This is a genomic window from Neptuniibacter marinus, assembly GCF_965223595.1.
Lineage (GTDB): Bacteria > Pseudomonadota > Gammaproteobacteria > Pseudomonadales > Balneatricaceae > Neptuniibacter > Neptuniibacter marinus.
Map to the genome: position 1 here is coordinate 1,038,088 of NZ_OZ245004.1, position 230,686 is coordinate 1,268,773.

At 42.8% G+C, this 230,686-nt stretch carries 205 protein-coding genes, 1 tRNA gene and 1 pseudogene; 107 read left to right on the forward strand and 100 right to left on the reverse strand.

Translation table 11 applies throughout. The features are described from left to right. Window positions 1-159 precede the first annotated feature (159 nt). The 11 genes from cysD to nth all read left to right on the forward strand — a co-directional run bounded on the left by cysD (window position 160) and on the right by nth (window position 12,363). Window positions 160-1,077 carry a sulfate adenylyltransferase subunit CysD gene (gene cysD, locus ACOQOE_RS04785; RefSeq protein ID WP_067862276.1) on the forward strand — a complete coding sequence of 306 codons (918 nt, stop codon included), beginning with the start codon at window positions 160-162 and terminating at the stop codon, window positions 1,075-1,077. A 126-nt stretch (window positions 1,078-1,203) separates the two neighbouring features. Continuing rightward, window positions 1,204-2,901, forward strand: a complete 1,698-nt coding sequence (gene cysN, locus ACOQOE_RS04790; protein ID WP_420555016.1) for a sulfate adenylyltransferase subunit CysN — start codon at window positions 1,204-1,206, stop codon at window positions 2,899-2,901. 181 nt (window positions 2,902-3,082) lie between these two features. Next, window positions 3,083-3,664 (forward strand): electron transport complex subunit RsxA, encoded by a 582-nt coding sequence (rsxA, locus tag ACOQOE_RS04795; protein ID WP_067862272.1) that lies wholly within the window; start codon window positions 3,083-3,085, stop codon window positions 3,662-3,664. Window positions 3,665-3,674: 10 nt separating this feature from the next. Then, the gene (gene rsxB, locus ACOQOE_RS04800) at window positions 3,675-4,274 is read left to right on the forward strand and encodes an electron transport complex subunit RsxB (protein WP_067862270.1); all 600 of its coding nucleotides are present in this window, start codon (window positions 3,675-3,677) and stop codon (window positions 4,272-4,274) included. Then, complete coding sequence (rsxC, locus tag ACOQOE_RS04805) at window positions 4,271-7,213, forward strand: electron transport complex subunit RsxC (protein WP_420555017.1); 2,943 nt, start codon at window positions 4,271-4,273, stop codon at window positions 7,211-7,213. Before rsxB ends, rsxC begins: the two co-directional genes overlap by 4 nt. 14 nt (window positions 7,214-7,227) lie before the next feature. Next, entirely contained in the window at window positions 7,228-8,289 is a 1,062-nt protein-coding gene (gene rsxD / locus ACOQOE_RS04810; RefSeq protein WP_067862265.1) for an electron transport complex subunit RsxD, read from the forward strand. Further along, window positions 8,289-8,936, forward strand: a complete 648-nt coding sequence (gene rsxG / locus ACOQOE_RS04815) for an electron transport complex subunit RsxG (protein WP_420555018.1) — start codon at window positions 8,289-8,291, stop codon at window positions 8,934-8,936. Before rsxD ends, rsxG begins: the two co-directional genes overlap by 1 nt. After that, window positions 8,936-9,637 (forward strand): electron transport complex subunit E, encoded by a 702-nt coding sequence (locus tag ACOQOE_RS04820; RefSeq protein ID WP_420555019.1) that lies wholly within the window; start codon window positions 8,936-8,938, stop codon window positions 9,635-9,637. The genes rsxG and ACOQOE_RS04820 overlap by 1 nt, the downstream gene beginning before the upstream one ends. Window positions 9,638-9,761: 124 nt before the next feature. After that, window positions 9,762-10,742, forward strand: a complete 981-nt coding sequence (locus ACOQOE_RS04825; protein WP_420555020.1) for a response regulator — start codon at window positions 9,762-9,764, stop codon at window positions 10,740-10,742. Then, window positions 10,739-11,701, forward strand: a complete 963-nt coding sequence (locus ACOQOE_RS04830) for a diguanylate cyclase (RefSeq protein ID WP_420555021.1) — start codon at window positions 10,739-10,741, stop codon at window positions 11,699-11,701. Before ACOQOE_RS04825 ends, ACOQOE_RS04830 begins: the two co-directional genes overlap by 4 nt. A 26-nt stretch (window positions 11,702-11,727) precedes the next feature. Continuing rightward, a complete protein-coding gene (nth, locus tag ACOQOE_RS04835) occupies window positions 11,728-12,363 on the forward strand; it encodes an endonuclease III (protein ID WP_420555022.1) in 636 nt (211 codons plus the stop codon). A 416-nt stretch (window positions 12,364-12,779) separates the two neighbouring features. Here the strand turns inward: nth and ACOQOE_RS04840 are convergent, their stop codons facing one another. After that, window positions 12,780-13,166: a VOC family protein gene (locus tag ACOQOE_RS04840; protein WP_420555023.1), complete on the reverse strand. Its 387-nt coding sequence runs from the start codon at window positions 13,164-13,166 to the stop codon at window positions 12,780-12,782. Between the two features lie 40 nt (window positions 13,167-13,206). Between ACOQOE_RS04840 and ACOQOE_RS04845 the strand changes: the two genes are divergently transcribed. Beyond that, a complete protein-coding gene (locus ACOQOE_RS04845) occupies window positions 13,207-13,473 on the forward strand; it encodes a GIY-YIG nuclease family protein (RefSeq protein ID WP_420555024.1) in 267 nt (88 codons plus the stop codon). A 99-nt stretch (window positions 13,474-13,572) separates the two neighbouring features. On the opposite strand, the gene ccoG is transcribed toward ACOQOE_RS04845, so the two are convergent. Further along, window positions 13,573-14,979, reverse strand: a complete 1,407-nt coding sequence (ccoG, locus tag ACOQOE_RS04850) for a cytochrome c oxidase accessory protein CcoG (RefSeq protein WP_420555025.1) — start codon at window positions 14,977-14,979, stop codon at window positions 13,573-13,575. Between the two features lie 107 nt (window positions 14,980-15,086). Between ccoG and ACOQOE_RS04855 the strand changes: the two genes are divergently transcribed. The 6 genes from ACOQOE_RS04855 (at window position 15,087) to ACOQOE_RS04880 (ending at window position 20,869) form a co-directional block, all read left to right on the forward strand. Then, complete coding sequence (locus ACOQOE_RS04855) at window positions 15,087-16,532, forward strand: PLP-dependent aminotransferase family protein (RefSeq protein ID WP_420555026.1); 1,446 nt, start codon at window positions 15,087-15,089, stop codon at window positions 16,530-16,532. Between the two features lie 143 nt (window positions 16,533-16,675). Beyond that, complete coding sequence (locus tag ACOQOE_RS04860; RefSeq protein ID WP_420555027.1) at window positions 16,676-17,293, forward strand: ZrgA family zinc uptake protein; 618 nt, start codon at window positions 16,676-16,678, stop codon at window positions 17,291-17,293. 27 nt (window positions 17,294-17,320) lie between these two features. Continuing rightward, window positions 17,321-18,025: an ABC transporter ATP-binding protein gene (locus ACOQOE_RS04865; RefSeq protein WP_420555028.1), complete on the forward strand. Its 705-nt coding sequence runs from the start codon at window positions 17,321-17,323 to the stop codon at window positions 18,023-18,025. Further along, complete coding sequence (locus ACOQOE_RS04870) at window positions 18,022-19,281, forward strand: ABC transporter permease (RefSeq protein ID WP_420555029.1); 1,260 nt, start codon at window positions 18,022-18,024, stop codon at window positions 19,279-19,281. The genes ACOQOE_RS04865 and ACOQOE_RS04870 overlap by 4 nt, the downstream gene beginning before the upstream one ends. A gap of 13 nt (window positions 19,282-19,294) precedes the next feature. Then, complete coding sequence (locus ACOQOE_RS04875; protein ID WP_420555030.1) at window positions 19,295-19,828, forward strand: DUF3299 domain-containing protein; 534 nt, start codon at window positions 19,295-19,297, stop codon at window positions 19,826-19,828. Window positions 19,829-19,930: 102 nt separating this feature from the next. Next, complete coding sequence (locus ACOQOE_RS04880; RefSeq protein ID WP_420555031.1) at window positions 19,931-20,869, forward strand: nucleoside recognition domain-containing protein; 939 nt, start codon at window positions 19,931-19,933, stop codon at window positions 20,867-20,869. On the opposite strand, the gene ACOQOE_RS04885 is transcribed toward ACOQOE_RS04880, so the two are convergent. Together ACOQOE_RS04885 and purT are read right to left on the reverse strand one after the other, a co-directional pair. Beyond that, window positions 20,866-21,066, reverse strand: coding sequence for a transcriptional regulator (locus ACOQOE_RS04885; RefSeq protein ID WP_067862236.1), 201 nt, complete (start codon window positions 21,064-21,066; stop codon window positions 20,866-20,868). The genes ACOQOE_RS04880 and ACOQOE_RS04885 overlap by 4 nt on opposite strands. A gap of 114 nt (window positions 21,067-21,180) precedes the next feature. Next, window positions 21,181-22,362: a formate-dependent phosphoribosylglycinamide formyltransferase gene (gene purT / locus ACOQOE_RS04890; protein WP_420555032.1), complete on the reverse strand. Its 1,182-nt coding sequence runs from the start codon at window positions 22,360-22,362 to the stop codon at window positions 21,181-21,183. Between the two features lie 610 nt (window positions 22,363-22,972). On the opposite strand from purT, the gene ACOQOE_RS04895 reads away from it, so the two are divergent. Beyond that, complete coding sequence (locus ACOQOE_RS04895; protein ID WP_420555033.1) at window positions 22,973-23,377, forward strand: phnA protein; 405 nt, start codon at window positions 22,973-22,975, stop codon at window positions 23,375-23,377. A 9-nt stretch (window positions 23,378-23,386) separates the two neighbouring features. On the opposite strand, the gene ACOQOE_RS04900 is transcribed toward ACOQOE_RS04895, so the two are convergent. The 3 genes from ACOQOE_RS04900 to ACOQOE_RS04910 form a co-directional block, all read right to left on the reverse strand. Continuing rightward, a complete protein-coding gene (locus tag ACOQOE_RS04900; RefSeq protein WP_420555034.1) occupies window positions 23,387-24,400 on the reverse strand; it encodes an asparaginase domain-containing protein in 1,014 nt (337 codons plus the stop codon). A gap of 77 nt (window positions 24,401-24,477) precedes the next feature. Beyond that, complete coding sequence (locus ACOQOE_RS04905; RefSeq protein ID WP_420555035.1) at window positions 24,478-26,928, reverse strand: EAL domain-containing protein; 2,451 nt, start codon at window positions 26,926-26,928, stop codon at window positions 24,478-24,480. Window positions 26,929-26,941: 13 nt separating this feature from the next. Next, window positions 26,942-28,501, reverse strand: coding sequence for a FecR domain-containing protein (locus tag ACOQOE_RS04910; RefSeq protein WP_420555036.1), 1,560 nt, complete (start codon window positions 28,499-28,501; stop codon window positions 26,942-26,944). Between the two features lie 374 nt (window positions 28,502-28,875). Here ACOQOE_RS04910 and ACOQOE_RS04915 point away from each other — a divergent pair, with 374 nt between their 5' ends. The 6 genes from ACOQOE_RS04915 to ACOQOE_RS04940 all read left to right on the forward strand — a co-directional run bounded on the left by ACOQOE_RS04915 (window position 28,876) and on the right by ACOQOE_RS04940 (window position 38,863). Next, the gene (locus ACOQOE_RS04915) at window positions 28,876-29,709 is read left to right on the forward strand and encodes a hypothetical protein (protein WP_420555037.1); all 834 of its coding nucleotides are present in this window, start codon (window positions 28,876-28,878) and stop codon (window positions 29,707-29,709) included. Between the two features lie 224 nt (window positions 29,710-29,933). Continuing rightward, on the forward strand, window positions 29,934-32,372 hold the full coding sequence (locus tag ACOQOE_RS04920) for a putative bifunctional diguanylate cyclase/phosphodiesterase (protein WP_420555038.1): 2,439 nt from the start codon (window positions 29,934-29,936) through the stop codon (window positions 32,370-32,372). An 84-nt stretch (window positions 32,373-32,456) separates the two neighbouring features. Then, window positions 32,457-32,888: a hypothetical protein gene (locus tag ACOQOE_RS04925; protein WP_067862220.1), complete on the forward strand. Its 432-nt coding sequence runs from the start codon at window positions 32,457-32,459 to the stop codon at window positions 32,886-32,888. A 70-nt stretch (window positions 32,889-32,958) separates the two neighbouring features. Then, window positions 32,959-34,266 carry a TolC family protein gene (locus ACOQOE_RS04930; RefSeq protein ID WP_420555039.1) on the forward strand — a complete coding sequence of 436 codons (1,308 nt, stop codon included), beginning with the start codon at window positions 32,959-32,961 and terminating at the stop codon, window positions 34,264-34,266. Continuing rightward, window positions 34,266-35,753 (forward strand): efflux RND transporter periplasmic adaptor subunit, encoded by a 1,488-nt coding sequence (locus ACOQOE_RS04935; protein WP_420555040.1) that lies wholly within the window; start codon window positions 34,266-34,268, stop codon window positions 35,751-35,753. The genes ACOQOE_RS04930 and ACOQOE_RS04935 overlap by 1 nt, the downstream gene beginning before the upstream one ends. Next, a complete protein-coding gene (locus ACOQOE_RS04940) occupies window positions 35,750-38,863 on the forward strand; it encodes an efflux RND transporter permease subunit (protein ID WP_420555041.1) in 3,114 nt (1,037 codons plus the stop codon). The genes ACOQOE_RS04935 and ACOQOE_RS04940 overlap by 4 nt, the downstream gene beginning before the upstream one ends. A 130-nt stretch (window positions 38,864-38,993) precedes the next feature. Here ACOQOE_RS04940 and ACOQOE_RS04945 read toward each other — a convergent pair whose 3' ends face one another. Then, window positions 38,994-39,890 (reverse strand): LysR family transcriptional regulator, encoded by an 897-nt coding sequence (locus ACOQOE_RS04945; protein ID WP_420555042.1) that lies wholly within the window; start codon window positions 39,888-39,890, stop codon window positions 38,994-38,996. Window positions 39,891-40,051: 161 nt separating this feature from the next. On the opposite strand from ACOQOE_RS04945, the gene ACOQOE_RS04950 reads away from it, so the two are divergent. From ACOQOE_RS04950 to ACOQOE_RS04960, 3 genes are read left to right on the forward strand one after another with little or no spacing between them, the layout of a single operon-like run. Then, on the forward strand, window positions 40,052-40,648 hold the full coding sequence (locus ACOQOE_RS04950) for an FMN-dependent NADH-azoreductase (RefSeq protein ID WP_420555043.1): 597 nt from the start codon (window positions 40,052-40,054) through the stop codon (window positions 40,646-40,648). Window positions 40,649-40,674: 26 nt separating this feature from the next. Beyond that, on the forward strand, window positions 40,675-41,637 hold the full coding sequence (locus tag ACOQOE_RS04955) for a glutathione S-transferase family protein (protein ID WP_420555044.1): 963 nt from the start codon (window positions 40,675-40,677) through the stop codon (window positions 41,635-41,637). Beyond that, the gene (locus ACOQOE_RS04960) at window positions 41,634-42,506 is read left to right on the forward strand and encodes a pirin family protein (protein WP_420555045.1); all 873 of its coding nucleotides are present in this window, start codon (window positions 41,634-41,636) and stop codon (window positions 42,504-42,506) included. Before ACOQOE_RS04955 ends, ACOQOE_RS04960 begins: the two co-directional genes overlap by 4 nt. Here the strand turns inward: ACOQOE_RS04960 and ACOQOE_RS04965 are convergent. The 3 genes from ACOQOE_RS04965 to ACOQOE_RS04975 are packed head-to-tail and all read right to left on the reverse strand — an operon-like array spanning window position 42,448 to window position 44,657. Further along, window positions 42,448-43,224 (reverse strand): glycerophosphoryl diester phosphodiesterase, encoded by a 777-nt coding sequence (locus tag ACOQOE_RS04965; protein WP_420555046.1) that lies wholly within the window; start codon window positions 43,222-43,224, stop codon window positions 42,448-42,450. The genes ACOQOE_RS04960 and ACOQOE_RS04965 overlap by 59 nt on opposite strands. After that, window positions 43,221-43,838 (reverse strand): glutathione binding-like protein, encoded by a 618-nt coding sequence (locus ACOQOE_RS04970; RefSeq protein ID WP_420555047.1) that lies wholly within the window; start codon window positions 43,836-43,838, stop codon window positions 43,221-43,223. The genes ACOQOE_RS04965 and ACOQOE_RS04970 overlap by 4 nt, the downstream gene beginning before the upstream one ends. A 9-nt stretch (window positions 43,839-43,847) precedes the next feature. Next, the gene (locus ACOQOE_RS04975; protein ID WP_420555048.1) at window positions 43,848-44,657 is read right to left on the reverse strand and encodes a hypothetical protein; all 810 of its coding nucleotides are present in this window, start codon (window positions 44,655-44,657) and stop codon (window positions 43,848-43,850) included. Window positions 44,658-44,878: 221 nt separating this feature from the next. Between ACOQOE_RS04975 and ACOQOE_RS04980 the strand changes: the two genes are divergently transcribed. Then, window positions 44,879-45,637, forward strand: coding sequence for an EAL domain-containing protein (locus ACOQOE_RS04980; RefSeq protein WP_420555049.1), 759 nt, complete (start codon window positions 44,879-44,881; stop codon window positions 45,635-45,637). A 96-nt stretch (window positions 45,638-45,733) separates the two neighbouring features. Next, window positions 45,734-46,339 (forward strand): DUF924 family protein, encoded by a 606-nt coding sequence (locus ACOQOE_RS04985; protein ID WP_420555050.1) that lies wholly within the window; start codon window positions 45,734-45,736, stop codon window positions 46,337-46,339. Window positions 46,340-46,348: 9 nt separating this feature from the next. Here ACOQOE_RS04985 and ACOQOE_RS04990 read toward each other — a convergent pair whose 3' ends face one another. After that, on the reverse strand, window positions 46,349-47,221 hold the full coding sequence (locus ACOQOE_RS04990) for a DUF72 domain-containing protein (RefSeq protein ID WP_420555051.1): 873 nt from the start codon (window positions 47,219-47,221) through the stop codon (window positions 46,349-46,351). 107 nt (window positions 47,222-47,328) lie between these two features. Between ACOQOE_RS04990 and ACOQOE_RS04995 the strand changes: the two genes are divergently transcribed. The 4 genes from ACOQOE_RS04995 (at window position 47,329) to ACOQOE_RS05010 (ending at window position 49,442) form a co-directional block, all read left to right on the forward strand. Next, window positions 47,329-48,111 (forward strand): motility protein A, encoded by a 783-nt coding sequence (locus tag ACOQOE_RS04995; RefSeq protein WP_067862197.1) that lies wholly within the window; start codon window positions 47,329-47,331, stop codon window positions 48,109-48,111. A gap of 13 nt (window positions 48,112-48,124) precedes the next feature. Then, window positions 48,125-48,907, forward strand: a complete 783-nt coding sequence (locus ACOQOE_RS05000) for an OmpA/MotB family protein (protein WP_067862195.1) — start codon at window positions 48,125-48,127, stop codon at window positions 48,905-48,907. Beyond that, a complete protein-coding gene (locus ACOQOE_RS05005) occupies window positions 48,904-49,290 on the forward strand; it encodes a PilZ domain-containing protein (RefSeq protein WP_067862193.1) in 387 nt (128 codons plus the stop codon). The genes ACOQOE_RS05000 and ACOQOE_RS05005 overlap by 4 nt, the downstream gene beginning before the upstream one ends. Window positions 49,291-49,365: 75 nt before the next feature. Then, window positions 49,366-49,442: transfer RNA gene (locus ACOQOE_RS05010), tRNA-Met, on the forward strand. A 127-nt stretch (window positions 49,443-49,569) separates the two neighbouring features. Here ACOQOE_RS05010 and ACOQOE_RS05015 read toward each other — a convergent pair. The 8 genes from ACOQOE_RS05015 to ACOQOE_RS05050 all read right to left on the reverse strand — a co-directional run bounded on the left by ACOQOE_RS05015 (window position 49,570) and on the right by ACOQOE_RS05050 (window position 56,304). Further along, entirely contained in the window at window positions 49,570-51,240 is a 1,671-nt protein-coding gene (locus tag ACOQOE_RS05015; protein WP_420555052.1) for a recombinase family protein, read from the reverse strand. A 4-nt stretch (window positions 51,241-51,244) separates the two neighbouring features. Further along, complete coding sequence (locus tag ACOQOE_RS05020; protein WP_420555053.1) at window positions 51,245-51,454, reverse strand: hypothetical protein; 210 nt, start codon at window positions 51,452-51,454, stop codon at window positions 51,245-51,247. Between the two features lie 294 nt (window positions 51,455-51,748). Beyond that, a complete protein-coding gene (locus ACOQOE_RS05025; protein ID WP_420555054.1) occupies window positions 51,749-52,159 on the reverse strand; it encodes a hypothetical protein in 411 nt (136 codons plus the stop codon). A gap of 4 nt (window positions 52,160-52,163) precedes the next feature. Beyond that, the gene (locus ACOQOE_RS05030; RefSeq protein WP_420555055.1) at window positions 52,164-53,786 is read right to left on the reverse strand and encodes a type IV secretory system conjugative DNA transfer family protein; all 1,623 of its coding nucleotides are present in this window, start codon (window positions 53,784-53,786) and stop codon (window positions 52,164-52,166) included. Next, the gene (locus tag ACOQOE_RS05035) at window positions 53,773-54,822 is read right to left on the reverse strand and encodes a VWA domain-containing protein (RefSeq protein ID WP_420555056.1); all 1,050 of its coding nucleotides are present in this window, start codon (window positions 54,820-54,822) and stop codon (window positions 53,773-53,775) included. Before ACOQOE_RS05035 ends, ACOQOE_RS05030 begins: the two co-directional genes overlap by 14 nt. 14 nt (window positions 54,823-54,836) lie before the next feature. Beyond that, complete coding sequence (locus ACOQOE_RS05040) at window positions 54,837-55,517, reverse strand: hypothetical protein (RefSeq protein WP_420555057.1); 681 nt, start codon at window positions 55,515-55,517, stop codon at window positions 54,837-54,839. A 2-nt stretch (window positions 55,518-55,519) separates the two neighbouring features. Beyond that, window positions 55,520-56,113 (reverse strand): hypothetical protein, encoded by a 594-nt coding sequence (locus ACOQOE_RS05045; protein ID WP_420555058.1) that lies wholly within the window; start codon window positions 56,111-56,113, stop codon window positions 55,520-55,522. After that, window positions 56,113-56,304: a hypothetical protein gene (locus ACOQOE_RS05050; protein ID WP_420555059.1), complete on the reverse strand. Its 192-nt coding sequence runs from the start codon at window positions 56,302-56,304 to the stop codon at window positions 56,113-56,115. The genes ACOQOE_RS05045 and ACOQOE_RS05050 overlap by 1 nt, the downstream gene beginning before the upstream one ends. 227 nt (window positions 56,305-56,531) lie before the next feature. Between ACOQOE_RS05050 and tnpA the strand changes: the two genes are divergently transcribed. After that, window positions 56,532-57,548 (forward strand): IS66 family insertion sequence element accessory protein TnpA, encoded by a 1,017-nt coding sequence (tnpA, locus tag ACOQOE_RS05055; RefSeq protein WP_420555060.1) that lies wholly within the window; start codon window positions 56,532-56,534, stop codon window positions 57,546-57,548. Between the two features lie 19 nt (window positions 57,549-57,567). Here tnpA and ACOQOE_RS05060 read toward each other — a convergent pair whose 3' ends face one another. The 8 genes from ACOQOE_RS05060 to ACOQOE_RS05095 all read right to left on the reverse strand — a co-directional run bounded on the left by ACOQOE_RS05060 (window position 57,568) and on the right by ACOQOE_RS05095 (window position 65,357). Next, complete coding sequence (locus ACOQOE_RS05060; RefSeq protein WP_420555061.1) at window positions 57,568-58,005, reverse strand: hypothetical protein; 438 nt, start codon at window positions 58,003-58,005, stop codon at window positions 57,568-57,570. A gap of 13 nt (window positions 58,006-58,018) precedes the next feature. Then, complete coding sequence (locus ACOQOE_RS05065; RefSeq protein ID WP_420555062.1) at window positions 58,019-58,810, reverse strand: hypothetical protein; 792 nt, start codon at window positions 58,808-58,810, stop codon at window positions 58,019-58,021. A gap of 280 nt (window positions 58,811-59,090) precedes the next feature. Beyond that, on the reverse strand, window positions 59,091-60,377 hold the full coding sequence (locus tag ACOQOE_RS05070; protein WP_420555063.1) for a DUF6538 domain-containing protein: 1,287 nt from the start codon (window positions 60,375-60,377) through the stop codon (window positions 59,091-59,093). Between the two features lie 272 nt (window positions 60,378-60,649). Next, the gene (locus ACOQOE_RS05075; protein WP_420555064.1) at window positions 60,650-60,853 is read right to left on the reverse strand and encodes a hypothetical protein; all 204 of its coding nucleotides are present in this window, start codon (window positions 60,851-60,853) and stop codon (window positions 60,650-60,652) included. Next, window positions 60,846-61,130, reverse strand: a complete 285-nt coding sequence (locus ACOQOE_RS05080) for a helix-turn-helix transcriptional regulator (RefSeq protein WP_344799454.1) — start codon at window positions 61,128-61,130, stop codon at window positions 60,846-60,848. The genes ACOQOE_RS05075 and ACOQOE_RS05080 overlap by 8 nt, the downstream gene beginning before the upstream one ends. A gap of 166 nt (window positions 61,131-61,296) precedes the next feature. Then, window positions 61,297-62,574, reverse strand: coding sequence for a type II toxin-antitoxin system HipA family toxin (locus ACOQOE_RS05085; RefSeq protein WP_420555065.1), 1,278 nt, complete (start codon window positions 62,572-62,574; stop codon window positions 61,297-61,299). Continuing rightward, window positions 62,571-62,906, reverse strand: a complete 336-nt coding sequence (locus ACOQOE_RS05090) for a helix-turn-helix domain-containing protein (protein WP_420555066.1) — start codon at window positions 62,904-62,906, stop codon at window positions 62,571-62,573. The genes ACOQOE_RS05085 and ACOQOE_RS05090 overlap by 4 nt, the downstream gene beginning before the upstream one ends. Before the next feature lie 1,014 nt (window positions 62,907-63,920). Beyond that, window positions 63,921-65,357: a TM0106 family RecB-like putative nuclease gene (locus tag ACOQOE_RS05095; protein WP_420555067.1), complete on the reverse strand. Its 1,437-nt coding sequence runs from the start codon at window positions 65,355-65,357 to the stop codon at window positions 63,921-63,923. A 129-nt stretch (window positions 65,358-65,486) separates the two neighbouring features. Between ACOQOE_RS05095 and mads1 the strand changes: the two genes are divergently transcribed. The 6 genes from mads1 to ACOQOE_RS05125 are packed head-to-tail and all read left to right on the forward strand — an operon-like array spanning window position 65,487 to window position 76,406. Beyond that, the gene (gene mads1 / locus ACOQOE_RS05100) at window positions 65,487-65,666 is read left to right on the forward strand and encodes a methylation-associated defense system helix-turn-helix domain-containing protein MAD1 (protein WP_420555068.1); all 180 of its coding nucleotides are present in this window, start codon (window positions 65,487-65,489) and stop codon (window positions 65,664-65,666) included. 20 nt (window positions 65,667-65,686) lie between these two features. Further along, window positions 65,687-68,734, forward strand: coding sequence for a BPTD_3080 family restriction endonuclease (locus ACOQOE_RS05105; protein ID WP_420555069.1), 3,048 nt, complete (start codon window positions 65,687-65,689; stop codon window positions 68,732-68,734). Window position 68,735: 1 nt separating this feature from the next. Further along, window positions 68,736-71,543 (forward strand): site-specific DNA-methyltransferase, encoded by a 2,808-nt coding sequence (locus tag ACOQOE_RS05110; protein ID WP_420555070.1) that lies wholly within the window; start codon window positions 68,736-68,738, stop codon window positions 71,541-71,543. Window positions 71,544-71,556: 13 nt separating this feature from the next. Next, a complete protein-coding gene (locus tag ACOQOE_RS05115; RefSeq protein ID WP_420555071.1) occupies window positions 71,557-73,629 on the forward strand; it encodes a 3'-5' exonuclease in 2,073 nt (690 codons plus the stop codon). 29 nt (window positions 73,630-73,658) lie between these two features. Next, complete coding sequence (locus ACOQOE_RS05120; protein WP_420555072.1) at window positions 73,659-74,669, forward strand: SIR2 family protein; 1,011 nt, start codon at window positions 73,659-73,661, stop codon at window positions 74,667-74,669. Between the two features lie 9 nt (window positions 74,670-74,678). After that, on the forward strand, window positions 74,679-76,406 hold the full coding sequence (locus tag ACOQOE_RS05125; RefSeq protein ID WP_420555073.1) for an ATP-binding protein: 1,728 nt from the start codon (window positions 74,679-74,681) through the stop codon (window positions 76,404-76,406). Window positions 76,407-76,418: 12 nt separating this feature from the next. Here the strand turns inward: ACOQOE_RS05125 and ACOQOE_RS05130 are convergent, their stop codons facing one another. Next, complete coding sequence (locus ACOQOE_RS05130; RefSeq protein ID WP_420555074.1) at window positions 76,419-76,598, reverse strand: hypothetical protein; 180 nt, start codon at window positions 76,596-76,598, stop codon at window positions 76,419-76,421. A gap of 543 nt (window positions 76,599-77,141) precedes the next feature. On the opposite strand from ACOQOE_RS05130, the gene ACOQOE_RS05135 reads away from it, so the two are divergent. Continuing rightward, window positions 77,142-77,654: an antirestriction protein ArdA gene (locus tag ACOQOE_RS05135; RefSeq protein ID WP_420555075.1), complete on the forward strand. Its 513-nt coding sequence runs from the start codon at window positions 77,142-77,144 to the stop codon at window positions 77,652-77,654. Between the two features lie 34 nt (window positions 77,655-77,688). Further along, window positions 77,689-78,030, forward strand: a complete 342-nt coding sequence (locus tag ACOQOE_RS05140; protein WP_420555076.1) for a hypothetical protein — start codon at window positions 77,689-77,691, stop codon at window positions 78,028-78,030. Between the two features lie 80 nt (window positions 78,031-78,110). Here ACOQOE_RS05140 and ACOQOE_RS05145 read toward each other — a convergent pair whose 3' ends face one another. From ACOQOE_RS05145 to mobC, 3 genes are read right to left on the reverse strand one after another with little or no spacing between them, the layout of a single operon-like run. Continuing rightward, window positions 78,111-78,437: a hypothetical protein gene (locus ACOQOE_RS05145; RefSeq protein WP_420555077.1), complete on the reverse strand. Its 327-nt coding sequence runs from the start codon at window positions 78,435-78,437 to the stop codon at window positions 78,111-78,113. A 13-nt stretch (window positions 78,438-78,450) separates the two neighbouring features. Further along, window positions 78,451-79,788 carry a relaxase/mobilization nuclease domain-containing protein gene (locus ACOQOE_RS05150; RefSeq protein WP_420555078.1) on the reverse strand — a complete coding sequence of 446 codons (1,338 nt, stop codon included), beginning with the start codon at window positions 79,786-79,788 and terminating at the stop codon, window positions 78,451-78,453. Further along, window positions 79,772-80,200, reverse strand: a complete 429-nt coding sequence (mobC, locus tag ACOQOE_RS05155) for a plasmid mobilization relaxosome protein MobC (protein ID WP_420555079.1) — start codon at window positions 80,198-80,200, stop codon at window positions 79,772-79,774. Before mobC ends, ACOQOE_RS05150 begins: the two co-directional genes overlap by 17 nt. Before the next feature lie 774 nt (window positions 80,201-80,974). Between mobC and dctP the strand changes: the two genes are divergently transcribed. The 12 genes from dctP (at window position 80,975) to rlmB (ending at window position 96,079) form a co-directional block, all read left to right on the forward strand. Next, complete coding sequence (dctP, locus tag ACOQOE_RS05160) at window positions 80,975-82,027, forward strand: TRAP transporter substrate-binding protein DctP (protein ID WP_067862191.1); 1,053 nt, start codon at window positions 80,975-80,977, stop codon at window positions 82,025-82,027. A 3-nt stretch (window positions 82,028-82,030) separates the two neighbouring features. Then, a complete protein-coding gene (locus ACOQOE_RS05165; protein WP_420555080.1) occupies window positions 82,031-84,292 on the forward strand; it encodes a putative bifunctional diguanylate cyclase/phosphodiesterase in 2,262 nt (753 codons plus the stop codon). A 203-nt stretch (window positions 84,293-84,495) separates the two neighbouring features. After that, window positions 84,496-85,710, forward strand: coding sequence for an alpha/beta fold hydrolase (locus tag ACOQOE_RS05170; protein ID WP_420555081.1), 1,215 nt, complete (start codon window positions 84,496-84,498; stop codon window positions 85,708-85,710). 148 nt (window positions 85,711-85,858) lie between these two features. Further along, on the forward strand, window positions 85,859-86,752 hold the full coding sequence (gene cysM / locus ACOQOE_RS05175; RefSeq protein WP_067862185.1) for a cysteine synthase CysM: 894 nt from the start codon (window positions 85,859-85,861) through the stop codon (window positions 86,750-86,752). Between the two features lie 267 nt (window positions 86,753-87,019). After that, window positions 87,020-89,284, forward strand: a complete 2,265-nt coding sequence (relA, locus tag ACOQOE_RS05180; protein ID WP_420555082.1) for a GTP diphosphokinase — start codon at window positions 87,020-87,022, stop codon at window positions 89,282-89,284. Window positions 89,285-89,320: 36 nt separating this feature from the next. Continuing rightward, entirely contained in the window at window positions 89,321-89,443 is a 123-nt protein-coding gene (locus ACOQOE_RS05185; RefSeq protein WP_420555083.1) for a hypothetical protein, read from the forward strand. Between the two features lie 24 nt (window positions 89,444-89,467). Next, window positions 89,468-90,142: a nucleoside triphosphate pyrophosphohydrolase gene (gene mazG / locus ACOQOE_RS05190; protein WP_420555461.1), complete on the forward strand. Its 675-nt coding sequence runs from the start codon at window positions 89,468-89,470 to the stop codon at window positions 90,140-90,142. A 3-nt stretch (window positions 90,143-90,145) separates the two neighbouring features. Next, window positions 90,146-90,529 (forward strand): hypothetical protein, encoded by a 384-nt coding sequence (locus ACOQOE_RS05195; protein ID WP_420555084.1) that lies wholly within the window; start codon window positions 90,146-90,148, stop codon window positions 90,527-90,529. Between the two features lie 141 nt (window positions 90,530-90,670). After that, the gene (gene ppc, locus ACOQOE_RS05200) at window positions 90,671-93,280 is read left to right on the forward strand and encodes a phosphoenolpyruvate carboxylase (protein ID WP_420555085.1); all 2,610 of its coding nucleotides are present in this window, start codon (window positions 90,671-90,673) and stop codon (window positions 93,278-93,280) included. 252 nt (window positions 93,281-93,532) lie between these two features. Then, window positions 93,533-94,192 carry an adenylate kinase gene (gene adk / locus ACOQOE_RS05205; protein ID WP_067862175.1) on the forward strand — a complete coding sequence of 220 codons (660 nt, stop codon included), beginning with the start codon at window positions 93,533-93,535 and terminating at the stop codon, window positions 94,190-94,192. A 133-nt stretch (window positions 94,193-94,325) separates the two neighbouring features. After that, entirely contained in the window at window positions 94,326-95,336 is a 1,011-nt protein-coding gene (gene hemH, locus ACOQOE_RS05210) for a ferrochelatase (protein WP_420555086.1), read from the forward strand. Between the two features lie 2 nt (window positions 95,337-95,338). Then, the gene (gene rlmB, locus ACOQOE_RS05215; protein ID WP_420555087.1) at window positions 95,339-96,079 is read left to right on the forward strand and encodes a 23S rRNA (guanosine(2251)-2'-O)-methyltransferase RlmB; all 741 of its coding nucleotides are present in this window, start codon (window positions 95,339-95,341) and stop codon (window positions 96,077-96,079) included. A gap of 125 nt (window positions 96,080-96,204) precedes the next feature. On the opposite strand, the gene ACOQOE_RS05220 is transcribed toward rlmB, so the two are convergent. From ACOQOE_RS05220 to ACOQOE_RS05235, 4 genes are all read right to left on the reverse strand, one after another. Further along, window positions 96,205-96,921, reverse strand: a complete 717-nt coding sequence (locus tag ACOQOE_RS05220) for a hypothetical protein (protein ID WP_420555088.1) — start codon at window positions 96,919-96,921, stop codon at window positions 96,205-96,207. Between the two features lie 119 nt (window positions 96,922-97,040). Further along, complete coding sequence (locus ACOQOE_RS05225; protein ID WP_420555089.1) at window positions 97,041-97,910, reverse strand: HD domain-containing protein; 870 nt, start codon at window positions 97,908-97,910, stop codon at window positions 97,041-97,043. Between the two features lie 44 nt (window positions 97,911-97,954). Beyond that, a complete protein-coding gene (locus tag ACOQOE_RS05230) occupies window positions 97,955-98,962 on the reverse strand; it encodes a hypothetical protein (protein ID WP_420555090.1) in 1,008 nt (335 codons plus the stop codon). A 512-nt stretch (window positions 98,963-99,474) separates the two neighbouring features. Continuing rightward, on the reverse strand, window positions 99,475-100,137 hold the full coding sequence (locus tag ACOQOE_RS05235; protein ID WP_420555091.1) for an FMN-dependent NADH-azoreductase: 663 nt from the start codon (window positions 100,135-100,137) through the stop codon (window positions 99,475-99,477). A gap of 138 nt (window positions 100,138-100,275) precedes the next feature. On the opposite strand from ACOQOE_RS05235, the gene ACOQOE_RS05240 reads away from it, so the two are divergent. The 7 genes from ACOQOE_RS05240 to ACOQOE_RS05270 all read left to right on the forward strand — a co-directional run bounded on the left by ACOQOE_RS05240 (window position 100,276) and on the right by ACOQOE_RS05270 (window position 108,543). Then, window positions 100,276-101,124 (forward strand): LysR family transcriptional regulator, encoded by an 849-nt coding sequence (locus ACOQOE_RS05240; RefSeq protein ID WP_067862161.1) that lies wholly within the window; start codon window positions 100,276-100,278, stop codon window positions 101,122-101,124. Window positions 101,125-101,323: 199 nt separating this feature from the next. Then, window positions 101,324-101,860, forward strand: a complete 537-nt coding sequence (locus ACOQOE_RS05245; protein WP_420555092.1) for a hypothetical protein — start codon at window positions 101,324-101,326, stop codon at window positions 101,858-101,860. Between the two features lie 236 nt (window positions 101,861-102,096). Further along, a complete protein-coding gene (blaOXA, locus tag ACOQOE_RS05250) occupies window positions 102,097-102,888 on the forward strand; it encodes a class D beta-lactamase (RefSeq protein WP_075107877.1) in 792 nt (263 codons plus the stop codon). A gap of 191 nt (window positions 102,889-103,079) precedes the next feature. Further along, window positions 103,080-103,472 (forward strand): VOC family protein, encoded by a 393-nt coding sequence (locus ACOQOE_RS05255; RefSeq protein WP_067862443.1) that lies wholly within the window; start codon window positions 103,080-103,082, stop codon window positions 103,470-103,472. Between the two features lie 569 nt (window positions 103,473-104,041). Further along, a complete protein-coding gene (locus ACOQOE_RS05260; protein WP_420555093.1) occupies window positions 104,042-105,331 on the forward strand; it encodes a hypothetical protein in 1,290 nt (429 codons plus the stop codon). A gap of 106 nt (window positions 105,332-105,437) precedes the next feature. Then, window positions 105,438-106,499, forward strand: coding sequence for an ankyrin repeat domain-containing protein (locus ACOQOE_RS05265; RefSeq protein ID WP_420555094.1), 1,062 nt, complete (start codon window positions 105,438-105,440; stop codon window positions 106,497-106,499). A gap of 811 nt (window positions 106,500-107,310) precedes the next feature. Beyond that, window positions 107,311-108,543 (forward strand): DEAD/DEAH box helicase, encoded by a 1,233-nt coding sequence (locus ACOQOE_RS05270; RefSeq protein WP_420555095.1) that lies wholly within the window; start codon window positions 107,311-107,313, stop codon window positions 108,541-108,543. A gap of 90 nt (window positions 108,544-108,633) precedes the next feature. Here the strand turns inward: ACOQOE_RS05270 and ACOQOE_RS05275 are convergent, their stop codons facing one another. Next, window positions 108,634-109,812, reverse strand: a complete 1,179-nt coding sequence (locus ACOQOE_RS05275) for an acetate/propionate family kinase (protein WP_420555096.1) — start codon at window positions 109,810-109,812, stop codon at window positions 108,634-108,636. Between the two features lie 2 nt (window positions 109,813-109,814). Then, window positions 109,815-110,750, reverse strand: coding sequence for a bifunctional enoyl-CoA hydratase/phosphate acetyltransferase (locus tag ACOQOE_RS05280; protein WP_420555097.1), 936 nt, complete (start codon window positions 110,748-110,750; stop codon window positions 109,815-109,817). 506 nt (window positions 110,751-111,256) lie between these two features. Between ACOQOE_RS05280 and ACOQOE_RS05285 the strand changes: the two genes are divergently transcribed. After that, complete coding sequence (locus tag ACOQOE_RS05285) at window positions 111,257-112,291, forward strand: DUF2333 family protein (RefSeq protein WP_420555098.1); 1,035 nt, start codon at window positions 111,257-111,259, stop codon at window positions 112,289-112,291. A 105-nt stretch (window positions 112,292-112,396) separates the two neighbouring features. Continuing rightward, a complete protein-coding gene (locus ACOQOE_RS05290) occupies window positions 112,397-112,837 on the forward strand; it encodes a PilZ domain-containing protein (RefSeq protein ID WP_420555099.1) in 441 nt (146 codons plus the stop codon). A gap of 86 nt (window positions 112,838-112,923) precedes the next feature. On the opposite strand, the gene ACOQOE_RS05295 is transcribed toward ACOQOE_RS05290, so the two are convergent. After that, window positions 112,924-114,828 carry an AAA family ATPase gene (locus tag ACOQOE_RS05295; protein ID WP_420555100.1) on the reverse strand — a complete coding sequence of 635 codons (1,905 nt, stop codon included), beginning with the start codon at window positions 114,826-114,828 and terminating at the stop codon, window positions 112,924-112,926. 109 nt (window positions 114,829-114,937) lie between these two features. Then, complete coding sequence (locus ACOQOE_RS05300) at window positions 114,938-115,309, reverse strand: histidine triad nucleotide-binding protein (protein ID WP_067862141.1); 372 nt, start codon at window positions 115,307-115,309, stop codon at window positions 114,938-114,940. Between the two features lie 369 nt (window positions 115,310-115,678). Between ACOQOE_RS05300 and ACOQOE_RS05305 the strand changes: the two genes are divergently transcribed. After that, window positions 115,679-116,893, forward strand: a complete 1,215-nt coding sequence (locus tag ACOQOE_RS05305) for a L,D-transpeptidase family protein (RefSeq protein WP_067862139.1) — start codon at window positions 115,679-115,681, stop codon at window positions 116,891-116,893. 31 nt (window positions 116,894-116,924) lie between these two features. Beyond that, entirely contained in the window at window positions 116,925-118,337 is a 1,413-nt protein-coding gene (locus ACOQOE_RS05310; RefSeq protein WP_420555101.1) for a L,D-transpeptidase Cds6 family protein, read from the forward strand. A gap of 64 nt (window positions 118,338-118,401) precedes the next feature. On the opposite strand, the gene ACOQOE_RS05315 is transcribed toward ACOQOE_RS05310, so the two are convergent. Next, window positions 118,402-119,922, reverse strand: a complete 1,521-nt coding sequence (locus ACOQOE_RS05315) for a tetratricopeptide repeat protein (protein ID WP_420555102.1) — start codon at window positions 119,920-119,922, stop codon at window positions 118,402-118,404. Between the two features lie 248 nt (window positions 119,923-120,170). Here ACOQOE_RS05315 and ACOQOE_RS05320 point away from each other — a divergent pair, with 248 nt between their 5' ends. Together ACOQOE_RS05320 and ACOQOE_RS05325 are read left to right on the forward strand one after the other, a co-directional pair. Further along, the gene (locus ACOQOE_RS05320; protein WP_420555103.1) at window positions 120,171-121,820 is read left to right on the forward strand and encodes a FecR domain-containing protein; all 1,650 of its coding nucleotides are present in this window, start codon (window positions 120,171-120,173) and stop codon (window positions 121,818-121,820) included. After that, a complete protein-coding gene (locus ACOQOE_RS05325) occupies window positions 121,772-122,953 on the forward strand; it encodes a CHASE2 domain-containing protein (RefSeq protein WP_420555104.1) in 1,182 nt (393 codons plus the stop codon). Before ACOQOE_RS05320 ends, ACOQOE_RS05325 begins: the two co-directional genes overlap by 49 nt. A 29-nt stretch (window positions 122,954-122,982) precedes the next feature. Here the strand turns inward: ACOQOE_RS05325 and purD are convergent, their stop codons facing one another. The 9 genes from purD to aroQ all read right to left on the reverse strand — a co-directional run bounded on the left by purD (window position 122,983) and on the right by aroQ (window position 131,725). Beyond that, window positions 122,983-124,269, reverse strand: a complete 1,287-nt coding sequence (gene purD, locus ACOQOE_RS05330) for a phosphoribosylamine--glycine ligase (protein WP_067862129.1) — start codon at window positions 124,267-124,269, stop codon at window positions 122,983-122,985. Between the two features lie 127 nt (window positions 124,270-124,396). Further along, complete coding sequence (purH, locus tag ACOQOE_RS05335; RefSeq protein ID WP_067862127.1) at window positions 124,397-125,977, reverse strand: bifunctional phosphoribosylaminoimidazolecarboxamide formyltransferase/IMP cyclohydrolase; 1,581 nt, start codon at window positions 125,975-125,977, stop codon at window positions 124,397-124,399. 34 nt (window positions 125,978-126,011) lie between these two features. Beyond that, entirely contained in the window at window positions 126,012-126,296 is a 285-nt protein-coding gene (gene fis / locus ACOQOE_RS05340) for a DNA-binding transcriptional regulator Fis (protein ID WP_067862124.1), read from the reverse strand. Between the two features lie 20 nt (window positions 126,297-126,316). Beyond that, on the reverse strand, window positions 126,317-127,303 hold the full coding sequence (gene dusB, locus ACOQOE_RS05345) for a tRNA dihydrouridine synthase DusB (protein ID WP_067862121.1): 987 nt from the start codon (window positions 127,301-127,303) through the stop codon (window positions 126,317-126,319). A gap of 151 nt (window positions 127,304-127,454) precedes the next feature. Further along, window positions 127,455-128,381 (reverse strand): DUF3426 domain-containing protein, encoded by a 927-nt coding sequence (locus ACOQOE_RS05350; RefSeq protein WP_420555105.1) that lies wholly within the window; start codon window positions 128,379-128,381, stop codon window positions 127,455-127,457. A gap of 12 nt (window positions 128,382-128,393) precedes the next feature. Continuing rightward, complete coding sequence (gene prmA / locus ACOQOE_RS05355; RefSeq protein WP_067862118.1) at window positions 128,394-129,290, reverse strand: 50S ribosomal protein L11 methyltransferase; 897 nt, start codon at window positions 129,288-129,290, stop codon at window positions 128,394-128,396. A gap of 130 nt (window positions 129,291-129,420) precedes the next feature. After that, the gene (gene accC / locus ACOQOE_RS05360; RefSeq protein ID WP_067862116.1) at window positions 129,421-130,761 is read right to left on the reverse strand and encodes an acetyl-CoA carboxylase biotin carboxylase subunit; all 1,341 of its coding nucleotides are present in this window, start codon (window positions 130,759-130,761) and stop codon (window positions 129,421-129,423) included. A 31-nt stretch (window positions 130,762-130,792) separates the two neighbouring features. Further along, on the reverse strand, window positions 130,793-131,248 hold the full coding sequence (accB, locus tag ACOQOE_RS05365; protein WP_420555106.1) for an acetyl-CoA carboxylase biotin carboxyl carrier protein: 456 nt from the start codon (window positions 131,246-131,248) through the stop codon (window positions 130,793-130,795). 39 nt (window positions 131,249-131,287) lie between these two features. Beyond that, window positions 131,288-131,725 carry a type II 3-dehydroquinate dehydratase gene (gene aroQ, locus ACOQOE_RS05370; RefSeq protein WP_067862112.1) on the reverse strand — a complete coding sequence of 146 codons (438 nt, stop codon included), beginning with the start codon at window positions 131,723-131,725 and terminating at the stop codon, window positions 131,288-131,290. A gap of 317 nt (window positions 131,726-132,042) precedes the next feature. Between aroQ and ACOQOE_RS05375 the strand changes: the two genes are divergently transcribed. Beyond that, window positions 132,043-132,813, forward strand: a complete 771-nt coding sequence (locus ACOQOE_RS05375) for a ParA family protein (protein WP_420555462.1) — start codon at window positions 132,043-132,045, stop codon at window positions 132,811-132,813. Between the two features lie 337 nt (window positions 132,814-133,150). Here ACOQOE_RS05375 and ACOQOE_RS05380 read toward each other — a convergent pair whose 3' ends face one another. From ACOQOE_RS05380 to ACOQOE_RS05390, 3 genes are all read right to left on the reverse strand, one after another. Further along, window positions 133,151-133,606: a hypothetical protein gene (locus ACOQOE_RS05380; protein ID WP_156473634.1), complete on the reverse strand. Its 456-nt coding sequence runs from the start codon at window positions 133,604-133,606 to the stop codon at window positions 133,151-133,153. Window positions 133,607-133,816: 210 nt separating this feature from the next. Beyond that, window positions 133,817-134,350 (reverse strand): inorganic diphosphatase, encoded by a 534-nt coding sequence (ppa, locus tag ACOQOE_RS05385; protein ID WP_303416421.1) that lies wholly within the window; start codon window positions 134,348-134,350, stop codon window positions 133,817-133,819. A gap of 102 nt (window positions 134,351-134,452) precedes the next feature. Further along, complete coding sequence (locus ACOQOE_RS05390; RefSeq protein WP_420555107.1) at window positions 134,453-135,454, reverse strand: class 1 fructose-bisphosphatase; 1,002 nt, start codon at window positions 135,452-135,454, stop codon at window positions 134,453-134,455. A gap of 224 nt (window positions 135,455-135,678) precedes the next feature. On the opposite strand from ACOQOE_RS05390, the gene mpl reads away from it, so the two are divergent. The 5 genes from mpl (at window position 135,679) to ACOQOE_RS05415 (ending at window position 140,142) form a co-directional block, all read left to right on the forward strand. After that, a complete protein-coding gene (gene mpl / locus ACOQOE_RS05395; RefSeq protein ID WP_420555108.1) occupies window positions 135,679-137,052 on the forward strand; it encodes a UDP-N-acetylmuramate:L-alanyl-gamma-D-glutamyl-meso-diaminopimelate ligase in 1,374 nt (457 codons plus the stop codon). 5 nt (window positions 137,053-137,057) lie between these two features. Continuing rightward, on the forward strand, window positions 137,058-137,699 hold the full coding sequence (locus tag ACOQOE_RS05400) for a flavin prenyltransferase UbiX (RefSeq protein WP_067862105.1): 642 nt from the start codon (window positions 137,058-137,060) through the stop codon (window positions 137,697-137,699). Between the two features lie 112 nt (window positions 137,700-137,811). Continuing rightward, complete coding sequence (gene tsaB / locus ACOQOE_RS05405; RefSeq protein WP_067862103.1) at window positions 137,812-138,495, forward strand: tRNA (adenosine(37)-N6)-threonylcarbamoyltransferase complex dimerization subunit type 1 TsaB; 684 nt, start codon at window positions 137,812-137,814, stop codon at window positions 138,493-138,495. Then, window positions 138,496-139,299 (forward strand): undecaprenyl-diphosphate phosphatase, encoded by an 804-nt coding sequence (locus ACOQOE_RS05410; RefSeq protein ID WP_067862101.1) that lies wholly within the window; start codon window positions 138,496-138,498, stop codon window positions 139,297-139,299. It abuts the gene before it with no gap. A gap of 27 nt (window positions 139,300-139,326) precedes the next feature. Beyond that, entirely contained in the window at window positions 139,327-140,142 is an 816-nt protein-coding gene (locus ACOQOE_RS05415) for a class I SAM-dependent methyltransferase (protein ID WP_067862099.1), read from the forward strand. Between the two features lie 38 nt (window positions 140,143-140,180). Here ACOQOE_RS05415 and plsB read toward each other — a convergent pair whose 3' ends face one another. Together plsB and ACOQOE_RS05425 are read right to left on the reverse strand one after the other, a co-directional pair. Continuing rightward, window positions 140,181-142,505 carry a glycerol-3-phosphate 1-O-acyltransferase PlsB gene (gene plsB, locus ACOQOE_RS05420; protein WP_420555109.1) on the reverse strand — a complete coding sequence of 775 codons (2,325 nt, stop codon included), beginning with the start codon at window positions 142,503-142,505 and terminating at the stop codon, window positions 140,181-140,183. A gap of 11 nt (window positions 142,506-142,516) precedes the next feature. Beyond that, window positions 142,517-142,729 (reverse strand): SlyX family protein, encoded by a 213-nt coding sequence (locus ACOQOE_RS05425; protein ID WP_067862095.1) that lies wholly within the window; start codon window positions 142,727-142,729, stop codon window positions 142,517-142,519. A 248-nt stretch (window positions 142,730-142,977) separates the two neighbouring features. Between ACOQOE_RS05425 and ACOQOE_RS05430 the strand changes: the two genes are divergently transcribed. After that, window positions 142,978-143,424 carry a cold-shock protein gene (locus ACOQOE_RS05430; protein ID WP_067862093.1) on the forward strand — a complete coding sequence of 149 codons (447 nt, stop codon included), beginning with the start codon at window positions 142,978-142,980 and terminating at the stop codon, window positions 143,422-143,424. A gap of 74 nt (window positions 143,425-143,498) precedes the next feature. Here ACOQOE_RS05430 and ACOQOE_RS05435 read toward each other — a convergent pair whose 3' ends face one another. Beyond that, a complete protein-coding gene (locus ACOQOE_RS05435; RefSeq protein WP_420555110.1) occupies window positions 143,499-144,152 on the reverse strand; it encodes a DsbA family protein in 654 nt (217 codons plus the stop codon). Window positions 144,153-144,324: 172 nt separating this feature from the next. On the opposite strand from ACOQOE_RS05435, the gene ACOQOE_RS05440 reads away from it, so the two are divergent. The 3 genes from ACOQOE_RS05440 to ACOQOE_RS05450 all read left to right on the forward strand — a co-directional run bounded on the left by ACOQOE_RS05440 (window position 144,325) and on the right by ACOQOE_RS05450 (window position 147,272). After that, window positions 144,325-144,528, forward strand: coding sequence for a 2-hydroxymuconate tautomerase family protein (locus tag ACOQOE_RS05440; protein ID WP_067862089.1), 204 nt, complete (start codon window positions 144,325-144,327; stop codon window positions 144,526-144,528). Window positions 144,529-144,685: 157 nt separating this feature from the next. After that, on the forward strand, window positions 144,686-145,279 hold the full coding sequence (locus ACOQOE_RS05445) for a LemA family protein (protein ID WP_067862086.1): 594 nt from the start codon (window positions 144,686-144,688) through the stop codon (window positions 145,277-145,279). A gap of 55 nt (window positions 145,280-145,334) precedes the next feature. Then, entirely contained in the window at window positions 145,335-147,272 is a 1,938-nt protein-coding gene (locus ACOQOE_RS05450) for a M48 family metallopeptidase (RefSeq protein ID WP_420555111.1), read from the forward strand. Here ACOQOE_RS05450 and folX read toward each other — a convergent pair. Genes folX through ACOQOE_RS05465 form a run of 3 tightly spaced genes read right to left on the reverse strand, consistent with a single transcriptional unit; the run spans window position 147,269 to window position 149,183 of the window. After that, window positions 147,269-147,631: a dihydroneopterin triphosphate 2'-epimerase gene (gene folX, locus ACOQOE_RS05455; protein WP_067862082.1), complete on the reverse strand. Its 363-nt coding sequence runs from the start codon at window positions 147,629-147,631 to the stop codon at window positions 147,269-147,271. The genes ACOQOE_RS05450 and folX overlap by 4 nt on opposite strands. 53 nt (window positions 147,632-147,684) lie before the next feature. Then, on the reverse strand, window positions 147,685-148,647 hold the full coding sequence (locus ACOQOE_RS05460) for a sensor histidine kinase (RefSeq protein ID WP_420555112.1): 963 nt from the start codon (window positions 148,645-148,647) through the stop codon (window positions 147,685-147,687). Then, window positions 148,647-149,183, reverse strand: a complete 537-nt coding sequence (locus tag ACOQOE_RS05465) for a heme NO-binding domain-containing protein (RefSeq protein WP_067862078.1) — start codon at window positions 149,181-149,183, stop codon at window positions 148,647-148,649. The genes ACOQOE_RS05460 and ACOQOE_RS05465 overlap by 1 nt, the downstream gene beginning before the upstream one ends. A 316-nt stretch (window positions 149,184-149,499) precedes the next feature. Here ACOQOE_RS05465 and ACOQOE_RS05470 point away from each other — a divergent pair, with 316 nt between their 5' ends. The 6 genes and pseudogenes from ACOQOE_RS05470 to ACOQOE_RS05495 all read left to right on the forward strand — a co-directional run bounded on the left by ACOQOE_RS05470 (window position 149,500) and on the right by ACOQOE_RS05495 (window position 156,138). After that, window positions 149,500-150,447 carry a response regulator gene (locus ACOQOE_RS05470; protein ID WP_420555113.1) on the forward strand — a complete coding sequence of 316 codons (948 nt, stop codon included), beginning with the start codon at window positions 149,500-149,502 and terminating at the stop codon, window positions 150,445-150,447. After that, window positions 150,441-151,223: pseudogene (locus tag ACOQOE_RS05475) on the forward strand (putative bifunctional diguanylate cyclase/phosphodiesterase). Before ACOQOE_RS05470 ends, ACOQOE_RS05475 begins: the two are co-directional and overlap by 7 nt. A 23-nt stretch (window positions 151,224-151,246) precedes the next feature. After that, window positions 151,247-152,365, forward strand: a complete 1,119-nt coding sequence (locus ACOQOE_RS05480) for an HDOD domain-containing protein (RefSeq protein WP_420555114.1) — start codon at window positions 151,247-151,249, stop codon at window positions 152,363-152,365. Beyond that, entirely contained in the window at window positions 152,362-153,177 is an 816-nt protein-coding gene (locus ACOQOE_RS05485; protein WP_067862072.1) for a phosphate/phosphite/phosphonate ABC transporter substrate-binding protein, read from the forward strand. The genes ACOQOE_RS05480 and ACOQOE_RS05485 overlap by 4 nt, the downstream gene beginning before the upstream one ends. 26 nt (window positions 153,178-153,203) lie before the next feature. Beyond that, window positions 153,204-154,835: an ATP-binding protein gene (locus ACOQOE_RS05490; RefSeq protein WP_420555115.1), complete on the forward strand. Its 1,632-nt coding sequence runs from the start codon at window positions 153,204-153,206 to the stop codon at window positions 154,833-154,835. Window positions 154,836-154,860: 25 nt separating this feature from the next. Then, window positions 154,861-156,138 carry an HD domain-containing phosphohydrolase gene (locus ACOQOE_RS05495; protein ID WP_420555116.1) on the forward strand — a complete coding sequence of 426 codons (1,278 nt, stop codon included), beginning with the start codon at window positions 154,861-154,863 and terminating at the stop codon, window positions 156,136-156,138. A gap of 73 nt (window positions 156,139-156,211) precedes the next feature. Here ACOQOE_RS05495 and ACOQOE_RS05500 read toward each other — a convergent pair whose 3' ends face one another. Continuing rightward, window positions 156,212-156,694, reverse strand: a complete 483-nt coding sequence (locus ACOQOE_RS05500; RefSeq protein ID WP_067862066.1) for an Lrp/AsnC family transcriptional regulator — start codon at window positions 156,692-156,694, stop codon at window positions 156,212-156,214. Window positions 156,695-157,083: 389 nt separating this feature from the next. Here ACOQOE_RS05500 and leuA point away from each other — a divergent pair, with 389 nt between their 5' ends. The 4 genes from leuA (at window position 157,084) to ACOQOE_RS05520 (ending at window position 160,140) form a co-directional block, all read left to right on the forward strand. After that, window positions 157,084-158,763, forward strand: a complete 1,680-nt coding sequence (gene leuA / locus ACOQOE_RS05505) for a 2-isopropylmalate synthase (protein WP_420555117.1) — start codon at window positions 157,084-157,086, stop codon at window positions 158,761-158,763. 243 nt (window positions 158,764-159,006) lie between these two features. Further along, a complete protein-coding gene (locus ACOQOE_RS05510) occupies window positions 159,007-159,276 on the forward strand; it encodes a DUF1778 domain-containing protein (protein ID WP_067983211.1) in 270 nt (89 codons plus the stop codon). Continuing rightward, window positions 159,273-159,809: a GNAT family N-acetyltransferase gene (locus tag ACOQOE_RS05515; RefSeq protein ID WP_339890534.1), complete on the forward strand. Its 537-nt coding sequence runs from the start codon at window positions 159,273-159,275 to the stop codon at window positions 159,807-159,809. The genes ACOQOE_RS05510 and ACOQOE_RS05515 overlap by 4 nt, the downstream gene beginning before the upstream one ends. 34 nt (window positions 159,810-159,843) lie before the next feature. Then, window positions 159,844-160,140, forward strand: coding sequence for a hypothetical protein (locus ACOQOE_RS05520; protein ID WP_067862060.1), 297 nt, complete (start codon window positions 159,844-159,846; stop codon window positions 160,138-160,140). Window positions 160,141-160,206: 66 nt separating this feature from the next. Here ACOQOE_RS05520 and ACOQOE_RS05525 read toward each other — a convergent pair whose 3' ends face one another. From ACOQOE_RS05525 to ACOQOE_RS05535, 3 genes are all read right to left on the reverse strand, one after another. Then, a complete protein-coding gene (locus ACOQOE_RS05525) occupies window positions 160,207-161,316 on the reverse strand; it encodes a sterol desaturase family protein (RefSeq protein WP_339890538.1) in 1,110 nt (369 codons plus the stop codon). 154 nt (window positions 161,317-161,470) lie between these two features. Beyond that, window positions 161,471-162,664: an acetylornithine transaminase gene (locus ACOQOE_RS05530; protein ID WP_339890539.1), complete on the reverse strand. Its 1,194-nt coding sequence runs from the start codon at window positions 162,662-162,664 to the stop codon at window positions 161,471-161,473. 323 nt (window positions 162,665-162,987) lie between these two features. Beyond that, window positions 162,988-163,476 (reverse strand): NYN domain-containing protein, encoded by a 489-nt coding sequence (locus ACOQOE_RS05535; protein WP_067862053.1) that lies wholly within the window; start codon window positions 163,474-163,476, stop codon window positions 162,988-162,990. Between the two features lie 152 nt (window positions 163,477-163,628). Between ACOQOE_RS05535 and ACOQOE_RS05540 the strand changes: the two genes are divergently transcribed. The 3 genes from ACOQOE_RS05540 to ACOQOE_RS05550 are packed head-to-tail and all read left to right on the forward strand — an operon-like array spanning window position 163,629 to window position 167,988. After that, window positions 163,629-165,074 carry a diguanylate cyclase domain-containing protein gene (locus ACOQOE_RS05540; protein ID WP_420555118.1) on the forward strand — a complete coding sequence of 482 codons (1,446 nt, stop codon included), beginning with the start codon at window positions 163,629-163,631 and terminating at the stop codon, window positions 165,072-165,074. Between the two features lie 41 nt (window positions 165,075-165,115). Further along, window positions 165,116-167,317: a tRNA(Met) cytidine acetyltransferase TmcA gene (locus ACOQOE_RS05545; RefSeq protein ID WP_420555119.1), complete on the forward strand. Its 2,202-nt coding sequence runs from the start codon at window positions 165,116-165,118 to the stop codon at window positions 167,315-167,317. Window positions 167,318-167,352: 35 nt separating this feature from the next. Further along, window positions 167,353-167,988: a LysE family translocator gene (locus tag ACOQOE_RS05550; RefSeq protein ID WP_420555120.1), complete on the forward strand. Its 636-nt coding sequence runs from the start codon at window positions 167,353-167,355 to the stop codon at window positions 167,986-167,988. A 12-nt stretch (window positions 167,989-168,000) separates the two neighbouring features. Here the strand turns inward: ACOQOE_RS05550 and ACOQOE_RS05555 are convergent, their stop codons facing one another. The 4 genes from ACOQOE_RS05555 to ACOQOE_RS05570 form a co-directional block, all read right to left on the reverse strand. Further along, window positions 168,001-168,507, reverse strand: coding sequence for a retropepsin-like aspartic protease family protein (locus ACOQOE_RS05555; RefSeq protein WP_420555121.1), 507 nt, complete (start codon window positions 168,505-168,507; stop codon window positions 168,001-168,003). 31 nt (window positions 168,508-168,538) lie between these two features. Then, window positions 168,539-169,105 carry an elongation factor P-like protein YeiP gene (yeiP, locus tag ACOQOE_RS05560; RefSeq protein WP_420555122.1) on the reverse strand — a complete coding sequence of 189 codons (567 nt, stop codon included), beginning with the start codon at window positions 169,103-169,105 and terminating at the stop codon, window positions 168,539-168,541. A 137-nt stretch (window positions 169,106-169,242) separates the two neighbouring features. Next, window positions 169,243-169,989, reverse strand: a complete 747-nt coding sequence (locus ACOQOE_RS05565; protein ID WP_067862043.1) for a hypothetical protein — start codon at window positions 169,987-169,989, stop codon at window positions 169,243-169,245. Further along, window positions 169,986-171,143 (reverse strand): methyl-accepting chemotaxis protein, encoded by a 1,158-nt coding sequence (locus tag ACOQOE_RS05570; protein ID WP_420555123.1) that lies wholly within the window; start codon window positions 171,141-171,143, stop codon window positions 169,986-169,988. Before ACOQOE_RS05570 ends, ACOQOE_RS05565 begins: the two co-directional genes overlap by 4 nt. Window positions 171,144-171,484: 341 nt before the next feature. On the opposite strand from ACOQOE_RS05570, the gene ACOQOE_RS05575 reads away from it, so the two are divergent. Both ACOQOE_RS05575 and ACOQOE_RS05580 read left to right on the forward strand, forming a co-directional pair. After that, window positions 171,485-171,934, forward strand: coding sequence for a YaiI/YqxD family protein (locus ACOQOE_RS05575; protein ID WP_067862039.1), 450 nt, complete (start codon window positions 171,485-171,487; stop codon window positions 171,932-171,934). A gap of 112 nt (window positions 171,935-172,046) precedes the next feature. After that, the gene (locus ACOQOE_RS05580) at window positions 172,047-172,445 is read left to right on the forward strand and encodes a phasin family protein (protein ID WP_067862037.1); all 399 of its coding nucleotides are present in this window, start codon (window positions 172,047-172,049) and stop codon (window positions 172,443-172,445) included. 52 nt (window positions 172,446-172,497) lie between these two features. Here ACOQOE_RS05580 and ACOQOE_RS05585 read toward each other — a convergent pair whose 3' ends face one another. Together ACOQOE_RS05585 and ACOQOE_RS05590 are read right to left on the reverse strand one after the other, a co-directional pair. Next, on the reverse strand, window positions 172,498-174,396 hold the full coding sequence (locus tag ACOQOE_RS05585; RefSeq protein ID WP_067862035.1) for a hybrid-cluster NAD(P)-dependent oxidoreductase: 1,899 nt from the start codon (window positions 174,394-174,396) through the stop codon (window positions 172,498-172,500). A gap of 11 nt (window positions 174,397-174,407) precedes the next feature. Continuing rightward, window positions 174,408-174,656, reverse strand: a complete 249-nt coding sequence (locus ACOQOE_RS05590) for a Rho-binding antiterminator (protein WP_067862033.1) — start codon at window positions 174,654-174,656, stop codon at window positions 174,408-174,410. Between the two features lie 95 nt (window positions 174,657-174,751). Between ACOQOE_RS05590 and ACOQOE_RS05595 the strand changes: the two genes are divergently transcribed. From ACOQOE_RS05595 to ACOQOE_RS05605, 3 genes are all read left to right on the forward strand, one after another. Continuing rightward, entirely contained in the window at window positions 174,752-174,991 is a 240-nt protein-coding gene (locus tag ACOQOE_RS05595; RefSeq protein WP_075107875.1) for a DUF3820 family protein, read from the forward strand. A gap of 133 nt (window positions 174,992-175,124) precedes the next feature. Further along, window positions 175,125-175,601, forward strand: coding sequence for a Cys-tRNA(Pro) deacylase (gene ybaK / locus ACOQOE_RS05600; RefSeq protein ID WP_067862031.1), 477 nt, complete (start codon window positions 175,125-175,127; stop codon window positions 175,599-175,601). A 192-nt stretch (window positions 175,602-175,793) separates the two neighbouring features. Beyond that, window positions 175,794-176,195, forward strand: a complete 402-nt coding sequence (locus ACOQOE_RS05605) for a hypothetical protein (protein ID WP_420555124.1) — start codon at window positions 175,794-175,796, stop codon at window positions 176,193-176,195. A 64-nt stretch (window positions 176,196-176,259) separates the two neighbouring features. Here the strand turns inward: ACOQOE_RS05605 and ACOQOE_RS05610 are convergent, their stop codons facing one another. Beyond that, on the reverse strand, window positions 176,260-177,315 hold the full coding sequence (locus ACOQOE_RS05610) for a DUF3549 family protein (RefSeq protein ID WP_067862027.1): 1,056 nt from the start codon (window positions 177,313-177,315) through the stop codon (window positions 176,260-176,262). Between the two features lie 89 nt (window positions 177,316-177,404). Continuing rightward, a complete protein-coding gene (locus ACOQOE_RS05615) occupies window positions 177,405-178,001 on the reverse strand; it encodes a diguanylate cyclase domain-containing protein (RefSeq protein WP_420555125.1) in 597 nt (198 codons plus the stop codon). A gap of 112 nt (window positions 178,002-178,113) precedes the next feature. On the opposite strand from ACOQOE_RS05615, the gene ACOQOE_RS05620 reads away from it, so the two are divergent. Further along, a complete protein-coding gene (locus tag ACOQOE_RS05620) occupies window positions 178,114-179,154 on the forward strand; it encodes an IS481 family transposase (RefSeq protein ID WP_420553798.1) in 1,041 nt (346 codons plus the stop codon). A gap of 33 nt (window positions 179,155-179,187) precedes the next feature. On the opposite strand, the gene ACOQOE_RS05625 is transcribed toward ACOQOE_RS05620, so the two are convergent. After that, window positions 179,188-179,796, reverse strand: coding sequence for a hypothetical protein (locus tag ACOQOE_RS05625; protein ID WP_420555126.1), 609 nt, complete (start codon window positions 179,794-179,796; stop codon window positions 179,188-179,190). 365 nt (window positions 179,797-180,161) lie between these two features. Between ACOQOE_RS05625 and ACOQOE_RS05630 the strand changes: the two genes are divergently transcribed. Then, window positions 180,162-181,010 carry a bifunctional helix-turn-helix domain-containing protein/methylated-DNA--[protein]-cysteine S-methyltransferase gene (locus ACOQOE_RS05630; protein ID WP_067862024.1) on the forward strand — a complete coding sequence of 283 codons (849 nt, stop codon included), beginning with the start codon at window positions 180,162-180,164 and terminating at the stop codon, window positions 181,008-181,010. A gap of 303 nt (window positions 181,011-181,313) precedes the next feature. On the opposite strand, the gene ACOQOE_RS05635 is transcribed toward ACOQOE_RS05630, so the two are convergent. From ACOQOE_RS05635 to gcvA, 6 genes are all read right to left on the reverse strand, one after another. Beyond that, window positions 181,314-184,460 (reverse strand): efflux RND transporter permease subunit, encoded by a 3,147-nt coding sequence (locus ACOQOE_RS05635; RefSeq protein ID WP_420555127.1) that lies wholly within the window; start codon window positions 184,458-184,460, stop codon window positions 181,314-181,316. Between the two features lie 3 nt (window positions 184,461-184,463). Next, window positions 184,464-185,540, reverse strand: a complete 1,077-nt coding sequence (locus ACOQOE_RS05640) for an efflux RND transporter periplasmic adaptor subunit (RefSeq protein WP_420555128.1) — start codon at window positions 185,538-185,540, stop codon at window positions 184,464-184,466. 151 nt (window positions 185,541-185,691) lie between these two features. After that, window positions 185,692-186,987 carry a TolC family outer membrane protein gene (locus tag ACOQOE_RS05645; protein WP_067862018.1) on the reverse strand — a complete coding sequence of 432 codons (1,296 nt, stop codon included), beginning with the start codon at window positions 186,985-186,987 and terminating at the stop codon, window positions 185,692-185,694. 13 nt (window positions 186,988-187,000) lie between these two features. Next, entirely contained in the window at window positions 187,001-190,003 is a 3,003-nt protein-coding gene (locus ACOQOE_RS05650; RefSeq protein ID WP_420555129.1) for an efflux RND transporter permease subunit, read from the reverse strand. Window positions 190,004-190,057: 54 nt separating this feature from the next. Then, complete coding sequence (locus ACOQOE_RS05655; protein WP_420555130.1) at window positions 190,058-191,116, reverse strand: efflux RND transporter periplasmic adaptor subunit; 1,059 nt, start codon at window positions 191,114-191,116, stop codon at window positions 190,058-190,060. A 163-nt stretch (window positions 191,117-191,279) separates the two neighbouring features. Beyond that, entirely contained in the window at window positions 191,280-192,188 is a 909-nt protein-coding gene (gene gcvA / locus ACOQOE_RS05660) for a transcriptional regulator GcvA (RefSeq protein WP_420555463.1), read from the reverse strand. Window positions 192,189-192,412: 224 nt separating this feature from the next. On the opposite strand from gcvA, the gene ACOQOE_RS05665 reads away from it, so the two are divergent. Next, window positions 192,413-192,607, forward strand: coding sequence for a hypothetical protein (locus tag ACOQOE_RS05665; protein ID WP_420555131.1), 195 nt, complete (start codon window positions 192,413-192,415; stop codon window positions 192,605-192,607). A 62-nt stretch (window positions 192,608-192,669) separates the two neighbouring features. Here the strand turns inward: ACOQOE_RS05665 and ACOQOE_RS05670 are convergent, their stop codons facing one another. The 4 genes from ACOQOE_RS05670 to ACOQOE_RS05685 form a co-directional block, all read right to left on the reverse strand. Next, window positions 192,670-194,661 (reverse strand): methyl-accepting chemotaxis protein, encoded by a 1,992-nt coding sequence (locus tag ACOQOE_RS05670; RefSeq protein ID WP_420555132.1) that lies wholly within the window; start codon window positions 194,659-194,661, stop codon window positions 192,670-192,672. 153 nt (window positions 194,662-194,814) lie between these two features. Continuing rightward, on the reverse strand, window positions 194,815-195,270 hold the full coding sequence (locus tag ACOQOE_RS05675; RefSeq protein ID WP_420555133.1) for a DUF4442 domain-containing protein: 456 nt from the start codon (window positions 195,268-195,270) through the stop codon (window positions 194,815-194,817). 181 nt (window positions 195,271-195,451) lie between these two features. Beyond that, entirely contained in the window at window positions 195,452-195,958 is a 507-nt protein-coding gene (locus tag ACOQOE_RS05680; RefSeq protein WP_067862003.1) for a disulfide bond formation protein B, read from the reverse strand. 108 nt (window positions 195,959-196,066) lie between these two features. After that, window positions 196,067-197,254: a pyridoxal phosphate-dependent aminotransferase gene (locus ACOQOE_RS05685; protein ID WP_067861999.1), complete on the reverse strand. Its 1,188-nt coding sequence runs from the start codon at window positions 197,252-197,254 to the stop codon at window positions 196,067-196,069. A 316-nt stretch (window positions 197,255-197,570) separates the two neighbouring features. Between ACOQOE_RS05685 and uvrB the strand changes: the two genes are divergently transcribed. From uvrB to ACOQOE_RS05715, 6 genes are all read left to right on the forward strand, one after another. Beyond that, the gene (gene uvrB / locus ACOQOE_RS05690) at window positions 197,571-199,592 is read left to right on the forward strand and encodes an excinuclease ABC subunit UvrB (RefSeq protein WP_067861997.1); all 2,022 of its coding nucleotides are present in this window, start codon (window positions 197,571-197,573) and stop codon (window positions 199,590-199,592) included. Between the two features lie 42 nt (window positions 199,593-199,634). Beyond that, window positions 199,635-200,378: a FecR family protein gene (locus ACOQOE_RS05695; RefSeq protein ID WP_067861994.1), complete on the forward strand. Its 744-nt coding sequence runs from the start codon at window positions 199,635-199,637 to the stop codon at window positions 200,376-200,378. Between the two features lie 112 nt (window positions 200,379-200,490). Then, window positions 200,491-201,348: a tetratricopeptide repeat protein gene (locus tag ACOQOE_RS05700; RefSeq protein WP_420555134.1), complete on the forward strand. Its 858-nt coding sequence runs from the start codon at window positions 200,491-200,493 to the stop codon at window positions 201,346-201,348. Window positions 201,349-201,386: 38 nt separating this feature from the next. Beyond that, entirely contained in the window at window positions 201,387-202,418 is a 1,032-nt protein-coding gene (locus ACOQOE_RS05705; RefSeq protein ID WP_420555135.1) for an IS110 family transposase, read from the forward strand. A 297-nt stretch (window positions 202,419-202,715) separates the two neighbouring features. After that, a complete protein-coding gene (locus tag ACOQOE_RS05710) occupies window positions 202,716-203,195 on the forward strand; it encodes a hypothetical protein (protein ID WP_420555136.1) in 480 nt (159 codons plus the stop codon). Window positions 203,196-203,205: 10 nt separating this feature from the next. Further along, window positions 203,206-204,759 (forward strand): FecR family protein, encoded by a 1,554-nt coding sequence (locus ACOQOE_RS05715; protein WP_420555137.1) that lies wholly within the window; start codon window positions 203,206-203,208, stop codon window positions 204,757-204,759. 14 nt (window positions 204,760-204,773) lie between these two features. On the opposite strand, the gene ACOQOE_RS05720 is transcribed toward ACOQOE_RS05715, so the two are convergent. Next, window positions 204,774-205,541, reverse strand: a complete 768-nt coding sequence (locus ACOQOE_RS05720) for an MBL fold metallo-hydrolase (protein ID WP_420555138.1) — start codon at window positions 205,539-205,541, stop codon at window positions 204,774-204,776. A gap of 457 nt (window positions 205,542-205,998) precedes the next feature. Here ACOQOE_RS05720 and ACOQOE_RS05725 point away from each other — a divergent pair, with 457 nt between their 5' ends. Beyond that, window positions 205,999-208,194, forward strand: coding sequence for a CHASE2 domain-containing protein (locus ACOQOE_RS05725; protein ID WP_420555139.1), 2,196 nt, complete (start codon window positions 205,999-206,001; stop codon window positions 208,192-208,194). A gap of 2 nt (window positions 208,195-208,196) precedes the next feature. On the opposite strand, the gene ACOQOE_RS05730 is transcribed toward ACOQOE_RS05725, so the two are convergent. The 13 genes from ACOQOE_RS05730 to ACOQOE_RS05790 form a co-directional block, all read right to left on the reverse strand. Beyond that, entirely contained in the window at window positions 208,197-209,789 is a 1,593-nt protein-coding gene (locus tag ACOQOE_RS05730) for a GAF and HD-GYP domain-containing protein (RefSeq protein WP_420555140.1), read from the reverse strand. 497 nt (window positions 209,790-210,286) lie between these two features. Beyond that, entirely contained in the window at window positions 210,287-211,675 is a 1,389-nt protein-coding gene (locus ACOQOE_RS05735) for an ATP-binding protein (protein WP_420555141.1), read from the reverse strand. Further along, the gene (locus ACOQOE_RS05740; RefSeq protein ID WP_067861975.1) at window positions 211,672-212,337 is read right to left on the reverse strand and encodes a response regulator; all 666 of its coding nucleotides are present in this window, start codon (window positions 212,335-212,337) and stop codon (window positions 211,672-211,674) included. The genes ACOQOE_RS05735 and ACOQOE_RS05740 overlap by 4 nt, the downstream gene beginning before the upstream one ends. Window positions 212,338-212,359: 22 nt before the next feature. Continuing rightward, complete coding sequence (locus ACOQOE_RS05745; RefSeq protein WP_420555142.1) at window positions 212,360-212,983, reverse strand: tetratricopeptide repeat protein; 624 nt, start codon at window positions 212,981-212,983, stop codon at window positions 212,360-212,362. 12 nt (window positions 212,984-212,995) lie between these two features. After that, complete coding sequence (locus tag ACOQOE_RS05750) at window positions 212,996-213,781, reverse strand: SDR family oxidoreductase (protein ID WP_420555143.1); 786 nt, start codon at window positions 213,779-213,781, stop codon at window positions 212,996-212,998. Then, window positions 213,778-214,431, reverse strand: a complete 654-nt coding sequence (locus ACOQOE_RS05755) for a TenA family transcriptional regulator (RefSeq protein ID WP_067861965.1) — start codon at window positions 214,429-214,431, stop codon at window positions 213,778-213,780. Before ACOQOE_RS05755 ends, ACOQOE_RS05750 begins: the two co-directional genes overlap by 4 nt. A gap of 16 nt (window positions 214,432-214,447) precedes the next feature. Then, window positions 214,448-215,938, reverse strand: a complete 1,491-nt coding sequence (locus tag ACOQOE_RS05760) for an AMP-binding protein (protein WP_420555144.1) — start codon at window positions 215,936-215,938, stop codon at window positions 214,448-214,450. Then, entirely contained in the window at window positions 215,935-216,642 is a 708-nt protein-coding gene (locus tag ACOQOE_RS05765) for a thermostable hemolysin (protein ID WP_067861959.1), read from the reverse strand. Before ACOQOE_RS05765 ends, ACOQOE_RS05760 begins: the two co-directional genes overlap by 4 nt. 152 nt (window positions 216,643-216,794) lie before the next feature. Beyond that, window positions 216,795-218,018 carry a sensor histidine kinase gene (locus ACOQOE_RS05770; RefSeq protein WP_303416481.1) on the reverse strand — a complete coding sequence of 408 codons (1,224 nt, stop codon included), beginning with the start codon at window positions 218,016-218,018 and terminating at the stop codon, window positions 216,795-216,797. Further along, window positions 218,015-218,701, reverse strand: a complete 687-nt coding sequence (locus tag ACOQOE_RS05775; protein ID WP_420555145.1) for a response regulator transcription factor — start codon at window positions 218,699-218,701, stop codon at window positions 218,015-218,017. The genes ACOQOE_RS05770 and ACOQOE_RS05775 overlap by 4 nt, the downstream gene beginning before the upstream one ends. Before the next feature lie 13 nt (window positions 218,702-218,714). Beyond that, window positions 218,715-219,440: a phosphatase PAP2 family protein gene (locus ACOQOE_RS05780; protein WP_420555146.1), complete on the reverse strand. Its 726-nt coding sequence runs from the start codon at window positions 219,438-219,440 to the stop codon at window positions 218,715-218,717. Continuing rightward, a complete protein-coding gene (locus tag ACOQOE_RS05785; protein ID WP_303416484.1) occupies window positions 219,440-221,110 on the reverse strand; it encodes a phosphoethanolamine transferase in 1,671 nt (556 codons plus the stop codon). Before ACOQOE_RS05785 ends, ACOQOE_RS05780 begins: the two co-directional genes overlap by 1 nt. A 710-nt stretch (window positions 221,111-221,820) precedes the next feature. Beyond that, window positions 221,821-222,789 carry a transposase gene (locus ACOQOE_RS05790; protein ID WP_420555147.1) on the reverse strand — a complete coding sequence of 323 codons (969 nt, stop codon included), beginning with the start codon at window positions 222,787-222,789 and terminating at the stop codon, window positions 221,821-221,823. A gap of 300 nt (window positions 222,790-223,089) precedes the next feature. Here ACOQOE_RS05790 and ACOQOE_RS05795 point away from each other — a divergent pair, with 300 nt between their 5' ends. Further along, complete coding sequence (locus tag ACOQOE_RS05795) at window positions 223,090-223,299, forward strand: hypothetical protein (protein WP_420555148.1); 210 nt, start codon at window positions 223,090-223,092, stop codon at window positions 223,297-223,299. 608 nt (window positions 223,300-223,907) lie between these two features. On the opposite strand, the gene ACOQOE_RS05800 is transcribed toward ACOQOE_RS05795, so the two are convergent. The 4 genes from ACOQOE_RS05800 to ACOQOE_RS05815 all read right to left on the reverse strand — a co-directional run bounded on the left by ACOQOE_RS05800 (window position 223,908) and on the right by ACOQOE_RS05815 (window position 230,307). Then, complete coding sequence (locus tag ACOQOE_RS05800) at window positions 223,908-227,207, reverse strand: FG-GAP-like repeat-containing protein (protein ID WP_420555149.1); 3,300 nt, start codon at window positions 227,205-227,207, stop codon at window positions 223,908-223,910. Between the two features lie 37 nt (window positions 227,208-227,244). Then, window positions 227,245-227,700 (reverse strand): hypothetical protein, encoded by a 456-nt coding sequence (locus tag ACOQOE_RS05805; protein ID WP_067861952.1) that lies wholly within the window; start codon window positions 227,698-227,700, stop codon window positions 227,245-227,247. A 66-nt stretch (window positions 227,701-227,766) separates the two neighbouring features. Beyond that, window positions 227,767-228,435, reverse strand: a complete 669-nt coding sequence (locus tag ACOQOE_RS05810; protein ID WP_067861949.1) for a ubiquinol-cytochrome c reductase iron-sulfur subunit — start codon at window positions 228,433-228,435, stop codon at window positions 227,767-227,769. Between the two features lie 93 nt (window positions 228,436-228,528). Then, on the reverse strand, window positions 228,529-230,307 hold the full coding sequence (locus tag ACOQOE_RS05815; protein WP_420555150.1) for a PQQ-dependent dehydrogenase, methanol/ethanol family: 1,779 nt from the start codon (window positions 230,305-230,307) through the stop codon (window positions 228,529-228,531). Between the last annotated feature and the right edge of the window lie 379 nt (window positions 230,308-230,686).

The following is a 230,686-nucleotide window of genomic DNA, read 5'->3' on the forward strand; positions in this document are numbered from 1 at the left end:
TGGTTAGTGTATTTTATATTCTTTTTGGTTATTAAAATGTAATTATATATTCTTTTGTGTTTTATGTGGGGAGCTGCCATAATGCGCCGCAACATTGGATAGCTGTACCTGTGCATTCAGGTTCTAGCCCATACCGTTTAATAGAAAGAGTATTTACTGATGAGTGCCTTACCTGAACATCGCTTAACGCACCTGAAACAATTGGAAGCTGAGAGCATCCATATCATCCGTGAAGTAGCCGCAGAATTCGATAACCCAGTCATGCTTTATTCGGTTGGTAAGGATTCTGCTGTGATGCTGCATTTGGCGCGTAAAGCGTTTGCGCCAGGTAAACCTCCTTTTCCGCTTATGCATGTGGATACCACATGGAAATTCAGAGAGATGATTGAGTTTCGCGACAAAATGGCTGCGGAAGCGGGTATGGATTTGATTGTTCATATCAACCAGGAAGGGGTTGATATGGGTATTAATCCATTTGTACATGGCTCTTCTAAACACACTGATATCATGAAGACTCAAGGCCTTAAGCAGGCTTTAGATAAGTATAAATTTGATGCTGCTTTTGGTGGTGCCCGTCGTGACGAAGAAAAGTCGAGAGCGAAAGAACGTGTATTCTCCTTTCGTGACCAAAACCACCGTTGGGACCCTAAAGTTCAGCGTCCAGAACTTTGGAATGTATTTAATACCCGTGTTGATAAAGGTGAAAGTATTCGCGTATTCCCTCTGTCGAACTGGACTGAACTAGATATTTGGCAGTACATCTATTTAGAAGATATCTCGATTGTTCCTCTTTATTACTCAGCAAAACGTCCTGTTGTTGAACGTGATGGCATGATGATTATGGTGGATGATGATCGCTTACCTTTAAAAGAGGGAGAGGTACCAGAGATGAAGAGCGTGCGTTTCCGTACATTGGGTTGTTACCCTCTAACCGGTGCCGTGGAATCAGAAGCTGTCACTTTGCCTGATATTATTCAAGAGATGCTACTAACGACTACCTCTGAGCGCCAAGGTCGTGCAATTGATCACGATAGTTCAGGTTCGATGGAGAAGAAAAAGATGGAAGGCTACTTCTAGGCTTTATCTTGATAACTTTGTGACGACTGGCGCTGTGTGTTTTTACCCGCGCTAGGGTGTTAATACTGAAATGATTATTTAGGCGTTATGTCTGTATAGGCATAGGGCTTCTCCGAGGAGAAAAAAATGAGTTACCACAGTGATCTGATTGCCACTGATATTCAAGAGTATCTGCATCAGCATGAAAATAAAGAACTGCTACGCTTTTTGACCTGCGGTAGTGTAGATGACGGTAAATCTACATTGATTGGACGTTTGCTGCATGATTCAAAAATGATCTACGAAGATCAACTTGCAGCGATCCAAAAAGATAATGAGCGAGTGGGTAATGCAGGTGAAGAGTTGGATTTAGCGCTCTTGGTTGATGGCCTTCAAGCGGAGCGTGAGCAAGGGATCACTATTGATGTAGCTTATCGTTATTTTTCTACCTCAAAACGTAAATTTATCATAGCGGATACACCGGGGCATGAGCAGTATACTCGTAATATGGCAACCGGTGCCTCTACTTGTGATCTGGCGATTATTTTGATTGACGCTCGTTACGGTGTGCAAGTCCAGACAAGACGTCATAGTTTTATTGTTTCTTTGTTAGGGCTTAAACATACCATTGTTGCTATCAACAAAATGGATCTAGTGGATTACAGCGAAGAGCGCTTTGAAGAGATTAAAGCCGAATATTTGGCATTTTCCGAGCAGCTTGATCTACCAGATATTCAATTTGTGCCAATTTCTGCACTTAAAGGTGATAACGTTGTGACTGCATCAGAGCCAATGAGTTGGTTTGATGGCAATCCTCTAATGGAAACCTTAGAGAATGTTGAGATTGCAAACGATAAAAACTTCGATGAACTTCGTTTCCCTGTACAGTTTGTCAACCGCCCTAACTTAGATTTTCGTGGTTATTGTGGTACGTTGACCTCTGGTATAGTGCGTCCAGGGGATGAAGTGACCGTTTTACCATCAGGTAAATCGAGCAAAGTGAAGTCGATTGTTACCTTTGAAGGTGAAATTGAAGAAGCTTTCCCGCCAATGGCAGTAACACTGACATTGGAAGATGAAATTGATATATCACGTGGTGATATATTAGTTCATGCCGACGCAGTGCCAGGAAGTACCAATCGGTTTGATGCCATGGTTGTTTGGATGTCTGAAGAGGCGATGCAAGCAGGCCGTCAATATGAAGTTAAATTGAATACAACCCGTGTTGCGGGTGGTATTAGCAATGTTCATAACCGCATTGATGTTAATACGTTGGAAGAAAGTACTGTTAGTACCCTTGAGTTAAATGAAATTGGTCGGTGTGAAATTACGCTTGAGCGTCCAGTAGTTGCCGATGATTATCGCTCTCATCACGGCACCGGATCATTTATTATTGTTGATCGTTTAACCAATGCAACGGTTGCTGCGGGAATGATCATTAATGATGGTTCGCAGCAAGTGATAGATCTAGACAGTAACCTTGTTAGTGAGTCAAAAGTATCAGCTGCTGACCGCGTGATTCGTTTAGGCCAGCAGGCGGCTACTATTACTGTATCTGGTGGTACTGACGAACAGCGTCAAACGATACTATTTAGTTTGGAAGCGGTATTGTTTGAGCAAGGACGTGCTGTTGTTGCCTTTAATCAAGCTCAATTATCGAGCTTGAATGGTAATCTATCGGCATTAGATGGGTTATTAAATAAAGCAGGTTTGATTTCAATACTTGAAACTGATGCAAGCCTAGAGGGGGCACTTAACCTTCAATTAGATCAGTTAGCGGGTGATACAGCATCTACTCAGTTGGAAGCCGCGATAGAGAAACTGAAGCAGCAAACATTGATCTAAATAGTGCATAAAGGGAGGTCATTTGACCTCCTGTTCTTTGCGCTCAGTCAGGATTGCCCTATACCTAAACTTTATCAGAAGCGGTAAACTTTAGAGTATTCTGGTTTTATTTTAAGTGGTCGCTTTCGAGCGTGAGCTTTCGATCGCATTTCGTAAATGCTATTTAGTTAGTTATAGGTTTATGACAGATTATCTTCTGGTTGTTATCAGCACGGTACTGGTGAATAACTTCGTACTGGTTCAGTTTTTAGGGCTGTGTCCTTTTATGGGGGTTTCTAATAAGTTGGAGACTGCTATGGGCATGTCTCTGGCAACGACCTTCGTACTGACGCTGTCATCGGTATGTAGCTATTTGGCATTCACTTATTTGCTCCAGCCCTTAGACTTAGCGTTTCTGCAAACAATTACTTTTATTTTAGTGATAGCGGTTGTTGTGCAGTTCACTGAGATGGTTGTGCGTAAAACGAGCCCCTTACTCTATAAAGTATTGGGAATCTTTCTACCATTGATCACGACTAACTGTGCCGTTTTGGGGGTCGCTTTACTGAATATCAAGAAAGTGAATGGCTTTATTGATTCCATTGTTTATGGCTTTGGAGCAGCGGTTGGTTTTTCTTTAGCATTAATCCTATTTTCAGCGATGCGTGAACGTATCGCTGTAGCTGATGTGCCAGCACCCTTCCAAGGTGCTGCTATTGGTATGGTGACCGCGGGTCTAATGTCTTTAGCCTTTATGGGCTTCACTGGTCTGGTTCAGATTTAGGGAGCACATAATGGATTACATCTTAATTGCCGTTCTTGCTCTGTTGGGGCTGGCTTTAGCTTTCGGATTATTGCTTGGTTTTGCTTCGGTGCGTTTTCGTGTTGAAGGGAATCCTATTGTCGATCAAATTGATTCAATCCTGCCGCAGACGCAATGCGGCCAGTGCGGTTATCCAGGCTGCCGACCTTACGCAGAGGCAATTGCTAACGGAGATGCTATCAATAAATGTCCTCCCGGAGGGCAAAGTACAGTGGAAGCGCTGGCAGATCTACTTGATGTCGAAGCGATTCCTCTTGATGGTGGTGTCGAAGAAGAACCGATCAAAACGGTTGCTTATATTCGTGAAGATGAATGTATAGGTTGTACTAAGTGTATTCAGGCCTGCCCAGTAGACGCTATTTTAGGTGCGGCAAAACAGATGCATACCGTGATTGTCTCGGAATGTACGGGGTGTGATCTCTGTGTTGAGCCTTGTCCGGTAGATTGTATAGATATGTTGCCAGTTGAAACGACTCTGAATACTTGGAAGTGGGATATGCCTAAGCCGGGTGTGCAGCTTATTGTAACCGACCTTCGTGGCGAAGTAGCAGAAGAGGGGGCGGTTCAATGAGCACTCAGTTCTCTTTTCATGGTGGTGTGCACCCGCCTGAAAATAAGCAGCGTAGCACAGGCTTGGCAATTCAAACTGCGCCAATCCCTGCTGAACTTGTTGTTCCACTGTCACAGCATATAGGTGCGCCATCTGAAGTTGTTGTTGCTGTCGGTGATCCTGTTCTAAAAGGGCAAGTGATTGCTGAAGCGGTCGGGCGTATCAGTGTTAATGTCCATGCGCCAAGTTCAGGTAAGGTTATCGCCATTGAAAAGCGGTCTGTTCCGCATATTTCAGGAATGCAGGCTCCCTGTATTGTGATTGAAGCGGATGGGAAAGATCAGTGGTGCGATCACCAGGGTTTAGATGATTATACGGCTATATCTAAGCAGGCGCTGATTGACTTTATTCGGCATCATGGCATAAGCGGTATGGGCGGTGCAGGCTTTCCGACTGATGTGAAACTGCATCTGGGTGATGATCATATTGTTAATACACTTGTGCTTAATGCCATGGAGTGTGAACCTTATATCACCGCTGATGATATGTTGCTGCGAGAGCATGCCGACAATGTAATTAAAGGTATTGAGATTATTGCTCATCTTCTAAACCCTCATCATGTGATGATTGGTATTGAAGATAATAAACCTCAAGCTATTCGCGCATTAGAGTTAGCGGCTAAAAATACCTCTTTGAATCTGGATATTATAGTTGTTCCTACTATCTATCCATCAGGTGGTGAAAAACAACTGATTAAACTGCTGACGGGTATTGAAGTACCTAGTGGCCGCATTCCTGCTGATGTAGGTATTGTTTGTCAAAATGTTGGTACTGCAGCAGCGATCTATGAAGCGGTATATGAAGGTATGCCGTTGATCTCTCGTATTGTGACGCTAACAGGAGAAGCCTTAGCCCATCCACACAATATGAGAGCGTTAATTGGCACGCCTTTAAAAACACTGCTTGACGCTGCAGGCGTGAATGAGCAAGCGCTGTATCGGATGGTTATTGGTGGGCCAATGATGGGGTTCACTGTAGATGATCAGTCTATACCCATGATTAAAACAACTAACTGTATTATCGCTGCCACTTATGCTGAGATGCCGCCAGCACCGCCAGCTAACCCATGTATCCGATGTGGTATGTGCGAACAGGTTTGCCCCGCTGAGTTATTGCCGCAGCAGCTCTATTGGTTTGCTAAAGGGAAAGAGTTTGAAAAAGCGAAGCATCACAATCTGTTTGATTGTATTGAATGCGGTGCTTGCTCTTATGTTTGCCCCAGTAATCTACCTTTGGTGCAATATTATCGTTTTGCAAAAGCAGAGATTCGTGAAGAGGAGTCTGAGCAGCGGAAAGCGGATCATGCAAGACAGCGCTTTGAGGCAAGGCAAGCCCGTCTAGAGCAAGAGAAGATAGAAAAAGAACTGCGCAGAAAACAGCGAGCAGAAGATGCGGCTAAAGCCCAAGCAGTGAAAAAAGATAAAGCTGAGCTGCATTCAGAATCTGAACAGGCGGTTTCAGCCGAGCCTGACCTTAAAACATTAAAAACGGCTGCAGCTGTTTCTCGAACTAAATTGAAGAAAGCGCAAAAAGCTTTACAAAATGCCGAAGAAAAAGGGCTTGAAGGTCAAGATAAGCTCAAAGTTACAGTGACTGAGCTAGAAGCAAAAGCGCAAGCCGCTCAAGAAGCTTATGATCAAGCGTTGAATGCCCCAGCCGTTTCAGAACCAGTAGTAGATATTAAACAGCTTAAGACCAATGCAGCGGTCGCACGGACAAAGTTAAAGCAAGCGGAAAAAGCGCTCGCGAAAGCTGAGGAAAGTGGTGAAGGTGATTTAGCTGATCTTAAAGCTAAACTAGTCGAGCAGAAAGCTAAAACTGAAACGGCTCAAGCGGCTTATGATGCAGCTGAATCAGGTGGTCAGTCGCCGGCTCAGGACAGTGCTAAACTCGATGAGCTTAAAGCTGAAATGGAAGCCGCATTAGGTAAAGTTGAAAAAGCACGTAAAGCTCTTGATGTTGCCATTGCTGGAAGTAGCCCCGCTGTTGAAAAAATGAAGTTAGGTGTCGAAAAACTTCAGTCTAAATATGAAGCTTGTAAAGCGGAGTATGAGAAAGAGACGTCTCAAAATAGCTCAGTTACCATCAAGCCACTTTCTGCAGAACAGATTGCAGCGTTGAAAGTTGATGCAGAGGCATTACAGGCCAAAGTAGCTAAAGCTCAAACAGCCTTAGATCAAGCAATAGCATCTTCTAGTCCAGCGGCAGACAAAATGAAAGCTGGAGTTGAAAAACTACAAGCTAAGTATGAAGAAGCTCAAGCCTGTTATGAACAAGCTCTAGCTCCTTCTATTGGGAGTAATACTTCCCAGTTAGACGAGCTGAAGACAGAGATGGAAACACTGTCAACTAAAGTTGAGAAGGCTAAAAGTGCATTAGTTAATGCACAAACGTCAAATAGTCCTGCAGCAGAAAAAATGCAGGCAGGTGTTGAAAAACTTCAGTCAAAGTTAGATGAGTTGACACAGGCGTTTGTTCAGGCTGGTGGTGTACCTGCAGAGCCTGAACCTATTGACCCTAAAGCGTTAAAACAGCAAGTCTCTATTATGAGAACTAAGCTGAAGAAAGCACAAGCTGCTTTAGATGAAGCGGAAGATGATAATCAGTCTGAACTTAAAGCTGAAGTAGAGCGTCTTACTCTTGCGCATGAAGAGGCGAAAGTTAAGTTGGATGAATATGAGAAGATCCAGCTCGATAAAGCCGCGGCAGAAGGGGTTGATCTCAAACAGTTGAAAGTCGATGCCGCTATGGCGCGAGCAGCGGTGACTAAAGCTGAAAGAGCAGCAGAGAAGGCGCGAGAAGAACAAACGGATGATCTGACAGATATAGAGCAGCAGTTAATCGTTGCACAACAGAAATCTGAACAATTGAACCAGACACTAAGTCGTTTTACTGATTGAGGAAGATTTAACCAATGGCGCTGATACGTACCAGCTCACCTCATCTTCATAAAGCTGTTAACGCTACAGATGTGATGCGTTTAGTTGTGCTTGCTACTTTGCCAGGCTTGGCCGCAATGACCTTCTTTTTTGGCTGGGGTACCTTAATTAACGTCATTTGGGCTTGTTTGTTAGCGGTCGTATTTGAAGCTATTGTGGTTAAAATGCGTAAGCGGCCATTGGGTTTCTATCTTAAAGATTACAGTGCTGTAGTCACTGCCTTATTGCTAGGACTTGCTTTGCCGCCTTTCCTACCGTGGTGGGTGACGATGGTCGGGGTGTTTGTTGCTATTGTGATTGCTAAGCATTTGTATGGTGGGTTAGGGCAAAACCCTTTTAACCCAGCTATGGTTGCTTATGCGCTATTACTTATTTCCTTTCCTGTCTCTATGACAAGCTGGACTATGCCATTTTTGATGGTTGAGGATGGTCAAAGTTGGCATGTGATGGGGTTTGTTGACACGTTTAAACTTATCTTCTCAGGTATTGAACCCGCCATGATCGATAGTTATTCAGGCGCAACGCCTTTGGATGCTATGCGTCATCGAGGTGGACAAACTACAGAAGAGGTATGGGCGAATGCGCCTGTGTTAGCGCAAGGTATGGGCGCTTGGCATGCGGTTAGTGCGGCTTACTTTATGGGTGGGATATTTCTGATATATCGTAAAGTATTAACGATTCATACGCCTTTAGCTATTCTTGCGACCTTAGGGCTTATAGCGGCAGTATTTTATGCTATCGACCCCTATCAATTCGCTGATCCATTTTTCCATCTTACCGCAGGCGCAACAATGCTGGGGGCTTTCTTTATTGCCACGGATCCTGTGACATCCGCTACAAGTAACAAAGGTAAGGTTGTCTATGGTATAGGCATAGGTCTTTTGATTTTTGTTATTCGTGATTGGGGAGGCTATCCGGATGCAGTTGCCTTTGCCGTATTGTTGATGAACCTTTCAGCGCCATTTATTGATCAATATACACAGCCTCGTTCTTATGGGCATGCAAAAGCTAAACGCGGCATGAAAGGAGGTGCCTAATGCAGATGTTAAGTGCTCTCCGTACTAGCACTATCGCGATTAGTTTATTCGCTGTCGTTTGTGCTGCTGTTATAGCAACGACACAAGTAACAACCGTTGACCTTATTGCTCAAAATGAGAGAGAGCAGAAGGCGAAAGCACTATATGAGATTGTGCCTCGCTCATCTATAGATAATGATTTACTTGAAGATACGGTTGAAATAGTCTCGCCTACTTTGCAGGGCCATTCAGCCCCTGTAACTGTTTATCGAGCGCGTAAAAATGGTGTCGTTACCTCGGTTATTTTACCTTTAGTTGCCCCTGATGGTTATAGTGGAATCATTACGTTGATCGCAGGCATTAATGCAGATGGCTCTGTGGCGGGAGTTCGTGTATTAACCCATAAAGAAACACCCGGATTGGGTGATAAAGTTGATACTAAAAAATCTGATTGGGTATATAGTTTTAACGGATTTTCTAAACAAGGCAGCGATGATGTGCGTTGGGCCGTTAAGAAAGATGGTGGCGAGTTTGATCAGTTTACGGGGGCAACGATCACACCGAGAGCAATTGTTGGTGCGGTATCGCGCGCACTTGATTACTTTGCTGAACACCGCACAGAGTTATTAGATCTAACTGAAGACAAAACTACAGAGGTCGCTCGCTAATGACTACGGATTATAGAAAAATCACGCATGATGGATTATGGGGTAATAACCCTGCACTGGTTCAGTTACTTGGTCTATGTCCGCTTTTAGCTGTAACCGGCTCTGTTGTTAATGCTATAGGTCTAGGTGTAGCAAGTACCTTGGTTCTGATGGGATCTAACCTGACGGTTTCTGCTTTCCGTAAATTTGTCCCGGATTCTGTTCGCTTACCTATTTTTGTGATGATAATTGCTTCGTTTGTAACGGCGATAGAATTGCTAATGAAAGCTTTTACTTATGAACTCTATCTTATCTTAGGGATTTTTATTCCCTTGATAGTGACTAACTGCGCAATCATGGGGCGTGCGGATGCTTTTGCTTGTAAAAATCCAGTCAAAGCATCACTGCTTGATGGTTTAATGATGGGGTTGGGATTTACCGCGGTATTAGTTTTACTCGGTGCAATGAGGGAAGCATTAGGCTTAGGAATGATTTTTAGTGACATGCATCTTCTTTTTGGCCCTTTAGCTGAAAATTGGAAAATAATTTTAGTTGAAGACTATCCTGGTTTTCTTTTTGCTATTTTACCGCCCGGTGCTTTTGTTGGTATGGGGCTGATTATAGCGCTAAAAAATATTATTGATGCACGTATACAAGCACGTAAAGCTGAATTGGAAACCGGTTCAAGCCCACGCCGTGAGCGAGTGCGCGTGACTGGGTAATAAGTTATCTATGTTGTGCTTATTGAGCGCTTAGTAATTATACGTAGAGTTAATTGTGTTCTTTTAGTCAATCCTTTAGGCTTACTTACTAAAGCTTTTTTTAAAGTTGTATCTAAGGTGTAATGTGAGCGAGCCTGTTCCGGTTGTAATTTGTGATGATTCAAGCTTAGCACGTAAGCAAATGGCTTCTGTCCTGAGTCGGTGGAATGTTGAGGTGACTTTTGCTGAACATGGTTTGGCTGGGCTGGAAGCCGTTCGGGCAGGGAAAGGCGATATTCTATTTCTTGATTTAACTATGCCGATTATGGATGGTTATCAGGTTTTAGAGCGCATTCGTAAAGATGACTTACCTACCATAGTTATCGTTATTTCTGGCGATGTTCAATCGGAAGCCCGAGATCGTGTGCTTGCATTAGGTGCTCTTGAATTCATCAGTAAACCAACAACCCCAGATAAGATTGCTGACGTTTTAAAGCGTTTTGGGCTTCTGGCTGAGTTAGAGCAGACGGCAGAGGCCTCCTCTGAAGAGCCGTCTGAGATCGGACTACCTGAATATTATAAAGAGATCGCCAATATAGCGATGGGGCAAGCCGGAGAGATGCTTGCTAGGCTACTGAATACATTCGTCCATCTTCCAATTCCCGTTGTAACTATGGTTGACCCGCAAAACCTACAGAATAGGCTCATCTCTGCTCAAGATAATGAGTATGAGCTGATTAGCCAAGGCTTTATCGGTGGCGGAGTTGCAGGAGAGGCGTTTTTATTAATTGAAAAAAGTAATTTTGATAAAGTCGCTACACTTATGGATCTCCATGATTCAGGGGCGTTCCGGACGTCTGAGCTTCTTATGTCATTATCAAATGCCTTGATCGGTGCTTTCCTAACCAGTTTTGCAAAACAGCTCGATATTGAATTTAGTAAAGCAACTCCTTATATCCTACGTGATTTTCTTGGGTTCGATGAACAAGCAGAGAATTGGGATGAAAGCTTGATGATCACAATCGATTATCAGATGGATGAGCACGACACTCGGTGTGAGCTTATGTTAGTGTTTACACAGGACTCACTCGTTAAACTACGAACTATAGCGAGTTACTTCTCATGAATGGGAACGCCTTAAATGAGATTAATGATCTGCACTGGACTTTAGGTTTAATCCAGAATTTGGAGGTAGGTTTAGTTGTTATTGATCGTCACGCCTGCATTAAATTGTGGAATGGCTTTATGGCAAATCATTCAGGTATCCCCGCTCAAAATGTTGTGGGTGAAAACCTTTTCAAAAAATTTCCAGAACTTCCAGAGAATTGGTTAAATCAGAAACTCGAGTCAGTTTTTTTGTTAAGAAACCCCGCTTATATTTCGTGGGAGCAGCGTCCTTATCTTTTTCATTTTAAGAATAACCGCCCTATTACAGGTTATTCTAAATTTATGTATCAAAATATCACCTTAATTCCGCTAACCTCTCCAACGGGAGATGTTGATCATATAGGTATTTTGATCTATGACGTCACAGATACCGCAACAGGGCAAATTGCATTAGAAGACGCTAACAAAAAGCTTAAAAAATTGAGTCGAGAAGACCGTTTGACGGGTTTGTATAACCGTGGGTACTGGGAAGAGTGTTTAAACCAAGAGTATGCGCGTTATAGTCGAACAGAATCGGTTAGCTCACTTGTTATGTTTGATATTGATCACTTTAAGAAGGTGAATGATACCTATGGTCATCAGGCGGGTGATGAGGTTATTCGCGTAATATCTCAGGCCTTACAGGGGCAGGCACGTAAGACTGATATTGCCGGACGTTATGGAGGCGAAGAATTTGGGGCGATCCTCACGGGTACTGACGGTATCAATGCAATGATCTTTGCCGAAAGGTTACGTGAAAATGTTGAGTCACTCACTGTGCAATATGGTGAGCATCTGATTAATTGCTCTATTAGCTTAGGTGTGTCTGAATTGAATCTAGAAGTTCAGAGCGCTACTGCTTGGTTAGAGCAAGCAGATAAAGCTTTATATAAATCCAAACAAAATGGGCGCAATAAGGTTACACTTTTTGACTCATAAAGTTTTTTAATGCCTAATTACAAATAATGAACCAAAAAAAGCGATACGAAATATTTTCTCGTTGGCGAGACGAGAACCCTCATCCTACCACTGAACTAGAATATAGCTCCCCTTTTGAGTTGCTGATTGCTGTTATTTTGTCTGCCCAGTCCACCGATGTTGGGGTCAATAAAGCGACTCGAAAGTTGTATCCCGTTGCTAATACTCCCGAAGCAATCTATGCCTTAGGTGTTGATGGCTTAAAGGAATATATAAAAACAATTGGCTTATTTAATACTAAAGCTGACAACGTAATTAAAACCTGCAAAATGTTGGTGGAGCTACATAATTCAGTTGTACCTGATACGCGTGAAGCCTTAGAAGCTTTGCCAGGTGTGGGACGTAAAACTGCCAATGTTGTTTTAAATACTGCTTTTGGGCAGCCTGTTATGGCTGTTGATACGCATATCTTTCGGGTATCTAACCGTACTAAAATTGCACTGGGAAAAAATGTTAATGAAGTTGAACAAAAGCTTATGCGTTTTATTCCTAAGGAATTCTTGATTGATGCTCACCATTGGTTAATTCTTCATGGCCGTTATATTTGTGTGGCTAGAAAACCAAAATGTGGTGCCTGCCTTATTGAAGACCTTTGTGAGTATAAAGATAAAACCGATTTCTAAGTCGGTATTTATTACCAATAGATTTTCATCTTTAGCTCTGTACTTCTTTCTGTTTAGCTAACTCACTATTTAGTTGTTATAACCTCTTGATTTCATAGGAATGTAATATTGCAGCTAAGTAAGTGTTAAAGTTATTCAGTTTATCTGTGTATAAGTTGTTGGATAAGTTTTGGGTAGATTGCTGAAAGTCTTGTTTTATAAGGCATTGAGCTTTTTGGTGTTTATCTAAGCTTTTTGTAAAGTTTATTTTAATCAATAAGTTATGGTTTTTATTTTCTAAATATTAAAGATGACGTAGGTTTTTATCCACACCGTTTGGCTATTATGTATAGGTGTGGACTTAATTTTTTAGCTTGACTTTTTAATCCCTAGAAAATGCGGTCTTTTTAAGGAAAGTATGTCCTTACATTCTTCTTTTAAATGTTTATATCATTAGAAATTTCAATGAGGTTTTGATCCGGATCTCTTATATAAATTGAGAGAATGGTTCCCTTGGCACCGGTTCTATTCACTGGACCGTCTTCTATATTGATCTCTAATGTATTTAAGTGGGTAATTACATCGTTTAAGGGGATTGTTGTTATAAAGCAGAGATCAGCACTACCTAAAGTTGGTTGTGCCGCTTTTGGTTCAAACTCTTTACCAAATTGGTGTAGATTTATTTTTTGTTGTCCAAATTTAAGAGCAGTTCTTGTCTTTCCAAAGGTGATTATTTCCATTCCTAAAGCTTTAGCATAAAAATTAGCTGTTGTTTCAATGTCAGCTACGGTGAGAACGAGATGATCGAGAGCATCAATTTTCATGTAAAATCCTACGAAACTTCAATTCGATGATTAGATAAAAATGGTTAAGAATACAGACCTGAGTAGTTGGTATGTCTATATAGTAAAATGCGTTGATGGCACATTATACACGGGAGTAACAACTGATATTCAGCGCCGTTTACGTCAGCATAATGGTGATTTGGAGGGAGGGGCTAAATACACGCGAGTACGCCGCCCTGTTCAGGTTGTATGGCATGAAGAGCAACCTAATCAATCATCAGCCTGTCAGCGTGAGGCGGCGATCAAAAAGTTATCTAGGGCTGAAAAGTTGAGCCTTATAGATTAATTGTTGGAACTTCTCTGGTTGGTTTATATTTGCTAAACATAATCTACAAGGCTCTGGAATAAATGTTTTTAAAACACTGTTTCTGGTCGTAGCGCCTAATTATATAGGCGCTAAAAACGTACTCTTTTTCGAAGCGCTGAAAGAGCCCGATGTTAGCATAAAGGTGATCTCCGTTTTTGCTGGTAGCATATGATTTGGAGCACAAACAGTATAAGGTGTTGTCGCGCTTTGACCGATAATGTTCAGCTGTTTAGGACCTAATAGTTGTAATTGAATGGAAGAGGTCGGGGCGGTCACATCAACGGAAATCTGCTTTATTTGAGAAGAGAAAGCTTCGAGTTCAAGATAGTAGTGATTACAGATTAGCTCTTCAGTTATTTGATAAAGTGAAGCCCTATCCCGAGCAATTTCTATGATCAATTCAGTCTTGTTTTGTAGTGTATAGGTAACTCCCCAAGCTGTAGCAATACAGATGCTTAAGTAACCTAGTAGTCGTGGTCTTAGTAAAGAGTGGGTTTGATCTTTCTGAGACTCAATAAGGTTTGATGTTGAGAGTGCCTGTTCTGAATAAAAGTCAATCAGGCCAGTCTTTTTGCCTAGTTTAAGCATCACAGAATCACAGGCATCTATACAAGCAGCGCAATCGATACAAGCGGCTTGGAGACCATTTCGTATATCAATTCCTGTAGGGCATACTTGGACGCAAATCCCACAATCTACACAGTCCCCAGCGTTTTCTTCTTGGCCTCTTAAGTGCTGTCTAGGCTCCCCACGAGCAGGGTTGTAGGCCACAGTGTAAGTTTTTTCATCAAACATAACCCCTTGAAAACGTGAATAGGGGCACATATGCAAACAAACCTTCTCTCTTACTAAGCCAGCATTAGCGTAGGTTAAGAGGGACATAATAATGATCCATGATAAGCCGAAAAGGGAGAGATCAAAATGAAGCAGATCTTGGATTAATTGATCTATAGGTGTGAAATAGCCACAGAAGGTAATAGCCGTAATACAGGACAATATTAACCAAAGACTATGTTTGATAACTCGCCTAAAGAGCCTTTGGCTATTGAGTGATTGCTGATCTGATCGAGAGCGTTTTGCAGCACGCCCCTCAATTAAATCTTCGATACGAATAAATAACCAAGTCCATATTGATTGTGGGCAAGCAAATCCGCACCAAACACGCCCCCAACCGACCGCCATAAAGAATAGCAAACTGGCCCCGCAAATCATGAAGCCTGCAAGGGCAGGCAGATCATACCAAGATAGTTCAGTGCCAAACAGAAAAATACGGTGGGCATCAAAGTCGAACATAATGAGTGGCTGCCCGTTTATACGTACCCAGGTCAGGGTGAAAAATAGGGCCAGTAAGGGCCAGCTCGTTAAGCGTCGTAAGTTTTGATAGAAGCCTTCTACAAGCTTTACATGAAACTTTCCATTCCCAGGCAGTGAAGCGGATTCACAAAGGGAGGTTAGGGGAATTTGATTACTACTAGATGGTTTCATCAGGACGCACTTTTCTAATTACTGATAGCTGCATAATGTACAGAGATAAAAAGATAGGAACAGGCATAGAAAAATAATTTATAATAGGTACAGATGAGAGGGGCTAAATGAAATACCTATATCAAGAACTGGAACAAGAGCTCGCTGAATACATATATTTAGGTCAGCTCCCAGCAGGCACTAAACTGCCTTCTATCCGGACTCAATGTGAGGAGAGGGGGCTTTCTAAAGCCACCGTGATTCATGCTTATCAGCGTTTAGAAGCGGCAGGTCTTGTAGAGGTAAGAACAAAGTCAGGCTATTTTGTTTCAGTTCAGCTGAATACTAAGGCAAAAATACCTTCACAAAGCCCCTCTTTAATGAAAATCAGGTCTGAGCCCCATCTGATTGATATGAGCGACGTGATGAGAGATATCATGACGCACAATGCTGCTTTTGATATAGCGCCTCAAATTGATCAACGATCGCAACATCCTGTAGGTATTACTGAGCTAAATCGTTGTTTATCAAGAGCCTTACGGCAGCAGGGTGGTTCTGAACATCAATATTATGATGAGCCAGCCGGGTCACTCTATTTACGTCAGCAAATTGCTAGCCGATATCAGCGTCTAGGTTGTAGGTTTGATGAGCAAGATGTCTTGATTACAGCGGGTTGCCAGCATGCATTATCTTTAGCATTACAATCCTGTTGTCAGACAGGGGATATAGTCGCAGTTGAATCCCCTGGGTTTTATGGGGTGCTGCAGTTATTAGAAAGCCTCGGTTTACAAGTACTTGAAATCCCCGTTACGTCAACGGAGGGTATCTCTATAGATGCTTTAACTGAGGCTTTATCTAAATGGAAAATAGCTGCTTGTGTAGTAACTCCTGCATTTGCAACGCCTTTAGGCTCAGTGATGCCTGATGCTGAACGTAAGCGGTTGATTCAATTAGCGGAACAGTTTGGCTTTACTATTGTTGAAGATGATATTTATGGGGATCTATCATTTGGTGCGCGTCTTCCCCCATTAAAACAGCTGGATCGGAATGATAATGTCATTTTATGTGGCTCTTACTCTAAATCACTTTCAAGAGAGTTGAGGCTAGGTTGGGTTGTTTCGAGTAGAGAGAAATCCTCTTTAATGTTTTTAAAAATGGTCAATATGCTTGCCTTAAGCCGTTTTACGCAGCAGGGATTAGTTGATTTTTTGGATGATGGTTCTTACGAAAAGCATCTGCGTAAATATAAGTACTTACTTAAAGAGCAGCGAGATCAGTTGATTGATCTACTGTTTTTATATTGGCGTGAACTTGGCGAGATAAGAGTGAGCCAGCCTCAGGGAGGGCTTGCGTTATGGGTTGAGCTTGAAGAGCACTATAAAGTAGATAACTGTTATTTGGATGCCCGTAGGGAAGGTATAGTGATCACTCCAGGTAACTTATTTACAGCACAAGATCAGTATCGAAATTGTTTACGTATTAGCTTTGCTCACCACTGGAATGCGTCGCGAAAGAATGCAATTAAACGGTTGGGTGAGATTCTATTGGATAAATGCAGCGCTGATAAACCATAAGAAGCTGGATTATCCCTCTTTAAAGCTATTTTTTGGCAGCGATCGATTATTCTTTGATCCTCAAGATAGCTTGAGCTTGTTGTCATAAGCCGGCGTAAAACTGTATAGTAATGTTATATTATATCATTTTATTGGAGAGCATCATGTTCCAGCGTGTCCATTACATTTCTATAGGTAGTGCTTTAATTTCATGCATGTTAAGCCCTATTGCTACAGCACTTGAAGCGCATGTGCATGGGGAAGCAGTGTTAAATATCGCAACAGATCAAGGTGATGTAGAAGCTGTGCTTCGCTCGCCAATGGCGAATATCGTAGGGTTTGAATACGAAGCAAAGTCGGCTGAAGATAAAGCGACTCAAGAGAAAGCCTTAAAGCTATTAAAAAATGCTAATAACATTTTGAAACTTTCTGCTTCTGCTAACTGTCTGACGGAGCATGTTGAGGTCGTTTGGGATGAAGAGCATGGGGATCATGATCACGAGGAACATGCGGATCACGAGGAACATGCGGATCACGAGGAACATGAAGGTCATGACCATCACGAAGAACATGCGGATCATGAAGAGCATGATCACGAAGGGCATGCTGATATTACAGCGATTTATCATTTTAAGTGTAGTAACCCTGAAGCATTGACAGATATGACATTGAGTTTGTTTGATTCGTTTAAAGGAGTAGAGAAGCTCCATGTGAATCTAATTACAGATAAGGGAGCTCAGCAGCTTGAGTTAACTCCTTCCTCTAAAGGCTTTAAATTCTAATGGCATTACTCGAGTTTGGTTTTTAAAATGAAAAAATTAGCCGTAACTATCGATGATCTTTTATTTACGTGGGGTGATGGCACACCCTGCTTAACCATTCCTAAGTTTCAACTTTATCACGGTGAAAAGGTTTTCATAAAAGGCCCCTCGGGTAGCGGAAAAAGCACATTGCTTAATATCTTGGGTGGTGTGCTTGCCCCTGAAGATGGTGATATCAAAGTTTTAGGCCATGACTATGCCCTCATGAAAATGTCCCAGTTAGATAAGTTTAGAGCTGACCATATAGGTTTTATTTTTCAGCAGTTTAACCTACTACCGTTTTTGAGTTTATTAGAAAATGTTTGTCTACCTTGCCGTTTTTCGTCTACGCGAAGAGCACGTGCTATCGATGAGTTTGGTTCTGTAGAGCAGGGGGCTGAGGCGTTACTTAAGCGTTTAGGTTTGATGGATAAACATCTCTATCAACAAAATGCAGCGGCCCTTTCTGTAGGGCAGCAACAAAGGGTGAGTGCGGCAAGAGCGATTTTAGGTTCGCCGGAGATTATTATTGCAGATGAACCTACATCGGCACTTGATGTAGATGCGCGAGACCAGTTTTTAGCGTTGTTATTATCTCAATGTGAATTATCCGGCTCCACGTTAATTTTTGTGAGTCACGATAGCGCTTTAGAACATCACTTTTCGCAGAAATTGAGGCTAACCCCTTCATCTAATGGAGGATATAGCTTATGACTTTGTTTCATTTAACGTGGAAAAGCTTTTTAAATAGGAAGGCCACTCTATTAATGATGTTGCTATCTATTAGTATGAGTGTTGTGTTGCTGCTAGGTGTAGACATTATAAGGCAGCAAGCTAAAGAGGGGTTTTCATCGACTATATCTTCTACTGACCTGATCGTAGGTGCGCGAAGTGGGCAGATAAATTTATTACTGTACTCTGTTTTTCATATTGGGAATGCTACCAATAATATAACGTGGAAAAGCTATGAAAATATTAGCCAAGATGCCAATGTTAAATGGAGTATTCCTCTATCACTAGGTGATTCTCATCGTGGGTTTAGGGTTTTAGGTACCTCCTCAGCGTATTTTGAACATTACCGATATGGTGCCAAACAGCCACTCGCCTTTTCTCAAGGTAGAGGCTTTGAAGGGCTTTTCGATGTGGTAATTGGTGCTGAGGTTGCTAAAAAACTAGGCTATAACTTAGGCTCTCCCGTTGTGATCGCCCATGGTATGGGGAGTGCCAGTTTGATGAAGCATGATGATAAGCCGTTTAATGTTGTAGGCATTTTAAAACCTACAGGTACGCCTGTTGATAATACGCTTATTGTTTCTTTGGAGGCGATTGAGGCTATCCATGTTGATTGGCAGTCTGGGGTGCAATTACCCGGCTCTAAAGTAACGGCAGAGCAAGTGCTTAAAATGAACCTTAAGCCTAAACAAATTACGGCGTTTATGCTTGGGCTTAACTCTCGCCTTTCTACATTTCATCTACAGCGGAAGATAAATCAGTATAGGAATGAGCCGTTAATGGCTATTTTACCAGGACTTGCTTTGCAGGAGCTGTGGGGTATGTTTTCCTTCGTTGAAAAAACACTGTTCGCTATTTCTGGTTTAGTGGTTGTTTCAGGAGTGCTTGGGTTGCTAGCCTTGCTGTTAAGTAGTTTAAATGAACGCCGCCGAGAAATGGCTATCTTGCGCTCTGTAGGTGCGCGTCCTATACATATATTGACACTACTTATATTAGAATCATTATTGGTTACATTATTGAGTGTTTTATTGGGTATTGGTGTACTTTATTTAGTAATGTTTTATGCCAGTCCGTTAATTCAGGATCAGTTTGGGGTACGATTAGCGGTACAAGGTTTAAGTTTATGGCAATGGCAGCTAGTAGGTATGGTGGTCGCGGCTGGAGCTTTAGCTGGATTAGTACCCGGTTATCGTGCTTACCGGCACTCGTTAGCTGATGGTATGTCGATTAAGTTATAACAAGAGATATTGAATGTTTAAACATATTATCGCCGTGTGGTTGATCGCTAGCTCAAGTTTTATTAGTGCAGGAGAGGTGATCAACGGTGAGTCAGTGAAGCCAGTAGAGTGGGAACAGTTGGTGCCTGCTGATTTCTCTATGGATGCGATATTTAATAGTTCTGAGCAGTTGGCGGCTATTGATGATTTTGATCCTAAAGCACAACAGCTGCTGGATGAGATGATGGTAGCTATGCAATCTGCTCCGACTGTGCCTGATTTTGATGGTCAGATGATTAAAATTCCTGGCTATGTCGTACCGGTCGAATCGGATGGTACGCGTGTTACAGAGTTTTTTTTAGTTCCTTATTTTGGTGCATGTATCCATGTGCCTCCTCCGCCCTCCAACCAGATTATCTATGTTCGATTTGAGCCTGGAACTCATGTGGAAAATTTATATGATGCGGTATGGATTAGTGGTCGTATAAATACAGAAACGGTTGTGAATGAACTTGCGGCTTCCGGTTATACCATGGAAGCTTTTAAAATTGAGCCTTATGATTTGTGATACGAGCAGTCATCACTAATATCTGTATAGACTTATAAATAGCTGGTTTCACTTCTAGCCTCTGGTAAAATTGCCCCTTATTTCTAGCCAAGGCTATTTATCGTGGAACAGATCATTGCAGTTATCCTAGATTCCGGGCGAACCGGTTTGGACATGGGTTTATATATTCTTTTACCCATTATGGTTGTAATGTCTGCGTTTATGAAATTACTCGATGCTAAAGGCGTGCTAAGTTGGATCTCCAATTTATTGGCACCGGTGGCGCGTATTTTTGGTATTCCCGGCCTCGGTATTTTTGCCATGATAAAGCTGCTTTTTGTTGGTTTTGCCGGCCCTATTGCTACTTTAGCTTTGATGGATAGGAATGGCACCTCACGCCGTTATATCGCGGCTACCTTAGCGATGGTCTTAGCTATGTCACAAGCCAATGCGACGTTCCCGTTAAGTGCAATGGGGCTTAATATAGGTGTAATTCTGATTACATCTATAATTGGTGGCTTAGCGGCAGCTTCTTTCACTTACTACGTGCTAACTCGTAACCTTGTTGATCCTGATACTACTGAAACTGTCGTCAAATCGACCTCGCCAGAAGAGGAGAAAAAAACGGTTATTCAGATCTTAGGTGATGGTGGTCAAGAGGGGATGAAGATCGTGTTCGGTATGCTGCCTATGCTAATACTGGCGATCTTTTTAGTGAATGTATTTGAAGCGACAGGGGTTATTAGTTTATTAAGCTCATTACTCGCCCCGTTACTGGCTCTAATTGGTTTACCTGAAGCAGCAGTGCTACCTATAGTGACTAAATTTATTGCAGGTGGAACCGCTTTTATGGGTATCACTATAGATCTGATGAACGAGGGGCTTATTAGTGTAAACGAGCTTAACCGTATGGCCGGTTTTGCCACTAATCCCCTGGATGTTGCTGGCATTGCGATCTTTGCCGCTGCGGGTAAGCGAATCAGCCAAGTGATTCGCTATGCTGTTTATGGTGGCTTGTTCGGTATGACAATAAGAGGCGTGTTACATCTATTTATTTTCTAACGATGTAAAACGAGTTGCGGCCCTTTTTTACCTGCTGGAATCGTGTGTTTGGCGAAAACGCCATAGATATGTCCACAGCCATTGCAATAAGCGATTTGGAACCAAGCTTGGCTATCACGTGCTCTTTCTTCGCTGTCTTTTGATACGATGTGTTCAACCCCTGAGATTGAGCATTCTGGGCATTTAGGTTCAGCCATAGGTGACTCCGATGAATGTGTTTATTCTATCCTTAGTTGCTGGTAATCACTAAAGGTTCCCTAATATTTAGAGTAAAGCACTATTTCGGTTGGAAATAGTGCTTTGATTCTAATTTATAGTTCTACATTGATTGAGGTTGAGCCACGAATAGCTTTCTCTTTAGCCGTTTGTACTGTTTTATCTCGAGCTAATACAACACCCATACGTCGTTGCCCAGAAACTTCCGGTTTGCCGAATAATCTGATTTGCGTATTCGGCTCCGCAAGGGCTTGTTGTAGATTACCAAATTGTACTTTATCTGATTCACCTTCTACTAAAATGACGCTCGATGCAGAGGGCCCATGGAAATGAATATTTGGAATAGGTAGGCCTAAAATAGCTCTAGCATGCAGTGCGAATTCTGATAAATCTTGGGAGATCATCGTCACCATGCCGGTATCATGGGGGCGAGGTGATACTTCGCTAAAATAAACATCATCTCCTTTAATAAAGAGTTCAACGCCAAAGAGGCCTTGCCCACCTAGTGCTGATGTTACTTTACTTGCTATCTCACGAGATTTTTCTAGTGCCACAGGGCTCATGGCTTGTGGTTGCCAGGATTGTCTGTAATCACCGCCAACTTGTATGTGTCCTATAGGTTCACAAAAACTAGTATTGCTATCGTGACGAACGGTAAGCAGTGTTATTTCATAGTCAAAGTCTACAAACCCTTCTACGATGACTTTTCCTTTTCCTGCGCGACCGCCATCTTGAGCATATTGCCAAGCTTGTTCAATTTGGTTAGTGGATTGGATGGTGCTTTGACCTTTACCTGATGAGCTCATAATTGGCTTTACAACACAGGGGATACCCACTGTTTCCACAGCGGCCATATACTCTTCATGTGTTTCGGCAAAACGGTAGTTAGAGGTGGGAATATTAAGTTCTTCAGCGGCTAAACGCCTAATTCCTTCGCGGTTCATCGTGAGTTGAGTTGCACGAGCTGTTGGAATAACGTTGAAGCCTTCACTCTCAAGATCAACTAAGGTTTCGGTCGCTATAGCTTCTATTTCAGGAACAATCAGGTGTGGTTTTTCTAGCTCGATTATTTCACGAAGCGCATCACCATCCAGCATTGAGACGATATGGCTTCTGTGAGCAACCTGCATACCTGGGGCATTTTTGTAGCGATCGACAACAATGACCTCCGCGCCTAAGCGTTGTAATTCGATAACGACTTCTTTGCCCAGTTCCCCACCGCCGCACATCAATACACGTGTAGCTGACGGTGATAGAGGAGTCCCTATTTGTAGCATTGTCCAATCCTCAGCGTGAAAAAATTTCAAGCATTATACGGTGCGAATTATGACAATCGCCAGCAGAATGGAAGTTGTCTTCTATAATAAAAGTGTAACTTCGTGTTGAAGTCACGGTTGTATTTTTTTAAATATTGGATTGTCTTTGGTTTTTTATGTGTTTTATCATGACTAGAGATAGTTCTTCCTTTGAAACATTTTTTGAAATGAAATAAGGAGGATAAATAAAAATACATCGACTGGGAGATTGATTGTTGCGGTTTTCGTTAATGCCTTAGGCTGCAGCAATTAGTAGCGTTTTTAAGTTGGTATTTTCAGAGTGAACGTCAAAGACTGCAGAGTGGTCATAACCACATTAGAAGCACTCTAGAACCTGCCCGCTTAAAAAATTCTGGTCGTTTACATTGCTTGTTTTTTGCCTGCAAAGGCTGATTAGTCGGAGTATCCATCCGGCAGGAGGGGATAGTATCTCTTATAGAGGCTATCCCCTCGTTAATTTTAGTCGCTCATGTTGCCCTCTAGGCTATATCACTTAGTCTTAGTTCCCCTTATATTTCTTCCATTCTAATGAGAATGTGCTATCCCTTAGAATAAACATGGGGACGTAACTATGTCTAAAGGTCATGATCGTTATCACGAGCGGAATTGTGGGCTGTCAATTTTTGGCAAGGATTTAGTGCGGCGTAGTGGGGCACATTGCGAACTATGCGGCGACCATGGTGTTAAGTTGCATATCTATGAGGTGGCAGCTGTTTCAAAACTGCCTGATTTGAATCACTGTCTTATGGTCTGCGATGTGTGTTTTACGCAGATTGAAAAACCAAAATTACAAGATAACAACCATTGGCGTTGCTTAAATCATTCAATCTGGAGTGAAGTGCCTGTGGTCAAAGTTCTTGCTGTAGCTATATTGAAGCGTGTTGCAGAGCAAAATTTTTGGGCTGTTCAGCTTTTAGAACAAGTTTATTTAGAACCTGAGGAGCGGGAGTGGTTAGCTAAAGTGCAACTTCCTTAATTTGAGGCTTTAGCGGCTGATTTCCCCGGCCAAGCTTTTAACAAAGTTATTTTCGATCATTGCCGTAGATGTCAGCGTTGCTAATAGAAAGTGAAGTTTGCAGAAGCAGGCTTCTAATGTCATTTCAGCCCCTGATATAACACCAATCTCATTTAAAATTGAGCTGCATGCGTATTGCCCCTGAAAGATCTCAGCTTGTAAGCACTGGCTGTTATTGACAAAAAGTACGCCTCGTTTTGCAGCAGCCTTCAGTGCATCTATTAGTTCCTGATTTTGATCAGGCAAATTACCTACGCCGTAACTCCGCAAAATAATGGCCTTACAGTCTGGGTCTGAACTGAGTAATTCAACGTGCTTGCCATTAATTCCTGGGTAGATGGGAAGTATAGCAACGGCATTTTTTTTAAATACAGGGTTTAAAAAACTGGGTTGTTTTTGGGGTAAAAAGAGGTTGGAATGTAGTTCTATATTAAGCCCTACTTGGCCGAGCCAAGGGAAGTTGGGACTGTTAAAGGCATCTAATCCTGTTGCTTTTACTTTACTCGATCTATTTCCTCTTAAAAGCCGTCCGCTAAAGTAAATGCAGACTTCATTTATTGAGTTCTCAGAGGTTAGAAGTAGTGTTGTAATTAGATTGTCGAGAGCATCGTTTCGCAGTTGTGATAAAGGAATTTGAGAACCGGTAAAGATAACGGGCTTTGATAAACCTTGTAAGATGAAGGACAGCATTGAAGCGCTGTAAGCCATAGTGTCGGTACCATGAAGCACAATAAAACCATTATAATCGTCATGTTTCTGGATAATGATTTCCGCTATTTCAGTCCAATGGCTGGGGATCAAATTGGCACTATCTATTAACGGATTTAGCTCCAGCATATCGAACTCTGGGAGCAAAGCGTGGTGTGAATGGGCTAAGCGGCTTCTTATTAATGATTCAAACCCAGGAACTGGAGTGTAGCCGTTAGCAGATGATTCCATACCTATAGTTCCACCAGTATAGATCATCAGTATTTTAGTAGTCATAGAGAACTCCAGCTTCAATTAAGCATATATATACGTTGAACTAAGGGAGAAGTGAAGAGTTTATATATCTTTGTCTGTCAAGTATTATCCATCGGAGAGCCTAGCCCTCTAGGGCTTTTTAATAGTTCGCTGATCTGTGCTTTAGGTAAAGGTTTGCTGAAGAGGAAGCCTTGTAGTTCTTCGCAGGTTTGCGTTAACAGGAAGTTACGTTGTTGAGGAGTCTCTACACCCTCTGCAATCACTTGAAGATTAAGGCTGTGAGCCATTGTTATGATTGCTTGAGTGATTTCAGCACTTTCTACGCTTTGCCCTAAATCACGTACAAAACTTTGGTCGATTTTTATGCGATCTAAAGGGAATTGCTTTAGGTAACTTAAAGAGGAATAGCCGGTACCAAAATCGTCTACGGCAATATTAATCCCAATATCTTTTAGCTCGTGTAAAGTTTGAATGGTCACCTCAAAGTTACTCATAAGAGCAGATTCTGTTAACTCGAGCTCCAATAGATGTGCAGGGAGCGCAGTGATATCCAATATTTGTGTTACACGCTCAACTATAAAATTATCATAAAATTGAATAGCTGAAATATTGATGGCTATACGTATCTCTTTTTTCAGGCTTTTGTTCCAAGTGACGGCTTGTTTACAGGCTGTTTCCAGTACCCAGTCGCCTATCGACATAATTAGCCCCGTTTTTTCTGCAATAGGTATGAAGGATGCTGGGGATATGTTGCCTCTTTCGGGGTGCTTCCAGCGCAATAGAGCTTCTAGACCGATTATTTCTCCGGTAGTGCTGATGACCTGAGGTTGATAATAGACTTCCAGTTGGTTCTGATTGAGGGCTAAGTGAAGGTCTCGCGTTAAGGAGGATTCGTCGATAATTTCCTGTTTTAAATGCAACGAATAATAGTATAGCCCACGTTTGTTGTTGGATTTTGCTTTATGCATGGCGGCATAGGCATTACTGATTAATATATCTGTGCTGTCTCCATCTTGTGGGTAGGTACTAACACCAATGGAGGGTTTAAAGAAGAAATGATCGCCCTGTAATTCGCAAGGTAATTGTAGGAGTTGGATTAGACGATGGCCGATTCTTGCAGTATCTGAAGGGGAGGACTGGTTGGTAATGATTGTCGCAAATTCGATTCCACTTAGACGGGCGACTGAATGAGAAAAACCGACAGCTTTTTGTATCTGTTGTGCGGCCATTGCCAGAATTTCATCTCCTGCATTGAGGCCTAAGCGATTATTGACTTCTTTGATGCCGCTAAGTTGGATGATCAACAGTGAAATGCTCTGTGTTTTCGGTGTGTCTGCAAGTGTGCATTCCAGTTGATCTTTGAACATAGTTTTGTTGGGCAGATGCGTTACTGGATCAAAGTGAAGCTGTTGGTACACCTCGTTATTAAGCTGCGTTAATTTGTATTGGGTTTCTAAATAGCGGCGCCAACTAAAGAGCGAGAAAACCAAAATCAGTACGAGCATAGTATTTGTTGGAGGAAGCCAAAGTTGAGCTTCACGTAAGAGAGTAAAGGATAAAACTAATGCTGCTAGCAATGTAAAAGGTAAGCTTATTGGGAAGTATCGTTTGGGTAATACGATGGAAGCTAATACTAATAATATCGTTAAAATGAGAGTGGATAAGTATTGTTGCCAAGGTGTTATCTCGGTGATAAAACGAGATTCGAGCAATGCTGCAGCTATATTTGCATTGAGTTCTACGCCTGGCATCCGTTGATGCTGCCCAGAAACAGGGGTGCTTACGGCATCTCCCATTCCGGTCGCTGTCGCACCTACGAAGATTATTTTACCTTTTAAATGTTCTAGGCCTATCTTGCCACTCAAAACATCAATATATGAATAATGAGTGAAATGCCCTGGAGGGCCGTAAAAAGGGATTAGTAATGGAGTGCTACGGACCCAGCCGGTATCGCTGGATTGTGTTTTGTTTGGAGCGGGTATTAAAGGGTAATCGTGGATAGCTTGTTGAAGGGCAAGGCCTAATATAGGCCAATGAGCGTCACCTAAGCCAGCGTAGAGGTAAACCCGACGGCAGATGCCATCAATATCTAGCTCAGTATCAACATGAGCAAACCCGGCACTATACTCAGCAATGGTAGGGATGGGTAGTAGTTCGCTAATGTGTGAATTTACAGATTTCTCGGGTGCTACTGCCAGAAAAACGCGACCATTTTTTTCTATAGCTTCAGCAAATAAGCGGTCGTTCTCAAGGGATTCTTTTTCGGAAAATAAAATATCAAAGCCCACCGCTGTTGTTTGGGCTTGAGTTAGCCGATTAAGTAAATCTGCATGGACTGTTCGAGGCCATGGCCAGCGTCCCAGACGCGCAATGCTTTCTTCATCAATCGCAATAATAACGATCTCTTCAGGAGGCGGATGGCTAGAGAAATTTAAAAAACTGTCGTAAATAATCAGATCTATGCGTTTAAGCACAGAACTGTTGAAGCTAACAACCAGCAATAACAACATTAAGCCTATAAGAAAAAGCTGGATACGGCGTTTATTCATAGTCTGTATATGTTCACAGCAACAATATAGTGGCTACAAAAGAACCAAAAACATAGATCCAGTTATCATTTGGTGGGGGTGTTAACTCTTGAGTAACACCCCAAGCACCGGCAAAACCATCTTCTGCTAGAGATCTAACGCGAACATATCTATATCCTTCAGGACGTTCCAGTGTAATCTCAGGTTTTGTTAGCTTTGAGTCTGTAATAATGGATTTAAATGCTGGATCTTTAGATATTTGTATTTGGTAGGATTCATCCGGTAAGCCTAAGGCCCATGAGAGTTTTATTTCACGTTCATTCTGGACGAGTGCGGGCTCGGGAGTCGCAGGAATTGGTTTTATGGTTAAACTACGTTGAGTGCTATAAGGCCCTAATTCTCCATCGCCAGCAAGACTGGCTACACGCCAGTAATAGGTGTTGGTGGGCAGTAGTTCGGATGCCGTAAATTGGTTGCTCGTTAATGAAGGGCGATCAAGTAATATGTTAGAAAACTGTTGATCGGACGCTATCTGTAATCGGTAGCTGACCGCTTCGCTGGATTGGGTCCATTCCAATACAGGGGCTTCCCCACGTATTGTAGCCTTATTATTTGGTGCCATAGGGAAGGGCGGTTGAGGGTGTGCATTGAGTGTGAATGTTTGTACGCGTTCTATACCCTCAATTCCATGTTTGTCGACAGCACGCAGTTGTAGAAAGTATATATCATCACTTAGGTCAGGAAGGCTGATAGCATTTCGTTCACTGTCACTATCCCATAACACTGTACTAAACTCATTTGACTCTGCAATGATGAAACGATAACGCTGCGCACCCTCTATAGCTTCCCAGCGGATTTGAGAACCAATGGTTTCGATCGGCTGTGGGTAGGCTAATAGTTTAGGAGCGGGTAGGAGCTTTTTAGGTTTTAATGGCGCTTTATTTTTAACAACATGAGTCCCGTAGCCAGCACGAACTAAACGGGTAGTTTTAGCACCTCTTACAGCGACGCCACCTTCCAATACCTCAATATTTGAGCTCGTATCATCCGCCGTATAAGAGGTTCGAAAGCGAGTTCCCCTGACGGCAGAGATCGCAGCGGGTGTATGGATTTCGAAACGGGAAGCACTACCTTTTTGTGTTTCAGCATGACTCTCTACATCACCTGATATGAGGCGAATTCTTGAATCCACCATTCCAGTCTCACCATATTTCGTCATATGGTTAAAATCGATTTTAGAATTTTGCAATACTCGTATTTCACTACCATCAGCAAAGCGAATTAATACACTGCTTTGTGAATAGGTTTCTAAATGATCGCCAAGATTAAGCTGTTGGCCTACACTGACTTGTTGTGAATCCGTTCCCTCTTGGTTTCGGGTGACTACATCCCCTTCAAATTTGATGACTTGTGCTGATGCTGGCTGAGATTTTATCCAATGAATAGGGATACGTAATTTTGTGTTTTCAGGAATGCGTTTAGGGTCAGCGATATTATTAATCTTCTGAAGTTGTTTCCAATAAGATGTTTTGTAAAGATGTTTTGTAAAGATGTTTTTCACTGAATTCGGACAGTGTGTCTCCTTGAACGACACTGTAAATCCACTCTTGCGCTATAACTGAAGGCGTGTTGAGGAGTAGGGTCAACAATACCACTGAAGCAGATTTTTTGTAAAAGTTGAGTATTGTTGTGTCCATGCGAGTACTCCAGAGATTACGTCCATTATTAATCTTAGTCGAGGAACCCTTTTAATGTGGCTCAAGTTATAGGATTAATTCCTCTATTTACTATTTATATCAGCTTTTAGGGTTAGATGCTTTATCCTGTTAAGTATTTATTAAGGAAGGGTTTTAAATAGGTTTGTCGTTTTTATTTTGCACTCTACCTTTCTGAAAAAATTGAATTGCTTTTACTCCTTAATAAGTTTGATTATTCTGAGTTAAATAATATCGTTAGGAATGACTTTAGATGCCTGATAAATCACATCCACTTTCAACCTCAGCCCTAGCTAAGGCGCTCGATAAAACCACTAAGCAGATGTTTACTGAGCTGGAATCACTCGGTTGGATCAAACGTGTAGATGATAGCTGGTTATTAACATCTAAAGGTGAGTTTGAAGGGGGGACCTATCGTGAAAGCACTAAGTTTGGTCGTTATATTATTTGGCCTAGTGATACCGTCAAGCACCGAGCTTTAGTGAGCGTTGATTCTCATCTATTATCTTTTGATTATTTGGCTACTCAACTGTTGTTATCTGATCGCACTATTGTATTACTTTTCCAAGAATTAGGTTGGATTAAGGCGGGTCGAAAGGGCTGGCTGTTAACCGCTTTAGGTGAAGCTGCGGGCGGTTTTCAGCGAGAAAATAGGTCTACAGGTATTCCTTATATCATGTGGCGAGAGGATGTTTTAGACAACAGCATATTAACTGCACGAGTGACCAGCTTCCAACAGGGTTCTGAGGGAAAAAACGATTATCTTTGTTGTGATGGCCATAATGTTACTTGTGAAGCGGAGAGGAAGATTGATAATTGGCTCTATCTGTCCGGCTTGTTGCATGCCTATCGGACAGGTTTGCCGTGCGAGGGAGATTTAGATGCCGATTTTTATCTACCTCAACATCAGCTTTATATTGAGTATTGGGGTAAAGAAACGCCTAAAAGTATGTTGTCAGCAAAGATCGAGAAAAAGGAGAAATTTATTAAAATGGGGGTCGATCTTATTGAATTGAATGACGAAGAGGTGGCAAATCTTGATGAGGCACTTCCTCGAATGTTATTGAAATATAACATAGAGGTATGATGTTCATTCAGGCTTAAGCGATAGCTTTATATTATATTGCTGAGTCTGAGGAAAAAAGCTGATTATTAGCTAGAATATAAGTACTCACAATAGGATATTAAGTGATAGGTCAGTAGCCAATAGAAACTTACTTTTATTACTTAAAGCGCTAAATGATTTATGAGATTACCACTGTTAATATCTGATTTAGGCAAGCGCCTAACATAATAGGAAGTGTTATCTACTTGAAGAACCAGAGCCCTAGAGTAAGAAATAGGTTGGCGATAAAGCTTGCCCAATATACAGTGTTGATGGCGTTTATTATTGGCTTCTTCTTGAGTGCGTTACATGTACTAGAAGACTATAGCACGCAAGGTAGCCGGTTAGATCAAACCGTCATTGATATACTGGATGCGAGTAAGCCTCCGGCTGCGCGCGCGGTCCATACTTTAGATCAGGCGCTTGCCCAAGAAGTTGTTAATGGGCTCATGAAATACCCCTTCATCTCCAAAGTGCAAATTAAAGATGAGTTAGGTGAGGTTTTAGCAGAGCAAGAAGCCACGCAGCAAAAGACTAAAACGCAATGGTTGACGGAAGTTATTTCAGCTAAATATAAAGATTATACTTTAGCACTTAGGGCCCCTGGATTTGCTAGCCTTGAGCCTGGTAGTCTTAAAATTGTTGTGGATCAAGATCTCGCGTTACAGCCCTTTTTTGAACGTGCTTCAACTGTGTTAGTCTCGGGTATCATTCGTAACATTCTCCTAGCGGTATTTTTAATAGCGCTTTTCCACGTATTTTTAACTAAGCCCTTAGCCTTGTTAGCTAAACAATTTGCTGAGTTTAGGTTAGAGGAAAGTGAGGGTAAATATCTTGAAGTACCCGAGCAGCATAAAGGTACTGAGTTAGGCCAACTTAGTGATGTCGGCAATGAGTTTATTCATACAGCGCAAAAACTTCTAAATGATAAAAAGAGTAGTAACTTAGCGCTTAGGCAAAGTGAAAGCCTGTTGAAGCAAGTTATCAATCAAGCTCCCCAGTTGATTGTGGCGCTGAATAGTAAAGGCCAAGTGTTATTTTGTAATCAACAGGTTGCTGAGTTTTATAACGTATCGGTAGAGTCTTTAGTGGGTGTCGCTATATCGGATTTCCACCCGTTTCAAGATGAAGTAGAGCGGATGCATGCTATCCGCCGTAGTGTTGAAGCCAATAATGCGCCGGTTGATATAACTGAGTTTTCTTGGTCTCGCGAAAATAGCGAACAATTACACTTCTCAATTCAGGCCTCTCCATTCGAGTATTTTTCTGAGCCTGCAACGCTGGTTGTGGCGACTGATATAACGAGTCAGAAAGTAGTCCAAGATCATATTAGCCATATAGCTAACCACGATAATTTAACCGGATTACCCAATCGGGTATTACTAAACGACCGACTATCTAGATCAATTTTAAGTTGTGAGCGAAATGGCGTTTATAACGCACTGTTGTTTATTGATTTGGATCATTTTAAAACGATTAACGATTCACTTGGACATGGTATTGGTGATTTGTTACTCAAAGAGGTAGCGGAGATACTCAAAGGACAAGTGCGTGCAAATGATACAGTCGCTCGTTTGGGGGGGGATGAGTTCGTTATTTTGTTGGAGTTTCTTCATGACAACCAAGAACGAATCAAGACTGATGTTCAGATAATCTGCGATAAATTATTAGAAATACTCTCTCAGCCTATAGATATTAAACAGCATAAATTAAGAATAGGGGCGAGTATAGGTGTAGTTATCTTTCCAATCGAAGGGAAAGATATTGATGACTTAATGAGGTTTGCTGATACCGCTATGTATCATGCGAAAGAGAACGGTCGCAACGGTTATGCCTTTTATCATCGTTCCATGTCGTTAGCTGTTGAAAAACAACAGCATATGGAAAATGAGCTTCATCGAGCATTGGAGCAAGAGGAGTTTCGTATTCATTACCAGCCTCTAGTTAATGTTACAGGGGCCATTGTAGGGTTTGAGGCTTTAATTCGTTGGCAGCATCCAGAAAAAGGCTTAATGCCTCCAATCGAGTTTATTCCTAGTCTTGAAACAAGCGGCATGATTGTTCCGGTTAGTAATTGGTTATTAGCAAAATGCAGTCGTCAGATAGAAACGTGGAAAGCTGAGGGTTTTTGGCAGGATGGCTGGTACACCTCAATTAATATTAGCCCTTTACAGTTTTACCAAGCGGATATGGTGATTACCTTACAGCAACTCATTGTAGGTGGTGGGGCTAACCTCTCTGACATCTGTTTAGAAATTACCGAAACGGTTGCAGTCGAAAATATTGAATTTGCAAAGTCGCGCTTACAGAAAATTAGGAAACTTGGTATCACTATCGCGCTAGATGATTTTGGGACAGGCTATTCCTCATTAAGTTACCTTAAAAATCTACCCATCGATATAGTGAAGATAGATCGCTCTTTTATTCAGGAGCTAGATGCTCATAATAATAGCCGATCCATAGTCGAAGCTGTTGCCTCAATCGCTAAAGCCTATAATTTGGTGGTACTTGCTGAGGGTATAGAAACTAAAGAGCAATTAGAGATAGCACATGATATTGGATGTCATGTATTTCAGGGGTTCTATATTGAACGTCCACAGGCAGCGGAGCGACTGCAGAATGAATATCTCTCTAAAGGGGTGTAGGGAGCTTTTGTCTTGTTCGCTTTATCTATAGATTGAACATCTTTATTCAGGTAAAGTTTATACACCTTCCTAGGATATAGCTTAATGGGTTATTCAAACATACTGACAAAGCGTGGACGTGTTATAGCAGCTTTTAGCCTGCTATTTTTTATCGTCTATTGTTCGGCGGGTGTATGTACCAATCTACTAAGTGTTCCTGTTTCAGATGGCGTTGTTGTATCAAACGGTGTTGATCACAGTCAGCATATGTCCATAGACAGTAAGTTTAATGAGCATTGTGGCAATAGTGGTATTAGCTGCGAATGGAGTGTTAATCCTGTTGCTGATCCTATAGATGATGCTACACCTTTATCTAGTTTTTTCTTTCTTTTCGCTTTAGGGGTAACGGCCCTTCTATTTAATTTGCGGTCGGATTTTAGGCAGCGAATTGTCTTCCTGTTTGCGTTTGCTCGACAGCAATTCTTTCAACGAAGTTTCCCACGTCTACATATACAACAGGCTGTTTTCCTTAATTAAATCGCGTCTCGTTTTGATAAACAGTGCTCTTTATTTAGAGCGTTATTTTCATATCGTTTGAGACCGGTTTATGTATATATCTCCTTTTTTATTAATGGCGTTTTTAGCCGTTTTTTCGATCTCCGCTCATGCTGATTTAAGCCTAGAAAAGGCGCTCACTGAAGCTTTAGCCCATGATCATTGGCTTGTGAGTAACCAGTATCAGGAGCAAGCAATTCGTTCTGGTGCTATTGCTAGTGGACAATTACCTGATCCTAAGCTTCGTATAGCACTGGCTAACTTACCGACAGATAGCTTTGATTTTAATCAAGAAAATATGACTCAATTACAATTTGGTGTTTCTCAGCAATTTCCGCGAGGAGATAGCTTAGAGATTAAGCAGCGTCAGTTAAATTTAATGGCAGATCAAAAGCAGTTGGAGCGTTATGAACGAAGGGCTCTGATCAAGAAAAAGGTCGGCCAGTTATGGGTACAACTTCATCAGTATCAAGAACAGATAAAGTTGTTGGTGGATAACCAACATATATTCAATGAGTTGTTGACTATTAGCCAAGCTAATTATCGTAGCGGAAAAATACAAGGTTACGAGTTGCTAGATGCTGAATTGAAACTTACTCAGTTGCAGGATCGTATTGCTAAATTAGAGCAACTTAAAAACCAAACGCACGGTCGCTTATCTGAATGGCTAACGATTCACGGAAGGGTGGGGTCGCTTTCTTCTGAGTTACCTGAAATAAAAATGATACTGACTGACGAACAGTTAAACAGTGAAGATAAAGTCTATCAGGCATTATTGCGACATCCTGTATTACAACGCCTTGAGCAAGGTGTAGATATACAGCAGAAAGCGGTTGATTTAGCGGATGAAGCTTATGAACCAAGTTTTAAAATCGATGCTAATTATGGGTATAGAGATGATATGTCGATGGGCATAGAGAGATCTGACTTTTTTAGTATGGCGGTTACGTTTGATCTACCTATCTTTCCTGAAAAACGGCAAGACGCACATAGAAATGCAGCTATTAACCTGCGTGAAGCAGCAAAAGAGCAACGTTTACTTAATGCGCGTCAAATGAAGTCTACATTTGATTTTGAGCGGGCTAATTTAGCTGGGTTAGAGCAACGTATCATAATTTATAACCGTGGTTTTTTACGTCAATTAAAAGAAAAGCGCATAGCTGCATTAAAGGCCTATGGGGCTTCGACTGCTCGGTTTGCTGATATTTCTGCCGCCGCGATCAGCGAACTGGAAGTTAAACTTCAGAAAGTCGCCTTACTTCATGAGCGAGCATCAACCCTATTTCGCCTCAATTACTTATTGGCGGGGGTCGATCCTGAATTGCGATTATTGTCGCCACGTTACTTGGAGTCAAAGTAATGAAAAAACTTATTTTTATTCTAGCTTCTTTATGTGTGGGATTAGTGATCGGTTATTTAGTAGCGGGTGCTGCATCTGATCAGGGGACGGCCTCGCTTACTGAAAGTAAAGAGGATGAACCGCTGTATTGGGTTGCTCCAATGGATGCGAATTTTAAACGAGATAAGCCCGGCTTATCTCCTATGGGTATGGAGCTAGTGCCCGTTTATGCGGATAACCTTGCGGAAAAAGAGATGCCTGGAACCGTGAGAATTCGGTCGGAGGTGGTTCATAATTTAGGCGTTAAAACGCAAGCCGTTTTATTTAGCCCGTTACAAGAACAGATTAAAGCGGTGGGTTATATAGGGTTCAATCAAGATAAAATGATGGATGTTCATTCACGTATATCCGGTTGGGTTAAGTTTGTAGCTGTAGGCTCTCCGGGTGAGTACGTAGAAGAGGGAACTCTGTTATATAGAGTGTATTCTCCAGAGTTAGTGAATGCCCAAGAGGAATTTATAGCGGCCCTTAAAAGTAATAATCGTTTTTTACTACAGGCGAGTCAAAGTAAGCTTCAGTCACTTGGTGTAGCGCAACGCTTTATTAATGAGTTAAAACAGGCAAAAAAAATCTATCAAGATGTGCCTGTGTATACGCCGCAGTCAGGGTATGTTGGCGAGTTAAATTTGCGTAAAGGGATGTTTATTAATCCCTCTATTAAGCTGATGAATATTGGCTCTTTAGATCAGGTTTGGGTGATAGCCGAAGTATTTGAGAGGCAGGCTCATTTGATAAATCAAGGTGACTTGGTTGAGATGAGTTTAGACTACCTTCCTGCTAAAGCATGGTCAGGGCAGGTTGATTATATTTACCCAGTGCTCGATAAAAATACGCGTACGCTCCAGGTGCGTATACGGTTTGATAACCCTGACTTGCTTTTAAAACCCGATATGTTTGCGAGTGTGACGATTCTATCTCGTCCTACCGAGCCGGTATTAAGCGTTCCATCTTCATCGGTGATTGTAACGGGCACGCAAGAGCGAGTCGTCGTTTCTTTAGGTGAAGGGCGCTATAAATCAGTGGAAGTTAAGGCGGGAGGGCGATTTGTTGATCGAACGGTTATTTTTGAAGGGCTTTACCCTGATGATCGAGTTGTGACTTCAGCGCAGTTCCTTTTGGATTCTGAATCTAGTCTTAGTTCAGATTTTTCACGTATGACTCCGTCATCTATGGAGCCGATTGAATCTGTATGGGTGATGGCAGAGATTCAAAATATAGACCCACAGAAGCGTACGCTTACACTTGCACATAAGGCGATACGTGAATGGGAACAGCCGGCTATGACTATGGAAGTCCCTTTAGCAGAAGAGCTTGATATGAGCCCTTTTAGGGAAGGAGATTCTATTCAGGTACTTCTTAAAGGGGGCAATATGGGCAACCTTAAGCTCATTGATTTTGTTGTGCCTCGTCCGAAAGCACCTAATAGCCCTGTTGGGGGTGCTTTATGATTAAGACGTTGATCTATTGGTCGATTAAAAATAGGTTTTTTGTTTTATTGGCAACATTTATTTTAATTGGTTGGGGAGCCTTTGCGGTTAAAAATACCCCTATAGATGCAATTCCGGATCTATCTGATGTGCAAGTCATTATTAAAACCAATTATCCAGGACAGGCACCTCAAGTTGTTGAGGATCAAGTCACCTACCCTCTGACAACGGCCATGTTGTCGGTTCCTGGTGCTAAAACTGTACGGGGTTTCTCATTTTTTGGTGATTCCTATGTGTATGTGATTTTTGATGAAGATACTGATCTTTATTGGGCTCGTAGTCGAGTTTTGGAATATCTAAGCCAAGTTGCCTCTAAACTGCCTGATAGTGCTAAACCCCAATTGGGGCCTGATGCGACCGGTGTCGGCTGGGTATATCTGTATGCGTTGGTAGACCGTACAGGCCAACATGATTTAGCGGAGCTAAGAAGTCTCCAAGACTGGTTTTTGAAATATGAATTGCAAACAGTCCCAGGAGTGTCTGAAGTCGCACCAATTGGAGGAATGGTTAAACAATATCAAGTTAAAGTAGACCCCAATAAACTACGCGCTTTTGATATTCCTCTCTCTCATATTAATCAAGCCATTAAGCGTGCGAACCAAGAAACTGGCGCATCAGTTATCGAAATGGCTGAAGCTGAATATATGGTACGTGCAACTGGTTACTTAGATGGTATAGATGCGATTAAAACTATACCACTGGGAGCAACCGTTAATGGCACACCAATCTTGCTTAAAGATTTAGCTGATGTAGAGATAGGTCCGCAGATGAGGCGAGGCATAGCTGAGTTAGATGGTGAGGGTGAAGCTGTTGGCGGTGTGGTTGTTATGCGTTTTGGCGAAAATGCACAAACAACCATAACAAGCGTAAAAGAGAAACTTGAAGAACTTAAACGTAGTCTCCCTGCAGGCGTAGAGGTTGTGACAGTTTATGACCGATCGGGTTTGATCGAGAGAGCTGTAGACAACCTTTTCGAGAAGCTAATTGAAGAGTTTATTGTTGTGATTGTGGTTTGTGCAATCTTCCTTTTCCATTTTCGTTCCTCTTTAGTAGTGATTATTAGTCTACCTGTAGGCATTTTAGTAGCGTTTATTGTGATGTTTTACCAAGGAATCAACGCCAATATTATGTCGTTGGGTGGGATAGCTATAGCGATTGGAGCCATGGTTGATGGTGCGATTGTGATGATAGAAAATGTCCATAAACATATCGAACGCACCCCCTTGACGAAAGAGAACCGTTGGCGAGTGATTGGTGATGCCTCAGCAGAAGTGGGGCCTGCCCTTTTCTTTAGTCTGTTAATTATCACCATGAGCTTTTTACCCGTGTTTACCTTAGAGGCTCAAGAGGGACGTATGTTCTCGCCTCTTGCATACACTAAAACTTATGCGATGGCCGCTGCCGCTGGTTTAGCTGTTACATTAATACCTGTGTTAATGGGCTACTGTATTCGCGGCAATGTGTTACCTGAGCATAAGAATCCCATAAACCGCTTATTGTTAGCTATATATCTTCCTGTCATTCGCGCTGTACTTACATGGCCGAAAGTGACCGTTGCTTGTTCTATATTGGTAACGGCTTTAGGGTTTTGGCCGTTAGATAAAATTGGTAGTGAGTTTATTCCTCCTTTGGATGAGGGAGACTTAATGTATATGCCAACAACCTATCCCGGAATTTCTATTGGTAAGGCTCGGGAGTTGCTCCAGCAAACTGATAAATTAATTTCAACTGTGCCAGAAGTTGAGAGGGTATTTGGGAAAATGGGCAGGGCAGAAACCGCAACAGATCCTGCACCTTTAACGATGATAGAAACCTTTATTACGCTTAAGCCAAAGGAGCAGTGGCGAGAGGGAATGACAACTAAAAAACTTACTAAAGAGTTGGATGATTTAGTTAAGTTACCGGGCCTGACTAATGCGTGGGTCATGCCCATTAAAACTCGTATAGACATGTTAGCCACAGGTATTAAAACCCCGGTGGGTTTGAAGGTTTCAGGGCCAGATCTGAAAGTTATCCAATCGATAGGGGTGCAGTTAGAAAAGGTACTTGTCGAGCTTGAAGGTACAGCATCTGTTTATTCTGAACGAGTCGCTGGTGGTCGTTATATAAAAGTAGATATTCAACGAGATAAAGCTGCTCGCTATGGGCTTAATATTGCAGATGTACAAGCTGTAATTACGAGTGCTATAGGAGGAACTAATGTCTCCCAATCTGTTGAAGGTTTAGAGCGATATCCTATTAATGTACGTTATTTGCAGGATTACCGTAACTCAATTGAAGGACTAAAGTTGCTACCACTCATTACCAGTAAAGGGGCGCGTATTGCTTTAGCTGATGTGGCAAATATCTTTATTGAAGATGGGCCGCCTGGGATTAAAAGTGAGAACGCGCGTCCCAATGGATGGACTTATGTCGATATAGAGGGCAGAGACTTAGGTAGTTATGTTGATGAGGCTAAAAGGGTGGTTGCCGATAAAGTAACGCTTCCTCCGGGGTACGCTATTAATTGGTCTGGTCAGTACGAGTACTTAATTCGAGCTAAAGAGCGGCTGAGCTATGTGGTACCACTGACATTAGCAATTATTGTCATTCTGCTTTACCTGAGCTTCCGTCGGTTTTCTGAAGTGGTCATGATTATGGGTACGCTGCCATTGGCGTTAATTGGTGGTATTTGGATGTTATATCTGAATCAATTTAATTTCTCTGTTGCCGTGGGAGTTGGGTTTATTGCATTGGCAGGCGTGTCGGTTGAAATCGGTGTCATTATGTTGGTTTATCTAAACCAAGCCTATGAAGAGAGCCTTAAAAGTGGTCGTGATAGGTTTACCTTGGAAAAGCTTCGTAGCGCTGTTGTAAATGGTGCGGGCATGCGTGTACGTCCTGTAATGATGACTGTTGCAGCTGTTATCGCAGGTCTATTACCTATTATGTATGGGGAAGGTGCGGGTTCTGAAATTATGCAACGCATCGCGGCGCCAATGATAGGTGGGATGGTGAGTGCAGTGATACTGACCTTAGTGCTTTTACCTGCGGTTTATTACTTATGGCGAAAGCGGCAGCATAAGCTCTAACTTTTATAGTTAACCATATGATTTTAAAAAGCCTGAATAAAGCGGTAAAAGTTAGGTCAATGTGCTTTAAGCTTTTACCGCTTTTTAGCTATAGAGCCTCTTATCAGTCTTTCTAGATAAAGGTCTTTAGTTAAAAATCTGAGTCCATTATTTTAGCCATACGTGTACTCAAAAGATTGCCAAATAATTTGGCGGCCGGTCCGGCATAATCGCCTGCGGAGTAGATTAGGTTTAATTGCACGTCTCTTTTATTCCCTATTTCTAAATTTAGCGGCTTGAGTTGTCCTTCTTTGATTTCTTGTTGTATTTTTAGTGTTGGGAACCAAGCATAGCCTAAGCCTTTGCAGGCGGCATCGATCGATGTACGTATATGGCCTACTGTTAATCGGTGCTGTGCACCTAACCATCCTGAATCTAAATCTCTACTGCCCGAATCTTTTATCACCAGCTGCCTGTATAGACGGAGATCTTGATAGTTCAAAGGTCTATTGAGTTGATGTAAAGGGTGAGATGGGCTTGCTACCAGGTGGAAGCTAACCAGTAAAAGAGGGTCACCTAAAAAGCCTGGCGGAATACGACTTCCAATAACAAGATCGGCGTGTTTTTTTAAAAGCGCTTCGTCGGTTCCGCTAAGAACGGTCTCCATAAGTTTGATACGAGTTAAAGGTCGTTCTTTGATAAATTCTTCAATAACGTCCAACATGATCCATTCAGGGAATAGGGCGTCCATAGCAATACGTAATTCGGGCTCCCAGCCTTCGGCAAATTGATGGGCTTGAGTTTCCATCTGATTGGCTTCTTCTAGTAACCCCTTGGCCCGTTGATATAAGGCTTTTCCTGCGGGCGTAAGGATCGCTTTACGGCCCGCTATTGCAAAGGCCCTTACATTTAGGCTGTTTTCTAATTTTTGAATCGCATAGCTTACCGTTGATTGGCTTTTATTCATTGCTTCGGCCGCTGCAGCATAGCCGCCCTTATCTACAACCGAGATCAGCGTTTGCCATTGTTCTAAGGTTACGGTTGGCATAGTTGCTCCTTTTATCGAATGAAACTACATTTAACTACAGTGTATCTAAAAATTAGATCATATTAAGCTATTTTTCGCTATTTATAATCGTCTTTATAAATATAAGAATGTGCATATCAACTTAACTACGCATTAAATGCGATGAATAGAGGGAGCCTGTTATGGCCACATTACTTCATATTAAAACCAGTATTTTTGGCGACGAAGGAAAATCAAGCCAGCTTGCTGCTAAGTTTATTGAGCAGTGGAAGCAAACGAATAAGGATGGCGCTGTAGTTGTTAGGGATCTGATCGTAGAAGATTTACCCCATTTAGATAGTTTTGTTATTGGCGCGTTAATGACGCCAGAAGAAGAGCGTTCCGCGGCTCAGCAAGCCTTAGTCGATCGTTCAGATGAGTTTATTCGTGAAATTAGAGCGGCAGATAAAATAATTATCGGTGTACCTATGTATAACTTTTCTATACCGACGCAGATGAAAGCTTATTTTGACCTTTTAGCTAGAGCAGGCGTTACTTTTAAGTATACGGAGAATGGCCCTGTAGGTTTGATTGAGGATAAACCTGTTTATCTGTTTGCTACACGTGGTGGCCTTTACAAAGATAACGGCATTGATTTTCAAATACCTTTTGTTAAGCAGTTTTTAGGTTTTATCGGCCTAGAGAGTGTAGAGGTTATTTTTGCTGAGGGACTAAATATGGGTGAGGTTGCTGGTAAGTCTTTAGCTCAGGCTGAAAAACAGATTGTAGAGATTGTCTAATATAAGTTGAGTGAGGAGGAGATCTAATGGGATTATTGGTTGAAGGTCAATGGCGTGATCAATGGTATGACACGTCGCGTAGTAAAGGTGAATTCATTCGTTCAGCTTCACAATTCAGGCACGTAATTACCGCTGATGAGGGTGCTAATTTTAAGGCTGAGGCGGGTCGCTATCACCTTTATGTTTCTTTGGCTTGTCCTTGGGCGCACCGCACGTTGATTATGCGTCAATTGAAAGGGTTACAGCATCTCATTAGTGTGGATGTTGTGGATCCCCTTATGCATGAGAGTGGTTGGACTTTTGATAAGCGTTTTCCTAATAGTACAGGAGATAGCCTGTTTGCTTATGAGTATCTTTATCAGCTTTATACCCATACAGATCCAAATTATAGCGGCAGGGTGACGGTACCCATTTTGTGGGATAAAAAGCAGGAGGTGATCGTTAACAATGAGTCCGCAGATATTATTCGTATTTTTAACTCCGCCTTTGATCATTTAGGTGCAGTTACAGGTGATTACTTTCCTGAAACCCTACAGGAACCTATTGATTCTATTAATGATTTTATCTATGAATTCGTTAATAACGGTGTTTATCGGGCGGGGTTTGCAACTTCACAATCTGCCTATGACAGTGCGGTAAAGCAATTATTTAATGCGTTAGATCAGCTCGAAGAGCAGCTGAGTAGTCGGCGTTATTTAGTGGGTAACCAATTAACTGAAGCGGATATACGGTTATTTACTACTTTGATTAGATTTGATCCTGTTTATGTAACGCATTTTAAGTGTGATTTAAAACGGATTGCCGATTATCCCTCGCTTTCAGGTTATTTACGGGATATCTATCAGCTTGAAGGGATCGCAGAGACAGTTGATCTGGAGCATATTCGTCATCACTACTATCGTAGTCATAAGACGATTAATCCGACTGGGGTTATTTCTATAGGACCAGAGTTCAATCTTGATTTACCCCATGGGAGGGCGTCTTTATGATCAGCCGTGACACTAAGCGAGAAATTAATCGAGTTATTCCTGCGGTGGATAGTCGAGATGGAGCAGGAGTCCTGTTAAAGCGTAGTATTGGGCGTAATCCGTCGGCCCGTTTAGATCCGTTTTTGATGCTGGATGCGTTTTCAACCGATAACCCTGATGACTATATGGCCGGTTTTCCTCCCCATCCTCATCGAGGTTTTGAAACAGTGACCTATATGCTCAATGGGCATATGATTCATAAAGATCATTTAGGTAATGAAGGGGAGCTTCGATCCGGTGGTGTCCAATGGATGACGGCAGGCAAAGGGGTTATTCATGAGGAGCGCCCTGTAGCGATTGAGGGGTTAATGCGAGGTTTTCAATTATGGATAAACCTGCCAGCTAAGGACAAAATGAAACCGGCTGCCTACCAACATATTGAACCTGAGGATATTCCTCAAATTGAGCTAATAGGTGGCGTACTCAAGTTAATAGCGGGTAGTTTGACCTTGGGTGACATCACCTATCAAGGCCCCATTTGCGTAGAGGAGACCCAGCCCTTATATGTGGATCTGCAATTGCAGCCGGGTACGACCGTTGAGCTGCCCATACCGCCTAGCCATAATACGTTTATTTATCTGTTTGAAGGTAAAGCAACAGTGGAAGGGCAACCTTTGTTAATTGATGCCGCGAATCGGCTATCGAGCGGATCAACGGTATCGATTACTGCACCTGAGAATGATGTTGATAACGCTATTACTCGATTGCTGCTACTGGGGGGTAAGCCTATAGGTGAGCCCGTTGCACAGTATGGTCCGTTTGTAATGAATACTATGGAAGAGGTTGAACAGGCGATTGCTGATTATCGTGCAGATCGTTTGGTTGATTAAAGGAGGTCATAATGAAAGGATTATCGGTAAAAATACCATCAACTCCTAATGCAAATAGTCGATCAGCTTGTTCAGGATCATTACAGGTATAGCAGTATAAATCATAGCCTGAGGCCTTCACGTCTTGAATGTCTGCTTGGGTCATAGCGTTGCAATCGCAGTGTATGCTACAAGCTTGAATTGCAGCTGCTTGTAGATGCCATCGTTCAGGAAGGTAATCGTATAGTAATCCAATATTCGCCTGAGCGTCTAAGGCGCGATAAGCACTAAGTGCTTGATGGTCAAAGCTGCTGATAATTAACTTATCTGGATCGTGCCAATACACAGATATCATTTGAAAGGCTGCGGCGGCGGTTAGTTCAGATTCACCCTCACGGGGTTTTAGTTCTAAATTTAGCCCTAAGTTTAATGCTTGGCAGAGTAAGAGGGCATCGGATAGCAGTGGTAGTTTTTCGTTGTGCCATTCCTGACTAAACCAACTTCCGGCATCTATTTGAAGTAGATCATTGAGCGTCGAGCGCGATAATGAACCGCTGTAGTTTGTACAGCGATCAAATTCATGGTCATGGGAAAGTACGGGGGTGCTGTCACCGAGAAGAGATAGATCAAGTTCTACCCATTTAAGACCACAAGCTGAGGCTTTTCGAATACCCGCTAAAGTGTTTTCTGGTGCGAGAGCCGCGGCACCTCGATGGCCGATAATGCGGTCTGCTATCACGGAACTTGCATTCCGCGTTTCACAAATTCGATATCGTTCATGCGTTCCATCCATGCATTAACAAAGGGGAATTGTTCAGGATCGACAGCTTGCCATTCATAGCGCATAGCCCAAGGGTAGATAGCAAAGTCGGCTATAGATAAGTCATCGCCGATAATGAATGATTTATTTTCGAGCTGCGTATTTAAAACGCGCCATAATCGTTGAGCTTCTGCATTGAAGCGCTGTTTCGCGTAGGGGACATCTTCTTTAGCAAATTTATTGAAATGGTGTGCCTGCCCGAGGAATGGACCAAAGCCGCCCATCTGCCACATCAACCACTGCAGACATTCCAGCCGAGCTATAGGATCTGTAGGGATAAACTCATCGTTTTTTTCTGCTAAGTAGATGAGTATAGCCCCACTTTCGAAAAGTTCGACTGTTTCCCCATTAGGCCCTTCGAGGTCAACAATGGCGGGTATCTTATTGTTGGGGCTAATTTTTATAAAAGAGGCTTCAAACTGGTCGTTCTCTAAAATATTAACCGGATGAACTCTATAAGGTAGTCGCAATGCTTCAAGCATAATTGAAATTTTGCGGCCGTTAGGGGTTCCCCACGTATACAGGTCAATCATTCGAACTCCTTAAAGCGATATAAAATGATTATAGATCGCAATCAGTTCTTCTTCTGTGAATGTCACTATAACTAACTGTTGTCCTGGTGTAATGAGGTTGGGGTTATCCCCTAGAATTCCTTTTTCGTAATTATAGATATAAGTTTGGTCTACTTTATTTTTAAGTATTTGGCCCAAAAAAGAACTACGCTTATTGTCTAATTTCTCATCGGCGTCTTTTGGAATATCAACGGTGACTGTTTTGTCGAGGCCAGGCAACACAAGTCCACGTGTAAATGTGCTCATCAATCCATGTTGAATAATTCCCCATAGCCCTTCGATATCGGCTTCATTTACCGCATGAATAAAATAAATATTGTTAGCTGCTTGGTCAGGGTTATCGAGTAACTCTTGTAATTTTATCTGATTTTCTAAAGAGAGCTCAGCGATTGGATCATTGCTATTGGGTTGAGCGGTTGAACCGGCGGTTTTAATAATATTTATATGGCTAGAAACGGCAAAGGTTGCAGTTCCACCTTCAGTAATGGCATCCGGGTTTGCTGGCGCATTTTCTTCTGGCGTTGTATCGAGTCGCTCGACTTTCTTCTTCGGTAGCGTAAGGAGCTGGTCGGATGTAACAAAGTTATCCGCTGTACCAATATCTATGGGCTGTTCAGCGCCTTGAGTTAAGGTATTAATATGTTTTTTTGCATTTGGGTTGGAGTCTTCATGCTGCTCGGTAGATAAAGGTGAGGAAGTCTTTGATTCTTTTTCTTCTAAGAATAGATAAGCCGCCGCGCACAATGCAGCAATAACAATGATTATAAAAAAGCGTTGCATTCTATCTTCCTCTAACAAATTTATTAATACGATGTTCCATAATGTAGCCCTATGTTAGCAATATTAAAATAGTTAAAAATATAGTTAGTGGTATGTTTTGTTTCTCCTTACAGTCATTTTTTGTAATAAATTCAATACTTTTTCCTTTATAAGACTACTCAAAATACTATTTTTTAAATACAATTGATAATTATTATCATTATTGTTTAAGGTTTTTTCTTGTGAGTTATTATAGTCCTTCGGTCGATAGGTTAGAGTTACTTGAGTTAGTAGATAGACAGCGATTTGGTGTTGAGTATCAACCGATTATAGATACCTGTAGTGGTGCAGTTATAGGTTATGAGGCTTTAGCACGTTTCTTTAATCATCAGGGAGATTTGGTTGCTCCTCTGTATATATTTCAGTTATTACATGACAGCCCGCTGATGCTGGCCCAAGTTGAGTTACAGTTAAAACGGTTACAGATTAGATTTCGTCCTAAAAATAGCACACTTTTTCTTAATCTTGATCCCCATGCTTTTTCTGTATTTGGGCCGGCCGAGAGCGAGAATGTTATGGCTAAAATGTTGACTGATAATCAAGATTTAGTAATAGAGCTAATTGAAAATACCGATCTGAATGATGCACATATTAGTAATGAAGTAGCCACGTTTATGCATCACAAGGGTGTTGCTATCGCACTGGATGATGTGGGTGCTCCTGGCACAATGGTCTCTTTGAATATTTTGAGTAATGTGGATTTTATTAAATTTGACCGACATTGGATCAGTGATGATAGTTGTCAAAGTAAGAGTATGAAGCAGTTGTTTAAAAGTCTTATTGGATACGCCCAGTTAAGTGGTAAAAAAACTATATTGGAAGGTGTGGAATCTGCGGAGGATCTAGCCTACGCGGCTAAAATTGGTGTTGATTATGTGCAAGGATTTTTTTACAAAGAGCTGTTTATAAGTGAACATTGTGGAAATAAAGGTATGTTATAGTTCCCGCAAGGTGTGAGACTTAGGCGAGCGCCTGAGTACGCAAACTACCTAAACTCCGCTATCTTTAATGTTTAATAATCTCGCGTGTTGATGGATATGATTGAGAAAATTGAAGATATTTTAAGATTCTGGTTTGGCACAGTGGAAAACGGTTTTCCAGTGAATGATCGCAGTAAATTATGGTGGTCAGGCGATGCAGAAAATGACCGCTTAGTTTCTGAGCTTTTTGGTCATCGTGTTCATCAAGCATTACGTGGTGAGTTGGATGAATGGGCAAGTTCACCGCGAGGTCGACTTGCCTTAATTATTTTATTGGATCAGTTTACGCGTACTATATTTAGGGGTTCTGAAGATGCCTTTTCTGGTGATGCTAAGGCATTAGCCCTATGTATAGAGGGGCGTAAGCTGGGGCATGATCAAGCATTAGAAATTGTTGAAAAAGCGTTTTTCTATATGCCATTTGAGCATGCCGAGCAGTTGGATCTCCAGCAGCTAAGTATTGAATGCTTTGAGCAGATGCTATTTGAAGTCTCAGGGGTCAATAAGATCTATATGGAAAATTGGTTGGATTTTGCCCATCAGCATTATGACCAGATCAATCGTTTTGGTCGTTTTCCCCATCGTAATGAAGTACTGGGTCGCAGCTCTACACCTGAAGAGTTGGCCTTTTTACTACAGACTAAGAATCGCTGGGGACAATGATTACTATGCTTAGAATAAATTGTCTTGTTTTTTGACGGGTTGCCAAGGACTAAACAGACAGCTTCCTGGGCGTCGTTGTTCTAATTGATTAACAAAATATGCTGCGAGCTCAGGGGCCTCAGCATTATCCGGCGTGTGAAAAAAGAAAAAAGGAGTTTTGCCCTCATCCATCCAGTGTATGGCTTTATTGACCCAGGGCGTTAAATAGTCCGTACCTAGCTCCCAGTCTAAGGGGGTAATAAAGCGAACCATGGGATGTTTTGAAGTCGCTATGGCGTGAACGGGGAGTTTCGGTTTATGCATTTTTGCTTTTAAGCTAATGGGATCGTCTGATGGGTCATTAAAGAGTGCACGGGTGTCAAAGCTAATACGGCTAACATTATGCTTTGCTAATAGTTGATTAAACTCCCTTTCCGTCTCTTGTTTATCAAAGAAGCAGAGGTTTCGAACCTCTACACCGTAATTAAACCCTTTTGGTAGATTAAGTAAAAAATCGGATAAAGTCGGAAGATGATCGCCATCAAACGAAGAGGGGAGTTGTATACATAAGAGTCCGAGCTGCTCTTGCAGTGGCTGTAGGCGATTCAGAAAGGCGCTGGTCTCTTTTGTCGTTGATCTAAGATGATTTCGGTGAGTGACCTGTTGTGGGAATTTAAAGCAAAAACGAAAAGTCGGGTCTGACTCTTCAGTCCATATCTTTACAGTGTCAGCCTTAGGTAGCCCATAAAATGTGCTATTACCTTCCACGCTGCTAAAGTGGCGAGAGTAGGCTTTTAAAATATGTTCGTTTTGACTGCGTTGTAGAATGTTCTCCTGCCAAGCCGCATGTTGCCACTGCGTGAGACCGATATAACAACGTTGTTCACTTACTTGATGAGACACAGTTTTACGCAGGTTTAGTTAATGAAATGTACTTATAGTTACTGTACTTTAACATGCTAACATACAGATTATATTTAATTTTAAGTGGATGTTTAGAGAGTTATTAAATGGATTTCGCATCACTTGTTGGAATTGTTTCCGGCTTAGCTTTGATTGTCTCCGCCATCATAATGGGTGGCAGTGCCGATGTTTTTGTCAATGTACCAGGAATGATGATTGTTGCTGGTGGCACCATCGCTGCCACATTATTAACTGTACAGTTTAAAGACGTGACAAACGCATTTAAGGGGGCTTTTATCGTTTTTACCCAAGACAAAACGAACCAACAGGAGATGATCGATACCATGTTGGAGTTGAGTCGAATTAGTCATCGTCACGGTCTGATGAAAGTAGGTGATGTTGAAAGTTCTTCACCGGTTTTAAAACGTGCATGTATGCTCTTGGCTGAGGCCGCATCGGAGCAAATCATTCGCAATACTATTCAAAATGAGATCGATTCTCTTATTGCTCGGCACTATGCAACACAAGATGTGTTTCGAAAAATGGCGGCTTATGCGCCAGCGTTTGGAATGTTAGGAACATTAATTGGGCTTATTCAGATGCTAAGTGAGTTAGATAACCCTGACACTATTGGTCCTGCGATGGCGGTTGCGCTGTTAACCACTTTTTATGGGTCGTTATTAGCAACAATGGTTTTTTTACCTATCGCTGGTAAGTTGAAATCAAGAACCTTACTTGAGGTGACAAACCTTGAAATTATTCGTGAGGGGTGTATCAGCATTTTAACAAATGACCACTATATGCATGTGTATGAGCAGTTGTCGTCATATATTCCAGCTGCCAAGCGGAAAAAGTTAAGGCAAGGTAAAAGTAAGACTGCAGAAAAATAAGGGAGTATAAATTATGGATTCTAAAACGACCCTTATAGAGGAAAATGAAACAGCTGATTGGCTTTATACTTTTGCTGATTTAATGACTTTGCTGTTGGTTTTCTTTGTGCTGCTTTTTTCTCTTTCAAACATTGAAATTGAGCGTTTTCAAATTGCTTCTCGTTCATTAAATGAAGCATTTCAGGGTGAGTCTGGTGCAAATAGTATTATCGAGTTTCCCCATGAAGCTCCAGTAAAACCAGAAATTCCTGATGAGATTGAAGAGCGCTTACCTACGTCTCGTTTGTCTGAGGAGGAAGAGGACAAACCTATGGAGAATGAAGCAGAAAATCTTAATTCTTCACTGCAGAGTTTAAATGATGATCTCGCCGAGCAGTTAAAGATAGATGTTTTAAATGAAGCGGTTGAAGTCGGTTCTCCTAAAGATGGCAAGGTGATTATTAAGGTTAGCGGGGACCTGTTGTTTCCCTCAGGTTCTGCGGAGTTTAATCCAGAAATGATGTCCGTGCTTGATTCCATAGTGTTGACGCTTAAGAAAAATGCAGAGATTAAATTAAGTATTCATGGGCATACAGACAATGTACCTATAGAGACTGCTAGGTTTCCTTCGAATTGGGATCTTTCAGCCATTAGGGCAACTAACGTATTGAGGTATCTGGTTAGGGGTGGGCTTGAAGTCGAGCGTGTCTCGGCTACAGGTTATGGCGATTCTAAACCACTTTTGCCAAACGATAGTGTTGAAAATAGAGCGCAAAATAGACGTTTGGAATTTGTATTAGAGAGACAGGCAGAATGAAGATCCCTATAGAACTTGAATTAAGTGATGATGAAAATAGGCGTAATGCCTATAGAGCGCCTGTTGATGATAAAGTATCAATGACGATTGATGACAAGCCTGTCACGCTGTTAGATATTTCAGAAACAGGTGTGGCCTTTGAAACAACTGATCATCTATCAGGGAAGATTGAAAAAGCAGTTATTCTATTTACTTTAGATAAAAGCTATCGCCTTAAACCAGCTTTAAATGTTTCTTTCTGTGGCGCGGGGCGCTGTGGTGCTCAGTTTGATGGCCTCTCTGAAAAGGCACGTTTGGTTTTATCTGAGTTAATAATAGATATTCAAAAAACACGTATCCGGCAGGCAGCAGAAGATAAATTTCAAGTAATTGATAAAGAGTAATTTAGTTAATCGTTGAAAATATTAAAAAAAGCTTGAGGTTTTTGGAGTGGGTCTGTACTATTCGCACCACGTTGATGCGGGGTGGAGCAGCTTGGTAGCTCGTCGGGCTCATAACCCGAAGGTCGTTGGTTCAAATCCAGCCCCCGCTACCAGATTAGAGAAAGCCGATTTAGTTAATTCTAAGTCGGCTTTTTTTCGTTTTGGTATTATGATTTTTAAAAGATGTAGCTGGTAGCTCGTCGGGCTCAGCTCATGTAAGACCAGGCGAAGGTCGTTGGTTCAAGTCCAGTCCCCGCTACCAATTCTATCTATGTGGGCTTCGGCCCCATTGATAGCTTTATTATCATTCGATGCGTTCAAGCATAGTTTGTCCAAGATTTTCATATCTTTCGTCTCCAAAGACATATTCAAGATTCCAGCTAAATCACCGTACAGATCAACACGAAGACCTTTCTCGCCTTCTTCTGGCGTTAGCACCACTTTGTCGATAAGCCCCCTTAAATGCTGTGATGCCTCGGCGCGCGCGCCATCCGCATTCAATGATGCCTTTAAGTCTTTAATGGCTTGGTGGTAACGTGAAGCCATGGCCGGATGAATCAGAGGTTTGAGTGCAGGTTGCACCGTCAGAGCTTGTTCCGCTTTCTCAATGCGCTCTGAAACGCTTTCCAGATCATCCTTGACCATACTGGCGGGAATACCATCTTTGATGGCCTGTATCAGGCGCTCACGCTCTTTAAGAAGGCTGTCACGTTGAGATTCAAGTGATTTACGCTGCGCATTGGCCTGCGCATGCAAGGTGCTCAAATGCTTGGTGTATTCCTTACAGAACACATTGACCAGCTCTTCACGCATGAGGTGGCCTTGCAACCCATCCAAAACATATCCCTCAAGCGTTTCTCGTTTGATGGTGCGGCGGTTGTCACAAACGCTATCCCCTTTGTTCTTGGCCGCAGAGCAACCATACTGGGTAGAGTTGATTTTGGAATACCCGCCACCACAAACGCCACACTTGGTCAGTCCTGATAGCAGATATTGGGGGCGATTCGTTTGCCAAAGCGCGGTAGATTTACGATCCAGTGTTTTCTGGCGCGCCTTAACCGCTTCCCATAGCTCAGAATCAACGATGCGTTGCTCTGGCACATCCTGAATAATCCATTCAGACGGATCATTCTGGCGCGTTACACGCTTTCCTGTGACAGGGTCTTTGATAAAGCGTTGTCTATTCCAGATCAGGCGACCGATATACAGTTCGTTATTCAGAATGCCCGTACCGCGCTTGCGGTTGCCATTTATGGTGGATTGCCCCCAGCTTTTGCCAGATGGGCATGGTATGTTTTCCTCGTTGAGCTGAGCAGCAATAGCTTTGGGCGATTTGTTCTCAAGGCCATATTCTCGGAAGATGCGGCGGATAATATCGGCCTGCGCTTCATCAATCTCACGATCCCCTTTGATGGCTTCACCATTGGCGTCGAACTGTTTTACTACCTGATAGCCATAGGCCAGACCGCCACCTGATTTGCCTTTCTCTACACGGCCACGGAGCCCTCGGCGGGTCTTGTCGGCCAAGTCTTTCAGGAACATCGCGTTCATAGTGCCTTTCAGGCCTATGTGAAGCGTGGATATTTCGCCTTCTGAAAGGGTGATGATTTTAACGCCAGTAAACTCCATGCGTTTAAAAATGCCTGCGATATCTTCCTGATCACGAGAGAGGCGATCCAAGGCTTCAGCAATGAGTATGTCAAATTCGCCATTCATTGCGGCGCTGAGTAGAGATTGAATGCCAGGGCGCATGAGTGATGCCCCAGAAATTTCTGCATCCGTATAACAATTGCCAAGCTTCCAGCCTTCAGCGCTTGCTTTGTCACTGCACAGGCGAATTTGATCTTCAATGGATGCGTCACTTTGAAGGTCAGAGCTATATCGGGCATATATGCAAGCACGTTGCGTCATATTCCTATCCACCATCTTCTATATCGGGATTGCTAAGCGCGCTACGGTAAAATTCGTAATCTTCTTCGGCGGCGCGTCTTGCGAGAAACTTCACGAGAGCGGTTATCGCTTCATCGTCAGAACCCCGATTATGACTCGCTTTCAGCGGAGTCTTCAAACAAATCCGAGCCTCATTTGACTCATTTTTATTCTGTTTTATGAGGGGGTTATCCATATATCCCCCCATAAAAAAGCAGTGAAAGCGAATAACTGCTCTCACTGCCGTATTCTTTGCGCCAGCCGCGTATATCTGAGAGATGGCACGTTCTGGGTGCGGAACATGCACATACACCCACCTGACCACAAAAAAAGAGAGTTGCATGGAACGCTCTGGCGTCCCGACAATCTCTCATACTTACAATGATACGCCTGAAATCGTTAATAAATCGTAAACAGGCACCTTGTAAACCGCATGTTTCCGCCGTTTTTTCACTTTCTGCTTTTATGGGCAATAAATTAATCATATCCATTACCCTGCCCTTGATGATTTTTTAAGAAGGTAAAAGCAAGCTATGATTGATGCGATCCACCATTCGATATGATCAATTGAGAACTGATTTAATATGCCTGCTAAAGCGAAAAGAAATAGCGTCTGCGAAGCAAATTTCAATAAAGCCGTATTTGTTTGCTTATGTGCCTGTGTTGAGAGGCCGCGACTAAGAATTGGCGGTGTTTGTTTCGCCTGAAGCATGCGTCCCCAGATATAAACGCGATACCACGACTTTGCCGCCAAAATTAATAACAGCCATGGCGTTGCCCAATGAAAAACAAACATAAATGGCGCGTAATCATAAGGGGGAATTTTTTCGTTCAAGCCTACCCATACGCTCCATGCACATACGCCCATGACAATCATTGAAATCCACGCTCTAAATATCATGCGCTCACCCTCCATCAAATATCGAAGAGAGGGGCGCTGCAATGTTGAGCCCCTGTTTGGTGAAATTAACAGGTCTGCTTATTGGATCATCAGCAAAGTTTGGATGAATGTCATAAATGGGTGAACCATTTTTATTTCTATATCTCTGATCCAAAAAGTAAGCAGTCTTGAAGCAGGCGATTGGATTGGCGTGAGATAAGATAAGAATCTGAGCAACAGGGCTCATCGTCATGACTTCGTCAGGAGTAATAAGCGAGCGAGATGTGAGCGCATCATCTCGGCTTAAAAAACTGGGATCACTAAACAGGCGAGCCCGCATCTCAGCGCTGTACTCGCTCAACGATTCAATCGTTGTTATGCCGCACAGCCTTGATGTGTATTCAGAGGTCATCAAATCACGGGTGCCGAAGATCTGAACAACGCCGCTATTGGCGATGAAAGTTTGCCACCTCTCGCCATAAAGCGAGACGAGCTGATTTAAGTCCTGCACGATCATATGAAGCTGCATGCCATATCCGGCCATTAACCCAAAAGCAGTTTCAATGACCTCCATGCGCCCCAAGGCAGCGGCTTCTTCCATCAGGAAGTAGACGGGCGGGTTGGGTTTGGTCTTAAAGCGGGTTACTGAAGTAATGGCAGAACTCAGCAACATGCGCAAAAAACGGTTATAAGTGAATAATCGCCCCGCAGGCAAAACGACAAAAATATCTGTTTTGCCATTTTCCAGCTCTTCAAAGGTGAAATCTGATTCCGATAAGGTGCGCTGTATTTTCGGACTTTCTAAAAAATGCGTATTTTGTTGCGCTGTTGATAAGATGCTGGAAAATTCCTTCGAGGCTTTATTGAGAATACGCGCGGCTGAAGCGCGAACATATTCGTTGGAGCTTTGCATCATGCCGGGCTTTATTAAGACGGCATTGCCACCTTCGTCTTCAGCATACTCTCCGCCCACGATTTTTTTAAAGTCATCGGAAGATAGGCTTAACAATCTTCTCACTTGCGGAATGTCGCGGGAGCGTTTGGTGGTCGGCATTAGCACTAGAGGCGTGGCCGCAACATAGAGGATTAGCCCCATAACGAGCGCGCGAGCTTCATCCGTCCAAAACGGGTCTTTTCCGCCTCGGTCAGTGACAAGGCTATCGGCTATGGTCATGGCATCCTCAACAAAGTCATCATTGTCAGGATCAAGCCAATCCAAAATGTTAAACCTTGATTGAGGCATGCCGAGCTTTGAGCAAGCTAAATCCCATGGATCGATAATGATGACTTTATGGCCAAGTACATCCCGCCGATATCGCGCAGCAATTAAAGACAGCTCACCATCTTTCACATCAAGCGCAACCAGCGAACCACGATGCTCCAAGCATCGTGGCATACTTGCGGTTAGAAGTTTTCCGCTTCGTGTAGGTGCTACAGTCAGCAGGTGCTTTTGGGTGTTTGTGGTAATGCAATAAGCGCGGCCTTTATTCGCTTCGGCCATGCCGTAGCCAAGGAATATGCGGCCACCTTCGCCATAACCTTTTTGGTAAAGGTGGTTTTTCGTCGCCCATTTACTAGAGCCATGCAGATCGGGGTCGCGGCTATATATCCGCGACGGATGCTGAGCCCCTTGGCTACGGAGTTGCATACGCACCTCCAGAGCAAGGCTTAACGCTAAGAACCTTCTGGCTTTTATAGGCAAGCCCGATGGCACTAAAGTAATGCGATAGCGACTGCTTTACATTGCCGCCTTGAGAAATGAAGTGATCGGTAATGCCTTCAAGGTCATCTTTATGGTTTCCGCCAATGAAATACACGAAAGTAAGAATGCCATTTTTATTGGCGAGTAATTCAGCTTTTACTTTTGCATCATTCACCGTGTAACCGTCAGTGATGACGATAGCCGCCTTCTGATACCCATTGAAGAAACTGCCCGACAGGTCTGAATAGGCGCTGTTCAGCGCCTTAAAAATATCTGTGCCGCCACTGGCTTCTATATTTTCAAAGCCAAATCCGCCGCCATTGCACTGCTGGTAGTTTTTATGACCGTAAGTAAGGTCGGAGTTAAAGCTACCAACGGTACATAGAGCATGCGGCGGCAATGAATTAAGAAAATTGTTTGCGGTGCTTTTCACCGCATCAATGTTGCCAGCCATAGAACCAGAACGATCAAGCAGTAATGCAATACCAATGTCAGGCGGTGCTTGCTGCACGGTTTTGTAGTCAAAGCACAGCTTTTCACCACTCATAGAATATACCGCGACGCTATCGGGTGGCGGTGAAACAAACTGGCCACTGGCATCTCGAAAGCTGGCAACGATATTGAGCTGCGAGGGATTTCCCGAAGTTTGAATGATCTCGGAGGTTCCACCGCTAAAAGCGACAATAATATTGTTCGACTGATCAATATCGAACCCCGATAGTATCTTAATACCATTGGCATCGACCATTCCGAACTTGGATATTGTCCTGATGAGAATGTCCGAGGCATCAAGCGTAGGATCAGTTTTCAGCTTCAATGAAATGGATTTCTCAAAATCATATTTTGACCGAATAACAATGATTGGCGCTGAATACTCACTTTTTGATTTAACGGTGATAACAGGCTCATTTGCCAGCAAGTCTGTGTTGCAGAAGGCCGATAGGCCAACTGCAACTGCGAGAATTTTAATGAGAGTTTTCATCGATATCCCTCCACCTAAAGCAACGTATTCAGTCGAGACTTCGTTTGCGCCTCACCAAGCAACTCAAAATCAATATCGCCACTGCGCGCACGTTTCAAAATTCCGAGTGAGCCAAGATAGGCTTGCAGCACCTTGTCTTGATCGGGGTGAACGCGCATGATTTTGAGGGTGGTGAGTTTGCTGGCGAGATTTGCCAGCGCTAACTCGTTTGGCACCTCTTGAGGCACTTCAACGTCTATCGGATCATTACCTTGCTGAAACGGCACATGAACCGTTGAGCCAATCCAGTACAAGCGAATGCTGTCAGGCTGAGTCAGATTTACGGTTGTTTCAATCTGATCAAACGCCATAACCAAGTCCGAAAAGGTCGGTTTGAATACAATCAGATTCGTAACATCTTCCGCTTGTGAGAGAAGCTGCCCCGCCGTTCCCGACCACGCAATACGGTTCGGCAGTGCGCTCAGAATAATGTGAATCTGAACGTCACTCGTGGCTTTCCTTCGGGAGAGAGAGGTTAATTGCTGAAGTAAGTGAAGCGCGGTATTGCATGCTTCATCCTGATCTTCACTGGCAATGGTTCCACCATTCTCGATGAGCACAAAAATATCTTCATGAGTTTTGGCTTTAGGTGCCTGCGCTTGTTCACCGCAAGCAGAAATGCAAAGGGCAAGGATAAGAGCGGTTACATATTTCATGACTATTTCTCCTCTGACTTAAGGCTTTGGAAGGCGCGTGTAGTGAATAAAGCTAGGATGATGTTGATGACAGCAATCACGGCGCTCACACCAATCGCCAGTCCTTTGTTTTGTGCAAGGAAGGCCATCACACCGCTTTCTTGCTGCACAACAAATCCACCCTGTGTGCTTTCCCTTGCAACGAGGGTGTATAAATTTACGACCTCAAGGCCAATGACCATGATTAAGACCAAGCCAGCGATGCTAGCTAAAATCTGGTTTTGCGGGTGAGAAAACCATTCTTGAGGATCATCCAAGATATTTTGACGATGCACTTCCGCCCAGATGAAGAGCGGCGTTGCCACCGAAAACGTGGCCAGCAGTATCGAAATGATGTGAGAGGCGTTGGCATCAGGATCGAGCATGCCAAACATCCCGCCGAGCACGGGAAGCTCCGAAAGGTACGTTTCGTTCATTAAGCCTATCGTTTCGGTGTAGACCGCATAGAACATAACGAACATGGCGGCTTCAAGTGAGACGGCAAAGAGGACTTTGATCACTCCTGAAGGACTGACAGCTTTCACACCATCAAACGGGGAGGGTTTATCAAAGCTCATTAGTGCACCTCCGAGATGCTACGGCCAAGAGCGTTCACGCAGCCAAAGGAAGTGCAATAGGCACATTCACAACGCGCCCACATCTCACAGCGCAAGAGATCATCTTGACTGGGCGGCGCAGAATTATCGGATTGAATAGGCGTATCCGCCTCAATTGTGATTTCAATGGATATTTGGATATCATCAGACATGTAAAGCCTCCTTGCCCTGTTAAAAGAACAGGGCGGTGTTAAACGGGTTGAACTTAAAGAGGCTTTGGCCAAAGCACGGCTTTAATATTGATCGGCAGCAGGTAATTCTTCAAATGATCTTGATAAGAATATTTCTGATGGAATTTCAATAAACTGAATTAAAATCAATGAGATACGATCATTTAATGCGAAACATTCATCTATGAAATTAAGGGCGGTAAGCGCATATGGCAGGTGAGAAAAAGACAGATGAATACTGGCTTAACCATATCAATGCGCAGCAAAATAGCGGCTATTCACAAAGCCATTATTGCCGTAAATATGGTCTTTCACCTGCGCAGTTTTCAATCAAAAAGAACGCCTTTAAGTCTTCCCAAAAATACAAACGCGTCTATAAAAAACGCGCCAATAAATACGGCAAAGGCTTAAAGCTTTCAGAAAAGAAAATTGAAGAATTTGCCAGTCTGTTTATTAAGCAATATGACAGTCAGAGCATATCTGAGCGCCTTAATATCAGCCTGCCAACCACCCTAAAATATCAAAGCTATTTTAGAGAAGCCTTGTGTTTTGGCGCGCTGATGTATCTGGAATTATTCTCAGGTGTTGGCGCGCTCATCATGATCGGCAAAAGCCCGACATCTCACCTGCTTGATGAAATATGGAAGAGGGACTTAAAGGGGTATAAAAACATCAAGGGTCGAAACTATGTTCTATGGGCTGTGTGCATCCTTCACTACACCAAGTTTAAATGGACGCGCGATGATACGGATTGTTGTCATGCCATGGCTCTTACAAATTACTGCGCAAATTCTTATGCGCAAAACAACTCTATAGATATTGAAAAGCCACTTCCTGAAGACGTTTTAGAAGAAATCTTCAAAACGGAAGTCAATGAAATAGCACATCAGAACTGGCTAAGCGCAGAGTATGATTCATATTTTAAAGCTGAATTATCCCTCGACTATGAATATTGGATTGCGTTGTTTCACGAAAGGGAGGTCAAAGATGCAAAGCGCTGGTTTAAGGAGCTCTACACTGATCTTCTCTGGGTATTAGAAAAGCATGGTCTAAGACTCGATATCGTAAATAAAGAATATTATTTTTCTTCCTATGTTCGGCATTCTGATCCGAAAGAAATACTGCGTCATTACGATGCAATCACCGCGCGTGCAAGTGCCATAAAAGGCGGCAAACCGACAGGCACAGTGCTTGAGATTTTTGGTGCCTTCCCTAACCCTTCCTAATGGTACTTTCTGAGAACTGTCATTTGTTTTCAGATATATTTTGTGCATCAGCTAAAAATCTCTCAAGCACCAAAAACCCTGCAGCGTATGGCGTTACCAAGTACATGGTTCCGCAGTTTGGTCCGCAAGGCTTGTGATTATTTTCTAATTCGTATTGAGCGGCCACTATCTTATAAACACCGTCCTCGAGGTTTTTCACCGTTTCATTAATTTGATTTTCATCCCACATAACGTCTTCTAGGGTTATTCTTATTTTATCGACAAGACAGTCATAATATATGTAATTTCCTTTTTTCATACGTGAAGTTATGCCACTATCCCACTCAATAGAAGCTTTACTTTTACATTCTTTGATAAGGTTTTTGGTGATTTTCTCTTCATCATTGGCATAACATGAGATAGAAAACGATGAGAGAATAGCCGAAGTTAATAATGCTAAAAAGTAAGGTTTTGACATCGTGGAATCTTTCTTATTTGAGTATTTCATCTATCAGATTATCAAAATCACCTGAGGAATTGTAGGTTATTGCATTTGCATTGGTATGATTAATTTTTTGCGGGGGGACAAAATCAGCCATGATAATCAGCAGTAGCACGACTACTATAAATAATGTGAAATGTATTGTAAAAGAAAGCAGAAGGCTTGGTTTTTCGTGGTATTTGTAGTGTTGAGAATAAATAGGGTTTTTCTTGCCATATAGAATATACTGCTCCCCTTCTTTAAGGAGGCTGTCTTCGTCTAAACCGTTTGAGTTTTCCAATTCATCTTCTGCGACAATATCGGAGGTGTCTTTTTTTTCCTCTTCAAAGCCCCATATAGTCTCAAGTAATGCCCATGCATCTTCTCTTTCCGGTGTTTCAGGGAGGGCCCCCAGAATTGAACAAGCGGCAAGGCTTATATTTGAAGAAATCCATTCTGCTGTTGCTGGTTGATAGAATTTATTACGAAGCTTTTTAATTTGGTGAGCAGACCTATGGAATTCAGGAGTGTACAGATCATAAGATAATAACGCTTTTTTAATTATTAAATCTGCATCAGTACTTTCTGATATTGGGCCCGAAAATTGATTAAATAAATGGTCATTTGAAATTATTTGTAAAATACCCAATTTTTCCAAATGGATCTCGAATAGCCGTTTTGACATTTCGTTAATTATAAAATGCTCATGTTGTCTATCAGAGAGGTAGGTCTTAGCATCAGCTAGTAATCCCATTGCCCCATTAACTGCAATATCAGAGCTAGCTTTTTTAAGAAAGAACATTGCTGACCTCTTTTTCTCATTTCCTTCGCAAACTGTTTTTTATGAGAAAGGCCGCCCAAGGGTGAGCCGTGTAATAATACGCTCTCTATGCTTAGGCTTTTAGTTAGCCGCCTGTTGCTACAGGATTATTTAACATGGCAATAATGATTCGTCTACAATCAACTCATAGCTGCCAAAATTACTTAGCCTTAAAGTCTAAAGTGTATGATTAAAAAAATAATTGTCGTGATCGTCAGCTTAATATTTAACCAATATTCATATTATCGACCTATATGTTTTCTTATGTCAGGTCGAATGCAACTCTCTTCAACCACTCGTGCTTTTTCTCAAGCATATGACCACGGCCATATTTCGGCCCCGACTTCTTGTGCCCCATAAGTTCGTCGATGACTTCCTCTGGCGCGCCTGCGTCGCGGAGGCGGTCTTTAAAGGTATGGCGCAGCGAATAGAGTGAATGTGTTGGCGTTGGCTTTAAATCGTTTTCACGCAAATATTTGTTGATGGTCGTGGAGGCGGTATCGGCAGTGCGATAATGGTTAAATCCACTCGGTAGTTGCTGGAAAGCATGAAGTGCCGCGCCTACGAGTGGGATTTTTCGCTCAGAGGTAAGCGTTTTGAGTGCTTTATTTTCACGCGCGCGAATCCAGATATAAGGAATAGGCTCGTCAAGAACGATATCCTCTTCAGTAAGGCCGATTAACTCAGATTCCCGCGCACCAGTATCGGCCATGGCAAATACCAAAAGCCTCGCTTCGTCATTGAGGCTATTCAGGCCGTGTTTGGAAAGTAAGACATCTTGAACATAGCTGGCTTCAAAAGGTGGTCGTGATTGCTCCAGCTCTTTAAGGCGTATTTTTGAAAACAGCACATCAAAGTCGGTAGCTACTTCATATTGGAGCCCGATCACCTGAAACATGTCTTTCACATACATCATATTCTTATTGGCGGTCGCGGCGACGACCTCACCTTTTTCAATGCGATCCATCCACCATTGCCGGAACTGTAAAATATCAGATCGGGCAATGGCTTTAAGAGGCTTATCACCGATAGCGCTGATAAAGTAATTGATGGCAGCAAGGCGCGGGTTTTTCCATTTGCGGATTTGATGCTCGGACTTATTTGTGAGCCTGTCACGGCATAGCGGCCAATATTTATCTGCGCAAGTGCTTAAAGGAAGCTCTGGCACTTCTGTGCCGCCCAGCACGGAAGAGACTGTTTCGGGCTGTTCTATAGCCTTGTTTGCCGTCTTCAGGCGCTCAACAATTTCTTCTAACGGCTCCTTGGCAATTTCAACGGCATTCTTGTAGGCAAAGCCATGGGCTTTTGCGAGCTTGATAGCAGTGCGATATTCAGCTTCAGGATCAGCTTTGCCATTGCCTTTAATCAGGCTGCGCCAGTAATCTTCGATATAGTCGTTATAGATGGCAGCTTTTCGGATGGCTTCTTTTTCATCTTTGGTGCCTAAAGATATTTTGATGATGGCGCGCTTATCATAGTCAGAAACGTATTCAGGAACGCGCCTGCGATAATAAAAATTCTTCCCTCTGCAAAATACATAGTTCGCCATCCATGTGTCCCAATTTGTAGCCCACTTTGTGTACCATTTTTAGGTAAAGCAAAAATGTGCCTTGGTCAATTGAAAAACAAATTTCAATCAATACAACATGTTAGCGGGAAAATAGTTAAGATTATGTAAATGAAAATGGTGGAGGGGGCAGGATTCGATTTGAAAATTTTTATCTCTAATTATTATTCTATTTCAGTGCTTTAGGTATTTATTAGAAATTACTACTATAAAAATTTGTGTCCCAGTATGTGTACCATTTTGTGTCCCAGTTTTTAGGGGTCTGTAGGTTCGAATCCCGTGTGCTTTTCTGCAATTTTTATAGCACGGTTTAGGGTTTTAACTTTGTCTTTTCTGTTCTGGTATTCTTTTTCAAGTCGTTCGAATATTGGCAGGTATTTGTCACCATATCGCGCCACAATTTTTGCAGCTTGATGATACGCTCTTTTAATTTGTGCCAAGCTTAGTTGATCACTCATGCAGCCCCCTCTGGTGATAAAGGTGTGGGCACTTGATCCATTCATGCAAATCTTTCAGGTAAAATGCCTCGCGAATACGCTTACCTGTTGAGGACAATGTTCTAGGTTTGGGGAATGTACCGCAATCAATGCGCCTTAGTATTTCATGCTTGGGAATACCGCATAAGCGAGCGGCAAGTTTGAGCGGGATAAGCGCATTGCTCTGGATCATAAGCGCCGCTGTTACCTGCGCTTCAAAATCCGCTTTAATGCTTTTACCGTTTAATAACTCATCCATGGGGCTTTCCTTTTTATAGGAAGCGGTAACAGCAAATGCTGCATCGCTTCCTTGCACCCATGTTTGAAATTAGCTACGCGCCTGTTGGTAACAGGTAATCGCTTTCTCAGAATTAAGCCACGTATCTATTAATATCATACGTGGTGTATCTTAATTATTCGTTAACTTACTTTGTGGTCTCGATCTTGAAATCGTCCTGAAGCTTGCCCCAATGCGTTCTAAGGCCTTCTTTGTGCGCTTCGTCCATCGGTAACGCTTTCAGAGCTTCAGGCCATAATTCTCTCGCCTTGTTCATTGTATCGTCCAAGTGGGGCTTTATCGCTCTCCACGGAATGCCCGACTTATCTGCCCATGACTGAAAATGCGCCATAGTGACGGTATACCATTCTTTGGTTTTACCGAGGTTGAGTGCGTATTGGATTTCGTTTTCGATATATACATTGGTTGTAACGATATCGTATGCAGGAGACAGCCGTGGCGTGATCTTATTGGGATATAGAAAGCTCCAGTTCTTGAGATGTGCATCGCCATTGGCCAAGAGAATATTCACCAGTAATCGCCTTGCGAACTGTTGAGCGTCGGCAAGGCCGTCGCCAGAAAAGTCATAAATGACTTTGCCGATATTCTCGTAATTAGCCGAAGTGTATTTCTCGTGCGGGTACTTCACCAGAATTTGTGCGAAGTCTTCCATGTGAATACGTTGATCGTCTTCACGATCAAATCGCTTAATGGCAAAGGCCTGCTTTTCATCGGGTAAGTTAATTTGTGGCAGATTGTCGAGCTTATCTAGCTCAACTAATTTGATCTCAGGAATATCAACGCCAACGCGCCCCGCCAGCGACATGGCGGTATATTCGTTCAGTGGCACAAACTTGTGCTTGGTTGAGGGCGTTTTGACGATCCAGTCGCCCAGCACGTCACCCTTGGATAAGTTATAGCGCCCATCCTTTTCCTTCATAGAAAATTTCATTTGTACGCCAGCCAAGGAAAACTTGTTTTCTTGAGTGACCTTATCGAACTTAACCGCCTTAGCTCTGCCATGGGTACTCAGAACGTAATCAGGAACATCTTCAGGCTCCATTGACGTGGCTTCAATTGCCCCCGGCAAATCTTCGCCAAGATACGAGAGAATGTGAAATTCATTATCTACGTGCACTTTCAGGCCTTGTGCGATCAGCTCACGTAATGATCCCTCTGGTAACAAGTTTGAAAGTACAGGATGCAGCCGTTGATTCCGCGCCCATGGCGCGGCCATGAGCTTGTTCGCATTCGGAAACGCGGGATGAGTAATCAGGCTGAATGTCGGACGATCAGGATTGTTTTTAAATGAGTCTGCAATGCTCAAGACATTGCGGCCATTTTTAAACCCTGCGAGATAGCCGATCAGCACGCCATGAATTGAGAGCTGTAGAACATTTACTTCATCATTGCTATCTGTGCTCATTCATTCTCTCCTAGCAAGCCCTGCCATGGATCATCGGCTAGTGGGTTACTTTGTTCTTTTCCCGTCTTGCTTGGCTTGGTTGGTGCCCCAGTTGATGACGGGTTATCGTCGGCCAGTACCGCCAGCACAGCATTCAATTTTTCTTGTGGTATTAGCAGCAACTCACTTTTTAGTCCCTTAGCGACTAGCTCAAGAGTATCAAGCCGAGGGTTGCCCTTGGATTCCAAGCGCTGATATTGCTGGCGCGATATACCAACGCGCAGCATCATATCGTGCTGCTTGAGCTTCAATGCGATACGGCGTTTTTTGATCTGTTCGAGTAGTGAATTCATAATGAAACGTATATGTTGCTATTTACCATTAAGAAACATATTAGTTTCTTTTTGCGGTTTTGGCAACATATAAGTTGCTTTTGTAGAGTTGAAGTCTTTCAGCAGCAAAAAGAAGCATATATGTTGCTTTTTTGAGTTGCTTCTATGTGCTGTTGTTCGCTTATTGTGTTGTGCCAAAATTCGCTTATTGTGCTTATTTTGAGGCAGCGAGCCATATCTCAAAGCCTTAAAAGCCCCCAGCCAGTTTTCTCAATTTGCACAGCAAGTAGCGCAGAGCGCTACGGAAAACTGACTGGCCGCCAAGCCCACCCTATATGACCTGATGACAATGCCATCGATCATCCGATTGCCTCGATGATGATTCAACATCGCGCTTGATAAAGATATCGGCAGTCGGTAAACAGGTGGTGAGCGCGGAGCATTCAAGAGTAAACTTCTGCCCTTGTGGCAGGCCTCAGAACCACCGTCATCGTGAAGATGAGGCGAGAGTGGCTAGGAATAAATTGCTGCAATGCTGCATAGTTCCGCTATTGGCGCGGCTTTACGATGACCGCAAGATGTGTGCGTGTAGTACAAAATCAAAGATTTTTCCCTCCCCGCACCTATCTTGAGAAGGACGTTGCCTCGTCCGTTCTATCCTCAGGCGGCGCTCTAAGCATCGAATTATCATTCTCTGGCAAGAGCTTATCAGGTGCGCAATCCATAGTGATTGGTATGCTGCACCAGCGAACGATTGGCCGTTCGATCACCACTTATGGGAGCCTCCGAGCTACCCCTAAGAACCCCATGGGCAAGGCTGAGATTTTGCTCTCCCCTTGCATCCCCATCAACCAGAAAGGAGACGTTAGCTCTCCCTTCATGGACTTCCCATCAATCAAAGGGGCATGTCATAGCCCCTCATGAACTCCCTCGACCAACCCTACGCGGATTGGATGCCGTAAGCGTTTCGACGCTTAATCTCGACCACTGTTTCGCCAGTGGAGGACGACCAAGGTGCGACCTTGGATGCGCTCATTACATAAATTTAGCTCGTAGCCATTCTTCCAGCCTTCGTGTTGCAATCACATCATCGCGGTTATAGCCGAGTATTTCGGCTTTTAACTGAGCTTTCATTTCTGGATCGCTTTCTGCCAAAAATCGGTTGAACTGAACCACCGACCATTGCGAGCCTGAGTTGTCATCTTCCCACTGAAAATTCACCAAATCCTTGTGCTTACAAATGTCCTTCAGACCATAACCTTGTAATGGCAAAACAAGGCTATCGAGTACAGGCTTTTGCATATCAAACAGTGGGCTTTCTTCACCAAGCAAATACAGAACGGTTTCATTACTCTCCATGTCATATCGCTTAGCGTAACTCCGTATCGTTGTGCGTTCATGTTGCGAATAGTGAGCAAGTACCAAATCAGCATATCGATCACGGTATTCTTCGATTTTGGCAAGGAACTCAATCCAGCCTTGTTTATCTTGCTCAGCAGTATCCGTCCAAACATATTCGAAATCCGCATTGCTAAAGTTAGGCACTAAAAAGCCCCAAAGATACACATGCTTTTCGCCGTTCCCCGTGAGCGGATTATCTTCGATATCAAAATGTACCCAGTGACCATCGGGAAGGCTCACGGGCGCAATTTGATGCACCTCTCCGCTGAAATACGATTGTGCCTGCAATATGGCGCGTTGCTTCTTTTCATAGCCTTTGAGGTAAGGCACATCGGGTAAGCTTTCAGGCGAGCTTGTGGCCAATTCCGATATCGTGCTAATACCGTGTTTTTCCAGCCCATCGGCTGCGCGGCCTTGCACACCGTAAAGTAATGAAATTTCTTCCTTCGCTTCAAAGGCAGGTTTGCAATGCGTGTAATAAGGGCACGCGCGACATTTACTATGGCTATAGCGAACAAGTGGCTCTGTGTCACTGGCCAGTAGCTCTCGCATTTCGGTGACAAACTGGTTGGTGAGAGGGTTGGTTTCGTCGCTAATTTCAGCGGTATCACCGTCACCCAAGAATACAATCGCAGGTAAATTCGCATTGAGCATTCGACGATAAAAGCCAAGCTGTACCTGTATTTCCTTTTTATCCTCACTGACGGATAGCTTGGCATCGGCTGGTTGATACTCGCCATTGGTATGGCGGATCAAAAAATCAGGGTAGCCAACAAGCAGATTTTCTTTGTCTAGCAATTGGGCTTGGTAAATAACGTCAACACCCTCGGCCATAAGCCTTTGCGTATCTTCTGGTGAAGTGGCCGTATGCACCGACTTTTCTTTCATTATTTGGGTTAGTACCGCTTGCTCATGAGCGAGACCAAGCTCAATGATCAAAGCCTCAAAGGCATCATCTGCTTCTTCAACTTCCAGTTCGCCTTTGTTATCCAGCCATACACGGCGCGCGCACAACGCCCAAGAGCTGGCATCGCTTGGCTTGATATAGGCTTGGGTTGGCGCGTTGTTCATCTAAAGTCCGTCTATTTGGTTAGCTGCAAACAATTTAGTGCAGAAACTCTATCAATCATAGGTGTTTTTGGTTGTTCCTTCCTCTATTTTCCCATATTCTCCCCTATGGTTATGAGGGCAGAAACTGCTATGACTGATCAAATACTGACCTTAAAAGAGGTTGCAGCTTACTTAAAGCTTGCAGAGAAAACTGCTTATAAATTGGCAGCCGAGGGTAAACTGCCTGGCTTCAAAGTTGGCGGCAGTTGGCGTTTTAAGCGCGAAGATGTTGAAATTTGGATAGAAGAGCAGAAGAAAAAACGAACATGATACGGAAATAACGATAACTAATGTCTGATGAATTTTTTAATAAACCAATACTGAACTCGCCTTATGAGTACCCATCTGCCCATTGGGAGATGGAAGAAGGTCTGCCTACCCACAGTATCGTCAATTCACGAAGACGGGCAGAATTCATTACACCCATTCCAAAGCCCAAAAAACGCAAAGACGCGAAATCGAAAGATTTATTTGATGAGAGTTTGGGGCTTAGTGATGGGAGCCAAAAGTATGACCCTATATCGATCATTAATGAGTTAAGAAGCTATGTAGACTCCTGGCGAAGAATCCCTAGTGAAAGTGATTGGTTGGTGACTTCCGATACTGCGCGACTACTCAAGCACTGGCGGCATTACGAATTCAATGGAATTCGTCCTTTCTTCTGTCAGGTAGAAGCCGTTGAGGTGGCTATTTGGCTGACGGAGGTCGCCCCCAAAATGGGCAAGACCGGAAAAAAATTTCTCGACTACTTGTCCAGCGCCAATGAAGATGCAAATCCAGGCTTAATGAGACTTGCACTAAAGCTAGCGACTGGTGCCGGTAAAACTACCGTTATGTCGATGTTGATTGCATGGCAAACGGTCAATGCGGTTCGCCAGCCTAGTAGTAAAAAGTTTACCCGTGGTTTCCTGATTGTCGCGCCTGGCTTGACGATTAAAGATCGTCTGCGTGTTCTCCAACCTAATGACCCCGATAGTTACTACCAAAGCCGTGAAATTGTCCCGAGCGATATGCTGGCTGATTTAGAACGAGCCAAGATCGTCATTACCAACTATCACTCATTCAAGTTACGTGAGCGCGTTGATATTTCTGCTGGAGGGCGAGCATTACTTAAAGGTAAAAGAGGCGAAGACCTAAACACCTTGGAAACTGAAGGCCAAATGCTCCAGAGGGTGGTTCCTGAATTGATGGGCATGAAAAACGTGATGGTGTTAAATGACGAGGCACATCACTGCTATCGCGAAAAACCAGGTGAAGATGAAGAAGGCGATTTAAAAGGTGACGAAAAGAAAGAAGCGGACAGCAATCGCGAGGCCGCTCGCCTTTGGATTTCAGGTCTTGAAATTATTGCAAAGAAACTTGGCATTAACCGAGTAATTGATCTTTCAGCGACACCGTTTTTCTTGAGTGGCTCGGGTTATGCTGAAGGAACGCTATTCCCCTGGACAATGAGCGATTTCTCACTCATGGATGCCATTGAATGCGGCATTGTCAAACTACCGCGTGTTCCGGTAGCCGACAACATACCAGGCGCAGAAGTACCAGTATTCCGCGAGTTATGGAAACATATTGGGCCGGAAATGCCCAAAAAGGGACGAGGCAAAGGCCAAACGCTCGATCCTCTAAGTATTCCAAGTAAGCTAAAAACAGCACTCGAAGCGTTGTATGGGCATTACGAAAAAACTTTCGAGCTGTGGGAAAAAGAAGGCATAAAAGTCCCGCCGTGTTTTATCGTTGTTTGCAACAACACATCAACCTCGAAACTGGTATTCGACTATATCTCAGGCTTTCATCGTGAAAACGAAGACGGTTCGACCGAACTTGAAAATGGCCGATTAAAACTCTTCAGAAATTTTGATGAGCACGGTAATCCTCTGGCCAGACCAAACACCTTGCTTATTGACAGTGAACAACTGGAATCCGGCGAAGCTTTGGATACCAATTTCCGTTCTATGGCTTCAGATGAAATTGAGCGTTATCGCCGAGAGATCATAGAACGAACCAAAGATGTTCGCGCAGCAGATAACATCACTGACCAAGACCTTCTTCGTGAGGTTATGAATACCGTTGGGAAATACGGTGCACTTGGTGGAAATATCCGCTGTGTTGTTTCTGTCTCAATGTTAACGGAAGGATGGGATGCCAACACGGTGACCCATGTGTTGGGTGTTAGAGCCTTCGGCACGCAACTCCTGTGTGAGCAGGTGATTGGACGGGCACTGAGAAGACAGTCATACGATCTTAATGAAGAAAATCGCTTCAACGTCGAATATGCAGATGTCTTGGGTATTCCCTTTGACTTTACCGCCAAGCCTGTAGTCGCACCACCGCAGCCACCAAGAGAAACTATTCACGTAAAAGCAGTTCGACCAGAACGCGACAAACTTGAAATCCGTTTTCCTCGCGTAACAGGCTATCGCGTAGAACTACCAGATGAACGCTTAACAGCAGAATTTAACGCGGATTCCATTCTTGAGTTAACGCCGGAATTGGTCGGCCCATCCGTTACCCAAAATGCAGGTATTATAGGCGAGGCAGTTGACCTTAATCTTATTCATACTGGCGATTTAAGGCATTCCACCTTGCTGTTCAACCTAACGCAGCGCCTGCTTTACACCAAATGGCGAGACCCAGGTGAAGAGCCAAAACTGCACTTGTTTGGCCAGCTCAAGCGCATTACCAAACAATGGCTAGATAGTTGTCTGGTATGTAAGGGGCAGACTTACCCAGCACAGCTCATGTATCAGGAGCTAGCGGATATGGCCTGTTCGAGGATAACTGCCGCCATAACACAGGCTGAGCAAAATAAAGACAGGCCAATTAAAGCGCTGCTCGATCCCTATAACCCAACAGGCTCGACAATGCATGTCAGCTTCAACACCTCGAAAACCGAGAGATGGGAAACCAATCGACTTAAATCGCATATTAACTGGGTGATCCTCGATAGTGATTGGGAGGCTGAGTTTTGCCGTGTTGCCGAGTCACATGAGCGTGTGACTGCATACGTTAAAAACCATAGCCTTGGCTTAGAGGTTCCGTATCGATATGGTTCCGAAACGAGAAAATATAGGCCGGACTTTATTGTTCAGATCGACGATGGCAATGAAGACCCGCTAAATCTGATCGTTGAGATTAAAGGCTACCGCCGAGAAGATGCCAAAGAGAAGAAACTCACCATGGATACCTACTGGATACCTGGCGTAAACAATTTAAAAAGCTATGGCAGATGGGCCTTTGTTGAGTTTGGGGATGTTTTTGAAATGGAGCATGATTTCAAAAAGAAAGTCGAAGAGCAGTTTAATAAGATGATAGAAACAGCGATGGGGAAAGGACAATAACATGGCAAAAGCAACAAAACCCAAAGCCAAGAAGCAGGTAGAAACCCTTACCCACGAAGATGCATCACGTAAGAACATTCCGACTGCCGAATATGAAGCGGTGCTTCATGAGAAAGATAAAAGCTCCGTTCGTGTTGCTTACGAGCGCCGTAACCGTGATCTCGACCCTCAATTAGTCTGGCGTGGAAAGGATGAGCAGGATTGGTCTGATCTTGTTGTTCATGCGCCACCACTTTATATACAGGAAAAAGTTCACCCCAAAGTTCTGATTGACGACTTGCGCCGCCGAACCGAACAGGCCCAGGCGGAAGCCGAAGAGCAAGATCAGGGGTTTATGGGCGATCTGTTTGCAGACTTCAATGGCCTGCCAAGTGAAGATGCTAAAACCGAGTTTTATCAGCACGATTCGCACTGGTCGAACCGCATGATACTAGGTGACAGTCTTCAAGTTATGGCTTCATTAGCCGAGCGTGAAGGATTGCGAGGTAAAGTACAGTGTATCTATTTTGACCCACCATATGGCATTAAATTTAACTCAAATTTTCAGTGGTCTACAACTAGCCCCGATGCAAAAGATGGAAAAATAGACCAGATAACCAGAGAGCCAGAACAAGTAAAAGCATTCAGAGATACTTGGCGTGATGGAATACATTCATACATGACCTATTTGCGTGACAGGCTGTCCGTAGCTCGTGATCTATTAAGCGATTCAGGCTCCATTTTTATTCAAATTGGTGACGAAAATGTTCATCGCGTTCGTTGTTTATTAGACGAAGTTTTTGGAGAGGATAATTTTGTATCGGAAATTGCTTTCGCAAAAACGACTTCATCGACTAGCAACGACTTGTCGGGTGTATACGATATCATTCTATGGTACTCGAAAAATAAGCAATCATTTAAATATAGGCCAATATATCTTCCGAAAATCGCAGGTGGCCCTGGGGGAACAGGATATACGAGAGTACAAAATAACTACGGAAATGTTGAGGCAGCAAAAAAATATACAGATAAAGATGGGAACCTTGTTTTGAATGACGGTGAATATCTTGTCTTCCCTGACTCAATACGCTCACAAAGTCCAGGGTCAAGATACGATGTTTACTACAAGGGTAAAAAGTACAGGCCAGAGCCTAATTACTGGAAAACTGATGAGTCTAATTTTCAGCGATTACTTAAAGCAAATAGAATTTATGGAACGAAGACGAACCTTTCTTACGTAAGGAGGTACAACGATTTTCCAGTCTATCCGATGTCTAATTTCTGGAATGATACAGTCGGCCAAAATCAGTTTGGTGGCAAGAAGATATATGTTGTTCAAACTGGGCTAAGTGTAGTTCAGCGATGTTTACTTATGGCTTCAGATCCTGGTGACTTGGTTCTTGATCCTACATGTGGATCGGGGACAACTGCCTATGTCGCTGAGCACTGGGGACGCCGATGGATTACCATTGATACCTCCCGTGTCGCATTGGCACTAGCTCGCTCCAGAATTATGGGGGCGCGCTACCCATATTATCTACTAGCTGATTCTGGAGACGGGCTACAAAAAGAAGCGGAAATTACTCGTTCGGCACCTTCAGTGAAGCCTACAACTAACAATATTCGCTATGGATTTGTATATGAACGAGTGCCGCACATTACATTAAAAGCAATTGCAAACAATACTGAAATTGAGGTTATCTGGGATAGAGCTCAAGACGAACTTGAGCCTCTCCGTCATCTGCTAAATAAAGAACTTGGAAAGTCCTGGGAAGAATGGGAAATACCAAGTGAGGTCGATGAAAGCTGGACAAAGCAAGCAAAAGAATTACATGCATCTTGGTGGAAACAAGTCATTGCAAGACAAACGGAAATTGATGCATCTATTGCTGCAAAGGCAGATTCAGAATATCTCTACGACAAACCTTACGAAGACAATAAGAAGGTTCGTGTTGCAGGGCCATTCACTGTAGAAAGTCTTTCTCCACATCGCGCCTTAACGGTAGGTATGGATGACGAGCTGATTGATCCTACAGAACAGAAAGGAGAATTCGAGGAAGAACAAGACTTCGTTCAGATTATACTTGAGAACCTCAAAACCGCTGGCGTTCAGCAAGCCAACAAAGAAGACAAGATCAGTTTTATTTCATTGTCTCCCTGGCCAGGTCAACTGGTCTGCGCCGAAGGCAAATATATTGACGATACTGAGGCAGAAAAACGCGCCGCGATATTTATCGGGCCAGAATTTGGCACTGTTTCTCGTCCTGATCTAGTTCAGGCGGCAAGAGAAGCTGCTGATGCTGGCTTTGACGTGCTAATCGCCTGCGCCTTTAACTATGACGCTCATTCCACGGAGTTTGAAAAACTTGGCCGTGTTCCAGTGCTGAAGGCTCGTATGAATGCCGATCTTCACATGGCCGATGATCTGAAAAATACAGGCAAAGGCAATCTATTCGTTATCTTTGGAGAACCAGACATTGATATTTTGGAAGCTGAAGATGAACAGATACAAGTGAAAATCAATGGCGTTGACGTGTTCCACCCGAACACTGGCGAAGTGCGTAGCGATGGCGCTGAGGGCATTGCTTGCTGGTTTATCGATACGGACTATAACGAGGAAAGCTTTTTTGTTCGTCAGGCATACTTCCTTGGTGCGAACGATCCCTACAAATCGCTAAAAACGACTCTCAAGGCTGAAATTGATCAAGAAGCCTGGGATACGCTGAATAGCGATATATCTCGTCCATTTGAAAAACCTAAGAACGGACGCATAGCAGTCAAAGTCATTAACCATCTTGGCGATGAAGTCATGAAGGTTTATCGGGTATAAGGAGAGGCTGGCCATGGAATTTCGTATATCAGATTCATTTACCAGTAGCCTCGCCAAACTGACTGGCGATGAGCAAAAGGCCGTCAAAACAACGGCCTTTGACCTACAAATGAATCCTGAAAATCCAGGTCATAGCTTCCATAAGCTGGATCGCGCTCAAGATAAGAATTTCTGGTCGGTACGGGTTAATCGAGACATACGCATCATTGTCCATCGCTCTAAAGCGAGCTTATTGCTCTGTTATGTCGATCACCATGATGATGCCTATAAATGGGCCGAAAAGCGCAAACTGGAAACGCACCCCAAAACAGGGGCTGCCCAGCTCGTTGAAATTAGGGAGCGCGTTGAAGAAATACGTGTACCTTACTATGTCAATGTGGAAGCAACACCGCCGCCAAAGCCATTGCTTTTTGATGAGTTTGATGATGACCAGTTACTGGAATATGGCGTACCGCCAGAGTGGCTGGCCGATGTAAAGGCATCCGATGAAGATTCAATATTAGAACTGTCGGATCACCTGCCCGCAGAAGCCGCAGAAGCCCTAATTGAAATTGCCGTTGGTGGAACGCCGAGAGCACCAGTGGTTACTTCACCAGAGAGTAATCCATTCGATCACCCCGATGCACAGCGCAGATTCCGCATCATGGTCGATACGGAAGAGCTGGAGCGTGCACTTGATGCACCATGGGAAAAGTGGACTGTATTCCTTCACCCTGATCAGCAAGAACTGGTTGAAAAAGATTTCAATGGGCCTGCTCGTGTTTCCGGCTCCGCTGGAACTGGCAAAACTATTGTGGCATTGCACCGCGCGGTGCATTTAGCGAGAGAGAATCCTGAGGCGCGTGTGTTACTTACGACTTTCTCTGACACGCTGGCCAACGCGCTAAAAGAAAAGCTTAAACATCTGATAGGAAATACACCACGACTGGCAGAACGCCTGGAAATCCATTCGATGGATTCTATCGCTGTCCGTCTCCACAAATTCAACGTCAGTAATAAAAAATTACTCAACCGAGAGCAATTATTTGAACTCGTCTCGAAGCATTCCCACGGTATTGATGACCTTCGCTATTCAGCGGCATTCATTTTCGAGGAATGGCTTCAGGTGGTCGATGCCTGGCAGATCAATGCCTGGGATGAATATAAAGGCGTACAAAGGCTAGGCCGAAAAACCAGACTGGCTGAAACCCAGCGACAATTATTGTGGGCGATATTTGAAAAGGTTAATGCTGAATTGGTTGACACTAATTCAGTATCTATGGCTGGCATATACCTGGATTTAACCCATTCCCTGGAAGAAAAGAAAAACAGTCCCTTTGATTTTGTAGTGGTCGATGAGGCCCAAGATATTAGCATTCCGCAGCTTAGATTCCTTGCCGCACTGGGTGGCGCAAAGCCAAATGCTTTGTTCTTTGCAGGTGACTTAGGTCAACGCATATTCCAGCAGGCATTCTCGTGGAAATCCCTTGGTGTTGATATTCGCGGCAGGTCTAAAACGCTTCGCGTAAATTACCGCACTTCGCACCAGATAAGGATGCAGTCAGACCGTTTGCTTGGCCCTAGTGTTGCCGATGTTGATGGCTACGAAGATGATCGAACCAGCACCGTCTCAGTATTCAACGGCCCAGAGCCGACCATTCAAAACTTTGACTCCTTTGATGAAGAAATTGCTTTTGTTGCAAATTGGCTGACGAAACTCACTGATGATGGATATGAGGCGCATGAAATTGGCTTGATTGTTCGTTCTGACAAAGAAATACCAAGAGCGGTAACGGCGATTGAAAAGGCAGGCATAACCTATAAACAGCTAGACAGCTACATTCAGCTTGCACACGGGTACGCTTCCATCTGCACAATGCACCTGGCTAAAGGACTGGAATTTAGAGCTGTTGTAGTGATGGCTTGTGATGATGAGATTATTCCGTCTCAGGAGCGTATCGAAGCAGTAGCGGATAATACTGACCTGGAAGAAGTGTACGATACAGAGCGACATTTGCTGTACGTAGCTTGTACCAGAGCAAGGGATAGACTTCTCGTTACCAGTGGGGAATTGCCTTCTGAGTTTTTGGATGATTTGGTCATGTAACTGTGAATTAATGGACAAAGGAAATAAATTTGACCGACTTTGATTATCAGAAACAAGCTCAGGACTATTACGCAAAAGCTCCTGTAATTATCTTGGGTAGTGGTGCCTCTATGGCCTTCGGTCTCCCTGGGATGGGGGAACTGGCGGAGCATATTAAGACGCACGTTGACACTTCTGCAATCCCATGCAGTGAAACTGGTTCTTGGTCAGAATTTTGTAGTTTGCTCGAAACAGGTACTGATTTGGAAGCAGCTTTACATCAAGTTAATTTTTCCAATGACACAACTGATTTAATTATCCAATCCGTATGGGACTTAATAAACTCTAGGGATGAGTCTGTTTACCAAAGCTCTATAGATGATCGCCATCTTTTCTCTTTAGGAACTATGCTCTCGCATATGTTTAAGAGCAGTTTGTCAGAACTTAACATAGTCACGACAAATTATGATTGTCTGGCCGAGTATGCTTGTGACCAAGAGGGGCTGCATCACTATTCTGGTTTTTCACATGGGTATACGCGAAGGTTGGCCGCCCCAGGTTATATCTCATGTTCAAGAAAGGTGAATATATGGAAAGTTCATGGTTCTTTAGATTGGTTTTATTCGACTCAGAACGAGACAATATCTATACCTAAATCTCAGTTTAGGCCCGATGACTATCGCCCTCAAATCGTGACTCCTGGCGTACAGAAATATCAAAAGACGCATTTAGAACCCTACAGATCAATAATCGGAAGCGCTGATACTGTCCTGTCAAATGCTTCAGCATATTTGTGTGTGGGGTTTGGGTTTAATGACGAGCATATTCAGCCCAAGCTTTTGCAAAAGTGCCAGAGAGATGGGGCAGCTATTGTTATCGTTACCTATGCATTAACAGACCAAGCTAAGGCACTTATATTTGACGGGAACATAAAAAACTATTTGGCAATCGAGCGAGCTGATGATGGGCGTTCAAGAATATATTCTTCACAGCTAGAAGACCCAATTATTGTTGAAGGAGATTTTTGGAGCCTACAGGGGTTTTTAAATTTGATAATGTGAGAGGGAATAATGCCGATATTCAATTTTCAGGATGCAGATGCCTTAGGTAAGGTTGCCACAGTCGATACTTCTACTGTGATAGTGGAGGTTTTTAATGTGGATCAGCTTAAGCGGTTGCAAGTCAATCGATTGGCCGTACTTCAAAGCAGCAAGCCTGGGCAGCATCTTATTGGCCTAATAAGCAAGGTCACACGGAAAAAGCTGGATTTCAGCGTAATAGAAGATGATGCTGAAGATCAAGTGGCAGAGCAAAACCTCTGTAGGATATCTTTGATCGGCACGCTTCTTGATCGTGATGGTCAGAGAGAAAATGTTTTTAGGAGGACACTGGAAAGCGTTCCTGAAATTGACGCAAACTGTTTCTCTCTTGAAGGTGATCATCTTACCGCTTTTATGCGAATTTTATCTGCCACTGCTGAAGAAGGGAAATCACTTACACTTGGCCGCTATACATTAGATGATGGTGCTATAGCCTATTTGAACGGAAATCGTTTCTTTCAGAGACATGCATTTATTGGGGGAAGCACTGGTTCAGGAAAATCCTGGACAACCGCAAAAGTTATAGAGCAAGTTGCAGAGCTTGAGTCGCCAAACGCAATAATATTTGATCTTCATGGTGAATATGAACCTTTACAAGCTGATAGCATTCAACACTTTAAAATTGCTGGACCGAACGATATTGATGCGGGCAGCACGCTAGATGACGGTGTAATCTTCCTACCATATTGGCTGCTTTCCTATGAAGCGCTTGTTTCAATGTTTGTTGATAGAAGTGATCAAAACGCACCTAATCAAGCCATGATTATTTCTCGTGAGATAAATACAGCCAAACGAAAGTACTTGGAAGATGGCGGTCATGGAGATCTTCTAAATAACTTTACTGTAGATAGCCCAGTTCCTTTTGACCTTAATGGTCTGTTGGAGGAGTTAAATGAAATCAATACCCAAATGGTGCCGGGCGCACGAGGAGGAGAAAAGCAGGGCGAGTTTTTTGGAAAATTAGCTCGAATGATCGCCCGCCTGGAAAACAAGGTAACCGACCGTCGTTTAGGGTTTCTATTTCAGGGTGGAGAAAGTACTTTGGAATTTAGTTGGTTGGATTCTTTAATATCTCGAATATTGGGTAGTGCTGGCGAGAACGAAGGTAAAGGAATTAAGATTATTAACTTCTCTGAAGTTCCGTCGGATATTCTTCCCTTAATAGTTTCTCTCGTTGCAAGGCTTGCCTTTTCCGTTCAGCAGTGGACACCATCCAATTTGAGGCATCCAATCGCGTTGTTGTGTGACGAAGCACATCTATATATCCCTCAACGATCAATGGCTGATGCGGCTGATGATATATCCATCGATATATTTGAAAGGATAGCCAAAGAAGGGAGGAAATACGGAACCAGTTTAGTGGTTATTAGCCAAAGGCCTTCAGAAGTTAATAAGACGGTACTAAGTCAGTGCAGTAATTTTGTTTCCATGCGTCTAACTAATGTTGATGATCAAAACGTGATTAAAAAATTGTTGCCAGACAGCCTCGGTGGATTTAGTGAAATTCTACCAACACTAGATACTGGCGAAGCTCTTGTGGTTGGTGATGCCAGTCTTCTACCAAGTAGAATAAGAATTGATAAACCTCGCAACGAGCCAAACAGTGGAACAGTAGAGTTCTGGGATGAATGGCAGGAAGGCGTTCCTGCAAATAGATTACTTACTGCCGTGAATAATTGGCGCAAACAATCTATTTAGGTCGTTAAATAATCAAGGGCATGGAGCCCTTGACGCAAGTTCGTTTTCGATATTTTCTAATGAAGCCAATGCGACCACGCGCTCAAGTGTTTGCGGCTTGCTTTTTGCCAGCTCGTTAAAAACCTTTCTATGAAGGCCATAAAGCTCATTCGTGTTTTTGGCTACCAGTTCAAATCTTGTAATCAATCTCATTGTTACCTCCTGTTTTTGGAGGCCGTGACTGCCACGGCCTTTGTATGGCCGCGTGTTTGAGCAAAGTGACTGATCTGCACCTTGGGTCGCAATAATGTGAAGAAGCTTTACGCTTGCTGATCCATTGTCACGTTGCGCTAGTGGTAATGCTAAAAAGGCAGTGCTGGTTAAGGGCTCAATCAGGTGGTGCTGATTGATTGAAAATTACTGGTAGTGCTAAAAAAGCACGACTGCTTTGAAAGACGTTGAAAGTTTTCGCTGCGCTAGGCTGAAATTTCAATAAAGTGTGAACACTGATCGTGTTCGCTTGATTCAATAGTTACGTGCCCCTTTTGGGTAAACGTCAAAATATCACACAACTTGTCTCCATCAAGACATCCCCCATCCTTCCGCGCCCGAAAAGACTGGGCTTGTGCAGGACGGGCGGTTCCCCCTGTCTGGATTACGCCAAAACATGTGATCTTACGCTCGCTTCTCTCGCTCCTTTGTCTGGGGTTTTCAACCCCAAAAGGGGATGTGTTTTTAAGATTAAGGAGAAAAGCAATGAGCGAAGAAATCAGAATTTATGTGACATGTTTGGCAGCGTATAACAGTGGCTATTTGCACGGTGTTTGGATTGATGCAACGGCGGACATTGACGACATTCAAGACCAAATAAACAGCATGTTGGAATCCAGCCCTGTAGAGGATGGAGAAGAATACGCCATTCACGACTTTGAAGGTTACGGCAGTTATCGCCTGTCAGAGTATGAAGGCATACAAAGTGCGCACGAAGTAGCTTGTTTTATTGAAGAGCATGGCGAGATAGCCGCCGAGTTGATTAGCCATTTTTCAACGCTTGAAGAAGCACAGAAAGCCATGGAGGAAGATTATCAAGGCGAGTATGCAAGCCTCTCGGACTACGCGCAGGAAATCACCGAAGAAACAAGCGAAGTGCCCAGCCATTTAGAATTTTATATCGACTATGATCGCATGGGGCGCGACATGGAAATGAGCGGCGATATTTTCACAATCGAAACAGGCTATCAAGAAGTGCATGTTTTTTGGAACCGCTAAGGCGGTTCCCTTCATGCGGAAAGGGAATTTTAAAATGCGAGATTTAACAAACGAAGAAAAACAGCAATCACTAAAACGGGCTTTAACCTGCACAGGTGGTGCGCTCGATAGATGGAGCGCCAGAGCTGCTACAGGTCTGAATGATGTGGGTATGGTTAAAGCAGTACGTTATGAGCTGGGTATTTGCGGCGGTTCAGGTCGCAGCAATAGTATACATATTCATTACGAAGGCGCTGGCTTGAAAGTATGGGCGGCATGGGAAATATTTATTCCTTCATCAGCAGAGCCAATATTTCAGGGAGACGCCACCATTAAAGCGGCGAGGTGTTTATTTGGTATTAAAAATCCAGATGACGTGCAGCTTGATTTATTTTGATTGATAAAAAATGCGCCGCCAAGCTTGGGGCTTGGCGGCAATGCTCGCTCTCAAATTGAGGCTGCGCTAATAAGGGCTTTTTAATAAGGAAAAACGCCAGTAAATGGCATTTTGCTGCTTAATATCGCCTGAATATCTTCAGGCAAGTAAATTGTTGGATCGTCATAGCCGATCCGAATTTCAGAACTATTGAGCGGCATGAATTCCATGCCGTCTTTTTTGATCGAAAAAATGAGCTTGTTGTGCGCCATCCAGCGCCCGAAACACACTTCATAACCTTCGCCTTCCAGTAGCTCGGCAATTTCTGGGGTTTCGATTTTGCCGTCGCCGTCATCGTAGCCAAATTTTGAAAAGGCATGGCTCCAGTGATAACGGTTTCCACAATGTTCGCATTTATCGCAGGCCATGTTGTTTCCTTTCTTATATCTCTGGCTCAAAACCAAAGCCTGTGTCGTCATCACGTTTGTTTTGGCGGTTTGTGATGCTTTGGTTTTGAGTGCCTCGGTTTTTAGTGTTGGCTTTCGAGTGTTGGGCGTGCTTTGATTTTTCCTCATGTTTCGCCACCTGAGAAAGATCACGCACTAAGGCTTGCCGTTCTTTTTCTTGCGCGTCACGCATTAAGCCAATTTGTGTTTGCAGGTTTTGGCGCTCGGTTAGTTGTTGCTGTATGAGTTCTTCTTGTTGTTTACGGTCGCGCAGATGCGCTTGCCACGCCTCTTGCTCATTAGCTTTTCTGGTTTTCCAGTAGCGCCCGTTGAGCTTGTCCCAAATGCCCTTGAAGCCTTTGCGAATTCTCGCGGATCGTTTCAGTTCTTCAGACTGCCAGCGTTTTTGCTGGTATTCCTTAAGGCTGGCACGAACCGAGCGGTGTTCGCTGGTCATTCTGGCCTTGTCAGTAAGCAAGGGTTTGAGCTTTTCATTGTGTATGCTGCGCAATTCGTCTTTGTATGAATCAAACAGTTTTGAAAGCTGGCCTTGTATCCCGTTTTTCACTTCTTGCACTGAAGGTAGTTCGTTGGAATTGCCAAGGCGAGCCTCTAAGGCTTTGGCTTTTTGCCCTAGTTGGCGCGTGAGTGAGTACACCTCGCCATAGACATCTAGCGCCACAAAACCGCGCTTATCGCCTTCGGCTAAAAAATAGCCTTTTTCACGAAGCGCATGCTCGAAACTGGTTTTGGTGTCGGATATTGCCCAGCATTCCTGAAGCTCACTTTTTATAACCGAGGCTTTACGCCCAATGCGTTGCGCTTGCTGCCATTCGGCGCGGGTGAAGTTCAGTGGGTTTTTCTTGGTTTTGTCTTTGAAGCCTTCAGGCAGCTTCCAGCCATGTTCCAGATATAGGGATTTTGAAATATCATTGAGCTTAAGTTTTGGGTGCGAGATATTGACCGCCTTCATTTCGTCCGTATTGATGCGGCTCCAAACGCAGTGCGCATGGCGGCGGCCTTCCTTTTCATGGAAGACCACCACACGGGGCTGACCTTCAAGCCCCAGCTTTTGCTCCACGCGCTCCAGCGTTTTTTCAAAGGTCTCAATATCGACCTTTTCATCCTGTGGCGGGTTAAGGCTCATGGAATACATGAATTGCTTACACTTGGTTCCCTTGGATAGCGCATAGGCTTCATTCAATGCGCCAAGAACATCTTGCGCCATAAAGCCGCTCACCTCATGCACATTGACGTGCTCATTTTGCTCCCCGTTGAGCAGGTGAAGCGCCATTTGGCGACCGCCAGCACGTTGATTACCCTTGAGGATCATTGTCATCCTCCTTTGCAGGCTGGCTTTGAGGTTTTAACCCTAATGCCTTAATCAGCGTATCGCGCATCCACTGAATGGCCGTAACAGACTCATTGAGCGATTCCACAACGTCATGATTGACGGGGAGAGAACCAGAATTAGCCGCCTTGGCGAGTTGGTTGATATTGGCGCTAATACGAGATTGGCCTAGCGCCCCAATGAGCTTAGCAATGGCCTTTTGATCAATATCAGCAGTTTCGCCACGCGTGCGCTTTTTGGGCATTTCGGGCATATCTTCTTTGAAGATCAGCCAGCGAATGTAAGCTGCGAGCGGTCTGCCAGCCGCAGCCGTCTCAAGTGCTTTGCGTTCTTCCTCGGTAAATCTCATGGAGAATGGAGGGGGATATTTGGTTTTTGGCGTTTTATCGACCATTTTAAGCCCCTCCACTTGTCAAAATGGGGCTTTCGCCGTTATACTCCGCGCCCTGTGAAGCGTGGGCTCCCTCTAAGCTAGATAGTAACGCGCTGATATGTGGCTTAGAGGCAATATCAAGGGCATTGACCAGCAGCTTAGACAGCGTTGGCAACCAGCCCCCGCTACCAGATTAGAGAAAGCCGATTTAGTTAATTCTAAGTCGGCTTTTTTTCGTTTTGGTATTATGATTTTTAAAAGATGTAGCTGGTAGCTCGTCGGGCTCAGCTCATGTAAGACCAGGCGAAGGTCGTTGGTTCAAGTCCAGTCCCCGTACCAGATTAGAGAAAGCCGATTTAGTGAATACTAAGTCGGCTTTTTTGCGTCTGGAGTTTATGGTTTTTAAAAGATGTAGCTCGGTAGCTCGTCGGGCTCAGCTCATGTAAGACCAGGCGAAGGTCGTTGGTTCAAATCCAGCCCCCGCTACCAGATTAGAGAAAGCCGATTTAGTGAATACTAAGTCGGATTTTTTTCGTTTGGGTATTATGATTTTTAAAAGATGTAGCTGGTAGCTCGTCGGGCTCAGCTCATGTAAGACCAGGCGAAGGTCGTTGGTTCAAATCCAGCCCCCGTGTTAGCTAAACGCTTTCATTTACGCACTAATATGTCAGCCGTTCAATGTAATCGCCCTTAATAATTTATGTCTTTATCTATACTTATATCAACCATATACTTGAATTATCTTTTTGATGTTTATCAGGAAATAAATTTTTTTATTTACAAAGTGAATTTTAAATGAACTCTGGTCGTGTTGTTTTTACGTTTGCCTTTTTTCTTTTTATCTCTGGATGTACGGATCAGAGTGAGCCGGAGGTTTATCGTTGGGATATACAGTCACAAGCGGTTGCCACAACCACGAGTTATCTTGAAATACAAAACTTTGTAAAAAGTATTGAAGCGATGAGCGCAGGGCGGCTGATTATAACGCCCCATCCCGCAGGTGAATTGGCACATGGTTCGGATATTTATACAGCGGTAAGTGAAAATCGCATTCAAATGGGGAATGGCTGGCCAAATTGGTGGTCGGCACAACACCCTGCATGGGCTGTTATGAATTCGGGGCCGTTTGATTTTATGAACATTGATGCATCAATGATGTTCTTTTATGAAAAAGGGGGGATCGAGCTGGCCAATGAACTTTCTATTCCTCAAGGCGTTTTATGGCGTCCTGCGTGGTGGGCCGGTATGGAATTTGGCTTGGTCTCTAATGAACCTATAGCTGGTTTAGACGACCTACATGGAAAAAAGGTACGTATAGGCCCAGGCTTTCCGAGTGAGGTCTTAGTAGAGGCATCGCAAAGTATGGCTATTCCACTCGTACCTGAAGAGATTAAACTATCATTGGTATCGGGTCACATTGATGCGGTGGAGTGGACAACATCGACCGGTATTATTGATTTAGGTTTGATGGAGGTTAGTCCTTACGGGATTGTTCCCGCTATCTGGCAGCCTTCTGTTTTAGCCGATTTTTTGATTAACAAAGAAGCCTATGATGCGTTGCCTAAAGATTTGCAGACGATTTTAGAGTCGGCAATAAAATCGTATGCCTTAACAACAACGTTGAAAGCTAAGGTAAATGATATTGCAGCATTAACGATCTTAGAGGATCATGGTATGACGCTGCAAAAATGGAGCCCTAGTGATATTGAACGTTGGCGTGTAGCAGCAACGGCGTTAACAGCGCAATATAAACAAAAAGATGATTTCTCTCGTCGCTTAATTGAAAGTAAGCAAAAATTTAAGCAGGAGTTTGATTATTACTATCAATATTTTGGGCCGTATGAATAGCCAATGTTGACTATTTTTAATTACCGTTTAATCACGGCGCTAGTATTAAGTACTGTCATGATCATGTCTGTTTTTGGGGCAGTTCGCTTCTATCTGTCAGAAAAGGCATTTGACGCCAACCTTGATTCGTTAGTGTTTCAAACTTCAAACAGAATAACCTCTGCAGTAAAACCTTCCATATGGTCAATTTATAGCAAATCGGTGGAGCGCTCTTTTTCTCAAGAGTTCGCATCAGGTGTACTCGACTCTGAGCTGTTAGGGGAGTATGTGGTGGGTGTTGTGGTATATGGTCAGTTCGGTCATATCTATATGGGAAAGTGGAAAGATAGGCAAGGGCAGGTCTTTTCATATGATTTGAAGCAGCGAAAAAAATTAATTGAGTATGCGGATTTTCGTCGCTCATTTCCTATTAGTTTTGACACTATGACCTTAGGGAAAGTCGAGCTCTTTATTGATACAACGGCGTTTAAACAACATCAAAAAGACGCATTGATCGTTGAATTAGTTCAGATCGGAATTGTATCTATTTTCTTTGTGTTTGTTCTTTTTTATATGATTAAGCGCTCACTTTTAAAACCTATGCGCAAGCTAGAATTGGCCCATAAAACATTTGCAAGTATGAGTGAGGCGATTGTCTATACCGATCATAAAGGCGATATTTACGAATTTAATAACGCTTTTTTGAATATGCTCAAGCCAGGCTCTGTGGATGTGGTAGGAAAAAATATTCAGGCTTTTTTCCCTGAAGCGTTTAATACATTTTCCCCTGTTTTTGCAGAGGGGGCACATGAAGCTTGGCAGGGGGAGGCGAGTTTTTGTTCTTATGACTCGTGCGTCGTTCCTGTGTGGTTAACTGTCAGTGCGGTTGACGAGGCCGCGCAGAGTTTAGAAAGTCCTAACGGCGTATCTGAGTTAGTGTTTGTGTTTCAGGATATTTCAGAACGTAAAAATGCAGAAGCAAAACTACAAAAGCTTGCATTCCATGATGTGCTAACAGGCCAGCCCAATCGGCAATATTTTGAAGAGGAGTTAGCGTTAAACCTGAATTTGGCACAACGGCAGGGACGTAAACTGTCCTTGATCTTTATTGACCTTGATAACTTTAAGCATATTAATGATGCGTTAGGTCATGCTGCGGGGGATAATGTACTGATTGAGGCCGCTAAACGGTTCCGGCTTAGATTACGCAGAGCGGATTTTTTAGCGAGGATCGGTGGTGATGAATTTACGGTGATTGTGAATGGCATTACTGATTCAGAAGAATCTGCATTCATCGCAAAAGGGCTTATAGAAGCGCTTAATGAACCGATTGTTATTAATAACACTGAATTTAAAGTGGGGGCCAGTATAGGGATTGCTAATTACCCTGATGATGCCGAGGATGAGCAAGAGCTGATTAAAAATGCCGACATAGCGATGTATAACGCTAAAGATTTAGGTAAAAATCAAATATCATTTTTCTCTAATGAGTTGAATGAGAAAGTAGAACACTATTTTGAATTAAAAAATAATCTTGATTTTGCGATTAAACACGGTGAATTTCGATTATATTTCCAACCTAAAGTGGACCTGTTAGCGAATAAAATCTGCGCGGCAGAAGCCCTAATTCGTTGGATTAAAGCGGATGGCACTCTTGTTACACCTGACAACTTTATTCCTGTTGCTGAAGATACGAAGCAAATCATTCCTATAGGTCAGTGGGTTATTGAAACTGCAATCCAGCAACTAAAGGATTGGCAAAATACTGAGTTTAAAGACTTATCACTGTCTATCAACGTATCGGCGATTCAGTTATATGACGATAGTTTTTTACCTCACTTAAAAAGCAATTTAGAGTCTTCAGGCATTAATCCGGCGCAATTAGAAATAGAGATAACCGAAACGGCGGTTATCACGGACACTGAGACCGCCGTTAAAATCTTGTATGAATTAAAAAAACTGGATGTGGTTTTGTCCTTAGATGACTTTGGTACGGGTTACTCCTCATTAAGCTACTTACGCTTATTGCCTGTCGATATCTTAAAAATTGATCGTTCCTTTATCGCAAGCGCAAAAGAGGGAAATGTTAGTATCAAAATTCTTGCATCGATTATCGCGTTAGCACGGGAATTAGCAATTGATGTTGTTGCTGAAGGTGTCGAAGATGAAACACATCTTAACTTGTTGTTGGCGCACCAGTGTCAACTTGGGCAAGGGTATTATTTTTCTAAACCGCTGCCGTTAGCGCAGTTTGTGAAACTCGATTTGGACTTGTCCTTACATTAAACGTTCCCTTCCAATATTAGTCGCCTATCTTTATGAGGATCGGCTTTATATCTTCAGGTTTTTGAATATTTTGTTGTTATAAAGCCGCTCTATTTTATCTATAGTTATTTATAAATAGCCGAAAATAACCTATTAGTTGATACTGAATTTAAGTACGAACGGGGTCACACCACTTCTAAATACGTCATGCGGAGAGATTAAAGATGAAAACTGAGCGCTTAGAGTTTGTTGGGCATGATGGTTCTACGTTAGCGGCGAGGTTGGATCTACCTGTTGGAAAGCCCGCTGCGTACGCTCTTTTTGCTCATTGTTTTACCTGCTCTAAGGATATACCCGCCGCACGTAGGATTGCTCAGCGTTTAGCATCTCTAGGTATTGCCGTTTTACGTTTTGATTTTACTGGATTAGGGCATTCCGAGGGTGAATTTGCTAATACAGGATTTAGCTCAAATGTAGAGGATTTATTGGCAGCGGTTAATTTTTTACGTGAAAAGTATGAAGCACCGCAGTTACTGATTGGTCACTCATTAGGAGGGGCTGCAATACTAACTGCAGCAAAAGGTATACCTGAGGCGAAAGCTGTCGTGACTATTGGTGCTCCTGCTGAGCCTGATCATGTGTTGCATAATTTCAGTCATCATGTGAGTGATATTTGTTCTGAAGGTCAGGCGGAGGTCAGTCTTGGGGGGCGTGCTTTTACTATTAAGCGTTCTTTTGTAGATGATATTTCGGGTACTTCGTTAGAGGAGAGTGTAGGTCATCTTAAAAAGGCCTTGTTGGTTATGCATGCTCCTTTAGACGAAACTGTCGATTTAGAAAATGCGGCTAGGTTATTTAAAATGGCCAAACACCCTAAAAGCTTCGTTACTTTAGATAATGCCGACCATCTGCTTTCACGCCCTGAAGATGCAGAATATGCTGCTGAATTAATATCGGCATGGGTACAACGCTATATAGATGTGGCTTTATTGCCAAAACTTATGAATGCCCCAGAGGGGGTTACGCGTGTTAGCGAAGCAGATCCTAGTAGTTTTACCCAAGATATTAGTGTTGAGGGGCATCATTTAATAGCTGATGAACCTGAAAGTTATGGTGGTAATTATCTAGGTCCAAGCCCTTACCAATTGGTAGCAGCCGGTTTGGGAGCTTGTACATCTATGACAATTCGAATGTACGCACGACAAAAGAAGATCCCTTTAGATCACGTTCAAGTAGATGTGAGCCACAGTAAAATTCATGCACAAGATTGTTCTAGTTGTGAACAAGAGAAGGGGAAGGTCGATCAATTTGTGCGCCAAATTACATTGACAGGTGATCTGTTGGATGAACAGCGTCAACGCTTACTTGAAATTGCTGACCGTTGCCCTGTTCATCGGACATTAGAAGGTGAAATTAAAATTATGACGGTACTTGTTTGAGGTTAAGGTGAGTACGTTGTTGAAGCTCTGAAATATCAAAGTGATTTCTTGAGCTTTAATGGAACCATCGGTAGAATTTCAGGTCTTCTTATAAGGCATAAGAAAATAGTTTCTTATGCCTTTTTTATGTTTGATGGGTGATTAATTTATGCAAGCTCAGTTCCCTACTATTGAAGATTATATTGGTCAGACCCCGTTGGTGCGTTTACAGCGTATTGGTCAAGGTCGGGGTAATGTGATTCTGTGCAAGCTAGAGGGAAATAATCCGGCAGGCTCTGTAAAAGATCGCCCCGCTTTAAGTATGATTCAGCACGCAGAAACACGCGGACAGATTAAGCCTGGTGATACGTTAATCGAAGCAACTTCAGGTAATACTGGTATCGCTTTAGCTATGGCCGCTGCGATCAAGGGCTATAAGATGAAGCTGATTATGCCGGACAACTCAAGTGCCGAGCGTAAAGCATCAATGACAGCCTATGGGGCAGAGTTAATCCCAGTCTCAAAAGAGGCGGGGATGGAAGGCGCCAGAGATCTTGCTTTAGCTATGCAAGCGAGAGGTGAAGGGATCGTACTCGATCAGTTTTCCAATATGGATAATCCTGAAGCGCATTATCAAGGTACAGGTCCTGAAATTTGGCAGCAAACCCAGGGAACCGTCACTCATTTTGTTAGCTCTATGGGTACTACAGGCACGATTATGGGCACATCACGCTTCTTAAAAGAGCAAAATGAAGCGGTTCAAGTGGTGGGTCTTCAGCCTAGTGACGGCGCTCAGATACCCGGTATTCGACGTTGGCCTCAAGAGTATTTACCTAAAATTTTTGATGAAAGTCGTGTTGATCTTGTGTTGGATATTGATCAAAACGAAGCGGAGGATACTATGCGAGCACTAGCGCAGAAGGAAGGGATTTTCTGTGGGGTCTCTTCTGGTGGGTCGGTAGCTGGGGCTTTACGTTTGGCTCAAGAGGTCGAGAATGCGGTGATCGTCTGTATTATTTGTGATAGAGGTGACCGTTATCTATCAACTGGAGTCTTTAATTAGTTATCCTCAGATAAAATATCTAACTTCAAAAGCCCTAAGGGGCTTTTTTTGTAAGTATTGTATATCTGGGTATACATTCTGCTTAATGTTTGTTTTTGATATAGAGCGGGAAACAAATTCGCGCTTTGAGCTCATAAAGAATAGAATGGCCGACCACAGGATAAGGGTTGAATAACAGGGAAGAGCCCATATTTTCTTGTCTAATTAAAATAATAAAAGATGCGGCTTAATTTTTGGGAGTAGCAGTTTTTATGGCGCAGGTTCATCATGGTTAAAGTTCGCCAAGATCAACCCATTAGAGATGATGGGTCCGTTGATATAGAGTTATGGTTAGAACAGCTTCAAGATTTAACAGATATTGATGACATCGATGTCGTTCGTCGTGCCTGTGAAATGGCCAAAAAGGCACAGAAAAGTACCGATGAAGTAGAAGATGCTTGGGCTGAACAAACGGAAGGTTGCTTTCGAACCGGTCTGGAGATGGCACAAATTCTTGCTGATCTTCATCAGAATCAAGAATCCCTAATTGCTGCAATTCTCTATCGTGCCGTTCGTGAACGTAAGCTTCCTATGGAGCGTGTACGGAAGCAGTTTGGTAAGCCTATAGCCCAGTTAATCATGGGCGTCCTTCAGATGGCGGCGATTGGTAGCCGTAAAAATCCGCGTATTGATGACAATGTTCTAGGTAGTGACACTACCCAGATGGATAACCTGCGCAAAATGTTAGTCGCAATGATTGATGATGTGCGGGTTGCCCTCATTAAAATTGCAGAGCGTACTTGTGCTATTCGAGGCGTTAAAAATGGCTCTCGTCGGAAACGTTATCTTGTTGCTCGTGAGGTTTTTGATATTTATGCGCCTTTGGCTCATCGCTTAGGTATAGGCCATATTAAATGGGAGCTAGAAGACCTTTCGTTTCGCTACCTAAAACCGAATGATTACAAACATATTGCCAACTTATTAGATGAGAAACGTTTAGATCGTCAAGAATATATAGATCAAATTGTTGTGCGCCTAGAAAGCGAGCTTGAGAACGCCGATATTGATGGCGAGGTTAACGGTCGAGCTAAACATATTTATAGTATTTGGCGTAAAATGCAGCGTAAGAATATTGAATTTAGCCAAGTTTACGATGTTCGCGCTGTTAGGATTTTAGTTCCAGAAAGCCGTGACTGCTACGCAGCGCTTGGGATTGTTCATAGCTTATGGCGCAACATACCCCATGAGTTTGATGATTACATCGCATCCCCTAAACCTAATGGCTATCGTTCATTACATACGGCTGTTTTTGGCTTAGATGGCAAAGTGCTAGAGATTCAAATACGTACCTTTGATATGCATGAAGAGGCCGAGTTGGGCGTCTGTGCGCATCATCTCTATAAAGGTACAGACACCAAAACCAATAGCGATGCATATGAAGATAAAATTGCTTGGTTGCGTCAGGTTCTGGAATGGCATGATGATCTAGGTGAAAGTGAAGGCTTTGGTGAGATGTTGCGCGGCGATGTAGTGCAAGATCGCTTATATATCTTTACTCCCGATGGTCATGTGATTGATATGCCTAAAGGGGCGACACCTATAGATTTTGCGTACCGCGTACATACTGAAATTGGTCACCGCTGCCGTGGCGCTAAAGTTAATGGTCGCATAGTGCCGTTAAATAGGCGTTTACAAACGGGTGACCAAGTTGAAATCATGACCGGAAGTGAGGAGCGCCCGCGTCGCGATTGGTTAAATATGAACCTTGGTTTTGTCACGACTCCACGAGCGCGGGCAAAAGTGGCGCATTGGTTCAAGTTTCAAGCAAAAGAGCAAAATGCTGATGCCGGCCGCGCAATGGTGGTTAAAGAGTTCAAACGTTTGGCGATCGATCTTGATGACCTTAACCTGACTGAAATTTGCGCTGAGGTTAATTACAAAACCATCGAGGATATGTACGCGGCTTTAGGGGCCGGTGATCTAAGGCTTTCTCAAATTATTAACTCGGCACAAAGTCAAGTACTCGACGAGGACGTCGATGAGCAGTTAGATCTGGCATTATCATCACACCACGAAGACGAAGTGAGCCCGGAAGGGATCAAAGTTAGCGGTGTTGGTAACTTGTTGTCGACGATGGCAAGTTGCTGTACTCCGGTTTTAGGTGATCAAATTGCCGGTTACATTACGCAAGGGCGTGGAATTTCTGTGCACCGCGAAGATTGCAGTAACTTTATTCAATTACAGGAAAAAGAGCCGGAAAGAATTATCGAAGTAGATTGGGGCGTCTCGGGTGAGACAACCTATCCCGTTGATATTTTTATTGAAGCCTTCGATCGTCCCGGCTTGTTACGTGATGTGATGCTGATTATGGCCGCTGAAAATGTGAATATTGTTGCTGCAAATACACTATCAGATAAACGTGAAAATATGGCTAGATTAACGTTAACCGTTGAAATATCGAGTTTAGATCTGCTTGGACGCGTTATGGATAAAGTTAATCAGATACCGAATGTGATGGAAGTTTATCGTCAGCGTAGCGGTATTATACGTTAATTTGGATGAGTAAATTTTTAGATAAGGCTTTAATAGATGTCACAGACTTATACAATTGATGATCTTATCTATCTCATGTCGCGGCTGCGAGATCCTGACGGCGGTTGTCCTTGGGATCTTAAGCAGGACTTCGCTTCTATTGTGCCCCATACACTCTAAGAGGCCTATGAAGTAGCGGACGCTATCGAGCGTAAAGATTGGTCCCATCTAAATGACGAGTTAGGTGATCTGCTGTTTCAAGTGATCTTTTATGCTCAGTTAGGTGCCGAAACTGAGCGTTTTGATTTCTCCACTATCGTGTCAAATCTGGTAGCTAAGCTAGTTCGTCGTCACCCTCATGTTTTTCCTGATGGTACATTACACTCTCCCCCTGCTGAGCGAACGTTGACTGACGACGAAATTAAGCAAAACTGGGAGCGTATAAAGCAGCAAGAACGGGAGGGTAAAGAAGCAAAAGGTGTTAGCCGAGTTTTAGATGATGTGCCTAAAGCCTTACCCAGTTTGAGTCGTGCGGTTAAATTGCAAAAACGTGCTTCTCAAGTCGGTTTTGATTGGAATGATGCTGAATTAGTGCTCGATAAAATCGAAGAAGAAATCGCTGAGTTACGTGAAGCTATCCAATTGGGAAACCAAGCGGATGTGGCCGATGAGATGGGGGATGTTCTTTTTGCCCAAGTCAATTTGGCGCGGCATTTAGGCGTTAACCCAGAAGATGCTGTGCGCGGTACTAACCAAAAGTTTGAGCGCCGTTTTGGCTTTGTTGAAGATAACGTACTTAAGTCAGGTAAAGCTTGGTCAGAGTTTTCGCTTGATGAGCTTGATCAGTTCTGGGATCAAGCTAAGGCTAAGGGACTTTAGTCGGTGACATCGTTCCAATGGTTTGTCATCGCTTTAGTGATTATTGCTGGCTTAGGTTATTGGAACTGGAACAAAACAGATCAGCAGCTTAAACAGCTCCAAGCTACGGGCTTTACAGTTAGTGAAGATTTTAAAGGATCGCCGAGGCTTTTATTAGACCTCAATCGCCAAGAGGTTGCCGTTGTTGATCCAAAAAATTACGAGATCATTGCTTTTTCCGCAGTAGAAAAGCTAGAGGTGATCTACGATAACGGGACTGAAGTTGATCAAAACTACCGACTCGTACTGTATTTTGTTGGGGATAAGCAACCGAGTAAAGAGATTGCATACGCAGATGAATGGACTGCAAAGAAACAACTCAAAAAATCCGTTCGTTCTTATAGCTAAGCACGCTTACCCTACTGCCTCCAATCTAGACAACCATTCTTTTATATAAGATTAATCATATGAAAAGCCAGTGTTTTTATTCTTTTTAATGGGGTAGCATCGAGTTAATCAGATGCTATTTTTCTGCGTCAGGAGGGGTATATGACCGATCTGCACGAAGCTTTACGTGATAATGTTCGAATGTTAGGTGCTAGCTTAGGTGATACAATCAAGGCTCACTTAGGTGATGAATTATTTGAGAAAATAGAAACCGTCCGTCAATTAGCAAAGGCTGGACGTAATACAGCAGAATCTGAACATGAAGAGCTGCTTAAGGCGTTAAAAGAACTAAGTGAAGATGATGTTTTACCGTTGTCTCGGGCCTTTACTCAGTTTTTGAATTTAGCCAATATTGCAGAAGAACACCACCGGGTACGTCGTCATCTTGAGGAAACAGATGTGTGTACACCCGATTCTCTATGTACTTTATTTGCTCAGCTGCGTCAGAAAGGTTTTTCACCACAGCAGGTATCAGACGCCTTCAGTCAAATGCAGATTGATTTGGTACTTACGGCCCATCCAACAGAAGTAAACCGTCGAACCCTGATCCAAAAATATGATGATATTACTGAATGTCTACGTCGCTTAGATCGTGGCGATGAAGGCGCGCAACATCGCCTTGATGAGCTTATACGCCAAATTTGGCATACCGATGAGATTAGAAAACTGCGCCCCACACCCGTAGATGAAGCTAAATGGGGTTTTGCTGTTATAGAAAACTCCCTTTGGACCGCCGTACCTAAATTTTTACGGCGTCTTGATTCTCAGCTAAATGAAACCTTAGGTGAAAGGCTTCCGCTCAATTGTTCGCCTATACGTTTTGCCTCATGGATGGGTGGCGATCGTGATGGCAACCCCAATGTGACCGCTAAAGTAACGGAAGAGGTCCTACTCTTATCTCGTTGGATGGCGGCCGATCTCTACCTTAACGATATTGATGTCTTACGCGCTGAGCTCTCTATGTACCGTGCCAACAAAGAGTTACGTGATCGTGTCGGTGACTGCGCCGAGCCGTATCGCAAGCTGTTAAGTGAAGTACGTGAAAAGCTAGCATCTACTAAAAACTGGGTCGCGAGACAGCTTAACGGTGACATCAAAAGTGATTGTGATGTTTTTGTTCACGACGAGGAGTTGCTTGAGCCTCTTATGCTTTGCTACCGCTCCCTGCAAGAGTGTGGAATGGGCGTCATCGCTGAGAGCGCGTTAGAAGACATTATTCGTCGTATCGCCTGTTTTGGTTTAACACTGGTTAAATTAGATATTCGCCAGAGTTCAGATCGTCATGCACAAGTATTTGAAGAGCTTGCTCAATTTTATGGCTTAGGCTCCTATAACGGTTGGAGTGAAGAGGGGCGTCAAAACTTTCTGCTAAAAGAGCTGCAAAGCCGTCGTCCACTATTTCCTAAAGACTGGGCGCCTTCTGCTGAGGTACAAGAGGTAATCGACACGTGCCAAGTGGTTGCTCAGGCCGAACCTAGCGCATTGGGTTCTTATGTTATTTCTATGGCAAGTACACCCTCCGATGTATTAGCGGTGATCTTACTGTTACGGGAGATGGGAATCAGCCACAATATGCGTGTTGTGCCGCTCTTTGAAACCTTAGATGATCTAGAAAGTGCGCGAGATTGTATCGATGCACTGCTCAAAGTGGATTGGTATAAGGCTTATACGGAAGGTCATCAAGAGGTGATGATCGGTTATTCGGATTCGTCTAAAGACGCGGGGCAGCTGGCGGCCGCATGGGGACAGTTTAAGGCTCAAGAAGCGTTAACTCTGCTATGCAAAGAGCATGATGTACATCTGACCTTGTTCCACGGTCGAGGTGGCACCGTCGGTCGTGGTGGTGGTCCAAGCCATACGGCCATATTGGCACAGCCGCCGGGGTCTGTTGATCATAGCTTGCGCTTAACTGAGCAGGGTGAAATGATCCGCTTTAAATACGGTATGCCTGATTTAGCGGTGCGTAATTTAGAGTTATGCACAGGGGCAGTCCTAGAAGCAACGCTTACTCCTGCGCCAGGCCCTGAAGAATCGTGGCGAGTACAGATGGAGAGTATGGCGAAAAAAGGCCTAACGGATTATCGCGCTATTGTGCGTGATGACCCTAGTTTCGTGCCTTATTTCCGTGCCGCAACACCGGAGCAGGAACTGGCTAAACTTCCGTTAGGATCAAGACCGGCTAAGCGTCGTCAAGATGGAGGGGTTGAGAGTTTACGTGCCATCCCATGGATCTTTGCTTGGACGCAGATTCGTTTGATGCTACCGGCATGGTTAGGTAGCGATACCGCGTTAGGTGAGGCCTTAAACGGTAGTAGTGCTGGATTGGTCAAACAGATGTACCAACAGTGGCCGTTCTTTCGTTCGACCATCGACATGCTTGAAATGGTGCTGGCGAAAAGCGATACCAATATTACTGCCTACTACGATAAGCGTTTAGTATCCCAAGAGCTATGTACACTAGGTTCTAGCTTACGTAGCCGGTTACTTAATATTGTTGCTTTGATTAACACCATTAAAGAGCAAGATTACCTATTACAGGGCAATCCGGTGATTAGACAATCCATTGATGTGCGTAACCCATACATCGATCCACTGCATTTTTTACAAGCGGAATTATTGAACCGTGACCGTAATGAACCGGATCAACGTCTTGAACAAGCGTTAATGGTAACAATGGCTGGCATTTCAGCGGGGATGCGTAACACGGGTTAATAAGGTAAAGTAGTCGGCCGCACGCATAACGATGCGGCCAAAACGCTGTTTATTTTTTCAACGATTGTTCGTTTTCCGGACTTTAGTTTAGGGTTGGTAGTGCTAATGTCGAATTGTTCGACATTTGAGGCGTGGTATTGTCCGTAACCAGCGTTTTTACAGCAACAAATTTTTTGTTTTCGATAGCTTCTATTGGTCGAGAACATAACCATTTTTCTATTTTTTTAAACTTTTAAGTTAGGAGTTTCCTGTATGCGTATTATCCTTCTGGGCGCACCAGGCGCAGGTAAAGGTACTCAGGCACAATACATCACAGAGAAATATAGCATTCCACAGATCTCTACAGGTGATATGTTGCGCGCTGCAGTAAAAGCGGGTACCCCACTGGGCGTGAAGGCCAAAGAAGTCATGGATGCAGGCCAGCTTGTATCTGATGATATTATCATCGGTCTGGTTAAAGAACGTATTGCTGAAGCCGACTGTGCAAAAGGTTTTTTGTTTGATGGTTTCCCACGTACACTTCCTCAAGCTGATGCATTGAAAGATGCGGGTGTTAAGATAGATGCGGTTGTCGAGATCGACGTTGCTGACGAAGAGATCGTTAAACGCATGGCGGGCCGTCGCGTACACCCAGGTTCTGGTCGTACTTACCATGTCATCTTCAATCCACCAAAAGTGGAGGGTAAAGATGATGTGACAGGTGAAGATCTTGTTCAGCGTGCTGATGATGCAGAAGAGACCGTTCGTGATCGTCTAAACGTTTACCATGATCAAACTGCACCACTGATTAATTACTACAAAGGTTGGGGTGACACCGACGCTGCAACTGCACCTGCGTATGTATATGTGGCAGGTGTAGGTAGTGTTGATGATATTCGTGACAAAGTATTTGAAGGTTTAGCTAACGTCTAATCCCCGAATCTTGAGTCATTTAAAAGCCGTACCTGAAAGGGTGCGGTTTTTTTATGTCCAAATGATCGTTTCTATAGGCTTTTACGTATAGTTTGGGGATAATCACGGGTCAAAGTAGAAGGAATATTGCTGAATGAGTCAATCTGAAAAAACAGCCATCGTTTTAGTTAACTTAGGCACACCGGATAAAGCGGAACCTAGTGCGGTACGACGTTATTTAAAAGAATTTTTATCTGATCGGCGTGTTGTTGAAGGAAAAGGCCTACGCCGTCTGCTTTGGCTAAGTGTGTTAAATGGCATAATCCTTAATCTCCGGCCAAAAAAAGTTGCTAAAGCTTATGCCAGTATTTGGGAAGATGATTCCCCTATGCGAAAAATTCTAGATAAGCAGGTGGCTGAGCTACATCTCTTACTGCAAAAGAACTATGGTGACACGGCTCCCGATGTATTTGCAGCCATGACCTATGGTTTGCCTAACCTAACAGCGCGATTAGAAAAACTGTCCGAAAGCGGTTATAAAAAAACCCTCATCGTGCCTATGTACCCGCAATACTCAGCGACAACGACAGCACCTATCTATGATCAAGTAGCTAAGTACCAGTTAAAACAGCGTTGTGTGCTTGATATTCGTATTGTTAATTCCTATTACAGCCATCCTACTTATATCAGTGCGTTGGCGAACCACATACAGCAGTTTAAAGATCAAAACGGCACGGCAGATAAATTAATGCTCTCCTATCACGGTATTCCTAAAGAATATGCAGATAAAGGGGATCCATATCCTGCACAGTGCCATGAAACCTCAAAACTGCTCGCAGCTAAGATGGGGCTATCGGATAATGAGTGGATTACAACTTTCCAGTCGCGCTTTGGCCCTGCTGAATGGATGCAACCTTATACTGATAAAACCCTTGAGACCTTGCCTGAGAATGGCATTAAAAAATTACATATTACCTGTCCTGCTTTTTCCGCTGATTGCCTTGAAACCCTAGAAGAGATCGCGATAGAAAACCGTGATGTGTTTCTTGAAGCGGGCGGCGAACAATATGATTACATTCCTGCATTGAATGCGCAGGCCAGTTTTATAGACCTCTTGGCTGTCTTGGTAAAAGAACAAGCGGGCGATTGGGTAGGGGAGCGTTAAACATGCAGTATGAACACCTCTTTGGTATCCACGCGATCAATACTGTTTTAAAACGAGATCCTAAACGTGTACAGCGCATTCTTATCTTAAAAGGTCGTAATGACGAGCGGATGCATAGCCTATTTGAAACGGCCATGAGTCATAAAATTCAAGTTGAGCAAGTCAGCAAGCGTGAACTTGAAGAGCTGGTTGAGGGAGGCGTACATCAAGGCGTTGTGGCTTTTTGTAAACCGATTCCAACCCGGACTGAAAAGTACCTTGAGCAACTACTCGATAATTTAGATGAGCCCGCGTTTCTGTTAGTACTCGACGGCGTAACAGACCCTCATAACCTAGGCGCGTGCTTACGAACTGCCGATGCGGCGGGTGTTCATGCGGTGATCGCACCCAAAGATAAATCAGCTCCCCTCAATGCAACTGCATCAAAGGTCGCCTGTGGCGCTGCAGAAGTGGTTCCATACGTGTTGGTCACTAATCTAGCCAGAACGTTAAAAAGCCTACAGCAGCGTGGCATCTGGACAACAGGCACTGCGGGCGAAACCGATCTAGATGTTTACACCGCTAATCTAACGGGCCCTATGGCATTGATTATGGGCGCAGAAGGGCAAGGTATACGCCGTTTAACCCGCGCTCATTGCGATCAACTGGTTAAAATCCCTATGGCGGGCGAAGTGAGTAGCTTAAACGTATCTGTAGCGACAGGTATCTGCTTGTTTGAGGCGGTGAGACAAAGGAAAATTTAGGCACTGTTAGCCTTTAACTGTGCCTTTCTGTTTTTCTGAGATATTCTGTGGCCCTTTTTTATGGTTGTAAGGATGAAGCCGACAGGGTATTGAATTAAAAAGGGCATCGGTTTGATTTTCAGAGCTTAGTGCTCATTGATATGGGGCAGTAGTTCTTTTAACGTTTTTAGTTCTTTTCTATGTTTATATAATTCTTCCAGATCAGTATCTAATTCATCAATGCGAATTCGTAGTTCTTCTAAATATTGCGCTTTAGATATCATGTAACGACCATCTTTCAAAAAGGTTTCAAGGCTGATTTTTAATTCATCAATGGTATTTATAAAGGCTCCATTGCCCTTTTCGGCAGCTCGGTAATCATTGACTAATAGGATGATGTCATTGAGAGCAATAGGCACATTTTTAGTTTCATATTGACCATTGGCCATTTTTTTTGAAACTGATTTTTGGTTTTTAGGCTCATACACAACGGGTATGATTTTGTTGATTCTTGCACCGTATAATTCAGCATAGCCCCGTTGCTGTGCTGTTTTGTTGCCTGTCATGGCTTGTTTGGCGAAGTTATAGACATTGTTAATGTGCATTGTGGTTTCTTTGTTAGGCCAGCTTTTGTTGTTGGCATCAACAATAACCGCGATATGAATACCCCCTTTTTTCTTTTTAAGGTGTTCAGCGTACATTTTTAAAAAAGTCTTATAGGCAATCGGTGTTTTTAGCATAGGAATCGGTAAAAACTGCCCTTCGCGAGCCTTTGCTTTGATAACCTCTGGATCCACCTCAAATGTTAGGCCTGTTGATGTTGTTGGTAAGTTTGCGGATGTATTTAAGGGCTTTTCAGCCATGGCAAGCTGCCCCCAAGTGATTGCGATAAGGGTAACTAATAAGTATGCAAGATGACCTGATTTTTTCATGGATAATGCCTTATCTGTGCTTATTTCAGTAGTGTTATCAACTTATGCTGCTAATCCAAATGCGTTAAGCGCGATTGTAATATTTCAATCGCGCTTGAATAGCGCTTAGAAAGAGATGCTGCTTTTTCAGGTGGGAGGGCTCTAAGTCGCTTAGGATCTGTATTGTCGAGTAGGTCACATAGTTTCACTTGGATTGCGCCGATTGGACCTGTAGTGGCTAGCTGTTTGATGCGTTGCTTGTAGGTTAGTCCGTCATTTGGTCGCTTTGTTACTGCCTCAACGATTTGAATTGTATGCTCAGAATAACCGCGTTCGCGTAAATCCTGCGCAGTAATATCACAGTCTTCCAATACGTCATGTAACAGGGCTGCGTGATGGATATCTTCGCTTGCTTCAGGAAACATCTTTTGTAATTGCGTATGAACGCGTAAAGGGTGTTGTGCATAGGGCTGCCCAGCTTTATCTATTTGCTTGGCATGAAGCTTTATAATCCATGCTTTTGTATTATGGATTGATCGCTCAAACTCCCATAGCATCCACTGTTCATCACGGACATTGCTGTCATCGAAGATATCATAAACGCTCAAGTCGGTAATTTGCTTCGCTAAATTTTCATGTAGCTCATTATTAACATAAGAGAGCGGTTTACCCTCTGTGCTTGTAATACAGTTTGCAATCAGAAATAGATCATTTTTATAGACCAATTTAATGGGGGGAAGCCCCCAGACCTCCTCCATTATTTCACTTAATGACGTAATTTTATCTTGTCGGTGTTCTTCTGGGCCAGGTATACAATACAGTAATTCAGTGTCACGATAATTGTTAGCGCAGTATCGGACAATTGCTTTTATTGTATCCCATTCATGAATAGATGCATCAAGGGTTACAAATGCATAGTCTGTTCGGGTGATAGAAATCATAGGCGTGTTATTGCTGAATAATAGGCTTGAAAAAAAAGTTCATATTATTGTGCTCTCTGTCTCAATACTTCTTGATGACCTTCTTTTAATTTTTTGTCACCTGCTTCGAACTTATCTAAAGCTGTTTCCATAAGCGTATTATTCTGTTCTTTGTAGTGTTTATAGCTTGTAATATATGATTTGGCTTTTGCTAAACTAGCTTTATCGGCTGATAGATCACTGTATATCGATTTGGCCTTTTTAAGTGCTGAGAGTGCTTTTTTATTACGAGACAACGCCGATTTAATATGCGTTATCGCATCCTCATTTAAGTTGAGTGCTTCAAAGAATAGAGGGTTAGCTGTCTTGGCAAAGAAAAGTTTATAATCGTCACGGCGTTGCAGGGCATGCTGCAAGAGCTTATGAGCTTTATTAGCGTTAAGGCTTTCTTCTTTGACTTGCGTTTCGATCACTTTTATAAATTCAGCCTTAATAAGGTTTTTTTGATGGTCGACTTCAAAGCTATAAGTGCCTTTATGTTCATCTCTCCAGTTTCTATAAGCTAGGTCTTTAATCAGTTTGACATGACCTTGATCAGTGATTTTGAAGCCTAAGTGGTCAGGGTTGATGCGCTCGTCAGCAATGCCCCCTTGTGTAGGTCTAAGCCTGAAATCTATAACCTGTCTATTATGCTTGGCTGCATGCGGAAACTTCGGGCATATTTTCTTAATTGCAGGAATAATGGTTTGTTGTAAGTAAGTGGCAGGATTGGAGTTAAGAACTGACTTTCTGGTTGCTTTATTTTCGTACTCAACTACTACTCTGACATAGGGATGGGAGCACCATTGACTACCCGATGAGTAGAAGGATGACATGGAGGTAAATCCTTTGCCTTCATGCAAAATGAAGTCATTCAAGTCGTTGTAATATGGATGACTTTTTTCCTGGGCCATCACCTGACCATGAAATATCAAAATAGCTGAAAATATGAAGGCGAGAGGAGATGTTCTGTTGTGCATCATAAAAATCCTTTTTTGCTTTTTTGCTTTTTTGCTTTTTTGCTTTTTGCTCACGAGGCTGTACTAAGACTAGGCATCGTTTTTCAATTGTAGTGGATAATTTGGAAACAGAAACAGGTTTAGCATTATGCACTTTTAAGTTATCTAACAGTCCGATTAAGTGTGGAGCTCTGTCTTTACGCTGTTTTTCCCAACTCGTTATCCTAAGGGGGGCTTGTATTGTTACCCTGGCAGGATAAAAATACTTATAAATTATATAGATGTATGTTTGGTGCAATATAAATAGTTATGTAAATAAAAGAGAAAAAGAGACGATTATATGAAAATTTTTTAAATCTAACTTATTTTTGATTGTTGGGGTTATAGGTTTTCTTGAGTGGTTGGGCTCAATACATTCTCCAATTTCTATCTTGGCCAGCCAGCCGCAATTCCTTTTCAGGCTGGCTGGAAATCAATATGGCTTCCAAACTATGTGGTTTGGTTCGTGTTTTTATCAATAGATGTCGCAATATGAACAGTCGTGTAGCTCTAGAATTATGTAACAATAGGTTCAATGGAACCAAGGTTTAGGAACTAAGTTCTGCTGCAATACTTTCGGCTCGGCCTTTTGCATTGGCTACTGAAACGCGGTGCCTCTCGTCATTAAATTCTTGGTATTCGGAAGTAATCTCATAGATTGTTTCTACCCCTAAATATTTGCTCAATGTCCGTAGATGTGGCGTTAGGTGACCTGAACCCTCTCTTAGTCCTCCCTTTTCAAAACCAAACTCTCCACTGGATGTGACTATAACCAGTGTTTTTCCTGAGAGTAGAGGCTGTAGTGGGAAGTCTCCTCGTGAGGTATCAAAATCAAAGGTTTTATTTATGCGTACAATTTGATCGAACCACGCCTTAAGTTGAGCCGGCATACCATAGTTATACATTGGTGAGGAAATTAAGATAACATCGGCTGCCTCTATTTCAGCTATCAGTTTATCTGATAGTGCCAGTCTCTTTTTCTGTGCCGGAGTCCTTTTTTCCTCAGGGGTAAACACCGCGGCAATCCAGTCTTGTGTTATGAAGTCAGGTGGATTCACTCCAACATCACGATAGATATACTCATCTTCAGGCCGATTCTGTTTCCATGTGTTGACGAAGCGAAGAGCAATGTTTTTTGATATGGAATCGTGATCTGGATTCGGGTTTTTTACAGATCTAACGCTTGAGTCTATGTGTAATATTGTGTTCATTTCCAGTGCCTCAGTTGATTGATAACAGGGACTATTTTGTAAGCCTAGGTAGAACAGAACAAATGGAAAGAATATACTTGTAGATGAGTTTAAATCATCTACACTGTCGATGAACCCGTTGTAAGTTGGAGATTAAGTTTGCAGGTATCGCTACAGGCTCTGAAAGCCTTCGAGTCGGCTGCCCGTCGGGGGAGTTTTAAGTTAGCTGCAGAAGAGCTTTCGCTGACGCCAACAGCCATTTCTCACCATATTAGCAACTTGGAAAGCCGGCTAAATGTAACCTTGTTTCATCGAAAGGGGAGACGGGTTTCTCTAACTGGAACAGGGGTAAAATTAGCTAAAGCGACTTCAGATGGGTTTCGGAAAATTGAAAGTGCTTTAGACGAGGTGATGAAGGCAGGATGTGCTGTCAGGGTGACGACAACATCATCATTAGCAGCGCTAGTGCTGATTCCTTCGCAGCATGAATTTGAACAGGTCAATCCCGATCTTTCTATGGAAATATCGACTGGCGAGTCTATCGATAACCAATCCTATATTATTCCTGTTCGGGTTGGTGATGTTTCAGTTGTTGAGGGTTCTGATATTATTAAATATGAGTCATTCAATGTATTTGGTGCTTATGGAATGACATCGCCTTCTTGGTCCAATGAGCCTATTACCCTTTTTACAACGAAGTGGAAAAATACATTGCTACCTGATCCGCCACTAGCCACTTGGTTAGAAAAAAATGGACTGGATGGCGCTAATATTAAGCTTAAAAAATTTGATCAAGAGCTTTTTGGGATACAGAAGGCTATGGCAGAAAATGGGCTTGTATTTTGTTCTACGACGCTCACTAAAAGGCTGTTAAAAACTAACCTTATACAACACTTTAATACTCGTCCGGTCAAATCGGATTTATGCTATTACGTACCCAATAAGGATAACTTCGGAACGAGAAGTTCAGCCAAATTTCTAGATTGGATTGAGGATATTTTAAACTGATAATTCGTGCGGTCATTTCTGGCTATCTGATTATTTCCAAGGAAAAGTACCTGCTTTACAAATAATAAATGGGGAGGTAGGTAGCCCCATTTATCTTTAACTGCGTTATCTCTAATAAGAAAGCCATCGGTAGAAATTATGGATTCAAGTTTAAAGCTTAAAGCTTATTTTTAGCGGTGTTGCGATAACCCTTACCTTTGTGGCTTTTGTTCCTTACATTCGTTCGATATTTGCAGAGGCTACAAAACCGCATATTTTTTCTTGGATTATTTGGGGTACAACTACGTCAATCGTATTCTTTGCTCAACTTGAAGCTGAAGGGGGGATTGGTGCATGGCCAATTGGGGTTTCGGGCTTCGTTGCAGCTTTTATTGCGCTATTAGCTTTTATAAAGCGTTCGGATGCTTCTATTACGAAAATGGATTGGGTGTTTTTTCTATCCGCACTAGCTTCACTTCCGTTTTGGTATTTCACTTCAAACCCATTGTGGGCTGTTGTGGTTCTTACGATTGTAGATTTGCTTGGCTTTGGTCCTACAATACGTAAGGCGTATGATTTCCCCCATCAAGAAAATATGGCTTTTTTTTTGTTGTTTATGGCAAGAAATATTTTCGCTTTATTAGCGTTAGAGAGCTATTCACTGGCAACTCTGCTTTTTCCGTTATCCGTGGGTATTGCCTGTTTATTTTTACTTGTTATGGTTGGCTATCGGCGGAGAATTGTGCACACCGAATAAAACGAGGGGTTCTGTGGAGGGGGCAGAGGTAGAGGGGTTAGGTCTTTGAAGGTGACAGAGGTATGAGAGTAAGCGTTAGCTGAAGATACGTCCGAGATTCGTCTAACGTTAGAATGAAGAGGGCACGCCGAAACATGAGGCTTTATTAGCAAAGAATACTAAAATATATCACACTGGATAATAAACTATGCTCCTACCTTTCCGGTGAGCAAAGCACTGAATACCAAGGATATAAGGTGAATACTCGATACATCATTTTCTTTTTATTTTCCGTATTTTTTTGCTCTGAAGTGTTCGCTCAGGAAGAAAGGCCTGAGTGGAAGGTGTTCTTTGATAACTATGACGTGGCAGGCACTATTGTTATTTCTGATCGTCGCGACTTGTCTAAAAAGCTGAGTGTTTATAACAGCGTACGGGCTAGTAAGCGCTATTCTCCGGCCTCTACTTTCAAGATTCCCCATACGCTTTTCGCTTTAGATGCAGGGGTTGTTAAGGATGAATTTCAGGTATTTCCGTGGGATGGCGTAAAACGAAGTTACACGCCTCATAATCAAGATCAGAACTTGCGCTCGGCTATGCGGAATTCTGCTGTTTGGGTGTATGAAAATTTTGCAAAGGCGATTGGTAAGAAGAAAGCAAGGGCTTACCTAAAACGAATCGACTATGGAAATATGGACCCAAGTGCAGAAGGTGGCCCATATTGGCTTGACGGTAAGCTTGCGTTATCCGCGATGGAGCAAGTAGGGTTTTTAAAAAAGCTCTATCAAAATAAGCTTCCGTTTAAGCGAGAGCATCAGCTTATCTTAAAGGATCTTATGATAGTTGAAGCCGGAAAGGGCTGGATACTACGCGCAAAAACTGGATGGGAAGGCCGCTACGGCTGGTGGGTTGGATGGGTAGAGTGGCCATCTGGCCCTGTCTTTTTTGCATTAAATATAGATACTCCCCATGGGTGGGAAGACCTTTATAAACGAGAGGCCATCGTTCGGGACATTCTTTTATCCATTCGAGCATTACCAGCTAATTAAGACAGTCGATGCTTAAAGGGAGGTTGGTTAGGGGGTTAAACGATGTAGAGGCTGACTTTCTTGACTCTGTAGGCATACGTGGAAGGCAAGTAAAGAAGGCATGCCAATATCCGCCTAAATCAAGGTGTTGATGTTATAAATATTGGTGTATCTTTAGCGAAGGTTATAGCGCAATAAAGGGAGCTATTGTGGTGAAATTTGGCTATACGATTAACTATGTTTCAGATGTTGATAGGGCGTTGTCCTTTTTTGAACAAGCCTTTGACATGAAACGCAAATTTATAACAGACGAAAAAGATTATGGCGAGCTGGATACTGGAGAAACGGTATTGTCCTTTGCCTCACATGAGTTGGGGAAATTAAACCTTCAGGGCGAATATGTTAGCGCCTCTGAGTCAAAAGATCCGTTAGGTATAGAAATCGCTTTAGTCACTGATGATGTGATTTTGGCACACAATCAAGCAATTAAGTCTGGGGCGATTGAATTAAAGGCACCTGAGTCAAAACCGTGGGGACAGATGGTTTCTTATGTACGTTGCCCTTCAGGTATTTTGCTTGAGTTATGTACCCCGATTGGCGCTTAATTTGGCTTTTAACGCGTTTTATTCGATGTTTTAGCTGATAGTCAACAGAGTCGGGCAGGTCTAAGCATTTAACCCGCGAACATTGTGATCAATGAGTTAAAATCCTGTGGTCAGCAAGCATCGATTAAAGGTTGGTTTTCTACACCTCTACCAGAGGGCTTGATGTAGGCGCTCAGCCCCTGAGCGAAATTGGGGTAAATAAGGCCAGCGTAGATTTATTAAGTTCATTGGTTCTACGGTTGCTTTTCACAAGGATGCATACCCCTTAAGTTTGCCCTTTTCTGAGTTTGTTACTCCAAAGGATGCTTGTAATCCGATCTAGGCTAGGTTAAAAATATTTATAAATCAGACAGATGGATGTCTGGCATGGATAGATCTACGGATCTTTTTTTAATAGGTTATAGGTATATCAGTTATTAATGCGCATGCTTGTTTTGTCACGGAAGAGTACGATTCAATTCTTTGTTTTCTCCCTTTTTTTAAGTAATTACATCTATGTTTAATTAATAGCGATGTGGGTGGTACACGGACCCCCGTAAATATAAACGTTATAAGCTCAAGGAAAGTCTGTGAGTAAATCAAAGAAAATCATCGACAATCCGACAAGTGCCGAGTTGATAAAGCAATTTGAAGCGTTTGAAAGCTTGGAGACTCTATATAAGGCTTTTCCGTTCGCTCGCCGCCTGTTCCCTGACATGGAACAGACCTTCAATGAATTCAAGAAGATTAAGGAACAAGCAGAAATACTGAAGGTGCCTGATCGGTTCAATGAACGTTTTGCGAACCTGGGGTGGATCGCATACGAATCAATGAATATGGAAGTAATGCAGGCAGCAATAAAAATTTACGATACCGATGGAAAGGATGCAGCGGAACAATACTTGGCCGACTCTTATGATGCTGGTTGTTTAGAATGGGGTATACGCTGGTTTAATGGTAGTCCAGAGTTTCGTCGTCGAATCCGCCTTGCTGAACTTGCAAGGAAGGATTATCTGGCAGGTCGTTATCATGCTTGCATTCCTCTGCTTCTGAGTATGTTAGATGGGCTTGTAAATGATGTTTCAAAGCATGTTGGCTTTTTTGCTGAATCAACAGACGTAACAGCTTGGGACTGTATTGCAGCGCATGAATCTGGGCTACAATCATTGGCTTCGCTCATGACGAAGGGGAGAAACAAGACAAATGAGGAAAGTATTTCCATTCCCTTCAGGCATGGAATCCTACACGGAAGGGAGCTTGCCTTTGATAACAAGCTCGTAGCAGCAAAGGTCTGGGCAGCTCTATTTGCGACTAGAGATTGGGCTGTCGCTTTAGCGGATGGGAAAAAAACACCCAAGTCAAAAGAAGAAAAGTCATGGTCAGAAATATTAACTCGGTTAGCCGAAAATAATCGTCAGAAAAAGCTATTGGAGGAATGGAAGCCACGCAACAATGAGGAAATTTCATATTTGCCTCATACAGGTGAAGCAAGTCACCTGCCATCAGGAACACCTGAGCGAGCTGTGGCAGAGTTTATAGAAAATTGGATAGCTAAAAGATACGGTTTAATAGCTAAATCACTTTTATATTTCACCGATGACTCAATAGGAAAGAAATCGGGAAGAGCTAAGGAGGATTTCGGAAGGCGGGTGCCCATATCCTTCAAGGTGCTTTCTATTGAAGATCAGGCGGCGGCTGTATCGCATGTTGAAGTAGAGTTAACGTTTGAAGGAGAAAATGAGCCAATTCTCAAGCATGCTTCTGTTCGAGTTATTTATCAAGATACTGAAAACAATGCATTGGTCAGAACTGAGTCTGATGGTATTTGGAATATCGTTCAGAACTCCTTCACGGATATATTGTATGCAATTCGCTTATAACAAGGCGCTCCAAGTCGACCGCTAACGCGGCGCTTGAGCTTGGTGTTAAGTGCCCAAGCAAATTAATCTCCGTAGTGGTATATAGACATTAAAAGGAGTTCAATCGATGATCAAAAGATTTATCAGCTTAGCGTTAATTTCGACCGCAGTTTTAACGGGCTGTGCTTCTACTCCTACCGGAGACCTATACTGGAAGTCCGATACGGGTGCTGACTTCAATGAGATGAAAGCACTGATGGACTCACCTGAATTTAGAGCACAGATAAACGATGGCACACATTATACAATTCCTACTTGCGGCTTTGCTGATAATAAAAATGCCACTGAAATTCTTGAGTACTTGATAAAAATTGGGGGGGCTGTAACTTCCTGTCACTCAGGCATATACCGTTATTTCACAACTCCTCTCCATGAAGCTGTAAAAGGCAATTCAATTAAGAATGCATCCATTCTATTAGCAAATGGCGCCGACCCAAATATTGAAAATTCCGATGGTGAAACGCCTTTAGGTATAGCAGAGGAGGAAGCCTATCACGAAATTGCAGAAATGATTAACTCCTATGAAAATGATTGGCAGAAAGCCAAATCAGACAACGAGATAAATGCTTTCAAAGAATATCTAGAGCAATACCCGAATGCACTTCACTCTGATGAAGCCAGGTTGAAAGTAGCACTATTAGAGTCAATGAATGAGCCTGAGGTAAATGCAAGAGTTGTCGTAACGGAACCAGATGCGAAAGAACTCCAGCAAGAACAATTGGCAACTGAAATGAACCAGATTCCAAAATCAGAAGAGTCTAATAAACCTGTATCGAAGAGTACGGTGAGCAATGCTCAACCAATTCCTTTAGAGGAAAAAAAGGCAGGAGGGGGCGAAACACAAGCATCCACGCAAATCTCTATACCACCATCTCCTAAAATTGATTTCGCATGTACTTTTTATTCTAGAAAGCAGTGTGATGAGTACATAATGGATGATAAAGGACAAATAGAGGATATGAAAACACTGTGTTTCCAGTCATTTGGTAATGTAGAAGCATCATGTAGGGGGGGGGCTCCAAGTTGCTCCTATAGTACTTCTTGGGGTTTAAAGGTTTCTTACGCCTACAATTCAGACAATTCTTACTTTAAACAGTCATGTATAGATGGTGGAGGAGAGCTACGTTAAGACAGCTATATCTAGGCATAATCAATGGAAAAGTAACTGGATAGACATACCTTAAAAATATTACCCCTCAGTGCATGCGTATATTTTTGATAAATACCTTGTATCAAATTGAGGTACCGAGGGTTGGCGTTTGCTAGCTTTGATTAACCTTTTTTAATCGAACCTAACCCCACTGGTTCTTGGTGAGGTCGCTTGGATAAAGGCCGACGCCCTAGAATTGATTGATTACCTTCAATCAAAAAACAGCTTTATCCTTGGTGGTGACGCGCTCAAAAAAGATAAAGATGGCTACCGACATAATTATGGCAATTGGTGAAAAAGAGGGACTAAGAGCGACATGGGAGAAGGGAATAAGAGGGACATGGGAATAAGAGGGACATGCACTCTTAAAGAAAGGACCCTTCATTTCCTCGTTATTGGTTTTGCAGTTAGGCTTTGTTTTTACTGCAAGTGGCTGATTGATGGCTTTAAGTGTTTATTGGGAGGTGTTTGGTTTTTTTTGAGTTGGCCGTATATCTCTTAATTATGCTGCCCGTTTTATTGTTGTAACCTCAGAGTACATCTGCCCCAATCACACAGAAGTCATGTGAAAATGATTTATTCTGTTAAAATGGGTAATGATCTTTTATATAAGCGATCAAACTACGCCCGTTTCTTTGTAGTGGTTTGATTTGTAATATCTATCTCTTGTTAGCGGTCTTTCCGCGTGACTACTTTTTTGTACGTTAATATCGACGTGCATCGTTTTTTAAGGCGGTGAGGTTGGGTTTTGCTATCCAGCTCATCGCTTTTCTTGTTAATGAGTACACCCATGTTTACCGATATCGCATTGCATCCTGAACTTGAGAATAATTTGAAAGCGGCGGGCTACCTTGAAGCCACTGAGGTGCAGCAGCGGGCGGTGCCTTTATTATTGGAAGGGCAAGACTTACTGGTGAGTGCGCCAACCGGTAGCGGTAAAACGGCGGCGTTTCTGATTCCGTTAATCCAGAGCATGGTGGGGCAGCAGTCGCCGGCTAAACAGCCACGTGCGTTAGTTTTAGTTCCCGTACGGGAGTTGGCGGATCAGACACTCCAGCAGTTTAGTAAATTAGCGCAGAACACAGAGCTTTCTGCGGTTTCTGTGGTTGGGGGTGAGGACTTTAAAGTACAAGAAAAGCGTTTAGCGTCAGCGGATTTAGTGATCGCAACCCCAGGCCGTTTACTGCCTCATATCGAAAACCAATCTATTGAGTTTGATAGCTTAGATTTTCTTGTGTTAGATGAAGCGGATCGTATGTTGGAAACAGGGTTTAAGGAGAGCTTGCAACAGATTTTGTCCGTTTGCCCTGATGCTCGCCAAACCTTGTTGATCTCGGCTACGCTGCCAACGGCTATACGTTCATTGGCTAATGAGATATTAGATGCGCCGGAATGGGTACAAGTGGGCCAAAAGCGTGAAGCGGCAGAGGGCATTAAGCAGTACCTTATTCTCTCTGACGATGTAGCGCATAAAGATAAACAGCTGTGCGCACTGCTAAAAAATAAGGAATACACTAAAGCGATTGTGTTTAGTAACAGTAAAACCCAAGCACGTCGTTTAGATGGTTTTCTCCGTTACCATAAATTAAAAGCGGCGCTTTTACATGGCGATGTACAGCAAAAGGGACGTTTTGCCACCATCGAAGGATTTCGTAAAGGAACGACAACCGTATTGGTAACAACCGATCTTGCATCCCGTGGGTTAGATGTTGAGGATGTTGATCTGGTGATTAACTTTGAGATGCCTCGTAAAGGTGATGTTTATCTACACCGTATTGGCCGAACAGGCCGTGCAGGTGCAGAGGGTGAGGCGGTGTCGTTAGTCGATGCCACTGAGTGGAACTTGATGTCTTCTATCGAGCGTTATCTAAAAACGCGTTTTAGGCGTAAATTGATAGAAGGTTTAGTGGGTAATTATAAAGGCCCGAAAAAACTCAAAGCCTCAGGTAAAGCAGCGAGCAGTAAGAAAAAGAAGAAAGACACGGGTGTTAAGAAAAAAGCGCCACGTAAACCGAAACGCTAAGTTGATTAACGCATAGTAACAAATGAGTGAAATAAAATAGGGCGACGTTATTATGCATAATAGCGTCGCCCATAGCCGTGAATCGTTAGGCTAAGAGATAAGTTCTAAAACATGGGTCGCAATCATCGTTTCTTCATTAGTGGCTATAACGCGTACAGTTACAGTTGAATCATTTAAACTAATGAGATTTTCATTTTTTTGGTTAGCATCTTCGGAGTAGGTTATACCTAACCAGCGACATCGATTTAATATTCTTTGTCGAACATCGGCATCGTTTTCACCCACCCCGCCGGTAAAGACGATCTGTTCTAAGCCTTCTAGTGCGGCAGATAAACGGCCAATTTCTAAGGCGGCGCGATAGCAGAACATCTCAATAGCTTCTTCGGCTTCTGGTTGCTCTGCACGGTGAAGTTCGAGCATATCGGAGCTGATTCCTGACACACCTAACCAGCCACTTTGCTTGTAGATCAGTGTTTCTATTTCATCGGCATCCATCTGGTGTTGGCGCTGGAGGTAAAGCAGCACGCCCGGATCAATGTTACCGCAACGGCTCCCCATAGGTAGACCATCCACAGCGGTAAACCCCATAGAAGATGCCACTGAAGCGCCCTGCTTAATAGCACACATGCTTGCCCCTGCACCTAAATGACAGACAACTGTATTCAGTGATGGACTCTGGAGTTGATTAAGCTGGCGCTGAATAAATTCGTACGATAAGCCGTGAAAACCATAACGCCGAATGCCTTCGTCTGTGTATTGCCGAGGCAGGGCGTAGTTTTTTTCTAAGTTGCTTTGTTTACTATGAAACATCGTATCGAAACAGGCAACTTGCGGCAGGTTAGGGGCAAGTGATTCACAAGCTTCAATCAGGCGAAGGTTGTATGGCTGATGTAACGGCGCAAGAGGAATCAGTGCGTTTAATTGCGCTTTAATCTCGTCGCTTATTACGCAAGGCTCACTAAAATGGTCTCCGCCATGTACAACGCGATGGCCTATGGCAACTGAACTACTTTCAGGCAGATGCTGATTTAGCCAGTCTAAAATAGTTTGTAAACACGCCTGGTGGCGCTCTTCCATCGGTACTGATAGATAATCAGGCGTGCTTTGCTCAAGTATCGTGCCGCTGGCATCTTTAACTCTAAAGCGGGCTGTATTTAAAATATTACCCACTTTAAAGCAGTAAAGCAGTGTGAGCGAATTCCCTTTTAATTCAAAAAGGGCGCATTTCAAACTTGAAGAGCCGCCATTGACAGTCAGAATTGTTTTCATAGTTATGAATTCTTGTGATGAACCATATGGGATGCAAGGGCGCAAGAAGCTAAACGAGCCAATGTTTTATCTGCTCGGCTAGTCAGAATGATCGGCACTTTCGCCCCTAAAGCTATACCCGCTGATTTAGCATTGGCTAAATAAATCAATTGCTTAGCTATCATGTTGGCAGCTTCCAAGTCGGGAGCTAGAAGAATATCTGCATCGCCAGAAACTTCCGATACTATATGTTTATCAATAGCGGCTTGCCGTGAAATAGCATTATCAAAGGCTAAAGGGCCATCGAGTAAGCCCCCTGTAATCTGTCCACGGTCGGACATTTTGCACAGCGCTGCAGCATCAACGGTGCTTTGGATATTAGGTTTTACTTTTTCTACCGCTGACAAAATGGCTACTTTAGGTATATCAACACCTAAAGCATGGCAGAAATCGATAGCGTTTTGAGTGATGTCCGCTTTGCAATGGAGGTCTGGAACGATATTGATGGCAGCATCAGTAATAATCAGTGGCTTGTGGTAGTTGGGAACATCAAAGACAAAGACATGGCTTAAACGTCGTTCAGTGCGAATCCCTTTAATCTTATGTACTACGGCACGTAATAGCTCTGATGTACCTAAGTGGCCTTTCATTAAAGCTTCAGATTCACCACGCTTTACTAGCTCGCAAGCGATCTCGGCGGAGGCATGGCTATGTTCTGTGTTAATCAGCTCAAAATCATTTATGTTTAGATTCTGTTCTTCCGCAACAGCCCTGATTTTATCTTCTGGGCCAACTAATGTAGGGATAATTAAATTATGTTCCGCAGCCTCAACAGCACCGATCAGGCTGTTACTGTCAACAGGATGAGCAACAACCGTGCGAATTGGGCGTGCTTTTTCCGCTTGTTGTATAAAAAACTCTAACTGATCATGCAGTGGCGGTTTTTCTTGAATAACCATTGAGGCCTCGGGATTTTTTTATCATAAAGTAACATGCCAATACTTATTCTAAAGCGATGTATTAACAACAGAATATCTTTAGTTTATTGCTTAATTATGACGCGCTGCAACATTTTTTTCTAATGATGTATGTCATTTTAAGTTAAGAGTTTGAAGATATTAATATTTAAAACTTAGGAGGAGGTTTTATTATTACTTGGTATCTTGCCTAATACTTAATATTGGGTTGAATATTAAAATAATATGTACTTGTTTTGTAGGGCCTCTTTTGTTTAGTTTTATGGGTAGTGCTGATAAAAAAAATAGGTAACATTTAGTGTGGAAATATTTTTTATTAGGTGATGTTGATATATCTTTGTTAAGGCAAGAACTTAATGTGCGCATCTAAAGTTATGGGCTGTTAGAATAGAGTTTTCTTGTACGTTAAAATGCAAAATATGTGCGTTATAGCGAGTTGGATCAGGTTGTCAGATTGTAATAGCCGCTTTATGGGTTGAGGAAATTTCATGGGATTATTGATTGATTGGTTTTTGGATTTTTGGGATAACATGCCGGGCGGTAAAATAAGTCGCGCATTCTTTGCAGCGATTTTATTGACGATTGTTGTCTCTATACCTTTAGGTATTTATTGGAGTATTACCCCAAGTGCGTTTGATCCTATATCTGAAGCAGAGATTGACGCTGATGAGCGAGGTCTAGAGATTACTACTGGGTACACTACAGTTTTCACCCTACATCGTTTGGTTGATACATTGCTACATAAGCCGGGTGGATATATTAGTAATGATATAGCACCTCCAGGTGTGTGGTTAGATAACATTAGTAACTGGGAGTATGGCGTATTAGTGCAATCCCGCGATTTAGCTAGAGCGATGCGGAAAGATTTTAGTCGTTCTCAATCTCAATCTGTAGAATATTTAGCACTGACAGTAGCTGAACCGCAGTTCAACTTTGATGCCAATAGCTGGCTGATCCCTTCGTCTGAATCGCAATATGAAGAGGGTTTAGATGCCTTGTTAAGTTATCAACTTGCTTTGGTAAGTAAAGAGGAAACTGAAGCTCAGTTTTTTGCTCGAGCAGATAATCTTAATAACTGGTTGGGTGATGTGCAAACGCGTTTGGGAAGTTTGTCACAACGCTTGAGTGCTAGTGTAGGTCAGAAGCGTTTGAATACGGATTTAGCAGGGGATGCCGAGGCGGAACAGTCCACGGTAGTCGCGAGCGAGGCCGAAATCAAAACTGCATGGCTAGAGATCGATGATGTCTTCTTTGAGGCACGGGGATCTGCATGGGCCTTATTACATATTATGAAAGCGATCGAGCATGATTTTGGGCCGGTACTGGCAAAGAAAAATGCACGGGTAAGTTTACGTCAAATTATACGAGAGCTTGAGGCTACTCAAGATACTGTATGGAGCCCAATGATCTTAAATGGTGGGGGATTTGGTCTTTTTGCAAATCACTCATTGGTAATGGCTAATTATATTTCTCGAGCAAACGCGTCAATTATTGATTTGCGAGACCTATTGAGTAAAGGCTAATACTACTGTGCCAGCGTGTCTTGGAGCTAAAAAGAGAGCATTTATGTTCTCTTTTTTTATATTAGGTCTACACTGAGATGTATTAAAGGTAAAGGGGGGAGAGTTATGCCTCGCCGTTTTATAAGGCATGCTACAGGAATACCTATTCAACTTTCTGTACCTAATTATAGCTCAGAGAGCTTATCGAGTTACGCTCCACGCTGTGTTCAAACAAATGATATTAGTGTGGGTGGACTTTCATGTGAATCACCTGAAGCAATGAGTGCAGGGCAAGCTGTTGAGGTTGATATTTGGTTAAATGATCCTTCATTTAAAACGATTGGTCATGTTCTTTGGTGTAAAGGAGAGGGTGCTGGATATCTAGTAGGTATAGGCTTTTCTGATTTTGCTACGGCTTATTCGGTAAGAATGGTTGAGCAAGTTTGTCATATAGAGGAGTATCGCCAGAAGGTGCTTAATGAAGAGGGGCGTCAGCTGAATTCAGAGGAGGCCGCAGAGGAGTGGATAGATAAGTACGCTGCAGAGTTTCCTGCATACCCTTGTTAGATAATCAGTAAAAAACAGAGTACAACCATTACCTAAGTAATCGTTGTACATCCTGTAAATTCAAAGTATCTGGAAGATAGGCACTGTTAAAGCAGTGGTTGTACTTCTAAATTTTGTTCCTTACTAATAAGCCACTCACCCTCGATATTCTCTATGGTGAGGCGTTTAAGGGTTTTATCTTTATAGCCGTTGGATGCTTCATAGTTGATCCAAAAATCAACGGTCACCGTCGAATCGGACAGCTGGATATTTGAGAACTCCGTTCGTTCTAGCTTAATCCATTCCGGTGTTGTTAAAGCGGTGTGTCTTTTCTGTAACCAGCGTTGATGAGTTTTGTATGGGCCATTAAAGACGGATGTGTAAGTGAAAATATAATCTTCATGGTTTTGAGTTTGCCAAGCATTCTGCCAACGATTAATAAGTGCTGTCGCTTGATCTAATGGCTGTTTCTCTTTCTGAGAGGTCGCAACAGTAGGGGTTGTGTTGTGATCTGTGCTTACAACCTTATCTGTAGCAGAGTCTTCTTGTGTTGTATCGTTTTGTGGCACTTTAGTAACGCTGGCTTGATCTACACTGAGTGGTTCTGAAGTTAGTTGTGCTGAGGTTTCAGTAATCGGTGATAGCGCTTCAGTTTTATTAGCTGCAAGGCTTTCTTTTGAGGGGCTATCTGAGTTACTGGATGTAGCTTCTGCTTCTACAGTGGAGCTAAGCTCCTCTTTCTTTTTCGTATCAAGCGCGCGTTGTATTTTTGCGTCCTGCTCTTTTTGCGCCTCAATCAATGCTAGTTGTAGGCGATTGTTTTCTATTTTAGCCTCGGTTAATTCAGTCTCTAACTGTAGTAGTTTCATTTTTACTTCAGTTTGAAATTGGTCGGGTGAAGCATCGGTAGGTAGAGGGTTCTCAGGTTTGTTAGCTGCGTTATTCTTAGCACTAGCTGTCGATATGCTGGTGCCTTGGTTTGTTAAATCAGTGGTTTTAAGATCCGTAGTCTTAACCGTGCTTTGCGATTTATCTTTGGCAACACTTGGCGGCGTTACACTGAAATTCGCTGTCTGCTGGGTTCCTGAAGCTGTGGGTTCTGATTCAGCAAAGACCGCTACTGCTGGGGGTTCTGAAGATGGCTGAGGTTCATCTGAAAATAAAAAGTGATTTATGCCGACGCCTAAGGCTAGTATGGCGACAAAAGCTAAGGCAAAAATACCTGAATGATTGGTATGCAAAGGCTTGCTGTTATGTTCATTGTTTGCAAAGTCTTTACGGGTAATCACATCTTTGTGAATCAAAGGCAACAAAAGGGCTTTTAGACGGCTGATCCGCCCCTCTGTTTGTTCTATCATTGAGAAGTCTGTGCCTATTTCATAAGGTGTAGGGGGGAGGCCTTTTATAGCGCACAGGTAATATAGATAGCCTTCGATATCGTCTATTTGTAGAGGATTAAGAGTGACTTCAGTTTTGATCCAATTATGAAAATCAGCCTCAGGTGTTTTACCTGTGTGGATAACTAAATAGTCTTTGCGAACTACGATGAGTTTAATTGCACCAGCCGTTGTTTCTGATGTTAAGCAAAGCTGTTTAAGCGCGTCAGCAACAGTTTCCGATGAATCTATAGCTTCTTGATCTATAACGACTAAGCAATATTGACCCGCATCTTTAGTGTCACGCAGTGCTTGAATCAGATCTTTTTTTTGTTTGGGTACCTTGAGGCATTCGGCTAGTTTCGAATAAAACTGTGACGGTTTAGTCAGTGCCGTATCGAACCGTACAACAGGAACCCCTTTGTGTTGATAATCACTAATCAGCTCAGATACAAGTGTGGTTTTACCTGTGCCTTCCACCCCTTTGAGGATGACTGCGCTGTGATTATCGAGAGCATCACGTAAAGCATAAAGTGCTTTTTTATAACCCCTATGTCGATAAGGGGTTATTAAAGGTTGTTCACTATTCTCTGATCCGTGATTACTCTCAGCGTGAAGCTGATTTTCCTGTAGCATGATTAAGGCTAATCTCGATTACATTCTATATGTATAAGTTAGCTGCAATTATATTCCTTTTGGATACGACTTCCAATTACAGAGTGCCCAAGGTTATTAAGTCGGCTGTTTACTGCTCTATCGCTGTTTTCAATTTATCTTGATAAGGGGGCCAACCCATAGCTTTACCACCGAGCAGATGTAGGTGAATGTGGTAAACCGTTTGTCCACCATCTTCATTGCAATTGAAAACTGTGCGGTAGCCGTCTTCCTCAAACCCCATCTGTTTAGCAATAGTGGCAGCACTTTTTATCATGTGACCGATGAGAGGTGTTTGTTCTTCGCTAATATCATTTAGCGTTGATATGTGTATGCGAGGAATAATCAGCAAATGGGTTGGTGCTTGGGGATTAATATCATTAAAAGCAATTACATGCTCATCTTCATAAACGATCTGTGCAGGTATCTCTTTATTGATAATTTTACAAAAAAGGCAGTCCATAATTCTCTCTCAATAAAGCTTTTTTAGCAGTATAGCGAGATTAATTGAGTTTAAACAACAGGGATTGATCGTTGTTTGTTGAATGTAAGCGAGGTTGAATTTAAGAGAGGTTGAATTTAAGAGAGGTTGACCTGTTTCCGTTAGTAGCTACTAAAAGTATGCTTTGATTGGTTGAAAACTTTGTTTTAAATAAGCGACCACGAGCTTAATAAGGCGGAGTGTTTTAGAAAGTGTTGATTTAGATGCTATAAAATAACGTTCAGGCAGAGTTTTCTTCGAAATTAGCTGTTTATCTAAATAAATTAAGTCCCATTAACACTGAATATCGTTATAATTAGAGCTTAAATTACGTTGGGGTTGTTTGGGTAAATGACAAAAAGTTTGATCGGTTCTGTAATTGCTTGGGTAATACTTTCCTCATTTGGGAATGCCGCAGCGGATGAGTTATCTCAAAGTCCTTATGGTTTGTCTGATGGTAATGAAGAGCTTTTATTAAGTGGTTTAAAGAATCTGAGTAGTCATGAGTTAGATTCGGCATTAATTGACCTGAAACAGTTGACTGAACGCCGCCCAGACTTTCGCCTTGCTCAGCTTGTCTATGCAGATATTTTATCTGCTCAAGCACAAGGAGCGCCTTTAAGTAGCTCTGGCAGCCATAATGATAAACAGAAAATAGATGGATTAATTTCTGAAGCTAAAGTGCGTTTATTGATGGAGATGGAAAAGCCATCCATTGATATGCTACCTGCTGATATGTTGAAAATGTCAGAAAATCAGAAATATGCAGTCGTTGTAGATACGAGACTCTCTCGGTTATTTCTGTTTAAAAATCATGATGGTGTTCCTGTTTTAGTCAAAGATTTCTATGCTTCCTACGGACGAGGTGGAGTTGGCAAAGAGAAAAGAGGAGATTTAAAAACACCATTAGGCGTTTATTTTATTACAGGGCGTTTAGAGGATAAGAATCTACCTTCACGTTATGGGTCTGGTGCATTGCCACTCAATTACCCTAATGTATGGGATGAGCGTTTAGGAAGAACAGGTAATGGTATATGGTTACATGGATCTCCAGTTGAAACTTACAGCCGCCCGCCTAAAGCCAGTGAAGGGTGTATCTCCCTTACGAATCCAGATTTTATCGAACTTGACCAAAAGATAGATTTTAAAGACACCCCTGTTTTGGTGGGGCATAACATTCGTTGGATTAAAAAACAGGACTGGTTAGCGCAACGTGAACGTTTTAATAGTTTAATTGAGCGTTGGGCTGCTGATTGGGAAAGCCTTGAACATTCTCGTTATATTCAGAATTATGCGACAAACTATCATGATGGGAAAAGAGATCTGAAACAGTTCTCTAATTATAAAAAGCGCGTAAATCGCAGTAAAAAATTCATAGATGTTGATGTTGATAACCTAAGTCTCTATCGCTATCCAGACAACCCAGATCTTGTTGTGGCTACTTTTCGCCAAGATTATAAAAGTAGCAACCTTCAAGGGAAGTCTATTAAGCGTCAATATTGGACGTTTGAAAATGACCGCTGGCGAATTGCTTATGAAGGTTTACCTTCTGTAGGTAAACCTTAATCCATGCTAAGTGAGCTGGGCGCTATAATATATGAATGCTTCTGAGCTATTACTCCAAAATATAGATCAGCATCAGGTTGTTCGTATTGATGGCCCTAGGGTTTGGGTCAATAAGCTTTTAGCACAAACTCAGCAACATTATCCAGATCACTTTCAATGTGAGGGCAAGCTAGAATTCCTTAGTTTGCAGGCGGCTTTGGCCGACTACCTTTCTGTTGAACAAAGTGCATCCTTAATTCTTCAAGCCTTAAAAAAACGCCTTTTAGTGGGCAAAAAGCTGTTAATCACAATTGATTGCGAAAGTGTTGATGTACAGGCGTTAACTTACCTTTTGAGTTTGCCTTCGGTATGTGATGAACAGGGTGCTGCTGTTGTTGTTTTGCTAGTGAGTACGCCCGAGCTTGTCTCAATCTTGAAGGTTAATCCATCCCTAGCGGCTAAGCTGGATGGCTTCTATCAAGATGGTTTTAATGCCAACAGCTCTTCTGCCTTTTTTGCTAAGACTATACTCTGGATTGGATTTATCGCTTTAGTCGGGTTGGGTCTTTGGACTTGGTATAGCGGTTTTATGGGCGAAGCTTCAGAGGATAAAGTTTCGGCGACTATTGATGAGGTTGTTAAAGACTCAATGGTGCCTTTAACGGTCGAACTTCTGGATGATGAAGAAGTGACTAATAATGAAGTGTTAGAGCAAGTTTCAGAGCCGATAACACCACAGGTCAAGTTAAATGGTGAGGCTGTTCCTTTAGAGTCGATACGAGCTACTCAAAATATTGATCATGCCGGTTCAGCAGCTCAGAACCAAATAATGTTAAATCCGGTTCTTGTCGCCGATTTGACCGCAGTGGTTGAAGAGGCAAAAGGTGAATTATGGAGTGATAAGAGTGAACTAACTCGTAGGTTTATCGCTGTTAATGATGCCGGTTTCTCTCCAAGTTATACAGGGAACATTGATGGTCGAGATGTTCTGAAGGTAATCTCCACAACGCCAGGCAATGTGTTGAATCATTCATTATTAGAAGATGAGACATCTGAAAAGCAAGTGAGCCCAGTCGCTGCGATGAATAATGAGGATGAAGTAAGGAAGGTGTTTGAGGTTTGGCATCAAGCTTGGCAATCTCAAAACTGGGATGTTTATATAGGGAGTTATATTCAAGATGCTTCTCTGTATGGTGTAGATATGCCAGTAGAGGAGTGGAGGCAGTTTAGGAAAGAACGATTATTGTCGCCAGAATGGATAAAGCTTGAGCTAGGAACACCAACCTTTTCACGTTTAAACACCCATTGGTATCGTATTGAGTTCTATCAGCGTTTTGAAAAGCCTGGCTATGCTGATGAGACTACAAAGCGTTTAGAGTTGCAGTTAACTGCAGAGGGTTGGAAAATTGCGTCAGAAGCAGCTGAGGGTACCGTCGTATTAAAACGACCTGGATCTGAGTTGTAATATTTGTGACCAATAAAAAACGTCCAGTAAAGGACGTTTTTTTATTCATTCTCATCAATAAGTTTTACTGGATTAAACCTAGGCTTCTTTCAAGGCTGATCTTCCACTGTCCATTGGAATTGACCATCATTACCCGCTTTTTGACCGCATCTTTATAAGTGTCAGATTCATAACGCTGCTCAAAGCGTGCTTCCGCTAAATTCTGCCCCAGAATGTTAATCTGAATATTGTTTATATCTACATGAATGAATTTAGGTTTAGTTATGCGTTGTTTACGCTGATCAACCCACTGCTGATGGCTTAGTTTTGAATTAGGTCGGTACATAGGAGTATAAGCGCTTATGTAGCCTTGATAATCTTTATTGCTCCATGCTTGAACCCAGCGTTGTAAGCTTTGAGTGATCTCTTGCTCTGTTGAAACAAGGGGAGTAGAAACTGCTTTGGAAGGTACTTCTTGATCGGCAACTTGGTGGTTTTCAAGTTTTGTATCTAGTGCTTTGACTATGTGGTCTGTTGGTTTCGGTCCTGCCTCGTGAATGATTGGTTTTTTTGCCGGAGGCAGGTTTTGGTTGCTGAGTGCCGCAATTTCAGCAGCTGTTTTTTCGGCTTGTATAACATTAGAAGATTGCTTAGTTGCATCAGCTTTTGACAGTGTAGGTATTACTTCAGCGGGATTTGCTTCTTGCTGTTGTAGCGGTGCACTCAACGTCGCGGCGTTGCTTACGAGTAGTAACTGATCAGAACTATTACCAGATATATCGCTAGGTACTCGATCGATCATTGTGAGTTCAGGGCTAGCGGCGATACTTCCAAGGTCAAGAGCTTTGTTGTAAGCCTGAGATGCCAATGTCGCATAGAGCTCTTTCAGGTTGCTATGTACTTGGGCATAGCTTGGGTGGGTCTGAAAGGCTTGTTGTAAGGTTTCTATTGCTTGGGCGAAGTTACCCTCTTCAGCATAAATGACAGCGAGATTGTTAAACGCTTCGGGTCTATCAGGGTAGGCTATCATCAGCTGTGTAAAAATAGATTTAGCGGATGTTTTATCGCCCATCTGGTTGGTAACAATCCCTTTAGTCAACTTTGCTGCAGCCATATTGGGATTTTCAGCAATGAGTTTATCAATCGCTGTCAGTGCGGCTTTATGTTGGCCTTGTTGGCTGAAGCGTAAAATTTTTGCTATCTCAGGAGAGGTTTGCTGAGGTGTAGGTGTGCTTATACTGACTGTTGTAATATATTCTTGAGGCGTTGTGCTTGTTTTATCTGTTGGAGATGCTTCACCATTAAGAATGGCTTGCTTCTCTTCGGCGAGCCAAGAACGAACTTCTGATAGCTTTTCGTTCATCCATTCTTCATCGATATCCGCTGTCCGCATGTCTGCTTGCGGGGTTGCTTTTTCTGGGTCGCAGCTATACTCGTTTGTGCGTCCACCGTTGTAGCAAAAGCCAGAGTCTGATTGTTCGTTGTTCGACTCTTGGGCTGCTTTTTGGGTAAGAGCACCACAGCCCGTTAAAATAGCTGTGGAAATAATAGCGCTTATCGCTGTGCGGAGTCGTTTACTTTTAGAATCTTTTTCGAATGTCTGCATGGATTTAAAGCGTATCATGTAATGATTTAAGGGATGATTATACTCATATAATTGGGTATGTCATATTATAAAACGGCTTTTTCAATGCTAGCTAGATAGTTGAATTAGTGGGAAAATGATAAGTTATATATAGGGCCTATGGAAGAGTTTTAATGTTAATGCGGTTGTTTGTACTAGGCTGAATATAAGCTTAATTAAAACTCGATTCACCATCTCTTTTAATACGCGAAACAGGACGTTATTCAGTGATGAAATTAAAACAAAGTTTAGCATTGCTCTGCATGTTAATGTTTTCTCAGACTGTGCTGGCAGAAACAGAGAGTGAATGGAATTATCCTATGCAGCCAGGGGAGTCTGTGTGGAGTATTGCCCATGAGCTTTTGACGGATTGGCGAGAATGGAAAACTATAGAGCGTCTGAATAATATTAGTAATGATAGGCAGATGCTACCGGGTACCGTGCTTAAAATACCGCGTTCGTTAATTAAAGAGCGTCAGTCGGATATTACAATTTTAGATGTTAGCGGTACAGTAACAGCACAAGTGGTTATGAATGACGGTACAGTCAAAGCTCATTTGCCATTAGTTCGAGGCCAAGGTTTAGGACAGGGAGATCAGATAAAGACTTCTCCTCAATCGTCCGTGTTGTTGGAATTTGACGACGGCACACAGGTCTTGATTCTTGAAAACAGCTTACTAAAGATTAGGCAAGCGACTGTTGTTGGCAGTAAACGTAAAGTTATAGATATTAAAGTGTTTCTTGAGGAGGGTGAGGCAGAAATTAGAGCGAACCCTGCAAAAGTACCGGGTTCCCAATTCTTAATCGATACCCCCGTTGCCTTTGCAACAACGAAAGGCACTACATATCGAGTGCGTGCTAAAGGTTCAAATACAGCGGCTGAAGTTGTCGAGGGTAAAATCGGTGTTGAAAATAATTTAGGTGGTACTACTGTAAGTCAAGGTTATGGGACGTTGGCAAAAGCAGATATGCCGCCCGCTAAGCCCACAAAGCTTCTTTCTGCACCTGAACTGCCTGATTTAAGTGCGCCGATTCAATATCTGCCGAGTAAGTTGGTGTGGAGTGAACTGAAAGATGCGGCTAAATATCGTGGACAGATCTCACCTGATAAGCTGTTTACCGCCATTGTTTATGATTCTGTTTCGGATCAGCCGAAAATGGGATTACCTTCATCGCTGCAAGATAAGAGCTATTGGCTTAGGGTTCGTGCGATTAGTGAAGAGGGCCTGCAAGGTTTTTCTTCAGTGCAGGAAATCACTATTGATGCACGACCATTTCCTCCCGTTCGACAAGCACCACGCCCTTCTGATTCTATTTATTCTGGTGAAGTGGAATTTGTTTGGTCTCGTCCAGAGCTAGCAGATCGTTTTCAAGTTGATATAGCTAAGGATGAGCATTTTGAAACCTTAGCTTTACAGGAAAGTGATATCTCAGATACTCGTTTTACAGCAAATATTATGGAGCCTGGCGATTATTATTGGCGTGTTACGAGTGTAACCTCGCAAGGAAAAGTGGGCCCACTCGGTTTTGCTGGTGAATTTACCGTCAAGCCTGTTCCTGCGAAACCAGAACTACAGGCACCGGTAAGTAGTGAAAATGAGATGTTTTTTAGTTGGAATACTGAACCAGATATTAAATATTACCAACTGCAATTTGCAAGTGACCAAGAGTTTAACGATATTCTGGTTGATAAAAACACTGATAAAGCTGAATTAGCTATAGATAAGCCACAGCCTGGTACATATTACATAAGAGTTAGGGCATTCGATGCTGATGATTATGCAGGTGAATGGACGGCTCCACAGCAGGTTGAGCAGCCAATAGAGAATTGGTGGCCACTTCTCTTTTCTGGTGCAGCAACCTTACTGTTGATTTTGTAATGCTCCAAGGGGTTAGGTTTTTAGTCTTTCTGACGCTGCCATTTACGATTGTTGTTTTGGTAAGCTCTTCAGCTTTGGCTGTTTGGTTTGATCGATTCGCCTACGACTTGTTGAATCAGTACTACGCATCTGTGGACTATAGGCCTAAAGATGTTGTGTTAATTGATATCGACCAAGAAAGTATCGACCGCTTTTCGGGGTGGCCGCTAAATCGTGGCATCCATGCGGAGGTGATAGAGAGGTTATCTTCAGCTGAAGCCTCATCTATCACGTATAATGTTGCGTTTATCGGTGAAGATCTTGATAACAAGTTAGGTGATAAACGTTTGGTTGATGCAATCAAGCAGAGCGGTCGAGTGATATTGCCTTTGATCGCAGAGAATGGCCGAGAATTAAAACCTTTAAATGCTGCTGAACTACCAAAAGCAGTAATGGGTCATGCCGATCTTTCTTTAGACGAGGATGAATATCTTCGGCGTAGCTATCTTTATGCAGGCATGGGCTTTCCTCGGTGGCCTAGTTTGGCGCTGGCTTCTCTTCATGTCTATGCACCTGTGAAAGCAGATGACTTTTCTGGTTTAAGAACACCTTACCTACATGTAGGCTTCTCTAAGTTGTGGAGCCGTGATTATGAGCTTTTGTTGCCATTTGGTTTGGCCTCGTTTGAGCAACATGTACTGCGTTACCCATTATGGGCTTTACTTGATGGCTCAGTTCCCAAAGATAAGTTGCGAAATAAGGCTATATTTGTGGGGATTAGCGCTCCAACAATTGAGAATAAGTTAAAGGTTTTACCGCAAAATTCATTTTTTTCCACAGAAATTCATGCCTTTATTTTTAGTACATTAAATCGTGGATATATGCTGTCGCCCTCCTTGTCTGTGTGGGCAGTTATCCTTGGTATATTAGCAACGTTGTGTTGGGGGCTTTTTTTGGCGAAGTTGCCAGTAGGTTGGCGATTTGCTGGGTTTTGTATGGTATTTCTATTAGCTGGGGTGCCGGTGTGGTTGCTGTCGTTAGGTTACTGGTTGAGTATGATGCCTATGCTGGCTGGGCTTGTATCGGTTAGTTGTATCTTTACTGTCGGGCGTTTAAGCGGTTTATTACTAACAAACAAAAAAGCCCTAGATTAACTAGGGCTTTGATGGATTAGAAAAGCAGCCTAACTGTTTTTCTCGCGAGCAATCGCACGGTAAGCAATATCGGTGCGGAAGTAAGCGCCTTCCCAGTTTACTTCTTTAAGTAGATCATATGCACGTTGTTGAGCTTCAGTTACTGTATCGCCTAGCGCTGTAACACATAGTACACGTCCACCGGCTGTAACAACCTTGTCGTCGACTAACTTTGTACCTGCATGGAATACTTTGGTCCCTTCTGGGCAGCTAGCAGGAAAGGTAATGACATCACCTTTACCATAGTCTCCAGGGTATCCGCCGGCAGCCATCACAACACCAACTGATTTGCGCTCATCCCATACTGCTGTGGTTTGATCGAGCTTTTTATCGAGCGCTGCATTACACATATCAACCAAGCTAGATTTCAAGCGTAGCATAATCGGTTGTGTTTCAGGATCACCAAAGCGGCAGTTGTATTCGATAACTTTTGGTGTGCCGTCTGCTTGAATCATGAGGCCTGCATATAAAAAGCCAGTGTACTCATTACCTTCAGCTTTCATACCATTTACGGTCGGCATGATCACTTCATCCATAATGCGTTGATCAATCTCAGGTGTTACAACGGGGGCTGGGGAGTATGCACCCATGCCACCTGTGTTTGGTCCTGTGTCGCCATTACCTACACGTTTGTGGTCTTGGCTGGTTGCCATAGGCAGTACATTGTCGCCATCAACAATAACGATGTAAGAGGCTTCTTCACCTTCTAGGAACTCTTCAATAACGACTCGGCTGCCTGCTTCGCCAAAGGCATTGCCTGCAAGCATATCTTTGATTGCGTCTTCCGCTTCTTTTAGAGTCATTGCAACGATAACGCCTTTACCAGCGGCTAAGCCATCTGCTTTTACAACGATAGGTGCGCCTTTTTCACGCACATAGGCTAGGGCAGGCTCTATCTCTGTAAAGTTTTCATATTCAGCAGTAGGGATCTTTTGGCGTGCAAGGAAGTCTTTAGTGAACGCTTTAGAGCCTTCTAGTTGAGCAGCGCCTTGAGTGGGGCCGAATATACGCAGACCATCTTTCTGGAAGTGATCAACAATACCCGCGACTAGGGGGGCTTCAGGGCCTACAATAGTAAGGTCGATATTATTCACTTTAGCGAAAGTAGATAAGCCTTCAATATCCATCACATCGAGCGCCACGTTTTGCATCTTCGCTTCTTGCGCTGTTGCTGCATTGCCGGGTGCGACAAAGACATTATCTACATTAGCGTCCTGTGACACAGACCATGCTAAAGCGTGTTCGCGGCCACCAGAGCCAATAATGAGTATGTTCATTTTCATTAATTCCTAAACAGTAAACCCCGCGTCTGAATTATTCAGACCGGGGTTTTTGGCAATAAGCTTACTCAGGTTTAAATTGGCTAGGATTCAACCCGCAAAGTAGACCTATTGCTAAATGTACTTAATGGCGGAAGTGGCGCATGCCAGTGAAGACCATCGCCATACCATGTTCGTTTGCTGCATCAATCACTTCTTGGTCGCGCATAGAGCCACCTGGTTGGATAACGGCTTTTATACCGGCTGCTGCGGCTGAATCAATACCATCGCGGAAGGGGAAGAAAGCGTCAGATGCCATAACGGAACCTTTTACTTCTAAACCTTCATCAGCGGCTTTAATACCAGCAATCTTAGCGCTGTAAACGCGGCTCATTTGGCCGGCGCCAATGCCAATAGTTTGTCCATCTTTTGCGTAAACAATTGCATTAGATTTAACCGCTTTGGCAACTTCCCAACAGAAAAGTAGATCTCTGATCTCCTGCTCTGTAGGTTGAACTTGAGTAACAACCTTCAGTTCAGATGCATCAACTCGACCTAAATCACGGTCTTGAACCAGTAAACCGCCATTGACGCGTTTATAATCGAAGCTGTGCGCGCGATCTGCTGCCCACTCGCCACATTGTAGTAAACGGACATTAGGTTTAGTAGCAACAATATCGGATGCTTCTTGAGTTACTGTAGGGGCGATAATTACCTCTACAAATTGGCGATCGACAATGGCTTGGGCTGTTACGGCATCCAACTCACGGTTAAATGCAATGATGCCGCCAAAGGCAGAGGTTGGATCTGTTTGGAAGGCACGGTTGTATGCATCAAGAAGATCTGTGCCAACGGCTACGCCACATGGGTTAGCATGTTTAACAATAACGCAGGCAGGTTCGTTAAACGGTTTTACGCATTCGAGTGCTGCGTCCGTATCTGCAACGTTATTAAAAGAAAGCTCTTTGCCTTGCAGCTGACGAGCTGTAGCAACGGAGGCTTCTGATGGATCAGCTTCTACATAAAAAGCCGCGCGCTGGTGTGGATTCTCTCCATAGCGCATATCCTGTGCTTTGATGAACTGAGTATTGAATGTGCGAGGGAAGGTTGCTGCTTTATCTTCTTCGCTTTCAACAATTGCACCTAAGTAGTTTGCAATCATGCCGTCATATCCTGCGGTATGCTCGAAAGCTTTTACTGCAAGATCAAAGCGTGTTGCGTGGGATAGGCCTTTTTGCTTATCTAATTCAGATACGATGTTGTCATAGTCAGACGCGTTCACAACAATGGCAACATCCTTATGATTTTTCGCAGCGGAGCGAACCATTGTTGGGCCACCAATGTCGATGTTTTCAATCGCCATTGGAAGATCGCAATCAGGACGTGCAATGGTGGCTGCAAATGGATATAGGTTAACTACAACCATGTCGATAGGATTGATGCCGTGTTCGGACATGATAGCATCATCCTGTCCGCGACGACCTAGAATGCCGCCATGCACTTTAGGATGCAGAGTTTTTACACGGCCATCCATCATCTCGGGGAAGCCGGTGTAATCGGATACTTCCACTGCGGGAATGTTATTCTCTTTAAGCAGTTTGTAGGTACCGCCTGTAGAAAGGATCTCAACGCCGCGAGTGCTTAGTGCTTGTGCGAATTCAACAATACCTGATTTATCAGATACGCTGATCAAAGCACGGCGAACGGAAGTGATGTTCTCTGCCATTGTGTCTGGATTCCGAATAGTCAAAAAAGGAGAATTAAAGCAAGCCGTACTGCTTCAGTTTTTTACGAAGCGTACCGCGATTTAGTCCCAATAATTGGGATGCTTTAGTCTGATTGTCTTTAGTGTATGTCATTACCGTTTCGAAAAGAGGTGCTTCAATTTCAGAAAGTACCATCTGATAAACATCGGTGACAGGTTGTCCATCAAGTTGACGGAAATAGCTGTTTAATGACTGCTCTACGTTATCGCGTAACGTGTGATTTGCAGCTTCTGTTGAGTTTGGCGCGAATGTTGGTTGCTTAATTTCTTTATATTCCACAGTACTTATTATCCAATCTATTAGGCGGCTACGCCGTTATTTAGAGCGCTATCAAAATAATTTTCGATAGAGGCGGCCTGGTCTGCTGCTGTTTCAATGATATTAAATTGTTTACGAAAACTACTTCCGTTAGCGTTGTTCTGCAGGTACCAACCTACGTGTTTGCGTGCAATGCGTACACCTAAGTATTCACCGTAGAAATCATGCAACTCTTGCAGGTGTCCTAACAAAACGTCCCTTATCTCCTCTAGCTTAGGAGGGGGCAGAATTGTACCTGTTCTTAAATAATGATCAATCTCTCTGAATAGCCAAGGTCTACCTTGAGCGGCTCTACCAATCATTACTGCGGAACAGCCAGTATGCTGAAGTACTTCCAGCGCTTTCTCTGGTGAGGTGATATCACCATTGGCAAAGACGGGAATTGAAATTGCTTCAGTAATACTCGCGATGGTGTCGTATTCTGCTTCACCTTTATATCCGCAACTACGCGTACGACCATGTACAGCGAGCGCTTGGATACCTGCATCTTCAGCAATACGCGCAATAGTTAGGGCATTTCTGTTTTCTGCATTCCAACCAGTACGTATTTTTAGAGTTACAGGTATGTCGACGGCAGAGGTAACTGCGTTGAGGATATCGCTTACAAGTTGCTCATCTTTTAATAGCGCTGATCCTGCCGCCTTGTTACAGACTTTTTTTGCAGGGCAGCCCATATTGATATCAATAATTTGAGCGCCTCGTTGTACGTTCATGATTGCTGCATCAGCCATCATGTCAGGATCGCCACCGGCAATCTGAATAGAGCGAGGCTCTACTTCACCGGTATGATTTAAACGATAAGCTGATTTACGTGACTTCCATAACCGGGTGTCTGATGTAACCATTTCTGACACAACTAAGCCTGCACCCATGCGCTTACATAACTGGCGAAAGGGCCGGTCAGTAACGCCTGCCATTGGTGCCAAAATAACTTGGCTGTCAATGGTGTATGGGCCAATATGAAACATGCTATGCCTTAAAAAATAGTTAAAAAAACACCTTTCGTATCACGAATGATACGCTTAAAAGATGTATTTGGGAGGCGGATAATCATACTCCTAAGGAGCAGAGTCTCCAAGGGTTTTTTGATGATTTTTTGTACAATTTGAGCTTGATTTTTTACTGCTCAGGCGCTAGTAGCTCAGCCTTATAATTGATTGCGCGTAAACTAGGTGACATTAATTTCAGTGATACCTGAGCAGGTTGGTTAACGGGTAGAAGAGGCACTGTATCGTTGTTGAAATGGAGGTACTCCTTGGGTTGGAATACTCTTTGAGCAATCGTTTCCCCTTTTAAGCCAGAGAATGTTAACGCAATAGCTGGATAAGGTTGTTCGAATGAGGCGCTATTCAGTAAAAGTAAGTTGATATTGATCGCGCCTTCTAGTTCTTTGTGCGGCTGGATGATGAGTTTTTTATTTTGAATTTTATCAAGCTCGAATCGTTGCGGAATGTTGCAGTCTATATGTTGACACAAAGTTTCATACAAAGGTTGGTACGGTTTCTGCCAATACAGCTCTACACGATTGAACCATAAGTACTGTATAGCTATACCCGCTATTGCTGCGATCAAGGTTGAAAGCCAGAAAGTGTTTTTCGCCTTTGTTTTTTTTGCTGAGGTGGAAGAAAGTACAAGGGCTTCACGTTCAATCGTCAAGGTTGGAACGGGAACTGTGGGCTCAGCCGCGGTTTTTATCTCTAGTGTTCTTCGTGGAGAGGTTGGAGCCGTTTGTTCTGTTTGTGCTTTTTCGTTAGGCAAGGAGGGGGCAGAGGTTGAGGATTCTTGTGGGTTAGTGGCATTTCGATTTTCGGTAATATCTTTTTTTTCTTTGGCGCTTTGGGTGGGTGTAGTTAGGCTATGTTGTATGTCACTTGGCTTTTTTTTGTCATCGATACGGAAACTCTGTTCTTTATGCTCTGTCGCGGAAAACACGTGTAGACAATTTCCGCATCTAACCTGCTCATGGGCAATTTTTAATTGCCCTTTAGTGACACGGAACTGTGCTTTACAGTTGGGGCATGTAGTGATGATGCTATCGCTAAGCATGATGGACTGATGTTACCCCTTTCTAGTGCCTGTGACTCTTATCCAGCCATCTTTTTCGGCGATAGGATCAAGATCAAACCATTCGGAGTAGGTTGCTCTTATTTCTGTTTCCTGCGCACTCAATAAACCAGACAAGCATAGTTTACCTTGAGGTTTGATTAAGTTTGCTAGGGTGGGCGCTAGTTGAACTAAAGGTCCTGCTAAAATATTGGCAATTAACGTGTCGGCGGCTTCTTTAGGTGCATTTTCCGGTAGAAAAACGTGCAGTATGTCATCTGCTAAATGATTGCGAAGTAGGTTGTCTTTAGTCGCTTGGAGGGCTTGAGGGTCGATATCTACGCCAATCGCTTTGCTTGCTCCTAATAATAATCCGGCAATACCTAAAATACCTGAGCCACAACCGTAATCGATAATATATTGGTTCGTAAGTATTTGTGAATCTAACCATTCTAAACAAAGTGCCGTGGTAGGGTGCGTACCTGTTCCGAAGGCTAAACCAGGATCTAGCATTAGATTAACGGCGTCAGGTTCGGGTGTTTCTTTCCAGCTAGGACAAACCCAGAGACGATTACCGAATTTCATCGGGTGGTAGTTTTCCATCCACTCCCGTTCCCAATCTTTATCTTCAAGAATTTCTGCATTTATGCTTGGTGCAGGCATATTGGGGAACAGCTGTTCATGGCCTTGAGTTAAAAACCGTAGAGTGGCTTTTAGATCATGTTCTGCTGCAAAGAGCCCTGTAATGGTTGTATTGCTCCATAGAGGAGTTGTTCCTAAGTCTGGCTCAAAGATTGGCTGATCTTCACTATCCTCAAAGGTCACTGCTGCGCATCCGGCACTTAATAGTAGATCTTCGTAAGCTTCAGAATTATCAGGATTAGTTTTAATTTTTATTTGCAGCCAAGGCATTATGTTCTTCCATATTGGACAGTTCGACAGGCCAATAGTACCAGTCATCAAGGCGCGGATGAATAGTTCTAGGTAGTGCATAGGTAATAAAAAACCCGCTATATAGCGGGTTTTTTGTTGGTCTATACGGTTATAAGCCTAGCTTCTTCTCTAGGTAGTGAATATTCACACCACCTTCTTGGAATCTACAGTCTTTTACAATCTCTTGCTGAAGAGCGATGTTGCTACGGATGCCGTCAACAACCATTTCATCTAAAGCAATTTCCATACGTTTTAATGCGGTTTCACGGTCTTCGCCATAACTGATAAGTTTGGCGATCAGTGAATCGTAATGAGGAGGTACTGTATAGCCATTATAAATATGTGAATCTACACGGATACCATTCCCGCCGGGTGCATGGAAGTGCTTGATTGTACCTGGGCTTGGAAGAAAGGTTTTTGAATCTTCGGCATTGATACGGCACTCAAATGAGTGGCCCTGAATTTTAATATCTTCCTGTTTTAAAGAAAGAGGTAATCCAGAAGCGATTCGTAACTGCTCTTTTACAATATCTACACCCGTGATCATCTCTGTTACAGGATGCTCAACTTGCACTCGGGTGTTCATTTCTATGAAGTAGAATCCGCCATTTTCGTATAAAAACTCAAATGTGCCTGCACCGCGATAATTGATTTTGATACAAGCATCTACGCAAGCTTGTAATACTTGGGCGCGGGCATCAGGATCTAGGTGTGGTGCTGGAGCTTCTTCTACCACTTTTTGATGGCGACGTTGCATTGAGCAATCACGATCATAAAGGTGTACTGCATTACCTTGCCCGTCAGCTAAAACTTGGACTTCGACATGGCGAGGGTTTTCAAGATATTTCTCCATATAAACGGTGTCATCACCAAATGCCGCAGCGGCTTCTGATTGAGTCACATGAATGGAGTTTATAAGTGAAGCCTCAGAATGAACAACACGCATACCTCGTCCACCACCGCCGGCCGCAGCTTTTATGATAACGGGGTAACCAATGCGTTCGGCAATCTTATAGGTGTGCTCTGTGTCATCATCTAATGCGCCGTCAGAGCCTGGGACTGTAGGTACGCCAGCTTCTTTCATTGCTTCGATAGCTGAAACTTTATCACCCATTAGACGAATTGTTTCCGCTTTGGGACCGATAAATGTAAAACCTGAGCGTTCAACTTGTTCAGCAAAATCAGCATTTTCCGCTAAGAAACCGTATCCCGGGTGAATACCTACAGCATCAGTTACTTCTGCTGCAGCGATAATAGAGGGGACATTTAAATAGCTTTTTACTGAAGATGCAGGACCTATACAAACAGCTTCATCAGCTAAGCGGACGTGCATGAGATCTTTGTCTGCTTGAGAGTGGATAGCAACGGTTTTGATATCCAGTTCTTTGCAAGCGCGCAGAATACGAAGCGCAATTTCGCCTCGGTTCGCTATGACTACTTTATCTAGCATCGAAAGTGATCCTTGCTTATGCGTTATTGGCTTAAACGATAGTTACAAGAGGTTGATCGTATTCAACCGGCTGACCATCTTCAACAAGGATAGCTTCAATAACGCCACTCTTGTCTGCTTCAATTTGGTTCATCATCTTCATTGCTTCTACAATGCAGATAACATCACCGGCCTTCACTGTTTTACCTACTTCAATGAATGCAGGAGAACTTGGTGATGGAGCGCTATAGAACGTGCCAACCATTGGTGATTGAACAACATGACCTGAAGTTGCCGGTGCTTCGCTTACCGCTTCGGTCGGCATAACCGCAGGCGTAGGCGTAGGCGCAGCTGCAGGGGCGGGCATAGGCGCAGCAGGGTAGGCAGCTACAGGGGCTGGGGCACCGCGGCTAATGCGCACGGATTCTTCGCCTTCTTTAATTTCTATTTCGTTGATGTTGGATTCTTCCAACAGCTCAATCAGTTTTTTGACTTTGCGAATGTCCATTCTGATCCCGGTCTCTTTAAAAGCAACAATAATTAGTTTTTAAGCAATCTGTTTTATGGCAGATTGCAAAGCAAATTCGTATCCTTGCGCGCCAAAGCCACAAATAACACCTTGCGCAACATCCGATAAATAGGAATGATGGCGAAATGTTTCTCGTGCATGCACATTTGAGAGGTGTACTTCAATAAACGGGATATTAACTCCCAGTAAAGCGTCACGCAGTGCAATGCTTGTATGTGTAAAGGCGGCCGGATTGATAATAATAAAAGCAACCTCTTCCTGCTGAGCTTGATGTATTCGCTCAAGTAGGATGTATTCTCGGTTGCTTTGGCAGTGCAGTAATTCATGGCCTTGATTTTGCGCTTGCAGTATCAGTTTTTGGCAAATATTGTCCAATGTGTTTGTACCGTAAACCTCAGGTTCACGCATGCCCAATAAATTCAGATTTGGGCCATTTAGTAACAGGATTTTTGCCATGGTTTATTCCTGAAAATTGGCAGAGCGACTTAATCAACTACTATAGTTTGCCGTAGTCTTTTTCTCTTGTCTATAACTTAGCAAGTTTTTGCTGTTTTAGTGCTTTTTTGCCGAAAATGTCTCCTCATTCACAGAGAATATTGAACATGAAATGAATATTTGCTGCGCTCATGTATTAGGTTTTTTTAATATTAGTCCTTTTGGCTATAGTTTTATTCTTTTACGCTCAAGATTGTTGACGTTGGCTTCATAATTATAGATATTGCAATGCGGTACTAGTGTTTTTTGTGTGGGATTGAAGGAGAAAGAAAATGGCGATGATTAAGCGCGTAGTTTTCAATCAGAAAGGCGGAGTGGGTAAGTCTAGCATTGCTGTGAATTTGGCAGCAATTAGTGCAGCTCGTGGTAAACGTACTTTGGTGATTGATCTTGATCCTCAATGTAATTCTAGTCACTATCTTTTAGGTGAAGGCTATCAAGATGTTAAGCCTGATATTAAAGATTTTTTTGAGCAAACGCTGACCTTTCAGATGAAACCTAATGGGCCTGAGTACTATGTACATGCCACGTCCTATGAGAACTTAAGTGTAATACCCTCTAACTCAGATTTAGGCGATTTGCAGTCAAAATTAGAATCGAAACATAAAATTTATAAATTAAAAGATGCACTAGAGCAGTTATCTGATGATTATGATGCTGTTTATATAGATACACCGCCAGCGTTCAACTTTTATACGCTTTCTGCTTTAGTTGCTTCTGAAAGATGTTTAATCCCTTTTGATTGTGATGAGTTTGCGCGACAGGCACTGTACAGCTTGTTAGCTAATGTGCATGAAACGAAAGAGGATCATAATGATGCGCTTGTTGTTGAGGGTATAGTGGTGAATCAGTATCAACCTCGCGCTAGTCTCCCTAAGCGCATTGTTGATGAGTTGCTAGATGACGATCTTCCTGTGCTTAATGCAAAAATTTCAGCGTCAGTGAAAATGAAAGAATCCCATGATGAGACACGTCCACTTATTCATATGTCGCCAAAACATAAATTGACGCTACAGTTTATCGAATTATTCGAAGAGCTCTCTCACTAACTTATTTGCACTCAAGTGTTAAGGGTGGGTGCAAATTCTTGTGCTTACTCTTTTAGCTTGGCTCTTCAGTATTTTCGTTCTTTCGCAGACTTAAGATCCAGGCTATAAGTAGTGGGACGCTAACTGCTAGTATTATTATTTCAGCCATCTAACTTCCAATTAAATATACGAATTTTCGATTTTAATTAGATTGCACGGTTGAGCAATGGAAAGTTTTTCAAGAAGATGGGGTTATTTGTTGTCTGATTCATGCTGATCAAAGATTGGAATGTATAGGCTGCGTCTAAAGTCTATAATACCCAAAAGGGTGCCCTTTAGACACAGTATTTGCGGTGTTTTAGCAGCTTTTGTTTCCATTGCACGCGATGGTTTCAGGTGCGGCTATTGCGCTACCAATTTTCAGCTGTCCTTTGTACTCGCCAACAAAAAGAGTGCTGGTCGTGCGCTTCCCTTTATTGTTGATGTAAACAATATTAAGTTGACCGGTTGGTTTTAAGTTTAGGGCATACTTTTTGCCATCTTGGATATATGACTGCGGAGCATTTTGAGCAATTGGATCTATATAGATACGACGAATCTGTCGGCCTTTAAAGCCTGATTTGATGTATTTCTGTAGAGAGCGACGAGATTCTTTATCAACCCCTTCCCAGTTAATTAGATTGAATATGCCTTGAGCGTCGCGACTGGCAAAAGAATTAAGGTAGTTTTGTACTAACAAACTATTTTTGTCGGCCATGACCATACTGGACATTAAAAGGCTGATAACGCATATACAAAATTTGGGAAGTGTCATTATTCACCTCTATTCTTATATTTCCCTGAGATAGCTGGGGTAAGTATATCTATTTTTACTGATACGTGAAGTGGTAACTTGCAATTTACGGCAAGTAAATGTGTGTATGAGGACTGAGCGTAATGGGCTATGGGCTGCATATAGGCTAGCTTCATAATAAAAAAAACCTCGCCGATGCGAGGTTTTTTTATGCTGCATAAATAATACTAATTATTTAGCGGCTTCGTAAGCTTTTACGCCAGCAACAATAGCTGCGCGTGCGGCATCTGCGTTGCCCCAGCCTTCAACTTTAACCCATTTTCCTTCTTCAAGGCCTTTGTAGTTTTCGAAGAAGTGTTTAATGCGGTCTAGTTCAAGCTGCGGAAGGTCTTCGATATCCTTAACATCACGGTAAGCTTTAGTTAGCTTGTCGTGAGGTACAGCGATAAGTTTAGCATCTTCGCCGGCTTCGTCAGTCATGTTTAAAACGCCTACAGGGCGACAACGAATCACGGAGCCTGCAATAACTGGGTAAGGTGTCATAACCAATACGTCTACAGCATCGCCGTCATCAGCAAGCGTATTATTGATATAACCGTAGTTTGCTGGGTAGAACATTGGTGCCGCCATGAAGCGGTCAACGAAGATTGCGTCTTCTTCTTTCTCTATCTCATATTTGACCGGAGCGCTATCTGCCGGAATTTCAATAATAACGTACAGATCGTTCGGTAGGTCTTTACCTGCGGGTACTTGTGCGAAGCCCATAATTGTCTTCCTGTAAACTGTTTTAAAAAAGTTATATCTGAGTCGGATTATAAGCGCAGCGTGAGACGCTTAGAATACTACTTAAAGCTGAAACTGATGCTTTTATGTATTTAATTTTGCTGCACGGCCATCACTTGATTCTGAGTGATAGGTAAGCAATGTTTCAACTTCTTTAATAGAGCCTAGCGCTACAGAACAGCGTTGGTGAATATGTTTAGGCTCTAGGTCGAGAATGTTTTTATAGCATGTACTGGAAGTCCCGCCAGCTTGCTCGATTAGCATGCTCATTGGATTGCCTTCGTACATAAGGCGGAGCTTTCCAGGTTTGCTGGAATCGCGACTGTCCCAAGGGTAAGTAAATATTCCACCGCGCGTGAGTACGCGATGTACTTCTGCAACCATAGATGCGATCCAGCGCATATTGAAGTTCTTTTCGCGTACACCTTCTTCGCCTTGGAGAAGGTCACCAATATAATTACGCATCTCTTCTTCCCAGAAGCGATGGTTTGACATGTTGATGGCAAACTCATTTGTTTCTTTAGGGATGCTGACTTGTTCGCGGGTAAGAATGAAGTCACCCGTATGGGCAAGCGTAAAGAAATTTACGCCTTGGCCAGTTGATAGCGATAAGATGGATGATTGGCCATATAATACGTAGCCAGCAGCAACTTGTTTGCGACCGGGCTGTAGATAGGCTTCGTCCGTAGTTGGATCCATGCCTTCTTCGATTTCAAGTACCGAGAAGATGGTTCCTACTGAAACATTAACATCGATATTAGACGAGCCATCTAACGGATCGAAGATGACAAGGTATTTACCGTTTGGGTTACCGCCAACGGGGTGATCTTCCTCTTCAGAGGCAATACCCGCCACGAGTGCGTTGTCGAGTAAAAACTTTTTAAGCAGATCATTTGCTATAACGTCCATTTTTTTCTGGGTTTCACCTTGAACGTTAGTGTTATCCGTTGATCCTAGAACCCCGGCTAATTCGCCTTCACGAAGTTGGATGGCAACTTCTTTACAGGCAAGCATTAACGTGCCAATCAAATCGACTAATTTGTCTTCGGTTTCCTGTTGTTTCAGGAACTGGCTCAGGAGCAGCATTCTCGTATTATCTCGCAGATAGAATAGTTGAAAAGATGGGCGAGAATTTTACGTGAAACTTAGACAAAATGCATTGTTTGTGGCGCATTTTTGATGGTTTATTATAAGATTTTTCGCCGTATCGCTGATAATGTTTGGTGGACAAGTTACCGCATCCGCAAAACTGTTATGATAGACAAATATATTTGCTCATTTTTTATTATTTATTAGCCGGAGTTTGGACGTTGCATATTCACATTTTAGGCATCTGTGGGACCTTTATGGGATCGTTGGCCATTTTAGCCAAACAGTTGGGACATAAAGTGACAGGCTCGGATCAAAATGTGTACCCACCAATGAGTACACAGCTTGAGTCGCAAGGTATTGCATTAATTCAAGGCTTTGATCCCGCCCAGTTCAGCCCAGAACCTGATTTGATTGTGGTGGGTAATGCAATGTCGCGAGGTAATCCCGCGATAGAGTATATGTTGGATAAAGGGCTCAATTATACCTCTGGCCCCCAGTGGCTTTCAGAACATTTGCTTAAAGATAAATGGGTTTTAGCGGTTGCAGGTACGCACGGTAAAACGACCACGTCGACTATGCTGGCGTGGATTTTAGACCAAGCGGGTATGAAACCGGGCTTTTTAATCGGTGGTGTGCCTTTAGGTTTTGGAGTATCTGCGCGCTTGGGTGATTCGCCTTTTTTCGTAATTGAAGCTGATGAGTACGACACGGCTTTTTTTGATAAGCGCTCAAAATTTGTTCACTATCATCCTCGCACGCTTATTATGAATAATCTTGAGTATGACCATGCGGATATTTTTCCTGATTTAGCGGCTATTCAACGACAGTTCCATCACTTAGTTAGGATTGTGCCAAGTAATGGCCAAGTTATTTTTCCTCAAGAGGAAACTGCACTGCAAGAGGTGGTTGATATGGGGGTGTGGACTGATGTAGCTCAGACCCGCATAGGGGCCTTTGATTCATCTTCTGAGGTGGAGTGGCAGGCGGTTTTGCTTAAAGATGATGGTTCCCAGTTTGAGGTTTGGCACCAGGGAAGTAGAGCGGGTGTGGTTTCTTGGAAGATGACCGGAAAGCATAATGTAAATAATGGTTTGGCGGCTATTGCCGCCGCAAGAAATGTTGGCGTTCAGCCGCATCATGCGATAGAAGCATTGAATTGCTTTGCTGGGGTTAAGCGGAGAATGGAACTGCTAGGCGAGGTTAATGGGGTTAAAGTCTATGACGATTTTGCTCATCACCCCACCGCTATTGAAACCACCTTGCAAGGAATACGGGCTCAGGTTGGACAAGCCAAGGTGATAGCGGTGATTGAACCTCGCTCAAATACAATGCGTCTAGGTACCCATCAAGCGTTACTGGCTGAATCTATTACAAATGCGGATGTGGTTTATTGGTTTCAGCCACAAGGTATGGACTGGTCGTTGGAGAGTATTGCTGCACAAAGCTCTGTCTCATCTACAGTTTATTCAAATACGGACCTGCTGATCAATGATCTGGTCAAGGCGGTAGAGCCAGGGTGTCATGTGGTAATTATGAGTAATGGTGGTTTTGAAGGTATTCATCAGCGCTTGTTAGCCGCGTTAAAGGGGTAGTAATCATGGTAAATCAAAAGGCAGCGGGAGCGGATACGCAAGAGACCATTACGGTTGCTATAACCGGAGCCTCCGGCGCACAATATGGATTGCGCCTATTACAGTGCTTATTAGCAAAAGATAAACGCGTTTTTGTCATGATTTCTCGTGCTGCGCAAGTGGTGATTAGTACTGAGACGGATCTAAAACTGCCCGGTACGCCAGCGGATCAAGAGCAATTCTTGAGCCAGATGTATAAGGCTAAACCAAATCAGCTAAAAGTGTTTGGGCGTGAGCAGTGGATGGCTCCAGTTGCTTCAGGGTCTGGGGCACCGAGTAAAATGGTTGTTTGTCCTTGCAGTACAGGCTCTTTATCAGCGATTGCTACAGGAGCGAGTAATAATCTGATTGAACGTGCTGCGGATGTGGCATTGAAAGAGCGCCGTCAGCTGATATTAGTTCCCAGAGAGGCGCCGTATTCTGAGATTCATTTAGAGCATATGTTGAAATTAACGCGTATGGGCGTGATTGTGATTCCTGCGAGTCCCGGTTTTTATAATCGCCCAACAACGATCGAAGATATGGTGGATTTTGTGGTCGCTCGGATTTTGAATCAGCTTAATATTGAGCAAAGCCTGCTGCCTAAATGGGGCGAAGATTTAATTTAACAAAGGAGGAAGCGTCGCTATAGATGAAATTAGCGCTTCACCGGAGTAGAATTCATGCAAGTTTTTAGATTCGCATGTCTTACCCTGTTCTTATTTTAAGTGATTCAATTTAATGTCAAACATTCTAGCACTTGATACGTCCACCGATGCTTGCTCTGTAGCCTTGAGTTGTAACGGCGAAATTAAAGAAGATTTTAGAATCATTCCTCGTCAACATACTCAGCAGCTTTTGCCTATGACCGAAGCGATATTGGCGGATGCAGGTATTGCTATCTCCGCCTTAGATGCAATCGCTTTTGGGCGTGGGCCAGGGTCTTTTGCGGGTATTCGTATTGCAACAGGAGTCGCGCAAGGTCTCGCCTATGGAGCCGATTTACCTGTTCTACCTATCTCTACGTTAGAGACGCTAGCTGTATCGGCAGCAAAGGTTGAAGGTGCGGACAAAATTGTGGCTGCGTTAGATGCGCGTATGGATGAGATCTATGTGGCGAGTTACCGTATTGAAAATGGGCTGCCTGTGATGGAGTTGAGCGAACAAGTTGCGACGCCAAGTACCTTTGCCGTTGATGCAGAAGGGTATCTCGCTGTGGGGAGTGGGTGGCGTTATTTGGAAGCGATGCCTGAATCAGTTAAGCGCGCGGTCCAATTGAGCACTGAAACATATTATCCATCATCAGAAAGTATGCTTGTACTGGCGCTCGATGCGTGGGCGCAAGGGAAGGGCATCTCACCCGAGCTAGCTCTGCCAGTTTATCTCCGCGACCAAGTCGCATGGAAAAAGAAGGATCAGCAATAAATGGAGCTTTTTCAAGTCGTTATACTGGCCTTACTTCAAGGATTGACGGAATTTTTACCAATCAGTAGTTCGGCCCATCTGATTTTACCTTCACAGCTTTTAGGCTGGCAGGATCAGGGATTAGCTTTTGATGTCGGCGTACATGTTGGTACATTATTGGCAGTGGTGATCTATTTCCGCAAGGACTTGAGGTCTATGTTTTGTGCGTGGTGCGCAAGTTGTAACGGGGGGCGAAGTGAGGATGCAAGCTTGGCTTGGTTAACCATCTTAGCCACCTTTCCTGCGCTGATTGTTGGCTTGTTATTAAATGATTTTATTGATCAGAATTTACGTTCAATTTTAGTCATTGCTGGAACAACGCTTATTTTTGGTGGGGTGCTTTGTTGGGCTGATCTTTTTAGAGTTGAAACGCGTCAATTGAGTACGTTGACGGTTAAGGATGCCCTTTATATAGGGTGTTCTCAGGCGTTGGCGTTAATTCCAGGGACGTCACGCAGCGGTATCACTATTTCTACAGCCTTGATGTTGGGGTTTGAGCGTCAAGCGGCTGCCCGCTTTTCTTTTCTTCTTTCGATCCCCGTTATTCTTGGGGCTGGGTTGATTAAAGGTTTAGACCTTTATGCACAAGGCGACAGCGCTCCTTGGCTGATGGTGTTATTGGGAACCGTGATAGCGGGTATTAGTGCCTTTAGCTGTATCCACTTTTTCCTTAAATGGTTAGATCGTATCGGCATGCAGCCCTTTGTTATCTATCGTATGCTCTTGGGTGTGTTTTTGTTGGCTGTTTGGTTTATGGGACGTTAATCTCTTTGTTTGTAATAGTGGGTTTATATGTCTGTATCTGACCTTTCTGGTGGTTCTGTATATAGTGAGGGTGTTATCGCGGTTACTGCGTTGGATGAGTCCTCCTGTTCGCAAGCGGAACAATTGGCTACTCAGCTTAAACTACCGTTAGTAAAAATGTCATCAGAGGTAGGGTTCGACCTACTGTTGCAAGTGGCCGAATCGGGTATTCGATTGCAGCCCACAGGTAAAAAAGCGCCCGGTGCGACCTACGCTGATTTTGTGTCAGGTGCAGTTGCTCATCGCCGTCAATTTGGTGGTGGTAAAGGTCAAATGATCGCGAAAGCGGTTGGAATTAAGGCCGGTGTTAAGCCTCAGATATTAGATGCAACGGCGGGATTAGGTAAAGACGCCTTTGTGTTGGCGACCTTAGGTTGTGATATGACCCTGCTAGAGCGTTCGCCTATTATCCACCTATTGCTTGAAGATGGGTTGTTGCGTGCAGCGAATTCGCTGGAGGTTAGCGATATTATTCAGCGCATGAGGCTTCATCATGCCAATAGTATTGAGTGGATGCAGGCGCAGGCCGATCAAGGGGTGCGCTATCAGGTTGTGTATCTAGATCCCATGTTTCCCCATAGCGATAAAAGTGCATTGGTAAAAAAGGAGATGCGTAGTTTTCGCCCCGTTGTCGGTGATGATTTGGATGCCGACCAATTGTTAGAGGCTGCTCTGGCCATTGCAGAAAATCGAGTAGTGGTTAAACGGCCTAGAAAAGCTCCTTTTTTAGCTGATCGTAAACCCTCTTTACAGTTTGAGGGGAAATCGAGCCGCTACGATATTTATCCGCTGAAAAAACTGTAAGCTCCTCCAGTAGGAGCTTATATCTATAGTGTATTGGATTAGCTTTTACTTCCGAGTTTAGAATCCACAAGTGAAATCATATGTGGTTTCAGAATCTTTTTAGCTTGGGCGAATAGAGCGCTTGTATCGAAATTACAGCTTAAGCGACCGTTTTCCTCCCGTAGAAACTCTAACGCATGAAGTTGCTTAATAAATGAGTTTAAAACTCTTTTATCTTTGTACTCAGGCGTGCTGTAGCCATACTCTTTGTGAATATGTTGGGCGATATTTTGGCTGCTTTCAATCAGATCTTCTGCGCTAATCTCGTTATAGCGAGCGAGTGTGCGTAGCACAATATAATAGCGTAAAAGAATAGGTTCAGCGGTTAGGATTAGGGTGTTCACGAGAGGGTTGGCAGTAGTTGTCCAGCCTTTATCTGCCTCGCCTTCTAGTAAATTCTGTTCGATCAGCGCTTCACGTACTTGTTTAAGTAAACCTGTGAGATCAGTTAGCTCCCAAGGTAAGAAAAGTTCTGCCTGAATAAAGGGATAGATCATCCGAATTGTACGGTTAATGCTTTGGGTTTTACCGTTTTCAAGCCTGTGCGCAAGTAGTAAATACATACTGGGTAGAATAAGCAGGTGCTGGATATTATTTCGATAAAAACACAGCTCTTGCGCTTGATGCTGATCTATTTCAATTAAATTAATCTTTTGATTAACTTGCTGCATTTTTGCGGCTTCGTTAATCCAATCGGAAGGCTTTCCTTCAGGAATGAGTTGTAAGTGAGGATTCAACGTTTTGATTAGGTTGAGTAGGCGAGAGCTTTTATCGCTTAACTCTGCGACTGATTGCAATGGACTTCCACCTAGTAGGCAAGTGGCTAATAAACTGCTTTGGGTTATTTCTGCAGCTTGATTTATTCTGCGCATAACCGTTGCCGCTATCAGTTTTACATCCTCTTTTGATGAGTGCTCCGGGTGAATATGCGCTTCTAAAAGAAGGGGTTCGCCAAAGCTCAATAAGGTATTACCAAATTTTTGTCCGAGTATTTTGCTGGTGGCTAATACAGTGGAAATAGATTCTTGCTGCTTTTTTCCTCCTGACAGTTCTTCTTGGTAGCTTTTACTTTCTACAAGGCGGTCGTATCCGACCCAAACAGGAATGAGGGCAACAGGTTTTTGGGGATTGTCTCTGTAAGACTCCACGCTCATTGAGAGTAATCCGGTCTTTGCTGCCAGTAAGCGTCCAGTACGGCTTCGACCCCCTTCAATAAAATACTCTAAAGAGTGGCCTCTATGGGTCATCTGTTCTAAGTAAGTTTTATATAGGCAGCTATAAAGTGGGTCCCCATGAAACTGGCGGCGCATAAAGATTGCCCCGCTGCGTTTCAAAATGGGCCCTATTACTGGGATATTTAGATTTTCGCCCGCGGCGACGTGAGGAATCATTAACCCGTGTCTATATAGTACCCAAGATAAAAGCAGGTAATCCATATGACTACGGTGACAAGGTAAATAGATAAGCTGATGGGTTTTAGCGATCTCTTGGACGCGCTCTATATTTGCTATTCTAACTTTTCGGTATAAGCGTCCCCATACCCAGTTTAAAAGTGGATCCAGTATACGTGTAGTTATCGGGCTAAAATCAGCAGCAATTTTATCGAGAGTATGTGCGCAATGTCGTTCAATACGGTGCCGGCTAGTGCCTCGCTCTTTAGCTTGTTGGTCAATAGCTTGCTGTACGTTTGGGTCTTTTATAACGAGATTAATTAATGTGCGTCGATGGGATAGATCAGGCCCTATAATCGATTGGCGAGTGATACTGAAATGCGTACGCAAGACACGGGCAGCTTTACGAGCGGTGGCTTCACTATCATCATTCTCTTCTTGTTGGAGTAACTGTTTAAGATCTAATGCTTTGTCTATGCGGACTAAGGTTTGGCGACCATTGACTAGCAGTTGAAAAAAGCTACCTATAGGCCCCGCTTCGTGCCAAGTCTCGGCATACAAAAGGTTAAGCCACGATTTTTCTCTATTAGGGAGGCGGCCGTGAAAGATCGCAACAGGTATAATTAAAGTGTTAAATTTTTCACTGCTGTTTTGGGCGTTGACTAAAACTTCTAAGGCTTCCCGCAGAGGAGCTTGACCTTTTGAATCAGCAAAGAGTATTTGTTCCTCTTTAATATGACGTTGCTGTTTGCGTAGTAGATTTTTTAAAAGAAGTGTGTGACTGAGTCTATTGGATTCAAGTATGTAATAAATATGGTCTGGGGTCGGTTGTGTAGGCAGTAATAATTGAGGATTAACCAACTTCGGACGGGTTACTAAATTTATAAACATACCCCCTAAGGAGTGTATGCCGCGTTCGAGCAATGGAATCATGTGCACTTACCTTAGTAGTGTGGAGGAGGTGGCTCATCCTCAGGTCTATTTGCAGGTAGATCAAGCGTTAGGCTTTTGACTTGCTGACTGAATATTTTCATCATTCTTGTCAGCTTCAATATCTCTAGCTCTTGAGTAGAAACAATACTGTTAAGTTTATCCAGCGTATCTTCTTGGAAAGCAACGCGAGTTTCCAGTTCATCAATACGTTCCTGCTCTGTCATGATTGTTTCCGCTTCTAAAATAGCTAATGTTACAGTGTTCAGTTAAAGGTTGTGATACGACTTAATTCGTAGTCTACAAGCATAGTTTATCAGGCTTCGATATTAAACGCCGTTTGATTTTTATTCGCTTTATTTGCATAAGCTATTGAAAAAAATCATAAAATTAGATATACCTCTGTAATTGGTAGAAATAATTACTTATACTGCCAATTTCAAGTGCTATTAATGTGATAAATGACAAATAATAAATGAGGGTTAATCAGTTGATTCGTAGTCTGATTGTGAGTGCTATCGCCGCAGTGTTGGTAACTGTTTTGTTGGGTCCGGTAGCTGGTATAGAAGTTGAGTTATCTAATATTGCTGCGTTAGCAGTTGTGTTCGTTGTGACATTTGCCGCATCTTTTTTTGCTGCACTTGGTAACAATGCTCAATCTGGGGCTTCGGCATTTAATGGTGCTGAAGAAGAGTATATTGATGAAAATGATGATCGTGAGCAAGGCACAGTAAAGTGGTTTAATGTGTCAAAAGGTTTTGGTTTCATTACCCGCGGTGAAGATGATGATGTCTTTGTTCATTTTCGCAATATCCGTGGTCGTGGTCACCGTTCATTAGCGGAAGGCCAAAAGGTACGTTTCCACGTACGTGAAAGCGACAAAGGGTTACAGGCTGAGGATGTTTCAGTCGTTCGCGACTAAGCTTGCTTGTAGCACGCCCAGCGAGGCTGATCAATTCAGTCTCGCTGTTACACCTTCCAATGCTCTTCCCCATTTCATTCCGCCTCTGTTGTTAGCACTGAATCTATTCTGCTTTTTATCTTGATGGCGTCCGTGTAGCCGTAACTAAGTGCTTTGATGATCCCTTCTTTGGTTTCAATAAAGAGGCTAGGGAACCCTTGAGCACCGAGTCTATGGGAGGCATTTATCTGTTTTTCGAGTTGGTGTTGAGTCTCTGGACTATGTATCAGCGCCTTAAAAGCGGGGATGTCTAAGCCCTGTTGCTGAGCTAACTCTATTAACGTATCTAGCTCTGATGGGTTTTTTGCATCTAGGTAATAAGCGTTTTGTATTAAGCGAGTCATCTCTAAGCCGCTTCCTGGTGAAAGTTCCTCAGCACTAATGACTGCTCTACAACTAGCATATGTGCTTCTTTTGGGCGTGTTGTTCGACCAGAAATCGTAATTGAAAGGAGTGCCTGTTTGCTGCTCGATATGATGCCATATAGATTGCAGCTTTTGTTGCATCTCTATGGGCATAGGCTCATTACTATCTGGAGCAAGGCCGCCCATTAATAAAGTCCAAGGAAATGGGTAACTACGTTGTAATTCATGCACTGTGTCACTAAAAGCCCAGCACCAGCTACACATAGGGTCTAATACATAGATAAATCGTGGATAAACCTGTTCATTTTGAGTAGGTGATGTCATATGTCAGCTTTTAAATAAGTAGTCAGTCACTAAGAGACTGTTATTTAAAAAGTTAGTTCATTCTTTTTGTTCAAAAAAAGTGAATAGATGCTTCTTTATAATCTTATAGTGTTGCGGAATCTTGCACGCTAAGCTTGTTGCTAAATATCAAGCTATCCAAGGAGTATGAAGTATGCCGTACGTTAATATTAAGATTACCGATGAAGCTGTGACCGCAGAGCAGAAGAAACAACTTATTGAAGGTGCAACTCAGCTTTTAGTGGATGTATTAAATAAAAACCCTGCAACGACAGTTGTTGTGATTGATGAGGTTAATACCGATAACTGGGGAGTAGGTGGGGAGGTTATCACTGAAAGAAGAAAGCAAGGAAAGTAGAGTCTCAGTAAATCATAGTATTTCTCTATACTGCTGCTCTGCTTAAACGGAGTTAATTAAGAGAAGATGAGGAGAGCTGCTAATAAGTAGGTTTCCTCTCTGGCTATTCTGATTTATAGTCGAAAGCTTACATGATCCATAACAAAGGAGCTGCATAATGGAAGTAGGTACGATTGTCTTTTTGGTGATAGTTCTAGGTGCTGTCTTTTATGTAGTAAGTATTTATAACCAGCTTGTTACCTTAAAAAATAGGCATCAAAATGCCTTTTCTCAGATCGAGGTTCAGTTAAAGCGCCGTTACGACCTCATACCAAATTTGGTTGAAACGGCTAAAGGCTATATGAGTCATGAGCGAGAAACTCTCGAAGCTGTTATTAATGCGCGAAATGAAGCCTCAGCGCTTTTAAAGGGCGCAGCAGCTACTTTGACGGATGATTCTATCCAGCAGCTGTCCGGTGCAGAAAATGCCTTACAGAGTGCTTTAGGGCGTATGAATATAGTGATGGAAGATTATCCAGACCTTAAGGCGAATGAAAACATGATGCAGCTTTCAGAAGAGCTGACAACCACTGAAAACCGTGTGGCATTCTCCCGCCAAGCTTTTAATGATGCTGTAACTGCCTACAATATATACCGCCAATCCTTCCCTCCTGTATTTTTCGCGTCTATGTTTGGTCACCCTAAAGATGCTTCTCTTTTAGAATTCGAAGATAGTGCTGAGATTCAGGCCGCACCTAAGGTTAGTTTTTAGGGTGGGACAAATTCGTCAGAATCTATTGCTTAGAGTCTTGTTAGGTTAGGGATAAATGGACTTTTTTATACAACAGGATAAAGCGCGGCGTCAAACGGGTTGGCTTGTTTTTCTTTTCATATTAGCGGTTGTTAGCCTAATTGGGCTAACCAACCTGTTGATAGGGCTTGTGGTTTGGTCTGTCACCCAAGAGGAAACCATGCAGCGGGGATTGAGTGTTGTATCACAGACCGATACTCAAACTATCGCTGCGCTGTTTTCTTGGCATACGTTTGGTTTAGTTAGTTTAGCTGTTGCGGGTGCTGTTGGTTGTGCCATTTTATACAAATGGTTTCAATTAAGCTCAGGTGGCAAAGCGGTTGCTGAATCCTTGGGCGGTATTCGTATTTATCCCAATAGTGAAGATCCAGATCACTTGCAAGTACTTAATGTAGTTGAGGAGGTGGCGCTTGCTTCAGGTATGCCTGTTCCTGCGGTGTATTTGTTGGAGCATGAGATAGGGATCAACGCTTTTGCTGCAGGTAATGGCCCCGCCGATGCGGTAATTGGTGTCACTAAAGGCTGTATTCAGCAATTTAAACGGGATGAATTACAAGGCGTTATTGCTCACGAGTTTAGCCATATTTTAAATGGCGATATGCGACTAAATCTACGTTTGATCGCCTTATTGCATGGCATTGTTTTTATCGGCTTAGTTGGGGAATTGCTGCTTAGAGGGAGTCGAAGTCGTCGATCAGATAGTAGGGTTGCCATACTGGGTGTTGCGTTACTAGCGATTGGCTGGCTAGGTACCTTTTTCGGTAATCTTATCCGCGCAGCCGTCAGCCGACAGCGAGAATTTTTAGCTGATGCCAGTGCGGTGCAATTTACCCGTAACCCAGATGGCATAGCAAGCGCGCTCAAATTAATCGGCGGCTATAGTAGTGGAACAGAGATTCATGACAGCCATCGCAGTGAAGTCAGCCATCTGTTCTTTGGCCAAGCGATTAGCAAACTGAGCAATATGATGGCGACGCATCCTCCTTTGGTGGATAGGATTTTAAAAGTCGATCCCGATTGGGACGGTAATTATCTTTATCGAAGTACGGCTACACGTGAACGTAAGCAGGAAGAGGAGAAGGTAACTCAAGCAGGAAAGCGTGAGGCTTTTTCTCAGGCGGTTATTACTGGCGCTGCCGTTGCCTCGGGTATAGAGCCTGACACGCTCTTTTCTGGAAGTGCTGATTTGGATCAGATCAGGCGCGAAATCGATGGTATTCCTGCTCTGTTACATGAACAGGCTCATGATCCTTTTGGCGCTATTGCTGTATGTTATTTATTGATTACTCATATAGAGCCTTCTGTGCAAGAGAAACAATGGCAAGTTATAGCTCAAAGTGGAATTAAGGGAATTGAGCCATTAATGCGTCAGCTTTACCCTGCCGTTGAACATTTAGATATTAGTGCTCGTTTACCTTTGATTGAATTATTACTACCGGCCTTGAAGTGTATGTCGCCGGAGCAATATAAAAGATTCAAACAGACTTTATTGCTACTGATTCGAGCTGATGCGAAGACTGATCTATTTGAGTGGTGTTTATATCAACTTGTGCGTCATTATCTAGCTGGGGAATTTGAACCGGTTAAGGCCTCTAAGCCACGTTATAAAGAGGCTAAAGCACTGAGTGATGAATACCAATTAGTCTTGTCGGTACTTGCACATAAAGGCCATGAACAGGAAGCCGATGCACAGAGAGCATTTAATCGTGGGGCAGGCTCAGCAGGCTTATATAATATAAGCCTGCTATCCGAAGACGCGTGTGAATTGGAGTGTTTTATTCGGGCGGTCAATGTGTTGTCATGCGCTTATCCCGCCCTTAAGCCTCGTCTTATTACAGGTATTAAAAAATGTATCCATCAAGATGGCGAAGTGACTGCACTTGAAAAAGAGATTGTCTCAAGTATAGCCGTTGTCATGGATGCGCCTATTCCTCTATTTATTGAGCCACATTAATCTTTTTGCCACTCCAGTGAGAGTGATACAGAGTCTGCAAATCTGAGTGCGTGGGGTTTATCTATAGTGACTTTAGCGTAGCGAGTCCAAGGATGTTTGCTACAGATTTCTAAGACATCTGAAACCAGCTTCTCAAGTAATAAGAAACGGCCATTTTCCACATGCTGAATAATATCTTTAGTAATTGTTTTGTAATTTAAGGCTTGTTCTACATCATCGTTGGCAAAGCCATTGCTAGCGGGGTATTGAATCTCAATATTGATTACAACATCCTGCTGTTTTTGCATCTCGTCGGGATTAAACCCGATAAAAGTACGTAGGCGAAGATTGGTGATGTTAATAATTGCGTTGCTGAGCATGAATCTGTTTCCTTGAAAAACCTTAATGTATTAGGTTAGTAAGTTTTATACGCTTATTCGATCGATTCGGATGGATGAGTGGGTAGCTTAATTGTAAACGTTGTCCCTTGGCCTTCAATGCTGTGAACACTGATCTCTCCATCGTGGTCTTTTATAATACCGTAAGCAATGGCTAATCCCATCCCCGTGCCTGAGCCTATAGGCTTAGTTGTAAAAAAAGGGACAAAAATCTCTTTTTCTACCTCCTCGCTCATGCCTGATCCATTATCCGTGATCTCAATAATAATTTCAGACTGTACAGTACGAGTAGATATTTCAATGATTGGTTTTTCTATGCTTTCTGTCGCGTGCTTGGCATTGATGATTAAATTGAGGAAAACTTGGTTAAGCTCGTTTAAATTGCAGGGGATTTCCTGTATTGGCTCAAGATCTAATTTTACTTCTACCGTGTTTTTTAACTCGCTATTGAGTAGCTTTAAGGTACTAAGAATGCCGTCTACTATATTTGCAGAACTACGGTCGGTTGACTGAATTCGTGCAAAACTACGTAAATTCATCACAATATCGCGTACGCGAGTTAACCCCTCAACTGTATCTGTCATCAGTTCAGGAAGGTCTTCTTGAATAAATTCAATATCTTCCTCCTCGAAGAGCTTTTCCAAATCAGCTTGTACTTTACTCGGTAGGGCTTGATTGATGTGCTGTATAAATGAAATTAACCGAGTATATGAACAATGGTATCGCCTTAAGGACTCTATATTACTTTTTACAAACGCGAGGGGGTTATTGATTTCATGGGCCATGCCCGCAGCTAAGGTGCCGAGTGTAGCTAGTTTTTCGTTTTGTAATATGGTGGCCTGTTGCTTTTGTAGCAGGTCATAGCTTTCTTTTAGACGTTCATTTTGCAGGAAAATCTCGCGCGATTTATTTTCTAATAATTCTTCTGCTTTCAAGCGCGCACGTTTTTCTCTTTCATAGGCCACTTTATAAGCGTTTTCTTGATTCTGTATGCTCATTATATGAACCTCAAGATCAAATCGCAGTGATCTGAGCCTCTATGCATGCAGACAGGATGATCAATCGTAATTTTTGTATTGTAATGAGTTGCAGCGCCTCTAATAAGGCCTTCAGCAAGAATGCAGAGTTTTCTCGGTGAGCGATAGCGCATTAATAAAGTGTCATCTATATTCTCAGCGTACTCAAAATCGGGGAGGTTTGGATTATCGTATAATTTTCTAACTTCAGTATGAATCACGCTATCAATGCTTTTCAAAAAGCCTTTGAGTGTATCTTCTGCTTCAATAAACAAAGGATATCGAGTAGCGAGTCCTGTAAATAAACGTACGCCAAAAGCTTCAATAAGTGTATTAGGCATCATGCCTGTTTTGTCAGAAATTGAGCTGACTAGGTTGAAAAGTTCTTCGTCAGGATAGCTTTCACCCGCGGTATAGATACCATCAACAGATTGTGATTCCAGAATCTCATTCCACACTTGCATACTGTATTGTTCAACTACCATCTCTTCGAGAACATTAAAAATCACACCTTTCATAATCTACTCCGTTTACTCAATATAGATCTGGGTTATTTATCTGTTTATCTCAGAGATAGTGAATTAGCTTTTAATCATAGCTGTTTTTTATTTATAGAGTCAGGCTATATTGATTCGGCTTTTACTAAAGTTTATTGGAGTTAATGTTTTTTTATGCAATTTTTAATCTCTATCTATTGTTTATCCTCATAGGAAAGATTAAGGCTTCTGTATATTTATTGATTTGGTTATATTGGAAGCTCTACACCAAGGTAGAACCTCTGAATTTAATGGTTATACTGAGTACTACTCGCTTCTTTTACCTGTAGGTTGTGCCATGGATAAATCTATTTTATTGGTTGATGATGAACCTTCAATATTAAGAGCCTTAAAGCGGATTTTTCACCGCGCAGGTTACAAAGTTACTATTGCAAATGGCCCAGAAGAAGCATTGGTTATTCTTGAGGATCATTCGTTTCCCATCGTACTTTCTGATTATCGAATGCCGAATAAAACTGGCGGTGAGCTTTTAATCGAGATCAAAGAAAAATACCCCTCTACATTAGGGTTAATCCTGAGTGGATATGCAGATCTGCAATCAGTCATTGCGGCCTTAAATAGTGGGGCTGTTTATAAGTTTTTGGAAAAACCTTGGGAGGAAGCTCAGTTATTAGAAGAGATTGATCAAGCCTTTTCTCATTGGCGTCAAGAGAATATATTGCCTCTCCGTGATGTTCGTTCTGATGAGCAGGGTAAGGTTTCCAGCCTTGGCGACGTAGCCCGGGCCAGCTCCGATTTGACCTATGGGAAGATGTCGGTCATGGAAAGTATTGATCATAAAATATCAACCCAGGCTCATTTCTCACTAGTTTATCTAGATATTAGGCATTTTAGGCACTTTAATGATTGCCTCGGCTATCAAAAATCTGACCAACTATTGCACCACATTCATGCTTTGCTGAAGAAACAAATCAGGGCGGATGTTGAATTTAGTTTAATGAATGGGGCTGCTTTTGTTTTTTTTGTTCCAGAGGTCTTTACCGAGGCAAGCGCGTTTGATTTTATTGCATCGCTCTTATCGCCTTTTAAGCAATTAGTCACCTTTGACGAACGCGAAATTTTACTGACTTTTAGTGCTGGTTATTCGGTCTATCCTGACGATGGCCTAACTGCGGAGGAACTTGTTCGGGGTTCCCAGTTAGCTGCAAATTACAGTAAGGATAGGGACTTAATGTTTATCCTCAGTATAAAAAAAGCATGGATGGCAATCGTGATGATATGGTGAGTTTGCAAAGTGAACTTTGCCAAGCCTTGAAGCGTAATGAATTTACATTGTATTACCAGCCTAAAATATCCCTTGTGAACGGTAAAATATTAGGTGCTGAAGCACTTATTCGCTGGCACCACTCTAAAAAAGGACTGATCTCTCCTGATAGGTTTATTCCTCTTGCTGAATTAACGGGGTTAATCGAGCCGATTGGAGAGTGGGTTTTATCCACTGCGATTGCTCAGAGTTTTCTTTGGCAGCAGGAGGGTTTACCCACATTTGTTATGTCGGTGAATGTTTCAGGCCGCCAACTGGTTGAACATGATTTGGCTACTAAGGTGAAAAAGATTATCCAAGACAGTGGTGTATCACCTTAGTATATAGAGCTGGAAGTGACTGAAACATTTTTGATGCAAGATATTGAGCACAGTATCGACGTGTTAAAAGAGATTCGGGCTTTAGGTGTCAAAATTGCGATTGATGATTTTGGCACTGGCTACTCCTCCTTAAACTATTTAACGCGTCTTCCTGTCGATACGTTAAAAGTGGATCGTTCATTTATCATTGATTTTGCGGCAGAGACTGAAAAAACCAATTTAGTCAAAAATATGATCGTTATGTCCCATGATTTAGGTATGCGTGTTGTTGCTGAAGGTGTTGAAACCCTGGAACAGCTCCAGCAACTCAAGGAAATGAATTGTGATGAAGTGCAAGGGTATTATTTTAGTCGTCCAGTAGTGGCGGAAGAGTTTAAAACAATGTTGCAGGAACAGTCTTGGGCTCATTGTCCTTAGGTAAAATCAGGAGAGGCGTAAAGATGCATGGATCTGATGTGATGGATGAGAGCCAAGCAACAGTTTATTTTATTGATGATCAGTCTCAGGTTCTTAATGCTTTACGTCGAGCATTACGCTCGAGGCTAAAGGGTTGGACCATGATATTTGAAGCATCTCCCCGTCAAGCGCTAGATCAAATGGCAAAAGCGTTTCCTTGGGTTGTACTGGTAGAGAAAAAAATGCCAGAGATGGATGGCGCTGATTTTCTAAAGCAGGTCAAAATCAATTACCCCGATGCTGTTAGGGTGATTCTTTCCGCGGATATTAGCGATGATACCGTGGTTCAATCTGCCGGTATTGCTCATCTATTGTTGCCTAAACCCTTTGAACTAGATGAAATTGTTGAAGTGATTGAACGTGCGGTTTGCTTAAGAACATTTCAGTTAGATGACAAGCTACGAGCTGAAATGGGGCAGGTTGATAATTTGCCGCTTCTGCCAGCGAACTACCAAGCTTTAGTCCAGTATCTAGATTCAGTCGAGGAACCTGATCCCGCTAAAGTAGATACGCTGCTGAGTCATGATGTGGCGGTCTTATCAAAAATACTACAGTTAGCCAATTCTGCCTTCTTCTGCGCAGTTAATCCCGTTTACTCAGCACGGGAAGCGGTTATCCGCTTAGGTTATGACTTGGTTAGAAAGTTAGTGCTCTGTTTTAGCATCTATACTGCCAGTGGAGATACTGATTTTAATAGTCAGTTACTCAGAAATTCAGAACGCGTCGCTGAAAAGTGTATTGAATTGGCAAGTTTTTCTCGATTGCCCAAAGCGCAAAGAGAGCGCGCTTATTTTACTGGTTTACTGCATAACATCGGAGCATTAGTTATTTCGGGTAGAGAGGTTAACGCTTCATTCGAGTTGGTTGGTAGCTTTCTGCTCCGGCTATGGGGTTTTGAACAATTGATTGTTGATGCGCTTCGTTACCAATCAAACCCTGAAGTATCAGACAGTGATGATGTAGTACTTTATCAGTTACATATCGCCAAGGCTTTGGTTGATGCAGAGAATAATAATCAGCCACTGGAAGCGTTGTTTGATGAACTTGACCCTAAACTTATAGAGCGAGCGATGTTATCTGAATATCTGGAGAGTTATGTATGAAAAGGCGGTTATTCTGCTTGTTCTTATATCTCATGATCAGTTCGTCGTGCGTTACTGCAGAAACATTAACGTTTGGTATAGTGCCACAACAGTCAGCTAAAAAACTGGCTAAATTATGGACGCCTATTAGCCGATATTTGAGCGAAAAAACAGGAGTAACTGTCTTGTTTAGCACCGCTCAAGATATTCCTACCTTTGAAAAAAGGTTGTTGGCAGGGGAATATGATATCGCCTATATGAACCCATATCATTATACGGTGTTCCATCAAAAGCCTGGTTATGAGGCGATCGCGAAACAACAAGGCCGAGAAATTAAAGGGATTGTTGTTGTCCCTAAAGAGAGTGATATAACCTCTCTAGATCAGCTATCAGGGGCTATTCTTGCCTTTCCTTCTTTAGCTGCCTTCGCTGCGAGCGTTCTGCCGAGAGCGAAAATGGCGAAGGAGGGGATTGATATAACACCTAAATATGTTTCATCCCATGATTCAGTTTATTTAACGGTTTCTAAAGGTTTATTTATAGCTGGGGGTGGTGTTATGCGTACTTTTAATAATACCGCGCCCGCAGTAAGAGAAAAGCTTCGGGTTTTATGGTCGACCCCCGGTTATACCCCTCATGCTATAGCGGTTCATCCCAGAGTAAATGCTGATTTAAGGCAAAGGATCCAACAAGCATTAATTAATATGGACCAAGACCCAGAGGGGAAGGCGCTATTAAATACGATTCGTTTCAAAGGATTAGAGCGCGCAGAAAATAAAGATTGGGATGATGTGCGAGACTTAAATATTAAGCTACTAGAACATTTATTGTAGTGATCTTTGTCTAAGAGGGAAATTTTGTGTCATTACGGCTGAAAACCATTTTAGGTATAGCGATAATTCAAGCCGTTTTACTACTGCTTCTTGTCTCTATAACCTTGAATTACCTTCGTACGACCAATTACGAGAGTCTTTCTAAGCGCGCTTCAACAACCGCGACCTTGTTTGCTACAACTGCTGCGGATGCTGTGCTTACCTATGATTTAGCGTCCCTTGAAGCCTTTGTTAACGAGGTAATGAAAAACCCGGATTTGGTATATGCGCGGGTTTTAGGACCTGATAACCAGATATTTGCCGAGCAAGGCGAGGCTGGTGTGTTAAATCGACCTTTTCTGCAAGATACTCAGGTTGAAGATGTAGAGGACTGGATCTTTGATATTTATGCTGAGATCAGCGAAGGAGGGGTGGTTTATGGAAGAGTTGAGATTGGAGTGGATACCCATGGTCTTTCCGCCATCATTGAAGAGGCGACTAATAGAAGTGCAACGATTGCTGCCGTTGGTATGTTATTTGTAGCGCTATTTTCTTCAATGTTGGGTAGCTACTTAACAAACCAGCTTAAATATTTAAGGGCTGCCGCTAGATCCATTTCAAAAGGTGATTTAGCGATTAAAATACCGATTAATGGCCGCGACGAGATCGCCGATGTGGCACATGCATTCAACTCTATGGCATCTGATCTAAAAGATGCCAGCTTACGTCGCGATCAATTTGAAGCGGAATTACGTGAACTTAACCGCTCCTTAGAAGATAGAGTTAAACGTAGAACTGAAGCGTTAGAAAAAGCTAACAGTGAAATAAAATCAGCCCAGACACAGCTTATTCAGTCAGAAAAAATGGCGTCAATTGGTGTGTTATCAGCCGGTGTTGCCCATGAAATTAACAACCCCCTAGGCTTTGTTATTAGTAATTTATCAACCTTAGATATCTATGCGCACAACTATCGTGCCTTAGTCACTGAATATCAGCGCTTACTGGAGATTAACGATACTGCTGAGCGAGAAGAGCAGCTAAATAAGATTCAAGGTCTAATTAAAAGCATAGATCTTGAATTTATGAATGAGGATCTTGATGACCTGTTAAAAGATACCCACGAAGGTTCAGTTCGAGTTAAAGAGATTGTAAAAGGTTTAAAAGCGTTTTCCCATACAGATCAAACGGGGCGTATGCAGTTAGCTGATCTTAATGACAGCATAACGAGTACCCTTAAAGTGGTCAATAATGAACTGAAATACCACTGTACTATCTCCACCTCCCTATCAGATATCCCCCAAATATATTGTTTACCTAGCCAGATAAAACAAGTGTTACTCAATATTATTTTAAATGCCGGACAGGCGATTCAGGAGCAGGGCGTTATTGATATATCTAGCAATGTGGTTGAAGATCATATCGAGATAAGCATAAAAGATAATGGTTGTGGTATAGCTGAAGAGGAGATCAGTAAATTATTCGATCCTTTTTATACAACCAAACAAGTTGGTGAAGGTGCGGGCCTAGGTTTAGCAATCTCCTACGGCATTATTGTGGATGATCACCACGGTGAAATTAATGTGCAAAGTGAAGAGGGTAAAGGAACCTGCTTTACTATTATATTGCCGATAGTTACTGAGCCTCCCAATGAAGAGGATGATTCGGTTGTGTCAGCATAAAACGGTCAAATAGGGATGAATAACAATGGAATATCCTGATAATACAGTCCTTATCGTTGATGATGAAACCGCAGTTTTAACCGCATTTGAACGATTGTTACGTGTATTAAAATGCCATGTAATTACAACAGTTTCCGCTATAGATGCTTTAGCTATACTGGAAAAACAGCCTGTTGATATAGTGATTAGTGATATGCGTATGCCGGAGATGGCTGGTGAATGTTTTTTAGAACAGGTCGCCGAAAAGTTTCCCAACTGTGAACGTATAGTGATCAGTGGTTATACGGATGTTAAAGCAACCATTGATGCGATTAATAAAGGCCAAGTAAGCCGCTTTATCTCTAAACCTTGGGAAGATAAAGATGTGCTTAACATGGTTAAGAAAAGCTTTGAACATGCGCTGCTTAAAAAAGAAAATGTGCGGTTAAGTGCCGAGACACAACAAAAAAATCTGGAATTACAGGCGTTAAATCAGTCATTGGATTTAAAGGTTCAGGCACGTACCGAGCAGCTTAAAGTTGCGAATCAAAGTCTTAAAAATAGTTACCGTTCCGTTGTGAGAATGTTTTCAACATTAACAACGAGACGTTTAGGTATTAAAGCATCGAGCAACAACCAAAAGCTCAATTTGATTTTTGTCTCAGTTGCTAAAAAAGCAGGTATAGAAGGGGGAGAATTAAAACAGCTCTATTTTGCATGGCAGCTACGCCAAATAGGGAAACTAAGCTTTTCAGACGATTTAATCAAAGTCCCTTATCTAAAATTAGACGTTGAGCAGCAGCGTGTATTTCAAACCCATCCCCTGTTAGCGCAAGCGGCAACGCTAATGGTTAAACCTCTCTATCCCGCTGGAAAGATAGTTTCTCAGCATAAGGAATACCTTGATGGCAGCGGTTACCCGAAAAAGCTTAAAGGGGAAGAAATTAGTTACCGAGCGCAAATTTTAGCGGTTGTTAATGATTATGTTGAGTTGATGTATGGCTTTTATGATGAGCGCCAGTACAGTACAACGGAAGCGATTAACTACTTACAAACAATAGCGGCAGAACGTTATAATCAATCCATAGTGACAATTTTAATGGAGTCGATCCAAGCGTTAAGCGATACAGGCGATGCCATTAACGATAAGTGTATACATAGTGATCAGCTTACAAAAGGGATGCGTTTAACGCGAGATCTGATCAGTGATGAGGGGATAATGTTACTCAGTTCAGAGCAGGTATTGGATGAGGTTTCTATTAACCGTATTCGTGAAATTGAATTTAACTTAGATGAAAGCCTACAGATCTACGTCTCTCAATAACTGTTAGAGATGGCTATTAGAAAAAACGGATCGAAGAGGATTTATTTTGATCCGTTTATTATGTGATTTATCATTAAACATACTTAAGTGGCATCGCTGTACTATCGACCACTTTACGCATAATAAATGCAGATTTAACCCCTGTTACTCCCTGAATACGGGTTATTTTACCTAATAAAATATCTTGATACCTATCCATATCGGGCACCGCTATTTTAAGTTGGTAATCCGCATCATGTCCGGTGATTAGATAACACTCCATCACTTCAGGGAGTGACTGTATAGTGCGCTCAAACTCCTCAAACCGCTCAGGAATATGTTTATCCATACTGATATGCAGTATGACAAATAGATTAAGTCCTACTGAGCGTTCATTTAAACGTACAACACGATCACGAATAACGCCTGCTTCCTCTAGAGCTTTTACCCGTCGGGAGCAGGGCGCAGCGGTTAATCCTACTCGCTCGGCTAAATCCTGATTGGATAGCTCCCCATTAGCTTGTAGCTCGTGCAATATTTTTAAGTCAAAACGGTCAAGCGAGAAGGAAGTTTTCATAGTTTTTAATAGTCTGGCAATAAAATGTATAGGTTTAGTGTATTTTCTTTTTATTAATTGCGCAAACAGGTAAAAATGTAATGAATAGGATCGGTAATTGCGCAAGGTGCGCTATAAACTTATCTCTATCGGTTGAGGGGCTTGTTACACCTAAGTGAGAACAGGTTGTTAGGTTGAAAATCACATATTAATCCGTATGTGAGGGGGCAATCATCATCAGTGAGCGCATCCAGCCCAGAATAGTTTTATCGAACTAACCCTTAGTGTCAAAAGCATATAACTGAAAAATTTCCTGCTGTCATATTCGCCAAGAGTACCCGACAGCAGGTTTTACAGATTTTTTTCATCCATATAAAAAATTGTGTATTACTGAGCTATAGGTAAACCTTATGTTTGACCATAAAAAATATCGCCGTTTTGAAACTGTCCGTTTAACGGATCGTACTTGGCCGGATCAAGAGATCAATAAAGCACCTGACTGGTGTAGCGTAGATCTGCGTGACGGTAATCAAGCACTGGTAAATCCTATGTCAGTAACGCAGAAAACTCGCATGTTCACCTTGTTGGTGAAACTAGGTTTTAAAGAGATCGAAGTAGGTTTCCCTTCAGCCTCTCAGCCGGATTTTGATTTTGTCCGTAAGTTGATCGAAGAGAACCGCATCCCTGATGATGTAACCATACAGGTATTAACCCAAGCGCGAGAAAACTTGATTAAACGGACGTTTGAATCCCTAGAGGGTGTGAAACGCGCCAATGTGCATGTGTATAATTCCACCTCGGTCGTCCAGCGCGAACAAGTTTTTAATATGAGCCGTGACGAGATAAAAACTATAGCGACTCAAGGAGCGTGTTGGGTTCGCGACTATGCGGCTCAATACCCTGCAACTGAATGGGAGTTTCAATATTCACCTGAAAGCTTTACCGGAACCGAGATCGATTACGCTATAGAAGTTTGTGATGCGGTGATCGCTGAATGGACACCTGAAAACGGCCAAAAGATTGTCATCAACCTACCGGCAACGGTTGAGATGTCATCGCCTAATGTTTATGCCGATCAGATTGAGTATTTCTGTCGTCACCTTAAACAGCGGGATCAGGTTCGTATCAGTTTGCATACCCATAACGACCGTGGCTGCGGCGTTGCAGCGGCCGAGTTGGGTGTGATGGCGGGTGCAGATCGAGTTGAAGGTACCTTAATTGGTAACGGTGAACGTACCGGCAATATGGATATAGTGACCATGGGGATGAACTTGTACTCTCAAGGTGTCGATCCTGAGTTAGACTTTTCCAATATTCCCGAGATTATTGATGTGGTGGAATACTGTACTGAGCTACCGGTTGCTGCACGTCACCCTTGGGCGGGCGAATTGGTCTACACTGCATTTTCCGGCAGTCATCAAGACGCAATTAGAAAATCAGTTAACTACCATACTGAGCATCAACAAACCCATTGGAATGTAGCGTACCTACCGATCGATCCACGGGATATTGGTCGTGAATATGAAGCGGTTATTCGTATCAACAGCCAAAGCGGTAAAGGCGGTGTCGCCCTTGTTTTGGAACGGGATTTTGGTATTGAACTACCTAAATGGATGCATGCGCCTTTGAGTCAGCAGGTACAGCAGGCAGCTGAAACTCAAGGGGTGGAGCTATCTGCGGCGACCATTAAAACTATTTATGAGCAAAGCCTTGTCAGCGTACCTGCTCAATGGCAACTAAATGACTATGAGCTGCATACAGACTCAAACCAAGTGAGTGCACAGTTTAGCATTGGTGAGGCCCAATTCTCAGGTAAAGGAGCTGGCGCCCTAGAAGCATTGTGCGATGCCTTGGCCAAGCAGTACCAATGTGAGATTGAAGTCAGCCATTTTGATGAGCACTCAATCGGCGCCGGTACGGATGCCCAAGCTTTGGCTTCTATCTGTGTTGCTATCAATGGTGCGCTAGAGTACGCCGTTGCAACCAATGAAGACACCTCGGCTGCTGCACTGCAGGCGATGCTAACTGCCTTTAGCCGTCAAGCAGTTAAAGCCGAACAGAGCGCACAAGGCACCGAACAAGTCGCTTAAGGTAGTAAGCGTTGTAGTGATGTTAACTAAAATCGCTTGAGTAAAGGCTACGCACAATCCTAAAGCCCGCTTTTTAGTTAAAGCGGGTTTTTTATGCTGCCGAATAAGCAAAGGGTGAAGGTGCGTATCCTTAAAGGCTATTTCCTGTACTTATCCGGCAATGTTCCGTACAGATTGAGTTGCTTTAATAAGTATTCTATAATTTGGACATAGTACGGATACTTTCCGTACGCTGGAGGGCGCATGGCAACGGCACGTTTAGATATTCGTCTTGATGAAGAGATTAAGGTAAAAGCAGAAAAAGCCTCAGCATTACTTGGTTTGAAGAGTTTGACTGAGTATGTTGTTAGGGTAATGGATGAGGATGCAACTCACGTAATTGAAGCGCACGAAAGTATGGTTGTTAAAGACAATGTCTTTGACGAATTTATGGCGGCCTGTGACAAGGCTAACGCACCCAATCAGGCATTGCTTGATGCAGTACAGCTTGCAGATGAGAGCGGTATCAAGTGAGGTGGGGTAAAACCTTCGTCGAGCTGAGTAAATCAGAACATGATCGTAATCCGTTTGATTGCGGCGAAGAAAAGTTAAATAACTTCATAAAAACACAAGCCGTTAAGCACATGCAAGCGAGTATCAGTCGTACCATGGTGCTGCCTAGTGCTTTACCGCTGCCTAATCAGAAATACGCGATTTGTGCATTTTATACGGTCGCGCCTAGCTCGATTAGTCGTGAAACCTTGCCTGCTCAGATAGCAAAGAAACTCCCTCGATATCCAATTCTTGTATTTCTACTAGCGCAACTTGCCGTACACAAAGAGTTTCAGGGGGAAGGTTTAGGAAAGGTTAGCCTGATCCGTGCGCTAAAGTACCTATGGGATGTTAATCACCATATGAGGGCTTATGCTATTGTTGTCGATTGTCTGACCGAATCTGCGCAAGCCTTTTACGCAATGTTTGGCTTTAAAAGGCTATGTGAGCATAACGGACATATGCGTATGTACTTGCCGATGAAAACGGTAGAGCAGCTTTTTAATCGACCGTAATTTATAGCATTATATTGTTTAGAAGGATTTAAGTATGAGTACGCGAATTTTTTTTGACAAAATAAAAAATGATACGCAGCAGCTAATTTCAGATATTGAAAATGAATTAAACCTAGAGTCTGTATCAGAGCGGTATACACAGTTAAAAACTGAAGTTGGTAATTCGTTAAAGTTAAACGATGAAAGTAAAGATCAAACATATGCTGAATCTATTCTTGAGTTTTATAATCGATTAAAACCAAGTGCTGGTTCAAACGATCATAAAAAAATATTCAATGCATTAATTGATGGTTTTGATCTATTAGAGTGGACAGAGAAGCATAGTGAATAAGCATTCTTGATAGGTCATAACAACTAAACCGATGAGTGATCATCGGTTTAGTTGTTTTAGCGCAGGCTAACTTTTTACTTTAAGCGGGAACGCTTGCTGCTTTATCCAGCCTTCTGGTACATAGTCACCTACCACCCCATAGGCTTCAGGCCATTCCTTCTGCCCACGTACGGCGGTACCAAAAATATAATCAATAAAGGCAAAGTGTGCGGCATAGTTGCGATCAATGGCTGCTTTATCGGATGAGTGGTGCCAGTGGTGAAACTGAGGGGTGACGATAATATATTTCAGCCAGCCAAATTTTATCTGTGCGTTGGTGTGGTTTAGCACGGCTTGGAAGCCCACGATGATGATATAGGCATCGATAACGCTTTTATCAAAACCTAAGATAAAGATCGGGGCGAGTACGCCACAGCGGGTTAAGGTGAGTTCGGCAATATGCTGACGGGAACCTGCGAGCCAATCCATCGTTTTCGCACTGTGGTGAATCGCATGGAAACGCCAGAAAAAAGGCACTTCGTGGTAAACGCGGTGCAGTGCATATTGGACAAGATCGGCCACCAACAACACCAATAAGAGTTGGCTAAACCAACTAAAGTTCTGTACCCATTCTTGGGAGCCCCGTTCAACGGCCCAGCCAAATGCGTTGGAGACAAACTGATTGGCGGCCAGTAGAACAAAGCCAACAATCAGATGATTTACAAAAAAGTGATGTAGATCGGTTTGCCATTCTGGCCGGAGGATCGCTTGTTTTCGATGGGGGATGATCTTCTCTATAAAGACAAAAATCAGTGTCGAGCCTAGCAGATCTAGAATAAACCAATCTAGCCCTAAGTAAGCGCTACTTTGTTCAAAGTCAGAGACCTCGACACGATGCCCACCTAACGCGATAGCGATAGTAATCAGAGACCATGCCACTAAACCTGCCCGTTTATTAGTGTTACGGACAAAGTTAAGCAGACCTAAACTACCGGATATGATTAGGGCAATAAACATAATCAGACGGATGAGTTCAACATCGTAAGCTGCGCGTAGTTCGGGTGTGGTTAGGTATTCGGGGAAATGAAAGGCTAATACACCGAGTAAACTAAGTGCAGCTAAAGAGACGGCTATATAGCCACTAATTCGCCCTTCGCCGAAACGTAGCTGACCACCTTCTAGGTTTTTTAATAACATCCCATGTCCCTTATATCGTATTTTATAGGTTGAATAGCCTTTAACCAGATTGGCTCTCGATATTTAGCGATTATATAGTAGAGTGGGGCGCTCACCTAGAGTGCTGAATCGTTAACAAAATAAGGAGCGCTCAATAAGAGGTTTTACTGGTGATTTAGGCCGCTGAATTCAATAATCCGCTCAAACAATCAATGCACCTGTCAATTTCTGTTTGAGTAATATTGAGTGCAGGCATAAACCTAAGTGTATGCTCCCTTGGGGCATTGAGTAATACTCCCTGTTCCCGTGCTTGCGTAACTAAATCGGGTGCGCAGTGTTGTGGTGTTTCTAAGGCCAATAGCAGGCCTTTTCCTCTAATCTCACCTAAGTTAAATTTTTTGCTGAGAGCTGTGAGTTGTTGTTGAAAATACTGACTCATAAGCGCTACCTTAGGCATAAAGTCAGGTTCCAATACGGTTGAGAGTACAGCGTTGGCAACTGCGCACATGAGAGGATTGCCGTTAAATGTACCGCCCTGATCGCCATAATCAAAACAGCTTACCTGTTTAGTAGCGAGTAACGCGGAGATAGGTACACCGCCGCCAAGTCCTTTACCTAAGGTCATAATATCCGGCTGTATATCAAACTGCTGGTAAGCGAATAGGCTGCCTGTTCTGGCGATGCCGGTTTGTACTTCATCGATAATCAATAATAGATTATGTTGTTTACATAGGGCTGCAAGGCCTAACACAAATTCACTATCTGCGCTGATAACACCGGCTTCACCTTGAATTAGTTCTAGCATGATGGCGACGGTTTGCTTATCTATCGCCTGTTCGGTCGCCGCCAATTGGTTAAAAGGAACTTTAGTAAAGCCGCTCACTTTAGGTTCAAAAAGTGGCGCAAAGGCGTCTTTCCCTGTGGCGGACATAGTGGCTAAAGTTCTGCCATGAAAGCTCTGTGCGAAGGTGATGATTTTAAATGCACCTGATTTATGTTTTTGTCCCCATTTTCTAGCGAGCTTTATTGCGCCTTCATTCGCTTCTGCGCCGCTGTTGGCAAAAAAGACCTGATCGAATACTGAGTGAGCGCATAAAGTGGCCGCAAGGTTGATCATTGGTTTATTAAAAAAGGCGGGGCTAGGGTTAATTAACTGAGCTGATTGGTCTAACAGTGCTTTTTGAATCACATCAGGGCTATGGCCCAAGGTATTAACTGCCCAGCCTTGCATAAGATCTAAATAGGCTTTGCCTGATTGATCGTATAAATAATGGCCTTTGCCCTTAGTAAAGCAGATGTCAGGTCTTGGGGTGATGGGCATTAAATGTTCTTTCTGTATAGCGAGTGTTGGGTCTATAGGTGTAGACATGGTTTTTTCCTTAATGGTTAATCAAGTTTTTCATCCGCTTGTTAGCACGATGCAAATAGAATTGAGGTTCTTTAGGGCACAAAAAAACCGCGGGGGTTAGCCTGCGGTTTCTTAAAGGGTGATACGCTTTAGGTTATTTAGCGTCGTCGGTCAGCAACACCCAGTAAGGCACAGGCAATGGATACACGACGTCGTAGTGTATTGTTGGCTGGCTGAATAGAGCCTGTTGGGAGGTTGCTTTGAGTATTCATAGTTAACGGAGTATGTCAGCGGGGCCTTTATTGGGTCAACAAAAAATTTAGCCGCTTAGCGTTTTTTTTGTTTTAACAGATTAATAGTTGCGGCAATATTGGTTTATAAATGTCGGCGGCATTAATCAGTGATTTAGCCGTGAGTGCTTGTACGGCATACACTTCAGTTGTGACATGGTATTTTTCACGCACCTTTTTTAATAACAAGTCAAAGTCGCCATCTCCTGAGAGTAAAATGACGGTGTCTACGTCGGGTGAATGCTCCATCACATCAATGGTAATACCTACATCCCAATCGCCTTTGGCGGAGCCGTCTTTACGTTGGATAAAGGGTTTGAGTTTTACATCAAAGCCTATGTGACGGAGTGCATCTTGGAACTTACGCTGACCATCATTGTTACTTTCAATCGCATAGGCGAAGGCGTGAGTGATCTCACCCTCTTGGCTAATAATCTTCCAGAATTTACGAAAATTAAAAGGGCAACCAAACGCCTGACGGGTGGTGTAATAGATGTTTTGTACATCAACAAAGATGGCGATTTTTTTAGCTGATTTACTCACGGATAACCTGTAACGCTTAAATTAAGGGGTTCACTATATCAGACCCCGTCGCTATCTCACGGAAATGCTGGAAAAAACAGTTCGGGTGAACTATCGTAGCAATAATAACGAGGTTTACTGAACCTTACTGATTGATTCATCGGAGCTTTTTAATGTCTGTTTCAGACGAGACGCCTACCTCAAGTAAGCCCACATCTACCATGTCTGCTACTGGTAAAGCGAAAAAACGGATAGATGTCGCTGTTGCTTTCGCCCTTTGTGGTGCGTTGTTTTCCCTACTTATCTTCCTTTATATATTTAAACAGGAAAGGGATACAGTCATTCAGAGCTTTTATGTCCAGATTGCAGAAGATGTAGCACTTTTTGAGCAAAAACTTACCTACACCTATTATGGTATGGAATCTTTACAGACTTATTTTGATCTGGCGGCTGAAGAGAATAGTGTTGATTTAAGTGTTGCTGCGCGGCGTATAGTTAATTCTAGCCAAGGAATAGAGGCATTACTCTGGTTGCCTGAAGGGCAGCTGAGTCCCACTCTTTTTACTGTTTCAGAGAGTGATTTAGCTACAGGGCATGTAGAGCAGGTCTTAGTGGATATTTTTAAGAGTGATATGGCCGTAACTCAAGTTATCCAGTTAGCTGAAAAGCCTGTATTGGTCGTGTCTACAGGCCAAGATCAGCAGCGCATGCTGGGTCTTCTGGATGTGGAAAAAGTGATGCAAACAAGTCTTGAAAATAGTTTGCAGAATGAGCTGGTCGTTCATCTTTTTTCTTCGACGGCGGAGTCTGATAAGCCTATTTTCTCTATGGGACAAGGAATTGTTGCAGAAGACTCGATCATAGATAAAGTCATCACTTTACCGGATGGCACTGAGCTTACTTTGAGTTTTGCGGCTACAGAGTCTTATCTTGCTGCAAAAATGAACTATACCTCTGTGTTGTTTCTACTAACCGGCTTAGTGTTATCTTTACTCTTAGCCTCTTACCTTAAGCGACTTGGTTTGCAGCTAACAAGACTGAAAGATGAGCAGGAGATTCTATCAGAGCAGATGATAGACACATCATGGAATGATCCTCTTACTGGCTTAGTGAACCGTACCCACTTTGATGAAACTTTAGATATTGAATGTCGCAGAGCGGTACGTGAGTTCTCTCCTTTATCTATGATTTTATTGCGCATTGACGATTTTACTCGCTACCGTGATCATTATGGTGTTGATGCTGCGGATATTTTGGTTCAGCGTATCTCTGAGACCTTAAAGAGCTGTGTGAGTCGGCCGGGAGATATATTGGCCCGTGTCGATGACAGTCAGTTTGGATTTATTTTACCATCGACCAATGAGCTGGTTGTTCAGCTAGCTGAACGTTGCTCTCTAGCGGTAAGGACATTGGCGCTGCCAAATGAGTCAGAGGCTCAGGGCTTATGCGTCACGGTAAGTTTAGGTGTTGTGACACTGCAACCGACCCGCCTGTTAACGGCTGAGCGTTTATTTGATGCAACTAAGCAGCAGCTAGCGCTAGCCAGTGAAGCTGGAGGCGATCAATATAAAGCTTATATTGAGAATAGCTCTGAGCCCTCGCTCACTTATTCAGTCTAAATGCCTCTTTAGGCTCAGTGATCCTAACTTAAGAGAGATATATGGCTGTCATTGAATCCCTATTTACACGCTTGCAGAACGATGCAGAGCAGCATAATCATCGTCGTTTGCTGGTGGTTAGTGGTTCTAAAGCGTGGTGTGGGATTCAAGCTCAGCATCTTAATAACCTACCGGATTTACTTTGGATTGGTGAATCGCTCTCTTTACAAGGAAAAGCTTCTCAAACTTCTCCTTATATTAATGCTTCTGATCTTCATCTTCTTTTAGGGCAAACAGTCTCTTCTGTTGTGTTTAATGCTTGGGATGGCTTTAACCCGAATAGTTTTGGTCAAATAGCGGGTGCATTGGCGGGGGGCAGTTTGCTGGTGTTGGTCTGCCCTGATTTAGATGAGTGGCCTGAATATGATGACCCGGAACATAAAAGCATAGTGGCTTATCCGTATCAGAGTAGTGATGCGGGCCGCCGTTTTATCTCCCGGGTAGTTATGTTGTTAGAAGATGATGCTTATACGGTCATCTATCGTGAAAAAAACACCTTAGCGGGTGTAGAGATTGAACTACCCGAAGTGTTGATCTCTGATGAAATGCGTGGCGATGATGAGCCTATTCTGCCTAATAAAACAGTAGATCAACAACATGCCGTTGAACTGATTCTGAGTCAGTTTAGGCGTGGTCGTCGTCCCGCCGTATTGACTGCTGATCGAGGTCGAGGGAAGTCGGCTGCTTTAGGTATTGCGGCTGCTCAATTGTCGGGATTGGATTATAAACAGGTATTAATTACTGCACCAGATTATGCCGCTGTAGATGAAGTTTTTAGTAGGGCTCATCAGCTCCTACCGGATTACCAATACAGTAAAGGTTTAATGCAGAACGGGGATCATCAGATACGTTTTTTAGAACCTGAGTTAGCATTGAGGGAGTTGGGCGAAGGACAGGTTTTATTGGTTGATGAAGCGGCAGCGATCCCCGTGCCGATTTTGTCGAAATTACTACAGCGTTTTCCTCGTATTGCCTTCGCCTCGACGATTCATGGTTATGAAGGCACAGGGCAGGGATTTAGCGTTCGATTTAAGAAAGTACTCGATCGTGATGCCCCTAATTGGAAAAACCTTCACCTTCAGCAGCCCATACGTTGGTCAGCACAGGATCCGCTGGAATCATTGACGTTTCAGCTGTTGTTACTGAATGCGCAAGCGGTTGATAAACACGTTTTATTGGATGCCTATAGTGCTGAGCAGACGCGTAATATTCAACCTGTAATAGAAAAGATAGATCGTGATCTGCTGATTGAGGATTACGATACTTTAGGTCAGTTATTTGGGTTACTGGTACTGGCTCATTATCGTACATCACCAGGTGACCTACGTGTTTTGTTAGATAGCCCTAATTTACATATATGGCTACTTAAAATAGATAACAACGTTGCCGGGGCGGTATTAGTGGCAGAAGAGGGACCTCTACCCGTGGAATTAGTTGATGATATCTGGTCGGGAAAACGCAGGCCACGAGGTCATCTACTTCCACAAACCTTAGTCTGTCAGGAAGGCGCTAAAGCGGCTGCCCATTTGAGGGCGGGGCGCATTATGCGTGTTGCTATCCATCCAGTACTTCAGCGAGAGCAGTTGGGCAGTACCTTATTAAGTGCAGTCCAAAGATATGCTAAAGCTGAAGGGTGGGATTATTTAGGGGCTAGTTTTGCTGCCAGCACTGACCTTATGGGTTATTGGCAAAGTAATGGTTTTGAAACGGTTCGATTAGGAACAGCTAAAGACAGTGTGAGCGGTAGCCATGCAGCGGTGGTTATTGTGGCTCTTTCCGTCGAGGCCAAAGCATTACAGGAACACTTGCGGCAACGGTTTTTAGAGCAGATTAATTACCGTTTAAGCGATGATCTGATCGATTTGGATATACCGCTCGTTTGTCGGTTATTGCAGCATGGGGAAGGCCCGTTTGAATTAACCACTCATGATTGGTCCGATTTAGGTGCGTTTTGCTACCATAATCGAAGTTATGAAAGTTGCGCTTATATCTTGCATAAGCTGTTATTGCTTTTCCTGAAAAAGGTGTCAGAGAATAGGTTACAGATCTTCTTACAGAATAATGATTTTCGCTTGCTTATGGAGCGTAATATGCAGCAAAGAAGTTGGGCGTTGCTTGAAAAACGGGGACAAGGCCGGAAGCAGTTAATGCGTCAATTCCGTGAAGTGGTATTGCGCATCATGGCGGTTGTTAAAGAAAATTAAGACTTAGCCTGTTGTGCTGACAAGGAGTAACAGTAGTGATACCTATTGAATCCCTTATTATGTTTATTACGGCTTCAGCACTACTGGCGATTGTGCCGGGGCCAGATAATCTTTTTGTGTTAACTCAGTCAGCAATCCATGGGCGGGCTGCAGGGATTATGCTTTCTTTAGGGCTTTGTACCGGTTTGATTGTCCATACCTCAGCCGTTGCGCTAGGTGTTGCTGCTATTTTCCAAACATCGGTTGTAGCGTTTACTGTGTTGAAAGTAATAGGGGCTATCTATCTTGTTTATTTGGCGGTGTGTGCATTTCAAGCGTCTGCTGACAGTGTTGAATTAACGCGCCGAGGAGCTCTGTCACTAAGTGCCTTATACCGTCGCGGTATCCTTATGAATATCACTAACCCTAAGGTTTCTATCTTTTTTCTGGCTTTTCTTCCGCAATTTGTTGTGCCGGAAAAGGGGGCGTTTACCCAGCAAGTTTTTATGCTCGGTGGTGTTTTTATGTTGGTGGCGTTGGCTGTTTTGTGTGTTATCGCGATGTTAGCGGCGGGTTTGGGGTATTGGTTTAATCGCTCACCGGTCGCTCAGCTGTATCTGAGTCGCCTAGCTGGCGTGGTATTTATTGGGTTAGCGTTGAAATTGGCTACATCTAAAGCGATACCAAGCTAGTGAGTGCAGCTCTTAACGTCGCAAAGTTAGCGTATTGCCTTTTTGCGTAATTTCAAGATGTTTCATAAAACTCATACCTAGCAATACGGTCTCACCGTCCATATAAGGGTTTATATGGCCACGAATATCGTACAGTTTAATGCCTCCCAATTGCACGCTGTCGAGTGTGCTGTTATAGACCGAGATATTACCGTTTGCCGTGCTTACTTCAGAGCGAAAACCTCTAGTTAAGCCGATTTTTTCTGCAACGGCTTCAGGAATGCTTATCGTTGTTGCACCGGTATCAAGGAGGAAGGTAACCGCTGTGCCGTTAATTTTGCCAGGCGCTACATAATGGCCTGAACGGTTTCGCTGCAGTACTACTTCTGCGTTGCTGCTATCGCTGACTAAGCTTTGATTCGGGTTGTACTGCTGGGAGATGGTATCTTCAAAGAAAAGGTAGAGCAGGCCAAGCAGTAGCACCCAAGCGATCATCCACATGCCTTGGCCAATACGTTTGGGAGTATGTTGCTGTGTCATTTTGATACTCTACCTTTTGTCATTTAAGGGGTTATGCACGTTCCATAAATTTACCGGTTTCGGTATTTATTTTTACTTTTTCCCCTTCTTTAATATATTCAGGTACTTGAACTTCCAAGCCATTTGAAAGAATGGCTGGCTTTGTTCGGCCTGTTGCACTCGCCGCCTGCATCCCAGGAACGCACTCCGCTATAGTAAGTACGACACTGCTGGGCATTTGGATGGTAAGAACTTCACCGTCAATCATCAGTGCTTGGATATTTTCCATACCATCTTGTAGGTAGGGTAGCTGAGCTTCAATGGCGGCAGAGTTTAATAAATACTGATTGTAATCTTCACTGTCCATAAAGGTGAATGTGTCATCTTCACGGTAGAGGTAGGAGCAGCTACGGCGCTCCAGCTGAACCTCTTTTAATATATCACTGCCGATAAAGGTGTCTTCATACTTTCCGCCGCCGGGTAGCTGGCTAAAACGGACTTTGTATAAAGTGTTTGCTCCGCGTGAGCTTGGGCTGCGAACATCAATGCTGTGAACTGAGTAGTAGTTATTGTTGATCTCAAGGACCATCCCTTTCTTTAATTCTGAAGCCTTAGGCATAGCAGTATCCGTTAAACACTTATAATTAGCGTTGATTGTATTGGAGTGCAGTAGAGAGGAAAAGGGCAGTTGGTATAAAAAGGGCCTGCTCTGATCTGTTTAGAGGGGCCCTTTTATATATGGAGTAGATGGTATTGTTAGCTGAGCTGGTTAAGATGCTCTCGTGTAATGGCTAACTGTTCATCAATCGCTAGGGTTAGCTGGTCAAAATAGATGCGTGGTTCTATCTGTATTTTTTCTGGAGTAAGAATCTCATTATTAATTAGTGTCACTATCTGTCTTGTATTGCAGCGATCCAATTGGGTGCTTTCTAAGTTTTGTAGCTGATAGAGCAGTTGCACGCGAACATCTGCTGGACATTGGCCTAGAGAGGCTGCTTTGTTGCCTAGGGCTCTTAAGCGCCCGAGTGATTCAGCAAACTGTGGGCGTTTTAATACGTTATGCCAGAGATCCTGATTATCCTGGTTCGTCTCCTGCGCGGTCAGTGAGCAGGTATCTGCAATCACGGTTAGCTCATGGAGTAATTTTTCGATGAGCTGGCAATGGGGCATAAAACTGTTGTTGGGTGATGCACTGATTTTTTGCCAATTAATATGTTGGAGCCTTATACGGGTAGGGTTACCGCTATAATCGCTTTTTAATAGAGGAGACCAGAGAGAGTCTATTTCTTGGCTTAATCTATGCTGTTCTGACTGATTCTGTTGTAAGTTCGCGCACAGCCCACGATGACGTTGCATCTTTTGCATAAGCTCTAATATTTGGGAGAGCTGGTTGATGCCCCGTTGCCGTTTGGCTGCTCGTCGTTTGGACAGTTTGTTACGATGATGGAAATTGACGCTGAGCATAACAATTAAAAGAGCGCTGAAGATGCTGGCTTCGATCATTTTGTAGGCTCCTTTTGAACAGATTTTTCGGCTAATTTTTCAAGATACCCTGTTAATTCCGTCAAGGAACTCGCTTGTTCGCTATGTTGCTGGAGAAGCATACCTATATTGGTGAGCTCCTCGCTGAGTTCATTACTGGCTGAGGCATGTTCATCGATTGAATGGTTAACTTCGCTTATGAGTTCTAAGCTGGTGTTGCTGCCGTGTTCAATGTCCTGTAAAAGATCGAGCATATGAGTACATGTTTCAGAGCCCGTATTAAGCATAGCTTCACAGCTATCCATACTTGTTGTAACTTCACCGACTCTATTCAGCATGGAACTTACTAATTGGGTGATATCTCCTGTCGCTTTTTCGGTACTCCCCGCGAGCAGACGTACTTCATCTGCAACGACGGCGAATCCTCTTCCTGCTTCACCCGCACGTGCTGCTTCTATTGCTGCGTTTAAGGCTAGTAGGTTAGTTTGAGCTGCCACCTTCTCGATTGTACTGACAAATGCTTGTATAGCTTCAGCTTCGTTGGTTAGTTGGTTTATTTTTGTTACCGCTTCAGAAAATTGGGTACGAACATCGGTTATTGAGTGACTGAGCTGTTGGGCCTCTTTACTGCCTTTAATACATAAAGATTGAGAGCTCTGGGCGTTACTATGTGTTTTTTGTATGTGTTCTCTAATTATGTGTACCGTTTGGCTCATCTCTTCTGAGGCGCTTGCAACGGTTAATAACTGGTTTTGTTGTTCAGATGCTGCATCGGCTGTATGTGTCGCCAGATTTTCCAGTTCGTGAGTAGAAAACTTCATCTCACTACAAAGCTGATTTGATAGATCATTTAACTCCTCAAAACTACGTGAAACGCTATAAAGGTTTTGTGTTAAGTCTCTTAGAGGTTTATCGCTACTGGAATGTTGTTCACGAAATTGCAGGTCTTGATTCGCGAAAGCATGAATAACCGATGCAAGGTTGCTCCAGCGCTGCTGGCACATATATATAAAGCTGATTTGTAAGTAGCTCAGGGGGATTAAAGCCCACAAGGCTGATTTGATGTCGTATGCTTGGGAGATTACCACTAAAAGCCAGCAGCAAAGTAATAGAAGACCTGATGTTTTTAGTGATACTTTGCTTAGTAGTGAATAGCCAAAAGATAATAGCAACATGCCTTATTCCTCAAAAATTCAAGTCCCCTTAGTTCTGCAAGAGTTAAGCCATAAATAACCTTCTGTCTAGCGATGCTCATTTTTCGGGCGTTATCTTTAAGTTGAAGGAACTATAGTGGGGCAATCTAATCGTTTTTTGGAAGCCGAGCCGCACGCTTTAGGTGCTTTTCGGTTTTTTGTGGTGCGTTATTGATGAGTTAATTCAAGCGGAGATGACTGTTAAGTCAGCTTAGTTATTAGGATTCTGATCCAAATTTATTAGTATATTTCTTATCGGGTAATCTCGATTGAAGTATTATTGTCATGATGGGGCTTTATTCTATTTTTGACAGAGGATATCTATGCATATTTGGGTTGATGCCGATGCTTGTCCAAAAGTAATCAAAGAGATTCTTTTTCGCGCGGCTGAACGAAAAAACGTATCAATGACTTTAGTAGCTAATCAGTATATGGCTACACCTCCATCGCCGTTGATCAATGCGGTTCAAGTACCGCAGGGATTTGATGTAGCGGATAACCACATTGTGGCTAAGATGGAAGAGGGGGATTTGGTCGTTACGCAAGATATTCCTTTGGCATCTGAAGTGATTGATAAAAAGGGTGTTGCTATTAATCCCCGTGGAGAGCTTTACACTCCTGAAAATATCAAACAGCGGTTATCGATGAGAGATTTTATGGAAACTCTGCGTAACTCTGGTGTTGATACGGGTGGTCCTAACACTTTTAATCAATCTGATCGTCAGGCATTTGCTAACCAGTTAGATCGTTTTTTGGCTAAAAGTTGCCGATAGGAACTTTTTTGTGCATCGCACAAAAAAACACTTGACTAAAAATCGTGCAAGTCGTATCTTAGCTGTAATGGATTGCTGCACTGCAGCATGAATAACATTTGGAGATATAAATATGAACGCTGCTAACCCTTTTGCTGATTTTTTCAAACCTGAACTTACTAAAGAGATGGCTGATCTTTTCAAACCAATGCAGAGCTTAGTTGAAGTAAACACTAAGACTGTTGAAACTTTGGTTTCACTTCAGAAAGCATACGTTGAAGAACTAGCTAATGCTTCTGTTGAACAGTTCAAAACTTTGTGCGAATGCAAAGATCCTAAAGCTGCTCTAGACCTACAGGTTAAATTCTACAAGTCTGTAGAAGCTAAAATGACAGAAACTGCTGAAAAAGGCGTTGCTGCAATGACTGAAGCTAAAGATGCTTACGTTGCAACTGTTGAAGAGTCGGGTAAAAAAGTAACTGAGCTAGCTGAAGAAGCTGCTAAAAAAGTTACTGAATTGAAAGTTGCTTAATTTAAGCTAAGAATTCTAGAAAGCCCAGCTAAGTAGCTGGGCTTTTTTTTAATTAAAATTCGATAGTGCAGTCTGATTTAGGGATACTGCTACAAGCGAGAATAATATTGTTTTGTTTGTCCTTTTCACTTAATGGGGATTCTGAGCTTTGCTCTACGTCACCTTGAATAAGCATCACTTTACATGCGCCGCATACGCCGGCGTGGCAACCTGAAGGCAGGTAGATACCAGCTTCCTCAGCTTGTTCTAGTAGGGTGGTTTGGTTATCGCCAGAGAAACTACGGTCATTGATGGTTATTTCCACTTCTTCGAGCGTGAATGTATTTTCAGTATAAGGCGGCTGCCCAAAGCTTTCTTCATACCAATTTGCTTCTTTATGACCTAGTTGCTGACATAGCGCTTTTGCTTTTGTCATAAAGCCTTCTGGACCGCAACAGAGAATCGTGCGCTGTTCTATATTAGGGACAAGTAGTTTTATCTGCTCCTGACTGATCCCCCCTTTTATTCCACTCCATTTTTCGTCTGGCTGACTTAGGCTGAAAAGCAGTTTCAAACGTGGATTTTGCTGTGCTAACCAGAGTAATTCATCTTTGCAGATTAGATCTGCTTCTGTGCGGGCTTGATGATAAAAGAGAATCTCCTGCTTAGAATGCTTATCTGTGAGTGAACGGGCAATGGATAGCATCGGAGTAATCCCGCTACCCGCCGACAGTAAAACAACAGGTAGTTCATGGGATATAACTCTTTCATTAAACTCTCCTACTGGAGCTAGTGCCGTGATTTTATCACCAACGGTAAGGTGGTCATGTAGCCAGTTAGAGATGTGGCCGCCCTTTACCCGTTTAACGGTGATAGCTATATCACTTGGTCTCGAAGGGGAAGAGGACAGGGTATAACAACGGGAAACGGGTTGACCGCCTACTGTTAACTTCAGCGTTATAAACTGCCCCGCTATGTATTCTGTTTGGTAACCTGCGGGTAGTTGAAAGCGAAAGGTTGTGACATCAGGAGTTTCATCTACTTTTGCAACACAGGTTAAGTTAAGTACTTGGTCTGACTTCCAAGTAGTTAAGTTACTAGCTCCTTGCGTAGTTAAGGTCATATCTTTATTAATAATAGGGGCATTATTGGGATACTGTTCAGCTGTTTTCGTCTCGAGTATTTCAACTTTGTCGTTCTGTCTTATCTGACCTTCATTTAAGGGGATAAGGTTTTGCCCAAAATAGACTTCGTTATCATCGCCCCTGCGATAGTTCGCAAGAGTTTTAATAGGTTCGCCCTTGTCTATAGGGTTGAGAGAGGTTAACTCATAAGTGGTCATGACACAGCGAGAGCAAGGTTTAACGATCTCAAACTCTACCTCTCCTATACGGATACGTTTCCAGCTATCCTCGGCGAAAGGCTCACAATTACTAATCACTAAATTGGCGCGAAACTGTTCCATTATGGAAGGTGCGGTACTGCGGCTATTTAGGTCAGCCAACGACGCTTCGGAAATTAGCAATAAAGGATAACCATCGGCGAAAGCGAGAGGCTTTTCTGGCTGAATAGAGGTGTAACGTTCTGATTGTTCGCCAAAATAAAGGAGCTGGCACTCTCGTCCTAGTTTTTTTGTAAACCACTCGTCAAATTGCAAACCGCAGTGTTGTGCATTGATTTCAGTTCCCCACACAGTGACCTGACGATAATTTTGAAATAATTCAGGGTAGTGGAGGGTAATACGATCCCCATCAGGTGCGATGGCGACGATACCATCTTCTTTAAGCAGTGCTTGAAAGTGCAGAAGTGCGGGGATTTGGCGAGCGGATAACAGCTCCCCCGTTGGGGTACTCAGCATAAAACGGCGATCAAAGGCTATACCTGACTCGCAGACAAAAGCAGAGGAGAGGGAGGTTTTAGCCATCGATTTGATAGGAAATATATTAATGGTACTTAATTGAATTTCTGACACTGATAGAGTCCTTACGCTGGATCAACTGGCTTATTGATAATATGGTCTAGCCTGATTTTTAAAGGTTTATGGTCTTCTGTTTCGGCAATAAGGTACTCGGCCCCTTGTTCGCACTTTAGGTCTAAAAAACGTAATTTTTGATTAAATGTCTGATGCTTTGTATGCCAAGTAAGCTTGCGTACTTCTTGGCGGATACACGCGAGTTCAAATTCATCATGCATAGCACAATTAATTGGTTGGTATTCTATGGTGTCAGACATTATTCTAACCTGAGGTGATTTAAGCGTTTGTACACAAGAATAATGCCTCTGTTCGGTGTTGAACAGGGGCATTATAAATAGGATAAGAGACAGTTTTGGATTTAGAAAAAAAACACTTACTCAAGTTAGCTAATATGAAGATGCCTTTCGGTAAATATCAAGGTCGGGTATTACTCGATCTTCCAGAAGAATATTTGTTATGGTTTGCGCAGAAAGGCTTTCCTCAAGGAGAGTTAGGGTCGCTGATGGAATTGATGTTGGATATCCGTATCAATGGCTTGGAGTCAGTACTCCAGCCTTTAAGGCAAACATCTAGGGCGCCTCATCTTAGATGATAAAGGCGCTTAGCTTTATTAATATCATTAATCTTGTAGATATTCTTATTGAAGACGTAGTTTTGTTAAAATTTCCCTTTAGATAGGATTTGGTTTTTTCCTATCAGATTATAATCCGTTGTTAGGTTTTTTTATGACGCCTGCTATCAAAGTAGCTATCAAAGCTAAAGTTAATCATCGAGTCCATGAGTATAAGCATGATCCGAAGGCTGAATCTTATGGTACTGAAGCGGCCGAAGCGATCGGTATTGATCCTGCTCGAGTCTTTAAAACGTTGTTAGTAGAATTAAATGGGGATAACAAAAAGTTAGCGGTAGGGGTTGTGCCTGTATCTGGACAGTTAGATCTTAAGGCGATAGCAAGTGCCTTAAAGGTTAAGAAAGTAGCTATGGCACAGCCGCAAGATGCAGAGCGTGCAACCGGTTATGTTGTAGGTGGGATAAGTCCTTTAGGACAGAAAAAACGTTTGCCTCTAGTGCTAGATAGCTCCGCAGATCAGTATGAGACTATTTATATGAGTGCAGGTAAACGAGGGTTAGAGATAGAAATGTCGGCTGCGGACCTTTTAAGATTGACTCAGGGGGTATCGGCGGCAATTGGCAGAGGTTAGCGAAGGTTAATGACAGGATCTCATTAGCCTATCTTATGCTAACGTCAGATTAGTAAACTTTTTTGGAGCATTCTACTTATCGCACAGATTAAGTGCCCTAATATAATCGATCTTGAAGCCTCAGGTTTTGGCGTTGATAGCTACCCCATTGAAGTAGGCTTTGTGCTTTCTGATGGGGAACGATATTGTAGTTTGATTCACCCAAAAGATGATTGGTTGCATTGGAGCGAAGAGGCAGAAGAACATCATAAAATACAGCGTACTGATCTAATTCAATCAGGTACATCTGTGGAACAGGTTGCTAGTGAGCTTAATCATAAACTTTATAATCAAACGGTCTACAGCGATGGTTGGGTGGTTGATCAAACTTGGTTAATCAAGTTGTTTTATCGTGCAGGTATGCCGATGCAGTTTCGAGTCAGTGCCTTAGATATGATCCTATCTGAATCCCAAATGGATATCTGGCATCAGGTTAAACAAGAGGTTGAAATGGAGCTGAATATTGCCCGCCACCGCGCAAGTAATGATGCTTTAATTATTCAGCGAACATTTATAAGAACTTGGGAAATTAGCCAAGCTTTACAGCATACGTGAGGATAACTAACCGCTCAAGTATAAGAGCGATTAGTTATCTTTAGTTGGCTGTTTAAGTCAACGATTAACTGAAATTAGTTCCAAACATTTCGCCTATGGCGTTCGTTAATTCAGGGCTTCTATCTTCATTACGGAACTGCATTAGAATGAGTGCTCGTAGTGCCGGCATAAACATCAGATCTGAGAGAATCCTTGAAAAACCGTTTTGGCCGCCTTTCCCTATAGCTAATTTTTCCAGAAAAATCGCTAGAATAGCTGGATCTTGTAAACATTCATGACAACGGGTTGCTACGGCAATAATCACTTCCGGCTCAAGAGCGTATTTACTCGTGACTATCTGTTTAATTAACTCCATCTTACGGGCACTGTTGGGGCCATTAGATAATCCACGTGTAAGTGCCGCAATATGATTAGCATTAGCCGTACCTTTTACCAGTGTTTGTTCAGCGCGTAGGCAAAGGGCTTCATAAAGTTTGTGGTCTGGCTCAATGCTTTCTAGGCAAGTGCAGAGCACCTCAAACGGAACGTCCGGCAAGAGGGGAATAGATTTCGTCAGAATTTTGCTGTTATGACCGTTTTGATGACGAACGACTAAATCTGCAATACCTTGAAAGCCTAGAGATTGCCAATCATCAAATCCAATCTGTCCTGAAAAATACTGTTGAGCATGTTCAAAATATTGTGAGGCGGGCTCACTTGAGGTCAACGTCGAGTAAGCGTGAAATATCGCCATTTTCTCTTGATCGGGCTTAAACGAGAAGGGGTTATCTTTAAGCGCGTCCTCTGGTACTTCACCGCTTTTTTCATGCTGCATTACCCCGCCTGCATTTTTGAGCAATCTTGAGAGCAGATCATCGCGCACTGCTTGAATTAGAAAACCTTGCTCATCTAAGGGGAGTTTTAGAAACCATGCAGCACCTTGCTGTTTATCTTTAGGATTCCATACCATCAACGCAACCCAAGCATGTTGTAGGTAAGGGTAGGGATAAGGTGTTTGCTGGTTTTCAATCTTCTCAAATTGTTCAATGGAAAATTTCTGCACCCGACGGCCCATATCAAAGAATCGGAATTGACCGCCACTTTGGCGAAGTAACTCTGTAAGCGAGGAAATTTCAGACATGATCAGCACCTAAATAAACAGGAGCGCAATTTTAGCAGCTTTAGGATAATGAACAATAATACCTGTGGCTCAACTTGTTAGATGATTGTTTAGATGATGACAAAACGATTTTTACCCGACTCTTTAGCTTGGTACATTGCTCGATCTGCCAAGATAATTGCTTCTTTAGAGCTTTCTGTTTGGTCGGAGAGAATATAGACACCAATACTGGCCGAGATAGAAATAGTGTCATTCTTGACCGTATATTGTGTATCTAAAATCTCAAGTAATTTATGAGCAATAATCGCTGTTTGGTTGGGGGATTCAATTTCGTTGATGAGAACTAAAAATTCATCGCCGCCTAAGCGTCCTAAAATATCGAAGCCGCGGAGCACGCTCATCATATTTTTAGTTAAACTTTTTAGGCATTGATCCCCAAAATCATGACCAAACGTATCGTTGATGCTTTTGAAATTATCAATGTCGATAAACATAATAGCAGCTAAGCTTTTCTTACGATGGACTTGGGAAAGTACACGCTCTAGTTGCTGAAGCAAAAACATACGATTAGGTAAGCCGGTGAGGTTATCGTGGCAGGCTAAATGTTCGAGCCTATCATTCACCTTTGTTAGCTGCTGGCTTTGCTTAGTGGTGGTCATAATGACGTAAGTGGCAAACATAAAACCACCGGTGATAATAAGAACCATAAACATAATCTGAATTAGCTCAGACTAGATCTGACACATCATCTTGAAAAAGAGAGAGTTACCCGTTTTGATAAAGGTGTCGAATCTTAAATCAAAACAAAAGGTAACTCTCATGATCCATACTAACAATCCAATCATTAAACACAAAGCTGGCTTGCTGAATTTGGCAGAAGAGCTTGGGAATGTGTCCAAAGCATGCAAAGTCATGGGCGTATCACGAGATACGTTTTATCGTTATCAGGAACTTGTTGAAGAAGGTGGTATCGATAGCCTGATCAACAAAAGCCGTAGAGCACCGAATCCCAAGAACAGAGTGGATGAAGCAACAGAACAAGCTGTCGTTGCTTATGCCATTGAACAACCCGCTCATGGTCAGCACCGTACCAGTAATGAACTACGTAAGTCGGGTGTCTTTGTATCAGGTAGTGGCGTCCGTTCAATTTGGGTTCGACATAATCTTGAGAACTTTAAAAAGAGACTGAAAGCTTTAGAAGATAAAGTTGCTAACGACGGCATCATCCTGAGCGATGCTCAGGTTGCAGCGCTTGAGAAAAAGAAATCTGATGATGAAGCATGCGGTGAAATTGAGACGATACACCCAGGTTATCTGGGGTCTCAGGACACCTTTTACGTAGGTAACCTGAAAGGCGTTGGCCGTATATACCAACAGACCTTTGTGGATACTTACAGCAAAATCGCTTTCTGTAAGCTCTATACCACTAAAACACCGATTACTGCTGCAGATACACTCAACGATAAGGTATTACCGTTCTTTGAAGAACAGGAGCTTCCTATGCTGCGTATTCTTACAGACCGAGGAACTGAATACTGTGGTCGGGTCGATCAGCATGATTACCAGCTTTATCTTGCTATAAACGATATTGATCACACCAAAACTAAAGCGATGTCCCCACAAACAAATGGTATATGTGAACGCTTTCATAAAACGATCTTGAATGAGTTCTATCAAGTAACTTTCCGTAAAAAGCTCTACGAATCACTTGAGGAACTACAAAAAGATCTGGACGGCTGGATGGAATACTACAACAATGAACGAACTCATCAGGGCAAGGTATGTTGCGGTAGAACGCCAATGGAAACGTTGCTTGATGGTAAACGGGTCTGGGCCGAGAAGAATTTAGCCCAGATCTAAACTGACAGACACCAGATAAAAAACGGGTAACTGTCAGATCAAGTCTGAGCTACTACACATAATCAGCGTGGAGACTAAGTCAGCTATTTCTTCCGCTGAATGATAACGAGCGTATTCATTTTGAGATTGTTGCAGGGCGATCATACTATCCAATAAATCGGCTACTATAATTTGATCAGTTAATGTTTGATTGAGTGATTGTGTGTGCTCCGAATTATCCTCTGCGAGTAAGAGCCTGTCTGCAAATGCTCGTAAAACAGGGGCCCGTTTTGTTGTTTCTTTATCGAGTACTTCCATTAAGCTTTTTTCTTCAGATGATAGCTGTGATGTTAATATCACCATTCTGGCCTTATGGTAGTTCGAGCCATGGTTATAGAATTGCTGTAGAGCTTCATCTTTTTCAAAATAATCTGTTTGTAAGGTCATGTGCCAAAGCAAGATAGCCCGTTCCCTAACGGCTACACGCATCTCCATTGCTGCATTCAGTTGACGGTCGTTATTTTGTGTTGCGGTGATTAATTCCGTTCTAATTTGAGAGTATTGTAGGTAGGAATATGTGGATGTGATGGCGAATGCTATGAATATTACAAGGAAACCCAATAAATAGACGTAGGCCTTAACATTTTTCTGTTCCTGATCCATATGCTCTCATCATTGAGTAATAAAGTTAGCTGAATATTTAGGCCGTATTAGATATATTTTTTATAGCTATCCTTCATTAGTTTAGTTCTTTTTAAGTAAATTGCAGAAAGTTTGTTCAAGTATTTAAGCTGATTTTTTTCAGTAAAATTAATGCTAGCCGTAAAGAGATAAACACGTTTTTCCAGGGTGTTATTTCTTATAGAAATATCACAAGAAACGGGTGGTTGACGTGGAATAGACCACATAAAATAAATTTTTATTTCTTTGTGTAGATGCGACTGATCATGAATCTGAAGAACGTATCGCGATTTCTGGGACTGTTTTTTTGTTTAGCCGTTAGATAACTAATCAATAATAAGTAGAAAATGGATAATAATTTTACTGAAGGCGCCACCAACTATTTGCGCATCGAGCGAGCCATTCGATTTTTGTGTGAGCATGCAAACGAGCAGCCATCGCTACCTGACCTTGCTGATTATGTTGGTATTAGTGAACACCATTTGCAGAAGATATTTAGTCGTTGGGTGGGGGTATCACCAAAACGATTTGTTCAATTTTTGACAAAACAGCGAGCAAAACAGGCCCTTGCTCAATCACGAAGCGTATTAGATACCGCACTAGGTCTAGGCTTGTCCGGCCCTAGCCGGCTACATGATTTATTGATTAGTTGTGAAGCCATGACACCTGGAGAGATTAAATCTTTAGGGGCTGGGTTGTTAATATCTCATGGTTACGCCTTATCGCCTTTTGGTTTAGCATATATCGCTTGGACGAGCCGTGGTATCTGTCATATGGCTTTTTGCCAGTGTCCAGATCGGTCTCTAGAAGAGGCGTTGAAAATACGCTGGCCTAGCGCATCATTTGTGCGTGATGATAATGAAGCGGCGAAATATATTGATAAAATTTTTCAGATAAACGGAAAAAAACAACCATTACATCTTGTCTTAAAAGGTACTAACTTTCAGCTCAAGGTATGGGAAGCGCTGCTTAAAGTGGATATGGGAGAGTTAGTTTCATATTCACAGTTAGCGACGATGGCCGGATCGCCAAAAGCATCTAGGGCGGTAGGTACCGCTGTAGCATCGAATAATATAGGTTTTCTTATTCCTTGCCATCGAGTTATTCGTGAGAGTGGCGAGATAGGCAATTATCGTTGGGGGAGGGCCCGTAAGGCCGCCATTCAAGGCTGGGAAGCTGCTATTGTAACTGATTAAGTCTGAATGTGATTATGAGTGGGACTTAGACGATCGTTACCAAGTTAAAGCCAGCTATCCTTTACATTCATCTTCTACTAGCCATTTCACTTCAGGGTGGCTGCAAACTGTATAAGCATTAGAGTAAATGTTGGCTTCAGAGGCTGATTGATAGCCGCACACAAGTTTATAGTTCATAGTGCAAATATTTTTTCTGAGCTTCTCACAAAAATTAGCCGACGAAGAAAGAGCCTCCGTCGGGCTGTAACTACAGTGGGCAACTAGAATTAAAAGTGAAAGTTAAGGTGCCAGTTTGTTAGTGCTTCATGGCGCCTTACTGCTGGCGTCTGTAGGCTGTTTTTTTGCTTCAGGCCCTCCTTTAACTTTTTCCCGTAGGGTTTGCATGGCAACAAACAAAGCAGGGATAAAGAAGATACCAATTACAGTTGCGAATAACATCCCGCCTAATACCACAACGCCTATGGATAGACGGCTGGCTGCGCCCGCACCACTTGCCGTGACGAGGGGAAGAACACCAAGAATAAAAGAGAAAGCGGTCATCAATACTGCACGGTAACGCAGGCGGGCCGCTTCGTTTGCAGCATCAATAATACTTTTACCTTGTTCGCGAAGTTGTTTGGCAAATTCGACTATAAGAATGGCAGATTTACTGGCAAGCCCAATTAACATAACAATCCCAATTTGCGCATATAGGTTGTTTGTTAAACCGGGGATGAGCCACAGAGGGAGAATGGCACCCAAGAGCGCGACAGTAATTGATAGCATGACCGCAACCGGTATAGTCCAGCTTTCATATTGGGCGACCAAGAATAAATAAGCAAAGAGAATAGCTAATGACATAATTATGATGACATAGCTGCCTGCTTCTTGTTCTTGTTGTGTGCTCCCTGTCCACTCTAAACTATAGCCATTAGGTAAGGTTTTTATCGCTAAATCCTCTAATAATTTAATACCTTCTCCACTCGAAACACCTTCATCTAATAGCGTTGTGATGGCTGCTGAACGTGATTGGTTATAACGGGTAAGTGATTGAGGCCCGAGAACGGGTTTGATTTCAATAAGCGCACTTACCGGGATTAGGTTGCCATTGTTACTTTTAACATTTAGATCGTTTAAATCATCTACATTGTCCCTGAAGGCTGAATCGGCTTGCAGCATAACGCGGTAGTTACGACCTAACATATTAAAATCATTGACATATTGAGTACCGAGCTGAGTTTGTAAAGAGCTAAATAGGCCACTTATGGACACACCTAACGCGAGGGCCTTGTCTCGGTCAACGACTAACTCAAGCTGAGGTACATTAGCTGAATAGGTGGAGTAAACCTGACTAAATTCAGCTTGCTGATTAGCGGCGAAAATTAGCGCATTAACGGCTTGTGCAAGGGCTTGAGGGGAGCCATTCTTTAAATCAAGAATGTTGGCTTCTAGCCCTGCAGCATTACCTAATCCAGGAATTGGTGGGGTAGGGAACGCCATAATATTTGCGCCGGGAATTGCCGCAAGTTTCTCATTCAGTTGGCTTAATATGTTATACCACGCTAGTTCGGACGTTTTACGTTCATCCCAATGGGTTAAGATAGGGATCGCCAAAGCTGAGTTGGGCGCAGCACCCCCCAGAATACTGAAGCCTTTAATGGCGATTCGGTTTTCTACACCGGGTTGCTCCGAGAGAATCTGATCAATTTGGGCAACAATTTCATCGGTTCGATTGAGAGACGCACCATCAGGTAACTGCACATTAATGAAAAATGCACCATTATCTTCGTAAGGCAAGAACCCCGTAGGTGTGGTACTGAATAGGTGGTAAACACCACCCCCCATTGCAGCTAATAGGCCTAAACTAAGCCATAAACGGCGGTTTAAAAAAGTAACTTTTTTGACGTAACCGGTGCGAGTCCAATTAACCAGCCGATCAAACCTTTTTAACAGAACATTGGGCTCGGAGGCAGGTTTCAACAATAAAGCACAGAGGGCGGGGGACAGCGTAAGTGCGTTGAGTGATGAAAAGCAAACAGCAACGGATATAGTAACAGCAAATTCGGTGTAAAGTTTACCCGTAATGCCCGGCATAAATGCAACGGGAACAAACACGGCTAATAGCACGAGTGTTGTGGCAATCACTGGCCCCATCACTTCTTTCATTGATACTGCGGTTGCTTCTTTAGCTGAAAGTCCTTCTTGAATATGCCGTTTAACGTTTTCAACAACGACAATCGCATCATCGACCACAATGCCGATTGCCAATATCAATGCAAAAAGAGAAATGGTATTTATGCTTAAGCCAAATGCGGAAAGAACTGCAAAAGTGGCAATAAGTGAAACTGGAATTGTGGCGGAGGGGATAAGTGTGGCACGCCAGTCAGCTAAAAATAGAAAGGTAACAAATACAACTAACCCAAAGGTAATAAGCAGTGTTTCGATTACCTCTTGTAATGAGGCTTTTACCGAGAGTGTAGTGTCATACAACACGCTATATTCAATATCATCAGGGAAACGCTCACTTAGCCTTTCAAGTTCGGCGTAAACTTCCTCGGCAACATCTAGCGCGTTAGCGCCTGGGCTTTGATAAATCGCGATTGTTGCTGCTTGATTACCGTTCATAATGGCTGAGGCGCTGTAGCTTTGAGAACCGAGTTCCACCCTTGCTACATCTCGCAGACGTACTGATGCTCCACTTTTACCTGTACGTAGAATAATGTTTTCAAATTCTTCGACATTTGCGAGTCGCCCTTTAGCGCGTAAATTATATTGAAACTGTTGGTCTTGAGCTAAAGGAGGCTGGCCGATAATGCCAACGGCCGCTTGAATATTTTGCTGTTCTATTGCACTTGATACATCGCTAGGGGTTAGAGAAAGGGCTTTTAAGCGATCAGGATCTAGCCAGACGCGCATACCATAGTCCATGGGGCTGAACTGAGAGGCTGAGCCAACACCATTGATACGTGCCAGAGAATCTTGGATATAAAGGGATGCGTAGTTACTTAAAAATAGCTCATCATAGCTCCCCTCAGGCGAAAAAAGGTTGATAACAAGCAGCATGTTAGCTGCTTGCTTTTTGGTGGTGATGCCCTGATTTATAACCTCTTGGGGGAGAGCTGATTCAGCTAAAGCAACACGATTTTGGACGTTGATCGCGGCCTGATCTGGGTCGGTACCTACAGCAAACGTGATATCTAAAGTGTAGCTACCATCATTAGATGCAGTTGATGACATATACAACATGTTATCAACCCCGTTCACTTGTGCTTCGATGGGGGTAGCAACGGCTTGCTCGACGACTTCGGCATTTGCGCCTGGATAAGTCGCTTGGACTTGGACTTTTGGGGGGGTAATGTCCGGAAATTGAGCAACAGGGAGGCTATACATTGATAAGCCCCCTGCGAGTATTAAAACGATGGAGATAACTAAGGCAAATTTCGGTCTATTAATAAAAAATATAGAGAACATCTTCTATTCCTCTACCGCATTAACCTGAATACCAGATTTAACCTTTTGAAGACCTTCTGTAATGATAAGATCGCCTACGTTTAGGCCGCTAAGTACCTGCCATTGCCCCCCAGCTTGTGGTCCCATTTCAACGCGTTGCATGCTGACCCGCTTTTCTGCATCAACCCGTAATACAAAATAGCCTTCTCGATCTCTCTGTACTGCGGATTGCGGGATTTGGATACCGCTTTCAGCTTGTTTGCGTTTGATCTCAACATGCACAAATTCTCCAGGTAGAAGAAGGTATTTGGGATTGGGAAAGGCTGCGCGTAGGGTGATTGTATCGGTGTTTCGATCAACTTCAGGTGAGATGAAATTAAAGCTGCCTGGCTGCTCATAGATGCTGCCATCTGATAGCATCAGGCGTGGCGCCACTGGCGGGTTATCAAGATCGATACCTTTACGGCGAGCATCTAGCATCAACTTTTCACTAACAGACATCTCAACATAAACGTGGTCTATTTTTACGACGGTGGCTAAGGGGCCGCTGCTGGTATTTACTAGGTCGCCGACTGAAAATTGAGCCTTACCTATACGGCCACTAAAGGGGGAGCGCACTTCGGTATAGCTTAGATCTAATGCGGCTTTGCTTAAGCCCGCTTCTGCTTTAAGTACCTGTGCCTTGGCTTGATCCCTATCTGCTACCGATTGATCAAGCTGGGCTTGGGAAATTGCTTTACGTTGACGTAGTTGGCTATTACGGTTGAGAGTTGCTTGTGCATTTTTTAAGGCTGCTTTAGCCGAAGCTAAATCTGCTTTCGCTTGTTTTAATGCAATCTCATAATTAGCTTTTTCAATACGGAACAGTATTTGCCCTGCTTCTATATCGCGGCCTTCTGTAAATAAGCGTTCTTCAAGAAAGCCGGAAACTCTTGCTAGAAGGTTGACTCTTTCTGTTGCTTCGATTCGGCCGACAAGTTTAAATGTAGGGGTTAAATCCGTTGTTACCACTTTATGCACAAGAACTGCAGGTAGCGGTTTTTCGGTGGCAGCCACTGTTATCGAAAAAACTAACATAAGTGATGCGAGTAATGATTTCAAAGCAAACTCCTTATTAAAGTGGTGCTAATGCTTGTGTCATTAGTTGGGAATAGCTAGGTACTTCGTTACTCATAAAATGTAAATGATTATAGATGAAGTGTTAGAGAATAGAGTGGGCGTAAGGCACCCACTCTGGAAGGTCTTAATCGATTTACTTTAACCAGCGATCTAGTTCGTTAATATCTTCAGGGTTCAGGGTGCCAATCTGTTGTTTGAATGTGGTTAAATTTTGTACAAAATTAAATCGCGCTGTTGCGTAATCTCTTTTTGAAGTATAGAGCTGTTGCTCAGCTTGAAGTACATCTACAACATTTCGAGTGCCTACGTTGTAGCCTTCTTCTGTAGCTTGTAAGGCAATTTCGCTAGATTTAATACTTTGTTTCAGGGCCCTAACACTTAATGCACCAGTACGCAGGTCACGTAAGAGGCTACGAGTGGATTGAGTAACAGCTCGTAACGTATCATCTTTGTTAAACTGAGTTTGAACGAGCCGTTGCTCTAATTCTCGTGATTTAGAGCTGATAGATCCACCCGAATATAAAGGAACTGACAGAGTTAATCCTATAGAGCTTGTGTCAGTTCCATAATCTGTTGATGAGGTACCATCATCGTAATCATAACTAGCACTTAGGCTCAGTGTTGGGTAGTGGCCCGCATGACCCGCTTGAGCTGCACGGCGTGCTGACTCAGTAGCGAGGTTGGCAATCTTTAGATTTAGGTTGCTCGTCATCGCTTTATCTAACCATGGTTTTGCTTGTGCAGGGGTCGGTTCTTCAATTGGGTAGTCTTCAGAAAGCTCCGCGATAACATCAAAGTTTTGTCCGGTTAAGCGTGCTAACTCTTCGTAGCTATTATCTAAATCACCTTCTGCAGCGATTCTAGCAACACGCGCGTTATCATATGATGCTTGTGCTTCTTGCACATCAGTATTAGCAATTAAACCTACTTCAAACTGAGCGTTGACTTGGTCTAAGCGACGTTTAATTGCTCGCTCTTGGGCTTCTGATGTTTGTAACTCGCTTTTTGCACGTAGGACGCTCAGATAAGCTTCAACTGTGCGACTAATGAGGGTTTGTTGTTCTACATCAAACTGGAGAGACGCTTGCTGAGAGAGGACCTTTCCTTGCTTGAACGTGAACCAAGATGCCGCATTAAAAACCGGTTGGCTCAATGATAAGGTGTAGCCATGGTTGTTGTAATGAGCTGTATCTGAATCCATGGATGTTGTATTTGCACTCAAGCTTAAGCTAGGTAAAAGAGACGCGCGGCTTTGGATTTCAATCTCTTTGTCTGCGTTATAGGCAGCTTCGGCAGCTTTTAATTGCGGATCATTATTCAGTGCAAGTTGGTAAATATCAGCAAGTTGCCCAGCATTTGCCGAGGTTGTAAGCACTGAGCTAATCGCTAATGTTAGACACGAGACTTGTAATAGCTGTGTTGTTTTCATGGAATAAATGTCCTTAAGCCTGTTCAGGTTGAACTTCTTTGAAAGTTCGCTTACCTAGGTAGCTGTAAACTGTTGGTATTACGAATAATGTTAATAGTGTACCAAATGTCATCCCGCCGACAATAACCCAACCTATTTGTTGTCGTGATTCGGCGCCTGCGCCAAAGGCAAAAGCGAGAGGGAATGTACCTAATACGGTTGCACCGGTTGTCATTAATATGGGTCGTAAACGTAAAGATGCCGCTTCTAAAATTGATTCTTGCAGTGTTTTACCTTGATCTTGTAGCTGATTGGCAAACTCTACGATCAAAATACCATGCTTAGTGACTAGCCCGACTAAAGTGATAAGCCCTATCTGGCTATATACACTTAAAGAACCGCCGCTGTAGTGTAACGCAAACAGGGCCCCAAAGATTGCAGGGGGTACAGAGAGCATAATAATCATTGGGTTTTTGAAGCTCTCGAATTGAGCAGCAAGTACTAGGAATACAACAACTAGCGCTAATACAAAGGTGATCTGCATGCTATTGCTAGACGTTTTAAACTCCCGAGAGGAACCGGTGTAATCATAGGAGGCTTGAGGTGCAATTTCTGCTAACTCTTGTTCTAAAAACGCGAGGGCTTCACCTAGGCTATAACCGGGAGCGAGCTGTGTTTGTATTTTAACCGCCTTAACTTTATCAAAATGATTGAGCTCACGTGGGGCTACAGTCTCATTGATTTCAACTAAGTTAGATAGTTGAACCATATTGCCGTCATTCGTTCGCATATATAGGTCAGTTAAGTCACTGGGGTCACGGCGTTGCTCATCATCGACTTTAACTATGACTTCATATTGCTCACCTAGACGTTTAAAGCGGGTTACTTCACGGCCAGCCATGTAGCTTTCTAAAGTGCGGCCTAAATCGGAAACATCGACATCCATATCTGAGAGTTTGTCACGTTTTACATCGATCTGTAGTTCAGGTTTATTGAGTTTTAGATCAGAATCTGGTTGAGCAAAGCCCTTGTTTTCATAAACTTTAGCCATTAATTGATCGGTAATATTTTTTAAATCTTCATAAGTCCCATTTGTTTTGACGATGAATTCTACGGGGCGAGATATGAAACTCTGTCCAAGGGATGGGCGGTTAAGCGAGAAGCTCATAATGCCTGGAATACCGCCGAAAAGCTTAGGCGTTTGCTCCTGCACTATTGCTTGCTGTTTCTTATCTCGATCTTCCCAGCGTTTAAGGCCTTGGAATACCAGCGCGTTAGTTTCTGAAGGGAACCCGACAACGGTAAAGTAGCGTTCAGTTTCAGGTGTTTTGCTGATTGTTGCTTCGATCTGGCGAGTATAGCGATCAATATAATCTACAGATGAACCGTCTGGTGCTAGGGCGAAGTTAAGGATCGTACCCCGATCTTCATAAGGTGCTAATTCTTGTGGAAGTTGTTGATAGTAGAAGGCAGCACCGGCAAAGCTTAATCCCATAATAAGTAAAGCTAATAGACGGGATTTGAGCAGTTTCCCCAATAGCTTTTGATAGCTACGGGTGATCCAATTAAGAAAACCTTCAATTAAATTGAAAAATGCAGAGTGGCGTTTTTCATGTTTAAGCAGACGTGAACACATCATCGGCGATAAGGTCAGCGCGACAAAGGTCGATACGACTACCGCTCCTGCAAGTGTTAGCGCGAATTCAGTAAAGAGCTTTCCTGTACGCCCTTCAGAAAAGGCAACGGGGGCAAAAACGGCTACAAGGACAATCGTAGTAGCTAGTACGGCAAATCCGATCTCTTTTGCGCCTTTAAAGGCTGCTTGAATAGGGTGTAAACCTTCCTCTACGTGGCGGTAGATATTTTCCAGCATAACGATGGCATCATCGACAACGAGTCCTATTGCCAGTACGAGAGCCAGTAGGGTTAATGTGTTAATACTGAAATCCATCCAATACATCATGGCTAAGGCGCCGATGAGTGATAATGGAATCGTTACAACCGGAATAAGTGTGGCCCGAATATTTCTTAAAAAGAATAGAAGCACCAGTATGACGAGGATGCCTGCTTGTATTAAGGTTTGGTAGACGGACTTGATTGATTCTTCGATAAAAATAGAGGAATCATAGGCAACCTCAACATTCATACCTTCTGGTAAGGTCGGTTTTACCCGTTCGAGTGTTGCACGAATCCCTTTTGAAACATCAAGGGGGTTGGCGGTCGATTGTTTGACGACCCCTAATGCGACTGCATTTTCACCTTTGTAGCGAGTGATTCGGCGAATGTTTTCTGGGGCGATTTCCACACGAGCAACATCCTGTATACGGACAGGATAACCATCAACGTTACGAATAATAAGCTGTTTAAATGCTTCGACATCGTTTACGTCAGTTTTAGCTAATAGGGTGAATTCTCGCTCTTTACTTTCAATCCGACCGGCGGGTATCTCAATGTTTTGGTGGCTTAAGGTTGTTTCAATATCACTAGGAATAACCTTGTAAGCGGCCATGCGTGCAGGGTCTAGCCAGATACGCATGGAGTACTTTCGTTCACCGACTACTCTGATATTCGCGACACCAGAGACGGTTTGTAGCTGATCTTTTACGCGTTGATCTGCTATCTCTGTGACTTCCATCATATCGTGCCTATCTGAGTTAAAGGCTAACCAGATAATAGGCTGTGCATCGGCTTCTGTTTTGGTAACGATCGGTGGGTCTATATCATCCGGCAGCTGCCCAGTAACTCGACTTACCCGGTCACGAACATCGGCCGCAGCGGCATTAGGTTCGCGGTCAATATTGAAGGTGATACTAATCTGGGATTTTTCTGTGCGGCTGATCGAATTCATAAAATCGATCCCTTCAATACCGGACAGGGAGTCTTCAATAATCTGTGTGACTTGGGTTTCAATAATTGATGCGCTTGCCCCAGGGTAGTTTGTTTCAACTGTAACAACGGGCAGATCTATTTTTGGGTATTCACGTATAGATAAACGGTCATACGAAATAAAGCCGATAAGTAAAATTAACAGGCTCATTACTGTTGCTAATACAGGGCGTTTTATACTGATCTCTGAAAGAACCATAATGGATTAGCCCTGTTTATCGGTTGTTGTTTCTTTTTGACTACCATCAACAAAGATAGGGGTCACAGGCATACCGTGTTTGAGCTTTATCTGCCCTGCAATAATAAGAATGTCACCGGCTGTAAGGCCTTCAATGATTTGGACAACGCCTGGGCGTCGTTGGCCCATTTTAATCGGTGTCATTGCGACGGTATGCTCTTCTGTGACGGTCATCACAAAGAACTCTCCGTCTGAAGGAATAATGGCTTGTTCAGGTACAACCACGGTTTCTTGTTGATCGACAAGTAGTGAAACTTGTGCAAAAAGCCCAGGTCTTAGTTTACCTTCATCATTGGCGATCTCTGCGCGGATCTCTATATTATGGGCGCTGTTATCGGAGCTAGGTGATACGGCTGTCACTTTACCTTTAATCACTTCACCTGGTAATGCATCGACATTAACTTCGAGTATGCGGCCATTTTTTAGCTCTGAGAGATAGATTTCAGGGAATTTAAGGTCCAGTTTTAATTTGCTGTAGTCAGTCAATCTAACTAGATTTTCGCCTTGATCGACAAAATCACCAGGGCTTACCAGCCTTAAACCTGTATAGCCGGTAAAAGGCGCTTTTATTGTCATTTTATCTAGTTTAGCTTGAGCTAGTGCTTGGTGTGCTTGATCTACGCGTAGTTGCGCCAAGGTGCTGTCTCGATCTTGGGCGGAACCTACTTTTTTATTCAATAGACTTTTTGCGCGTTCATAATCTACGCGACTTAGTTGCACGCTCGCTTGTGCTGATTTGAGTTCCGCAATGTAAACTGAACTATCTAGTTTAAATAATGGTTTGCCTTGCTCTACCTTTTCGCCTTCTTCAAAGAGAATTTCCTCAATTCGTCCACTTTGTTCAGGGCGCAACATTACCGATTCGTTCGCTCTCAAACTGCCTACCGCAGATATTTTCTTATCTAAAATAGAGTTGGCTACAGTGATAACTTCTGCTGGTAACCCTTTAGCGAAAGAGGATAGAGAGAGTAGTGCGGTTAATATGGCAACCGCGAAAGTGAGATAGGATTTATTAAGCATACGCATTATTATCGTCCCTAAGAAATTGTAGATGCTATTGTAACGGGATGCATAGCGCTCACAACGCTTTATAGTGTTGAGAAATGCAACAATCTGTTCTTGAATCTGTGTTAGTTGTTGTGTCCGACCATAAAACCGGTCGGTTTATGCCAAGCATACATAAAGACCTTTACAGTTGTTGTAGTGAACGCTGTTCCGTTTGCATCTCATCGAGAATCCAATCTCTAAAGGCTTGCATGCTCTCCGTTAGAGGGCGTCCTTTTTGATAAACTAAATAGAACGATTTTTGTGTATCTAAGGATATATCCAGTGGGCAAATGAGTTGTCCATATTCCAGTTCTCGTTCTGCAAGACCGCGGTCAGCTAAGGTGATGCCTAAACCTTCCATTGCTGCACCTAATGCTAGTGATGTACTGGAAAACGTCATGCCCCGTGTATTCTCTATTTCATTGCCGCCGTTTTGTTCCAATAGGGATTGCCACTCGGTATCCCGTTTAGATATGTGGATAAGTGTGTGCTGTAGAAGGTCCTTAGCTGATTTTATTGGAGGCTTTCCCTCTAAAAGCTTAGGGCTGCATACCGGTACTAAGTGTACGTTGCGTAATAGATGGTAGTGGAGATCAGGCCAGTTACCATCACCATAAAACACCGCCATATCCATATCGCTGTAGCGAAAATCGATCTGGCTCATTGATGCGGTTAATCGAAGCTCCACATCAGGGCTAAGTGATTGGAAGTGATTAATTCTTGGCACTAACCAACGAGTGAGAAAAGCTGGCGCAACACTTAAATTAACAATATTAGAGTTGGGGACCGTGACTATTTTTTTTGTTGCTTCATCTATTTCATCTAAAGCTGATTGAATAGCGATAAGGTATCGTTCGCCGGGTGGCGTGAGCGCTACACGTCGTTTAATACGTTCAAAGAGCTGGACGCCTAAGAAGGATTCAAGGCCCTTTATTTGATGACTTACAGCAGAAGGTGTAACAAATAACTCTTCTGCCGCTTTGTGGAAACTGCCTGCACGGGCGGCTGCTTCAAAGCTGCGCAGGGCATTAAGAGGAGGAAGGCGCCTGATAGAAAACTCCTATAGATGAGATAAATTCATCTATTTGGTGAAAAACTGTCGTTTGTTAATATCCTTGGTAGACTTTAGTATGTACAACATCGTTAATCAACAAGTGATCTGTTTATCTTTAGTTACAGTAACTTATTCTTAATTGTAACTTAGGTTTGATGAATTTATTTGTTCGAGTAGCGGGGCTTCTTTTAATTGTTTTGTTGATTTAATTTGGTGTATGTGTGAATAACGAATTTGAAATGTCAGTACGTCTTAATGCTTGTGGTGATGTAGATACTGCATATTACATGGCTCTAGCCAAAGAGCAGCGTAGTGAGGCTTTTATTGGCGCTATAACGATTGCTGTAGCGGCGGTAAAAAAGTTACTGAATTCTTCTCATTCCAACCGTTTATCCGTACCTACATACACTTATTGAAATTGATTAGTTACATCCTGTTATTTTGCCCGCTTTTAAGCGGGCTTTTTTATACCTGAAATTTATAGTTTGAAGGTAGTAATGGCGCTGTTTAATTTATTGGACAGATCGCTCATTTGGCTACATGCTTTTGCTGTCTCATCAGCTCCTTGAGCCGTGAGTTCACTTGCCATATTTACGTGTGAAATACCGAGTTCAATATTTTGAGCGTTCTCTGATTGCTCCTCTGCATACAGAGTGATGTGATCGTTCATTTTTGAAATGGTAGAGATTGATTCTGTTATCTCATGTAAGGCTGTACCTATTGATTTTGATTGCGCTGCTGTTTGTTCTGCTTTTTTTGCACTGTTCTCCATAACAACCACGGCGCTATCGATCCCTTTTTTGAATTCGTTCAGCATGCACTCAATCTCTTCAGTAGAGCTGTGAGTTCGCTGAGCTAAGTTTCGCACCTCATCGGCCACGACGGCGAACCCCTTTCCTTTATCACCTGCTCGGGCGGCCTCTATTGCCGCATTCAGTGCGAGTAAGTTGGTCTGCTCGGCAATGCCCTTGATCACATCTAGCACTTTAACTATATTGGTGCTTTTTGCGGCCAGTTGGTCAATTGATTGGCTTGATTTACTTAAATGTGCTGATAGTTGCTCAATTTGATCTAATGCGCTTTGGACTTGTACATGGCTTTTGAATGCTAATTCATTGGTTTGAGAGGCTTCCGCAGAGGCGTTATTGACTTCGTAACTGATTTTTTCAGCTAAAGCGGACATTTCAGTAATAATTAATGACATCTCTGTGGTTTGTCGTTTTTGTTGCTGAGCTGATTGGCTAGAGTTGTAAGCGGTCGTATCTAAACTTTTTGACTGTTCTTCGACACTGCTTGCAGTATGTTTTAGTTGCTCAATTAGAATATGGATCCGCTGTCTCATCTCATTAAATTGATTACTCAGTTGTGCCATTTCGTCTTTAGATTGTAAGTCGATGGTCGTTGTTAAATTCCCTTGGGCTATTTGCTTTGCTGCATTGAGGACTTGTTTCATATTTCTTTGTACAGAAATATTAAATCCAAGATAAAAGTAGGCAGCTAAAAGAATAATTAAAGAGATTGCAGCGACTAAGCTATATAGCTGTCGTTTTTGTACTTCGAGGCGTTCTTTTAATATATGTGATGCATAGCCGAGGGCTAGATCAGAAAAGTGGAAGATATGTTCGAGATCCTGACTGGACGCGTTAAAAAAGGTTTCCCAAGACTGCTCCATATTTTCGCCAACAATAATATCTCGATCAAGACGATCAGCAAAATGGAGGAGTGCTTGGTGAGATTGGCGACTTAATTCAACTAATTGTGGGTCAATATCCTGAAGGTTCTCTAGTTTTTTTGTGATTGCGTTTAATGACATGGCGCTTTTTTGTAAGCGATCATAAAGTTGGTTTAAATGATCGAGTGCTGCTGAACCAAGATATCCGGTTGACAGCCCATGTCCTGCATAATCTCGTGTGGCGCCAATGTTTTCTAGGGTTGTGGGGATATCTTCAAGTAGTGCTCTTAAGATGATATAGATTCGAGTATCTAGATCGCGAGTGATACCTGAGTTAAAGCTTTCTTCTTCACTTACTTTGACTAAGGATAGACTTAACTGATTAAAATATTGGAAGCGGTTTTCAATATCTAAGTTCAATGTTGAAAACTGTGAGGTATCTATTTTTTGCCATAAATTCGCGAGGTCAGATTCAGGTATAAGCTGTGTAGTTATTATCTTTCTTAGCTCAGTGAATTGTTGTTCTTTTTCCGGTTTTAGTGGTTGATTTACGAAACCAATAGTAAATCGCAGGTCTCTATAATCTGTAAACGCCTTTAGTAATTGATAGTTAGTATGGAGCTTTTTTATAGCGATGGCTCTATGTTGTGTGTCAGTAATATCGGTTCGTAAATACTGAATTTGGACAGTACAAAGTAGAGCGAGAGGAAGCGTAAATACAGTGCTAACCAAGATGAATTTGTATAGATAAGGCAGTCTATCCATCAGTCGAATGACGGGGGTTAGAATGAAAGTCATTGTAAAGTTCCGGATGCTGTTAGTTGTTTTTATTTTAAGCGTGATCTAGTCAGATTAAGATTGTTTAAAAATTGATCCTTTATCTTAATTTAAAGGGCAATGGCGGCGGAGTCAGTGACAGAAAGCAGGTAATCTAGTAACAAATTGCTTCAGCTATAGGGTAGGGCGTCGTTTTACATAGAGAATCTTTTTAACATGGGCGATTAGGCTTTGATCGCTATCCCATATTTCTACATGAAACTCGGGAAACTGCTTTTCTCCTGTTTGGGCTGAGGTTTTGATCTGTTCTATCTGCTCGTCTAATAGGTGGATCTGTGCAGTTATTTTTTTCTTGGTTGCTTTTATAAAAGCAATTTCAGCTGCGCTATCCCAAACCCCATATTCCTTACCAAGTTTTTTCATAAGAATAAGCATGATATGTGGGTCGATCATTGAATAGATACTACCGCCAAAATGAGTGCCGACGGCATTACGGTTATACCAGCGGACTTTCATTGATACGGTGATATGGTTCCAATCGTCGGATATGTTTTCTACTTTTATGCCAGCACCAATATAGGGAGGGTATAAGTTGAGTAGATGTTTCATTGTTCTTGCTGACAGCTTCATACATAGGCTCAAAAGCAGAGAAGGGGAATGTTGTATTTTTAGGATAGTTGGTCGGTGTGTCAGTGACAGAAAAGGTTCTTTTTACTAACTGAATCGTTCAGTTTATGAGATGGCTTAAATAATCTGGAATGATTTAGGCGAATGAATAGATTATTTAAGCCATATGTAGCGTTAGTTGTGGCTATTTACGGCGAAATTGAAGTGCGCTAAATAAAATAGAAACACTTACAAGTAAAATAGATATAAGCATTAATCCTTCAGCCATTGTTATACCAAACAGAAGTTCTGGTGTGTATCCGCAAGGCTCCCAAGGTTCAAATACTTGCGGCATCCACTGATCTAATGCAAACCAGTTAGGTAGGCCGCTATTCATGCTACAGCTATCAATGATCCAACCGCGTTCAACGGCTAAGGTTTGCCAAGAGCGCTCAGTTAATCCAAGGCTAACAAGAAGCATCAGTAAGTGGGATAGTTTAGCCCCCCAGAGGGATTTTCTAACAAAGAATCCTAGAATCGCTACAAGAGTGAAAGCCATAACCCAGATACGAATATGGATGCAGAGTACGCAAGGGCCGTAATTTAATCCGTATTGAAAGAATAGTGCGACGCCTTCCATGCTAAGGCCAAGTATAATGAGCCCAAGCCAATACCAAGACGAACGACTTAAACCGCTTAATTTACTTAGCATCGACTATCTCCTTTTATATAAGTGGTTTCTCTGATGCCGAAGTCGCGAGAAGGTTCCAATAGATAGAAAAAACCGAGCATATAAGCTCGGTTTTTTGTGTTCACCCGTTTAGGCAGAAAGTGCTTTGCTGATACGTCCAAGCGCATCTTCAAGTACGTCCATGCTGGTCGCAAATGATAAGCGCATATTGCCGGGGGCGCCAAAAGCGGAACCGGGTACTAGTGCGACACCCGCTTCTATTAATAAGAACTCAGCGAGCGCTATATCATCTTCAAAGCGGTCATCATTATCGATCACTTCCTGAAAACTAGGGAAAGCATAAAAGGTACCGTCAGCAGGAATACAGCTCACACCGGGAATGCTGTTAAGTGTTTTAACAACATACTCGTGGCGAGCTTTGAAGGCGACGACCATCTCTTTAACACAATCTTGTGAGCCTTCAAGTGCTGCTTGTGCGGCGACTTGAGCGATCGATGTTGGGTTTGATGTGCTTTGCGATTGGATTTTTTTCATTGCACCAATTAACCAAGCAGGTCCCGCTGCATAGCCTATGCGCCAGCCAGTCATTGAATAAGCTTTTGAAACACCGTTTAGCACGATTGTACGATCATAAAGCTCAGGGCATGCATTTAAGATATTCACGAATGGCTTGTCATTCAAGCGAATGTGCTCATACATATCATCAGTTGCAATCAATACCTTTGGATACTTCAGTAGAACATCTGCTAATGCTTTAAATTCGTCGAGTGTATACGCAACGCCGGTTGGATTTGATGGGCTGTTTAAAACCATTAGGCGTGTTTTATCTGTGATCGCTGCTTCAAGCTGCTCAGGTGTCATTTTGAAGCGTTGAGCTTGTGTTGTGGAAACAATCACAGGCTTTGCGTCGGCCATAAGTACCATGTCGGGGTAAGATACCCAGTATGGAGCAGGCACAATAACTTCGTCCCCTTCGTTTAACAGAGCAAGGGAAAGATTAAAGAAGCTTTGTTTTCCGCCGCAGGAAACGAGGATCTGATTAGCTTCGTAATTTAGGCCATTATCATCTTTGAATTTATTAATAATCGCTTTTTTTAGGGATGGCGTTCCGTCTACAGCGGTATATTTAGTGAAACCTTCATTCAACGCCTGGATGGCAGCCTGCTTGATGTGATCGGGCGTATCAAAGTCTGGCTCACCAGCACCCAGGCCAATAATGTTCTTACCTGCCGCGCGTAATTCGGCTGCACGGTTAGTAACCGCCAGCGTTGGTGAAGGTTTTATGTTATTGACGCGGTCTGAAAGTTGAACGTTCAAGCCTAAATCCTCAAAAATTACCTGCTTGTATAAGTGATATGAAAGGGGCGCATCAGCAGGTGGCGATATTAATCAGTGTAGGTATTGCAAAGCAAAAACTACATCAGACGTCCCCAAACCCGCTAATAATACAGCAAAGAAAAGCCATCATGAATCCTGTTTTGGTTAAAAAACGCCTTTTTAGATCAATATATTGATCATAATTCTATTAAAGGAAACTTTATTGCTTCGATTATGTTCTTTGTAGGGGAAATAACTGCTCAAAATAAAAGGGAGTGGGATATAATGCGGAGTTTTATCTTCACATGGTTATGCTATGAAAGAGCGCTTTAAAGTTCATTCGCAATTCGCTCCGGCGGGCGATCAGCCGCAAGCAATTGCAGAACTCGTTGATGGTATACAGTCGGGCTTAGCTTCACAGACACTTTTGGGGGTAACGGGGTCTGGTAAAACCTTTACGATAGCCAATGTCATAGCTCAAGTTCAGCGCCCCACGATTGTGATGGCCCATAACAAAACCTTGGCAGCCCAGCTTTACGGTGAGTTTAAGGAGTTCTTTCCGGATAATTCGGTTGAATACTTTGTTTCCTACTATGACTATTACCAGCCCGAAGCTTATGTTCCCTCCTCAGATACCTTTATCGAAAAAGACGCATCGATTAATGATCATATAGAGCAGATGCGGCTTTCAGCAACCAAAGCCTTGTTGGAACGGGATGATGCCATTATTGTTGCTACAGTTTCTGCTATCTATGGTTTAGGTGATCCGAAATTGTACCTCGGCATGATGTTACATATAGATCGGGGCGATATTATTGACCAGCGTGCCGTATTGCGTCGTTTAGCTGAATTGCAATACACCCGTAATGATGTGGAACTACACCGTGGTACTTACCGCGTAAAAGGGGAGGTTATCGATGTATTCCCCGCAGAATCAGAGCAGGAAGCGATCCGTATACAGCTGTTCGATGAAGAGATTGAAGAGATCAGCTATTTTGATCCATTGACCGGCGAAATACTACGTCGGGTTCCCCGTGCTACCATTTACCCTAAGTCCCATTATGTAACCCCCCGTGAAACCTTGTTGGCGGCAGTTGAGAAAATTAAAGATGAGCTACGAGAGCGATTAAAACAGCTGCGTGATAATCAAAAGTTAGTTGAGGCGCAAAGACTAGAGCAGCGTACCCTCTACGATATGGAGATGATCATGGAGCTTGGATATTGCTCCGGTATCGAGAACTATTCCCGCTACCTTTCTGGTAGAGAGCCGGGAGCCGCGCCACCGACCCTATTTGATTATCTGCCGGATAATGCCTTGCTTGTACTGGATGAATCTCATGTCACTGTGCCGCAAATCGGGGCGATGTATCGTGGAGACCGTTCACGTAAAGAGACGCTGGTTGAGTATGGTTTTCGTCTACCTTCTGCATTAGATAATCGACCGATGAAATTTGAAGAGTGGGAGGAAGAGTCCCCTCAAATGATTTTTGTATCTGCGACACCGAGTAAATACGAGGCTGCTAATCAACAAGCGATTGTTGAACAGGTGGTGCGCCCGACGGGATTGATTGATCCAGAAGTTGAGGTTCGGCCTGCTTCAACTCAAGTGGATGACCTGTTATCAGAGATACATAAAGTTGTCGCTAAAAAAGAGCGTATTATCGTCACTGTGCTGACAAAGCGTATGGCTGAGGATCTGACTGAATACCTCGATGAGCACGGGGTTAGAGTTCGGTACCTTCATTCCGATATAGATACGGTTGAGCGTGTAGAAATTATTCGAGACCTTCGGATTGGTGAATTTGATGTCTTAGTCGGCATTAATTTACTTCGAGAGGGTATTGATATGCCTGAAGTGTCTTTAGTGACTATACTTGATGCTGATAAAGAGGGTTTCCTCCGTTCAGAAACGTCGTTGATTCAGACCATTGGACGTGCGGCTCGAAATGTTAATGGGCGCGCTATTTTATATGCTGATCGCATAACTGGTTCAATGCAAAGGGCAATAGATGAAACCCAGCGACGTCGAGATAAGCAGATTGCTTATAATGAAGAGCGCGGGATTGTGCCTAAAGGTATTACGAAGTCGGTCGCTGATATTATGGAAGGAGCGAGTACGATCCCAGGCCGCAAAGCAACACGAACGGCGAAGAAGGTTGCGGAGCAGACGGGTGAATATCAAATAGATCCATCACTGATGTCAGTTAAAGAGTTATCAAAAGCGATGACACGCATCGAAGATAAAATGTATGAAGCAGCTAAAAATCTAGATTTTGAAGTTGCAGCGCGGTATCGCGATGAATTGCAGAAATTAAAACAACATACATTTGTTAGTTGATTTTTTATCGATTTGACGACAGTTTAAAACAAGGAAAAAATCATGGCACGGCTCTCTAGAGTATTGATATTTTCAGCGGTGCTATTAATGAATGCAATCGGTTCAAACCTGAGTGTGGCTGCGGCTCAAGAAGCGGCCGTAGTTGTTTTAAGTATAGGGGGGAATAAGGCCCAACTGCCTCAGCAACCTAGTCGTGATCTCAAACGTAAATCTAGCATATATACGCAGGATTTAATCTCAACGGGGCCTAAAGGGCAGCTTCAATTGCGTTTTAGTGATAGTTCCCGTTTCTCTTTGCGAGAAAAAACTGTATTCAGTGTTGAAACCTACCAATTTAATAAAGATACACCGGAAACGGGGAACTCAGTTTATCGCCTATTAAAAGGTGGACTGCGGACCATTACCGGTGCGATTAGTCATACTAATGTGGAGCACTACCAAGTACATACACCTATAGCCACTATTGGGGTTCGAGGCACACATTACACGCTTTTCTACTGCGATAGCGCCTGCCAAAAAGATACACAGGGCATAATGGGGCTGTACGGCTATGTATTGGAGGGGGAAATCGTTGTAGAAAATGATTTTAGTAATGCGCCTGTTTCCGCTGGAAATTACTTCTTCTTAGCAAGTAGGGAGAGCCGAATAGAGATGAAAGGCACCCCTTTCGATATTTTTGAAACAGTTAAAGACCTAGGGCCTGTTTTAATCGATGGTGTTAATGATAAAAACATTCCTGCGACAGAGGTTTTGAACTCTAGAGCGTTACCACCACAATATCAGTAACAAAAAAAGCGCTAAGTTTTATTAAAATTGTAGATGTATCGTCTTTATATAGCTGTTAGCCTTAAACTAATAGTGTTTGAAAACCACTTATAATCTTGCTCAGGAGTAGTCAGTGTTCAGGAAATTATCTATTGGTCTGATGCTGAATGTTATGTGTTTGTCGACAACGGCAATGGCAGATACGGTCAGTGATTTGTCCCAGCTCCTTGAGAAAGGAGAGTCTGTAAAAGCCTACCAGTTATCGCTTGATAATCTTGATGAGATGGAAGGTGACCCTACGTTTGATTTTCAGTATGGCGTAGCAGCTATTGATAGTGGGCATCTTAGTGAAGGTATTTTTGCTCTTGAGCGTGTTCATATGTTGGAACCTAAGAACTCGCTAGCGACGTTGGAACTGGCACGTGGTTATTATTTGATCGCTCAATATGAAAGAGCGCAGGTGTTATTTCAGCAGGTTGATGCAGAAAATCCACCCGATGTAGTCCGCGCGCGTATTCAGCAGTTTCTGACCCTGATTACAGAAAAAACGTCAATTTCACCGACTAAATTTAAGAGCTTTGTCGAGCTGTGGGCAGGTTACGACTCAAATATAAATTCAGGTCCCGGCGGACAAACCAATGTGGTCATATTGAGTGACAACGCATTAGGTCGTGGCGATTCATATGCGCAAGTCAGGGTTGGGTCGAGTGTTGAGCATGCTTACAATCCCGACAATGCGCTTGTGTTTAGTGCCAATGTCGATTCGCGTATTTACGATAGCGAAGATGAGCAAGACTACAATAATATTAATTTAAGTGCTGGGCATATATGGAAAGGTGAAGCTAATCAATTTCAATTCAACTTCAACCTACAAAAGTACCAGTTAGCCAATAACAACTACCGCGACATGTTTGGTATCACAGGCACGTGGAGTAAGCAGCTTAGTAAACAATGGGATGGACTCATCCTCACTTCCGATGTACTACTCTAAATAGAGTTAAAAACACTGTATTTAAAGAGGTTTGACTGATGGCTATTATTCGCGTTGGTGTTGATATCGCTAAATCTGTTTTTCACGTGCATGGCGTTGATCGTCAGGGTAAATGCTGCTGGTCTGGCAAATACTCTCGTGCTAAATGGGTCGATCAAATTAGGAAAAAAGTCCCTCAAGAGGCCGAGATAGCAATGGAAGCTTGCGCGTCTGCTCATTATTGGTCAAGAATTCTTATGAGGCACGGATACATGGTCAAATTGATTGCCCCTCAATTTGTCAAACCTTATGTTAAAAGTAATAAAAACGACGCAGCGGATGCGGCCGCTATCGCGGAAGCGATGAGCCGCCCTCATATGAGGTATGTGGCTGTTAAAAGCGTAGACCAACAAGATATACAAGCTCTTCATCGTGTCCGTGAAGAGCTCGTTAAGCAGAGAACCGCAAAAGCTAACCAGATTCGTGGATTAGTGGGTGAATACGGAATTGTTGCACCCATAGGGATTCACACACTAAGAAAAGCAATACCTTGTTGGTTAGAGGATGCTACGAACGGTCTTACTAATCGATTCCGTCTATTGCTAGCAGGTCTTCAAGAGGATCTGATCTTCATTGATAAGAGGGTCGTCTCCATCACGACTGAGATAGAGCAGCATGCGGTGAGTGACCCTGTTGCTAATAAGCTATTAGCGTTAAGAGGCATCGGACCACTTTCTGCAAGCGCATTAGCAGGAATAATAGGAGACGGAAAACAATTTCGTCGTGGTCGTGATTTTGCTGCGTCGTTGGGATTAACACCCCGCCAGCATAGTACGGGGGGCAAAGATCGTTTGCTGGGAATTTCTAAGCGTGGTGATAGTTACCTGAGAAAGTTATTGGTTCATGGTGCCCGTTCTGTGGTTCGGCACACACAAAATAAAGAAGATAATCTGAGTCACTGGATTAACGAATTGAAAAAGCGAAAGCACGTCAATATTGCCACCGTGGCACTGGCCAACAAAACGGCTCGAATTGCTTGGGCAATCATAACGGGTGATGGTCATTATGACGATAAACGAGTGGCAGCATAAACAAGACTGAAGAGATCACGTAGAGAAAAGCGTGTTTAAGGTGGTAACAAGAGGTTTGTCTCAAAACGATTGCGAAGTAATTTGAGTGATGGCATAAGGTTGAACCGATGCTGCAATACCCCTGCCGGACGTAGAGCCTAATGAGCTCGTGTAAGCGATTGGGAGGCAGCATGCGAATAGCCCATTAAGGTCAGACATAATGATGTCATTTAAAGACCGAATACACGTAGGCAGTTGTACCTTCATGTGATCAAATAAATTACTTGCAAACGAGGATGAGTCCATACACGTTCGGTCATGAAGTTTTTCGTAGGGGCCAATGACCTCGCTTATGATGACCAGTCATGGAAAGATGCAACCCTGAGTAATGTAGGTGCAAGCTATATCTATGCAGGGGAGGGTGGCTGGCGTCCTCTTTATTTTATCAGTGCTTTTGCCGGAACAGAAAATCCAAAAACCGCGGGTATTTTAGCAAATGGCCAAGTTGACCGGGTTTTCCACGGCGGGAACTTAGGGATTCAGCTATCGCCTACTAGCGATATTAAATTGACACCCGCTATTACTTATCAACGCAGCGAATATAAAGGTAAAGATTGGATCTATAATATTAAGCGTAGGGATGATTTTACTATGTTTAATGTGAATATGAAGTGGATGGTCGCGCCCTCTTGGACAGTGTTAGCTAATTATAGTTTTAGCGATATAGGCTCGAATATTGAGCTTTATGAATATGACCGCCAGCAGGTAATGCTGGGTTTGCGTTATAACTTTCAGTGAGGTTTAGCATATGAAAACCTATGTCAGGGCGGCTCTATTTATTCTTTTTTCTAGTTTTGTTTCTGCTGCGCCTCAAAGCGTAGGTACCGTTATTCTGAGCTTTGGTCAGAATACGGCAGAGTCTGAGGGCACTCAGCGAGTTTTAAAGCGCAAGGTAGACATTTATGCCGATGACCTGTTGAAGACAGGAGATACGGGACGCTTACAGATACGCTTCACCGATGGCGCGCGCTTATCATTAAAGCCGGGTACTGAATTTAAAATAGCTGAATATCAATTTGATGAGGCTAATCCTGAAGATGGAAAAGCGGTTTACCGGTTATTAAAAGGCGGTATGAGAACGCTGTCTGGCCAGATAGGTAAAGTGGATAAAGAGGATTACACATTAGATGCGGTTGTGGCGACAATCGGTATTCGTGGAACCGATTTTACCGTTGATAAGAAAGGGGACGAGGTCCGCGGTAGCGTTAATAATGGTGCGATTAATGTAGCTAATAAGGGAGGAGCAAGTGATGTAGCAAAAGGCTTCTCTTTTCAGTTGGTGGGCGCTGATGGGGCGATCAATATATTCAGGACACCGGCGACGGTTCGTCGCTCCCTTGACAGTAAGGATGTTTCTGTTCCGGCTACTCAGGTGGAGAGTGAGAGCACACAGCAAATTACAGTGGCAGCGTCGCCTAATCCTACAGGAAATGGTGAAACCGCATCGGATGAAAGTGTCGTTGCTTTAGCTTTCTCGCAAGTTAAGCTTGGAGGTGTGGATGTCTCAGCAGGAAGTGTCGAAGGTACTGACAGCAATGCGGATATTACAATAGATCGTACGTTGGGTGGTGGGGATGTTGTAACGGGTGTCGTCTTTAACGATGAAAGTAGTTTATCGTCCGATCCTTGCTCTCCTTGTGTTATATCTAGCCCGCCTATTTTGGGAGTTTTGCTTGATCAAGACGAAATGACCGTTGGTACTGCTGAAGTTAGTTGGGGGCGCTGGGGGAGTGGTTATACAGTAGTGGAAAATGGTTTTCCGACGGTCACATCGGGTAGCTTTCATTTTATGTACAGTGATGGTGTGACACCGGCGTCTACTATTACCAGTAAAACCGGCAGGTTACTCTACCGTTATGACAGTATGCATGGTGGCGCCACAAGCCCTCAAGATCGAACTGGTGCGATTGGAGCGCTAGCTGATTATTCTTCAGTTACAGGTATTGATGGACATACATATAGTGGTACCTATTTACTGGTGAATTTCGATGCGCAGGCCTTAACCGAGGTTGGGATTGAGGCGAATATTGGCGGGGCGACTTATGTACTAAGGGATGACCCAAGCCTTGGTGGTGATATTTCTTTAGATAGTGTCTTAAATGGACAAGAGGTTGCGTTGACGGGGAGTTGTTCCGGTGGAGTCTGTAACCCTGTATCTACCAATTTATCTGGCCATATGAGTTTAGACTTTGTTGGTGGTAACGCAGAAGGCGCCGTCACTAGCTATGCGGCTGAGGGTGTTAATGCAGTGACTAGCCAGCCGGCTACTATTTCAGGCACTATCTTGTTTGAAGCTGAGTAGCCTAACGGATGTGTTTAAATAGCGCTTATATCGATTTGTTGGTTGTGCTGTAAACGTTCGAGCTTTCTGTTAGCTAGCCGTTGATGACACTGTTGCATAATGGTGTCTTCAAACCCAGGCTTTAAATGGGTGATCATGATTTTGCAATCATGGTTTAGCTGGGCTAATTGCTCTCGTAAGTGGCTTGGGGTTAAGTGCCCACTTAAGCGAGCAAGCTCATCTATCTCGTCGGTAAACGAGACATCAATAATCAGTAAATCCGGTTTGCGATCATTTAATATAGGCCAAAGTTCATCGTTAATACCTGAATCGCCGGTAAACGCAAAAGATGCGTTTGAGTCAGATATTAAATAGCCAACCGTTGGAGTAGGGTGCTGCGCGGGTAGCACTTCGATGTTTTTGTCTTGTAGAGAGAGCTTGTCGCCTTTTTTGATCTTGTGCAGGCGGATAATAGGCGACCCTTCAGGCAGGCAAGTGTAATCGGGCCAAATAGTCCAGTTAAAGATATGCTGTTTCAAGGCATCAATAACTTCAGGACGTGCATAAATATTTAGAGGCTCTTTATGCTGATCAAAGATAGTGGCAAGCATGAGAGGCAGGCCGATAATATGGTCTATATGTGCATGGGTAATGATAACATCGCGTATTTTTAACATACGCTCCATTGTTAGTAGTTCGAGACCTGTACCTGCATCGAGCAGTAACGAATCATCTACCAAAAATGTTGTAGTTTTTAAGCCTTGACCTATACCGCCACTACAACCTAACACGTCGATCTTCACGTTCCACCTCAGCTGTGGCTATCTAAATTAAGTACACTACTATGTACATTATGGTAGTTGGGTATGATAAAAGCGACAGCAGAAAGAATGCAGCAATTTTGTTCATAATTAATTGATAGCTTGCTAACAATATATCAAGCTAAGGCACTGAAGCTACGCACTTTTTGGTGAAACAAAATTTTTGCTGAATACAACGGTTTTATATAAACGCCAACGGTTATCCAAGATACAGATATTAGGCCGTTGCAGCAAATGAATCAGTTTGAAATTTCAGGTTATAAAAAGGTGTGCGCTTTCTATATTCGACTCTGTAGCGGAAGTTCAACATTTGACTTGCTTTATAGCTGTCGTGCGCAAATAAAACTGTTATTTTTATACAGTACAAATCTAATAAAGCGTATGCAGAATGGAGTGATCTTCCATAGTTACGCATTGTAAAACTGTTGCTGAGTAGTCAATGAGACAAAGAAAAATCAGAACATTGTTGGGCATTCTACTCACCGTTCTAATGATAGTTCCTGTGGTGACTGGCGATCGTCCTGAGTTATTTGAACGCTTTGAACATGATCTTTATGACTTACGTTTACGTCAGTTTCTTTCCAAAGAGGAAGATCCGCGTATTGTTATTGTTGATATTGATGAAAAAAGCCTTGCTGCGGAAGGGCGCTGGCCATGGAATCGTTCAAAGTTAGCACGTATGGTTGATCAGTTATTTGATAACTATGGTGTGGCCATCGTAGGCTTTGATATGGTGTTTTCAGAAGCGGATCAAAGTATTGATTTAGTTGAGCTTAAACAGTTTTTTGAAAATAAAAGTACCGATCACGATGTAACTACGCTGCTTAAAACGCTTAACTCGGATGCTCATTTTGCCCGTGTAATAGCTGATAGGCCTGTTGTATTGGGTTATCTGTTTGACCGTAGTACTAAGCAGCTACAAGTAGGCCATCCAGGAAAAGCGGTGATAGGTGAAGATCCCGCTTTAGCTGAGTTGCCTATTCCTGAAGCGAACGGTGTGATCTCTAGTTTGAATGCGCTACAAAGTAAGGGTGTTCGTAATGGCTTTTTTGATAACCCAATGGTTGATTCTGATGGTGTTTATCGACGCGTACCTATACTGCAGCGCTTTGAAGGTCAATATTATCCATCCTTAGCCTTAGCGATGATGTTAGCATTGTTTGAGGAAGATCAGGTGCTGCCGGTTATTGAAACGGATGCAACAGAGGAGAGGAGTGCTTTAGTGGCCGTTGAAGCAGCAGGCATACGTATCCCTGTTGATCAACATAGCGCAGTGCTGGTTCCTTATCGAGGCCCACAAGGGAGTTTTCCCTACGTTTCGGCTACTGATATTATTAATGGTGTTGCTGATCCTGAGTTACTGGAGGGCACGATTGTTTTAGTTGGAACAAGTGCGGCGGGTCTATTGGATCTTAGGGTGACACCTATGAGTAATCGTTACTCTGGAGTGGAGGTCCATGCCAATATTTTATCCGGCATGTTGGATGGGAGTTTTCATCACCAACCTGATTATACGCTCGGAGTTGAGATTGTTCAGCTTATTTTTTGCGGCCTACTCTTATCGATCGTTATTCCTCGATTATCAGTATTTTTATCAACGATTATCACACTGGCTATTGGTGGGGTGGTCATCGCCCTTAATCTCTATGCTTGGCAGCAACTATTATGGGTAATTCCGCTGGGTTATACCTTAATTTTAATTAGTGTGTTGTACCTTTTTCAGCAAACGACAGGTTACTTTTTTGAAACCCGAAATATAGCCCAATTGGCGAATCAGTTCGGACAGTATATTCCGCCCGAGGTGGTGGAAGAGTTAAGTCAGCAGGATCAATCCGTGCAGCTTTCTGGTGAAAGTCGGGAGATGAGCGTTTTTTTCTCAGATGTTCGGGGTTTTACCAGCCTCTCAGAGCAGCTGACGCCTCAACAATTAACCCGTTTAATGAATATCTATTTAACGGGGATGACTAAAGTTATTCATGAGCAGCGCGGCACAGTGGATAAGTATATAGGTGATGCTGTGATGGCTTTTTGGGGAGCGCCGCTTAAAGATGAAGATCATGCTCGTCATGCCTTGCAAGCCGCGTTAGAGATGCTTGCTTTGCTGCCGGAACTTAATCAGCAATTAGAACGTGAGGGGTTACCCGCGGTTCGTGTAGGTATGGGTATCAACAGTGGAATAATGAATGTGGGTAATATGGGCTCCTCTTTCCGTATGGCGTATACGGTCATGGGAGATGCAGTTAATTTAGGTGCACGTTTGGAAGGGCTGACCAAATATTATGGTACGCCGTTGCTTGTAAGTGGTGAGTTAGCGCAAAAAGTACCTGAGTACCTATACCGTAAATTAGATAGAGTGCAGGTTAAAGGTCGTAATGAGGCGGTGGATGTTCTAGAGCCTATAGGGTTACGTGAACAGTGCACACAACATGAAAAAAACGCAGTCGATCTATTCCAAAAAGGTATTCAGGCCTATTCGACAAAACAGTGGGATGAGGCTCAGGATATTTTTGAGGCTTATCTATGTCAAGCTACAGAAGATACAATGGCACGGATTTATCTGCACCGTATTGCTGAATATAAAGATGCTACGCTCCCCGCTGATTGGTGCGGAGTTTTTAGCCATACCAGTAAGTAAGCTTATTGCAAACCAGGCAGAGAGTGTATATCAAAGGTATCTATCTGGCGGGGTGTCATATGCTTTTGTGCATAAGTGAGATAAGCTCCACTTTCTGCAAACAGTTTGAATAAGTCACCATCTAAATGGTTATCCTCTACCATACGTCCTAAAATGGTCATGGCTTGGGATAAAAACATGCCTTTTTTATAAGGTCGATCGGGGGAGGTTAGGGCCTCAAAAATATCTGCGATGCACATAATGCGTGCGCGGGTTGATAAATCGTCCGCCTTCAAACCACGAGGGTAACCACTGCCATCCAAGTGTTCATGGTGATTGCAGGCGATTTCTGGCACCTGTTTTAGTTGTTTAGGGTATTTTAGAGATTCCAGCATATCGATGGAAACCTTAATATGATCCCGCATCACCTGACGTTCATCTTCAGTTAGCGTCCCTTTGCGAATACATAGATTGTCGGTTTCATCTTTGCTCAAGAGTTGGCGGGTTTTCCCCTCTAAATCAACCCAGCTGATATCTGCAATACTTAGAATACGGGCGATATCCTCATCAGCCATAAACTCCGATCCAGCATTAGGGCGTTTAATAAAATCGAGATCAGCGTCTAGTGCCTGTTTTTGCTGTTCTAATTGGAGGTAGGCCTTTGCGCGCTCTTTATCAGATATCGCTGAGTTTGAGGTAAGAAATTGAATTTCTAAATGAAGCTTATATTCACGAAATCGGGACTCAATTAAGTGAATACGGTCAAACATTGTATGTAGTTTGGTGGCTTTATCGATTATATATTCTGGTGTTGTGATCTTGCCACAATCATGTAGCCACGCGGCGATGCGTAGCTCGTACATCTCTATTTCACAAAAAGCTTTATTTGCGAATTCGCCTTGGGTTGCCGTATTGACAGCATCGGCTAGTAGCATCGCAATTTCTGGTACCTGCTCACAATGCTTGCCGGTAACAGGAGATTTGTGGTCAATTGCACGGCCAATCAACTTAATAAATGATTCAAAAAGGTGGCGTTGAGCATCAATCAAACGTCGTTTGGTTAGGACTGTCGCCGCAAGAGAGGCAAGGGATTCTACCAAATGTTGTTGGGTCGCTAAGAAAGGGATGATCTGCCCTTTCTCATCAATGGCGTTTATTAACTGTAACACACCGATAATCTCCCCTTCATGATCTTGTAAGGGGACACAGAGAAAGGACTTAGAATGATAGTTTAATTGTTTATCAAAGTTACGAGTGCCTGAAAAATCATAATCTACACACTCATAAGCATCGGGAATATTAATGGTTTCTCGCTGAACAAAGGTTTGAACGACAACGAGTTTAGATGCTTGTTTTTGAGAATTAAAAATATCTATAGCGGGTAGGTCGTGAGGCTTACGGTGAATACCTAAAGAACGATTATGCAATATAGTAAATGCCAACTCATTCTCATTCTCTTCATTCAGGGTATATAAGGTCCCACCATCAGCATTAGTCAGGTGCATACAACCGAGAATAATACGATCTAATAGTTTGGTATGATCATTTTCTGTCGTCAAAGCTCCTGTCAAATCAGCCAGTTGCTTTGCGATTTCTTCTGGATCTAAGTGAAGCATAACTATTCCGATCTACCTATTTAGATGTAACTATAAATGTGGCGCCCTAGCGCAGTTGTGTCAAGGGGGTGCAGTGTTAAATAACCAAAATATAAAGGTTTTATCTCTTGTTAGGTTATAGGAACGGATTTAGAGCGCTCTTATTGTCAACGTGCCCATTTTAGACAGCATAATAACAGTATTAGAGGGAAAGCAGGCTTGAGCTAGGTTAGTTATTGTGAGTTTAAGGCTCTAGTCCTAGATGTTAGGCATAAGATTAAGCTAAAAAACATATAAATCAAACAGATGCATGCTTGGCAGAGATTGATATCTGAGGGTTTATAAAAAGGTTCAGCAATGCCTAGATGAATACATCTATGGGGGGTATGGAGGATATATTCAATTTTAGCGCTTTTTTCCTGTTCAAACTGTTGTCGTTGTTTTAATTGATTAGGGTAAAGGCAGATATATGTCCCCGTAGAAGAAATCTTATCTAAGGGGTTAAGACTCAAAAAAGGCTAGTTGGGGATCTCTAATGTGACTGTTAAGCCTGATTCATAAATATCTGAGTCAGCTAAGGTTATGTTGTACCCACTACTGTCACATATCTCTTTGACTATAGATAAACCTATTCCACAGCCGTCGGTATCTTGGCTTGCTGCTCGGTAAAATCGTTCAAATACATGTGTTTTTTGTTCATCACTTAAACCGATTCCATTATCTGAAAGGACAAACTTAACTTTAGCATTGAGTTGTTCTGCTTTTATTCTGATTTCTCCCCGTTCCGGAACATATTTAACCGCATTGTCGATTAGATTTCGCAGTAAGATGGAGAGTGTTTCTTGATTTGCTTGAACAGAAATTTTTTCATCTATAAGTATGCTAAGTAGGATCTGCTTATTACTAATTACACTGTTTAGTTCGGATATAATCTCATTAACTAAGCCGTTAATATCGACCTTTTCTTTCTTGGTGGGTTCGGTAGAGGACTCAGTTTGGCTTAAGGTAATTAGTTGGTTGAAAAGGTGGGTTAGTTTATCTATGCCCGAAATAATATGGGTTTGAATCTTGGTGAGCCTCTCATTCTCTGGGTGCATGTTTTGCGCGTGAACTTTTATCGCGGCTAGTGGTGTTCTTAACTCGTGAGCTGCATTACCGGTGAAGCGTTTTTGTCTTTCTAAAGCGGCACCGAGGGAAGACATTAGATGGTTGATTGATCCAACGACTTGTTGCAGTTCATTAGGTACAGAGGAGAAACTTAATGGGGTTAAGTTGTGATTTCCTCGCAATGAGATCTGCTTGTTGATCTCATTAAGTGGAGAAAGTCCTTTACGTACGATCAAGGTGATCAAGATAAAAATTACGGGTAATAGGATCAATAAAATTGATGCGTTAACAGAGGCTATCTTATGGGTTACATCCTCTCGTATCTCTACGGATTGTGAAACTTTAATCCAAATAGATAAGGTTTCACTGTACCTAACAAAGGTTCGCCACTGTTTATCTTTAATGGTTTCGTAGCTATAACCAGGCTGGTCTGAAAAACTCAAATCTGCATCATCTTCCCCACTTCCTAGTAGGGGAACCCCTTTACGGCTCCAAACTTGAAAAGCTAATTTCTTCTCATATTTATGACCATCTTTGTTGTACTCACCCTCCGCAATAATCTCAGGAGAAATAATCAGTTTTTGTTTATCGTGGGTTGTTTCTGAAATATGTACACCGGTAAATTCAAACTCGATACTTAGTACAGCTTCTAGTACTCGGCTGATTTGAGCCAGCTCCGCGTCGTATAGTTCTTCGGTTTCGTGAGTGATACGTTGATAGCTCATGGCGATTGAGGCCGCAATGGCAAGGCCAATACCGATGACTAAGGTGAGTGTTAGATAGGCACGTATGGAATTCACTCTGAGGTGCTCCCTAATTGATAACCAATACCACGGACGGTTTTAATAATATCTTTGCCTAGTTTTTTTCTAAGATGATGCACATAGACTTCAACTGTATTACTGCTTACTTCATTGTCCCAGTTATATAATTTATCCACTAGAGCCTCACGGCTAAATACTTGGTTTGGGCGATTGATTAAGTGGAGTAACAGATCGTATTCATGGCGGGAAAGAGGTATAGGTTTTCCATATTGAGAGAGAGAAAAGTTGGCTGGATTGATCTCAATACTGCCATGAGTGATGATTGAGCTTTTCTGTTGCGATTCCCTGCGTTGTAAGGCCCTCAATCGCGCCATGAGTTCCGGTACATCAAAAGGTTTCACCATATAATCATCTGCGCCACGGTCTAGCCCCGTGACTTTTTCGCCGGAAGTGCTCCGCGCAGTGAGGATTAGAATCGGTGTTAATATTTTATTATTTCTTAACTCTTGCAGAACATCTAAGCCATCCCTATCAGGAAGGCCTAGATCCAGTATGATGACATCAAATTGACTTGCGTTAGCAAAACTAATCGCTTGCTTGCCGGTTTTCACCCACTCAACAATATATGATTGATAGGTTAACGCATCAGCTATACCTTGACCCAGCAAGGGATCATCTTCCACAAGTAATATCTTCATGGTTTGGTTAATAACCCTCAGCTTAAAGTTGCTCTAACAGTGCCTTTATCTCTAGGCGACGGCCACTATCAGCAACCTCGCGGCCCGGCCTTGGTGATGCCTCTAGAGCATGTTCTAAGAAAGCTTTAGCCTCATCTTTTTTATGCTGTTCAATCAGAAAATCGGCATTGAAAAAGTTACTATCAATACCATCTGGGTTGATTTCAAGTGCTTTTGTTAGAAACACTTTTGCTTTTTTATCACTACCAAATCCAATCGGCCAGCCGGGTACCTGATAATAAAGGCTTCCTAAGCTAGTGTATGCTGAACCTTGTAGAGCTGTTGGGTCAATCTCTATCGACTTTTCAAGTAGCTGTTTAGCCTCCTTTACTAAGCTTAACGCACCTAAACCACCTTTTTCGCCTGCATAAGTGCTAAGAATAATGGCACGCCAGATCATAATATCTGCCGACTCTGGAAATTGGGATAGAGTCTCTTCGGATTGTTCCGCAAGGGATTTAAACATTATCTCTTGCTGATCTTTTTCTAGCTCATATTTGATATGCGCCCACTCTGTTTGTAGTGTGAGCCGCGCACCATCAACGGGTGCAGCAAGTATACACATGCTGAAGAGTGTGAGTGCTGTAGTGATAAATAGGTTTTTCATAGTAAAACTCTCTTAGCCAATATATTTACGGACAATGGGAAGTTGTTTTTTTAACTGTTGGCTCACAATAGATGGCAGCACAGCGTTAACTTTTACAAACAGTTGTTCTGGCCAACCTAAGTGACAGCTATCTTTATCCGTTTCGAGGAAACGTATCAGTTCATTAGCAACGTGCTGAGTGCTATCTGCTTTATTGCCCAGTTCAGTATTCATGGCGTTAGCACTATCGGAATTAATACTGGTTTCTGTGGTACGAGGGGCAAAGTATTTGATGTTAATAGGTTTGTCTGCCAGCTCGCGGGACAGTGCTTCACAAAAACCGCGCAGTGCAAACTTTGATGCGCAATAGGTTACATAACCGGGCAGGCCAATGGCGCCAAGCGTGGACCCGACGTTGACTAAGGTGCTATTACTACGTGTTTCTAATAGGGGAATTAGGTCGTGAGTCAGTAGCATAATGGCAGTGAGGTTGGTGTGAATCATCGCTTCAATTGATTCTGTTGTTTGTTGTTCAAATGCAGTTAACTGATTGATACCGGCTACATTAATAATAGTGTCAATCGGCGATCTGCTAACCTCAGTTACAATGGCTTCACGGCCTTGCGCACTGACGACATCAGCGATAAGTAATGTGTGTTGATCCTGATGTAGAAGATTAGCTTTTAGGTCTGCTAAAGCGGTTTCATTACGCCCGCATAGAAAAATGTTTTGTCCCTGTTCGGCCAGTTTTTTAGCGACGGCCTGACCGATACCGCCGGATGCACCAATAATCAGTGAGGTCTTGGTCTCTAAGCTCATTCTGCACCTTCCACTGATGAGAGCACTTCACCGTAAAGGTGATAGAACACTTGTGCTGCATGAATGATTGTTTGTTGAGCTGCAGGGCACTCAATTTTGTTCATTAGATCTTCAAAAAATTTCACATGGGCTATATCGAGCGAGCCATGGGAGCGAAGATAGCTAAAGGCTTCATCCGGTAAACCTAATCGGCCTTGTACTAACTCGGATGTGTGAGTGGCTAACGCGATACTGGTGCCTTCTAATACATGGACCATGCCGAAAAAGGCAAGTGGATGGACACGGTCGATTTGATTGTAAGCGTAAGCGACCATTACTTCAGTGGGCAGGGAAGGGATACCTACTTTGACACTTAATGGGTCTAGACCGGTTTGCTCTATATCGTTAAGAATCCACTGTTCATGACCAATCTCTTCTTCAATATATTCCGCAATCGCTTTTTGCAGCCAGTTGAACTCTTCAGGTAATCGAGAACCGCAGGCCATCAACAAAGGAACGGTGTGCTTAACGTGGTGGTAGGCTTCAGTTAAAAACGCTTGATAGCGAGCAAGTGAAATATCCCCTGAAAGTGTTTGTTGAATAATAGGGCGCGCTAGAAAGGCGTGCTGAGCGGCTACTGTTTCTTGTGACAACTTATCAAAAAATACCATGTTATTTTTCCTACAGTTATATAGTGACGCTGTGGTAGCAGTCTTCAATCTGCTGTGCGTAATAGTGTTTAATGGTTTCCCGCTTGATTCGACCATTAGCGGTTAATAATCCGTGGTTGGTAAGTACTTCAGCCGACATAGGTAGAGTGGCTTTGATCTGGGCGTAATCGGGGAGTGATTGGTTTAACTGTTGAATCTGCTGTTGAATCTGAGACTCACTGACTCCCGGTATAGTTTGAATGAGCGCCGTGATATAAGGTTTACCATCCCCGAAAATAGCGGATCGTATGACACCGGATAAACCGTTGATTTCAGCTTCAATCCACTCTGGACTGAAGTTGCGACCAAAGCTGTTGATCTGGATATTTTTTATACGACCTGTAATAAAGAGAAAACCATCTTCATCTATATAACCGAGATCACCTGTTGATATGTGGTCAGAAACTGATACCGGTTCATCTAGGTATCCACTCATATGCGGGCCATAGACCAGTATCTCACCACTGTCTGATATCTTTACATTACAGTGAAGTAGAGGCTTACCGACACTTCCTAGTTTGGTTGCATTAGGTGTGTTGAGTGCAACTACAGAGCCGCATTCACTTAAACCGTAGCCCTCATAAACAGGAATATTTAAGGCGCAGGCTTGTTGGAGTAGGCGTTTTGGTACTTTGCCGCCACCTACCGCAACAAGTTTCAAATAATCGAGCGCTTGGCCTTGCTGTTTTAGTAGGAGTAAAAGTTTCAGTAACTCCGGCGTTACAATCAAACTATGCGGTTGCTCCGCACTTAGGTACAGCCCCAACTGCTGAATATCTGGCTGTGATGAGCCCCTAAGTCCTGTGATTTCTGAGCTATCAATTACAATAGTTTCACCCGCATAAAGTGGCAAAAATGCCCCTGCAATATTTTCTAGCATGACAGCAAGAGGTAACAGGCAGAGGTGTTTTTGTACACCTAGGTTATAGGTGAGTGAATGTAGAGAGCTACACATTTGATCAATCAAATCAAAATCTATACACACTCCTTTTGGCGTGCCCGTGCTGCCTGATGTGAAGGTGACCAATGCTGTGCTTAAGTTAGTCGTGCTGCCTGTATGAGTAGATTTTTGATAAGCGGATAAGCCGCTAGGTAATGGGAGTTGAGCGTTCGTATAGCTTTCAAAATCAACTTGTGGGTAGGCTAATTTTAATCGTTCATCTAAAACAATCAGCTCAATATTTGCGCTGTTAATCAGGTGCTGTACTTGAGAGGGACTAAAAAATATGGGCATCGGGATTACATTAATATCAGCAGACATCGCTGCTAACTGAGTAATCACCCACTGGGGGGAGTTGTCCGCCCAAATACCTAAAATAGCGCAGTGAGTCTGTTTTAAGTGTGTTGCAAGTGACTCTACTTGTTTATAGAGCTCAGCATAGCTGATTTGACCTAAGTGACTCTTAAACGCTGTTTTATCAGGTTGGGATATTGAGTAAGCTTGTATCTTTTTTAATAATTGACTCACTCGACTGTTCCTTCTTTTACCGCTGAGTTATGAGTGATTGATACGGCACAGTCGCTCACTGGTGTTTTTAAACGGGCGAGCAGTTTGCCAATGACAGGGTTGTTTTTGAGTACGTTAATACCGGCATCTATATCGCCTATATAAACCTCTGGGTTATGTTCGTAATAACTCCCCCAGTTTGAATTTGTATCTATAACTGCGCTTGCATCCGCCTTGCATACCTTGTGTAGGTCTAAGCCAATATTGAGTTTCTCAAAACTATTTTTGACGTGAGATGTCGCGGTGATGACTAACCATTTATAACCTTGCTTTTGAAAATGACAGGCTAAGTTAAGAATTAACCGTCGCGTCGCCCCAGGGGAGAGCGATGCGAGGTTACCTACTTCCAGTATTTCACTACGACGAGGTTTATCGATATTTAGCCGAGCGGCAATGGCATCTTCAATTGGCTGATCTAAATAATGTTCGAGATAGAGGCTATGTGATTCCGCTGATTGATAACCCACAGATGCTTGGACGGCTAGCTGGTTATCTAGTAGTGCAAGCATATGGGGAAGAAAGTCATTTACATCAGCGTTATATGCTGCTTTAAAGCGAGCCTCCGCAAATCGCCTGACCATCTCTTTATTCTCATGACGAGAAACTAAAAGAAGATCTGATTTTGGAATAAATTGCTCGCTGGGTTTGAGCATTACAATACTCATATGCCATCTCCATTAGTTGATGACATATAAATTAGCGTTGCTTTCTTAAGGGTTTCTTAAAAGTGTAAAAGATTGGTGATGGAGTAAAGAGCGATCGTCTAGCCTAGTGTGATTTTGTAAGGTTGATCTCAAACTACTGTTTCGGTTTGTAGTTAACCTGCTAACTCTTGAGGTTCTTGAATACATTTAATAACGACTTTAAAACGGTCATCGTTTGATTCTATTGCATACTGCCAGCCTTTAGCTTCGCAGATACGTTGCACAATAAGTAACCCTAAGCCTGTTGATGAGTGGTTCGTGACTTTTATGGGAGCGTTTGAGACGGTGAAATGATCATTATGCGCCGTAATATGAATATCACCTGAGCTGTATTTCAGGGCGTTGTGGATTAGATTGTCGAGTAGTATTGATATAAGGAACCGGTTACTAAGCCAAGCGATTGTATCCCCATCAACCTTAATTCTTTCCGTCTCTTCGGTGGGAATATGTTGCAGGCAATCGCTTATTAGTAATTTAAATTGAGTTAAATCTATAAGGCTCTCTTCCTGCTCATAATCATCTCCCTCTCGACTTAACCATAAAAAGGCATGAATTAACGCGGACATCCGATCTGTCGCTTTCTCCATACGTTTTAGCACTCTGTCTGTTGCTAGGCTCGGTGTGAGTGTTGAATTAAGTAACTCTATATTGCCTTTTAAAATGGTGATGGGGGTGCGTAGCTCATGGCTGGCAAAGCGCGTGAACTCTTGTTCTCTTTGGGTAAATTGATCTATTCGCGTAACTAAAGATGAAATTGATCGGCTGAGCTCTCCAACTTCATCATCCCGCTCCATCACCGTCAGGTGTAGATTTTGGGTTTCTATTTGATTGATTTGTTGTTTGAGCTGTATAACTGGTTGAGCAAGCCGTTTTGCTAAAAACCAAGCCATACCACCTGAAACAAAGGTTGCCATAATAAGGCCCATAAGCAGTACGATTAAATCAGAAAACTCATTATTTATACCTTCTTCGTCTTGATGGGGAGGCGCTAAAAGCAGGTAATAAGGTTGCTGGCTAATGGGGTGGTAATCCATGATGAGTTCATCCCCATTGGCTAAAGTATACAAGCCCGGCTGCTTGAACTTTGTATATGCTTTGGGAAGTGCTGAATCTGATAGATATAAACCTATACCGTTTTGTGGATGGGAACTTTCGAGAGCAGGTGTAGTGCTCATTAACGATTTGATTAAACGATTCACCTGTAAAGCTGACGCTTCATATTCACTCTCTTCAATGCTTTCAAACGTAAACCAAGCAGCGCCGAGTGAAAGGCAAAATAAGAGTGAGGTATAAAGGCTGACAGAGACAATAAGCCGTTGGGTATAGTTTAACTTCACGATGCATCTCCCGATTGATGATCTGTTAAGCGATAACCGACGCCGCGTATTGTTTCTAACATCGGGTAAGTAAAGGGTTTATCAATGATATTACGTAGTTGGTAAAAATGACTTCGCAGGGCATCGCTATCAGGGGGATTATCTTGCCACAATGTTTGTTCTATTTGCTCGCGGTTGGCAATTTTCGGGGCTTGAGTTATAAGGAGTTTTAGTAAACGAAATTGCAGTGGATTGAGGTGTAATTGTTGTCCTGCACGGCATGCATTTTTTTGCTCTAGATCGAGTTCTAACTCGCCAAAGTGGATTGTCCGTGCTTTATTACGTGATATACGTTGTCCAAGGGCTTCTATACGACATATAAGCTCACGCATGGCGAAAGGTTTTACAAGATAGTCATCAGCACCTTGTTGAAACCCTGTTACTTTATCGTCCAGAGTATCGCGAGCTGTCAACATTAGTATAGGAGTGGTATTTCCCTGATTCCGAAGCGCCTCGCAGGTCAGGAGCCCATCAAGTTTGGGCATCATGATATCAAGTACGATCACATCGTAATGATTATCTGTGAGTAAGAAAAGCGCCTGCTCCCCGTTGTAGGCGAAGTCTACCGTCATATTATGTAGCTCTAAATGATCCGCTATTGTTGATAAAATATCGGGGTCATCATCGGTCAGCAATATATGCATACAACGGCCTATTCTAAGAGTGTTTAAGCGGTTTTCGATTTAAGAAAGGGGTAATAAGTCTATTTACTTTACCTGAGAAAAATAATGGGTAAAGCAATAATGCGGTTAACCAGCAGATCGTTAGGGTGGCTAAGTCATGGGAGATAAAGTGAGCACCGCGTAGCTGCTGCACAGCGCCGAATAAAAGACCTAAACAGAGGATGCTGCCTAATATAAGCCACTTCCATTGAGGACAGTACTTTAAGGCCAAGAAATAGAGCCCGAACCACGCATAGCCAGCAGATGCATGCCCAGCTGGAAAGCACTGAGCATCAGGCATCCATTCAGGACGGGCATGAAAATATGAGATAAACGGTAGTTTTCCGCCGTAATTCACTAAATCCCAAGGACAGTCTATTTGACTAAAGTGTTTACTTGTAGTGATGAGTAGAGCGGATAGGGTTGTTGATAAAAGTAGATAAACGATGGCTTTCCTGAAGGGTAAAAGCTGAGGTATAAAAAACGATGATATGAAGCTTATAAACACGATTAATAATAGCGATATCATCAGATTACGTGCGTCAGTATGTAAAACGGTTGAGAAAAACCAATGGTCTTTGTAGAGCCACTGCCTGCCTTCCATTATATAAACATAGTTAGCTAACGATATATCTAACTGCCAGTAGGCTATTGCAGAAAATAATAAGATTGAGCACAACAGTGGTAAGCCTAAATGTTTGTACCAAAAGTGGTTATTCATTATCTGCCTGCAATTTTCTGAACGTTTCTGCATTTAGAAAATATATCTAACGCTTTATTTTTTGAGGTGGTTTGAATATCCATAAAACCTAAAATTGAGTGGAATAAATTGTCGTGAGACAGCTTGCTGCTCGCTTGTTTACTGAGACATTCATTATTGATATTGAATTGCGCTTTGTATGCTTCCGATAACCATAAGATCAATGGCACATGCGTTTGCTCTTCGGGGGCAATAAAATAGGGCAGTCCGTGTAGATAAAGATTGCTTTCACCTAGTGATTCTCCGTGATCGGAAACATACAGCATTGCAGTGATATATTGATCGTTGTGCTGTTTTAAAAAGTTGATCACTTTAGCGAGGAAGTGATCGGTATAAAGGATTGTATTGTCATAAGCATTAATGACTTGTTGTTGGCTGCATGATTGTAAATCGGAACCTTCGCATACAGGCGTAAACTGTTCATATTTTTTAGGGTAGCGATGTGCATAGGATGGGCCGTGGCTGCCGTGTTGATGAAGCACTATCATAGTGTTTTCATCTGTACTGTTAAGGTACAAAGAAAGATTATTTAGCATCATCTCATCAAAACACTCCCCTGCATTACAATCCGCCTCTAATCTATATTCCTTTTGAGTTTGTTGGTGGATACGTTCACAAACACCTTTACAGCCAGAGTTATTATCACGCCAAAGTACATTGATGCCTGCATGGGAAAGTACATCTAAAACATTTTCGCGGGATTGAGCGGTCGCATTATCAAACTTATTACGTGGTATATCAGAAAACATACAGGGAACAGATACGGCGGTATTGGTACCGCATGAATAGGTCTGTGAGAAATTAATAATATTTTCTTTAGATAATTCAGGATTTGTTTCGCGCCCGTAGTGGTTTAAAGAAAAGTTCATCGCTCTTGCTGTTTCTCCGACCACGACCACAGTCACTACTTTTTTTGTTGCACTGTTGAGTAGTGGACCAGAGGATGCATCCAATCCGATTGTTTGTAGGGAACGATTATTTAAATCATAGGCACCGGATAAATATCGACTACCGTAATACAGATAACTGGTGGGAATAATTAAGTTTCGGATCTCGCGGTGGGTGCGAAAAACAGAAGAGAAGTCTTTATAGGCTAAGAGTATCACAGCGGTTAATAGCAAAACGGATAACAGAATATTAATTAGTTTATGTTTTAGCCCTGTACTGATGCTGGTAGGTTTTATGCGTATAAGTGTAATGAGCGTTGCGGGTATGGCTCCAAAAAACAGCAGGTTGATAAGAAAATGAAAATTGATCAGTTCAACGACTTCTGCGCTATCTGTTTCCATCAAATTTTGCATCATACTCCGATCAAACATAATGCCGTAGTGGCTTGCAAAAAAGTTACAGCCTGTTGCGGATAGAATAATCAGTACGATGATCGGTTTTTGAATATATGAAACACTGATTAAAGTAAGAAGGATGTTAAAAATAAGAAAGATAAATAGGAAAAATGAGCCGTCAAATAAGAGTTGGTCTAAAACATTATCAAAGGGGGTTTTAAGGATAAGAGACCAGAGCGCGTCATTATAGAACAGGGTGAGTGTAGTAGCGGAGAGCAGCGTAAGAGTTGTTCTATGGATACTTGGTAAGGCGACCAATAACTGAGAAAGTGTTGCACGTTGCGTCATATCAGATCACTACAATGGCTGATTAAAGCGCGAAGGTTATCGTGAGTGATGTGAAAGAAACGTGAAATCTGTGCCTAATGCTTAAGCGAGCTATAAAAAAACCTCCTAGGTAGGAGGTTTATTTATAAAGGGGTTATCGCTTTGAGCTACTACACCATAGGTGAGGTTTCTTTTATGATGGCATATAGAAAATCTAGCTATCTTATTCATAAACCTAGTCTAGACTAACTTGATATTAATAAGCTAAAAAAATATTCCATCTCAATAAAATAGTTCACGTACTACGTAATACTACGTAGGATAACTAAGTATTCATAGCTAATCGCTTGCGCAGTAATCCTAATGGGAGAGTGGACTCTTCTATGTAATACTGTTTAGGCTGAATCATCGATTCTTAGCCGATTGATTCTTAGCAGATTGTGCTATTTGTGGTCGTAGTGGTGTTGGGCAGCGATAAGCAGGGACATGCACTCTTAAAGATGTCAATAAGCAGGGACATGTACTCTTAACAATAAGCAGGGACATGTACTCTTAAAGAAAGGCTTCTTCATTTATTCGTTATAGGTTTTGCAGTTAGGCTTTGTTTTTACTTCAAGTGGCTGATTGATGGTTTTAAGTGTTTATTGGGAGATATTCGGTGTTTTTGAGTTAGCCGTATCTCTCAGCGAATGAGCTGATACTTTATCGGTTGTAGATAAGAAAGGGGGAAGTTAGACCGCTTGGTTATGCCTTCGTTTTCGTGCGAACTTTTTGTGATAAAGCCTTTCAAACTGAGTGGCGTTATTCAGCCATTCTTCTTGGTTTATTTCTAATCTTTCTAGTATGGGTGGTAAGTGTGCGGATATAGCTCCGCGTTTGTCATCGCGTAATATTCGGCCTGTCATGTCGACTAAGGTTAGATAATCCTCTAGGCTGAATAGAATACCCTGCTGTTCTTTGTTTCGGATATTTCCTTCAAATTGTGCCAGAGGTTTTACAGGGGATTGGAAATATTGCAAAGCAAGCAGTGCTTTTTGAGAGTCTATCGCGGATGTTGAATTGAATTCCGGGTTTATGCGCTCTTTGATGCTCGTATGCTTTGAGTCTTCCGGTGTTTTGGCTATATCAGCGCGTATAGGGTTTAGATCTACATAGGCCATGCAAGACAGTAATGCTTCTTCGGTTAGTAGGGCTTGCGATTTATAACGTGACTCCCAGAAGTGGCCGGTGCACTTGTCTTCTTGGTTAGCTTGGCGAGCAATGGGTTCATTTAGACATTTCATAAACCAACTAAGGTTAGCTAAGCGTTCCCGGTAGACTTCTATCATATCACTCACTGTATCGAGTTGAGCTTTGTTGAGAGACTCACCTGCTTGCCATTGCTGAATCAGTAAGGGACCTTTGAATAAACTTAACCAACGCGTTACAACTTCGGTATTTGACCAATTTTGTGCTTGAGTAGGGCAGAGTTTAATCACAATATGAAGATGGTTTGACATCACGGCATAGGCGCAGATATCAATGGAAAAGAGTGAAGATAGAATGCGTATTCGGTCTTCGATCCATTGACGACGGTGTTCGTAGTCTTTACCTGTTGAGTGATCCAAGCCACATAAAAACGAGCGGCGAACACAACGAGAAACAATATGGTAATAGGGAGTATCTTGAACGGATACGAGTTCCTTTCTTGGGCGAGTCATCGGTAAATCCTTTTATCGATGTGATAAATAATGCTTGGCTTTGATTTTAGGATTGAGTAAAGGTATTGTCAATTTAAGGGTGCCTGTCCCCTTGTAGGCTAAGATAGATGGTTTAGAAAGCCTAGGTTCAATAATTATGTAACCCCCAATGGTCAGTGTGCAAGTGAAAGTTGCCTCATTTATGGTGGTTCCTATGATGCAAATTCTCGAGGTTTTGCTGAATTTGACAAAGCGCAAACCCAAAGCGCTATCAGATTATCTGTTGCAGCAACAGCTTTGCCTGCTGCTTCCGGTAGTGTAGTGGCTACAATCTATGGTGGCGCCATGGCAGTCACTGAAGATATAGTCATTGGAGAGGGACCTGCAAATACAGGTATGTCTATCGCAGCTTTCGGTGCTGATCGACATGTTGGATCAATGTTCTTAGATGCTTCATCTAAATTAGGAAATAGGTTAGGAGGAATTGCTGGTACGATCGTAGGGTTCCTTCCGGTTGTTACAGGCCAGTGATAGTTTATGGTTTATCTGTTTGGATATTTGCTAGATCTGCTAGCTTTTGGTGTGCTTCTGTTTCGATATGCAACAGTAGAGAATGAGAATTTTGATTGGTATCTAGGAGTATATCCATCTCTGATGCTTATATTTATAGGGATTCGCTTATTGATAGTAGGTAGGCAAAAAGGGGAAGTATATGTATATGCATATTGTGTTAAAGATCATGATAAAGACTGGTATTTAATATTTGGATATGGAGCCCTAATCTTAGCAATCGCGTTGCTTATTTTTTAGGAAAATAAATGGGGACGTACCCCATTAAAAAAGGAACTGCGAGGAATAAGCAGGGACATGCACTCTTAAAGAAAGGTTTCTTCATTTTTTCGTTACAGGTTTTACAGTTAGGTTTTGTTTTGACTTTAAGTGGCTGATTGATGGCTTTAAGTGTCTATTAGGAGATCTTGGGTAGTTTTAAGACAGCCGTATGCCTCAGAGATTGGAAAATCTAGGGGCAGGCTTAACAAGCTAAAAATATATATTTTAGTCCTGTTTTTTCCGTTTATATGATAGGGCGAGAAAAATAAGCAGCTATAAGAATTATGTTCGTTATAGCTGCTTATTTTTTAATTAATACTAACCGCTGCTCTCGTTTCTGTTTCTGAGAGGGTTTGCTTAATTGTATAGAATTTATTGATTGGGATGTCTGTATGAATGCTTTCAGATCTATCTGGTCCTGGCCAGACGATCCTAATTTTATTGATAATATCCGCATCAGCCAAACCAAAATGTAACTCGGTAGGTGAACTAGAAATAAAATTACCGCCAGCCCTTACTTCCTGTAATTGTGTTATACCATTGGCTGTGACATACACTTTTGCACCGATTGCTTGTGTGTTTTTTCCTAATCCTTTTAACGTTAAGTTAATAAACCCGTTATTTGCGGAAGCTGAAGCATTGTTTTTGTAGAGTAAGAGCCTGTCTTGATGATTACTCACTAAAATATCCACATCACCGTCTCTATCGTAATCAAAACACGCAACTCCACGGCCTGATAAGGTATCAGTAATACCTAGTTCCGTCCCTTTTTCCGTAAAGGTACCGTCTTGGTTAGAGATAAAGAGTTTACTTGGTGTGTTTTCAAACTCCCGCATGGAACGTTTTAACTTCATATATGCATGGGGAGTCTTCCCTAAATGTTTGCGTAGCTCGCTGTCTAAGTCAAAGCCGTTAACATGGAAGATATCAGGCCATTGATCATTGTTGAAGTCAGCGAAGCATGCTCCCCAAGCCCATAGACCTTCGGCAACACCGGCAGTATCGGTTACGTCAATAAACTTCCCATCTTCATTGTTGTATAACCGATTACCTTCAATGCCCCAACTACCTTCTGCAATACCATTAGGATCTGATACGCTGCTGACAAACCAGTCTAGGTCGCCGTCATTGTCATAATCTGCAATGGCGCTTCCCATACCGTTTTTGTCGTTAATTTCAGATAAATTAGTGGCTTTTTCAAAGCGCCCATAACCACTGTTCATATAAACTTGGCTGGTTTCAAAGTCAGCGGCCATCAATAAATCAGGGTAACCATTATTATTGATGTCTGAAAAGGCGCCGGTAAAGGTAAAATCAGTATTACCTATCATTTCCATTAAGTTAGCTTTTCTATCGGCAGGTATAAATGATAGAGCATTGTCTGTACTTACATTCTCCCAGAGATGGTTCGGTTGTTGGCCGCCTAATCCAGGTCCGCGCCAATGGGTTGTGAGGGCATCTAAATCGCCATCCCCATCGTAGTCAGCAAAGGCAAATGACCAGCTTGTTAATTTAGCACCAATGCCTGAAGTAGTTAAAGGAGTGAACTTCTGGTTATCTTGATTAATGTATAGTGTAGGGTTTTGGGCTTGTTCATCACCTTGCATACGGCCGGCAACAGAAGAGAGGTCAGTATGAATGAGGTTTGATGTGATGATATCTAAATCCTTATCTCCATCAATATCAACCATCGCTACCCCGTTTGATAGCTCTTTTGATGTAATGCCCCATTGTTTAGAGATGTTACTGAAGCTACCATCTTGGTTATTACGGTAGAGTACGTCTGGTAAGCCATCTCCTGTGGGCTGGAAAATGTCCGCCCAGCAATCACCATCAACATCTCCTGCGGCAACACCACCACTAAAGATCAATCGTTGTGCCGACTGAAGGTTATAAAGTGGCCATGAAATGTGATGTTGTTTGGTTAATCCAGACTTTAGTGCGACTTCAGAAAACTGAAGAGGCATTCTTTCTACTGTATTGGGTTGGGTGTTTGTGCAACCAAGTTCAGTCGATTCTATAATTACTGAGGTTTTTGTACCTGAGCTGGGTGCCGTATTGTGAGATTGTTGCTCTAGAGCATCGCTGTCTGACTTGATCGGTTTGGGTGGTGTAGAAAAACTACCGAACTTAGCTTTTAAGCGCAAATCGTCAGGAGCAGGCTCGTTTTCATTTGGAATCCAAGTAGATAAACATGCTTTATCCGTTAAGCAAGGGTCAGTCAATGCGTCTAAAAACGCGATGAGTGCTTTGCTTTGATGTGTATCCATTTTGACATTCGTAGGAAGCTTACTAGAGCCACTTATTTGCTGCCTAAGAAGCTGAATTAAGGGCTTTTGTGAATGCTCTTTAGCATGCGAATTTAAGGCGCTAAGATGCTTCATTTGTGGATTATTTGAGAAACTAAAATCGAAGTTCTCAACTGATTTTACAGGATTGATATGGTGTTCAATTACATCGGATAGTTGGGTAAAAGCACCGGAGTGAGTGTATGGACCGGTTTTGGCTACATTTAGTAAGGTTGGTGTTCTAAAGGCAAAACGATCTGCATCATTTTGTGTGACATTTCGGCGGCCAAAGTCTTCTCCATTTGGTTGTTTTCCTTTGCCAAATTGAGGTACAGCAATATTATGATATTGTTCATCAGTGAAAATTGGTGGTGTATGGCAGGCAACGCAGTCAGCTCCGCCTTCTTGCACCGTATTAAAAAATATTAAAGCCCCTTCAACCTGTAAATCCGTGAGTGCTTGCTCATCCCCATCAAGGTAAGCGTACCAATTATTGTTAATTAGCACTTGTGTCGATTGATAATAAGACAGTGCTTTTTCGATATTAGTGTAAGTAATGAGTGTTTCTGCATCGGCATCCGGTTTTGAAAAGGCAGCGCGAAACATGCCTAGCCAGGCTTTGTTTTTATCATCTTTCCTTAACCTTTCAACGAGAGCGTCACGGATACCCGCATGGGTTTTAGTGGTTGCAAAACTGTAGCCGAGCATTTCATCGTTGGAAACGACAGGGAAGCGAGCCTGACTAGCTAAAAGGTCATCGCCAGGGGCTGCATCGGCTTGCCATAAATTACTGTCAGGTGTGCGATGTGCTTGCCCTTGGCCGCTATCTTTGACTTCGTCATCTAAAACAAAAATACGGCCATCGTAAAACATGGCTCTATTGTAGAGAGATGAATTAAAAATACTTTGAGCATGGCGTGCTACATTTGGCCCGCCATCGGCTGTGGGGTCTGATGATGCTTTCCAGTCATGCCAGCGCCCAGGGCCAAGTAATTCTGGGTCGTAGGCTGATTCGCCAACAGGTAAACTTAATTTGTCCCCCCCTGCAAGATAAGGGTGATGGCAGCTGACGCACGCGACATCTTTGCTTCCGCTTAAGGTGCGGCTAAAAAAAAGCTCTTTACCCAAGGCAAACAGAGGTGTTGTTGTGGATTTTTTTTCTACTGTAGGTTGCAACGGGTATTGTTGTTCAAGCGAGCTTAAAACATCTTTAAGTTTTAATCGGTCAGCTTCAGCTTTTAATTGGGCTGCACTTTTTTCTTCAGTACACCCCATTAAAAGCAGCAGGAGAGTGGTAAAGCAAGCTAGTTGCTTTACCACTGTGGTGTATCCTGTTGTGCTCCGTTGTCGTTTAGCTTTATGGACTGACTGATGCACAATTTTTACCTCGCAGATAGGTATTGTTTACAAACCTAATTGCCAATTTACCGTCAGTTGTGTCGATCTTGTTGATTGGCTCCTTGCCTTGATAAATCAGCGATGATTGGCCTGTTACGCTGCCGATATTCATGCAGTTAGGACTGTAAATTGCGCTATATTGCTGCGCGTCATTCACTTCTTTGGCAAAGACAGTAATAACGCCTGTGCCGCATTGAACCATGGCATAAATGTCATCTGTTTGGTCATATACTTCAACATGTTTTTGGGTGGCTTCATCAATCCAATGAATATGTTTATCAGGTGTCCTTACAAAGAAGCCATTATTACAGGTAACACCTGCTATTGGTTTTGCTGCAGCTAGAGCTGTAGACGCAATACTTAGGCCTAAAAGTATTTGCGAAACAACAATTAAACTTATACTTATTTTTTTCATAATAAACTCTACTTAAGTTATCTATGGGTCAGATTACCCTGAGGCTTTTAATAGAACTAAGCCCGTCTATTTCGGTGGTTTTCCAAACCCAATCCAACTATTAAATTCAGCAGCAACAACCAGTTCACCATTTTCTTCGGTTAACGGTAATGCCGGTAAATTTCTGGCTGCTGGTCCCGAGACAACACTTCCGCCATTCTTAGGATCGAATACGGATTGGTGGCATGGGCACATATAATTTTCTTCATCTTTTACCCAGCCTGTAACAGGGCAACCGTTATGGGTGCAGATGGCGGTGTAAGCGACAATGCCATGTGTTGAAATTTTTTGAGTATCTTCAGATAAATGCTCTATTGATAACTTCTGAAGCAGAATCTGGTTGTAACGTGAACCATCACGTACTTCACCTGTATTAGGATCTATTGGTACAACGAGGGTTTGTTTATCTGAGATTTCAAGGTCCGATATAGTTAGCTTAGGCCCGCGTAAACGTTTATTGAAGTAAGTTAACCTATCACCCACTTGTGGAGGTAGCTTACTTTCAGGTGATTTTTTCTTCATTGCAGCTAGCGCTGTATTCCCTGTTAGTAGATTTGCTGCGGGAATGGAGGCAGCTAGGTATTTTAGGATGCTTCTTCTTTTGTTGTCTGTAACATTGTTTTCATTGGCTTGTGAACAAGCGCAGCATGTACTTTTGTTTAAATCGGCATGCATATCATTATTATCTTTTGTCATTGCGCACCTCAAATTTCAGCGGCTAAATAAAGTCTTTTTAGTTTTATTGGTTTAGGGAGAAAAGGGGGAGACGACAGCTCCCCCATAGAAGTATTAAGCGTCAGGTAACGCAAATACCCAAATTACACCACCTTCAGGTACGTCAGTGATCCATTCACCACTTTCGTCTTTGGCAGCTAGTACACCGTTAGTCCAGTGTGCATCAACGCCGTAACCTGCTGTGATAGCAATATATTGTTTACCGTCAACTTCGTAGCTAACAGGTGGCGCAATAGCAGTTGAGTTCAGAGGGAATTCCCATAGAACTTCACCTGTCTTAGCGTCAAATGCTCTTAGCATACGGTCGTTGGTACCAGCACTGAACACAAGGTTGCCTGATGTTGATAGTACAGGGCCCCAGTTCATAGTTTTTCCATAGTCGTGCTGCCATACTTTTTCACGACTATTTACACTCCATGCCTGCATTTGACCTACGCCTTTGCTTGGATCAGCTACGTAAACATCAAGCTCTGGAATGTCTATGCCTGCCCAGAATTGGCCTGAAGCTGGCTCAATGTCATCTTGCCACTTACCGATAAAGGAGTTACAAAGATTGTCGTTCGCTGGAACGTACATCATGCCTGTTTCTGGGTTATATGATTCGTAAGGCCAGTTTTTACCGCCCCATAAGCTTGGGCAGTAGTCAACACGCTTGCCTGTAACTGGCACATGATCGTAATCATATGTTGGACGACCTGTTTTAGGGTCTAAAGATTTAAACGCGTTGTTGTCTACAAATTCTTTACCTTCAAGGTAGCCGATCTTGCCTTCGGCCTTTCTTTCTAGCCAGTACATGTAGCCGTTACGTTGTGGTGAAACGAGGCCTTTTACTTTTTTACCGCCATCCTTAATACCATCGATTAACATTGGGGCATTCATTGCTGCCCAATCCCATGAATCGTTGTAGTGGTATTGGTAATGACCTTCGATGTGACCGTTGTCAGGATTCATCGCTAACGCTGATGCAACGTATAAGTTATCACCTGGACGTTGATCACCTAACCAAGGTGAGCCGTTACCGACACCCCAGTAAAGCATATCTGCTTCAGCATCGTAGTTACCTGGCATCCACATGCTACCGCCGCCGTATTTCCAAGCGTCAGGGCGTTTGCCTTGTTTTTTCCATGTTTCATGGCCTGGTTCTCCAGGCCCTGGAACACTGTAAGTTTTCCAAGCTGTTTCACAAGTATCTGCATCCATTGCTTCTAAGAAGCCTCGAACACCATATTCGCCACCAGATGGCCCCACCATTATTTTACCTTTAACTGCGAGAGGGGCAGAGGAAATGTAGGCACCAATGCTCCAGTCACCAATTTGGCTCTGACATAGACGCTCACCTGTTTTCGCATCTAAGGCATTTAACGTGCCGTCTAAGCCAGCGGTATATACTTTGTCGCCCCATAGCGCAACACCACGGCTGGTGTTATGCATTACACTTAAATCAGCAGGGTTATCGTGCTTATAACGCCAGTACAATTGGCCTGTTTTCGCATCTAGCGCAAGAACGTTGTTGTAAGGTGTGGATACAAACATTACGCCATCGTTTACTATAGCTGGTGCTTCATGGCCTGAATCCAAGTTAGTGGAATAAGTCCATACAGGTTTAAGCTGTTTAACGTTTTTAGAGTTGATCTCTTTCAGTTTACTGAACATCCAGCCTTCGTAGTTACCTTTCGGTAGCAACCAGTCTTGCGGAGCTGCTTCGACTAAACGTTCGTGAGTAACTGTTTTGTAATTCTCAATCTTTTTATTCAGCGTTGTCAGATTAGCTGCTGAGACTGAGTAGCTAGACATCAGTCCCACTGCCCCAATACAACAGCTAAGATATTTCATTTTAAATCCAAAAGGTTTCATTATTGTCCACGCCTCTTCTTTGAGTTTTTGATTGGCACACTGTTCAATCAATTAACATGCCAAAAAAGCGGGCCTAGTTGTAAATAATTAAGCTTTTGAAATATAAGGATTTATTTTTTATATCTTTCGTTGGCTCTAAATGGCTTTTTGAATTAGTACACAGTTGTCGCAGGAACGCTGCGAAAATGATACACCGGTTTTTTTGTAGTTATATGTTGTGCTGGGTCATAGTAAGTAAGTGTTCGGTGTTTGAATATTGTAATGAGGAAAGTGGGAGAAGGACTTTAAGTAAACAGTTTTAGATTAGTATTTGAGTACGTGTAGTCTTTAGTGAAAACTGTTCATATTTGCATGTAAA

What these genes read in the sequence shown, in the direction of transcription:
- cysD (WP_067862276.1), top strand. Translation starts at nt 160, where the DNA reads ATGAGTGCCTTACCTGAACATCGCTTAACGCACCTGAAACAATTGGAA.
- cysN (WP_420555016.1), top strand. Translation starts at nt 1,204, where the DNA reads ATGAGTTACCACAGTGATCTGATTGCCACTGATATTCAAGAGTATCTG.
- rsxA (WP_067862272.1), top strand. Translation starts at nt 3,083, where the DNA reads ATGACAGATTATCTTCTGGTTGTTATCAGCACGGTACTGGTGAATAAC.
- rsxB (WP_067862270.1), top strand. Translation starts at nt 3,675, where the DNA reads ATGGATTACATCTTAATTGCCGTTCTTGCTCTGTTGGGGCTGGCTTTA.
- rsxC (WP_420555017.1), top strand. Translation starts at nt 4,271, where the DNA reads ATGAGCACTCAGTTCTCTTTTCATGGTGGTGTGCACCCGCCTGAAAAT.
- rsxD (WP_067862265.1), top strand. Translation starts at nt 7,228, where the DNA reads ATGGCGCTGATACGTACCAGCTCACCTCATCTTCATAAAGCTGTTAAC.
- rsxG (WP_420555018.1), top strand. Translation starts at nt 8,289, where the DNA reads ATGCAGATGTTAAGTGCTCTCCGTACTAGCACTATCGCGATTAGTTTA.
- ACOQOE_RS04820 (WP_420555019.1), top strand. Translation starts at nt 8,936, where the DNA reads ATGACTACGGATTATAGAAAAATCACGCATGATGGATTATGGGGTAAT.
- ACOQOE_RS04830 (WP_420555021.1), top strand. Translation starts at nt 10,739, where the DNA reads ATGAATGGGAACGCCTTAAATGAGATTAATGATCTGCACTGGACTTTA.
- nth (WP_420555022.1), top strand. Translation starts at nt 11,728, where the DNA reads ATGAACCAAAAAAAGCGATACGAAATATTTTCTCGTTGGCGAGACGAG.
- ACOQOE_RS04840 (WP_420555023.1), bottom strand. Translation starts at nt 13,166, where the DNA reads ATGAAAATTGATGCTCTCGATCATCTCGTTCTCACCGTAGCTGACATT.
- ACOQOE_RS04845 (WP_420555024.1), top strand. Translation starts at nt 13,207, where the DNA reads ATGGTTAAGAATACAGACCTGAGTAGTTGGTATGTCTATATAGTAAAA.
- ccoG (WP_420555025.1), bottom strand. Translation starts at nt 14,979, where the DNA reads ATGAAACCATCTAGTAGTAATCAAATTCCCCTAACCTCCCTTTGTGAA.
- ACOQOE_RS04855 (WP_420555026.1), top strand. Translation starts at nt 15,087, where the DNA reads ATGAAATACCTATATCAAGAACTGGAACAAGAGCTCGCTGAATACATA.
- ACOQOE_RS04860 (WP_420555027.1), top strand. Translation starts at nt 16,676, where the DNA reads ATGTTCCAGCGTGTCCATTACATTTCTATAGGTAGTGCTTTAATTTCA.
- ACOQOE_RS04865 (WP_420555028.1), top strand. Translation starts at nt 17,321, where the DNA reads ATGAAAAAATTAGCCGTAACTATCGATGATCTTTTATTTACGTGGGGT.
- ACOQOE_RS04870 (WP_420555029.1), top strand. Translation starts at nt 18,022, where the DNA reads ATGACTTTGTTTCATTTAACGTGGAAAAGCTTTTTAAATAGGAAGGCC.
- ACOQOE_RS04875 (WP_420555030.1), top strand. Translation starts at nt 19,295, where the DNA reads ATGTTTAAACATATTATCGCCGTGTGGTTGATCGCTAGCTCAAGTTTT.
- ACOQOE_RS04885 (WP_067862236.1), bottom strand. Translation starts at nt 21,066, where the DNA reads ATGGCTGAACCTAAATGCCCAGAATGCTCAATCTCAGGGGTTGAACAC.
- purT (WP_420555032.1), bottom strand. Translation starts at nt 22,362, where the DNA reads ATGCTACAAATAGGGACTCCTCTATCACCGTCAGCTACACGTGTATTG.
- ACOQOE_RS04895 (WP_420555033.1), top strand. Translation starts at nt 22,973, where the DNA reads ATGTCTAAAGGTCATGATCGTTATCACGAGCGGAATTGTGGGCTGTCA.
- ACOQOE_RS04900 (WP_420555034.1), bottom strand. Translation starts at nt 24,400, where the DNA reads ATGACTACTAAAATACTGATGATCTATACTGGTGGAACTATAGGTATG.
- ACOQOE_RS04905 (WP_420555035.1), bottom strand. Translation starts at nt 26,928, where the DNA reads ATGAATAAACGCCGTATCCAGCTTTTTCTTATAGGCTTAATGTTGTTA.
- ACOQOE_RS04915 (WP_420555037.1), top strand. Translation starts at nt 28,876, where the DNA reads ATGCCTGATAAATCACATCCACTTTCAACCTCAGCCCTAGCTAAGGCG.
- ACOQOE_RS04925 (WP_067862220.1), top strand. Translation starts at nt 32,457, where the DNA reads ATGGGTTATTCAAACATACTGACAAAGCGTGGACGTGTTATAGCAGCT.
- ACOQOE_RS04930 (WP_420555039.1), top strand. Translation starts at nt 32,959, where the DNA reads ATGTATATATCTCCTTTTTTATTAATGGCGTTTTTAGCCGTTTTTTCG.
- ACOQOE_RS04935 (WP_420555040.1), top strand. Translation starts at nt 34,266, where the DNA reads ATGAAAAAACTTATTTTTATTCTAGCTTCTTTATGTGTGGGATTAGTG.
- ACOQOE_RS04940 (WP_420555041.1), top strand. Translation starts at nt 35,750, where the DNA reads ATGATTAAGACGTTGATCTATTGGTCGATTAAAAATAGGTTTTTTGTT.
- ACOQOE_RS04945 (WP_420555042.1), bottom strand. Translation starts at nt 39,890, where the DNA reads ATGCCAACCGTAACCTTAGAACAATGGCAAACGCTGATCTCGGTTGTA.
- ACOQOE_RS04950 (WP_420555043.1), top strand. Translation starts at nt 40,052, where the DNA reads ATGGCCACATTACTTCATATTAAAACCAGTATTTTTGGCGACGAAGGA.
- ACOQOE_RS04955 (WP_420555044.1), top strand. Translation starts at nt 40,675, where the DNA reads ATGGGATTATTGGTTGAAGGTCAATGGCGTGATCAATGGTATGACACG.
- ACOQOE_RS04960 (WP_420555045.1), top strand. Translation starts at nt 41,634, where the DNA reads ATGATCAGCCGTGACACTAAGCGAGAAATTAATCGAGTTATTCCTGCG.
- ACOQOE_RS04970 (WP_420555047.1), bottom strand. Translation starts at nt 43,838, where the DNA reads ATGATTGACCTGTATACGTGGGGAACCCCTAACGGCCGCAAAATTTCA.
- ACOQOE_RS04975 (WP_420555048.1), bottom strand. Translation starts at nt 44,657, where the DNA reads ATGCAACGCTTTTTTATAATCATTGTTATTGCTGCATTGTGCGCGGCG.
- ACOQOE_RS04985 (WP_420555050.1), top strand. Translation starts at nt 45,734, where the DNA reads ATGATTGAGAAAATTGAAGATATTTTAAGATTCTGGTTTGGCACAGTG.
- ACOQOE_RS04995 (WP_067862197.1), top strand. Translation starts at nt 47,329, where the DNA reads ATGGATTTCGCATCACTTGTTGGAATTGTTTCCGGCTTAGCTTTGATT.
- ACOQOE_RS05000 (WP_067862195.1), top strand. Translation starts at nt 48,125, where the DNA reads ATGGATTCTAAAACGACCCTTATAGAGGAAAATGAAACAGCTGATTGG.
- ACOQOE_RS05005 (WP_067862193.1), top strand. Translation starts at nt 48,904, where the DNA reads ATGAAGATCCCTATAGAACTTGAATTAAGTGATGATGAAAATAGGCGT.
- ACOQOE_RS05015 (WP_420555052.1), bottom strand. Translation starts at nt 51,240, where the DNA reads ATGACGCAACGTGCTTGCATATATGCCCGATATAGCTCTGACCTTCAA.
- ACOQOE_RS05020 (WP_420555053.1), bottom strand. Translation starts at nt 51,454, where the DNA reads ATGGATAACCCCCTCATAAAACAGAATAAAAATGAGTCAAATGAGGCT.
- ACOQOE_RS05025 (WP_420555054.1), bottom strand. Translation starts at nt 52,159, where the DNA reads ATGATATTTAGAGCGTGGATTTCAATGATTGTCATGGGCGTATGTGCA.
- ACOQOE_RS05030 (WP_420555055.1), bottom strand. Translation starts at nt 53,786, where the DNA reads ATGCAACTCCGTAGCCAAGGGGCTCAGCATCCGTCGCGGATATATAGC.
- ACOQOE_RS05035 (WP_420555056.1), bottom strand. Translation starts at nt 54,822, where the DNA reads ATGAAAACTCTCATTAAAATTCTCGCAGTTGCAGTTGGCCTATCGGCC.
- ACOQOE_RS05040 (WP_420555057.1), bottom strand. Translation starts at nt 55,517, where the DNA reads ATGAAATATGTAACCGCTCTTATCCTTGCCCTTTGCATTTCTGCTTGC.
- ACOQOE_RS05045 (WP_420555058.1), bottom strand. Translation starts at nt 56,113, where the DNA reads ATGAGCTTTGATAAACCCTCCCCGTTTGATGGTGTGAAAGCTGTCAGT.
- ACOQOE_RS05050 (WP_420555059.1), bottom strand. Translation starts at nt 56,304, where the DNA reads ATGTCTGATGATATCCAAATATCCATTGAAATCACAATTGAGGCGGAT.
- tnpA (WP_420555060.1), top strand. Translation starts at nt 56,532, where the DNA reads ATGGCAGGTGAGAAAAAGACAGATGAATACTGGCTTAACCATATCAAT.
- ACOQOE_RS05060 (WP_420555061.1), bottom strand. Translation starts at nt 58,005, where the DNA reads ATGTCAAAACCTTACTTTTTAGCATTATTAACTTCGGCTATTCTCTCA.
- ACOQOE_RS05065 (WP_420555062.1), bottom strand. Translation starts at nt 58,810, where the DNA reads ATGTTCTTTCTTAAAAAAGCTAGCTCTGATATTGCAGTTAATGGGGCA.
- ACOQOE_RS05070 (WP_420555063.1), bottom strand. Translation starts at nt 60,377, where the DNA reads ATGGCGAACTATGTATTTTGCAGAGGGAAGAATTTTTATTATCGCAGG.
- ACOQOE_RS05075 (WP_420555064.1), bottom strand. Translation starts at nt 60,853, where the DNA reads ATGAGTGATCAACTAAGCTTGGCACAAATTAAAAGAGCGTATCATCAA.
- ACOQOE_RS05080 (WP_344799454.1), bottom strand. Translation starts at nt 61,130, where the DNA reads ATGGATGAGTTATTAAACGGTAAAAGCATTAAAGCGGATTTTGAAGCG.
- ACOQOE_RS05085 (WP_420555065.1), bottom strand. Translation starts at nt 62,574, where the DNA reads ATGAGCACAGATAGCAATGATGAAGTAAATGTTCTACAGCTCTCAATT.
- ACOQOE_RS05090 (WP_420555066.1), bottom strand. Translation starts at nt 62,906, where the DNA reads ATGAATTCACTACTCGAACAGATCAAAAAACGCCGTATCGCATTGAAG.
- ACOQOE_RS05095 (WP_420555067.1), bottom strand. Translation starts at nt 65,357, where the DNA reads ATGAACAACGCGCCAACCCAAGCCTATATCAAGCCAAGCGATGCCAGC.
- mads1 (WP_420555068.1), top strand. Translation starts at nt 65,487, where the DNA reads ATGACTGATCAAATACTGACCTTAAAAGAGGTTGCAGCTTACTTAAAG.
- ACOQOE_RS05105 (WP_420555069.1), top strand. Translation starts at nt 65,687, where the DNA reads ATGTCTGATGAATTTTTTAATAAACCAATACTGAACTCGCCTTATGAG.
- ACOQOE_RS05110 (WP_420555070.1), top strand. Translation starts at nt 68,736, where the DNA reads ATGGCAAAAGCAACAAAACCCAAAGCCAAGAAGCAGGTAGAAACCCTT.
- ACOQOE_RS05115 (WP_420555071.1), top strand. Translation starts at nt 71,557, where the DNA reads ATGGAATTTCGTATATCAGATTCATTTACCAGTAGCCTCGCCAAACTG.
- ACOQOE_RS05125 (WP_420555073.1), top strand. Translation starts at nt 74,679, where the DNA reads ATGCCGATATTCAATTTTCAGGATGCAGATGCCTTAGGTAAGGTTGCC.
- ACOQOE_RS05130 (WP_420555074.1), bottom strand. Translation starts at nt 76,598, where the DNA reads ATGAGATTGATTACAAGATTTGAACTGGTAGCCAAAAACACGAATGAG.
- ACOQOE_RS05135 (WP_420555075.1), top strand. Translation starts at nt 77,142, where the DNA reads ATGAGCGAAGAAATCAGAATTTATGTGACATGTTTGGCAGCGTATAAC.
- ACOQOE_RS05140 (WP_420555076.1), top strand. Translation starts at nt 77,689, where the DNA reads ATGCGAGATTTAACAAACGAAGAAAAACAGCAATCACTAAAACGGGCT.
- ACOQOE_RS05145 (WP_420555077.1), bottom strand. Translation starts at nt 78,437, where the DNA reads ATGGCCTGCGATAAATGCGAACATTGTGGAAACCGTTATCACTGGAGC.
- ACOQOE_RS05150 (WP_420555078.1), bottom strand. Translation starts at nt 79,788, where the DNA reads ATGATCCTCAAGGGTAATCAACGTGCTGGCGGTCGCCAAATGGCGCTT.
- mobC (WP_420555079.1), bottom strand. Translation starts at nt 80,200, where the DNA reads ATGGTCGATAAAACGCCAAAAACCAAATATCCCCCTCCATTCTCCATG.
- dctP (WP_067862191.1), top strand. Translation starts at nt 80,975, where the DNA reads ATGAACTCTGGTCGTGTTGTTTTTACGTTTGCCTTTTTTCTTTTTATC.
- ACOQOE_RS05165 (WP_420555080.1), top strand. Translation starts at nt 82,031, where the DNA reads ATGTTGACTATTTTTAATTACCGTTTAATCACGGCGCTAGTATTAAGT.
- ACOQOE_RS05170 (WP_420555081.1), top strand. Translation starts at nt 84,496, where the DNA reads ATGAAAACTGAGCGCTTAGAGTTTGTTGGGCATGATGGTTCTACGTTA.
- cysM (WP_067862185.1), top strand. Translation starts at nt 85,859, where the DNA reads ATGCAAGCTCAGTTCCCTACTATTGAAGATTATATTGGTCAGACCCCG.
- relA (WP_420555082.1), top strand. Translation starts at nt 87,020, where the DNA reads ATGGTTAAAGTTCGCCAAGATCAACCCATTAGAGATGATGGGTCCGTT.
- ACOQOE_RS05185 (WP_420555083.1), top strand. Translation starts at nt 89,321, where the DNA reads ATGTCACAGACTTATACAATTGATGATCTTATCTATCTCATGTCGCGG.
- ppc (WP_420555085.1), top strand. Translation starts at nt 90,671, where the DNA reads ATGACCGATCTGCACGAAGCTTTACGTGATAATGTTCGAATGTTAGGT.
- adk (WP_067862175.1), top strand. Translation starts at nt 93,533, where the DNA reads ATGCGTATTATCCTTCTGGGCGCACCAGGCGCAGGTAAAGGTACTCAG.
- hemH (WP_420555086.1), top strand. Translation starts at nt 94,326, where the DNA reads ATGAGTCAATCTGAAAAAACAGCCATCGTTTTAGTTAACTTAGGCACA.
- rlmB (WP_420555087.1), top strand. Translation starts at nt 95,339, where the DNA reads ATGCAGTATGAACACCTCTTTGGTATCCACGCGATCAATACTGTTTTA.
- ACOQOE_RS05220 (WP_420555088.1), bottom strand. Translation starts at nt 96,921, where the DNA reads ATGGCTGAAAAGCCCTTAAATACATCCGCAAACTTACCAACAACATCA.
- ACOQOE_RS05225 (WP_420555089.1), bottom strand. Translation starts at nt 97,910, where the DNA reads ATGATTTCTATCACCCGAACAGACTATGCATTTGTAACCCTTGATGCA.
- ACOQOE_RS05235 (WP_420555091.1), bottom strand. Translation starts at nt 100,137, where the DNA reads ATGAACACAATATTACACATAGACTCAAGCGTTAGATCTGTAAAAAAC.
- ACOQOE_RS05265 (WP_420555094.1), top strand. Translation starts at nt 105,438, where the DNA reads ATGATCAAAAGATTTATCAGCTTAGCGTTAATTTCGACCGCAGTTTTA.
- ACOQOE_RS05270 (WP_420555095.1), top strand. Translation starts at nt 107,311, where the DNA reads ATGTTTACCGATATCGCATTGCATCCTGAACTTGAGAATAATTTGAAA.
- ACOQOE_RS05275 (WP_420555096.1), bottom strand. Translation starts at nt 109,812, where the DNA reads ATGAAAACAATTCTGACTGTCAATGGCGGCTCTTCAAGTTTGAAATGC.
- ACOQOE_RS05280 (WP_420555097.1), bottom strand. Translation starts at nt 110,750, where the DNA reads ATGGTTATTCAAGAAAAACCGCCACTGCATGATCAGTTAGAGTTTTTT.
- ACOQOE_RS05285 (WP_420555098.1), top strand. Translation starts at nt 111,257, where the DNA reads ATGGGATTATTGATTGATTGGTTTTTGGATTTTTGGGATAACATGCCG.
- ACOQOE_RS05290 (WP_420555099.1), top strand. Translation starts at nt 112,397, where the DNA reads ATGCCTCGCCGTTTTATAAGGCATGCTACAGGAATACCTATTCAACTT.
- ACOQOE_RS05295 (WP_420555100.1), bottom strand. Translation starts at nt 114,828, where the DNA reads ATGCTACAGGAAAATCAGCTTCACGCTGAGAGTAATCACGGATCAGAG.
- ACOQOE_RS05300 (WP_067862141.1), bottom strand. Translation starts at nt 115,309, where the DNA reads ATGGACTGCCTTTTTTGTAAAATTATCAATAAAGAGATACCTGCACAG.
- ACOQOE_RS05305 (WP_067862139.1), top strand. Translation starts at nt 115,679, where the DNA reads ATGACAAAAAGTTTGATCGGTTCTGTAATTGCTTGGGTAATACTTTCC.
- ACOQOE_RS05310 (WP_420555101.1), top strand. Translation starts at nt 116,925, where the DNA reads ATGAATGCTTCTGAGCTATTACTCCAAAATATAGATCAGCATCAGGTT.
- ACOQOE_RS05315 (WP_420555102.1), bottom strand. Translation starts at nt 119,922, where the DNA reads ATGCAGACATTCGAAAAAGATTCTAAAAGTAAACGACTCCGCACAGCG.
- ACOQOE_RS05320 (WP_420555103.1), top strand. Translation starts at nt 120,171, where the DNA reads ATGAAATTAAAACAAAGTTTAGCATTGCTCTGCATGTTAATGTTTTCT.
- purD (WP_067862129.1), bottom strand. Translation starts at nt 124,269, where the DNA reads ATGAACATACTCATTATTGGCTCTGGTGGCCGCGAACACGCTTTAGCA.
- purH (WP_067862127.1), bottom strand. Translation starts at nt 125,977, where the DNA reads ATGGCAGAGAACATCACTTCCGTTCGCCGTGCTTTGATCAGCGTATCT.
- dusB (WP_067862121.1), bottom strand. Translation starts at nt 127,303, where the DNA reads ATGTTTCATATTGGCCCATACACCATTGACAGCCAAGTTATTTTGGCA.
- ACOQOE_RS05350 (WP_420555105.1), bottom strand. Translation starts at nt 128,381, where the DNA reads ATGCTTAGCGATAGCATCATCACTACATGCCCCAACTGTAAAGCACAG.
- prmA (WP_067862118.1), bottom strand. Translation starts at nt 129,290, where the DNA reads ATGCCTTGGCTGCAAATAAAAATTAAAACTAATCCTGATAATTCTGAA.
- accC (WP_067862116.1), bottom strand. Translation starts at nt 130,761, where the DNA reads ATGCTAGATAAAGTAGTCATAGCGAACCGAGGCGAAATTGCGCTTCGT.
- accB (WP_420555106.1), bottom strand. Translation starts at nt 131,248, where the DNA reads ATGGACATTCGCAAAGTCAAAAAACTGATTGAGCTGTTGGAAGAATCC.
- aroQ (WP_067862112.1), bottom strand. Translation starts at nt 131,725, where the DNA reads ATGGCAAAAATCCTGTTACTAAATGGCCCAAATCTGAATTTATTGGGC.
- ACOQOE_RS05375 (WP_420555462.1), top strand. Translation starts at nt 132,043, where the DNA reads ATGATTAAGCGCGTAGTTTTCAATCAGAAAGGCGGAGTGGGTAAGTCT.
- ACOQOE_RS05380 (WP_156473634.1), bottom strand. Translation starts at nt 133,606, where the DNA reads ATGACACTTCCCAAATTTTGTATATGCGTTATCAGCCTTTTAATGTCC.
- ppa (WP_303416421.1), bottom strand. Translation starts at nt 134,350, where the DNA reads ATGGGCTTCGCACAAGTACCCGCAGGTAAAGACCTACCGAACGATCTG.
- ACOQOE_RS05390 (WP_420555107.1), bottom strand. Translation starts at nt 135,454, where the DNA reads ATGCTGCTCCTGAGCCAGTTCCTGAAACAACAGGAAACCGAAGACAAA.
- ACOQOE_RS05400 (WP_067862105.1), top strand. Translation starts at nt 137,058, where the DNA reads ATGGTAAATCAAAAGGCAGCGGGAGCGGATACGCAAGAGACCATTACG.
- tsaB (WP_067862103.1), top strand. Translation starts at nt 137,812, where the DNA reads ATGTCAAACATTCTAGCACTTGATACGTCCACCGATGCTTGCTCTGTA.
- ACOQOE_RS05410 (WP_067862101.1), top strand. Translation starts at nt 138,496, where the DNA reads ATGGAGCTTTTTCAAGTCGTTATACTGGCCTTACTTCAAGGATTGACG.
- ACOQOE_RS05415 (WP_067862099.1), top strand. Translation starts at nt 139,327, where the DNA reads ATGTCTGTATCTGACCTTTCTGGTGGTTCTGTATATAGTGAGGGTGTT.
- plsB (WP_420555109.1), bottom strand. Translation starts at nt 142,505, where the DNA reads ATGATTCCATTGCTCGAACGCGGCATACACTCCTTAGGGGGTATGTTT.
- ACOQOE_RS05425 (WP_067862095.1), bottom strand. Translation starts at nt 142,729, where the DNA reads ATGACAGAGCAGGAACGTATTGATGAACTGGAAACTCGCGTTGCTTTC.
- ACOQOE_RS05430 (WP_067862093.1), top strand. Translation starts at nt 142,978, where the DNA reads ATGAGGGTTAATCAGTTGATTCGTAGTCTGATTGTGAGTGCTATCGCC.
- ACOQOE_RS05435 (WP_420555110.1), bottom strand. Translation starts at nt 144,152, where the DNA reads ATGACATCACCTACTCAAAATGAACAGGTTTATCCACGATTTATCTAT.
- ACOQOE_RS05440 (WP_067862089.1), top strand. Translation starts at nt 144,325, where the DNA reads ATGCCGTACGTTAATATTAAGATTACCGATGAAGCTGTGACCGCAGAG.
- ACOQOE_RS05445 (WP_067862086.1), top strand. Translation starts at nt 144,686, where the DNA reads ATGGAAGTAGGTACGATTGTCTTTTTGGTGATAGTTCTAGGTGCTGTC.
- ACOQOE_RS05450 (WP_420555111.1), top strand. Translation starts at nt 145,335, where the DNA reads ATGGACTTTTTTATACAACAGGATAAAGCGCGGCGTCAAACGGGTTGG.
- folX (WP_067862082.1), bottom strand. Translation starts at nt 147,631, where the DNA reads ATGCTCAGCAACGCAATTATTAACATCACCAATCTTCGCCTACGTACT.
- ACOQOE_RS05460 (WP_420555112.1), bottom strand. Translation starts at nt 148,647, where the DNA reads ATGAGCATACAGAATCAAGAAAACGCTTATAAAGTGGCCTATGAAAGA.
- ACOQOE_RS05465 (WP_067862078.1), bottom strand. Translation starts at nt 149,183, where the DNA reads ATGAAAGGTGTGATTTTTAATGTTCTCGAAGAGATGGTAGTTGAACAA.
- ACOQOE_RS05470 (WP_420555113.1), top strand. Translation starts at nt 149,500, where the DNA reads ATGGATAAATCTATTTTATTGGTTGATGATGAACCTTCAATATTAAGA.
- ACOQOE_RS05480 (WP_420555114.1), top strand. Translation starts at nt 151,247, where the DNA reads ATGCATGGATCTGATGTGATGGATGAGAGCCAAGCAACAGTTTATTTT.
- ACOQOE_RS05485 (WP_067862072.1), top strand. Translation starts at nt 152,362, where the DNA reads ATGAAAAGGCGGTTATTCTGCTTGTTCTTATATCTCATGATCAGTTCG.
- ACOQOE_RS05495 (WP_420555116.1), top strand. Translation starts at nt 154,861, where the DNA reads ATGGAATATCCTGATAATACAGTCCTTATCGTTGATGATGAAACCGCA.
- ACOQOE_RS05500 (WP_067862066.1), bottom strand. Translation starts at nt 156,694, where the DNA reads ATGAAAACTTCCTTCTCGCTTGACCGTTTTGACTTAAAAATATTGCAC.
- leuA (WP_420555117.1), top strand. Translation starts at nt 157,084, where the DNA reads ATGTTTGACCATAAAAAATATCGCCGTTTTGAAACTGTCCGTTTAACG.
- ACOQOE_RS05510 (WP_067983211.1), top strand. Translation starts at nt 159,007, where the DNA reads ATGGCAACGGCACGTTTAGATATTCGTCTTGATGAAGAGATTAAGGTA.
- ACOQOE_RS05520 (WP_067862060.1), top strand. Translation starts at nt 159,844, where the DNA reads ATGAGTACGCGAATTTTTTTTGACAAAATAAAAAATGATACGCAGCAG.
- ACOQOE_RS05525 (WP_339890538.1), bottom strand. Translation starts at nt 161,316, where the DNA reads ATGTTATTAAAAAACCTAGAAGGTGGTCAGCTACGTTTCGGCGAAGGG.
- ACOQOE_RS05530 (WP_339890539.1), bottom strand. Translation starts at nt 162,664, where the DNA reads ATGTCTACACCTATAGACCCAACACTCGCTATACAGAAAGAACATTTA.
- ACOQOE_RS05540 (WP_420555118.1), top strand. Translation starts at nt 163,629, where the DNA reads ATGTCTGTTTCAGACGAGACGCCTACCTCAAGTAAGCCCACATCTACC.
- ACOQOE_RS05545 (WP_420555119.1), top strand. Translation starts at nt 165,116, where the DNA reads ATGGCTGTCATTGAATCCCTATTTACACGCTTGCAGAACGATGCAGAG.
- ACOQOE_RS05555 (WP_420555121.1), bottom strand. Translation starts at nt 168,507, where the DNA reads ATGACACAGCAACATACTCCCAAACGTATTGGCCAAGGCATGTGGATG.
- yeiP (WP_420555122.1), bottom strand. Translation starts at nt 169,105, where the DNA reads ATGCCTAAGGCTTCAGAATTAAAGAAAGGGATGGTCCTTGAGATCAAC.
- ACOQOE_RS05565 (WP_067862043.1), bottom strand. Translation starts at nt 169,989, where the DNA reads ATGATCGAAGCCAGCATCTTCAGCGCTCTTTTAATTGTTATGCTCAGC.
- ACOQOE_RS05570 (WP_420555123.1), bottom strand. Translation starts at nt 171,143, where the DNA reads ATGTTGCTATTATCTTTTGGCTATTCACTACTAAGCAAAGTATCACTA.
- ACOQOE_RS05575 (WP_067862039.1), top strand. Translation starts at nt 171,485, where the DNA reads ATGCATATTTGGGTTGATGCCGATGCTTGTCCAAAAGTAATCAAAGAG.
- ACOQOE_RS05580 (WP_067862037.1), top strand. Translation starts at nt 172,047, where the DNA reads ATGAACGCTGCTAACCCTTTTGCTGATTTTTTCAAACCTGAACTTACT.
- ACOQOE_RS05590 (WP_067862033.1), bottom strand. Translation starts at nt 174,656, where the DNA reads ATGTCTGACACCATAGAATACCAACCAATTAATTGTGCTATGCATGAT.
- ybaK (WP_067862031.1), top strand. Translation starts at nt 175,125, where the DNA reads ATGACGCCTGCTATCAAAGTAGCTATCAAAGCTAAAGTTAATCATCGA.
- ACOQOE_RS05610 (WP_067862027.1), bottom strand. Translation starts at nt 177,315, where the DNA reads ATGTCTGAAATTTCCTCGCTTACAGAGTTACTTCGCCAAAGTGGCGGT.
- ACOQOE_RS05615 (WP_420555125.1), bottom strand. Translation starts at nt 178,001, where the DNA reads ATGGTTCTTATTATCACCGGTGGTTTTATGTTTGCCACTTACGTCATT.
- ACOQOE_RS05620 (WP_420553798.1), top strand. Translation starts at nt 178,114, where the DNA reads ATGATCCATACTAACAATCCAATCATTAAACACAAAGCTGGCTTGCTG.
- ACOQOE_RS05625 (WP_420555126.1), bottom strand. Translation starts at nt 179,796, where the DNA reads ATGGATCAGGAACAGAAAAATGTTAAGGCCTACGTCTATTTATTGGGT.
- ACOQOE_RS05630 (WP_067862024.1), top strand. Translation starts at nt 180,162, where the DNA reads ATGGATAATAATTTTACTGAAGGCGCCACCAACTATTTGCGCATCGAG.
- ACOQOE_RS05635 (WP_420555127.1), bottom strand. Translation starts at nt 184,460, where the DNA reads ATGTTCTCTATATTTTTTATTAATAGACCGAAATTTGCCTTAGTTATC.
- ACOQOE_RS05645 (WP_067862018.1), bottom strand. Translation starts at nt 186,987, where the DNA reads ATGAAAACAACACAGCTATTACAAGTCTCGTGTCTAACATTAGCGATT.
- ACOQOE_RS05650 (WP_420555129.1), bottom strand. Translation starts at nt 190,003, where the DNA reads ATGAGCCTGTTAATTTTACTTATCGGCTTTATTTCGTATGACCGTTTA.
- ACOQOE_RS05655 (WP_420555130.1), bottom strand. Translation starts at nt 191,116, where the DNA reads ATGCGTATGCTTAATAAATCCTATCTCACTTTCGCGGTTGCCATATTA.
- ACOQOE_RS05670 (WP_420555132.1), bottom strand. Translation starts at nt 194,661, where the DNA reads ATGACTTTCATTCTAACCCCCGTCATTCGACTGATGGATAGACTGCCT.
- ACOQOE_RS05675 (WP_420555133.1), bottom strand. Translation starts at nt 195,270, where the DNA reads ATGAAGCTGTCAGCAAGAACAATGAAACATCTACTCAACTTATACCCT.
- ACOQOE_RS05680 (WP_067862003.1), bottom strand. Translation starts at nt 195,958, where the DNA reads ATGCTAAGTAAATTAAGCGGTTTAAGTCGTTCGTCTTGGTATTGGCTT.
- uvrB (WP_067861997.1), top strand. Translation starts at nt 197,571, where the DNA reads ATGAAAGAGCGCTTTAAAGTTCATTCGCAATTCGCTCCGGCGGGCGAT.
- ACOQOE_RS05695 (WP_067861994.1), top strand. Translation starts at nt 199,635, where the DNA reads ATGGCACGGCTCTCTAGAGTATTGATATTTTCAGCGGTGCTATTAATG.
- ACOQOE_RS05705 (WP_420555135.1), top strand. Translation starts at nt 201,387, where the DNA reads ATGGCTATTATTCGCGTTGGTGTTGATATCGCTAAATCTGTTTTTCAC.
- ACOQOE_RS05710 (WP_420555136.1), top strand. Translation starts at nt 202,716, where the DNA reads ATGAAGTTTTTCGTAGGGGCCAATGACCTCGCTTATGATGACCAGTCA.
- ACOQOE_RS05715 (WP_420555137.1), top strand. Translation starts at nt 203,206, where the DNA reads ATGAAAACCTATGTCAGGGCGGCTCTATTTATTCTTTTTTCTAGTTTT.
- ACOQOE_RS05725 (WP_420555139.1), top strand. Translation starts at nt 205,999, where the DNA reads ATGAGACAAAGAAAAATCAGAACATTGTTGGGCATTCTACTCACCGTT.
- ACOQOE_RS05730 (WP_420555140.1), bottom strand. Translation starts at nt 209,789, where the DNA reads ATGCTTCACTTAGATCCAGAAGAAATCGCAAAGCAACTGGCTGATTTG.
- ACOQOE_RS05740 (WP_067861975.1), bottom strand. Translation starts at nt 212,337, where the DNA reads ATGAAGATATTACTTGTGGAAGATGATCCCTTGCTGGGTCAAGGTATA.
- ACOQOE_RS05745 (WP_420555142.1), bottom strand. Translation starts at nt 212,983, where the DNA reads ATGAAAAACCTATTTATCACTACAGCACTCACACTCTTCAGCATGTGT.
- ACOQOE_RS05750 (WP_420555143.1), bottom strand. Translation starts at nt 213,781, where the DNA reads ATGAGCTTAGAGACCAAGACCTCACTGATTATTGGTGCATCCGGCGGT.
- ACOQOE_RS05755 (WP_067861965.1), bottom strand. Translation starts at nt 214,431, where the DNA reads ATGGTATTTTTTGATAAGTTGTCACAAGAAACAGTAGCCGCTCAGCAC.
- ACOQOE_RS05765 (WP_067861959.1), bottom strand. Translation starts at nt 216,642, where the DNA reads ATGAGTATTGTAATGCTCAAACCCAGCGAGCAATTTATTCCAAAATCA.
- ACOQOE_RS05775 (WP_420555145.1), bottom strand. Translation starts at nt 218,701, where the DNA reads ATGCATATATTGCTGACCGATGATGACCCCGATATTTTATCAACAATA.
- ACOQOE_RS05780 (WP_420555146.1), bottom strand. Translation starts at nt 219,440, where the DNA reads ATGAATAACCACTTTTGGTACAAACATTTAGGCTTACCACTGTTGTGC.
- ACOQOE_RS05785 (WP_303416484.1), bottom strand. Translation starts at nt 221,110, where the DNA reads ATGACGCAACGTGCAACACTTTCTCAGTTATTGGTCGCCTTACCAAGT.
- ACOQOE_RS05790 (WP_420555147.1), bottom strand. Translation starts at nt 222,789, where the DNA reads ATGACTCGCCCAAGAAAGGAACTCGTATCCGTTCAAGATACTCCCTAT.
- ACOQOE_RS05805 (WP_067861952.1), bottom strand. Translation starts at nt 227,700, where the DNA reads ATGAAAAAAATAAGTATAAGTTTAATTGTTGTTTCGCAAATACTTTTA.
- ACOQOE_RS05810 (WP_067861949.1), bottom strand. Translation starts at nt 228,435, where the DNA reads ATGACAAAAGATAATAATGATATGCATGCCGATTTAAACAAAAGTACA.
- ACOQOE_RS05815 (WP_420555150.1), bottom strand. Translation starts at nt 230,307, where the DNA reads ATGAAATATCTTAGCTGTTGTATTGGGGCAGTGGGACTGATGTCTAGC.